Here is a 186,169-nt window from a genome sequence, read left to right on the forward strand (position 1 = left end):
ATATGGCAGTTGATAACCCTGTTGGAGGTGTAGGGATTAGCAACTTTTACTATAACTATTTTTTTTATAGTGCTCATTGGGATGGATTAAATCACGCGGTTCACTCTACTTGGTTTGGCGTTCTTGCAGAAACAGGATTTGTAGGATTAGGCTTATTTGTAGCACTCGTTTTCACAACGTTTAAGGTTAGTTGGAAGCTCCTAAAAAATAAGGGGGTAGAGTCATTGTCGCCCGGAATGAGAGTAGTAGTTTATGCTGCGCCCGCCGGTATTGTTGGTTTTATCGTTTCTGGAACATTCCTAACTCAAGGGTTTATTTGGCCTATCTATTTGCAAGTGGCTATGGTGGCTGCTTTAGCAAAACATTGCGAAAAGCAACTGGCGAAACAACAAAATAAGATGTCACCTTTTTATTTGCAGAATGCGAAACTCAAGCAGGGAGAACCTCTTAGCTATTGAAAATAAAAAGAAAAATACGTGGCTTGATAATTGCAATTTTATACTGAGAAGTTAATAAATGGAGGCATTTATGAAACAATTTTCCTTACAAAAGCGAATATTATTTGTTCATTTTGGTGAAGATTGGTTGCGTGGTTCAGAAATTGTTTTGCTCGATTTGATTAGCGCCGCTAAACAGAAAGGCCATACAGCAATACTATGGTGTAATAGTCGAGTACTCAGTGAAGAGGCTGAAAAACTGGATATAACCGTTATTACAGAGCCTTTTGCCTGTTTAGGGTATTGGTTTTTTCCTCGGTGGTCTTTTGCTTCGTTTATTAGCCAAGTGAAAAAGGCCATACACCTAATTCACGATTTTAATGTTGACGTTGTTCATTGTAATAATGGTGCTCCTTGTCAATGGTTGTCCTTTGCGTGCAAATGGACAAAAGTACCATTAATATTGCATTTACATGCACGCTATCAGTATTTTGACCGTTTAATGTTGTGTTTTAGCGGTGCAGACCATGTTGTTGGGGTAAGTCAAAGTGTGGTTGATGTGTTTAGTGAGCGTGAAGTCCGATTGGCATCGATGCAAGTTATTTATAACGGGATAGATAAAAGACGAGCAATAGATAACAAACCTATTGATTTGCGTAACCTCGTTAACGCCCATGAACAAGATGTTGTCTTGCTTTATATCGGATCATTAATTCCTAGAAAGTCAGTCGCATTGGTAATAGAAGCACTTGGCCAATGCTCTAATTTTAAGCTAGTTGTCGCTGGCGATGGTGAAGAAAAGGATAACTTAATAGCTTTAGTTAAAAGCAAAAAATTATCTCAACAAGTGCTTTTTTTAGGAGAACAAAAAAATGTGGCCGCATTATATTCCAGTAATGCTGATTGTTTTGTTTCAGTGCCAAATGAAGAAGTATTTGGCCTAACGTTAGCCGAAGCTAGCTTAGCAAAATTACCTATTATTACCACTAATATTGCGGGGGTAAATGAAATCTACCAAGATGGGGTTAACGCTCGTCTAATTGCTCCCAATGACTTGGACGCATTGATAGGTGCATTAGATGAATTAAAAAGCCGACCTAAACGCTATCATATTTTTGCCTTAACAGCACATACCCACATATCCACTAATTTTAATAAACAAAGCCAGTTTGAACAATTCGATGCTTGTTATAACCAAGTTATTGAACAGAGGTGTCATGACGGATTAAGTACATTTTTGCTATATCACATGCGTTGTTTAATGCAGGCAATAATTAAACGTGGGAGTAACAAGTTAGCTCAATTGATTACTCGAAGTTTTAAATGGATGTCGATACAATCCTAAAGGAGTATTTCATGAATAACGGTATCTTAATTTTCGACCCTGTCCCCTATTTTGGTGGTTCAAAACAGGTTGCAAAAAGTGTTGTTAAACAACTTCCTCCAACATGTAAAGTCACAGTAATTACTGCTGACTTAAGTACTTGGCAACATGTTACGTCCAATATTCACCAGCTGTGGATTCCCAAATTCTTACAAGGAAAAACTAACGGAATCAAATATTACTTAAAGCACTTATGTTTTGCATGTTCAATAGTTTATTTCATGCTTATTGATAGACGGTTTAAGCGGCTAATTGGTATTTCAGGGCCTACGGTTGACTTTGCACTTTACCTTCTTAATTTAGTTATTAATGTTGAAATTATTCAATTGGTGCAAGGCCCTATACCTAAGTCTAAATCTGCTGCTTATGGTTTAACAAAGGCGGATAAAATTTTCTGTCTATCCAGCATGGAGGATTCTGTCTATCAAACACATGGTCTAATTAATGATAGAAAAAATGACATTCAGTCGAAAATCGGTTGCTTTATTAACGCGATTGATCAAAATGAAATCGTGCCCCGTATAAACAGTCAAGAATTAGAGCTATTCTGGTGTGCTTCTTTGTTGCCCTGGAAACGACTGGATGTATTCTTAGAGGCAATTTCCATATTAAGAAATAAATATAAAATGACGCATGTTTGCGCCAATATTTGCTATATCAAACCGCCTTCAAGTGAGTATCGAGTTGAACTACCGGATAATACGAATAACCAAATACGATTTAAAGAAAAGCCTGATAATTTGCCTGATATTCGGGCACGCTCAGCTATTTTCATCTCCACCTCCGAGGAGGAGCCGTTTGGCCTTTCGATATTAGAATCTCTTTCTGCAAAACTTGCTGTGGTTATTCCTGAAGATGGAGCTTATTGGGATACGCAACTGACAGACAACTTAAATTGCTTGAAATTTAAGCCAAATAATCCGAATCACTTGGCTAAGCAATTATATGTCCTAATTAATAATCCCCCTATGCTTAGGCAAATAGCGGCTAATGGGTATATTCACTCATTGCGCTACAGTTCACAAGCTTGCTATTCGCAAATTACAAAAGCATTAACTCAATAGCGCATTAATACAATTGCAAATTGCAAGTTAACACAGTTGGGTGTTGGTAAGTTGCTGTTATATAAGTTTATATTTTATTGGCTTGGATTCTGCAGAAGTAAGAACACAAAACGTTTCGATATTAGAAGTGACCATGTGGGTCATTGAGGTGTTAATTATGAGCAGTTTTAATATTCACTATGCTAAACAATGGGCAAAGACCAGTGATAATGTTTTTGCGAAATTGATTAAGGCAGGGTGGGGTGGAGTCAAAACGATTGAAATGCCTAATATCCCTGTTTTATTTAAAATAATTTACTTATTCCATATTTGCACTAAGCAATTGGTGTCGGACTTACTACGGGTTCTTTATTTTACTCCTATCTTCAAGTCACGTTTAGCAAACAATCCTAGAAAGCTTTACTTATATGGTGGCTTGCCAGTCGTTATTGGTAGCTTGGAGATTACCATGGGAAATAAGGTTCGTTTAGCAGCAGTAACCACAATAAGTGGACGAGCGGTTGGGCGTGAGATTCCTCAACTCCACATAGGTGATAACGTGGGTATCGGTTGGCGAACTTCGATTGCAGTTGGGGAGAAGATTTTCATAGGAGATAATGTCCGTATTGCTGGCGACTGCTACTTAGCCGGCTATCCAGGCCATCCAGTGAATGCCCAAGATAGAGCTAAAGGGTTACCTGATACTAAAACGCAAGTAGGTGATATTTTCTTACATGATGATGTCTGGTTGGCAACAGGAGTAAAAGTCATGCCAGGGGTAACCATAGGTAAAGGAACCATAGTAGCAGCGGGGAGCGTGGTGACTAAAAATCTTCCTGATTATGTATTGGCGGCAGGTGTGCCAGCTAAAGTAGTGAAATCAATTAAGGAGCAGGCTTATGGATAATACAACCATGGGAAATAGCAACTCTGTCAAAAAAGGTCGTCCTATGATTGTCTTTGGTGAAGATTGGGGCAGGCACCCTAGCTCTACACAACACTTAGTCAATGTACTTAAGCTGCAACGAGATATAATTTGGGTAAATTCAATTGGACTAAGAAAACCGAGGATTACATGGCGAGATATCAAACGAGTTTTTAGTAAAGTAAATTCATTTTTTCAAAAGAGTAGCTCTAAACCTCTTAATCGAAGTAAAGGAGCACATCAATTTATTGTCATTGACCCGTTAGTGATGCCATGTACAAATAATGCGCTATTACTTTGGGTTAATCGCATGCTTTTGAAGCGACAAATATCTAAGGCGTTGATGCATATTAATAGAGCTAACCTTTTAGTATGGACCTCGTTGCCAACTGCAGTTGATTACATAGGTCTACTTGGAGACTCAGCACATGTCTATTATTGCGGAGATGATTTCAGTGCTCTAGAAGGAGTAGACCATAAATTTGTTACTACTAAAGAAAAAAAGTTAGTGGCCCTTACCAAGCATGTTTTAACGGCTAGTAAGCAGCTTGCTACAAAGTTTCCATTTGCTAAAACAGCTACTATTTCTCATGGGGTAGATACTGCGCTATTTTCGCAAAAATTTGCTGATTGGCCGTATGATTTGCCCAAAGGGAAACCTATTGCTGGTTTTTATGGCAGTATTTCTGCTTGGTTAGATCAAAATATAATTCTTGAAAGTGCACAAGCACTTCCTCAATGGAATTTTGTTCTGGTGGGAAATATCGAGTGTGATGTATCTAGGCTTAAAGCTCTGGATAATGTTTATTTTATTGAGGCAAAAGCACATCAGCTATTGCCGAATTATATTAAGAACTGGCAAGTAGCAATGTTACCTTTTTTTGATAACAAACAAATCGAGATGTGTAATCCTCTTAAATTAAAGGAATATTTAGCAAGTGGCGTGTCTATAGCGAGCACTAACTTCAATGCGCTTGATGGCTACAGACATTTGGTTAAGGTGGTAAAAAACAGTGAACCCTTTTATCAAACAATATTAAGAGCGAATATTTGTAATAGAAAAGCCGATATTGCAGCACGACAACAAAGTGTTGCAAATGCTTCGTGGGAACAGAGAGTTGAAGACATTGAGAATATAATAAACTTATATTAAATATTTGTACGCAGGTTAATGTTTTCTATATATTTATCTATACGTTATTTACGATACTATTAAACTAAGTGTAGGAATTTTCCTTTTCCAAATAAATATAAGCATACGGAGAGCTTGTAATGAAACCGACTATTTTACTTGTCGATGATGAGCAAGAAATTGTTAGAGCATTAAAGCGCTTACTAATGAAGAATTATCATGTTCACGCATTTAATGAACCGTTGAAAGCTTTAGCGTTTTTTAAGGAATCGCCTACACACATTATACTTTGTGATATGAAAATGCCAGAGATGACTGGTGTAGAACTTTTGAAGGAGGCATTTCAAATAAGCCCTAAATCTCGACGTATAGTATTAACTGGTTATGCCGATGCGGAAATGGCTCAAGCGGCAATCAACTTAGGTCATGTTCATGCTTATCTGGGGAAGCCTTGGAATAATGACTATCTAATTCAAACGATAGAACGCTTGTTAGCAGAGCTAAAAGCTGAAAATAAGCGCCTTTCAACAATCAAAAAATTAAAGGAAAAAAATCAATATTTACAAAACAAAACTGACGAGGAACAATTGCTAAATACAGAGATGTTGAGCAACAGCGAAGAAGTTCAACAACAAAATGAGCGTTTAATTGGCTCACATAACGATTTAGTGAATTTGTCGGCAAACCTAATATCAAGTCACACTCAAGATAATAATGGGCATGCAAGGCGCATTGCACAACAAGCACGTGTGCTTTTTAATCGTTTAACGACAAAACCTGAAGTCTCTACCGCATTATATTTAGCAGGGTTGTTTTATCGTATAGCACTGACTGAACAAGAAATAAATTTATCTAAAGTACCGTTTAATGATTTGAAGCCTCAACAACAACATTTCTGGCAAAAACTGCCTGATTTGAGTAGTGAGATTCTAAGTGAGCCCCCCATGTTTTCAGCTAGTGCGAGTATTGTGGCTAACACATATTTTGTGTGGGGAAGTAAGCATTGCCAAGTTGATGAATTGGATGGTTTGGAGGAAAAAACGGGAGCAATTGTTGATGCAGCGAAGGTGCTGTCATTAGTTGTCTTTTTTGATCTGTATATATCTGGTCAAATCGACGGCGAGAGTCACCCCCCCTTACAAGCGTTTAATAACTTGAGTCGCTTAGCTAAAAAGCTTTTCGGTCAGAGTATCGTTAATGAATTTGAAAAAATGATTTGTCATCCATCTGGCGATAACTTATATGAAGTGCCTAAAACAGTTTCTCAATTAAAAGTCGGGGAAATATTAGCTCAAGATGTATTTGATAAATTAGAGCAGTGCTTGTTGACACGACACACTGAATTAACGGAAATGTACATAGATTCCTTGAAATCATTACAAGAAGAAACCAAACAAAAGCTTATTATTTATACTCATAGCACCTAAAAAAACAATTCCAATGAGCAGTAAACTCGGGCTATTAAAACATTACGTTTACACCTAACAGAAGCTCACTTTGTATCCATATTTCGCTTTCTATGAAAATTGCACATTCGGTACTGTCGCAAAAAACCTCACTTTCAGAGTCGAAAAATGTACCGTATATTCGGCCGCCTATAAATATCTTCATATTTTCAGAGAGACTCAATTTGCTATTAAGTCCAAGACTGGCTGAGAAGTTAGTTTCACTGTTTAAATGTTTTGCGTTTGGTGATAAATGCGTGAAGCCTACTCCACCTGAAAGCCAGAAAGGTACAATGCCATTGCTTAGTTTAATATTGCCACCAAGATGTACATAACTAATCGCAACTTCAGAGCCATGTAACTCTGCTAAGTTTGTGTCGAAATTAGAAACGTAATGACTAATCAATAACTCTCCTTGCCTGTTATGATCATAGTGCCATGCGGCGATTAGCCCATACCCATTTTTATCTTCTAGCCTTATAGTATTGTCGCCAGCAATTTCGTCAAAATCTCCTCCTAGTCGGTAGCTAGTAAAAGGTGTAAATTCAAATGTAGATTTTGCCTTTTCTTGAGCGCAAACAATATAAGGTAGCACTAGTAATATGCAAGCAACTAATAGGGAAGTGTGCATCGAGATTTCCGATTTTATTTTTGTTTAGTATTTGCCGGGTGCATAAAAAAATCCAGCATGGAAGCTGGATTTTTAAATGTTTGAATAAATTTGCTAGAAGTTTACTCGCCGTCTAAGAAGCTCTTCAGTTGCTCAGAACGAGAAGGGTGGCGCAATTTACGTAACGCTTTCGCTTCGATTTGACGAATACGCTCACGTGTTACGTCAAACTGCTTACCTACTTCTTCTAGTGTATGGTCAGTATTCATATCAATACCGAAGCGCATACGAAGTACTTTAGCTTCACGTGCTGTTAAACCCGCTAGTACTTCATGAGTAGCATGCTTAAGGTTTTCAGACGTAGCAGAATCAACTGGTAATTCACCGCTACCATCTTCAATAAAGTCACCTAAGTGCGAATCTTCATCGTCACCAATTGGTGTTTCCATTGAAATCGGCTCTTTAGCTATTTTCAATACCTTACGAATTTTGTCTTCCGGCATGATCATGCGTTCAGCTAACTCTTCAGGAGTCGGTTCACGACCCATTTCTTGAAGCATTTGGCGAGAAATACGATTAAGTTTGTTAATCGTTTCAATCATGTGCACTGGAATACGAATAGTACGCGCTTGGTCAGCAATTGAACGAGTAATTGCCTGACGAATCCACCATGTTGCATAAGTAGAGAACTTATAACCACGACGGTATTCGAACTTATCAACCGCTTTCATCAAACCAATATTACCTTCTTGGATAAGATCTAAGAATTGTAAACCACGGTTGGTGTATTTTTTAGCAATTGAAATAACAAGACGTAAGTTCGCTTCTACCATTTCTTTCTTCGCACGGCGGGCTTTCGCCTCACCAATCGACATACGACGGTTGATGTCTTTGATGCCATGTACGTTTAAGAAAGTTTCTTCCTCAAGTTGTTTAAGCTTAAGTACGCTACGTTCAACTTCCAACTCAATGTCTGAAAGTCTTGATGAGTATGACTCACCTGCAGCTTTTTGCGCTTCAAACCATTCTAGGCAAGTTTCGTTACCAGGGAATACTTTGATAAAGGTTGCTTTTGGCATACCTGCACCGACAACACAGTGCTTCATGATTAGACGTTCTTGAACACGTAAACGGTCCATAACGTCGCGCATGTTTTTAACTAGCTTGTCGAATACTTTTGGTACTAAGCGGAACTCTTTGAAAACTTCAGCAATTGTATCTATAGCTGCTTGGGCATCTGCATGACCGCGACCTTTAGCATCAATAACTTTATTTGCTGCTTCATAAGCATCACGAAGCGCATCAAATTTTTCTTTTGCTTGCTCAGGACAAGGACCAGTGTCGACTTCTTCCTCGTCTTCATCATCGTCACTTTTCTCTAAGTCAGAATCTTCATCAGCTAATTCGTCTTCTGAAAGCTCAGAACCAACGTGTGTTGCGGCAGCAGCTACATCTTCATCTTCAGCGTCTGGGTCTAAGAAGCCTACGATAATGTCACTTAAACGAATTTCTTCCGCAACAAAATTATCCCATTGTTCTAACAGGAAGTTAATTGCTGGTGGATATTCTGCAACAGAGCGTTGAACTTCTTTAATGCCTTCTTCAATACGTTTAGCGATTACAATTTCGCCTTTACGTGTAAGAAGCTCAACCGTACCCATTTCACGCATATACATACGTACAGGATCAGTTGTGCGGCCAATTTCACTTTCTACCGTAGCTAGTGCTTGGGCAGCGGCTTCAGCAGCATCTTCATCTGTGTTGGCCTCGCTCATCATCAAGGTATCGGTATCAGGTGCATTTTCAAATACCTGAATACCCATGTCATTGATCATGCGAATGATATCTTCTACTTGATCCGAATCGATAATATCTTGAGGGAGGTGATCGTTAACTTCTGCAAAAGTTAAATAACCTTGTTCTTTACCCTTAGTTATTAACTCTTTAAGTCTAGATTGTGGGGCTTGATCCATCGACGAATGTCCACCTATATATGGCTATCAAATTTTAAACAGTAAGCGGTGAATTTTAGCAAGTTGGTGATAAAATTACCAGCGGTTTAATAATGTTTTATATTATTAATGTTGTCAGTTTTGCTCATTAAGCAAAGTCTGTAATTCTCTTTTTTCTTCAGGTGTTAACTGATTTAAACGTGCTTTTTGAAGCAGTACTTCAGTTCTTTGTTCAACTAAAGTATTAAGGAGCTTTTCAATACTATCAAGAAAAACGTCTTCGGCATTGCCACTGTCAATCTGATGTTCCCAGATAAGTAACTTAGCTAATTGCTTGCCTTCTTGTCTCTCTCGGAAAAGCTCAATAATTTGTCCACTGTTTATGTGGGGGTTACTTGCACAAATTGCAAGTAATTCGTTAAATAAAGCCATACCTGGCATGTCTAAATGCGCTAATACTGAGGCATTTGGTAAACATGAAACGAGCTGAGGTTTCTCTAAAAGCAATGCAATAGCTAACCTAACAGGGGTTGCTCTAGTGGTTTTTCTAACATTTTTAGTTTTATTGGCTTGAGCGCTCGATTGAGTCATTTGTTTAGCAAGGTGATCACCACCGGTACCAAAACTATTGGCAAGTTCATTGATCAAAGACTCTTTTAATACGCTATCAGGCATTTTATTGACATAAGGCTGGAATGAATCGGCTAAAGCCGCTCGGCCTTCTAAACTTGTCATGTCAATTTTCGCAATGAGGTTTTCAAGCAAAAATCGTGAGAGCGGTTGGGCATTATCTAAGATTTGTTCAAATGTTTGTTGCCCTTGTTGACGAATTAAACTATCAGGGTCTTCACCATCGGGTAAGAAAACAAATTTCAGTGAAATACCATCGCGTATTAGCGGAAGCGCGTTATCCATTGCCCGCCAAGCTGCTTCTCTTCCTGCTCTATCTCCGTCGTAACAGCAGATGACTTCAGTGACGGTTCGAAATAGCGTTTGTAATTGTTCAGGAGTAGTTGATGTGCCTAAAGAAGCAACGGCATAATCAACGCCATGTTGTGCCAGTGCAACAACGTCCATATAACCTTCAACAACGACTAATCGCGTTAAGTTTTTATTTGCTTGTTTTGCTTCAAACAAGCCATAAAGCTCTTGGCCTTTATGGTAAATACGTGTTTCCGGTGAGTTTAAATATTTTGGCGTACCATCGCCAAGTACTCGTCCACCAAAACCGATGACACGACCGCGTTTGTCACGAATAGGAAACATAATACGCCCACGGAATCTATCGTAAGGTCGCCCTTTGTCGCCATCAATGGCCATACCTAGATCAACGAGTTGTCTAGAGTTTTGGCCATTATTGGCAAAGGCATTCATCATGCCATCCCAATTATCCGAAATGTAACCGATACCGAAGCGCTTAGCAATTTCACCACTTAGACCACGGCCTTTTAGGTAATTAATAGCGACATCTTTGTCTTGTGCAACGCGAAGTTGTTGCTGATAAAAACGCGATATTTGCTCCATGATTTGATAATCATCTTGCTTTTGTTGTTGTGCTTGTGCGTATTTTCGTTGTTGCTCTGGCGTATGTTGTTTTTCGTCGCGTTCGACTTCCATTCCGTTTAGGGAAGCAAGTTCTTCTATCGCATCGACAAACTCTAATCGGTCATATTCCATTAAAAATGAAATGGCATTGCCGTGTTCGCCACAGCCGAAGCAATGATAAAACTGTTTATCAGGACTAACACTAAAAGAAGGTGACTTTTCAGTGTGGAATGGACAACAAGCTTGGTAGTTTTTTCCCGCTTTTTTTAACGTGACACGAGAATTGATTAGCTCAACGATATCAGTTCGAGCTAATAGGTCATCGATAAACTGTCTTGGAATTAATCCTGCCATGAAAACTTACTTAGGAACTCTTGTCATTATAATTATTGTTTAGCTAACAGCAGAAATCGAGCTGATAGGGAAAAGCATTCTACATAAAAAAACCGCGATGCAAAACATCGCGGTTTCTTTATATTTTTATAACTGTTTTAAAACGGTTATGCGTTTAAAGCTGCTCTAACCTTACCACTAACAGCGCCTAAATCGGCTTTACCTTGCATAGCAGGTTTTAATACTGCCATTACCTTGCCCATGTCAGCCATTGAGCTGGCACCGACTTCAGTGATGGTGGCAGAAATCATTTCTTGAATTTCTGCATTGGTAAGGGGGGCTGGTAGAAATGCTTCTAATGCTGCAACTTCTGCTGCTTCATTAGCGGCTAATTCATCTCGGCCACCTTCAGTGTACATGGCAATCGATTCTTTACGCTGCTTAACCATTTTGGTTAATACAGCAATTACAGCTGCATCATCTGGTGCAATGTTGTTATCGATTTCTGCTTGCTTAATAGCTGATATTGCCATGCGAATAGCACCAAGTTTAATTTTTTCCTTGGCACGCATAGCGTTTTTCATTTCATCTTTAAGTTGTTCAAGCAATTTCATGCGACAGTCTCAAGCAATTTGACTAATACAGAATAAATCTGTGATTAGTACATGCGAACGCGACGAGCGTTTTCGCGAGAAAGTTTCTTAGCTGCACGCTTAACTGCTGCTGCTTTTTTACGCTTACGTTCCCAAGTCGGCTTTTCGTATGACTCGCGACGACGTACTTCTGAAAGGATTCCTGCTTTCTCACAAGAACGTTTGAAACGACGTAAAGCTACGTCAAATGGTTCGTTTTCTCTTACTTTAATTACTGGCATGTGCCTTGTACCTTAAAAATTTCTATATAAATCTACAAACGCTTTGTAACGTTTATACGCTCATATTGGTTTAATTGGGGCGCGCATAATATGCCGAAATGAGAGGTTTGTAAAGTCAAAACACCGTTTGATTACTAAAAGTTATAAAAAACTTTTAGATAGACTTCTTGATTAGAGTTATTGGTTATTAGCTGGTAAAATTCCGTCAACTTTTTTAGGCACAATAAACAGCTTTAATTTATGCGTATTTTAGGTATTGAAACTTCATGTGATGAAACAGGTATTGCCATTTATGATGAAGAGCAAGGTATTATGTCACATCGCTTATATAGTCAGATTGCAGTGCATGCAGATTATGGTGGAGTTGTACCTGAACTTGCTTCACGTGACCATGTCCGCAAAACAATACCGTTAATTAAAGAAGTGCTAGCTGAAGCCAATTTAACGCCTGAAGATTTAGACGGCGTTGCATACACAGCAGGCCCAGGATTAGTTGGTGCGCTTTTAGTTGGCTGCTCTATTGGTCGAAGTTTGGCTTATGGTTGGAATTTACCCGCTGTGCCTGTTCATCATATGGAAGGACATTTATTGGCCCCCATGTTAGAAGATGATGTACCAGAATTTCCTTTTGTCGCTCTGCTTGTTTCTGGTGGCCACACAATGTTGGTGCGAGTAGACGGTATTGGCAAATATGAGTTACTTGGTGAATCTGTTGATGATGCAGCGGGTGAAGCGTTTGATAAAACCGCGAAGCTATTAGGTTTAGATTACCCAGGAGGCCCTGTGCTATCTAAAATGGCAGAAAACGGCACGCCTAAGCGTTTTAGATTTCCTCGACCGATGACCGATAGACCAGGATTAGATTTTAGTTTTAGTGGGCTAAAAACCTTTGCTGCAAACACAATTGCAAAAGAAGATAGTAGTGATCAAACTAAGGCTGATATTGCCTATGCGTTTCAAGAAGCTGTGGTAGATACATTGGCAATTAAGTGTCGACGTGCATTAGAGCAATGCGAGCTTAAACGATTAGTGATTGCTGGTGGCGTTAGTGCTAATCGTTCACTTCGAGAAAAGCTTGATAAGGTCACTCAAAAACTTGGCGGACAGGTTTATTATCCTCGACCTGAGTTTTGTACCGATAATGGTGCCATGATCGCATACGCAGGTATGCAACGATTAAAGTCTGGTGTAAGTGCTGACTTAACATTTAAAGCTACGCCACGCTGGCCTTTAGATACATTGGATGCCTGTTAGACGCGACTTATTTTAGGCTCGGTACCTTTAACTAATCGAATGATATTATCTTTGTGTCTAAAGATAATTAGCGCCGATAACATCAATACTGGATAGACATAATCAGGTTTTAATAGCCAAACATAAAGTGGTGCGGCGCTTACGGTAATGATAGCAGCTAGACTCGAATATCGGCTGCTTTTAGCCACAATCACCCAGGTAAGCAGTAATAGCAAACCTAAATCTAAGCCGATAGGTAACAACACTCCGAATGCTGTCGCAACGGCTTTTCCGCCTTGAAAGCTAAAAAATACCGGAAACATATGCCCTAAACAGGCGGCAACCGCAACGACACCTAGCCATATAGGTTCTACACCTAAAAAATAAGCACCCCAAACAGGAATCGTACCTTTTAATACATCGAAAACTAACACTGAAGCGGCGGTTGCTTTATTGCTAATTCGTAAAACATTGGTCGCGCCCGGGTTGTTAGAGCCTGTAGAGCGAGGGTCAGGAAGGTTTAACAAGCGACATATAAGAATGGCACTAGAGATAGAACCGACTAAATAAGCAAGTATTATCATCGAGATAGTGACAAACATATTATCCTTGTAATGTTAAAAACTGGTTTGCCAGTTATTCTAGCCGTTATATCACTGGTTTTTCTAGACCTTGGCAGGTAAACTCGCGATTTAATTTATAAAAATCGCTATTAAAAGGTTAATCACCGTGGATAAAGTCTATATTCAGGGACTAAAAATTCAGACAACTATTGGTTTTTTTGAGTGGGAAAAGCAGATCAAGCAAACTTTAGTGATTGATTTAGTCATGGGGTGGAGTATTCAACCTGCAGCGAGTAATGATGAGTTAGATAAGACACTCGACTACGCTGAAATATCAGTAGCTATTGAAAAGTTTGCGAATGAGAACCCTGTAGATTTGATTGAAACCTTAGCAGAACGATTAGCGCAATATTTAATGAGCCAATATCATATTCCATGGTTGAAATTAAAGGTTGGTAAGCCGGGTGCTGTCCATAATGCCAAAACTGTTGGGGTTGAAATAGAACGTGGTCAGCAGCAATAATGGCCGATATATATATTTCACTGGGTTCTAATATAGAACGTGAAAAGTATGTAAATAAAGGGCTCTGGGCGCTAGAAAATGCGTTTGGTGAAATAGCAGTATCGTCACTATACGCTTGTGAAGCGATTGGCTTTGAAGGTCCAGAATTTTATAACTTAGTGGTAAGCGCCAATACGTCGAAAACCTTGTCGGAAGTAGCTGAGTTACTTAGAGATATTGAATATGACAATGGTCGAAGTCCTGATGCTTATAAATATAGCCCTCGCACGTTAGATCTTGATTTATTACTTTTTGATGATGTCATTGCTAATGAGCCTGCTCAAATTCCTCGCGATGAAATATTAAAAAATGCTTTTGTTTTGTGGCCATTAGCAGAGTTAGCGCCAAAGTTAATTCATCCAGTTAAACAAAAAAATTACGCTAGTCTTTGGCAGCAATTTGATAAAACATCGCAGAAAATAGCGCAATTGCCGCTAACTTGGCAGTCAAATTTAGGAAGAAATAACTAACACTATGGATATTATTGAAATATTACTATTAGCATTAATTCAGGGGCTTACCGAGTTTTTACCGATTTCAAGTTCGGCTCATTTAATACTACCCTCTCAGTTATTTGGTTGGGTAGATCAGGGACAAGGATTTGATGTTGCCGTTCATGTCGGTTCGCTGCTAGCTGTATGTTTGTACTTTAGAAAAGAAATTGGCGATATGTTAGTTGCTTGGTACGCAACACTGACGCCCAATAAAGAAGACGACGCGGCGTTAACTGACGAACAAAGATTTAATGGTAGGTTAGCTTGGTGGATTATTCTAGCGTCGATTCCATTGGGCTTATTTGGTTATTTAAGCGCAGACTTTATTGAAGAAAATTTACGTTCAGCTTTAGTTATTGCGATAACGACCATAGTTTTTGGTTTATTGCTTGGCTTTGTTGATATAAAAGCTAAACAAAATGTAGCTCTAGAAGCGTTTAGTTTCAAAGGAGCGATGATTATCGGCCTAGCGCAAATGTTAGCCATCATTCCAGGAACTTCTCGTTCAGGCATTACCATGACGGCAGGATTGATGCTGGGTTTAAGTCGCGAAAATGCCGCGCGTCTTTCTTTTCTAATGTCTATTCCCGCTATATCTATGGCAGGCGGCTACCTAACATTAAAATTAATTACCGGTACCGAGGTCGTTGATTGGATGTCGATGGGTATTGGCAGTGTATTGGCTTTTATAAGTGCATATGCGTGTATTCACTATTTTCTTATTTTAGTGAATAAGATTGGCATGATGCCATTTGTTATTTATCGATTAATACTCGGTGTGGGTTTACTTGCATTCGTATGGTAGATAGCAGAAAAACTGTAATGAATCGAATACAAAAAAGCGCACCATATGGTGCGCTTTTTCATTGCTACGACCAGTAATTTTGGATAACTAAGGTAAACTAGCAGGCAAATTATAAAAGCTTACAATAGGTTTATATTTCGATGGATTTATCACTCACCGAAGAACAATTAATGATTCAAGATATGGCTCGTAAATTTGCTGATAGTGAATTGGCACCCGTTGCTGCAGAGTTGGATCAATCAAACGATCAAGATGTTTTTAAAGCAAACCTAGCTAAACTTGCTGAACTAGGTTTTATGGGATTAAACATAGACGCTGAATATGGCGGTGTTGAAGCGGGAAGCGTGGCTTTTAGTTTAGCTATAACTGAACTAGCTCGCGCTTGTGCTTCTACAGCGGTTACCACCTCAGTAACCAATATGGTTGCTGAAGTAATCCAAGCGGTAGGTAACGAAGAACAAAAACAGAACTACTTACCAAAAATTTGTAGCGGTGAATATTTAGCAGGTGGTTTTTGTCTAACAGAGCCATCTGCAGGTTCAGATCCTGCGGGCATGAAAACCACAGCGGTCAAAGATGGCGATACGTATATTTTAAATGGCAGTAAGATATATATCACTAGCGGCTCTTTTGCTGGGATATTTGTTGTTTGGGCGGTAACCAATCCTGAGGCTAGAAAAGGTAAAGGCATTTCATGTTTTCTCGTTGAAGCTGGCACCGAAGGTATGACTGTCGGAAAAGCAGAAGAAAAAATGGGGCAAAAAGCTTCACCGACTAATGAAGTCCATTTTGACAACTGTCGAATACCAGTAACTGCATTAATGGGAGAAGAAAACAAAGGTTTTGCAATTGCAGTAGGTGAGTTAGCAGGAGGTCGAATCGGTATTGGCTCATTAGCATTAGGGGTTGGCTTAGCCGCTATGGATTATGCTCGTCAATACATCACCGAACGCCAACAGTTTGGTCAGTCATTGTCACATTTCCAAGGATTGCAATGGAAATTAGCCGATCGCTATACAGAACTGGAAGCGGCACGATTACTATTAATGCAAGCGGCCGATTTAAAAGAAAAAGGCTTGCCATTTAGTCAGTCTGCATCAATGGCGAAATTATTTGCTTCAGAAAAGGCAAATAAAGCTTGTTATGATGCTCAACAATTATTAGGTGGCGCAGGTTATATTAAAGAATACCCTCTAGAGCGTATGGCACGTGATGTGCGTATCACTTCAATTTATGAAGGAACCAGTGAAATTCAAAAAGTGATTATCGCTCGCGAGCTTTTGAAATAATTTTGGTGAATTTATTTACCCAATGCTAAAGGCAATTGTTCAAACAATTGCCTTTTTTGTTTTAACTTAAGAGTTAACCATTTATAGTCTTTGTTGTGGTGACAATTTTAGGGACAAGGACGATTGAAATCTTTAATTTATCTTAGCCAGCCAAATCAAGAGTTTAGTCGCTCAGCTTTAACAAAGTTAGCGACTGAAGCGGCAGAAAACAATAAAGCTATCGGCGTGACAGGTTTTTTACGTTTTCAGCATAATATGTTTCTTCAATATCTTGAAGGTAAAAGCGCAGATGTAGGAAACTTACTTGCTGTTATTTCAAGGGATAAACGCCATACTATTGTTAACTGTTTATATAATGACGTTGAACATGCACGCCGTTTCAGTAATTGGAATATGAAGTTTGTAGATGAAGGCTACCTTCAACAGCATAGCGTCGAGTCTTTTCTAAGTAATCAATTACAGCTTATGAAAGAGCAAACACTTTGTGATAATCAATGGCAACAGTTAATTTGGCAGGGCGTTGATATATTGTCAGAATGCGCGGTAAATAATCATAAAATAACCTAACTAGCCTTGTAACTAGTCAGATAAACCCCACAATAGATAACAGAGTTAATTGATGGAATTATATTGTGAATCCAAATGCTGTAGTCCTTACGTTGGAAAACTTCCAACAAGTTGTTTTAGAAGAGTCTAAACAGAAGTTTTTACTTGTCACATTTTGGGCTGACCAAGTACCGGAAAGCCTAGAGTTAAGAGATAAACTTGCAGCGAAAGCAGCTGGGTCGCAAGAGCATTTACTATTCGCGACTGTTGATTGCCAAGCACAACAGCAAATAGCAATGCAATTTGGTATTCAAGGCCTACCTACAGCCGTTTTAGTGAAAGATGCACAGCCTGTAGATGCGCTATCTGGCCCACAGTCCGATGAAAATATTCAAGCCTTCCTAGATAAACATCTTCCTAAACCACAAGATGAGTTGCTGTTACAAGCCAAAGCAATGCTAGAGGCAGGTGATAATAACCAAGCTTATACTTTAGCAAAACAAGCCAATGAATTAGATGCTGAACGAGCAGATATTAAATTGACCTTGGCAGAAGCCAGTGTTGGTGTTGGAAAAATTGATGATGCACAAGCATTAATTGATACAGTTAAAATGGTTGATCAAGACAGCTATTACCAAGCCGTACTTGCCAAAATAGAATTGGCAAATGAAGCGTCAGATTCTCCAGAAATTCAATCGCTTGAAGCGGCATTAACTAACAACCCTGATGATGCTGACTTGATTCAGCAACTTGCGGCTCAGTACAGCCAAGTCAATCGTCACGAAGATGCATTGGCACTGCTATTTAGACGTGTTCAAACTGCAGGTGATGATGCAGAAAGTAAGAAGATGCTGCTTGATGTGATTAAGGCATTGCCAGATGGAGACCCATTGGCAAGTAAATATCGACGTAAACTTTATACCTTGATGTATTAAACTCATTAATAGAAATAAAAGGGCCGCTATAGCGGCCTTTTTTATTTTAATTTTTCAGCAAATGTTTGCTTAAATTTAGAAAGCTTGGGAGAAATTATTGCTTGGCAATAACGGTTTTCTGGATTTTGGTTAAAGTATCCTTGATGGTATTGCTCACCACTGAAAAATTCCAGTGCTTCTGTTACTTCGGTAACAACCGGGTTTGGCCAAATTTGGTCGGCATTAATTTCCGCGATAATCGAAATCGCTTGTTCTAGTTGGTCAGCATCGTGATAAAAGATTGCAGATCGATATTGTCGGCCCACATCATTACCTTGGCGATTCAATTGCGTTGGATCGTGTAGTGAGAAAAATATTTCTAATATCTCACGAATATTAATGTCGTTAGCGTCGAAAGTTAACTGCACAACCTCAGCATGATCAGTCAACCCTTGAGAGACCGGTCGATAAGCAGCTGTCTCTCTAGTTCCACCCATATAACCAGAAACGGCTGTCTCAATACCCTTCACTTGATTATATGCAGCTTCTATACACCAAAAGCAGCCGCCACCTAATGTAATTGTTTGTAGATTTTTTGACATAGTAGACATCTAAACATCCATAATTTTTTATAGAATACACTTTAGCTGTTTAGACGTCTAGATGTTTTTTTTTGAAATTAGTCTATTTGACTCAAGTTATAAGCAATATGCTGATGAAATCGGATGATAATTTCATCTTGCTCAGGTGATAGCTCTAGCTCTGTGGCAAATAATTTAACTGCTAATTCAATCTGATTTAAAAATTTAGCATGAGCAGAGTCAGACTGGTTTTCTTTTGTAGCCACGAAGACTAGCTGTAGGTTTTCGACGAGTGCTCTAGCGTCCCATTTACTAATAATGCCACAAGGCGATAATTCTGGGTTGTAACCCAACATTTGTAGTTCACCTATGCGTGAAACGGCTTCGTGTTCGCTATGGCGTACAATAGGTATTAGTCCATTAGCGATTAATGCACCATTGTTTAGGTTGTAGCGTTTAGCTGCAACTGAAAATGCATCAGTAACCAGTGTATAAAATGGGTTATATGGATCGTCGGAGCTTTGATCAATATCTGCAAGGCTTACTAAGTGGCTTTTGACTGGAATACTAACAATGGCGTAAGTCATTTGACGCTGTGATGAAGGCAGTTGAACATGCTGGCTAGCATAACGAACTTTTATATTGCGCATTTTATGGGCTTTAGATTCAACACCTGTTTTTTGCCTAGCAAATAAGTCATAAGTTAAATGCTGATGATCGCGGATACGAAAATTCAATGAGCCAATATTTAGCGTTGACTCAAGCTCTGCGAGCAATTGACTAATACGAGAGTGAAAGCTTGCCGCATTGACTCGAATGTCACTACCAGTCGCTAAGAATAAAAGGGTAATTTTTTCGGCACGATAGTTTGCGTCGAAGAAAGATTTTTGCAGTTCATGGTAAGCCGGGTTGTAGTAAAACAATATTTGCTGAGCGGTTTGCCATTGATGCATCTCTTGTGAGAAACGTACGCGCGTTAATTTGTCGTTGGCTATAAACAAACTATTGGTGACTTCGTACTTTTGGCTGAGAGAGAAAAGTAGCTTTGCAAGAGATTGGTATAGCATACCAAATGGTGTTTCAGCCTGTGGTACTTGAGTGTTTAGCGTATTAATTATTAAGTCAGTAAGTGGAAACTCTGCTAATAAATAATGATTGTCTCGAGCATTGTTAGGGATATAGGCTTTATGCCCAGCACTTCGTTTACGAATAATTGACATATTGTGTCCTTACGAGCGAATTTCTGTAGTTGGGCGGGAGTATATAAGGGACTTGTGACACTTTTATTGCACTGATTGACCAGCTAACATTGCTAAATGGTGTACCTAGCCAATTTATAGGACGAGGTGTTTTTGAGTATTAAAAATTTATGACAACTCTTTAATACTATTCAAGCGTAAAATGTGGTTGAAAAAGTGGTGGCAGGCTACAATAGATTAAATTTTCCGAGTGAAAAATTATGATATTGAATGACCAACAAGCGTTAGTTGATGCGATAAACCAAGTGATGCCGTTTGGCAAATATGCAGGCAGAAAGCTGCTGCAGCTGCCTGAGCCTTATTTGGTATGGTTTCACAGTAAAGGCTTTCCTGAAGGAAAACTCGGACAGCAGCTCGCGTTAATTTACGAAGTGAAGCTTAATGGCCTTGAAACAATGTTAAAGCCACTCTTAACAACAAAGTAGACGCTAATTTTCCTGTGACAAACTAGTCTGTTTCAATGTCTAATGATTCTGTTGCTGTATCATCGTCATTGGCTTCCACTTTAGTTCGTCCAAATAGCGTATGAAACTGCTTAGGCGATAACACTTTGTTTTGGTATTTTAGCCACGCTTTTTCAATCTTACTTTCCGGCGAAGCGACGCCTTTGCAAACATTGATAAATCGCTGCTCATCTTCATTTATTGGCGAGCGTTTATCGTTGGCAAGCTCTTGCAAGGCGATACCATAGGTTTCTAATATTTGTACTTCGCTTAAGGTAAAGTCTCCGCTACGACTTAATCCGCGAGGATAATTTCTGTCGTCATAAAATTTTCTGTTAGCTTTAAAGCTATCCTTTGAAATGTTGGTTGTATTCATAACAGGTCTCAAAAAATAAGAGTAAAGATTACGATGCTTTTTTATCGTAAGTTTTTTCTGTTGGCAATAATTTTTTATTGTTTTTTACCTGTTAAAAATGACTGGAAGATGACAACTCGTTAAATTTTATTGTTCTAAGAAAGCCCCTTTTCCGATGATATTGATATAACTAGTCTGGTTTAATTTATGTTTTTCAATACGTTAAATTTGCCAATAAAGCCTTTAGAGTGATTCTTGTTGTCAGGTTACAAAAAATGACACTTTTATGAAGCTTTTGTTATTGCAATCATCGTCAATTTGTTCTTAAATGAATTGTCGACTGAAATTGATAGTCGGCCGCTTAATCAAAAATTTCAACAAACTTATCAATAAGTTATGGAGACTGATCTATGAGAAGACAAAAAAGAGATCGTTTAGGTAGAGCGCATTCAAACGGTTATCAGGCAGGCCTTAATGGTAAATCTAGAGACAATTGCCCTTATCAAAGTATCGATGCAAAATCAGAGTGGCTCGGTGGGTGGCGAGCAGCAGTAAATGACCGTAATACCGGATTATTCAAATAATTAAAATTTTCAACTATGTCCATTAAGTCGACATAAACTATACAGGATTTCAAGAAGCCCGCTGTTAGCGGGCTTTTTCATTTGTGCAATTTAATTACTGCATACTGTGCACTTATCTTGCTTAGTTAACTTAATGTGATGCCATTGCTGACTTAGTCCGTCAAACATCATTAACTGGTTGCTTGTCACTTGATTGCCGGTCAAATATTTAATGGCTGTTAGCGATTGCATGCCTGCAACAATTGCTAGAACTGGCCCTAAAATACCAATTGTTTGGCAGTTTTCAGTTTGAGGCTCCCCGGTCTCTGGAAATATACATTGATAACAAGCATTCTTATCGCTTGGCTGAATGAGCATAGTTTGTCCGTCAAAACCTGTTGCAGCGCCAATAATTAACGGTAACTGGAACTCTACACTGAGTCGATTTAAAAGATAGCGTGCTGTTAAACTATCGGTACAGTCAATGATCACATCAATATCAGGAAGGTAACAGGTTGCCAACTCTTCATTGAACATTTCATCAAGTACTTCAACTTCAATGAGTGGATTTTGTTGTGTTAATTTTTCTGCAGCAACTTCTGCTTTATTGTGACCGATATCTCGAGGGGTAAATAGTATTTGTCTTTGTAAATTAGACGCTTCAATGTGATCGCCATCACACAATGTAAGCTTGCCTATACCTGCGCTGGCAAGATAGAGGCTAACTGGGCAACCTAGACCACCCATGCCAACAATCAATACGTGGGCGTTTTGCAATGCTAATTGTCCATGTTCGCCAACTTGCTTTAGCATAATTTGTCGGCCGTAGCGTATTTGTTCTTGTTGAGTAAGCACTAGAGTTTCCTAAAAATTAACTTGCCCAATTGCACTCGCTTTAAATTGAATGTAGATGTCGTCATCTAGCTGTAATGAAAGCTTGTTGAGTGAATAGGTCGATATTGAAGAATAAAAGGTTTGTCCGTCGCTGTTAACGGTAAGTAGAGCCTGATGTTGGTTTAGATTAATGTTACTAATGGTGCCACGTAGTTGATTAACGATTGAGCTATGATGCGGCGGCTCAGTACAAACACTTATATCACTTGCTAGTATGTAGCACTGTAATTGAGGCTCTGTTAAATGAAGCTTGTTATCCATGGCAAATATTGACGTGCCATTAGCTAATGTTAACTCAATTAGGCCATGTTGTTGTGATGAACTTGTTGAGACGGTAAAACAAGTCTGTGGGGCAATTAAACCGCCAGAATTTAATTGATGAACCATTTCCTTTACAACGCCGTGGGCAATAAAATTCCCTTGTTCTATGACATATAGGTGATCACACAAAAACTGGTGTTCTTGAATATTGTGACTAACAAAAATAATTGGCATCTTAGTTTGACGTTGTAAATCTCTTACTAACGTTAAAATGGTATGTTTGTTAACACCATCTAGAGCAGTAACGGGCTCATCTAAAATCAATAATTCCGGCTCTGCCAATATTGCTTGAACAATTGCAACTTTTTGGCGTTCACCACCAGACAATGAGCTAACGTTTTGCGTTAATAAAGGTGTCAGTCCAGCTGTGGTAATTATTTCATTCTCGTCAAATTTTGGTGACGTTATACGTTTTCTACCAAATCGTATGTTTTCCAAAACGTTTAGGTGTGGAAAAAACACATCGTGCTGAAAAACGCCGACAACGCGACGTTTACTCGCAGGTAAGTTTATATGCTGCTCTGAATCAAATAGCACTTTATCAATGAGAGCGATTGATCCCGTTACGTTGTTGTTGATGCCAGCGATTGCTTTTAGCAAGGTAGATTTCCCTGCGCCTGAATGACCAAAGATACCTGTAATACCTTTTAGCGAAATCTTCTCGTTTATGTTGAGTAACACATTGGTAAGTTTCGACTGGATGTTAATTGTTAAGCTAGGCATTAGTACTGACCTTTTGCTGGCGGTAACTTAACAAATAAACCGCAGATAACACTAATACAGAAGCAATGAGTAACCCAGCAGATAGTTTGTGGGCATTGGCGTAGTCAAATGCTTCTACATGATCAAATAGCGCAATAGACAGTACTCTGGTTTCATCAGGTATATTGCCGCCTATCATCAGCACGACCCCAAATTCACCAATAGTATGAGCAAAACCTAAAGTTGCTGCAGTGATAAAGCTAGCTTTCGTTATCGGTAATACTACAGATACGAAGGTATCCAATTTATTGGCACCGAGCATAGCAGCTTTGTCCAATAAACCGTGATCGAGCTGTTCAAATGCTTTTTGCAATGGCTGAACGACAAAGGGCAGTGAATAGAAAACAGAGCCGATAACAATAGCTGAAAAACTAAACGCAAGTTGCTGGCCAGTTAACCCTTGCCATAGTTGCCCAGGTAGTGCATCAGGTGAAAACGCAATGAGTAAATAAAAACCTAGTACGGTTGGCGGCAATACTAATGGTAAAGCAACGAACGCTTCGATAACAACTCGCCATTTAGTTTGAAGTCGGCTTAACCACCACGCAAGCGGAGTACCCAGTACCAAGAGAATGACTGTGGTAATAAATGCCAGCTTTAATGTTGTCCAAGTCGCTAATAAGTCATATTCAGTCATAGTAATTCTATACTACGGGTAAGTAGCCCAAATTCGCGAGCTTATTTTGCGTTGATGGCTGACGAAAGTAATTGATTAGTGCTAAGGCAAGCTTTGCTTGCTTAGAGCCTTTTAATACTCCAGCATATTGGGTTAGTTGTTGAACATCTTTTAACGTCACAGGTCTTTCTTTAATGCCTGTGGCAATAAGCTGACTTGAAGCGACAAAGCCGATATCTGCTCCTTTACTGCGTACTTGTAAAAATGTTTGCCCTACATTTATACCTACCACGGTTTTACCTTCAAGCTTGCTCCATAATCCATTAGTTACTAGCCATTGTTTTGCCGCCTTTCCGTAGGGGGCTGTGTCTGGATTAGCTATTGCCACCCTATCAAAATTGGGTAACTGATGAATTAACTCCTGATTGGACATGTTAGGGTATTTAGCAGAATAGAGGCTAAGTTGGCCAATGGCGTAAGGTAGTAAACTTTGATCAAGTAACTTTCCATTATCTGCAAGTGTTTGAGGTCTTAGCTTATCTGCAGCAAAGATCACGTCGTAAGGCGCGCCATGACGGATTTGCTGATACAGCGTTCCTGTTGCACCGGTGATCCAGTGAATCTTTACTTGATGTTCTTGTTCGAAATCTTGAGCTAACTGTTTGGCAATACTGGCAAAATTGCTTGCTACGGCTACGCGTAAACTTTGTTGTTTTGCTTGAATTGTAAAACTGAACAGTATGCAGATAAGAACTAGTAATTTGGTTAACATTAAACAAAGTTTGCTCATAATTTACCATTGCTGAGCTTTTTGTTGATCACTTGTTTTAGCTTCAACCCAGGCGTCTTGCCCTGAACGGGTTTCTTTTTTCCAAAACGGTGCTTGTACTTTTAAATAGTCCATAATGTATTCTGCAGCGGCAAAAGCATCGCCTCTATGTTTGCTGGTTACGCCAACAAAGACAATATTGTCGCCAACATAAAGTTGCCCAACACGATGAATAACCGATACACGATTAATACGCCATTTCTCTTTAGCTTGTTCGACTATGCCAAGTAGCGATTTTTCAGTCATTGCAGGGTAGTGCTCTAGAAATAATCCAGTCACATCATGGCCATCATTCTGCTGTCGTACACGACCGGTAAATGTCACAACTGCACCGTCTTGTGAATTGTCTGCTTCAAGAAGCGCTATTTCATCGGCGACGTTAAAGTCTGGCTCTGATACGCGGATCACGTTAGCCACCTGTTACTGGAGGGAAATAAGCCACTTCATCACCGTCGTTAATTACATGGTCATTGTCGACCATTTGTTGATTTACTGACGTTAAAATAGAAGTGTTTTCCAATAGTTTTTGCCAGTCAGGTTGCTGTTCAATTAACAGCTCTGTAAGTTGACCAAGCGTAAAATCGTCTCTAGGCAATTCAATTGTTACTGAAGATTGCCCCAGCTGTTCTCTAAGTCGTGCGAAAAATAAAACCGTTAACATTGCTGCTGTCTCTCCCAATGTCCTGTTTTTCCGCCTTCTTTGGTCAGTACTTGAATACCACCTATGGTCATATTGGGATCAACCGCTTTACACATGTCAAATAAGGTTAAGCAAGCGACAGATACGGCAGTAAGAGCTTCCATTTCCACACCAGTTTGGCCAGAAAGCTTGCATAAACTAGTTACTTTAACTCGATTGTTTTCTAGTTCTGGCTCAAAGTCTACCTGTACTTTGGTTAGCATTAATGGATGACAAAGTGGTATTAGGTCTCCACATTTTTTCGCCGCTTGTATACCAGCAATTCGAGCAACAGCAAACACATCACCTTTTTTATGTTTACCTTGGGTGATCATTTCTAAAGTTTGCGTAGACATAGCAATGTAACCTTCTGCGGTTGCACTGCGTTGGGTTACTGCTTTTTCAGTAACATCAACCATGTTTGCTTCACCTTGCTCATTAAGGTGAGTTAATGTTTTACTCATTAGCCTCGACTCTCGCACTGTAAGTCAGTGAGGTTTAGATGTGGTACAAAATTACATGGCTTATGACTCGCATCTAATTGCTCAACAATAAGTTTATCCCACGCAGTTTTGCATGCATTGGTTGAACCTGGAACACAGAAAACTACAGTGCCATTTGCCATACCGCCAAATGCTCTAGATTGCACAGTTGATGTGCCGATTTCACCGAGAGAAATGTGTCTGAATACTTCACCAAAGCCTTCAACACTTTTATCAAATAGTGGTATCAATGCTTCTGGAGTATTGTCTCTTTCAGTAAAGCCTGTACCACCAGTTGAAACGATAACTTGCACTTTTTCGTCAGCAATCCATTTAGAAACAATAGCACGAAGCTGGTAAACATCGTCTATTACAATCGCTTTATCAATGACGTTGTGACCGGCTGCAGCAGCGCGCTCTACGAGTGTTTTACCTGAAGTGTCGGTTTCTTCTGTTCGGGTGTCTGATACCGTTAAAACCGCAATGTTTAACGGGATAAATTCTGCCATAGTTGCTTTTGCCATCAATTACTCCTAGTTGGCATAAAAATTTGAGATTGAACTTGTTGCCACTGGTTGGGCGTATTTGTATTGGTTAATGCCGAAGCTTTACGACATTTGATTGTTTGGTGAGGTACCTGTTTTAACATAGCTTTAATTGATGGGCCTTTACCTGTGCTATTTAAGTGTACTTGGATTTTTTGCTCAAAAAACAACTCAGTAAATGCATTGTTTGGTAAATAAAGTGGCAGCGAATGATCGTCAAAGTGTACAGCTTTTGACAACACTTGCCCCGCTTGTTTCAAACTGGTTAAGGTTTCAGTATCCATCAAAGGTAAATCAATGGGAATAATAAGGGCCGCCTGACAAGGTACTTGATTAAATACGCTATAAATACCGCCAACAGGACCTTGTTGTGGAAAAATATCAGGTACATGGTAATTGTTACCACTAACAACAACGCGATCGACCCCCACTTCATTTAATAATTGGGTACTAAAGTCGAGCATGGATTTATTGTCGCGCATTAACTGGGCTTTATCTGATCCCATTCGGCTTGATAAACCTCCTGCTAGCACTATACCAATACAGCCATGATTTACTGCAGCCATATATTAGCCTCCTAACATAGACAAATGTTTGGTGGCTCCAGTCAATCTGTCTTGAAGGTAATGACTGACTTTTTTATTACCCAAAAGAGCGGTTACTTCAGCGGCTACTTCTTCAATACTTGCTTCTTGTAGTAAATGTCTTAATTCATGACCTTGTTCACCGAATAAACAAAGGTGCAACTTACCAAGCGAACTAATGCGAAGGCGATTACAAGTTTGGCAAAAATCTTTGCTATAAGGCATGATTAGACCAATTTTCCCCGCGTATTCTGGATGATAAAATTCTTGAGCAGGCCCAGCAGTTTTATCTTTAATACACGCTAACCAACCATTTGCTAATAAGTGCTCTTTAATCGTTTCGCCACTAACATGATGTTCTTCAAAGAAAGTAGCGTTGTCACCCGTTTGCATTAATTCAATAAAACGTAATGAAATAGGCGTGTCTTTAATCCACGCTAAAAACCGATCTAGTTCAGAGAAATTAAAGCCTCGCATCAGCACAGTATTCACTTTTACAGTTAGCTGTGGCGCTTTTAGTGCCATATCAATACCGTCAAGAACGGTTTGTAGTTTGTTATGGCCAGTTATGAGGTCAAACTGTTTAGGATCTAAACTATCAATACTGATGTTAATGGCATCTAAGCCAGCATCAAGCCAGGCAGGTAAATGTTGCGGTAATTTATATCCATTGGTAGTAATTGCAACTTGATTGATACCTGTTGTTTGTTTACATGCTTGGATAATTTCAGGTAAGTCTTTACGAAGCGACGGTTCACCACCTGTGATTCGAATTTTTTCTGTACCTAATGAAGCAAAAGTTTCAGCAACCTTTTTAATTTCAGGCAAGGATAAAAATTGGCGATCATGATCGCACTGGTAACCGTCAGGCAGGCAGTATTGGCAACGAAAGTTGCAAACGTCGGTAATAGATAGTCTTAGGTAATAAAACCTGCGACCAAAAGTGTCTTGTAACATCTCACCTTTCCAAATGCGGGAGGCCAATCAGTTTCCTAATTAACCCTGGCAACTCTTATGAGTTACGGCTTGATAGGCATATACTTTTCAATATTTAGCGCAGTCAAGCTCGGCGAATTTAATTGATAGATTAAGCATAACAAGTAATAAACAAACTACAAGTGTTCAATAATGGTCTAGCGATCTACTAGAGGGTAATTTGTTTTAGCGCAAACTTTTATCGCTAATGAATAAAATTGCGCCACTACTATAATTGAACGCATATTTATTTGATTCAGTACGTACGGATTTAGTAACGTTGTTGAACGACTTAGTAAGCCTTGTAAAAATTGTTCAGCTTTGGTGACCCAATTGAAATTAAATGTTTTCGTAGAGCGATGAATTCAATAGTTGGAAGATAAAAAATTCAAGAAAGGGTGCGCTCTTTAATTTAAGAGCACACACTTTTTCTTAACTTGAGGCATGATGTTTTCTTATAAATTTAGAAGTTAACATTAATCTTGTTTACTGCCGCGACATCGATGATGTCAACTTTACCAATACTGTTCTGTAAACGTGCTGCTGTTTTGTTAGCTCCGTTAGCTTCAGCAAAGGTAATAATGTCATCGCCATTGCACATAACTTTTAATGCAACATCGCGCGCTTTCAGGTTGTAATCTTCCATTGAGTGCTTTAAGCGAATTGGCTTATCACTTAATGCTGATTTACATACTTTTACTAATGCTTTTTCTACTTGTCTATCCATCGCCATGCTTGAAACGCTAACTGCAGAAAGCGATAAACCTGTGATTACTGATACTGCTGCTAATTTAACTTTGTTCATTTTTCCATCTCCGTTGTATTAAAAGTGCAAAATCGCTTGCACAACTTAATAGTGGCGCTTTTTTCAGAAAAAGTTGTTAATGCAAGGGAGTGGGATGTAAATAACTTTACCGCACAAATAATGCGACTCGTCGCTAAGTATTTGAAAAATAACAGACGTAAAATAGGTTGTTTTTTAACCGTTGAAATGAAGATTTACATTCATTGAGACTTTGACATACAAAGCAACACTTATTAGTGCAGTTCAATAAAGTGTTTTTGGCTAAGAAAGTTGCAAAAACCACTATTGGTTAATTAGATTAACTGTGTTACTGTTAATACATACAGTTTATTGTGCAATATTTGTCAACGTTGAACATGCACGTGTGACAATGGGTAAATGAGGGAAACGCATGGCAGTTGAAAGTCGGTTTGTTGTTATTAGAAATGGTGTGGAGGTACAGACATTTATGGATAAAAAGGCCGCTGATGAATACGACAAAATGTTAGATATGGCGGATAACTTGTCGGAAATGTTTGCTAATGCCCCTATGAAATTGTCTGAAGATATGGCGGAAGATATAAGTATTTATCTTGCACAGCATAGAGAAGAAGTGCTCATTGCTTTACAGGCGAAGAAACCTAAAACGGCAACGAAAGTAGCACCTGCTAAAAAGCTAAAAGCGGTAGAAGACGAAAAGCTTAGTGAAGCAAGTTAGTTCAAGCCAAGCTGAAAAGCCGCCTTATCAGTTAATTAGAAGTAATAAGCGAAAGACATTAGGTCTACAAGTTAAAAAAGGGGAAGTCATTGTACGAGCCCCTTTTTTCGTTGAGGAAAATTTTATTGAGCAGTTCATCGCTCAGAAAGCTGCATGGCTTAATAGTAAAATTGCTCAACAGCAAGTAGCAGTAGCTGACGCTGAAAAGTATAGAATTGCTGATAATGGCGTTGTCTATTTTATGGGCTTACCACGAAGAATTAAACTAGTTTCCGGTAGCAAGGCATTAGTTTTTATAAATGATTGCTACTTAGAATGTGTGCTTTCAAGTCGTTATCTTTCTGCACGGATTGAAGAAAATCAGCAAGCACGGTTGAATGAAAAACTTAGCAATCTCGTTGATAGCTTTTATAAAAGCCATGCATTGAAAATGTTGCCGAGCAAGCTGGATTATTGGCAAGACAAAACCGGTCTATCGGCCAATGAATTAGTAATTAAAAAATATAAAGCACGATGGGGCAGTTGTAATTCGAAAGGGGTTGTTAGTTTAAACAGTTGGCTCGTTGCTTGCCCACCTTCAGTAATTGACTACGTAATCGTTCATGAGCTTTGTCATCTTGTACACCTAAACCATTCAAGACAATTTTGGTCACTTGTAGAGTCTTTTTACCCTCAATTTCAACAAGCAAAAATGTGGCTAAAAGAAAACCAATATACAATAGCTAATTAACCATAGCTAAATTGCCTATTCGAACAATTGAATATATGTTTTGGGTAATTTTTATGTCTAAACGCCGGTAATATCTTATAGGTCAAACGAATATTTAAACCAAATGTTTGTAATATTTGGTTTAAATGTTGCATGTGTTTTGTACAGTGCGAATAAAGCAGTATTTGTCGCTTAACCATGAGGGCTTAACCATGAAGTTGTCGTTCAATACCATGAAAATGATACTGCTTTATATCTTGTCGGCAGTAATTTCAATTATTTTAATTAAATTGCTATTGCCTATTTAACTAATCTTAACTGCTTGTAATTAAAGAGTTAATTTGCAATCTTTTTAAATGTGAAGCGTTTCGATTTCGCTTTGCTCTTTTGTTATCTTACGTGCTTCGGTCTAGATGTCCAAAAATCTTACAAATAATGGGGATTTTCCGTTAACAATCTGTCAAATATAGGTTAGATTAACCCTATAAAAAAAATAATAACAAGGATAGCCAATAATATGAGCTCGTCAGTGTTGATTTGTGATGACTCAAATCTTGCCCGAAAACAAGTTCTCCGCAGTTTACCTGAACAGTGGGAAGTTGACGTACAGTTAGCTAAACATGGTTTAGAAGCCTTAGATGTATTAAGAAGCTCCGCTATTGAAGTGATGTTCTTAGATTTAACTATGCCTGAACTAGATGGTGTAGGTGTGTTGGAAGCAATTAAAGAAGAAGCGATTAGTGTCAAAGTTTTTGTCATATCTGCAGATATTCAACCAGAAATGCAAAACAAGGTATTGGAACTTGGCGCCCAGGCATTCCTAAGAAAACCTATTAACTCAGAAACTTTAGTTTCTACATTACAAGAACACGGAATTATGTAATGGCATACGAACTAAACGAAGACCAACAAGACTGTTTGCAAGAATTGATTAATGTTGCCATGGGGCAAGCAAGTGATCAGTTAGCGCGCTATCTTGATACCTTTGTTTTTTTAACTGTGCCTAGTATCGACCTGGTCAGTGGGAAGGGACTCAGCGATAGTTTAGAGACTACCGAAGAATCAATGGCAATGGTTAGCCAAGGCTTTTTTGGTTATGAAGGGATCCGTGGTGAAGCACTATTAGTTTATAAACACGAAGATTCTGATCGTATTGGTGATTTATTAGGTTATGAGCCTGATGAGTTGTCTGTAGAAGAACAACTTATCGACATTAGCTCTATTTTAACGACGACATTTTTGAATGTATTTGCAACGCAAATAGAAAACCAAATGTCTTATAGTGCTCCAAAGTTGATTTCTGAAATGCAAGGTAAATTGTCTGAGCATCTAAAACAGTTATCCTTTGATTGGGATATGGCGTTAAAGGTAAACATTAACTATCAGGTCACTGATTATTCATTTAATTGTGAAATGGTACTGTTAATACCTGAAGCGGCTATAGAGAATATTAAAACCGTGATAGATAGAATTCTGGAAGAATACTAATGAATGGCGAAATTGAACTCAGCCAAGTAACAGACCAGCTTAATTCAGGTATTTTATTACTCGATCTCCAACTTAACATAGTTAGCTGGAATCGATTTCTTGCAGTTCATGTTAATCAGAAGCTTGAAGACGTTAAAGGAAAACTAATATTTGATGTTTTCCCAGAATTACCTCAACGTTGGTTTGAACGTAAAGTAGCAAGTGTTATTCAATTAGGTACTCCTACTTACTGTTCTTGGGAACAACGTCATCACTTGTTCGAGTTACCTCATACTAGACCAATTACCACTGATAGTCATTTTATGGCGCAGAACTGTTCATTCTTGCCCTATGAACAAGAGGGCAAACTGGTTGGTATTTGTGTCTTAATTGAAGACGTAACTGATGTTTGCCATTACCAATCTCAGTTGAAAGAGACGATGAAGCAGTTAGAGCTGGCTAATCGAATTGACGGCTTAACGCGAATTTATAATCGTAAATATTGGGAAGAAGCATTGGGTAAAGAATTTGCAAGAGCCCAACGTTATACTAGTGAGTTAAGTTTAATTATGTTCGACTTAGATCACTTTAAAAAGCTCAATGACAATTATGGTCATCAATGTGGCGACCTTGTGTTAATAGAAACAGCTTCTAGAGTCAGTAGTTTACTGCGTGATGCTGATGTGTTTGGTCGTTATGGTGGTGAAGAATTTGGTATTGTATTGCCACAAACGGACCAAATAGGTGCACTTGAAGTTGCTGAACGGGTTAGAGCAGCAATTTCCAATAGCCCAATTATATTTGAAGGTAAGAAAATAAGCTTTTCAGCAAGTGTTGGTTTAGCCACACTTAATTCAGAACATAAACGATATGAAGACCTCATTTCTGAAACGGACTCCGCTCTTTATCGAGCAAAATCCTCTGGTCGTGATCAAATCTGTATTCTACAGAAATTTAATAAGTGCTCTTAAAATACTTTAGTTTCGATTAACTATTCATTATTTTCGAGTATGTATTCAAGTTTTAACTTCTTTTATTCATAAAATTAGAGTTGACATTCTAAAATGTTAATGGCATTTTAAAATCATGAAAACATTTAGCAGCCAAATTATTACCATTATTACCACTACCACCCTCGCGGGTAGGTGGTCATCGGCTGACGTGTAAAGAAAAAAAGAATTTACAAAGCCCGTGACCTGAAAAGGTCACGGGCTTTTTTGTTTTTAGAGGAAGAATAAATGCGTGTATTAAAATTTGGAGGGTCTTCATTAGCATCAGCTGAACGCTTTAAGGCGGTAGCAGATATAATCGAAGATAAAGCTAAATCGTCAAAAGTTGCAGTAGTAGTTTCTGCTCCACAAGGTGTGACCAATCACCTAGTAGCAATGGCAGAGAATATTGGTGATGAAGATAAAATGCAGCAAGATTTGCGTCATTTTAAGCAGGCCATTGAAACAATAGTTGCAGACCTAGCCGCGAGCATTTCTTCTTTTGATACGATACACGCTGAACAAACGTTGACGCAATGGGAACATCAACTTGAGCGCTTCATGCAGGGAGCTCATTTACTTGAGTATTGCCCTGATCACGTTCGCGCCAAAATCATTTCTACTGGCGAACGTTTAAGTGTAGCCATTTTATCTTCTGTATTGGCTGCACGTGGATTACAACCTTCAGAGTTAGCGCCTGAGAATTTTTTAGCAACTAATGACGCTTCATTAAATGCTGTCGCTGATCTAGTGCTATGTAAGGAAAACTACCAGCAAGCTTATGCAACAGTAAGTAATGTAGCAATTATGCCGGGCTTTATTGGTGTCAATAATCAAGGCGAAGTCACTACTTTGGGTCGTAATGGCTCAGACTATTCTGCTGCGGTACTAGCGGTATGTGCTGAAGCTGAGTGTTGCGAAATTTGGACCGATGTTAACGGTGTATACAATGCAGATCCTCGCGTAATTAAAGATGCTAAGCTACTAGACTATTTATCTTACCAAGAGGCGATGGAACTTTCTTATTTTGGCGCCAAGGTACTGCACCCAAAAACAATCGGCCCAATTGCTCAATATCACATTCCTTGTTTAATAAAAAACACGGGTAACCCGTCTGCACCAGGTACACGTATTGCTGTTGAAAATGATGATTCACAGCAAGTTAAGGCTATATCTAACTTAGATGACTTAACTATGGTTAATGTTTCTGGTCCTGGCATGAAAGGCATGGTTGGCATGGCTAGTCGAGTTTTTGCTGCCATGAGTCGAGAAAATATCTCGATGGTGATGATTAGTCAGTCTTCTAGTGAGTACTGTATTAGCTTCTGTATTCATTCTGCCGACGCTAGGTTAGCTGAACATAGTCTTAAAACGGAGTTCGAATTAGAGTTGTTAAATGGCTTGTTAGAGCCAATTGATTTGCAAAGTAATTTATCTATCGTGTCATTAGTGGGTGATGGAATGCATCATCAACGCGGTGTGGCGGCTAAGTTGTTTTCGTCACTAGCTCAAGCGAGAGTAAATGTTGTCGCTATTGCTCAAGACTCGTCCGAGCGAAGCATTTCGGTGGTAATTGAACAGCGTAAATGTACTGACGCATTAAAAGTTTGCCATCAGAATTTCTTCTCACACCGTCCAACTATTGACGCATTCGTCGTTGGCTGTGGCGTTGTTGGTAGTGAATTATTAGGTCAAATTGCTAAGCAGCAACAAAGCTTAAAAACACAAAATATTGATTTGAAAGTATATGGTTTAGCTAATTCAAAAGGTATGGTATTTAATGAAGCTGGTATCGAACTAGCTAATTGGCAATCAGCGTTTGATACTGAACCAGAAGAGCTGAGCGTTGAGAACTTAAAAGCATTTGCTCGTGATAACCATTTGATCAACCCTGTACTTGTAGATGTAACTTCAAATGAATCTTTAGCATTAGAATACGCAAATTATTTAGCTGAAGGTTTTCATGTCGTTACACCGAACAAGAAGGCTAACACTGATTCATGGCAGTATTATCAAAAAATGCGCCAAGCAGCGCAAAGCACAAATCGTCGTTTCTTATATGAAACAACAGTAGGTGCAGGGTTGCCAGTTATTGACACCTTACAAAATTTAATCAAAGCCGGTGATGAACTCGTGCGTTTTGAAGGGGTGTTATCAGGCTCGCTTTCTTATATCTTTGGAAAATTGGAAGAAGGTATGTCGCTGTCACAAGCTACCGCGATTGCGAAGGAAAACGGCTTTACTGAGCCTGATCCTCGCGATGATTTAAGTGGCATGGATGTCGCTCGTAAGCTACTGATCATGGCTCGTGAAGCAGGCATGCCGCTAGAGCTTGATGATATTGAAGTAGATTCAGTACTACCCGAAAGCTTTGACGCCTCAGGTGATGTCGCGCAGTTTATGGAAAACCTTACTTCACTTGATGGTCAAGTAGCTGAGCAGGTTACTGCTGCGCAAGCAGAAGGAAAAGTGTTACGTTATATCGGAACAATTGATGAAGGTAAGTGCAAGGTATCTATTCAAGCAGTTGGTGTTGAACATCCACTGTATGCTATTAAAGATGGTGAAAACGCATTAGCTATTCATTCGAGATATTATCAGCCTCTACCATTTGTACTTCGTGGTTATGGTGCAGGTGCTGCCGTTACTGCGGCAGGTGTCTTTGGTGATTTATTACGCACATTAGCATGGGAGCAGCAACACTAATGTCAGTATCTGTTTTTGCACCAGCCTCTATTGGTAATGTTAGTATTGGTTTTGACGTTTTAGGGTTAGCAGTTCAGCCTGTTGACGGTTCATTATTAGGTGATGTTGTTAGTGTTGAACTAGCACAGCAAGATGAACTGTCTGTTATAGGTGATTTTGCTGATAAACTGCCTTCAAGTCCTGCTGATAACATTGTCTGGCACTGTTTAAAGCTGTTTAATCAGGCATTAATAAATACAGGCCAAAAAGTTAAGCCTGTAAAGTTAATCTTGGATAAGAAAATGCCAGTCGGCAGCGGCCTAGGTTCAAGTGCTTGCTCAGTAGTTGCAGGACTACAAGCGTTAAATGCCTTTTACGATGACTTCTTTGCTAAAGATGTCATGCTAAAAATGATGGGGCAGATGGAAGCGCAAATTAGTGGTAGTTTGCATTATGATAATGTTGCACCATGTTATTTAGGTGGTCTGCAATTGATGATTGCCGATCCAGAGATTATCACGCGAACTTTACCAGTCTTTGAAGACTGCTTTTATGTGATGGCATACCCTGGTATAGAAGTCTCTACTAAAGCTGCTCGCGAGGTGTTACCTACAGAATACTCTCGCTGTGATGTGATTCAATATGGACAAACATTAGCGGGTTTCGTCGATGCTTGCTATAGACAAGATAAACAGCAAGCATTCGGGCAATTCACTGATGTTGTTGCTGAGCCTTATCGAGAAAATTTATTACCAGGTTTTAGTGATGCGAAGGCATATCTTTATCAACAAAACTGCTTAGCTGTGGGAATTTCGGGTTCTGGGCCGACGCTATTTGCGGTGACTGATGATCAAAGCGTTGCTAATGCTGCTGCTTCGTGGTTAAAAGAACATTATTTGAAAACAAATTTAGGCTTTGTTCATGTGTGCAAAGCGGATAATAAGGGCGCTCGCTGCCTATAAAGTATTGAAGGAAAAGTAAGTGAAGTTTTATAATTTAAAAGAAAATGACGAGCAAGTCAGCTTTGCTCAAGCGGTAAAGCAAGGGTTAGGAAAAAACCAGGGATTATTTTTTCCTGAAAGCATTGTAGCTTTAGATAATATCGATGAACTGCTCGCGATGCCGTTAGTAGAGCGAAGTGTGAATGTGTTAGCGCCATTTGTTGAAGGTGATTTATCTAAGTCTGAGTTGGCAGATATTGTCACTAATGCCTTTAACTTCCCCGCATTAATTCAGCCAATCAATGAGCAGCGTTCGGTTCTTGAATTATTTCATGGCCCAACGTTAGCGTTTAAGGATTTTGGCGCTCGATTTATGGCGCAATGCCTTCAACATTTTAGTAATGACAATAAAATCACGATATTAACGGCAACATCTGGCGATACTGGTGCCGCGGTAGCACACGCATTTTATGGTTTAGACAATATCCGAGTAGTGATTTTATATCCTAAAGGCAAAATCAGCCTATTGCAGGAAAAAATGTTTACCACATTGGGTGATAACATTGAAACTATCGCAATTGATGGCAGTTTTGATGATTGTCAGGCACTGGTTAAACAATCATTTGATGACAAAGCACTTGCTCAAGCTATTGGCCTCAACTCTGCTAATTCAATTAATATTAGCCGTTTATTAGCTCAGGTATGCTATTACTTTGAAGCAGTTGCCCAATTAAAACGTCAAAACCGTCAGCTTGAAGATATAGTCTTTGCTGTACCAAGTGGCAATTTTGGTAACTTAACGGCTGGTTTGTTTGCTAAAGCAATGGGTTTACCCATAAAACGCTTTGTCGCTGCGACCAACGTAAATGATACCGTACCGCGTTATTTAGCAACTGGTGAATGGGCGCCAAAAGAAACAATCGCAACTATTTCAAATGCGATGGATGTTAGTAATCCAAATAACTGGCCACGCGTAGAGCATATGATTAAATCTGGCATCGTAGATGACTGCGTAACTGGTGTTTCAATTGATGAAGAGCAAACGCAATCGACCATCATTCAGCTAAGCAAACTGGGCTATATCAGTGAACCGCATGCAGCGGTTGCTTATAAAGCATTAGGGCAGTGTGATGACGATGAGTTCGGAGTGTTTTTAGGTACAGCGCACCCAGCTAAGTTTAAAGATGTCGTAGAAAGTACATTAGGCCAACCTATTGCATTACCAAAAGAGTTAGCCGATTGTGCAGGAGAGCCAATATTATCAAGCGATATGTCGGCAGATTTTGAACAACTAAAAGCCTATTTACTTCAGTAAAACTAGCTAAAGTAAATAATCATTTCTGCCGCTTCACAGTGGCAGTCGTGACCGCATAAAATGCAATCGTAGCCGTTTAATGCGTCTTCTCGCCACTTATCTGGATGCGATTGCACTAGTTCTCCACCACATTTTGTGAAGTATTTTACAGCACTGTTGCCAGGACTTTGCTTCCATAGGTGGCTTACCCCCGCTTTAGCTCCTTGTTTTATAGCTGCGGTTATTGAACGTGTTAGTAACTCACTACCAATGCCATAACCTCGATAATTCTCATCAACGGTATTGCATTTGAAGTAGCAAACACTGCCTTGTGGCACTTGCCATTTATTGGGACTGCTCCATTTATCTATATCCCAATTACCAACAGCAAATGTGATACGAAAACCAACGAGTTTTTCCCCATCATAGGCGACAAAGCCTGAATTAATATTATTTTTTAAGCCTTTGTTGTACCAATTTAATATATTGGCATTGTCTAAATAACCATCGCCATGAACATGGTTGCCTAAGGCGATAATTTGTTCAAAGTCATCAGGGCTTAATTCTTTGTAGTTAATTTGTGACATAACGTATACGGGCAAAAAAAATAATGGCATAGTTTGCCACTGTTTTTTTCTAACCGCATCTTTTATACGAAAATATGTACGATCCTTTGCACGATAATATCCCAGGCATTAATGTATCTTATCCTCATAGTTATTGGGCAGACATCTCTGGTGACGCTCCAAAAAACGATGGTGAACTTCGTGGTCTACATGAAGCGGATGTTGTGATTATAGGAGCTGGTTTTACTGGCCTTTCTTGTGCTTATCACTTAGCAAAAGAGCACGGTATTAAAGCATTGGTTTTGGAAGCCAACCAAACTGCATGGGGATGTAGTGGCAGAAATGCTGGGTTTGTATTAAAAAGCTCGGGACGAAAGTCATTTACCGACATGGCAAAGCAATGGGGCGAAGAAGTCATGCGGGGTATATATGATGAGATGGCAGCTGGCGTTGATACGGTAAATGGGTTAATCGCGCAAGGTATCGATTGTGATGTTCAACCGGCTGGCTATTTAAAAGTTGCTCACAAGCCTAAAAAGTTAAACGATCTTATTGCATTAGCAGACATTCAAAAACAACAATTTGGTTATGAAGTTGAGGTACTTTCACAAGAAGAAGTACGTAGTCAGTACATGGATGATAAAAATGCTTACGGTGCGATTCGTTATCAAGATGGTTTTGGCTTAAACCCATTAAAACTAGCATGGGGTTATCAACTTTTAGCAAGAAAAGCGGGCGCAAAAATTTATACTGGTACGCCAGTCACTCATTGGACGCAAACTGAAAATAGTCAGGTTATAAAAACGCCAAGTGCTCAAATTATGGCAAAGAAAGTAGTGTTAGCAACTAATGGTTATACCCCTAAAGGATTTCATCCTTGGGTAAATAACCGATTTTTACCTGTACTTTCACAGATTATAGTGACTGAGCCGTTAACCGATGAACAAATTCAGGCGTGTAACTGGCAAACTAATAATGTTGTAATGGATACGCGGGCTTTAAAGTACTATTACCGAAAGTTACCGGATAATCGAATTTTATTTGGTGGGCGCGGCGCTATAACGGGTAAGGGGGCAGAAGATCCGTATTACGCAAAACGACTATTAAATGTGCTTAAAGAAAGCTTTCCTGCACTCCATACGATCAATTATCAGTATGCTTGGTCTGGTTGGATTTGTATGTCACTAGACGATATTCCGCATATTTTTCATAACAATGAACAAAACATATTTTATGCTATGGGATATTGCGGTGCCGGCCTTTCATTTTCAGCACAAGCCGGTAAACGGTTAGCTGAAAAAGTAGCAGAGAAAACAATGCCAGATTTACCGATTTTCAATCGCCACTTACCTAAGTTTCCCTTTGCACCATTAAGACGAGTAGGGCAATGGGGCTATTTTCAATACGGTAAGATGAAAGATAAATACTGCTAAGTTGATTGCTTTATAGGAATAAAAAAACCACGCATCAGCGTGGTTTTTTTATCTTTTAAATACCAACGCTTAATTTAAGGTTATGGTATTGGTAGACGGCGTGATATTGCCTGATGGTGCAGTAATTTCTATTGTAAGAAACCCTGATTCAGGATCGCCATCGATGGGATTTTTAATAAGAAATGACATGCTGTGTACTACATTTGGTGTACTTGGTGTTGTATCAAGTGCATTGATTGTATTGGCTACAGTAAAACTAGTAATTCCATCTAATTCCCCTACCGAAGAGGTAATACTAACTTGCGTATCTTGCGGCATTACTTGGAAAGCAGTATCCCAGAATTGAAGGGTCAACCCTAATACAGAGCCATCGTTTATACTCGGCAAGCTAGTTAATGAGTCGCCGGAAATATTACTATCGTATATTATGCCAGTGTTAGACGAATTTACTAATCGGTAAAGAGCGCTTGAACTCGCCATAACCATACGAAGTGCTTTACGAACATGTATAGCCTGACTACCTTGTGCAGCACATTTGTCGCCTTGACATTGTGGACCGTTAAATAATCCATCTTGGGCACTAAAGGCGTTGTCATTGTTATAATCTAAGAACGTTTCGCCACCATCAAATAGAGTGTTTTCATTATCATCACGCCATGCTTCGCTCATATCAACAAAGCCAGAAGGTTGCGCGACTTGGCGGCCAAAACCAGATGAAACGTCTTGATTAACAATCGCGCTGCCGTCGTTTTCATCAAACGTGTTATTACCATTTGTATCAAAGAAAGTCTCATGACCAAGTGCTGTCGCTAAAACGGTGATGCGGTGATCAGGTACTCTAGGTTCACTACTAGTCCAATTAACGGTACAAGCGCCATTTGTTGTCGTACAACTTGGCTCAATCATACCGCCCTCGGTAGTAAAGTTTACTGTTGTACCATCTGGTACTGGGTTATTAAAGTTATCAGCAAGCTGCGCGGTAATTGTTGCTTCCACACCGTTGATACTATTTGCTTCTGGATTGAAAATGCTGGTTGATATAGTTAAAGAGCTTTGTTCTGGTAAACCTGTATTAACCGATAATAAATCAGATTGAGTTTGTACATCGATTATTTCATCGCTAATCGTCATCGAAGCTTTTGCGGTTACTCGCACTGCTGTTGGTACTGTACCCGCCGTGACTTTGGTGGTCACCATGCCTTCGCTATTAGTTAAGCCCGAAGCTGGATTTAATGTTATGCCACCCACTTCAGTATCTAAAACAAAATCGACAGCTTGTTGTGCTAAGGCATTGCCTAATGCACTTTTTACTTGGAAAGTTAACGTCGATGTTTCTTGCTTACCTTGACCACCCGTACCTTTTAATACGATTGAGGTTGGCTCAGCAGAAATAAATTCTATGGATCCCAGCTCTTCACCTGAAATGCTAATAGTCTGTGAAGCTACGCTAGTAATCCCATTAATAGTGATAGCGGCGACAATTACGTCATCTGTACCTGAACTGCCAGCACAATCAATATCTTCAAAGGTGGCTTCAGCTGTACCACGGATGCTAAATACAGACTCATCGACTGTAGCATTGCCGCTTTGGACACAATTTGATGTAAAAGAGACTGGTGTCGGTGTGCTGATTAAATTACCTTGGCCATCGACTAAATCAACTGTTAAGCCTAATGTACCACCGGCACTAATCGTTGTGCTACCAACTAAAACCTCACCTTCGACGAAGCTACCGTCATTGCTAATGTGACCTATGCGTACACCGTCATCAATAATGACTGAATCTGCTGGGATGATTTCGTAATTAATTCGACTTGGTGCGACGTCACTTGCCTCGCCCAGAGATGCGATAATAACACCAGCACCTATTTGGTCGTTACTGCTCAGTGTTACTTTGGCTTGCCCGTTACTGTCAGTAAGAGCTGTTGATGTACTTAATGTACCTATGTCTGCGGTAAAGGTAACAATCTCACCTAAAACTGCTTGACCAATATTATTCTGTAATGTGGCAACTATTTGGGCTTGCTGATCTGATTTAAATTGACTTACGACTATTCCATCGAGCAACAACTGGCTTGCTAGCTTAGGAGGTTGTTCCCCCGATGTATGTGTATATTCGTAGTCTGCCGTAACTGTTAAGCTACCAAGCGTAGCTGTTGCTGTGCCAGCACCTGCAGCCAAGTCACTATTGCTAATGGTAACGATAGCCTGGCCATTATTATTGGTTAATTTAGACGAGACAGAAATATCGCCCATAGTAACTGTAAAGTTTACCGAGCGGCCAGCGATGGTTTGGTCATCACTATCAAATAGTGTTGCGACAAGGGTTATTTGTTGGTCGGCGGAAAAGCTTTGTTGAGCTTCGCCAGCGCTATTTTCAATTGTCAGAGTAATTGTTGAAGGTGTTTGGCTATCACCTGGCCCGCTAGTGTTTTCACCAGAGCTGCCATTACAGCCAACTAGTAGTCCAAGACATGCGACAAGTAGTGCTGTAAAGAGATTTTTCATTCGATTGACCTATTGAAAATTATTATTGTTGTGACTAAGGCAAGGATAAAATTCTCGTGGCTAAAAGTCCATGAATATCAATGCTGAATTGGTGAATAATCGATATTTTTTTAATTTACTTGGTTAATTGAAGTACCAAGAGAAAATTGCGTTATATTTTCGGCAATAATATTGAGTAATCGTTGCTGTGCTTGTTGGCTAGCCCAAGCGATATGCGCGGTTATTCTTAAATTACCTAGGCTCTTGGCAAGCAACGGATGGTCAGTTGTTGGTGGTTCTTGTTCGAGTACATCTAAAATGGCATAGCCAATTTGCTTCGATTTAAGAGCATTTAGTAAGTCATTACTATTTATTAATCCACCGCGAGCTGTGTTAATTAAAATTGAATTCTCTCTCATTGATGCGATGCTTTTTTGATTGATTATGTGTTTAGTTGTTGGTGTCAACGGGCAGTGTAGCGAGACAATATCTGATTGTTTAAGCATGTTTTCAAAACATACTCTTCCTTCTCTAATTAACTTAGCGTTAGGGTGTTCAGCAATAATGACATTCATTCCAAAAGCTTGAGCAATAGTGGCGACAGTCTGACCAATATGACCGTAACCTAAAATACCTATTGAGCGTCCATAAAGTTCATTTATTGCATTACCATGAACACAAAAACTTTTACTTACACTCCAAAGGCCCTGTTGAACGTTTTGGTTGTGGTGTTCAACATCTTGCAATAGGCTCAATAGCTGTGAAAATATGTACTGTGCAACTGCAGGCCCAGCGTAATTACTGACATTGGTGACGCTAATTCTGTTGGCTGTCGCGGCACTGATATCTATATTATTAATGCCTGTCGCTGCGACGCAAATAAGTTTCAATTGTGGTAATTGTTTTAGTATTGCTTCGTCCAATATAACTTTGTTAGTTATGATGATGTCAGCATTTATGCATCGTGTAATTATTTGTTCTGGCGACGTAAAGTCGTAGCAGATAAGTTCTGAAGTAGTCTTTTCGATAGCTGTAATATCTAAGCCTGAACTAAAAGTGGCGTAATCAAGGAATACGGCTCTCATTGAATTTAAATTGCTCACTAATAAAAGAATTTTGTTAAAGCTTATCGACAAAGGGAAAGGGACTCAAGTACGCTGGTTAACATATTTTTTACGATAGTTTGAATAGTTTTATTGCTTTTGAACTCGTATAGTATGTCAATCGGTTGGTAACAGCCCAGTTGCCAAACCTATAAAAACAAAATAAGAGAAATTCACAAATGAAATATAATCAATTATTCACAGCCATGCTGGTCTCTGGCATGTTATTGGGCTGTAACTCAGAAACTGAGTCAACAAGTGCAGTTCAAACCGCTGAACCAGTACAACAAACAGAAGCTGTTAGCGAAGTAACTACTGCTAAAGATCTATTGATGGCTGAGTGGACTGGTCCATATGAAGGTGTTCCTGCTTTCGATAAAGTTTCTTTAACTGGCTTAAAAGCAGCGTTAGAAGATGCTATGACAATGAATTTGGCCGAAATTGAAACTATTGCAAACAATGCCGACGCGCCAACATTTGAAAATACGATTGTTGAGATGGAAAAAGCGGGTAAAGAATTAAACCGTATTTTTACCTATTATGGTATTTGGAGTGCAAATCGCTCTTCGACTGAGTTTAGAGAGATCCAAGGTGAAATGGCACCTAAGCTTTCCGCCTTTTTCTCAAAAATTAATCAAAATGACAAATTATTCCAGCGTGTATCGTCGGTATACAACAGTGAAGAAGTTAAATCACTTCGTAAAGATCAGCAACGTTTAGTTTGGCTTGTTTACAACGGCTTTGCACGAAATGGTGCGACGCTTTCTGGTGAAAAGAAGGCGCGTTATGCGGAAATTAATCAGCGTTTAGCGCAGCTTCATACCAAGTTTGCTAATAATGTATTAGCAGATGAAGAAAACTACGTTTTGTATCTAGAGAAAAGCCAATTAGGTGGTTTGACTGATTCAATAGTAAATGCAGCAGCATCAGCGGCTAAAGAGCGTGGTAAAGAAGGTCAATACGCGTTTACCAACACACGTTCTTCAATGGATCCATTCTTAACTTACTCAACTGAGCGTGATTTACGTCAAAAGGTTTGGGAAACTTATTACAACCGTGGCGACAATGGTGACGAGTTTGATAACAATGAAATTATCAAAGAGATTTTAACGCTTCGTCACGAACGTATTGGTTTATTAGGTTATAAAAACTATGCATCATGGCGTTTAGAAGATCGTATGGCGAAAAAGCCTGAAAATGCGATTGCCCTAATGGAGAAAGTATGGCCTGCAGCGATTGCCCGTGTTGACCAAGAAGTAGCAGACATGATGGAAATTGCTAAACACGATGGCATCAAAGAATTCAAACCGTGGGATTATCGTCATTACGCAGAGAAAGTACGTATTGAAAAATACGCTTTAGACTCGAACGAAGTTAAACAGTATCTTCAGGTTGAAAAACTACAAGAAGCGATGTTTTATGTATCTGGTCGTTTATTTAACTACGACTTTACAGAGATCACAGATGGTTCAGTTCCTGTTTTCCATGAAGATGTACGCGTTTGGGATGTGAAAGATAAAACATCGGGCGAGCATATCGGTTTATTTTATTTAGATCCTTATGCACGTAAAGGTAAGCGCAGTGGTGCTTGGGCAACTACATATAGAAGTCATACAACGTTTGAAGGTAAGACAAACGTATTATCGTCAAATAACTCGAACTTTATCAAAGGTCAAGATGGCGAGCCAACATTGGTTTCTTGGGATGATGCGGAAACTTTTTTCCATGAGTTTGGTCATGCATTACATTTCTTATCGTCACAAGTTGAATACCCAACATTAAACGGCGGCGTACGCGATTACACCGAGTTCCAATCGCAATTATTAGAACGTTGGATAACTACTGATGAAGTGATCAACAAGTACTTAGTTCATTATAAAACTGGTGAACCTATGCCAAAAGAGCTTGTGGCTAAAATTAAACAAGCGGCAACGTTTAATGAAGGTTTCAAGACGACTGAGTACTTAGCATCAGCAATTATTGATATGAAGCTTCATACGATCGACCCTGAAGGTTTAGACCCGGATAAGTTCGAGCGCGAAGAATTAGGCAAACTAAATATGCCTTCTTCTATTGTTATGCGCCATCGCACACCTCACTTTGGTCATGTATTTAGCGGTGAAGGTTATTCTGCTGCATATTATGGTTACATGTGGGCTGAAGTATTAACCTCAGATGCATCAGAAGCGTTTGAAGAAGCACCAGGTGGTTATTACGATCCTGAAGTGGCAGCAAAACTTGTTGAGCATCTATTCAGTGTTCGAAATGCTGTAGATCCGGCAGAAGCTTACCGTGCATTCCGCGGCCGTGATGCAAATGTTGATGCGTTAATGCGCGATCGTGGCTTTCCGGTTACGAAATAGTCGACAGTAAATTATACGAAGCCCGCTTTGTGCGGGCTTTTTTAGCGCTAATATTTAGGAAAATCTAATGAAAGTTACTGATTCTGCTCGTTTGAGCTATCGTTTACTTGATGAACACGATGCTGATCTTTTTTATACGCTAGACAGAGATCCAGAAGTGATGCGGTTTATTAATGGCGGTAAGCCGCATACGCTTGAATATATTAAGAGCGAAGCAATTCCGCGCTTAATGGCTTATACCGATCAGGTAAAAGGGCATGGAATGTGGGGAGTTTTTATCAAAGAGAGCAATGAGTTTATCGGCTGGATTTTGGTACGCCCTATGAATTTTTTTAGCGATGTACCAGAGTTTGATAACTTAGAAATTGGTTGGCGTTTTATGCAAAACTCTTGGGGAAAAGGATTTGGTACAGAAGCAGCACAACAAGTCAAAGATGCCATTGTTGGACTTGGTGCAGTTAGTGCGATAAGTGCTATTGCAGTACCTGATAATAAAGGCTCGATTAATATAATGACTAAAATAGGCTTAACATTTATTAAGCAATACATTCATCATGATAAACAACTTGGCGAATTAGAAGCAGTTTATTATCAGCAGCAATTATAGTTGCTGCTGATATTGCTAATCGAACTCTGTCGGCAATATGACTTCATCTATTGCGTAGGTAATATTATCCATTTGCTTCATCAAAACAGCTTGCGCATCTGCCAAACCTTGGTTGTAAAAATGCGGACCTAGTTTTTCAACAATAAAATCGCAAAAAAATTCTGCATCAAACTCGCCAATTTCAATTGATAATTCGTCATTCAGGTAATCTGCTAATAAGCCTGTGAGGTAATTTTTTTGTTCTTTACTTAATGAGTTCATCGTTAGGTATGCGTTTCAATTTCGTTGTGGCGCTATAGTTAAGCGATCTACATCAAAAGTAAACCTTAGAATTTATATAACCATGATTTTTGTATGACTACTTTACTCAAACTTTTAGTTATAAGAAATGAAAAAACCTTGCTTAAAAGTTTTAATTATAAGTTAGAAATTTTAGTTATATACCTTTAGAATGACCGACTCTATTCACTGGATGACCAGAAATCACCGTTTTACCGTTGTAAGCTGGCATGCAATTAAAGAAGATATGTTAGAAGTCGATCTATGCTTTCACTTACCGATATACAACCGCAAAAAGATGAAATTTATCTAGACAATAATGCGACTACCCCTGTTTTGCCACAGGCAGCTCAAGCAGCAATGCACACTATGCAGTTATGTTACGGGAACCCAAGTAGCAGTCATATTACAGGTATTAAAGCGAAATATATTTTAGAGACTACTCGAGGCTTAGTCCGCAAAGTCATTGGCGCAAGTACAGGTGAAATCACCTTCACTAGCGGTGCTACGGAAGGTATTCAAACGGCGATAATTTCGGCATTACAAGCAGCTAAAGAACAAGGTATTAGCCAAGAGAAACCTTTGTTGTTGTATGGTGCAACTGAACATAAAGCAGTACCTGAGACATTAAAGCATTGGAATAGCATGTTAGATATTGGTGGTGATGTTGTTGCCATTCCAGTCGATGAAAATGGTATTTTAGATGTCGATTTTATTAAGCATAACTCGGCTGACGCAATCATTATTTGCACTATGGCAGCGAATAATGAAACAGGTGTTTTTCAGGATTTGCCGTTACTTGAAAAAACTATTCGAGAACAAAATGAGGCTGTACTTTGGATGGTCGACTGCGTTCAAGCATTAGGGAAAATTGACTTAAATATTGCAGAAACGACAATTGATTATGCGCCATTTAGTGGTCATAAACTTTATGCCCCGAAAGGTATTGGCGTGTTATATGTGCGTGAAGGTGCGCCATACACACCGTTCATTGCAGGTGGCGGACAAGAAAGTGGATTGCGTTCAGGAACCGAAAATTTACCCGGTATTGCTGCATTGCAAGCAGTGCTCGCGCTGCTAGATGATCCAAGTGACGATACTTTTAAGGACCATGACACATTACTTGCCTATCGAAAACAACTCGTCGATACGCTTACAGAGGTATTTCCAGATATTGTATTTAACCATGATTTGTCTTGTTCACTGCCAACAACACTAAATTTTTCAGTTCGAGGCCTATCTAGTAAAGACATTATGGACTTATTTGACGCGGCGCGTATCCGTGTAAGTTCTGGTTCCGCTTGCTCATCTAAAGTCACGGGTAGTTTTGTATTAGACGCCATGGGGAAAGAACGGTGGCAAAGTGAATCGGCGATACGTTTGTCGTTTGGCCCTGCGACTAAGCAATGTGAAATAGATCAAGCGTGCAAAGCAATTAAGCAGGCGGTAGAAGCGTTAAAACATAGCTGCTTAATTTTATCGGATACCGATGATAACAGTGAATTTGCTGTCGATGGTTTGCAGCAGTGGGTATACGATCAACAATGTACTTGGTGTTATGTAGATAAAGCGGCTAAAGAATGTGTGCTTATTGATGCTACGCCAGAGCTAGTAAACAAATTTGAGCGTTTAGTTCGATGCCAAGGCTATCAAGTAGTGGCAGTGCTTGAGTCCCATCATCATAGCCAGCAAGTGCTTAATACAGAAATGATCAGGGAGCTTATTACCGAACATATTCAAGCGGCTGAATTTGATGAGCTAGGTTGGCCTTTAAATGCAACACAAGTGAAGTTGGCAAACGGTGACTCGGTACCTGCGATTAAAGTAGGCAGTAAGGTTATTGCTCGACTGCCTCTAGCAGGTCATACAAAAAATAGTGTTGCATATTTATTGGGGACGGCTAGCAATGAGCGATTAGCGATAGAAAATATAGAATATGCTTTTACTGGCGATACTATTCAAATCGGTGGCTTAGGGCGCACAGATGGTGAAACCGCAGATTGCGATGATTTGTACCAGTCGATTAAGCGATTAGCGCAGGTGATTGCAGAAGACACGCTAATTTGCCCAAGCCATGATTACCAGACGTTGTTTAGCACAAGTATTGCTATGGAATGCAAAACTAATGCGCTTGTCGCTGGCGTCTTAGACGGAGAGCTTGACGTAGCTTCATTTAAATCACAAAAAGCTGATTTAGACAAACAATTGCCAGAGAGTGACTATCATAACTTTTGTGGCAGCGTAAATTTAAGTCAAAACAATATAGGCCACTTAGCGGCTAATCAATTGGCTGAATTCATGGAAAAACATCCAAATGCGACGCTCGTAGATGTTCGAGAACCCCACGAATTTGAAGCTTACCCTGATGCGTATGTTGCTGGAACAAAAATGGTTAATATTCCGCTTAGCCAAATTACGAACTTTGTTAACTTGCAGCGAGACAGCAAATCAGTTGAAGCATTTATTTGTATTTGCCGTAGTGGTAATCGTAGCGATGCAGCGGCAAAAACATTAAAACGGAACGGCTTTGTAAATGTTTATCATGTGCCAGGTGGTTTTGCTTTATTGGATTAGCAGATAAATTAGTTGGTATTTAGACTAACGAAGCTGAGAAACAACAGAAGCCGCATTATGCGGCTTTTTTCTTGCGCTAATTTCTTTATACTGACTAAAATTGGATAATTCAGTCACGTAAATGAAAGAAACCCTTAAGCGCTTATGGCATACCGATTGTAAGTTTTGTCGTAAATCTCGCTATGTTATTTTGTGGATTATACTGATGTTCTTGGCTGATTATTTATTCTTTAAGTTAGTTTTTTAGGAGGACGTATGGGATTAAAGTGGACCGATTCACTTGAAATTGCCTTAGATCTTATTGAGGAGCATCCGGATGTGGACCCTAAACAATTGCACTTTCCACAGTTAATGCAGTGGGTAATAGCACTTGAACGTTTTGACGATGACCCTAAACATTGTGGCGAGCGTATTTTAGAAGCAATTCAGTTGTGTTGGATGGATGAAGCCGATTAAAACAACCTGTTATAGCGTAACAAATTGTCAATCAATTCAATGGTCGGCTTTTTAAGCCTGCACTCTTCAACTATACTGACACGCAATTCTGCGATTTTGATTAAAAAATAATCGCTTAGCTCATATTTTTAATAGAAGCCACCAATGACAGAATCGAAAAAACGTCCATTATACATTCCTTATGCAGGCCCAAGTTTATTAGAGGCTCCGCTTTTAAATAAAGGAAGCGCGTTTAGTAAAGAAGAACGTGCTATGTTCAACTTAACTGGATTAATTCCACCGAGTTATGAAACGATTGAAGAGCAAGTGGATCGTTGTTACCACCAGTACAGCAGCTTCCGCACCAATTTAAATAAGCATATTTACTTAAGAAATATCCAAGATAAAAATGAAACCTTGTATTACCGCCTAGTACGAGAGCACTTGGAAGAAATGATGCCAATCATCTACACACCAACAGTAGGCGATGCATGTGAGCGTTTTTCTGATATTTACCGCAGTAATCGTGGTTTATTTATCGCTTATGATGAACGTGACCAGCTGGATGATATTTTACGTAATGCTACTAAAAACAAAGTCAAAGTGATTGTGGTAACTGATGGTGAACGTATTTTGGGCTTAGGTGACCAAGGTATTGGCGGTATGGGCATTCCAATTGGTAAGCTTGCCTTGTATACCGCTTGTGGAGGTATAAGTCCTGCTTATTGTTTACCTATTACTTTGGATGTCGGTACTAATAACGAGAAGCTGTTAAACGACCCTATGTATATGGGCTCACGCCATAAGCGAATTAGCCAAGAAGAATATAATGAATTTGTCGATATGTTCATTAAAGCAGTTAAACGTCGTTGGCCACATGTCATGCTGCAATTTGAAGACTTTGCTCAGCCAAATGCCATGCCATTGCTAAATAAGTACAAAGAAGAAATTTGTTGTTTTAATGACGATATTCAAGGTACTGCGTCAGTTACTGTTGGTACTTTATTGGCTGCTTGTCGCACTAAAGGGGAAAAACTTTCAGCGCAAAAAGTCGCTTTTGTTGGCGCAGGCTCTGCAGGTTGTGGTATTGCAGAGCAAATTATTACGCAAATGGTCAGCGAAGGTATATCGCCAGAACAAGCTCGTAGTCAAATATTTATGGTAGATCGCTTTGGTCTACTAACCGAAGGCATGGAAGGGTTAAGAGACTTCCAGGAAAAGCTACAACAGCATAATTCTGCTATTACTAGTTGGCCTGTCGAAGGTGATTACGCGAGCTTGCTTGAAGTAATGAACAATGCACAACCTGATATATTAATTGGTGTGTCTGGCCAAGCGGGGTTATTTACCGAAGAAGTGATCAAAGCAATGTACAGTCATTGCCAGCGTCCGATTATCTTTCCACTGAGTAATCCATCAAGGCAAGTTGAAGCAACGCCGGAGCAAGTGGTTACTTGGACTGAAGGCAATGCAATTGTGGCTACAGGTAGTCCATTCGAGCCTGTTGAATACCAAGGTGAGCTTTTCCATATTGCACAATGTAATAATAGTTATATCTTCCCAGGGCTTGGTCTAGGAGTCGTTTCAGCTAATATCAATCGTATTACTGATGAGATGCTAATGATTACCAGTGAAATGTTGGCAAAAGCGTCACCGATGGCTAATGGCGAGTCAAAAGAATTATTACCGCCAATTACTGAGATAGCTGAATTAAGTAAAAAAATCGCTTTTGCGGTAGCGAAAGTTGCATACGAGCAAGGCTTGGCATTGGAAATTCCAGATGATCAGTTAATGGCAAAAATTGAACGTAACTTTTGGACACCTGAATATCGTGAATATAAACGGATAAGTATCTAGTAACAGGATTTAATGAGAAAAACCAACGCCTGTTGGTTTTTCTCTACCTGGCAAAGAGACGACATCGAAATAATTATCGATTGAGCGAGCCAATCTTAGCGGCTAAACCGGCGTAACAACAATATCATTAGTCTTTTAGAGATTCTTAGTCTATAATCGCGCCAAAAATTTATACCCCAATTTATTTAATCGATATTTAAGAGGCTTAATCATGGCTATCGAACGTACTTTTTCAATCGTAAAACCAGACGCAGTTGCTAAAAATGTAATTGGTCAAATCTACAACCGTTTTGAGACTGCTGGTTTAACAATCATCGCTTCAAAAATGGTTCATTTATCTAAAGAACAAGCAGAAGGTTTCTACGCTGAGCACAGCGAGCGTCCTTTCTTCGGTGCTTTAGTTGAGTTCATGACTTCTGGTCCAGTTATGGTTCAAGTTTTAGAAGGCGAAGGCGCTGTTCTTAAAAACCGTGAAATCATGGGTGCTACTAACCCAGCAGAAGCTTTAGCTGGTACTTTACGTGCAGATTACGCTAACTCAATTGATGAGAATGCAGTACACGGTTCTGATGCTTTAGAATCAGCGGCTCGTGAAATTGCTTACTTCTTCACTGAAGACGAAATTTGTCCACGTACTCGCTAAGTCTAATTTAGCAAAAATTCGTGAAAAAGGTGTTGCCTCAGGCAACACCTTTTTTTTGTACTTAATTTGTTGCGATACAATCTACTTTTAGATGGCTGTGAATTTTGCTAGAATTCGCCGCCTTTTTATTTTCAGCTATCATTGATGGTTGTGGCTAAAAAGTGTACAATTCGCGCCCTTAAATTTTAGTTGTTTTGAGAAAGTATTTGCATGAGTGAAATGGTAGAAACAGTGAAACCAGACAATCAAAAGTCGATTCAAAAAGTTAATTTACTAAACTTAGATCATCAAGGTTTACGTGAATATCTTGGTTCTATTGGTGAAAAGCCATTTCGTGCAGATCAAATAATGAAGTGGATGTACCATTTTGGGTACGACGACTTCGAGCAAATGACTAACTTAAATAAGAAGTTACGTGAAAAGTTAGCCCGTAACTGCGAAATTGTTGCGCCTGAAATTTCAGAAAAACAAGTATCGAGTGACGGTACAATTAAATACGCATTAAAGTTAGAAAGTGGCCAAGAAGTAGAAACGGTATGGATCCCAGAAAATAACCGAGCTACCTTGTGTGTTTCATCGCAAGTAGGTTGTGCACTGGAATGTACCTTCTGCTCAACTGCTCAACAAGGCTTCAACCGAAACTTATCGATGGCTGAAATTATTGGCCAAGTTTGGCGTGTTGCTAATGATATCGGTGCAACTCGAATTGCGGGTACTCGTCCAATTACGAATATTGTAATGATGGGCATGGGTGAACCTTTACTAAATATGAAAAACCTTATCCCAGCGTTAGATACTATGCTTAACGATTTAGGTTATGGTTTATCCAAGCGCCGCGTTACGGTAAGTACTTCCGGTGTTGTTCCTGCACTTGATATGCTAAAAGAAAAAATTGATTGTGCGCTTGCTATTTCAGTTCATGCACCAAACAATCAACTACGCGATGAGCTAGTACCAATAAACAAAAAATATCCACTTGAAGACTTTTTGGCAGCCTCGCGTCGATATATCGACGGATCAAAGGCGCAAAAAGCCGTTACTGTTGAGTATGTGATGCTTGATCACGTTAACGACAGCACAGAGCAAGCCCATGAATTAGCGCATGCCCTTAAAGATACACCGAGTAAAATAAATTTAATTCCATTTAATCCTTACCCTGGATCTCCTTATAAGCGTTCAAGTAATTCTCGTATTGATCGCTTTGATAAAGTACTGCAATCCTACGGTTTCACTGTGATCAAGCGTCGAACACGTGGTGATGATATTGATGCCGCTTGTGGCCAATTAGCAGGCGACGTTTTAGACCGTACTAAGCGTACTGCTAGTATTGCAGCAAAAAAAGAGATGAAAACTGAAGAAATTTCAGTGAAAATGGTCTAATCGCGCAGCCACAATCTTTTATAATTACAAATAATTGGCTGGCTTTAATGATTGGCAGCCGGATGCTGCCTTAAATGTCACAATTACAACAATAAAGAAAAAAGCATACTTATGGTTAAAGCGTTTAAACTTCTTACAATTGCCGTTGTCCTGACTTCAGTGTCTGGGTGTGTGACGCAGAATTATGAAAATTCTAATACGCCAGTCGTACAAAATGACTCAAGTTCAACTGAAATCGCGATGACAAGAATTTCGCTCGGGTTAGGTTACTTAAAAATGGGTAACACGACACAGGCGAAATTAAACTTAGAAAAGGCCAAACGCTTTGCACCTAACCTTGTGCAAGTACACACAGCTTTTGCTCACTATTATGAAACGGTCGGAGAAGATAATTTAACGATTGCTTCCTATGAAAAAGCGTTATCATTAAAACCGGATGATGCCGATACGTTAAACAACTATGGTGTATTCTTGTGTCGCAAAGATCGCTTACCTGAAGCAGAAGTACAGTTTTTAAGAGCTATTGCCGTTCCCACATATTTACTCGTTTCGCAAAGTTACCAAAATTTAGCACAGTGTCAGTTAAAAGCCCCTAACTTTGAAAAAGCACAATTGTATTTAGAAAAAGCAGTTGATCATAACCCTTCTAGTGCTTCGAACTTATACCAGATGATGCGTTTGTTGTATGCACAAGGGCGTTACCAAGAAGCGTTGGCTTATAGTAAACGCTTCGAAAAGGCGACACGTCGCTTTAATCCTGACTCATTATCGTTGAGCTATAAAATTTACCAAAAGATGGGAAATCAACGCATTGCTAAAAATTATGGCGCAATGCTAGTGAAAATGTTCCCTGAATCTTGGCATGCAAAACAATACTTACTTAATGAGCTTGAAAAAATTGAAGCTGATGAGTTGGCCGAAAAGTATCAGTTACTCAAGCTTGGTGCCTATGACAAGCCTGAAAGCAAGCGTGTGGTTAAACTGACTCCTAGTGATAAGCCAGCTGTTTCGATTGCTCGTACTAAGAAGAAGCCAATAACTCCTCGCAGTGTTAATAAGAAAAAAGTGGTGCAGCTTTCTCCTCCTGATGAACAACTAGCTTCAAGACAAAAGAGTGCTGCAGGTAAGAAAACCGTTGTATTAAAGGCTCCTGATAACGCGAATAAAGAAGTATTAAATCATCAAGTAGCTTCAGTAGAAGCACAAGAGAACATAGAAACAGAGCAAGTAAAAGTAGAAGTTGCCAAACAAGCAGTAGCGCAAGAAAAAGCGCCAGAATTACTGAAGGTTGAACAGTCAGGCGCTCAAGAAGTCGTTCAAAAAACTGAAAGTGACCTTGTTCAAGTGCAAACTGAAGCTTTGAAGCCTCATAATCGCGAAGAAGATATTGTCGTTGACTCAGCAAGCGATAAGGCTGAAGAAATCGTTAGACAAGTAGCTAATCCCGATTCAACTACTGAGAGAGAGGCAGAGCAAGATTTAGTTCAAACTTCTGAGCCTGAAGATGCAGCCGATGCACTAGTTATTGAGTTAAGTGAGCAAGCTGCTGAGCAGAAGGCACACGAAGTTGCTTCAGTTGATATACCTGAAAATACTACTCAACAGCAACAACTGGTAACAGATTCTCTAGTAAGTTCAGTCAATGATTCTGAACTTAATGATCTTGAAAGTGTCACTACTACTGACGATATTATAGATACTGCCTCGGATGAAGTTGCTTCAATGGAAGAACAATCAGAGTTAATTGATCAGTCGACCAATAATGAGTTTGAAACAGATACAGCCGTAATTGATGCGGTAGAGAATATTGACGAATCAAACAATTTACCTGTAGAAGAAACTAACGAACAGGAAATTGTAAGTAATGGAGTTGTCACTGATGAAGTTATTACTGAGACCATGGTGTCTGAAACTCAATACCAGTCGCTTGAAGAGTTACCACAGCATGAAATTCAAAAAGGTGAAAACTTATTCACAGTTTCAAAAAAATATAATATCCATCTGCGAAGTCTGAAAAAGTGGAATAACCTAGACGAACGCGCATTGGTTAGGATTGGTGATATTATTTACTTAGCCGATCCAAGTATTGTAAATAGTGCACAAGAGCAATAGTTACTCATGAGTAAGAAGGTAAAAGAATTACCTGAAGATATTGAGGTGATAGGCCCAGGTCAAATGCTTGCCGAAGCAAGAGACGCGATGGGGCTTACGCAAAAAGAGGTTGCAGCAAAACTCAACTTTAGAGTGGCCTTAGTTGATGAAATTGAACATGAACTGTTTGATAAATCGCTACCTGATACCTTTAACCGCGGTTACCTTAAAAATTACGCAAAGCTTGTTGGTGTTAGTGAACAAGATGTGCTTGCTAGCTATGAAATGTTAGGTGTTGCTGCTAAGCAGCGAACCGAAATGCAAAGTTTTTCTAAAATTACAGAAAAGCAGGCGCAAAACAGCCGCTTAATGTGGATTACTTACCTTATTTTGGCAGCTTTAGTTGCTTCAAGTATTCTTTACTATTTACAAGATATTCCTAGTAAAGCTGCTACTAAAACAGTAGCGAATACTACTAATTCGAAAGCTAACACCGATGAAACAGCTCAGCCTACGGAAAAGGCGGAAGAATTACCTGAGCAATCTAATTATCAGCCTGAATCAACGTTAAATACTGTGAAGGGAAAAACTTCTGATAATGTTGATGATAAATTTATTAATCAGCCCGAAGAAGGTGATATCGCGCAGGCAATTGTGCCTGATAATAGTATTGAACCTGTACTTGAAATCATAACACCTGTTGAAAGCTCTGATATTACGGCAATCTTTTCTTTTGCAGGAGATTGCTGGGTCAATATTTACGACGGTAACGGGGAGCGTATTGCTTGGGGAATAAAAAAGGCTGGTTATGTTATGGAACTTAAAGGCGTTGCTCCGTTCAAAGTTACGGTAGGGAAGCCCGAGTTGGTCGCTATCGACTTTAATGGCGAGTCGATCGATATGTCAAAATTTAATGTGGGTAATATTGCAAAATTTACCTTACCTGAATCACCTTAGTATTTTTTATGTCTAATTTTACAGAATCTCCAATCAAGCGACGTAAATCACGTCAAATTATGGTGGGCAATGTCCCTGTCGGTGGTGATGCACCAATTAGTGTTCAGTCGATGACTAATACGTTAACTACAGATGTTGCTGCAACGGTCGCTCAAATTAAATCATTAGAAGCTGTCGGCGCTGATATTGTTCGCGTAAGCGTTCCAACTATGGATGCTGCTGAAGCTTTTAAAGAAATTAAGAAACAAGTTGATGTTCCGTTAGTTACCGACATTCACTTTGACTACCGAATCGCATTGAAAGTTGCAGAGTATGGCGCAGATTGTCTACGTATCAATCCTGGTAATATTGGTAAGGAAGATCGTATCCGTCAAGTAGTTGAAGCGGCTAGAGACAACAATATTCCGATTCGTATTGGCGTAAATGGCGGCTCGTTAGAGAAAGATATTCAAGAAAAATATACCGAACCAACACCTGAAGCGTTACTAGAATCAGCAATGCGTCACGTTGATATTTTAGATCGTATGAATTTTCATGACTTTAAAGTAAGCGTGAAAGCGTCTGATGTTTTCTTAGCGGTTGGTGCTTATCGTTTATTAGCTAAGCAAATCGATAACCCATTGCATTTAGGTATAACTGAAGCGGGTGGATTCCGCGCGGGCGCTGTTAAGTCTGCCATTGGTTTAGGTATGCTACTCAATGAAGGTATCGGCGATACTCTACGCGTATCTTTGGCTGCGAATCCTGTGGAAGAAATTAAAGTTGGCTTTGATATTTTAAAATCATTAAAAATTCGCAGTCGCGGCATCAACTTTATTGCTTGTCCTAGTTGCTCTCGTCAGGAGTTTGATGTGATTAGCACAGTAAATGCCCTTGAAGAAAGACTTGAAGATATTCTAACGCCAATGGATGTTTCGATCATCGGCTGTATTGTTAATGGTCCAGGTGAAGCTACTGTGTCTGATTTAGGGTTAACCGGAAGTAGCAAAAAAAGTGGCTTCTATCTTGATGGTATTCGCCAGAAAGAACGTTTAGATAACAACGACTTAATTGATACGTTAGAAACACGGATCCGAGCGAAGGCAAAATTAATGTCTGAAGAAAACAAAATTGCCGTAAAGCACGTCGAAGAATAATACCTGTCTACTGCTGCAGTTATTTACGTTTAACCTGATAGCGCATATAATGCGCCGTTAATTTTCTATTAAGAGAGCTGATTTAGTGAGTAAAGCGATCCAAGCAATCCGGGGTATGAATGATTGTCTGCCGTCAGAAACCAATGTTTGGCAAATGGTTGAGGCTACGTTGCGTCGAGTAGCGAGTAATTATGGCTTTGCTGAAATACGCATGCCAATTGTTGAATCAACTGCTTTATTCAAGCGCTCTATCGGTGAAGTTACGGATATCGTTGAAAAGGAAATGTACACCTTTGATGATCGTAACGGTGATAGCTTAACGCTTCGCCCTGAAGGTACAGCAAGTTGTGTACGTGCAGGTAACCAGCATGGTTTGTTATATAACCAAGAACAACGACTATGGTATATGGGGCCAATGTTCCGTCATGAGCGCCCACAAAAAGGTCGTTACCGCCAGTTTCATCAGTTTGGAATTGAAGCGTTTGGTATTGCGACGCCAGATATCGACGCCGAAATTATTATGTTGTCTGCTCGACTATGGAAAGAATTAGGTATCGCAGAGCATGTTACATTAGAGCTAAACTCTCTTGGTTCAAATGAGGAACGTGCCGCTTATCGTGATGCCTTAGTTGCTTATTTAGAACAGCATCAAGATAAGTTAGATGAAGATAGCAAGCGCCGCATGCACTCTAATCCTTTACGTGTGTTAGACAGTAAAAACCCAGATGTCCAAGCAGCATTGATTGATGCACCTGCATTGACTGATTATTTTGGTGAAGAAACAAAGGAACACTTTGCCAATTTGAAAGTCTACTTAGACAATGCTGGAATCAACTATGTGATCAATGAACGTTTAGTACGTGGGCTTGATTACTATAATCGTACAGTATTTGAGTGGGTAACAGACAGTTTAGGTGCTCAAGGTACCGTTTGTGCTGGCGGCAGATATGACGGCTTAGTTCAGCAATTAGGTGGTAAAGCAACGCCAGGATTTGGTTTTGCTTTAGGTATAGAACGACTGGTCTTAATGCTGACTAGCTTAGAAAAGGTCAATAATATTCGTCCTCAAGTTGATGCTTACATCATCGCTTTAGGAGAGGGTGCGGATTTAAAAGCGATTACATTAGCTGAACAGTGGCGAGATAAAGTCCCTGAAATTCGTATTCAAAGTCACTGTGGTGGTGGCAATATGAAAAAACAAATGAAGCGTGCTGATAAGTCAGGTGCTCAAATCGCGTTAATTCTAGGTGAAGATGAAATTGCCCGAGAGCAAGTAACCGTCAAGTATTTACGTGGTCAACATGAACAACAAAGCTTAGCGTTTAACGAAGTTGCTGAGCTGTTAATCGGATTAATTTAAGGAAGTATTGTGGAAACATTTGAAACTGAAGAACAACAGGTCGAAGCGATTAAAAAGTTTTGGAGTGAAAACGGCAATCACATCATTGGTGGTTTAGTTGTAGGTTTCGCAGGCTTTATTGGTTTTAATTATTATCAAGACACTAAGCTTGCAAGTGAACAAGCTATTGCTGGCGAATATCAAGCGGTACTTGATAGCAAAGAAACAAACCATCAAGGCTTTAAAGAACAAGCTGATAAATTTATTCAAGCAAATAGCGAATCTAGCTATGCATCGCTTACAGCGTTAAGTTTAGCTAAAGATGCCGCAGAGCATAGTGATTGGGAAAAAGCAGCTGGTCATTTAACTATAGCAATTGAAAAAGCACCTAGTGAAGGCATCAAGGCTATTGCTACTGTGCGTTTAGCTCGAGTACAAATTCAACAGGGTGAATATGATAAAGCGCTAGCTATGGCTGCGACTAAATTACCAGAAGGCTTTAAAGCCGCTGCTGAAGAAATTAAAGGCGATGCTTACCTTAAGCAAGGTAAAAATGAGTTAGCGCGAAATGCTTATCAAGCGGCAATCGATGCTGATGGTTTAGCGACTAATCCTACGCTGCAATTAAAAATTGATGATTTAGCTCAAGCAACCAACTTAACCAAATAGTAGGCGTTTAAGTGAATAAGCAAATATTTAGTATTATAAATTTGAGAGTGCTGTTTGTTTTGGCTCTTACGAGTTTGATGGCGGCATGTTCATCTACAGACGATGACGAAGATGAAGCTATTAAAGTTGCAGAGCTGACTGAAATTAGTCAGCAATTTGATGCCGAAGTGGCTTGGGAAAAAAGTATTGGTGATGGAGTTGATGATTACTTCTCTCGCATTAAGCCAGCCTATGGATACAATAAAATATTTAGCGCAAGTCGAGAAGGAGACGTATATGCGCTTGATGTGTCGACCGGTGAACAAGTTTGGCATGTTGATTTAAGTGATGCAGATAGTGAACGTGGCTTTTTTGAAAATCGCCAACCAGCTTTGATTGCCGGTGGCCCCGTCACTGGAATTAATAAGGTTTTTCTTGGTACTGAAAATGGTGAAGTGTTTGCTTTAGATGCTGAAACTGGTGAACTTGCTTGGAAAGGAAAGGTTAAGGGTGAAATCATTGCCAGTCCTGCGCTAGATTCTGGTGTATTAGTCGTTAATAGTGCTTCTGGAATTTTAAAAGCATTTAATGCCTCAAGTGGCGAAGATATGTGGGAAGTCGACTTAGACGTACCACCATTAACGCTTAGAGGTATCAGCGCGCCAACTATTGCTGCTGGCGGTGTTATTGTCGGTACTTCTGCAGGTGAACTTTCAGTATTTATGCTTGAGAAAGGTCAACAAGGTTGGAGTGTTGATGTAGGTGAGCCTTCCGGCTCTACAGAACTAGAGCGTGTTATTGATGTAGACAGTCAAGCAGTAGTATTCGGTGACAAAGTATATTCAGTATCATCAAGGGGCAATTTAGTCGCAATTGATATCCGAAACGGGCGAGTGTTATGGAAGCGTCAATACTCTTCATATCGCCAGATGGCGATAAGTGGCAATACAATTTACCTAACTAACACTAAAGGTCATATTTATGCGGTAGACCGTATCAATGGTTTAGAGCGTTGGAGTAACTTAGCGCTAACTAACCGTGGTGTAACTGGTCCTGCTGTTGTTGGCAAAAATATTGTGGTTGGCGATTTTGAAGGTTACTTGCACTTTGTCAACACAGAAAGTGGTGAATTTGTATCACGTCATGAAGTAGATAGTAGTGGTATTCACACCACTCCAACTGTGGTTGATGGTATAATTTTCTCTCAAGCTCGTGATGGTTCACTGCAAGCGATAAAAGTGCCATAGCAATAACTACAGCCTTATAGGCTATAGTTAAATAGATGTTAAACGGCTCCATGCTTATGCATTTGGGGCCGTTATTAGTTTTATAGATAGATTAGAATTTAAAATTTTTGAGGTATTCATGCTGCCAGTCGTTGCTTTAGTAGGTCGTCCTAATGTAGGAAAATCGACTTTATTTAATCGCTTAACACGCACGCGAGATGCGTTGGTGGCTGACTACCCAGGGTTAACACGTGACAGGCAATATGGTCAGGCATCTGTTGAAGAGCATCCATTTATCGTTATAGATACTGGTGGTATTCATGGTGATGAAGAAGGAATTGATGCGTTAATGGCTGAGCAGTCGTTGATGGCAGTTGATGAAGCTGACGCCGTGTTATTTTTAGTTGATGCCCGTGCTGGTTTAACATCTGCCGATGAAGCGATTGCCGATTACCTTCGTAAGCAAGATAAAAAAGTATTCTTGGTTGCCAATAAAATTGATGGTATTGATGCTGATAGTGCCGTTGCTGAGTTTTTCAGTTTAGGTTTGGGCGAAACAGTTCATCAAATCGCCGCGGCTCATGGGCGTGGTGTAACACAGTTACTTACGCTAGCGTTAACGCCACATATTGAAGCGCTTGGCCAAGAAGTGGATGCAGATGATAACAACGATGCTGATGAGCTGATTTTTGAAGAAGGGCAAGAAGTCGAAGTCGACGCGCCAGAAGAAGATGACAAGATAAAGTTAGCGATAATAGGTAAACCAAACGTAGGTAAATCAACGCTAACCAATCGAATCTTAGGTGAAGAGCGTGTGGTTGTTTACGATATGCCTGGTACAACACGTGACAGTGTTTACATTCCGATGGAACACAATGGGCGTGAGTATACGTTAATTGATACTGCTGGGATTCGTCGTCGAAAAAATGTCAATGATGTCGTTGAAAAGTACTCAGTTATTAAAACGCTACGTGCAATTGAAGACGCTAATGTGTGTTTATTAATAATAGATGCAAGAGAAGGTATCACGGATCAAGATTTAAGCTTACTTGGCTTTATTTTAGAAGCAGGCCGTTCTCTTGTGGTTGCTGTTAATAAGTGGGACGGTATCGATCAAGAAATTAAAGACAATATTCATAAGGAATTGGATCGCCGTTTGGGCTTTATCGACTTCGCACGTATTCATTTTATCTCGGCGTTACACGGTACTGGCGTAGGTCATTTGTACGAATCTGTAGAGGAAGCGTTTGTTTCTGCTACAAAGCGCATTTCAACATCAATGGTAACTAAGATTTTGGATATGGCTGTCTTTGATCATCAGCCACCGATGCATAATGGCCGTCGTATTAAGCTGAAGTATGCGCATGCTGGTGGCTATAACCCGCCAATTGTTGTCATTCATGGTAATCAGACTAAGTATTTACCGCCTTCTTATAAGCGTTATTTGATGAATTATTATCGTAAGTCGCTAAAAATTATGGGGACGCCAATTAAGATAGAGTTTCGAGAAACCAGTAATCCATTTGCCGGTAAGAAAAAACTGACATTTACAGAGCAGAAAAAATTAGCTAGAGCTACACAAGGCTATAAAAAAGATTAGCATTAGAAAGAAAGGTCGCATCAGCGACCTTTCTTTTTTGCTCAATTGCTTTTCACGGCTAATTTGGCTAGTGTAATCAGTACACTAACCAATAAGTTGTAATAGATTAGAGTCTTATGGCTGAGCCAGTAAAAGTTGATGTAGTTAATCGATTGAATAGAAATTTAGGCCTACTTAATGCGGGAGCTACAGTTACGATTGATGTGGTAACTCCAGCAGGTAAGAAAGGCAAATTTCGTACAACTTTTATTGGTTACCTACAAAAGCAATATGTACTTATTCAATACCCTGATAGCAACAAGCTAGGTGGCTTTTCTCAATATATAACACAGGGAGCAAATATTACGGTTCGAGGCTTAATTGAAGGCCATGAAGGTGCTGTAGTCGCATTTGTTAGTCCTGTTAGACAAACCTTGCAGATTCCTTCTCGTTTAATGGTATTAGAATTTCCTAAAACGGTAAGTCTGCAAAGCCTTCGTTCAACTATTCGTATTGATACAGATATCACAGCGAAAATTAGAGTGGGTGAAGATTATTGGCAGGCAGCTATTATGGATATGTCCGTTAAAGGGTGTCAGCTTTCAATTTCCAACGGCGACAATTTATTGCTTAATAAAGAGCAGGATATTTTGATTGTTATAGAAGACTTTCACGGCAAGCAAAATGTAAAGCTTGAAGCGCAAATTTGCAATGTGAAACCTCAAATAGATGGTATTGCGGTCGGCGTTAAGTTTGCTAGCAAAGAAAATGACAAAGTCATTGAGCTATTACAAGTGGCATTAACCGCCGAGCTTTAATTTTGTTCTTTGCTAACTATTGCAGAGAAACTTCCGTCATTTACCTGAATGTTAATTGACTTACCCGGTGAAACATCGTGGCATGACTTCACTATATTTCCGTTTTCATCTCTTGTAATGCTATAACCACGGGCAATCGTAGCTAACGGGCTCACTAGGTTGAGCTGTTCAACGAGATGAGCAAATTTTGTCTGCTTTTGTTTCAATAGTATATTGCTACTTTGTTCGAATCGAACTTTTAAATCTTCGAGTTTATCTTGGTATTGCATTAAAGCTTTTTCAGGGGATAAGTGACTCAGCATTTGCCCTATAAACTGAGGTTTTTGATGTTTTACGTTTAAGTAACGTTTCATTGCTTGTAGTAAACGTTGGTTTAATTCATCGGCTTGCTGGTTATATGCCTGCAATTGTCGTTGAGGATCGTTTTGTTGTAGGCGGAAACTGAGTTGATGAGCTTGCTGGGCAAACAGTTTGTAATGTTGATTAAGCGCAGCACGTAAGCGTTGATGATAGTTAACTATTGTATTTAGTTGATCTTGCATATCGCCAGAAACAAGCTCCGCTGCGGCGGATGGTGTTGCGGCACGCTGATCTGCGACAAAATCGGCAAGCGTGGTATCTATTTCATGACCTACGGCACTGATCACAGGCAACTGACTAGACGCAATTGCTCTTACAACGTTTTCTTCGTTAAAAGACCAGAGATCTTCTAGTGAGCCACCCCCTCGACCTACAATAAGTATATCGACTTCATTACGCTGGTTTGCAATGGCAATACTTGCACAGATGTCAGCAGAAGCTTGCTCGCCTTGCACTAGGGCAGGGTAGATAATTACTTGGCTATTAGGACTTCGCCTTTTTAGTACACTTATAATATCTTTGATTGCTGCACCAGTTGGCGAAGTAACTATACCAATTTTATTGTACGATTTTGCCAAAGGCTGTTTGCGAGAAACGTCGAATAAACCTTCCGCTGCAAGTGTTGCCTTTAGTGCTTCATATTTCTGCCTGAGTAAACCTTCGCCAGCATCTTCCATTTGCTCAATAATGAGTTGGAAATCTCCTCGTGGTTCATAAAGCGACACCTTAGCCTTTACTAATACTTGCTGCCCGTTTTTTGGTTTAATTCTCGTGTAACGATTATTACCTTTAAACATGGCACATTTGACTTGAGACTTATTGTCTTTCAACGATAAATACCAATGACCGGAGCTGGCGGCGATGAAATTCGATATTTCACCACAAAGCCAAACAACATTTATCTCCGATTCCAGCATGAAGCGGACTTTTCGTGTTAATTCGCTCACTTGTAAAATATGTTGTTTATTAGTCATTACTTTGTCATTTATGCGCACTTAAGTTGCTATTTACCTATTATATCTATGAATTTGACTGATTTGGGGGAATTATTTTGTTTTTAGTTAAAAATAAAGTTTACCTTAGCGTCCAAAACGGTTAAAATTCTGCCGCAATATTTCCTCCTCCAAACTAACTTTGTGAGATATTGCAATGCTACGAATAGCCCAAGAAGCGTTAACTTTTGACGATGTTCTGTTAGTACCGGCACACTCTACGGTACTGCCTCATACTGCCAAATTAACTACCCAACTTACCCGTAAAATCAGCTTAAATGTACCTATGGTATCTGCGTCAATGGACACGGTTACTGAAGCTCGTTTAGCAATTACCTTAGCGCAAGAAGGTGGTTTAGGTTTTATTCACAAAAACATGACCATTGAAGAACAAGCGCGTAATGTTTCACAAGTGAAAAAATACGAAAGTGGGATCGTTTCAGATCCTGTAGTTGTTTTGCCAAATATTACTATTGAAGAAGTCATTAGCCTTGCTAAAGAGCAAGGTTTTTCTGGCTTCCCTGTTGTTGATGCTGAACATAACTTAGTAGGTATTATTACTGGTCGTGATTTACGTTTTGAAACTGATTTGTCGAAAAAAGTTTCAGAACTAATGACTAAAAAAGAAGATTTAGTCACGGTTAAAGAAGGCACTGAGCGCGAAGAAATTTTGCACTTGATGCACGAACACCGAATCGAAAAAATCCTAATGGTGGATAGTGCTTTTAAATTGAAAGGTCTAATTACTGTTAAAGATTTTAAGAAAGCAGAACGTAAACCAAATGCATGTAAAGATGAATTTGGCCGTTTACGTGTCGGTGCTGCAGTAGGTGTAGGTGCAGGCACAGACGAAAGAATTGATGCCTTAGTGGCCGCTGGCGTAGATGTATTACTTATCGATACATCACATGGTCACTCGCAAGGTGTAATTGACCGAGTTGCTGAAACTCGCGCTAAGTACCCAGATTTACAAATTGTTGCTGGTAATGTGGCAACAGGTGAAGGGGCTAAAGCATTAGCTGATGCAGGTGTAGATGGTGTTAAAGTAGGTATAGGCCCTGGTTCTATTTGTACTACACGTATCGTTACAGGCGTAGGCGTTCCTCAGTTAACAGCTATTTCAAATGCAGTAGATGCACTTAAAGGTACTGGTATTCCGGTTATCGCTGATGGTGGTATTCGTTTTTCTGGCGATATTGCTAAGGCACTTGTAGCTGGTGCGCACTGTGTAATGGTAGGCTCTATGCTTGCTGGTACAGAAGAATCTCCAGGTGAAGTAGAACTTTACCAAGGTCGCTACTATAAGTCTTATCGTGGTATGGGCTCTTTAGGTGCGATGGCGCAAAAAGAAGGCTCTTCAGATCGTTACTTCCAAAAAACTGATGGAGAAGCCGATAAGTTGGTGCCAGAAGGTATTGAAGGTCGCGTAGCATACAAAGGACCTGTTTCAGCAATTGTTCATCAGCAAATGGGTGGCTTACGTTCATCAATGGGCTTAACAGGCTCTGCTGATATTGAAGAGATGCGTACTAAGCCACAGTTTATGAAGATAACAGCGGCTGGTATGGGTGAGTCTCATGTTCATGATGTAACTATTACAAAAGAAGCACCTAACTACCGTATGGGTTAATAGAGGTTGAGGCCTTTTAGCCCAACTTCTTTGTTGGCGAATGCTCAATTACATTTGTACGTTTTGCGTCGCCGTCGCGAATTTGAACTAAAATACTCTCAATGAGTAAGTTCTTAAAAATTTTACAGGCTGATTTACTTTAAAAGTTTATCAGCCTGTTTTACTTAAATAACATAAGGTTTCGATATGACCAAAGATATCCATTCATCACGAGTCTTAATCCTAGATTTTGGTTCGCAATATACACAACTTATTGCCCGTCGTGTACGTGAAATTGGCGTTTACTGTGAGCTTTGGGCTTGGGATGTAACTGAAGAGCAAATTAAAGCGTTTGCACCATCAGGTATAATCTTAGCAGGTGGTCCTGAATCAGTTACTGAAGACAACTCACCGCGCGCACCAGAATATGTATTTAATGCCGGGATTCCTGTGCTAGGTGTTTGTTATGGAATGCAAACTATGTCTGAGCAATTAGGTGGTAGCGTTCAGTCTTCAGAGCACAAAGAGTTTGGTTATGCTGCAGTAGAGGTAATTGAAAAATCTGAATTATTCAAAAACATTGAAGATGCAATTGGTGACAATGGCAATGCAATGTTAGATGTTTGGATGAGTCATGGTGATAAAGTTGCGACGATTCCTGAAGGTTTTACTACAATTGCACAAACACCAAGCTGTGCACATGCAGCGATGGCGAACGAAGAAAAGAAATTCTACGGCGTACAGTTCCACCCAGAAGTGACTCATACCAAGCAAGGTATGCGTATGCTTGAGCATTTCATTGTTGATATTTGTCAGTGTGAAAAACTATGGACTTCAGCATCTATTATTGAAGACGCTATCGCGAAAATGAAAGAGCAAGTAGGTGACGATGAAGTCGTACTTGGTTTATCTGGTGGCGTTGATTCTTCTGTTGTGGCCATGCTATTGCATCGCGCGATTGGTGACAAGCTAACTTGTGTATTCGTAGACAACGGCTTACTTCGTTTAGATGAAGGCAAGCAAGTAATGGAAATGTTTGGTGATCACTTTGGTTTAAACATTATTCATGTGAATGCAGAGCAGCGCTTTTTAGATCGCTTAAAAGGTGAAGACGATCCAGAGAAAAAACGTAAGATCATTGGTAACGTATTTGTTGAAATTTTCGATGAAGAAGCGGGCAAATTAACAAATGCTAAATGGTTAGCGCAAGGTACTATCTACCCTGATGTGATCGAATCGGCAGCATCAGCTACTGGTAAAGCACATGTGATTAAATCTCATCATAATGTTGGCGGTTTACCAGAAGATATGGAACTAGGTTTAGTTGAGCCATTACGTGAATTATTTAAAGATGAAGTTCGTAAGATAGGCTTAGAGCTTGGTTTACCTTACAACATGCTTTACCGCCACCCGTTCCCGGGGCCAGGTCTTGGCGTACGTATTTTAGGTGAAGTTAAGAAAGAATATGCTGACTTACTTCGCCGTGCTGATGCAATCTTTATTGAAGAGCTTCATAAGCACGATTTATACAATAAAGTATCGCAAGCATTTACCGTGTTTTTACCGGTGCGTTCAGTTGGAGTTATGGGAGACGGACGTAAATACGATTGGGTAGTGAGCTTACGTGCTGTTGAAACTATCGACTTTATGACGGCTCATTGGGCTCATTTACCTTATGACTTTTTAGGATTAGTGTCTAATCGCATCATTAATGAAATCGATGGTATTTCGCGCGTGGTTTATGATATCTCAGGCAAGCCACCTGCGACTATTGAATGGGAATAATAACACTTTCTAAAGGTGCTTTGGCTTAACTTGTTTATCAGGAGTGCACACGTAGTTTCCTACGTTTTGCGCTCCTTGTTTCAAACGATACCAAAAAGAAAAGCAGCTCAATGAGCTGCTTTTTTAATTCATGAAACTTGTTATGAAAGTTTAATTGCCACTTTCACATATTTCCTTGCTAATTAGATTACTCGTAAGAGCGCTCCATCCACATGATTTGCATTTTCAAGTCAGCGATTTCCTTTTGAGCGTCCGCTAACTGCTTGGCTAAAGTGCCATCTTCGTTGTTTAACTCTTCGTTGATGTTTGATAATGCTTTGTCGTCATCGTGTGCCATGTCATACCCCTAAAATGTAATAGCTAATGTAATATTACAAAATAAATGACATTTTGTCATTGGCTAACATGAATAGTTGAAATAATAACCAGTGATAAATGTAAAGAATGAACAACAATTAGCATGCTAAATTTATTTAGAGTTATAGAAATTTGCCAACTTGTTTATGTTTTTCTGAGTAATTGAAGGGAAATCTTCTCGCACATAATATTCCTGAAAAAACGATGAAAATATCGTGCTCTGACTGACTTCATCTAAAACACTTATCAACTCATCACCACGCATTTCATCAGTTAAACAGCAAGTTATGTAGCGATTAATGACTATTGGTAAATTTAACCCTTTTTGCTGTAACGCCAAATCTACTTCGATAAAAAATGCAGCACCGCTCCAGTAATTTCTCATAAATGACCGCTGTTTTCGCATATTCTGGCTAGCAATAAAGAGCATATCGTCATTCATTGACGTGTTTTTTCGTCCTCTTTTAAGTCCTGCACTAATTCGTTCTACAAATTCTGTAGAGCTTAATAAGCCAGCTTTTAGCATAATAATTTGTTGACTATAAGTAGCAAAACCCTCGCTAAGCCATCGGGCATCATCGCTTAGAAAAGGTAAGTATAGGTGAGATAATTCGTGATATAAGGTCCAATCGTTTTTTAAATCATTAATAGAGAATTTTAGCGAAGTATGGAGCAATATCGAATTGTCCATTCTATTTACTTGTCCCCATGGCACAGGCTCGTTATTTCTTTTACTGGGTTTTACGCGAAATTTAATTGGTTTAAATGGTAGTTTATGAAAGGTTTTTTCTGTAGCTTTTACGCCAAATTTCAACCATTGTTGAATTTTTTCGTGTTGGTGCTTAGCAATGTCTTGCTTATTTTGCCATAAATAATTGGCAGAATGAGCAGGAAGGAAAACCAGGAAAAACGTGATTAGCACTATAAACTTTTTCATACCGAGAGCTCATTATGATTGGTGACAATAAGTGTAGGTGATAAAGTTATAATTAAATTTTCAAAATGTTAGAAAGTATTTAAAGTTGGCAGCATTAAATAGAGTAATTATTTTTAGTCACTCGTAACATATCGAAATAACTAAACTGACATTAGATTGAATTAGAGTGAAGAAACTTTCATGAAGGGTATATTCGAAATATTTACCAAGTTTTTTGTACTAGGCTGTACAAGTTTTGGTGGTCCAGCAGCGCATATTGGCTATTTTCAGCAGGCCTTCGTGCAAAAGCATAAGTGGTTGAGTCAACAGGAGTTTGGTAACTTGGTTGCGCTAAGTCAGTTTTTACCTGGCCCAAGCTCTAGCCAGGTTGGATTTGCTATAGGTTGTCATAGGGGCGGAGTATTAGGAGGTTTCGCGGCTTTTCTAGCATTTACCCTACCATCGGTTGTATTAATGTTACTGCTGTTTTTTGTTGGTTCGGAGTTTGCCAATACCATCTCCTTTAAGGGGGTAGTTTATGGATTGAAATTACTTGCGGTTGTTGTTGTTGCTGATGCTATTGCAACAATGGCAAAAAGCTTTTGTCACAGGCTTTGGCAAAAGGGCATGGCACTTGTCGTGGCAATCATTTTGATCTTTAGTCCGTTTGCTGGTACACAATTTATTCTTTTAGCTGGAGCTGCAATCATAGGACATTTGTTTTTTACCAACCCTTCGGTAATTGGTAGTGAACAAGCTAGTTACGCTAAAACTAATAAACCTGTCCATCAGCTAAATTGGTTAGTATTTTCTCTCTTTATTGTACTGTTGTTAGGTGGTATTTTCATTACTGGTGGCAATGCGGTTGTTCAGTTAATTAAAGACTTTTATGTCGCTGGTAGCTTAGTGTTTGGTGGTGGGCACGTTGTATTGCCTTTATTACAGGAATCGGTTGCCGCTACTATGGGACAAAATGAGTTTTTAACTGGTTATGCTGCGGCGCAAGCGGTTCCAGGCCCTATGTTTACTTTAGCGACATACTTAGGAGCTAATATCCTATCGACTTCACCAGTGTTAGGAGCCGTCATTGCGACAGTAGCTATATTTTTACCTGGCTTTCTGCTGATAATTGCGTTTCAACCAGTGTGGCAACAATACGCGGCAAATCCCAAAATTTCAGGAGCGTTGACTGCTGTTAATGCTGCAGTTGTCGGTTTGTTGATTTCCGCTTTTTATCAGCCAGTTTTGAGCTCGGCAATAAATGGCTGGTTAGATGGATTGCTAGCCATTATAGGTATTATTTTGCTCAGAATAATTAAAGTACCAGTATTGACCTTAGTGCTGAGTTTTGGTGCTTTAGGTGTATTGATGGTACAAACTATCTATTAATCGCTAATTAAGGGAGTTTGCTATGCGTTTTGTGATGAAACAAAAGATTTTTTCGTTAAGGGATAGTTTTGAAATTTTTGACGAAAATGACACCTTGGCGTATGTCGCAAAAGGTGGCTTTGTCAGTATTCGTAAGGGGTTAACGCTTAAGAATAATTCTGACCAAAACGTAGCGAAGATACGCCAAAAACTTATCGCGTGGAAGCCAACGTTTTATATTAAGTTTAATAATGGTTATCGATGTAAGATAAAGAAGTGCTTCTTTCCACTTTTTAAAAGTCGATTTTTAATTACCACTCCACAGGCTGAAATAGTGATCGATGGAGATTTTTGGGCACACGAATATCAATTTAGCTGTAAAGGGGAAGAGATCGCCAATGTATCCAAACGGTGGTTTAGTTTCAGTGATACTTATGGTGTTGATATAAAATACCCAGAAGATGTAGAGCTTATATTATCAGCTGTTGCAGTAATTGATATGGTTATTCACGATGATAGTGGCAGTATCTCTAGTGACTAATAGTCATTTAGCTAATTAGTCACATAAAGCATGATAAGGAAGAAGCCTAAAATAATGGCATTGAATGCAAGAATATAAGCAAAACCCTTAATGCCATCTTTTGCTTTAAAGCCTTTTTGTTCTAAATAGAACCACCAAAAGCCACACATTAAAATTGGCAGTAAAAAAAATAGTCTAATCATGTAGTTAATTGTTCATTTGTTTGTTTTAGCATAGAGTAGTTTAACTTATTTAGCTAGAACTCTGGCGGTTGTTTTGTTCTATAAGTGCAGTCAGTGGTTTCCGGATACTATACAAAAATAGCAGGCTTGGAATGACCATCAACGAAGTTAGGATGAAAAATAGCGCCCAATTGCCATCTAGCCAATCAACAATAATACCGGAATAAGAACCGAGCATAACTCTGCCAAAAGTGCCTAGCGAAGCCATGAGTGCATACTGACTGGCGGTAAAGCTTTTATTACAAAGTACTGACAGCAATGCTACAAAGGCAACAGAACCCCACGCGGAAGTAAAACCGTCAACAAATACAGTCAATGCAAATAATGGCTTGCTTGGCCCAACAATCGCTATCACAGAAAACAGCAGGTTACTGGCAGACATCGCAATACCACCGATAAATAGTCCTTTTAAAATCCCGTATCGAATAGTAAAAACACTGCCAATTAATGAAAATACAATAGTTGTTGCCCAGTTAATGAGTTTAGAGTAATAAGCGATATCTTCATTAGAAAAGCCAACTTCACGATAGAATACGATAGACATTCTACCTAAGTAAGCTTCACCTAGTTTAAACAAGAAGATAAACATTAAAATTGAAATTGCCAATCGCGCACCATTGCGGGTAAAAAACTCTTGGATAGGGGCTACTAAGGTCGTTAAGATCCACGCAGTAACGCTAACCAGTAGACTAGAGTTGCTCGGTTGGCTAGATGTTTCATGATTTGATAATGCCCGGTTTAGTCGCGTTAACTGAAAGATAAATAAAATAAGAAGAATGAAAACTGTTAGCGTTAGACTGGAGAACTGAAAGTCTTTGCTGATAAGGTTATTTGGCCAACTAGGGTAACCAATATTAGCGTAAACAACACTCGCCATAATCAGTGGCAAAATAATTAAGATACCGACACATCGCATCGTAAAATGAGGGAGAACTTTTAAATAGTTTTGCTCAATTTTATTAAGAGTTTCTTCTCGTTGGCTGCTTGGTTCTTGAACGACTAATGCGGTAAGCATTAATATCGCCATTATTGCCGCCAAAACAAGGAAAACTTCAGACCATTGCCAATTAGGTGAAGTCACTAGAATAAAGGGGATGCTGCCAAGTCCCGCATAGCCTGTCCACCAACCAGCTGTTGCCATCGCCGAACCTGCTGCCATCAATTCACTATCACCATTGCTTAATGTATCGATGCGAAATGCATCAATGGCAATATCTTGTGTCGCTCCGTTAAGTGCTATAAATAGCCCAAACAATGCCATGAGGTTTAACTGGCTTGAAGCGTCTAACGTACTAAGCTTCAATGTGCATAAACAGATAATAAATTGGGTGACTAAAATCCAACTTCGCCTCATGCCCAGCTTTAATGTTAGTAGAGGTATTTTCACGCGATCGGCAAGAGGTGACCAAAGAAAGTTGATGCTATAGCAGGCAAAAACTAAACCGAATAACCCTATACTAGAACGAGAAAGCCCTTCATCTTTTAGCCACCCCGTCATTGCTGAACCGACTAACACCCAAGGAAAACCACTCGCAATACCGAAACAAAAAATGCTTAATAAACGACGATCTTTAAAGTAACGGAGAGATTCGGTAAAAGAGTGGGGAGATGACATGATTGCTTAGCATGATGAAAATTGGCTTAAGCCTATCAAAGAGTACCTAGATACAAAAGCGATAATTATTGGAGATTAAGGTAAAGGTCTCCAGCCAATACAATCTATAGGGTAGCTACCAGTGCCAGAAAAGAAATCTAAACAAGTAGTGATCTCACTTTTGAAGAATAAATTGCTGTTAAGCGCTTGAGCACCATGTAAACTTATCTCATGTATCAGGTGCCAAAACACGCGCTCTTTGGCACTGCCAGGTGTTTCATCTCTGACCGATAATAGTGACCATTCTTCCATTGTATCCATAATAAACTTATCGAGTTCAGTATAATGGAGTGACTGATCGATGACGGCATTTATATATGCGCGTATTTGGGTGATTTTGTCGTTGATAAACTGCTCAATTATCATGTGAAATTCTGCCTGCTAGCGTGTAAACAATTCCTTTGCTCGATTTAATTTTATTTGTACGAATACTTTAGTTATCGAACAATAATCGCTATAAGTCAAAGTGCTGTTACAAAAAAACAACAAGTGAATGAATTTATAGATAAAGTATTTTAAGGCCAAATTCTTGGCCTTGTGATTTAGAAAGGGCAGTTATTCAGCGGGTAATAAGGTTGCTTTTATTAATGTGATTGGTTCGACAGGTACATCATCCCAACCCATTACATCACTGTATTCGGTTTTTACCATGCCCATAGCTTCAATTACCTCAAAGCCTTCGACAATTTCTCCAAAAACAGTGTAACCCCATTGGCGACCTGGGTTTAAATTAGTGTTGTCTGCCAAGTTGAAGAAGAATTGACGGTTTGCCGTATGAGGGCGACTCTCTTTGGCCATGGCAATAGTGCCCTCATCATTTTTTAAGCCATTTCCCGACTCGTTGACAATGTCTGGATGGGTTTTTAAATGGGTGAAGTCTTTATCGTAGCCACCACCTTGAACGATATAATTTTCAAGCACTCGATGAAAAATGGTATTGTTGAACTCGCCTTCAACGACATAAGTTAAAAAGTTATTAACAGTAAGTGGAGCTTTAATTCGATTGAGTTCGACGATAATAATGCCCATTGATGTCTCAATTTTAACTTTAGGGAATAAGTTGTCTGGATCAATGATTGAGTTTTTGGCTTGAACGTTAAAGCCAGTTAATAGCATTAAAGCGAAAAATAAACTACGCATGTTTAATTCCTGATAAATTCAATGAACTCATGGTTATTAGCAATATCGCTGACGATTTTACCGAGCTGTTGATTTAAATCGCGTTCTAGTACGGCAATGTCCGCTTGTAACGGGCCTTTACTATTACTTGTGGATTTCAGTGTGTTAGTTAATGTTTTTTCTCCTTTTTTAATCAAAATAGTTAATTGGATATCACTATTTGATTGATACTTCATCAATTCTTGCTGAACGCTCACTATTGCTCTATCAATTGTAATATTGATTTCTGTTGCACCACCGTTGGTATCTAAGCCTTGCGAGTTTAAATAAGGCGTTAAATTATTACTGATAGCCTCAGTAAGCGGCGTAGATGGTGAATAGAGTTGCGCAGCTTTATCTGTTCTTAAAACTTGGACGATATGATTATTCGCTCGGAGGTCTTTAATCATCAGCGTCGCTTGTTGGTTTAAATATATGACAGATGGTTTACTAGTTACTTGCGGCGATAAAATTATATGACTAGGTGTTGTGCTACAGCCAGCAACTAAAATGACTACTATTAACAAAATATATTGATTTAAATTACTCAAGTTAATTGCTCCTATGACTTGATACTCGACAATACAACGAATTTTTTATTACTGGCAATTGTTGTACAGTTACCAAAAATTCTTTTTAACTTAATGTGATAGCCCAATTGACGGTTGCCAATAATCCTTAATTCACCACCAGATTTCAAGACACGTTTACTGTCGTTAAACATTTGCCAAGCAATATGATCTGTTGTTGCGTGTTGTTGATGAAAAGGGGGGTTACATAAAATTAGGTCTGCGCTGCTATTGGTTTCATTGGTTAAACAGTCGTCGGCTTCAAAACGGCATTGGGCAAGTAAATTGGGTAAGTTCTCGCTAATGTTATCGTGAGTTGAAGCTATCGCCATATAAGATTCATCTTTAAATATTAAATTAGCCCCTGCCTGGTTAGCCAGAACAGATAAACCAATTACACCATTGCCACAACCTAAATCAATTACGGTTTGTTCAGGTTTTACTTTGGGCAAATGTTGTAAAAAGAACCTTGCGCCAATATCTAAGCTTTCGCGTGAAAATACACCAGCATGATTACTAATGTTAAATTTGGTGCGCTCTAGTGGCCAGCTGATATTCGATGTTAACGTCTGCTGCGCAGGTTTTGATAGTAAGGAAAAAACAAGACGAGATTTTTTCACTGCCAGTGAAGTTTGTGTTTCTCCTAAAAAGTGCTCAAACACTTTTAAGGTAGAGCTATGAATATCTTTAGCCCTGGCTCCGGCAATAAACTTGGTTGTTTCGCCATATTGTCCAGCAATTTGTGCTAGTTGATGACTAAGAAGTGCCCTACTTTTGGGTATTCGATATAAAATTAAATTAATAGATTCTGGTAATTCGCTTAGTGAATCTAAATAGCTGATGGTGTCATCAGCCAAATTATTTTGTTCAATATTATATCGGCAGCCTTGATGACTTAGGTATGAGTCACTGACACAATATATTTTATGCTTTGTGAGGTTACAGGCTATTGCACCAAAGCTATCGTTTACTATTAGGATGTTTTTCTTGCCAACGAGATATTCTTGCTCCTGACAATATGATAATAAATATTCATCAGTAGCATCCCACGCTTGCAAACTGCGATTAACTTGCGCAATAGGAAAACGATCTAAGTGTATTGGTTTATCCTGAACAATAAATGGACTTAACATAATCTAATATAAAAGCGAAAAGTGATAATATTGTCGCAAATTCTATAGCGATCATCCAACGCTAGCTAACATTTTAAGGGGTTAACGATAAATATTAGTGCAAGTAATGCTCATCTTAATTTTGAGCCGAATTTTTTATCGTCATCACAGGCTAGGCAATTATTCGATACATTGCAGTCTTCACTTAATTGGCGACAAGATGAAATATATGTTTATGGTCGTGCGGTTGCTATCCCTCGTTTGCAGGCTTGGTATGGTGATAGTGGGCAAGAATACCAATATTCTGGTTTGAAGATGACGGCAATGCCATGGACTAAGGAGTTGGTAGACATTAAAGCGAAAATTGAAGCAGTCACAGGCTGTCAATTTAACAGCTGTTTAGCAAATCTTTATCGCGACGGCAGTGATACTGTCGGCTGGCATAGTGATGATGAACCTGAACTTGGTGCTCAGCCTGTTATTGCGTCACTATCTTTAGGAGAAACACGAAATTTCCAATTGAAACACAAAACGTTAAAAGAAAAATTAACCATACCTTTGAATTCTGGCAGCTTATTGGTCATGGCGGGAGAAACCCAGCATGCTTGGCAGCATTGCTTACCACGAACAAAGCGATTAAAATCGCCGCGCATTAACTTAACTTTTCGTAAGATTATTGGCTAAAACCGAGAGTGTTATCTTCCTTTTTTCATTGAAAACTAAATTATCTTTTGTGCTAGTAGGTTAGCTAGTTTTGTCGAAAAAAGAAGGTAAACAATTGGCACTCCACCTGTGACAAACTAGAATTAAAGTAAGTTTTGATAGGTTTTGCGCAGTAATGTTAAGGAGTGATTTTTTCGTAATGCCTGCTTTAAGGGAGCTTACATGAATATAGCGACAACAATAGAACAAAAACTTCTCTCAGCATTTTCACCTATTCATTTAGATGTCGTTAATGAGAGTAACCAGCATAATGTGCCAGTGGGTAGTGAATCACATTTTAAGGTAGTGATTGTATCTAAAAACTTTGAAGGTGAGCGGTTAATTAAGCGCCACAGAGCAATAAATCAAGTGTTAGCCAATGAATTGTCTGAGCATATTCATGCGCTAGCTCTTCATACCTATACTGAAAAAGAATGGCATGACTATTATGCTGACAGTGTTCCTCTTTCACCTAAATGTTTAGGTGGCAGCAAAACCTAACGTTAATACTCATAAATTTTCGTTTAATGTTTACAATTTTATAAATGCGAATTTTTATTCGCATTTATTTTGCCTTAATTTTCTGTTATTACTAGCGCAGACAAAATAATAATAATTTGGGCGTGTGCTTTTTAAGATTGAATTTACTCAATGTAAAGGCGTGTGTCCTAGTATAGTTTGGGGAATTGAATGCAAGGCTTGCAACAAGTCGTGCAGCTAATTGACAAGGTCACCACATTCTTAGGCAAGTGCGTTGCCTGGCTGACCTTATTTATGGTTGTACTTACTTTTTTGATCGTCGTATTGCGATATGGGTTTAATCTTGGCTGGATTGCCATGCAAGAGTCGGTGTTGTACTTACATGGCTTAGTTTTCATGCTAGGCGCAGCCTATACGCTCAAACATGATGGCCATGTTCGAGTAGATATTTTCTATCAACGATTTTCGGTAAAACAAAAAGCGTTTGTTAATTTATTTGGCACCTTATTCTTGTTGCTACCGGTTGTTATCTTTCTATTTTTCATTAGCCAAGAATATATCTTAACGTCGTGGCGTATTTTGGAACAGTCTTCGGAAGCTGGCGGCTTGCCATTTGTCTATTTGAGTAAATCCTATCTATGGTTACTCGCTATTTCGTTAGGTATGCAAGGATTTAGCGAAGTATTGCGTAATATCTTAATTTTAAAAGAACAGTCTAAAGTCGCTTTGCAAGGGAAGGTGTAATGGAATTTATCCCCTTATTAATGTTTATTACTGTCTGTTTAGTTTTATTAATTGGTTACCCTGTAGCTTTCACATTAGCCGGAGTGGCACTTATTTTTGCCGGCGTAGGCGTCGCTACAGGTACATTTGAACCTTTATTTTTGAGTGCTTTGCCGAGTCGGCTATATGGCGTTATAAATAATCAAACATTACTTGCTGTACCATTATTCGTGTTTATGGGGGCAATGTTAGAACGTTCAAAGATTGCTGAAAACCTACTAAATGCTATGTCTTTGTTAATGGGGCGCTTTCATGGTGGCTTAGGAATAGCAGTGACGCTTGTCGGAATGCTATTGGCGGCAAGTACCGGCATCGTTGGTGCAACTGTTGTGACCATGGGGTTATTATCGCTTCCTACCATGATCAAACGTGGCTATGATCCTAAATTTTCAACAGGCATAATCTGTGCGACGGGAACTTTAGGGCAAATTATCCCGCCTTCGATTGCCTTAGTGTTATTAGGTGATGTGCTATCAAGTGCTTATCAGCAAGCCCAATTAAAAATGGGTATATTTAGTCCTGAAACAGTTTCTGTGGGTGAGTTGTTTGCTGGCGCTGTTATACCAGGTTTGATGCTAGTCGCATTTTATATGCTTTACTGTATAGCCGTTGCTATTTTTAAACCCCAGTCAGTACCTAAAGTACTGAGAGATGATATAGAAGGTATTGATAGTGATGTTTCAATAGGCGCTCTGATTTTCGGTGCGTTAATACCGCCTATGCTATTAATTGTCGCGGTACTTGGTTCAATTTTGTTTGGATTTGCCACTCCTACAGAAGCTGCAGGTGTTGGTGCTATGGGAGCGCTAATATTAGCCTTGTCTCAAGGGCAACTCACAAGAACCAACTTATCCGCTGTCACACAAAGTACCGTTAAGATTACCTCGATGGTTTTCCTGATTTTAATTGGCGCGAGCTTATTCTCTTTAGTCTTTAGAGGGTTTGGTGGTGAAGAGTTAGTTCACGGCTTCTTTGAACAGATGCCTGGTGGGGTACTAGGGGCGACATTGATCGTCATGTTAGTGATTTTCTTACTTGGTTTTATCTTAGATTTTATTGAAATTACCTTTGTCGTTATTCCAATTGTTGCACCTGTGTTATTAATGATGGGACTTGACCCTATTTGGTTGGGTATTATGATAGCAATTAATCTGCAAACCTCGTTTTTAACGCCTCCTTTTGGCTTTGCATTGTTTTATTTGAGAGGGGTAGCAAATAAAGTCGTTAAAACGTCAGATATATACAAAGGTGTAATACCATTTATCGGAATGCAATTGTTACTATTAGTTGCATTGGCGCTATGGCCAAGGCTTGTTACTTGGTTGCCAGAAATTATGTATGGATAACAAAATGAACAGAATAATTAAAATAATTAGTGTCGTCGCTATTACTTGTTTAACTTTGACTGGATGTGGCCAACAAGAAACCGTTGCTAAGGCTGAGGCATCTGTGCAACAGAGTTTTCAGTGGAAAATGGTTACTTCATGGCCAAAAAACTTTCCTGGTTTAGGTGTTGCCCCTGAAAAATTCGCAACCTTAGTAAACGAAATGAGTGCTGGCCGATTAAAAGTACAGGTGTATGGTGCTGGTGAATTAGTACCCGGCTTTGAAGTGTTTGATGCAGTATCACAAGGCACAGTGCAAATGGGGCACTCAGGCTCATATTATTGGAAAGGGAAGATCCCAGCTTCACCAATTTTTGGTGCGATTCCGTTTGGTATGACAGTGACAGAATTAAATGCTTGGTTGCACTACGGTGGCGGTTTGGAACTATGGCAAGAGTTGTATAAACCATTTGGTATTATTCCAATGGCTGGTGGTAACACAGGTGCACAGTTTGCTGGCTGGTTTAAAAAAGAAATTAACAGCATGGAAGACTTGAAAGGTCTGAAGATGCGTATACCTGGCCTAGGTGGTGAAGTATTAAAGCGTGCTGGTGCGATTCCTGTTACTTTAACTGGCGGAGAGATATTCTCTTCATTGCAAAGTGGTGCAATTGATGCGACTGAATGGGTTGGGCCATACAATGACTTAGCGTTTGGATTTTATCAAGCAGCGGAATACTACTACTCTTCAATTTGGCACGAACCTGGAACAGGTTTAGAGTTCTTAATTAATGAAAAAGCCTACAAGGAGCTTCCAAGCGATTTACAAAAAATTGTCGAAGTAGCTGCAAGAGCCGTTAATGAAGACACATTGGATGAATACAATGCTCGTAATAACAACGCGCTTCAAACGCTGATTAATAAGCACAAAGTACAGATGCGCACGATGCCAGCACCTGTCATGGCTGGTTTAAAAGCGATTACTGACGAAGTTATTGCTGAACAAGTTGCCGCTGATCCTAACTTTGCTAAGGTCTGGCAGTCATATAGCGAGTTTATGGCATCCATTCGTACGTATCACGACTCAACGCTTAAGCCATATTTCGAAGCACGTTAACTCTATCAAGGTGCCTTTGCCTATGGCTTGGCACCCAACTCACTGCTGCTCGTACCTCTTTTAACGTAAAGAAAGGTACACTATGCACAATTTTTTATTCTAATTACTTAAGAAAAAGGTTTTCTTATGGTTATTCAACCGAAAGTTCGCGGTTTTATTTGTACGAATGCTCACCCAAAAGGTTGTGAAGCACATGTTAATGAACAAATTGCTTATGTAAAAAGCCAAACTCAAGCTGATAATAAACCTAAAAATGTACTAATTGTTGGTGCATCTACGGGGTATGGACTTGCTTCACGAATCACTTCGGCTTTTGGTAACAATGCAAAAACATTAGGTATTTTCTTTGAAAAACCGCCAACGGAAAGAAAAACTGCAAGTGCTGGTTGGTACAATACTGCGGCATTCCAAAAAGCAGCTGATGAGGCCGGTTTATGGTCTAAAAATATCAATGGTGACGCTTTTTCTCATGAAATTAAAGCAAAGGCGATTGATGTTATTAAAGAAGAATTGGGTCAAATTGACTTAGTTATTTACTCGTTAGCATCGCCACGTCGAACAGATCCCGATACTGGTGAAGTGTACTCATCAACGTTAAAACCAATCGGTGAATCTGTTACCACTAAAAACTTGAATACATCAAAGCGTGTTATTGATTCAGTGTCAGTTGAAGCAGCTAATGAAGAAGAAATTCAAGGCACTATTGATGTCATGGGCGGTGCTGATTGGGAATTGTGGATTAATGCATTAAACAATGCAGGAGTTTTAGCTGAAGGATTTAAAACAACAGCATACACCTATATTGGTAAGAAACTTACTTGGCCAATTTATGGTCATGCTACCATTGGTAAAGCAAAAGAAGATCTAGATAGAGCAGCAAAAGCGATCAATGACTCAACATCATCAATTAGTGGCCAAGCTTATGTAACATCACTAAATGCTGTTGTTACTCAAGCGAGTTCTGCTATTCCTATTATGCCGCTATACATTTCTGCAATGTTTAAAGTAATGAAGGCTGATGGTACTTATCAAGGCTGTATTGAGCAAATTCAGGACTTATTTAAAGAGAATTTGTTTGGTACTTCTCCACGACTTGATGAAGCTGGTCGACTTAGCCAAAACTACAAAGAATTAGCTGATAGTGTTCAAGATCGCGTTCAAGCTATTTGGGATAATGTTGAAACGGAAACTATTGACGAATTAACTGATTATGTCGGCTACCATGACGAATTTTTAAAATTGTTCGGTTTTGGTGTAGAAGGTGTCGATTACGATGAAGATCTGAGTCCGTTAGCTGAAATAAATAATTTAGCGTAATAAGTCTCATTTGATTGAAAAAGCCAGCAATTTTTATTGCTGGCTTTTTTATTTTCTGCACTTTTTTAGATCTTGACTAATATTTAAGCTGAAATCGTTTAAATTTGTAATGAAAAGTGTCGTGGTCGGATAGCATATTACTGTTTAATCGTGCTAAAATTCGCGGCTGAAATTTATAACTTAAGTCTGGTAACTTGTAATTTGAAAAAATTACATTGTTACTGAAATACACTGAAACTATTTACTTATGAAAGTGCTCTGCGTTTTTATTGGTATTTGGTTTTTATACTCCCGTCAAAGTAGTGCAAGTGTTTATGATTACAATAAAAAAAGGTCTGGATGTTCCTGTACAGGGTGCGCCCCAGCAAGTAATCCATGATGGTCCGTCCATCAAAACCGTTGCAACGCTAGGTGAAGAGTTTGTGGGTATGCGCCCTACTATGCATGTCAAAGTAGGTGACCGCGTTAAAAAAGGTCAGGTTCTTTTTGAAGATAAAAAGAATCCTGGCGTTAAATTCACAGCTCAAGCTGCCGGTGTTGTTATTGAAATTAATCGTGGTGAAAAACGTGTTTTGCAATCCGTTGTTATCGAATTAGATGGCGATGAGCAAGAAACGTTCAGCAGCTACACAGCAGGAGAGTTAGCCTCATTATCACGTGAAGACGTGGTTAAAAACTTAGTTAACTCAGGCCTATGGACAGCATTGCGCACACGTCCATATAGCAAAATTCCAGCTGTAGATGCTAAGCCAGAAGCAATCTTTGTTAGTGCAATGGATACAAACCCATTAGCGGCTAACCCTGAAGTAGTTATTAACGAGCAAAGCGAAGCTTTTAAAAATGGTTTGACTGTTTTATCTCGTTTAACTGAAGGTGAAGTATTTGTTTCTAAAGCACCAGGTGCCAATATTCCAACAAACTCAACTGAAAAAGTTAATGAGTTTGCAGGTAAGCATCCAGCTGGTCTTGTTGGTACTCATATTCACTTCTTAAAGCCTGTCGGCGCTGAAAAGTTTGTTTGGCACTTAAATTACCAAGATGTTATTGCATTCGGTAATTTATTCACATCAGGTCAAATCGACTCAGCTCGTGTAATTTCTTTTGCAGGCCCTGCAGTTAAAGAACCACGTTTAGTACGTACGGTATTAGGTGCAAACTTAACTGAAATTGCTGAAAGCAATATCGCCGATGGTGAAGTTCGTTTAGTTTCTGGTTCTTTATTACAAGGGCAGGCGGCTAAAGGGGTTCACGCATATTTAGGCCGATACCATGTTCAGGCAGCAGCGTTGCTTGAAGGTCGTGAAAAAGAATTTATTGGTTATATGATGCCAGGTGCTAACAAGTTCTCTGTAACTCGTGCGTACTTATCTCATTTAAGCCCAAGTAAATTGTTTGGCATGACAACGACAACTAATGGCTCATCACGAGCAATGGTACCAATTGGTAACTATGAGCGTATTATGCCGTTAGATATTTTACCTACCTTATTGTTACGTGATTTAGCTGCTGGTGATACCGATAGCGCGCAACAGTTAGGTGCACTAGAGCTTGATGAAGAAGATTTGGCCTTATGTACATTTGTATGCCCAGGCAAAACAGATTACGGTGTGCTTCTTCGTGATTGCCTAACCACTATTGAGAAGGAAGGTTAGACATGAGCTTGTTAAAGTTTATTGAAAATATTGAACCGCACTTTGAAAAAGGCGGTAAACATGAAAAGTGGTTTGCTCTTTATGAAGCAGTCGCCACTGGTTTATTTACACCTGGTTATGTAACCAAAGGCAAAACTCATATTCGCGACAGCATTGACTTAAAGCGTATTATGATCACTGTTTGGTTAGCGGTATTCCCAGCAATGTTCTGGGGTATGTACAACATAGGTTTCCAAGCAACAGAAGCATTAGCATTAGGTAGTACTTTACCTGACACATGGCAAGTTGCTCTATTTAGCTTGTTAGGTGGAGAGTTAAGTGCCGACTCCGGTTGGTTTACTATGATGCTCTACGGTGCCTGTTTCTTCCTACCAATCTACATGACAACATTCATTGTTGGTGGTTTCTGGGAAGTATTATTTGCTGCGGTTCGTAAGCATGAAGTAAACGAAGGTTTCTTTGTAACATCAATTCTTTTTGCGTTAATTCTTCCTGCAAGCATTCCATTATGGCAAGTCGCTATAGGTATTACTTTCGGTGTTGTAATTGCAAAAGAAATTTTTGGTGGTACAGGTAAAAACTTCTTAAACCCTGCATTAGCGGGTCGTGCGTTTTTATTCTTCGCTTACCCTGCAGAAATTTCAGGTGATGCTGTTTGGGTTGCTGTTGACGGCTTCTCAGGTGCTACTCACTTAGCTGCTGGTGCTGCTGCGCAAGTTGGTGCGATTGATTACTCAATGAATGCTGCATGGTGGGATGCTTTCTGGGGTTATGTTCCAGGCTCTGTAGGTGAAGTTTCTACTGCTGCTATTTTACTTGGCGGTGCATATATCCTTTATAAAGGTATTGCGTCTTGGCGTATCGTACTAAGTGTATTCTTAGGTATGGTAGCAACTGCTACATTGTTCAACATGATTGGTTCTGATACCAATGCTATGTTTGCAATGCCTTGGCACTGGCACCTTGTTGTTGGTGGTTTTGCCTTTGGTATGATGTTCATGGCGACAGACCCTGTAACTATGTCATTCACTAATACTGGTAAATACTGGTTTGGTGCGTTAGTTGGTGTGATGGTTGTTCTTGTTCGTGTTGTTAACCCAGCTTTCCCTGAGGGAATGATGTTAGCAATTCTATTCGCAAACTTATTTGCACCACTGTTTGATTACTTTGTTGTTCAATCAAACATCAAGCGGAGGGTTGCTCGTGTCAGCTAATAAAGAAACATTTGGCAAAACGGTTGGCTTCGTATTAGCTGTTTGTGTTGCATGTGCACTGTTAGTGTCATTTTCGGCAGTACAACTCAAGCCTTTACAACAAGCTAACAAGCTTTTAGATAAGCAAACAAAAATATTACAAGCAGCAGGTTTATTAGAAGCTGCTGACGGAAATATTGTTGCTACATACAATCAATTCGTTGAAGCGAAAATGATTGATCTAGATTCTGGTGAATTTATTGAAGGTAACCCTGATTTATTCGATGAACGTCGCAATTCACGCGATGTCGAAAAATCAGAAAAACCTAAAAATGATATCGCTGGTATTAATCGCCGTTCACATGATGCTGTAATTTACTTGGTACGTAATGGTGCAGGTGAAATCGATACAGTAGTTTTCCCTATGGTAGGTTCTGGTCTATGGGACTTAATGTATGCTTACGTGGGTGTTGAAGCCGATTTAAATACGATTAAAAACGTTATTTACACAGCAGAAATGAAGGAAACTCCAGGACTAGGTGCAGAAGTACTTAACCCTGCGTGGATAGCATTATGGCCTGGTAAGAAAATCTTTGATGACAAAGGTCAGGTACGTGTAGAGCTTGTTAAAGGTGGCGTAAAAGAAGGAAACCCTTCTGAAGCTTACCAAGTTGACGGTTTATCGGGTGCAACGCTAACGGCTAATGGTGTAACCAAAACGTTTAAATTCTGGTTTGGCGATGAAGGCTACTCTGCGTTCATTGATAAAAATCGTGGAGGGCTTAACTAATGTCAGCTGATACTAAAAAAGTATTAACGAGTCCAATCGTAGATAACAACCCAATTGCACTTCAAGTACTTGGTATTTGTTCTGCACTTGCGGTAACAAGTTCAATGGCTAATGCGTTAGTAATGACCTTAGCGGTTGTTTTTGTAACAGCGTTTTCGAACTTGTTTATCTCAATTATTCGTAACCACATTCCATCTAGCGTACGTATTATCGTGCAAATGGCGATTATCGCGTCATTAGTTATCGTGGTAGACCAAGTGCTAAAAGCATTCTCTTACGCGCTTTCGCAAGAACTTTCGGTTTTTGTTGGCTTAATCATTACTAACTGTATTGTAATGGGACGCGCAGAAGCATTTGCGATGAAAGAAAAGCCAGTTGTTAGTTTTATGGATGGTATTGGTAACGGTTTAGGTTACGGCTTCATCTTAATGACTGTTGCTTTCTTCCGTGAATTATTAGGTTTCGGAACTGTGTTTGGTATTGAAATCTTACCATTAATTCAAAACGGTGGTTGGTATCAAGCGAATGGTCTACTAGTACTACCATTTAGCTCATTCTTCATAATTGGTTTGATCATTTGGGCGATTCGCCAATGGAAACCAGAACAAGTTGAGAAGGACTAATCACGATGGAACATTATTTATCATTATTAGTTAAAACGATATTCATTGAAAATATCGCCTTATCTTTCTTTTTAGGTATGTGTACTTTCTTAGCAGTTTCTAAGAAAGTAAGCACAGCGATAGGTCTTGGTGTAGCGGTAGTTGTGGTACTAGGTATTGCAGTACCTGTTAACCAAGTCATCTATCAAGCGATTTTGGCACCTGGTGCGTTAGATGGCTTGATGGGCATCACTGACCCTACACAATCAATTGATTTAAGCTTCTTATCATTTATTACCTTTATCGGTGTAATTGCCGCGTTAGTACAAATTCTAGAGATGGTTCTAGATAAATACTTCCCGCCACTTTACAACGCATTAGGTATTTTCTTACCACTAATTACAGTTAACTGTGCGATTTTCGGTGCCGTGTCTTTCATGGTAGCTAAGAACTTAACGCTAGGTGAGTCTGTTGTTTATGGTATTGGTTCTGGTATTGGTTGGGCACTTGCTATTGTTTTATTAGCGGGTCTTCGTGAGAAGATGAAGTACTCAGACGTTCCAGATGGCCTTAAAGGTTTAGGTATTACGTTTATCACGACTGGATTGATGGCTTTTGGCTTTCTTTCATTCGGCGGTATTTCGTTATAATAAGATTAACGTAGAAGGCACTAACTATAGTGTCTTCTCCTAGAGAAGTGTAAGGAAAAGTCGATGGAAATAATTCTCGGCGTTAGCATGTTCACTGCAATCGTTATCGCTTTGGTTCTAGTGATCTTATTTGCTAAATCAAAGTTGGTTGCCGAAGGTGACGTGACTATTTCAATTAATGGCGATCCAGAAAAAGCAGTTACTACCGGTGCTGGTGGTAAGCTGTTAGGAGCGTTAGCTGACCAAGGTATCTTTATCCCGTCAGCATGTGGTGGCGGTGGTACATGTGGCCAGTGTCGTGTAGAAGTGCATTCAGGTGGTGGTGACATTCTTCCTACGGAATTAGGTCATATCACTAAACGTGAAGCGAAAGAAGGCTGTCGTTTAGCATGTCAGGTTAATGTAAAACAAGACATGGAAATCGAAGTTGAAGACGAGATTTTCGGTGTTCAGCAATGGGAGTGTGAAGTTATTTCAAATGATAACAAAGCAACTTTCATTAAAGAACTTAAGCTTAAGATCCCTGATGGTGAGTCTGTACCTTTCCGTGCCGGTGGTTATATTCAAATTGAAGCACCAGCGCATCACGTTAAATACAAAGACTTCGATATTGAAGAACAATATCGTGGTGATTGGGAGCATTTTGGCTTCTTCGATGTTGAGTCAAAAGTTGACGAGCCTACGCTTCGTGCATACTCAATGGCTAACTATCCTGAAGAAGAAGGCATTATCATGCTTAATGTGCGTATCGCTACGCCGCCTCCAGGTAAGTTACATTTGCCTGCAGGTAAGATGTCTTCATTCATCTTTAACTTAAAAGCTGGCGATAAAGTAACTATTTCAGGTCCATTTGGTGAGTTCTTCGCGAAAGAGACTGATGCTGAAATGGTATTTATCGGTGGTGGTGCTGGTATGGCACCGATGCGTTCACATATTTTCGATCAGCTTAAGCGTCTTAAGTCTAAGCGTAAAATGTCTTTCTGGTACGGTGCACGTTCTTTACGTGAAATGTTCTATGAAGATGATTACAACATGCTTGCAAATGAAAATGACAATTTCGAATGGCATGTGGCTCTTTCAGATCCGCAGCCTGAAGATAATTGGGATGGCCTAACTGGCTTTATTCACAATGTTCTTTATGAAAACTACTTGAAAGATCATGAAGCGCCAGAAGATTGTGAGTACTACATGTGTGGTCCACCAATGATGAATGCTGCCGTTATTCATATGCTTAAAGACTTAGGTGTTGAAGACGAAAACATTCTTCTAGATGACTTCGGTGGCTAATTTTAAGCTTTTGCTTACCTGATGACTTAATTGCGTTGTCGTGAATGCTCATATACATTTGTATGCTGCGCGTTCACTCCTAGCACTAACATCATCATATAGCGCAATAGCCTTAAAATTTAATCGAACAAGAATATTGTCATTCAGGCGTAGACCGGAATTTCAAGAATAAAAAAAGAGCGGCTTAGGTCGCTCTTTTTCATTTAGTGCCTGTCATTAATGAATATATATTACTTAGCTAAACCTGTCGGTCTTAGTTAGCAGTGATAAACAATAGTTCTGCATTTTTGCCGTCGGTTAAAACGGCGATATCTCCATTTTTTGTGACAAATACATCTCTTAATCTACCGTTTATTTCTGGAAATACATGCGTTCGAGTGAATTCTTGATTATTTAGGTTTACTGCATATATCTTTTTGTCTACTAATGTGGTGATTAATACATGCCTGCGTAGAGAAACAAAACTCGATTGAATAGAGCCATAATAGGCCATACCTGATGGAGCGATTGAAGGAGTCCAGTCTATAGTTGGCAGTCTCATTCCTTCGTATGCTGTAAAAGGAGAAATGCGAGCCCCTGAATAATCTTTTCCAAAGGTGATTACAGGCCACCCATAGTTATTACCAGAAGTTAAGTAATTTAACTCATCACCACCAGCTGGACCGTGTTCGTGACTGACGATTTGTTTACTGTCATAGTCATATACCAGCCCTTGCGGGTTACGGTGGCCTAGCGAAAAAACTGCATGTGCGGCTGGGTTTTCATGGTTAGCAAATGGATTGTCTTTTGGGATAGTACCATCTAAATTAATGCGTAATACCTTGCCAAGTTGACTGGTGATGACTTGCGATTGTTCTCGGTAGTCAAATCCATCGCCACTAGAAAGTAAAAATGTATTGTCGTGAAGTACTAAAGCTCGACCCGCATAGTGTTGTGGTGTTCCTTTACTTGTTGCTACTTGATAGATAATTTCTGGCTTGGAAAATACATTGCCATCAAAAGTGGTTTTGGCAACAACTAATCGGTTTGACTTAAGCTCTCCTTGGGCATAGGTTAGTAGGATTTCACTTGATTCATTAAAGTTAGGTGATAAAACAATATCCAATAACCCTCCTTGACCTGCAACATAAAGCCCTTCAAATTCCAATTTTACTCTTGTCTGCTTTGCTCCCTTTACGATGACAATATGGCCATCACGCTCTGTGATTAACCAAGTATCGTTAGGTAATTGCACCATACTCCAAGGTGAATGCAGCTTAGTGGCTAATGTTTTTAACTGATAGGTCTCATTAGGCAGGGCGGAAACAGCTTTTAGAGAAAACAAAGCAACTAATGAAGTGGCAACTAAAAGGATAAATTGTTTAAGCCAAGTCCCTTTGATAGGGTAGTAAAAAAGCATTACTTTAATTTGAGATAACCATGCAATTTTTGAAACGGTTCTTGCCTTCATTTTTAGTATCTTGGTTGCTTACATTCACGCTAGCTAGCTTGTTCCATAGCCAATATGTTGTCAATCAATTAGTCGATGTTGGCACAGTGGTAACTTTCGATAATCGATTAAGTTTGATGTTAGGTGACTGGCTAGGTTTACTACCGACTTATGGCATCATTATCGCTGTGGCATTTTTACTTGCTTTTTTTATCGCGGCGGCAATCTATCGAAAGCTTGGTAAACACTATATTCCTTTGTTTGTGCTTGCAGGCATTGCCTCATTTACAATGATGTTAACGGTAATTGAGTCGATTATGAATATTCATATTATTGCAGGGGCTAGAGGTTGGGGTTTTTATGCGCAACTTTTAGCTGGAGCAGTGGGCGGGTTTGCTTTTGCAAATTTTACCAAAGTTAAGATTATCTATAAATGATTTAAGAGGCCCAAATTCACGTCTAGTTGGTGATGTATGCCGCCAGTTAATTTGACACTTTGATCGATCAAGTTTGTTTTAAATAAGTACAATAAATTGCTAATTAGAAAGTGAGTATATTGTCCGCGACAAACTGTTATTTTGCCAGTATTTTTGAATCAATAGATTTGTTAGAATGGCGCCAAAATTTTTACTGACTAACCTTCACATGGCTAAAGTTTATTTTTCAATTGCGCTGACGTTTTTCCTTACAGCGTGCTTTCCTGCTAAAGAGCCAGGTAGTGCCCAAGAATTTCACCTTCAAGGCCACACTATGGGCACTACATATAATATCAAAGTAGTTGCTAAAGAAGCTGAATACGATTTAGTCAAGTTACAAGCTGATATCGATGCGGCGTTGGTTCAAGTGAATAATGAGATGTCGACTTACCAAAAAGACTCTGAAATCACTTTATTCAATCAAAGTAGAGGCGCTGAGCCAATGGCAATCTCAGCAGGCTTTAGAACCGTATTAACTGAAGCATTAAGGTTAGGTGATATTACCGGTGGCATGCTTGATATCACTGTTGGGCCTTTAGTCAATCTATGGGGTTTTGGCCCTGATTATCAACCAGAACGTATACCAAATAGTGAAGAGCAGAAGGTTGCACGTGCCCGTATTGGTTTAGATAAAATTATATTAAATGAGCATGGTCTAAGTAAGACTCAAGCTGATGCATATATTGACCTTTCTACTATCGCTAAAGGTTGGGGGGTCGATGTAATCGCTGATTTGTTACAATCTAAAGGTATTTATAACTACTTAGTTGAAATTGGCGGCGAAATGCGCCTGAAAGGTTTTAAAGCCAACGGTACACTTTGGACAATTGCCATAGAAAAACCTATTACAAATGACCGTATTGCTCATCAGTTCGTAGTTCCTAAGGATAATGCTGTAGCAACATCCGGCGATTATCGTAATTATATTGAAGTAGAAGGTAAGCGTTTCTCGCATATCATTAACCCAAACACTGGTCTGCCTATCGATCATAAGCTAGTTTCCGTAACTGTCCTTCATCCGTCTTCTATGACAGCAGATGGACTATCTACAGCAATTATGGTGATGGGACCTGAGGCTGGTTTGGCGTTTGCTGAACAAAATGATTTAGCTGTAATGATGATAGTTAAAACAGCTAATGGTTTTGAAGAGATTAATACGGTAAAATTCATGCCTTTCCTGAAGTAATCAGTGATTCAGTTGCTAATGGTTTAACTTCGCTGTCGAAAGTACTTATTTACATTTGTAAATTAGACGCTTTCTCGTAGAGCTAAAATCATTACCGTACGAATAATTAGATTAAATCAGTTAGGTTTACACTATATTTTATCTTTGCTTGGATTTTTTTGATGGCTGTTTTCTTAATTACACTTGGTTTATTTTTATTAATCGCACTAGGGATGGGTGTCGGTTATATCTTCCAACAAAAATCATTGGCCGGTAGTTGTGGTGGTTTAGGTACTCTGGGTATCGACAAAGCTTGTAACTGCGATAATCCATGTGAAAAACGCAAAGAGCGTGAACGCGTTGCTGCCGAGAAAGAAAACCAGATAGACGTTAAAAACATTTAAATTATTATTGCCTAGTGAGTTCTACTAAGGCGGAAATATCTCCAGATGTAGGTAGATTTAGGTAGTTATTATAATTCGCGAATATAGCGTCTTTTTGTACTTTGTTTATATAATAATCAAGGTCGTTTTTTAAGATCTTACCTACCGGAGAATTTGAAACGGCCATTGATGCAGCTGTAGTGGTTAATTGTTGATAGTAAACTTGTTTATAGCCGGTAGTTTTAAATGTCTCTACCACTGCAATTCGCTCAAAAATAATACCATCGATACGATTAAGGTTTAGCATTTGAGTTAATTGATTTAAATGGGTTACCTCTACAAAATTTTTCCTAGGAATATCGAGTAATTCACTGAAAAAGTCTGCATTTCCTGTAGGGACACCTATATATATTTCTTTGTAGTTAGCTGCTTTACTTAGGTCATTAACAAATATATCGACACTTACCGGAAGTTCCCAGGCTAATTCATCAGCAAATTGATAAAACTCGTCTGTTTCATTTCCTTTAGGAGTTAATCCTATTAACTGAGCTCTATCGCCTTGTAATTCTCTCTTAGCACGAGCATAAGTCGTGATCGATATGTCGAATGTATAATTTGAAATACTTTCAATCTCTTTAAGTAAATTAACAACCATTCCTTCACCATGCGAGGTAACAAGTGGAGGAAATGCTTCTAGTGCTGTCGTAACTCGAGATTTCTCAGCAAAAACGGAAGTGCTAATACATAAAATGACAATCGCTAAAAACTTCATCTAATTACTTTCATCGTTACAGTCGTTAATTATTTAACTTAGCACGCCAGTAACTATCTGAAAAGTTGTCTATTAACAATATCTTAACTGGTTGATATCTGTCTGGTTTATTTACATTGTAAATATCTTCATTATTTTGATAAATGTAGGTGGTTGTAAAGTAAAGAAAAATAATTGCTGGCTTACTTTATGCTGGAGCTGTAAGAAAAATAATAAGTTAATAAGATTCAGAAGGTTAAGTATATGAAAAAAATAATAAAAGTTTTTACCTTGTTATCTACTTGTGTCGCGATGTCTTGTGCACAGGCAGGCTTAGTTACTCAACACACTTCAGCCCAAACTTTTCAACGAACTTGTCCAGGGTTAGCTGATCCTGATTGGCAAAACAATTGGGGCCCTATTGTTAACTGGTTTTACGGTGGACAAGAAGGGAGTGACAATGCTGATTTGATGTGTCACTTCAACGGAGGAAATCAAGAAAGATTTTTCAATGCAGATGGCTCTCCTAAAGACCCTAATTGGCGCTATGATGAAAATTGGCCGAAAGATAGCGGTGGCAATCCTATTGAAGGAGGAGGTGCTTTCTCTATTGATGAAGTAGGTACACTAGAGATTATAGGTTCAGCAGGACCTGAAACAGAAAGAGTTATTGGCGCGGTAGATGGTAAGTATTATGCACAAATTATTTTAGATGAAGATAATTTAGGCTTACCAGAAATTAAAGCAATGTCAGATTCGGAATTATTTGAACGTAATTCAGTAAATGCATTTGCAGCGACAGAGTACTTGTGGACTGGTGCCAGTGAAACTCTTGAGTTTACGGCTGATTATGATTTCTTCACTTCTGGTGGAACATGGCAGTATGGTAACGCACCAGCTATCGACGATTATACTTTTATACTCGGTATGGGTGTTTCAAATGACATGGAATTTGATGTTGCACAAGTATTCCCAACAGACTGGGGAAATATTATAGAGGAAAATTATATTGATACTCGTGATGGTGCCGAACCAGCAGGCTCTTTAAATAACCCTAATGAAGGTTCGTTTACAATTTCTTTTGATGTAAATGATGGAGATAGGTTTTTCCTTTGGGGGTATTTACAAGCATTTGGCTTAAATGGTGGTTTTACCGATGCAAGTCATACGCTGACAAGTGCACTCGCGGTAGAAAACAAAACACCAGAGCAGAGCGCTGCTATTTTTCAGACATCACTCAGTGCTGCGCCACCTACGTCTGTACCAGAGCCAAGTTCATTGATACTCGCCTTCTTAGGTTTATTAGGTTTAGCTGCACGTAAGAAATATTAACGTTAACTACTTTATCAATATAAGGCTTCTTTGGAAGCCTTTTTTGTTTGTACCATCATGGAAATCTTTTTTACATCTATTGCGTAAGTTAGCTTGTTAATTTGTAGTTTAAATGTTGGTTATTAGAAAATGTTAGATGTTATTATCAGTTATTAATTCTAATGTGCTTTAAAGTTAACTACCGTTTTTACAATAAGTCGTAAGTTGTTTATTCAGCTCATTAAATGATAAGGAAAGCTAACATGCTAAAATCGCTCTTTTGTTCTCTAGCGTTATTCAGCGTAATTTACGCAAATAATGTTCACGCAGCTAAAGTTAAAGAATGCCAAACTGAGGTGTGTGTAAGCTATTTCAATCAATACAAAGCTGCCGCAAAAAGAGGCCATGGCGAAGCAATGCACTTTTTAGGTGAGCTGTACTATGCAGGATATGGCACACAGCAAAATATTGAGTTGGCTTTGTACTATTTTAAGAAAGCAGCGAAAGGAGGAGTTGTCGCAGGGCACTATAAAGCAGGGCTTGTTTATTTAAGTCACCCTAATTTTAAGAATGTCGATAAAGGAATTCGTTACTTAGAAACTGCTGCGCGGAAGAATTTTAAAAATGCTAATTTCTTATTAGCTATTATCTACATAAACAAACAGTTTGGTTTGTTAAACCTTCAAAAGGCCGATGCTTATTTAGCTAAAATATACTTAGATAGACACCCCGATGTTCCAACCTTAATTGAATATATTGAGGAGGAAAAGTCGATAAATGAGTCGTCTTTTCCCAGGCTATATCAAGTAATGTCACAACAACCGTTGCAAAAGAGTGCACAAGGAAAGTTAGCGTGGCCAATAGATCAAGTTGAAGTTATAACTATCACTTCACCTAAAGTAGAAGAAGTATTGTCGGAACGGTTAGTCTTATTTAGACGCCCAACGAAAGCGCTAGGTTCAAGACTACCGAATAACGCCTGCAATAATCGCTTTGGTTGTTATTCTGCTTTTGGTTTCGACAGTCTTAGAGACTTCCCATTTTTAACAATAAACTAAGCTTTTGCTAACAAGCCCCCTGAGTAAAAGGAGCGTTATTTAACTTTACTCAGTTTGATGATTTTATTAGCTATTTTTTTATTTTTGATCTGAAGGCAGTGACCGGCAAGAGAAAAGCTTACGCAATTTAATGTTGTTAACGTATTGACCCGTTCACCAGTTTCTATGTCTAGTGCGTCAGTTGATTGGTGAGAGAATATTATTAACTTCTGATAAACCGAAAATGTACTCGCGTTTGGAATATATTGCGTATTAGGAATCCTAACACTGCTCTCATTATTATAACGCCATAAACCATTTTCACTTGCTTTACTGAAGATGATTTCGGTATCAATAAGGCGGTAATAACTTCCTTCAGAAATAACAAGGTCAATAGTTCTACTATATAAGTTGTATTTAAATATACTGCTTGTAGAGTTTTGTTTTTTGACGAAATAGATATAACCATCATTTATGGCAGGTAAAGTTCCTTCATCAATAAAACCAACAAGCGAGGGTTGCTTAGCATCATTAAAAGTAAAAATGCTAATTCCTGTGCTTTCTTCTATCGCCAAAATATTGTCTTGCAAGCTAATATCAAAACTTTTAACCCGTTCTTTGAGTTGGAAGTGTGTGAGCTGTTTCATGGAATTTTCTTGTAACGAGTGAAGCCACACTTGCTCATTTCCTGAGTAGTCTGAAATAAAAGCAATCTGATTTTCTGTAACAAATAACGGCATATCAATTTTGGCGCGCGATAATTCAAATAATTGTCTATTTTCTGATGTCTTTAAATTATGTAACCAAATTGCACTTTCTTCTGTACTTCCCTCTAAAACTATTAATTCATTGGTAGCCGAGGTGGTTGGACTATAAATAGATGAAGTGAATTTGGTTTGATAGTCGATAAGCTGTTTAGTCGTAATATCATAGTAAGTTAGCTGTCCCCAGTAATTGATAAAGCTAAGTCTTGAGTTAGAAAGCGCTACATTGTTCAATGGTATTTCGAGCTCTATTGTCCATATAGGACTGCCTATTGCTTCAGTGTTAAATAGGGAGATTAATGTGCCTTTAGTCTCTGTCTTACTTAATGAAGCAAGGTATTGTCGATTAGGGCTTGTCACGAATTTATAGGTGTTGGCCTGAAACTGGTTATCTCTTGTCCCATGAGAGTTATTAGTTAATAGACTACTGAACTGGTATAACTCAGCCGCTGGAGCAATTTGTTGGGTATTTTCGCTTTGATGACAATTTGATAACGGAATCGGTGGTGAAAGCTGATCAGAGTTCAATATCGCTTTGAAAATTTTACATGTCTGATTCTCATGCGCTATAAAAAGTATTTCATCATCTGTATGCCAACTTGCCGCAAGAATCTCTAGCTCGCTGCTTTTTAGATCGATATGCTTATTATCTGTAAGTCGCTTTAATCGAATATATAACTTGCTACCACCTAAGTTTTCGGCCAAATATAGCAGCCAATTACCACTTGGATTGACCGAAATATCTGATTTTTTTGTTTCAAAATCAACGAATACTACCGGCGTTACTGTTTGTTCCTCTGCTAAGTTGTGAGCAGTGGTATTGGTTAGCCAAAAATAACTTGCTGCGAGGATCACTAGAGCACATAGCAGGAACAATAAGCGATAATTCAGCCAAGCCTCGTCTTTTACTGGCTGTTTATTCACTTTCTCTGTTGGTAGCTGCTCTACCGAGCCAATAAATTGATAGCCTCTTCGTGGTACTGTTTTGATAAATTTCGCTTGTTCTGGGTTGTCGCCTAACTTTTTTCTAAGCGACGAAATCACTCTCATTAACGAGTGTTCCATAACAATGGAGGTAGGCCATAAGTCCATTAAAGTTTGTTTATGAAGAACTTGCTGACTATGTTGAATAAAAAAGGAGAGAAGCATGGCTTCCAAGTTATCTAACTTGATGGGTGGTGTGTTTTCATTCTCTTTTGTAAGCGCTTGTGCTGCAGGCTCGTATACCACTCCATTAGACAACCTAAACTTCATCTAGCGATCCATGTTAATTGTTCTTCTCATTTTTAACTTAACATGTAGTTAATCAGCTGAATAGCTAGTGAACGGCCCTATTTTGTAAATATGTAATTAAACAGAGACAGATGTTAAGAAGGGAAGGGTAGATATTAAATAAAGTTACATTTGTACAGAAACCAAAAGAAGAGTTTCTGCCGGAGACTTTTTTATTGCAGCATTATTATTAATCTTTATACTGTTTAAATATACAGTTTGGTTTGGTGTTATGAAAAAAATTATCCATATCGACATGGATTGCTTTTATGCACAGGTTGAGATGCGTGACAATCCAGAATATCGCGAAATTCCTTTAGCTGTAGGTGGCGAGGGTAAACGAAGTGTGCTTTCAACTTGCAATTATTTAGCAAGGAAATTTGGCGTGCGCTCTGCTATGCCCGCAATAAAGGCTAAACAGCTTTGTCCTCATTTAAAAATTGTCCATGGTCGTATGCAGGTGTATCACGAAGTTTCGATGCATATACGAGAAATATTTAGTCGCTATACTCAATTGGTAGAGCCATTGTCATTGGATGAAGCATTCCTTGATGTCACCGACTGTTGTTTATTTAATGGCAGTGCGACCTTAATCGCGCAGGATATACGTAACGCCATTTGGCATGAACTTCAATTAACCGCATCTGCAGGAATTGCTCCTAATAAATTTTTGGCCAAAATAGCGTCGGATGAAAACAAACCCAATGGTCAATGCGTTGTTTCACCAGATAAAGTCAACGAGTTTATCGAGGTGTTGCCGTTGAGGAAAATACCAGGCATTGGCCCGAAAACCAGTGAGAAACTAGCTAGCTTTGGTGCAACGACCTGTGCTGATATCCGTGCGTTGTCGATCAAAGAGTTAACACCATTAGTAGGAAGCTTCGCAGAGCGTTTGTTTAATTATAGTTTTGGGGTGGATAACCGAGAAGTTAAGGTGAATCGTGTTCGTAAATCGGTTGGTGTAGAACATACCTTTGCTGATGATCTAGTGACAGTTGAAGAATGTATCGCACAAATACCAAAATTAATAGACAAAATGAAACAGCGACTGCAAAAACATCAAGATAGAGTCATTGCAAAGCAAGGAGTTAAAATAAAATTTGCTGATTTCACTTTAACGACAATGGAGCAGCAATCTTTAGCACTTGATGAAGATGGAATGAAGAACTTGATGGAGTCGGCCTTTCAACGTGGCAATGGCAAAACAGTGAGATTGTTAGGTGTTTTTGTGGCATTCGCCGAATTACCAAACGATCAGGAGGGTGATGAACGTCATCAGCAGTTAGGCTTTGTGTTTTAAATTGATAATAAATTTACTGCTTGTATATCCATCCTTTTTTGCCATAAAGTCTTAGCTCTCATTCAATTAATAAGAATTAAACAATGAAAAAGCTGAGCTCAATCTTATTACTGTCTCTATTCTCTTTTCAGGCTATTTGCGATAGGTATGCTGATGTTGAAATTAAAGTTACACAGGTGGCGGGCCAAGTTTATATGCTTAAAGGGGCTGGTGGGAATATTGGCGTCTTAGCTACCCAAAAAGGCTTAATGTTAGTTGATGATCAGTTTGAGCCATTAGCTGAAAAAATTGAACAGGCAATGAAAAGTATTGTTGATAAAGATTTAAAGTATGTAGTAAATACTCACTATCACGGCGACCATACGGGTAGTAATAGCTACTTTTCACATAAAGCACCAATATTTGCTCATAATAATGTCAGAAAGCGCTTGGCTAGTAACGATAAACTAACATCAGACGCTTTACCTGTAGTGACTTATGAACAAGGTGTAACAATTCATTTAGAGCAAGAAACTGTTCAGCTTACCCATTTACCTTCAGGACATACCGATAGCGACACTGTTGTTTATTTCAAAAATGCGAATGTACTTCATACCGGCGATTTATTCTTCGAATTAGGATTCCCTTATGTAGACACAAAAGGGGGAGGGACAGTTGATGGCTATTTAGCTAATGTTGAATATATGATTGCTAATTATCCTGACAATGTTGCTATTATTCCTGGCCATGGCAAATTAACCGATAAAGCGAGCTTAAAACAGTTTGCAGATATGATTCGAGAGTGCATTAAGCTGGTTACTGAGCAGCTCGCTGTCGGTAAATCAGAAGAAGAAATTTTGACGCAAGGTGTAGCAGAGAAATACAAGCATCTTTCATGGCACTTTATTACTGAAGAGCGTTGGTTAAAAACCTTAATCAAAGCCTATCAATAACAAATTTTCGCGATTCAGTTCATTACAAGTGATTGAATCGCGTTTTCCCTTTGAATTCTCCACAAAATCACTACACATTACAGGGCGTTTATAGGTAGAATACCGACTATTATTTGTCTAGCCTCAGATTCGTTGAATAAAGAAATATTACATTCAGCTATTGGTTTGCTATCTCGCCGAGAGCATTCGGAAAAAGAGTTAACCCAAAAGCTGAAAGTTAAACAGCATCCACTTGATGAAATTGCACCTGTAATTGATTATTTAGTTGAGAATAATTATCTATCTAATATCCGATTTGCAGAAAGTGTGATCCGAAATAAAGTGAATCGTGGTTACGGTTGGCAATATATAAAACAAGCGCTCAAATCCAAAGGTATAAAGCGCGAGATTTACCTGGCGGTCCTCGAAGAACAATCCATCGATTGGTACCAGCAGGCACAGGAAGCCTACCAAAAACGCTTTGGTTCTAGTGAAATTCTAGATCAAAAAGATAAAGCGAAAAGGTTAAGATTTTTACAATACCGCGGCTATTCCATTGATGAATGTATGGCGGCATTGAATACAGATTACATAGATTAAAGTTGGAATTATCCCATGACTAGAAGTAGTGCTGAAATTAGAACGGCATTTTTAAATTATTTTGCTTCAAAGCAACATCAAATCGTCCAAAGTGCTTCTTTAGTACCAGGAAACGATGCCACGTTACTATTTACCAATGCTGGTATGGTGCCATTTAAAGATGTGTTTTTAGGTGCTGAAAAGCGAAGCTACACCAGAGCAACTTCTTCTCAGCGTTGTGTTCGCGCAGGCGGTAAGCACAATGATTTAGAAAACGTTGGCTACACAGCACGCCATCATACTTTCTTTGAGATGCTTGGTAACTTTAGTTTTGGCGATTATTTCAAGCAAGACGCTATTAACTATGCTTGGGAATTTTTAACTGACGTTCTTCAATTACCAAAAGAAAAATTGTTAATCACAGTATATGAAACTGATGATGAAGCCTTCGATATTTGGAATAAGGAAATAGGTGTTCCAGCCGATAGAATTATTCGCATTGGCGATAAAAAAGGTGGCAAGAAATACGACTCTGATAACTTTTGGTCAATGGGTGATACTGGACCATGTGGCCCATGTTCAGAAATTTTCTATGATCATGGTGAACATATTTGGGGCGGCCCTCCTGGCTCTCCAGAAGAAGACGGTGATCGTTTTATTGAAATTTGGAACTTAGTTTTCATGCAGTTCAACCGTCACGCTGACGGAAATATGGAACAATTACCTAAGCCCTCAGTAGATACAGGCATGGGTTTAGAGCGAATTTCAGCTATTATGCAAGATGTGCATAGCAACTACGAAATTGATATTTTCCAAGGACTTATTGGTGCTGCTGCTTCACTACTTAACTGTAATGATATGGAAAACAAGTCGCTACGTGTGATTGCTGATCATATTCGTTCATGTAGCTTTATGATTGCTGATGGTGTTATGCCATCTAATGAAGGTCGAGGGTATGTATTGCGTCGCATCATTCGTCGCGCTATTCGCCACGGTCATAAACTTGGTGCCAAAGACTTCTTCTTCCACAAATTGGTCGCTGCATTAATTGAGCAAATGGGTGAAGCATATCCAGAACTTGTTAAACAACAGGCAGTTGTTGAGAAAATGTTACGCATAGAAGAAGAGCAATTTGGTCGCACATTAGATCGCGGCATGGCACTTCTAGAAGACATCATAAGTGACCTAGATGGTGATACGATCAATGGTGATGACGTATTCAAGTTATATGATACTTACGGTTTTCCAGCTGATTTAACCGCTGATATTGCACGTGAACGAGCACTTCGTATCGACCAAAATGGTTTTGATGTTGCAATGGGCCTACAACGTGAGCGCGCCCAGCAAGCAAGTCAATTCGGTACTGACTATAACGAACAATTAAAAACGGATAAGCAAACGCAGTTTAAGGGTTATACCAAACACGAATTTTCAAGCACAGTTGTAGAGCTTTTTAAAGACGGTGAAAGTGTTGCAGAATTGCAGGCGGATGAAAAAGGTGTAGTAGTTTTAGATAACACGCCATTTTATGCTGAATCAGGTGGTCAAGTTGGTGACACTGGCTTGCTTCATTTAGATGGTGGCATCTTTGAAGTTGCCGATACAGTGAAAGTCGGCAACGCTTTTGCGCATCACGGAGTTGCTCGTGTTGCAGTAGGTGTAAATCGCCGAGTTAAAGCTGAAATTGACGTTGAACGCCGTGAAAAAATTATCAAAAACCATACTGCAACGCACATTTTGCATGCGGCTTTACGTAAGGTACTTGGTGAGCACGTAACTCAAAAAGGCTCATTAGTCGATCCAGATAAATTGCGGTTTGACTTCTCGCACTTTGAAGCGGTTACAGCTGAAGAGCTAACACAGATCGAACGTATGGTTAATAGTGAAATACGACGTAACCTTGTTCGCGAAACAGAGCTAATGCAAATTGATGAAGCCAAAGAAAAAGGTGCCATGGCGTTATTCGGTGAAAAATACGATGACGAAGTGCGCGTGGTAACGTTAGGTGACTTTTCTACTGAGCTGTGTGGTGGTGTTCATGTGGAACGTACGGGTGATATCGGTTTATTTAAAGTCACTTCTGAGTCTGGTATTGCAGCTGGTGTACGTCGAATTGAAGCTGTTACTGCTGATGCAGCGCTTAACTATATCGATAGTCAAGCTGATACCTTATCGATGATAGCGTCTTTAGTAAAATCAGACGTTGCAAGTACGACAAGTAAAGTTGAGCAAATGATTGCTCGTTCGAAGCAACTAGAAAAAGAAATTGGTCAGTTAAAACAGCAATTAGCTTCTGCCGCAAGTGGTGATCTTGTCAGCCAAGCAGTTGACATTAATGGGGTAAAAGCACTTATCACTAATTTGGACGGTGTTGAATCTAAAGCGCTTCGCGGTATGGTTGACGAGCTTAAGGTGAAAATGGGTTCTGGTATTATTATGCTAGCGACGGCAAATGATGGAAAAGTTGGCTTAATTGCGGGTGTGACTAAAGATTTAACCGGCAAGGTTAAAGCTGGTGAGCTAGTCAACTTAGTTGCTCAGCAAGTTGGCGGTAAAGGGGGCGGGCGCCCTGATATGGCACAAGCCGGTGGCAGCCAACCAGAAAATATTCCTGCCGCGTTGGCGTTAGTACAACCTTGGTTGGCTGAAAAACTCAGCTAGCAGTTACAGGCAAAACTAAGTGGCAGTAATTGTTCAAAAATATGGGGGAACCTCGGTAGGTTCCCTTTCTCGTATAGAAGCAGTAGCTGAAAACATAATTGCTACTGTTCGCCAAGGACATCAAGTTGTTGTGGTACTTTCGGCTATGGCAGGTGAAACAAATCGATTGTTAGCTATGGCTCAGCAACTTGATAGTGAACCAGCAAGTCGTGAACTCGACATGCTACTGGCAACAGGTGAGCAAGTGAGCATTTCACTGTTAGCAATAGCTTTAGTAAAACAAGGAATATCTGCGATTTCTTTGTTGGCTCATCAAGTAGGTATAAAGACCGATAATCGTTTCAATGCCGCTAGGATAGAAAATATTGCTACTGAGCGTTTACATCAAGCTCTTGCTCAAGAACAGGTTGTTATTGTTGCTGGTTTTCAAGGACAAGACCGCGACAATAATATTACAACACTCGGCCGAGGAGGCTCTGACACTAGCGCTGTAGCGTTAGCTGTTGCACTGAAAGCGGCAGAAACTCAAATATTTACTGACGTTGATGGCGTTTACAGCGCGGATCCTCGAATTGTTGATAAAGCACAGCGCATCGGTCAACTAAGCTTTGAAGCTATGCTTGTTATGGCAAGTTTAGGGGCTAAAGTGCTACAAAACAGAGCCGTAGAATACGCTTTTAAGCATGGTATGCCGATAAGAGTCCTAAGTAGCTTTAAACCAGATCAAGGAACTATTATTTTGACCCAAGAACAACTATTAGCGGAAACATGTTTACCTACAATTATTTCTAGTATTGTTCATCATCAGCAAGAAGCGCTGGTGCTAATTGATGATATAGATAGTGTCTCGGTTTCTGAAATTTTTGTTGTATTAGGTAAAGAAAATATTGAAACGGACATGGTGACATTTAACCAAGTGTCACCTACTAAGAAGCAGGTAAGCTTTACCTTAGCGAGAGATATGCTAAGTAGTATGAAAAATGCGCTAAAGCAGATTACAACATGTAACAAATTTGGTACTATCCACACCTTCGATAATGTTGCTAAACTGTCAGCAATAGGTATCGGCATAAATTCTCATGCAAGTATTACGGGTACTATTTTATCGTTGCTTGCTGCTGAAGAAATTGACGTAAAGTTAATTTCAACCTCAGAAATAGCATGTTCTGTTGTAATTGATGAATCTGAACTGATTAAAGCTGTACGTTTGTTACATCATAAATTTGGATTAGATTTGTCTAGCTAAGTTATTATTTTTTTACAAATTTTGCAGATAAATTTAGGAAAATTTTTAAAAAGTGGTCTAACTTAGTAAAGGTCGTAGACCAAAACTAGCTTAAATATATATAGTGGATCTCATTTCATACATAAAGGAACCGTAGAATGTTAATATTAACTCGTCGCGTCGGTGAAACATTAATGATTGGTGACGACGTCACCGTGACTGTACTAGGTGTTAAAGGTAACCAAGTACGTATAGGTGTAAATGCACCTAAAGAAGTATCTGTGCATCGCGAAGAAATTTATATGCGTATACAAGCTGAAAAAGGCGACTCAGAGCCTTCAGGTAATCAGTTTTAAACATATCCATGAAAAGGCCGGTTTTACCGGCCTTTTTTCTGTCCAGTAAATTCTTCATCTGTTAAACCAATGCTTGCTATTCATCTTGCTGAGTTATATCGTTAGGTCAACGTCTTTATTTAACAAAAAATTAACAATTATAAAGGAGACTTGGATGTTCCTCACTCGAATGCGTAAGCATTTATTCGTTACCTCTATCGTATGTAGTGGTTTAAGCTTAATTTCGTTAGGTGCAATAGCCGCAGAAAAAGTAGCAACAATAGAAGGTATTTCCGAATACCGATTAGATAATGGTTTACAGGTATTATTATTTCCTGACCAAACTAAAGAGACTGTTACGGTAAACGTTACTTACCACGTAGGATCTAAGCATGAGAACTATGGTGAAACGGGTATGGCTCATTTACTTGAGCATCTTGTTTTTAAAGGTACCCCTCGCCATAAAGACATTCCTGCTGAACTAAGTTCACACGGTGCCCGTCCAAATGGTACAACCTGGACAGATCGCACAAACTATTTTGAAACCTTTACTGCATCAGAAGAAAACATTAATTGGGCGCTTGATATGGAAGCGGACCGTATGGTGAATTCTTTTATTGCGAAGAAAGATCTTGATAGTGAAATGACGGTGGTTCGTAACGAATTTGAGCGTGGAGAAAATAGCCCTTTTCGCGTTACGCTTCAGCGAATGATGGCGACTGCGTTTGAATGGCATAACTACGGTAAATCAACCATTGGTGCACGTGCAGACTTGGAAAATGTATCGATAGATCGTTTAAAAGCTTTCTATAAGAAATATTACCAACCTGATAACGCGACCTTAATTGTGGCGGGTAAATTTGAAAGCAAAGAGATGCTTGATAAAATTGAGCAGTATTTTGGCGTTATACCAAAGCCAGAACGAACAATTGAACCGCTTTATACGCAAGACCCTGCACAAGACGGTGAACGCCAAGTTAATGTTCGACGTGTAGGTGATGTGCAATTAGTGGGTAATATTTATCATGTACCAGCAGGTTCTCATGCTGATTTCCCAGCGTTAGATGTAGCGACAGAAATTTTTGGCGCAAATTCTACCGGTCGTTTATATAAAGGACTTGTTGAAGAGAAATTGGCAAGTCGAGCGTTTGGTTTTAACTTCCAATGGCAAGAGCCTGGTGTAGCTATTTATTTTGCTGAAGTTGATAAAGACTTTGATTTAGATAAAACACAAGCGGCTTTAGATGCAACAATCGAAAGCGTATTAAACAACCCATTTACTGAAGAAGAAGTTGAGCGTGCCAAACGCACTTTGGTTAAGAATATTGAGCTTGGTTTTAACTCATCAGAACGTATTGCTTTAGACTTAAGTGAATGGGTTGGTATGGGTGATTGGCGTTTACTTTTCTTAAATCGTGACCGAATCGAAAAAGTCACCAAAGAAGATGTTCAACGTGTTGCAACTACTTACTTAGTGAGAAATAACCGTACAACAGGTAAATTCTTACCAACAGATAAGCCTGAGCGTGTTGAAATCCCTCAAGTCGAAAATATTGCAGAAATGCTTAAAGGTTATAAAGGGCGTGAGAACGTTGCTCAAGGTGAAGCGTTTGATCCAAGTCATGACAACATTGATAGCCGCACGCGTACTGTTACACTAGATAACGGAGTGAAAGTAGCACTACTTACTAAGAAAACTCGTGGCGAATCAGTTGTATTTACCTTATCAAGCCAAATGGGTGATCTTAAGTCGCTTAAGGATATGTCTTCGATTGGTGACTTAACGGGGTCAATGTTAATGCGTGGTAGTGAAAACTATACTCGTGAACAATTAAAAGATGAGTTTGATAAGTTAAAAGCTAATGCAAGCATCGGTGGCTCGGCGCAAGGTAGCTTTGCTCGTATTGTTACTACTAAGGAGAACTTGGTTCCTGCAATTAACTTAGCTGCAGAAGTGCTGAAGAAGCCTGCATTTGATAAGAAAGAGTTTGAACAATTGGTATCAACAACTGAAGTTGATATTGAGCAACAACTTCAAGATCCTCAAGCAATAGCATTTAGAGAGTACTCAAGAAAACAAAATCCATTTGATAAGTCTCATCCTCGTTATATTCCAACGATGGAAGAAGAGTTAGCCTTGCTGAAAAGCGTTCAGTTGAAAGACTTAAACGCATTCCATAACAAATTTTATGGCGCAAACAACATGCAAGTAAGTGTAGTAGGTGACTTTAATGAAAAAGCGGTCATTGACTCTCTTAACGAGTTATTTGGTGATTGGAAGTCAAAAACCGACTACGAACGAATTGCTCACCCATACCACAAGCTAAAAGTCGAAAATAAAGACTTTAATACACCAGATAAAGAGAATGCTGTATTTGTTGCTGCTGTTAGTTTACCCGTTGGTATGAATAGCAAAGATGCACCAGCGCTTGAGTTAGCGAACTATATCTTTGGTGGTGGCTTCTTGAATAGTCGCTTGGCAACACGTTTACGTCAAAAAGATGGGTTAAGCTATGGCGCAGGTTCTTTTGTTCGCATGAGTAACAGTGAGGCGCGCGCCTCTATGGGGGCTTACGCGATTTGTGCACCACAAAACTTGAATAAAGTAGAAGTTGGTTTTAAAGAAGAGCTAGCTCGTTTAATTAAAGATGGTTTTACAGATGAAGAGATTGAATCTGCAAAATCAGGTTTATTACAAGGTAAACGTGTGAGCCGTTCTCAAGACCGAGAATTGGTTAGCAAGTTAAACGGAAATCTCTATTACGATAGAAATATGCAATTTAGCAAAAAGTATGAAGACAAACTAAGTAAGCTTTCTAAAGAAGATGTACATAAAGTTGTTAAGAAATACTTAAAAGTTGCCGATTTCTCTATTATTAAAGGTGGAGATTTCAGTAAAGTGGAGTAATTCTTTATAGAATGTGAGAAAGGCTACCATTTGGTAGCCTTTTTTATTGGCCTAGCTATCAATATGAAAGAGTAATTTTTACAGCCTATCTAACGGATTCAGTAGATTAATTAAGAGTAAATTGTGTTAAAACTAGTCGTGTTGCCTGAATTCTCACCAAACAGATAAAAAAGCAAAAAAACTGTTTGACTTATTTTTAAGATCCATTAATATTCGCACCCACTGGTGAGATGGCCGAGTGGCTGAAGGCGCTCCCCTGCTAAGGGAGTATACGGTTTGTAGCCGTATCGAGGGTTCAAATCCCTCTCTCACCGCCATTGATTCAATGGTTGGTAAATCCTGATTCGGGATGTAAAATAAAGAATATGCGACGGACGCGTAGCTCAGCTGGATAGAGTACCTGGCTACGAACCAGGCGGTCGCAGGTTCGACTCCTGCCGCGTCCGCCACTTTTTTAAAGTGGTAATTCGCAAACAAGCAGCTAATATTAAGGCTGGTTAAAGAAATTAATATACCGCGGACGCGTAGCTCAGCTGGATAGAGTACCTGGCTACGAACCAGGCGGTCGCAGGTTCGACTCCTGCCGCGTCCGCCACTTTTCTCTTTTGAGAGTAAAAAAACCAGTCTTATGACTGGTTTTTTTTCGCCTGTAATTTATTAAAATTACCAACACTTCCTTCCATATCTCGAATCTAAATACGCAATATTCAAAATAACTATTAGCATTATATTTTTAAGCTTTATAAATACGATATTTACAATTCTGCATAGTGGTATATACAAGTTAAATTGTATACAAAACTTTATCTTCCTAGAATATTTAAGAACTCAAAGAAAATATTATTGTATACAATATTACTTTTTAGTCGGTTTGTTGTGAATAAATATCAAAATAATATGAATATTTACCATGTTTTTCGTGTTTTTTGTCTTGACAATAAACTTTTTATCAATTTTGTTTATTTCTTGATTGATTTTTAGATATTGGAGTGATTATTCTAATGTTACTATTTTTTGAACGAGAGTAACTAATGGAATCACTTAGCCAACTATTTATTGAAGCTGGCACGTTAATGTTAGCCGGAATGGTTTTCGTTTTCGCTTTTTTAGGCATACTGGTAATAATCATTAATACTGTATTAAAGCCGTTAGCCAATAAATACCCTGATCCAGTTGCGCAAGCAGTTACTCGACCTACCATTAATAAAACGGCGGGAAGCGATGGTGTATCACCATCTGTTGTTGCAGCAATTTCTGCAGCAATTAGCCAATACCGTCAAAAACATAAAGAATAATAAATAGGAGCATCGTTATGACAAAGCCATTAGGTATCACAGAGGTTGTTTTAAGAGACGGCCATCAATCATTGCTCGCAACGCGTTTACGCTTAGAGGACATGCTTCCTATCGCACCGAAACTTGATGAGATTGGATTCTGGTCAATTGAATCATGGGGTGGCGCAACATTTGATTCTTGTATCCGTTACTTAGGTGAAGATCCTTGGCACCGTATTCGCGAGCTTAAAAAAGCGATGCCAAACACAAAACAACAAATGTTATTCCGAGGTCAAAATATTTTAGGCTATCGTCACTACGCTGATGACGTTGTAGAGAAGTTTGTTGAACGTGCACATGTTAACGGTGTTGATGTTTTCCGAATTTTTGATGCAATGAACGATGTACGTAACTTACAGACTGCAATTAAAGCTGCCGTTAAAGTAGGGGCACATGCTCAAGGTACTCTAAGCTTTACTGAAAGTCCTGTTCATACGCTGGAAGGCTGGTTAACTATGGCTAAGCAGTTGGAAGATATGGGTGCTCATTCTTTATGTATTAAAGACATGGCAGGTCTTCTTAAGCCATATGATGCACAAGAACTTATTTCTAAATTAAAAGAAACTGTTTCTTTACCAATTGCATTGCACTGTCACGCAACGACTGGCTTAAGTGTTGCAACTCATATGAAAGCGATTGATGCAGATATTGATGTCATCGATACCTCAATATCGTCTATGAGTATGACCTATGGGCACTCACCAACAGAAACGATTGTTTCAGCTGTCGAAGGCTCGCCACGTGATACTGGTTTAGATATGACTAAATTGGCTGAAGTGGCAGCATACTTCCGCGATGTTCGTGAAAAGTACGCCAAATTTGAAGGTAGCTTAAAAGGTGTTGATGCGCGTATTTTATTAGCGCAGGTGCCTGGTGGCATGTTAACCAATATGGAAAGTCAGTTGCGTGAGCAAGGTGCAGCAGATCGTTTAGATGAAGTACTTACGGAAATTCCAAAAGTAAGAAAAGACTTAGGTTATATTCCGCTAGTAACCCCTACATCACAGATTGTTGGTACGCAGTCAGTACTTAATGTTTTAACCGGTGAACGTTATAAAACAATTACTAAAGAAACTGCGGGTGTGCTTAAAGGCGAATATGGTGCAACAGCAGCTCCAGTTGATGCCGAACTACAAGCACGTGTTTTAGATGGCGCTGAAGCGATTACAGGGCGTCCTGCAGACTTATTAGATCCAGAAGTTGACAACCTAACAGCTGAGCTTGAAGGTTTAGCGAAAGAGAAGGGAATTTCACTTGCTGATGATGTGATTGATGATGTACTAACATACGCACTATTCCCTCAAATTGGCTTGAAGTTTTTAGAGAATCGTAATAACCCTGAAGCATTTGAACCTGTGCCAACTAAGCAAGATGCGGCGCCTTCTGCTGCTGCTGCTCCTGCAAGCACTGGCCCAACTGAAGGTTATTCAGTGAGTGTAGATGGTAAAGTATACGACGTCGTTGTTGGTCCAAGTGGCTCTGTGACTTCTGTCGCATCGACATCTGCCGCAGATGCAGCAATAAAGCAAACGGCTTCAGTATCAGCAGAAGAAACACTAAATGCACCTTTGGCTGGGAATATTTTCAAGGTATTAGTAAACGAAGGTCAAGACGTTGCCGAGGGCGAAGTCGTGATCATCATGGAAGCCATGAAAATGGAAACTGAAGTTCGAGCAGTTACTGCAGGTAAAGTTGTTGGTTTGCATGCTAAAGAAGGTGATGCGGTCGCGGTAGGCGATGCATTACTAAGTTTGGCATAGGGGTCAGTAATGGAGCAGTTACATACTCTTTGGATGTCGACAGGTTTAGCAAACTTTGAAGGTGGCCAGATCATCATGATGCTGGTTGGCTGTGGGTTACTATTTTTAGCAATAGCTAAAAACTTTGAACCATTGCTTTTATTACCGATGGGATTTGGTGCAATTCTCACTAATATACCTGTTGCTGGCTTTTCAGAAATTGGTGGCCTATTACATTACGTATACTACGTAGGTATCGATACAGGCATATTTCCGCTCCTGATCTTTATGGGAGTAGGGGCTATGACAGATTTTGGTGCTTTGATTGCAAACCCCAAAACGCTATTTTTAGGCGCTGCAGCTCAATTTGGTATATTCGCAACGTTATTTGGTGCAATCGCGTTAAACGCCGTTCCTGGCTTTGAGTTTTCACTACAAGATGCGTCAGCTATTGCTATTATTGGTGGTGCAGATGGCCCGACAGCTATTTTCCTAGCATCTAAACTTGCCCCTGATTTACTTGGCGCAATTGCTGTAGCTGCATATTCATATATGGCATTAGTGCCTATTATTCAGCCGCCAATTATGAAACTGTTTACTAACGAACAGGAGCGTAAAATTGAGATGGCGCAGTTACGTCATGTGACAAAAGTGGAAAAAATAATCTTTCCTCTTGCGGTATTGTTAATGGCGATTTTCTTCTTGCCAGCTGCAACACCACTCGTAGGTATGTTTTGCTTAGGTAACTTGATGCGTGAATGTGGCGTAGTAGATCGTTTAAGTTCTACGGCACAGAATGAGTTGATTAACATTGTTACTATCTTCCTTGGATTAGGTGTTGGCTCAAAGTTAAGTGCAGACGCTTTTCTAAATGTTGAAACTTTAGGTATCTTAGCGTTGGGTGCTGTAGCGTTCTCGATTGGAACAGCGTCAGGTGTTTTAATGGCTAAGCTGATGAACAAGTTATCTAAGGAACAGGTTAACCCATTAATAGGCGCTGCTGGAGTTTCAGCAGTACCTATGGCCGCACGTGTGGCTAATAAAGTAGGGCTAGAAGCAAATCCACATAACTTCTTATTGATGCATGCTATGGGACCAAACGTTGCCGGCGTATTAGGTTCAGCAGTTGCTGCGGGTATTTTATTGGCACTTGTTGGCCAATAATCTCTATAAAAAACTGTTAAATATTAATCCCTTGAACTACGCTTTTATAGGAATAGTTCGAGGGATTTTTTTTGAAAGCTTTTTTGATCTTAACGTTATGCTTTCTCTGCATGAAGGCGGTAGGGAGAGGCGCTAATAATGAATTGGTAATGGCCTTACCTGTTCAAGGAAACCCTCCATATTCATTCGCAGGAGAGCACCCAAACAAAGGCGTATATAAAGAACTATTTGGTCGTTTATTCAACGAAACACCATTCGAGTTGTCCTACGTTTACTTATCTAACCCTAGAATTAGAAGCAATTTTAGTGAAGAGAAAATTGATGTTGAATGTTGCCCGATTGAAGCTTGGCGGGTGAATGAGCAAGATATATCTTTATATACAGAGCCATTATTTTCGACGCGCGATATGTTAGTTTTTGCTGATGGACAGAAAAAAGTCGTGCATTCGTTATCTGGTATGCAAGTCGCCGTAATAGCAGGTTATGGATACAAAGATGATCACCTTTTTGAGCGATTAGATGTCACAAGCGAGCTACTTATTTTAAAGCTAGTCGCAAGTGGTAGGGTGCCTGTGGGGATTGTTGATGAACAAATAGCTAATTACCTTATAAAAAGCCATCAATTATCGGTAGAACTTGGTCAAGTACATGAAGCTGTTGAGCGGCCATTAAGGTTGCACTTAAAACATAAAGATAAACTAGCTGAAATTAATCGAGCAATCCGTAAAGTAAAGGCCCAAGGTGTTGTTGAAAAAGTCTTGGGCGACTACGTTAATCAATAGCTTTAAGGGTGAAGCTTACAAGTGCTCCAGCTTTCCTGATGTTTTTCAAAGCATAGTCTATCGTGCAATCGGCTAGCCCGTCCTTGCCAGAACTCTAAATACTGAGGCTTTACACGCCAACCACCCCAAAATTCAGGTAATGGTACTTCACCATCAGGGTATTGTTGCTCCATTTGAGCGACACGATCTTTAAGTTCATTATCATGTTTGAGTTTTTGGCTTTGCTTAGATGCCCAAGCGCCAATTTGGCTTCCTCTGTCACGACTGTGGAAATAAGCTTCAGATTGGGGTTTAGATATTTTTTCTACCGTACCCTCTATTCGTACTTGTCGCTGAAGGACATTCCAGTGAAAAAGCAGTGCAACCTTTTGATTTTCAATAAGCTCTTGGCTTTTCTTACTGCCGTAGTTGGTATAAAAGACAAAACCTTGATGATCAAACTCTTTTAATAACACCATGCGGGAGCTTGGTTGCCCTTCATTGTTTACCGTACTAACTGACATTGCTTCTGGTAATAAAATTCCCGATTTATTGGCATCATTAAACCATTGTTCAAACAGTGAATGTGGATCAGTGTTGTCATCAATTGCTGGCATAGGTAAGGCAACACCTTGACCAAATGTTAGCAGGCAACGAATTTTTTCTAAGAAGGTCATTATTGATATAGCTATTGTGGTTTATGGCTGTATTTTAACAGTGTAAGGCTATGACAAGCTAGCACCTTATTGATGCTAGCTTGTCATTAAATGTTACTTCTTTTGCATATAATCAATAGTTAAATTGGTTAGTAGCTTTACACCTAACTCCATGCCACTTTCGTCAATTTTAAACTCTGGTGTATGATGGCCTGGTGCTTGGTGAGCTGGTATGTCTTTGCTTTTCCCACCGACAAATAAATAAAGTCCTGGAACTTCTTCTTGAAAAAATGAGAAATCTTCGGCCCCAGTGACGGCTTTTGTTAATTTGGCATTTCCTGCGCCGGCAGTAGCATGCAGAGTGGGTAGCATTTGCTTCATTAATGAAGGATCGTTATAGGTGATTGGGTATTGATAATCGAGAGGTAAGGTAACTTCAGCAGTGGTGTTCATACTTTCAGCTATTTTGGTTGCTTTACGATGAACCGCTTCATGAATATGCTCTCGAATTTCTGGATTCAGTGAACGTATGGTACCGACAAGCTCGACTTCATCAGGAATAATGTTTGATCGATTACCACCATGGATCATTCCGACAGTTACGACAGCAGCACTGTCAATTAGCTTTACTTCGCGGCTAACAATGGTCTGTAATCCTAAAATAATTTGTGCGGCAGAAACAATTGGATCGGCACTTAACCACGGGTAGGCGCCATGAGATTGTTTGCCCTTAATTACAATTTTATAAGGATCGACTGCGGCCATTATCCCTTCTGCTTTGTATTCCACCGTATTTACATCTAAATCTGAGCTTATATGAAGACCAAAAATTACATCTACATCAGGATTTTTAAGTACACCTTCTTCAACCATCACCTCGGCTCCACCTCTTTCGCCTCTAGGAGCACCTTCTTCTGCAGGTTGAAATATGAATTTTACTTTACCCGTTAAACTACCTTTCATTTCCGTCAAAATTTTTGCTGCGCCCATTAGCATTGCGATATGGGTATCGTGACCACATGCATGCATAACACCAACGTCCATACCATTGTTGGTTGAGCGAACTTTTGAAGCAAAAGCTAGGTCAGTATTCTCTGTTACTGGAAGTCCATCTATATCTGCACGCAGTGCGACCACTGGACCAGGTTTTCCAGAGTCTAGCACAGCAACAACCCCTGTTTTAGCGACCCCAGTTTCCACCTCTAAACCTAATTCATTAAGATATTTGGCGATGGTTTTAGCCGTATTAAATTCGCGATTTGATAGTTCTGGGTATTGATGGAAATGTCTACGCCACTTAACAACGTCAGGTTGAATTTCTGCGGCCATTTTTGCGACTAAATCTTGGTTTTTATTGGCCAAAGCAACTTGGGGAAGGGATAAGGCAATGGCAGAAGCTATTAATAATTTTTTCATGGTAACGACTCATATTTATTATTTGTCATTACCATACTGTAAAGCTGAAAAATTAGCTAATCGTTGGCGTTATACGTCCCAATCGTCAGAATCATCTAATAATTCTTTGAGTCGTTTTTTTTCTAACAGCTCATCTATGCGTTTACGGACCTTTGAATTTTTAATCGCCTGTTCGCCGCTAGCTAGGTCTTTTTCATAGTCGGACGCGTCTGTAGGAGTTGTTGAGCTTTTTGATTCGCGATAAGACATCTTTACATTCCTTAACCTACTTTAATTTCAAAAAAGTACTGAACAAAAAAATGCCAGCAATGCCGTTAGATAAGCATGGCTGGCATTAATTTGAACATAGGCAACAAATGTCAAATTTTCAAACTTTAATTGTCTTCTATGTCTTGAGTTTACTCCCAACCTTCTACATTCGACATGTCAGGAAGTTCGTGAGCAATACCTTTATGGCAATCGATACAAGTTTTTTCGCCACTAGCTAGTGACGTTGAATGCATCTTAGATGCTCGGCTACTTTGAACTGAGAAGTCCATATAGTCGAAGTTATGACAGTTACGACACTCCAAAGAATCGTTGGCTTTCAAACGGCGCCACTCGTTTTCAGCTAGGCGACGGCGATGAGCCAAAAACTTCTCTCGAGTATTAATTGTTCCGAATATTGCACCCCAAACCTCTTTCGAAGCTTGCATTTTACGTGCAATTTTGTCGGTCCAATTATGTGGAACATGACAGTCTGGGCAGGTCGCTCTTACGCCAGAACGGTTACTAAAGTGGATAGTAGGTTTAAGTTCTTCGTAAACGTTAGCTTCCATCTCATGGCATGAAATACAGAATTCTTCGGTATTTGTTACTTCTAGGGCGGTATTAAAACCACCCCAAAAGATAATGCCAGCAATGAAGCCACCCAATACTAAGAAACCTAAGCTAAAATGAACGCTCGGCTTTCTAATGGTTTGCCAAGCGATTGTTAAGACACGTTTCATCTTACACCTCTACTTAGCTTTAGCATTTTGTTTAGTCTGCGTATGCATATCAACAAAGGTATTTTCTACTTCTGGCTTAGTATCAAATTGATTGACATGACATTGATTACAAAAATAGCGACGAGGTGAAATTTCAGCTAAGAAGTTACCTTCTCTATCCATGTAATGTGTAACACTAACCATTGGCGCTTGTGATTCCTCTGTACGCTGACGACTGTGACATGACATACATTTATTGCTGTTTAAAGTCACTTCGTAATTACGCGTCGTATGAGGGATAATTGGCGGCTGCATTGGGTAGCTACGTTTTTGTTTAATGTCACTATTAATCACTTTGGGTATAGCAGTAGTTTTCTTTTGCTCATTTAGCGCGGTGTTATCGCGTAATGTTGCAATATTAGAACTTTCTGCTTGTACATAAGTAACTGCCGCACTAACGACTAGAACAAGAGTTGTTATTAATTTTTTCATCATTGCTCTCCTATGCTTTTACCACTTTAACTGCACACTTTTTAAAGTCGGTTTCTTTAGATAGTGGATCCGTTGCATCTAAAGTCACCTTGTTTACCAATCGGCTAGCGTCAAACCATGGCATAAATACCAATCCTTTTGGCGGCTTATTTCGACCACGTGTTTCAACACGAGTTTCAACTTCACCACGGCGTGATTGTATTTTTACAACATCACCACGGCGAAGGCCGCGAGATTTAGCATCGTCTGGGTGCATGTAAACTAATGCGTCAGGCATTGACTGATAAAGTTCTGGTACGCGTTGCGTCATTGAACCAGAATGCCAATGTTCTAAGACACGACCTGTTGATAACCATAAGTCGTACTCTAGATCCGGAACTTCAGCAGCAGGCTCATAAGGCAGTGCGAAAATAATCGCTTTACCGTCAGGTTTACCATAGAACTCAAAGTCTTTACCTTCTTTAACATACGGGTCTTGACCTTCTTTAAAGCGCCATAACGTTTCTTTACCGTCAACAACAGGCCAACGTAGACCTCGCACATTGTGATAAACATCGTAAGGGGCTAAGTCATGAGCTTTTCCGCGGCCGAATGTCGCGTATTCTTCAAATAGACCTTTTTGAATATAGAAGCCAAAATCACGAGCTTCGTCGTTCAAACGTTCTGTAGGGACTTCATTGATTGAATAACGGTTTACTTGACCATTCGCATAAAGCACATCAAATAGCGTTTTACCTTTGTAGCTTGGGTTTGCATCTAGTAGCTTTTTATCCCAAACGTCTTCTATATTAAAGCGCTTTGAAAATTCAACCACTTGCCACATATCAGACTTTGCACCTTCTGGTGCTTCAACCATTTGGTACCATGCTTGAGTTCTACGCTCAGCATTACCATATACGCCTTCTTTTTCTACCCACATGGCTGTTGGTAAAATTAAGTCAGCTGCTTGCGCTGTTACAGTCGGATAAGGGTCTGAAACCACAATGAAGTTCTTCGGGTTGCGGTAACCAGGTAAACCTTCTTCATTCATATTGGCGGCAGCTTGCATATTGTTATTACACTGCACCCAATAGAAGTTCAGCTTACCGTCTTTTAACATTCGATTTTGTAAAACAGCGTGGTAACCAGGTTTTGCTGGAATAGTGCCTTCTGGCAGTTTCCAAATCTTCTCAGCTAGTTTCCTGTGCTTAGGATTTTTAACGACCATATCTGCAGGTAAGCGGTGTGCAAATGTACCCACCTCACGAGCAGTACCACAAGCTGACGGCTGACCTGTTAATGAGAACGGACTATTACCAGGCGTTGAGATTTTACCGGTTAGTAAGTGAATGTTGTAAATAAGGTTATTTGCCCAAACACCACGGGTATGTTGATTGAAGCCCATCGTCCAGAAAGAACAAACTTTACGGTGCGGGTCAGCATATAGTTCTGCTAAGTCATTTAACTGTTTAACAGGAACACCTGATAATTCAGAAACATACTCCGCTGTATAAGTACTAACAAATTTAGCATATTCTTTGAAATTAATAGGTTTTGAAGAACCTGCTGTTTTGTTATTGTTTTTCGCTTTTTTCTCAAGCGGATGGTCAGGGCGTAAGCCATAACCAATGTCGGTTTGACCTAACCTGAAGTTAGTGTGCTTGTTAACAAAATCTTTATTAACTTTGCCATTTTCAATAATGTAGTTAGCTATGAAGTTTAAGATGGCTAAGTCAGTTTGTGGTGTGAAAATCATGCCGCTATCGGCTAAGTCAAAACTGCGGTGCTCAAACGTTGATAGCACAGCTACTTTAACGTGTGGAGCACTTAAACGGCGGTCAGTTATGCGGGTCCACAAAATTGGGTGCATTTCCGCCATGTTTGAACCCCAAAGCACCATAGCATCAGTTTCTTCGATGTCGTCATAACAACCCATAGGCTCGTCGATACCAAAGGTACGCATAAAGCCACCTACTGCAGAAGCCATACAGTGACGAGCATTAGGGTCTATATTGTTTGAGCGAAAGCCTGCTTTATAAAGCTTAGCTGCTGCATAACCTTCTTGAACTGTCCATTGACCAGAGCCGAACATACCTACACCTGTAGGGCCAACTTCTTTTAACGTTTTCTTAGCTTTCTCTGCCATTACGTCAAATGCTTGATCCCAACTGATCGGTGTAAAGTCACCATTTTTATCGTACTTACCATTCTTCATACGAAGAAGTGGTGTAGTGAGGCGATCTTTACCGTACATGATTTTTGATAAGAAGTAGCCTTTGACACAGTTGAGCCCCTTATTTACTGGTGACTTGATGTCACCATGGGTTGCTACAACTTTACCATTCATTACACCTACGTTTACGCTACAACCTGTACCACAGAATCGACATGGTGCTTTATCCCATTTGATTTTAGTTGCGTCGCTTGTAGTTATTAAGTTTGAAGCCTGCGCGGGTACCGAAACCCCAGCAACAGCTGCTGCTGCGGCTACAGCATTTGCTTTTATAAATTCTCGGCGATTTATCGTCATTTTATTTCACCTCTACAGTTTCTGGTTCGGTTAAAAATTGGTGGTAAACCGGCGAGATGCTAAAAAACTCTTCGGTTAACCTAATTTGATCAACGATGTTGGCAATGCTTTTTTGGCTAGTGCCTTCAACGGTAAATACTATTTTTCCTTGCTCGTTCTCGCCGTGTACTTCGGCATCAACAAAGCTATCGATTAGTTCTTTCAAGCGCTCTATTTCGCTTGGTTCGCATTGGGCGACAAAACTAGCGATATGGTATTCGTCAGCTTGGCTCATGAATGAGCTCCTCTATTTTGATTGCGGGTTGTGGGCAGCTGCTAACACACGCTCCACATAACGTGCAATCAGATTCATTTATTTCTGGTGTAGGAATAGCGCCATTGGAATAGCTAAAAGAAATTGCTCTAGGCTCGCATACGTCACGGCAGCTTTGGCAATAAATGTGGTTTTTCGCCAAACATTTATTATTAATTGTAATGCTGGCTTGCCAAGCTTTCCGAGTTTTTCTTTGCTCGTTATCGATAAATAATGGCTGTTCGCAGCTTTTCTCGCATTCACTACAAAATGTGCATTCGGCTGTGTTAAAGTCAACAAACGGTAATCCTTGTTTATCTTTTTTCAATACTTTAGTTTCACAGACATCAATGCACTTATCGCACCGTGTGCACAATTGCGAAAAGGCTTCCTCGCTAATAACCCAAGGAAGCCTTAAATGTTTCTCTATCGGCTGAGATTTGAAGCGACCTCTTAATAGACGCCGTCTAGCTACATTCTCTACTTGTTCCATGCTTTACTGCGTTAAGAAGTTGGTGGGCCCACTAAAAACATTTGGCTTATCCAAATCATAAAGCCGTAGCCTCCAACAATTGCTACAGCAAGAATTGGTGCTAAAAATACGGTGAGAAAAACAAAGGTATTTCGCTCATACTTTTTTTGTTGTTCGGTGTTTTCTATCATAATTAAACTCTGCCCTCTGATGAGTTCTTAACTGATTAAAACATTTATTAACCTGACAGTATTTGATCTGAAATAACATTTTATTTTGTAAGGTTAAATTGGTGATTTTATTTAAGTTTAGAATTCATTAAAGTTTAGATTACAATTAGCTTTTTACACTAAAATTTAAAAATTATTTAAATGGACCAATTGTCTACTGCAAAATGGCTAGTAAAATTTAATCAATATCTCGCTAAATTTCGTTTTCGTGGCGCCATATTTTTGTATGGAGATCTTGATTGGGCGCTAGATTGGTTGAATAACGAAGCCTCGATTGAGCTCTCAGACTTTGGCCTTATTTATAGCGATATGTTTATCAATGAAGGTGTTATTACTTATAAAAACTATCGTCATCAGCTTGGTACTGAAAATACTAGCGTATTCTTTGCTGATAGTGACTTTAATGTAGATGCTTTTGCGGCTTTATCGGGAACAATCGTTGCTGGTGGTATATGTTATATCTGGCTACCACAAGCGCTATTGGCTAATCATAGTGGCTTTATTAAAAGACTTACATCTCATATTGATGACTTTTCAGAAGTGTTGCTTTGCAAGCAAGGGGACGAATTAACTTTGCCTGAATTTGAATGTAGTGATTGTTCAAATACTAATATAGTTTTTTCACTCCCCACGATTGGACAGAGAAGTTCAATAAGCGCAATAAAGAAAGTAGTTACTGGTAAAACAAGAGAACCATTAGTGATTACTGCTGACAGAGGCCGAGGAAAAAGCACAGCATTAGCAATAGCGGTTAGTGAATTAATGGCTGCGAATACTCGCAATCTGCATATCGTTATTACAGCTCCTCACCGGATGGCTACTAATATTTTTTTCAGCCACTTAGAGCGTTTATGCGTAAATAGCACGGTTAAGGGGAGCCGGTTTACTTGGCAGAAGCATCAAGTTGACTTTATACCGGTCGATGAATTAATACATGATAAACCATTAGCAGATTTAATTTTTGTCGATGAGGCTGCAGGTATACCAGTCTATTTATTAGAGCAAGTAATACGAGTTTATAATCGAGTGGTCTTCTCTAGTACTATTCATGGCTATGAAGGTGCTGGCAAAGGATTCTCCAACAAGTTTTTGCCGCTGCTTGCTAAACACAGTCGAAAAATTAAAGAGTGCTACTTAAACGAACCAATTCGTTGGGCGAATAATGACCCGTTAGAAGCATTTGTTTTTAATACCTGTATGTTGAATGCAGAATTAGTTGAATTAACTGATTACGCTGAAATTTCTAAGCAAAAAAAACCTTTTAAATATGGTGTTTATTCTGGCGATGAGCTTGTTAACAACGCTAGGTTGTTAAGCCAGACTTTTGCGATATTAATCACAGCGCATTATCAAACAAAGCCTAGTGATCTTAGATTAATGTTAGATGATCCTACCGTTAGTGTTCATATTTTATTGCACAATGATGAGCCTGTAGCGGTAGCTCTTGTTGTAACAGAACATCCATTAACAGAGCAGTTGCAAGCTGAAATTATCGCAGAAAAACGTCGAATTAAAGGACATTTACTTACACAGCTTATTGCCCAGCAACTGCTGAGAACAGAATCGTTTAATTATAGCTATCAACGAGTTATGCGAATAGCTGTACATCCAAGAGTTCAAGGGAAGGGCCTAGGAACGCATTTATTAAACGAGGTGGTTGATCAGGCTAGCCAAGCAAGAATAGATTTTATCGGAACGAGTTTTGCGGCTTCTAGCCAAGTCGTATCTTTTTGGCGAGATAACGACTTTAAACCAATTAAATTAGGATTTAATCGAGATGCTTCTAGTGGTGAACATTCATTGGTAATGTTAAAAGCGTTAAATAGTGGATCGTCGAATTTTTCTAATGTTTTAGTTCAAGAGTTTTATCGTGAATTTCCTCATTGGTTGCCCGATGAATTTAAGGCGCTCGACTATTCACTTATCGCCCTAGTGTTATCGATGTCTCCTATCCAAGAACAGGAGGTTATAACAGAGCGTGATAGATTATTAATATCGTCGTTTACGCAAAATGCCAACTTATACAGCAAAGCAAAACTCAGCTTATCGAAATGGCTTCAATATCAGCTTTCCGTTCAAACGTCTGAATTGGAATCATATTATCCGCTAATCGCAAAAACACTAATGCACCAGAACGATAGTAAGGTGGTCGAAAATTTTGGTTTTACCGGGAAAAAAGCACTATATCAGGCATTGCAGGAGCTTATCGAGTTAACTTTTTAGAATAAGGCTTTACAGACAATGTACTGGCAAATTCTTTATTTTGCCGCCAAAGCCAAAACTTTTGCATTTTATGATATTGGCAAAGTTTACTTGAGCTTGCTTGGCAGTCTTCATGGTTAACAATTCGAGCTAAGTAGTAATTAATATATTTAGACAATTGTTTTTCTGGGGCATATTGGTATGCAACAAGTAGTACCTGTAACCAATTTTCCATGGTACGTAAATAATTTTCTGTTGTATTACCCACTTAAACCTCCTTGTATAAGGTACTAACGTTTAGCAAAGACTGCCAAAGAACTTGCTTGGCATTATTATCTAAACACTTGCAATCATTGCCTTTTATTTGGCCTTGATAGATAAGTGTTCTCAAAAGATCACTCGAGAGTTCAATTTTGACTTTTGCTGGCATTGATGTGGTAGTTGATGGCATAGTTTGTTCACCTAAAGGATTACCGTTATTTACAAATTAGCTGAAGTTTTCTTATTTGTAAATGATAATTATTCTCATTTGTGTAAATTGTTGTAATCAGTAAAGAGAAATCAATGCAATCGATTATCGAAGTGCAGCACTTAGTTAAAAGCTATCAACAACTAAATGCAGTTAATGATGTAAGTTTCACAATCCCGAAAGGCGGATGTTTCGGCTTACTTGGTCCCAATGGCGCAGGGAAGACAACTACGATTGAAATAATGGAAGGCATTATTTCAGCTTCTTCTGGGAACGTGCTTTATAAAGGGCAAGCAGTTAACGAGCATATAGCCCATGAGATAGGTATACAATTTCAGCATACCGCTTTGCAAGATTTTTTAACGGTAAAAGAAACATTGGACTTATTTGCATCCTTTTATCAGAAAACGTTACCACAGCAGCAACTTATAGAACTATGCGATTTATCTGAGTTTCTCGATAGGGATAGTCGATTGTTATCAGGGGGGCAGCGTCAGCGCTTATTGTTAGCATTAGCGTTAATTAACGACCCTGAAGTGGTGTTTCTTGATGAGCCAACAACGGGGTTAGATCCGCAAGCTAGGCGAAACTTTTGGCAGCTTATTAAGAATATTAAATCGCAGAATAAAACGGTAATTTTGACGACACATTACATGGATGAAGCCGAGCAGCTATGTGATTACATCGTGGTTATGGATCATGGAAAAATTATAGAGCAGGGAGAGCCAGAATTACTGTTGAAAAAACACTTTGGCCATGTGTTTATTTATCTACCTGTTGAACAAGTGCCTGATGATTTAGTTACCCAAAATGGCTGGCGAATACAAGATGAACAAATTGAAATAGAAACAGATAATGTAGAGCAAACAATTAGCTTATTAATAAAAGAACAAGTTCCATTAGATGCACTACATGTAAAGTCAGCTAACTTAGATGATTTATTTTTGAAGCTGACAGGCCATTCGTTAAGAGAATAGTATATGTTTAATTTACAAAGGTTTTTTGCTGTATTTAAAGGCAGGAATATAGAGTTTTTTCGTGATAAGTCATCTTTGGGTTGGAACTTACTTTTCCCAGTTTTGTTGTTAATTGGTTTTTCATTCGTTTTTTCTGATGATAACAAGGCACTTTATAAAGTAGGGGTTATCGAGCATGCAAATGCTGAACAACCGTTTTTGAGTCATAAATTCTTGTCAACAAAGCATGTAGACTTTGTTCAGTACTCAGACCTTGCACAAGCCAAACAAAAACTCACCAGACATAGCATCGATTTTATTATTGATTTTGAGCAGAAACGCTATTGGTTAAATGAACTTTCACCGAATAGTTATATTGTTTCTCAAATGTTTTTGGCACATGAGTCTAAGTTTGATAAACAGTCTTTGTCGGGTAAAGCAATCCGTTATGTAGATTGGGTACTACCGGGCATACTTGGTATGAATATGATGTTTAGTTGCTTATTTGGCGTAGGCTATGTGATAGTTCGATATCGTAAAAATCACGTGCTTAAAAGACTAAAGGCAACGCCTCTCACCGCTCTAGAGTTTGTTACAGCGCAGTTAATGTCTAGACTATTTATCGTGATTTTTATGTCTGCCATTGTCTATATTGGCTGCAATTTCATGTTTGACTTCTACATGTTAGGCAGCTATCTCGACTTGCTTATAATCGGCTTTCTTGGGGCATTTAGTTTGATTACATTAGGCTTGTTGGTTGCGTCTCGTAGCAAAAGTGAAGAATTAATTGGCGGGCTACTCAATTTAACATCTTGGCCGATGATGATCCTTTCTGGCGTATGGTTTAGCCTAGAAGGTGCACCAAATTTTGTTAAAGTCATCGCAGACTTTTTGCCATTAACACACCTTGTTTCTGCAGCTCGAAAAGTCATGACAGAAGGAGCAACGTTGGTTGATGTCAGTTATCACATAGGTGTTTTATGTGGCATGAGCTTATTGTTTTTAATTTTAGGCGCTTACCTATTTAGCTGGAACACCGATCGTTAATTAGGTATTTAATTTAGCTTGTCTTGCTTTAATTAGCTTTGGTTAACTTAACTGATCAATCAGCCGAGCTAATTGGCTGATCTTTAAATTAGAGAGTTGTCGATAATCAAAATAAGGGCAAATAATTATTTTTCGTTTCTCATCGATAGCAAAAAACTCATTTAGCCATAAACATTGCTGAGCAACGGCTAATTTCGCCGCATAAGTTTTTCCCATCACGATATGAATCTTATTTGGAGTTTTAGCGACTATTTCACTTCCATTAAATAGCAGGCACTGTGGCGCATTTTCTTGTAGCAGCTGTTCATCTCTTAGGTGTTGCCATTGAGTGAATGATTGCGGCGAACGTTCAAATTCTAACTTGGCAAAAACATTAAATATCTTTCGCCAGTGATTGCCTGTTTGCTGCGCAATGTTGAATATTTCATCTTGCTGCATAAGATGCATACCATCAAGTTGCTGATAAAAGGGCAACGGAGGGGTATTTTCAATATAAATATAGATAGGAGCGTCAATGCTCCCTAAACCGACATAATGCATCATAATATTTAGGCAATAAAAAACCCGGATTTTACCGGGCTTTTGTAATATTAGAAGTGTTTTTAGCGCTTAAAACTCATCTAACATATGTTCCAAAGAATCTTCGTATATCCTCAGTTCTTTTTCGAGTTGGAACTTCTCTTTCAGTTGTTCAATTTCACGCCACTTTCTTTTTTTGTTAGTACTTGCTTTGGATTTTGGTTGTTTCTCGAATTTATCCAATACCGCTTGAAGTTTATCCATGGAATGCTCCTTTTTTCTACAACTGCATCTTTTTAATATCATAACTATTTGCATAATAAAACAGTTTTTGTGATATTTTTTTTACAAAAAGATGAATGTTTTTCACATAACAGCTTCAAAAAAGAACAATCTCTTTTAACTTCAAAAACTTGATAACGTGGCGTCAAAAATTAGATTTTTATTGTCTAAACGTTATTAAAATAACTCCGTTAATTGCTTTTCTAGTTTCTCTTGGTCTACTGCAAAGTTGCGAATACCTTCGGCAAGTTTTTCTGTTGCCATTGCATCTTGATTCATCGCCCAGCGGAATGCTTGCTCAGTTAATGCTGGCTCATTTGAAATTGTCGATTGCTCACTAGACAACTGCTTTACGACGGTTTCGTTACTTGCTGCTAACTCATCCATTAATTGCGGACTGATGGTTAAACGATCACAGCCTGCAAGCGCAAGCACTTCACCAGTGTTTCTAAAACTCGCTCCCATCACAACAGTGCTATATCCCTTAGCTTTGTAGTAGTTGTAAATTTCAGTTACCGATACAACGCCAGGATCTTCTAATGGTGCGTATTCAGTTTTATCGGTATTGGCTTTAAACCAATCTAATATACGACCTACAAATGGTGAAATTAAGTAAACCCCTGATTCTGCGCACGCTTGAGCTTGTGCAAAACTAAACAGTAAGGTTAAGTTACAGTTAATGCCTTTCTTTTCAAGAATTTCAGCCGCCTTTATACCTTCCCAAGTAGAAGCTAGTTTAATTAAAATGCGTTCATTGCTAATGCCTGCTTCGTTATAAAGTGCAATAAGCTTCTCTGCTTTTTCTACGCTAGCTGCTGTGTCGAATGATAAGCGAGCATCTACTTCTGTAGAAATGCGACCAGGCACAACGTTTAGTATCTCTAAGCCAATGAGTACTGAAAGTTTGTCAGCGGCATCAATTACCTGCTGTGCAGTGTCACTCGATTGGGCTTGGGCCCATTCAACCGCTTGTGCTAATAATGGCTGATACGCAGGTATTGCCGCCGCTTTTAATAACAATGATGGGTTAGTAGTAGCGTCTTGTGGCTGAAATTTCGCAATTGCTTCAATGTCGCCTGTGTCGGCCACAACAGTGGTCATTTGCTTTAGCTGTGCTAATTGATTCATGAATTATCCTTTCTATGAAAATGCTGAGTGATCGGTTAAATGAAGAAAAATTACAACAACCAGCGAGCTTGTTGTTTATTTGATAACCGATAACAAGTAATTTGTTGCAATATTTTTATCAAATTTTCTCAGCCGTGCCTACCGTATTTATAAGAATATTTGCTATTAATTATAAAAAGTTGAACAAAAGGTCAACTTTCTCGCTGTTATTAGCGTTTTTTGGAAAAATTCACTGTGTTATAGTGACCACATTTCCAATTTTAGATAGCTCAAAATATGTTAATTGTTGTCTCTCCCGCTAAAAATTTAGATTATGAATCGCCACTTGCAACTAACGAATTTACACAGCCAAATTTGTTGTCACATAGTCAGGAACTAATTGAAGTGTGTAAAACGCTTACTCCAGCAGATATTAGTTCGTTGATGGGCGTAAGTGATAAAATCGCTGGCCTTAATGCAGCAAGGTTTGGTCAATGGCAACAGCCTTTTAACGCAGATAATGCTCGCCAAGCTGTGCTGGCATTTAACGGAGATGTATACACGGGTCTGGATGCAGGTTCATTTACAGATGCAGATTTTTTGTTTGCTCAACAGCACCTTAGAATTTTGTCTGGTTTGTATGGTCTGCTTAAACCACTAGACCTTATGCAGGCGTACCGATTAGAAATGGGGACTAAGCTGGCGAACAAACGTGGCGATAATTTATATCAGTTTTGGGGTGAAGTTATCACTAACGAAGTTAATGCAGCATTAGTTGCTCAGGGTGATGATGTGCTTATTAATTTGGCCTCTACAGAATATTTTAAATCGGTGAAGAAGAAGCAGTTAAACGCTACAGTAATTACTCCTAGCTTTAAAGATTGGAAAAACGGTCAATATAAGATGATCAGCTTTTTCGCTAAAAAAGCCCGTGGACTAATGGCTCGATATGTCATTCAAAATCAAATAACAGATGTAGAACAATTAAAGTCATTTAATTTAGCTGGTTATGGGTTCAATGAGGAGTTGAGTAAAGGTAATGATATTGTCTTTACGCGAAAACAAACCGACTAACACCGTTTTAATTACAAGGAGTACTTGGCACAAATAAAGTCATTAAAAGGCGTAGTAGGTTAATTAAAGCTGAACTACACTTTTTATATGTGCCAAGTAGCTTAAGGAGCAGCTATGCTAAGTTTATTAGCACAATTACTAAAAGCCCTAAACTCAGAAAACTCATCCCGACAAGTATCAGCAGCAATTGCTTTGTCCCTATTATTTGCACTGTCACCTATTTTGTCACTACAGGCACTGCTAATACTATTGCTTGTGTTAATGGTAAAAGTTCATCTGGCTTCATTTATCATTGGTGCGACGTTATTTGAAGGCTTGGCATTTATATTGTCACCCGTAAGTATCTTGATTGGAGAAATGCTATTAACTAGCTCGTCAACAAGTGCGGCTTTCGAATCTTTGTATCAATTTGGATGGTTTAAACTTGGCCAATGGCACCACACTTATAACCTTGGTTCATTAGTGTTAGGAGCAGTGCTAGCTGTGCCTGTTTACTTTCTAACCAAGCTTTTAGTGCTTAAGTATCGCCAACACATTAAAAATTATTTTGAACGCTTAGCCATTGTCAAAGCGTTAAAAGCAACTCGTGTGTTTCAGCTATATCAACAATTCGGCATCTCAGGAGATAAATAGCCATGCATTATATTAGATGGCAAGGGGCGGTCGCCTTTTTAATTATTATCGGCTTAATTGCTGGTATCGCCTATTTACTTGCTGGCCCCATAGCTAAGCAGGCTATTGAGCGCTATGGCGCAGAATATACCGGTGCAGAAGTCAATGTTGACAGCGTATCGGTAGCATTAATGCCATTTGGTTTACAAATTAATCAGCTACAGGCGACAGATCCTAAGAAGCCAGAAAATAATATGGTTAGCCTTACAAAGGCTGATGCTGTTATCGAGTTATGGCCGTTAATCTTTGGCAAAACTATTATTGATTCGTTGGTAGTTGAAAACTTAACTTTTGGTGATAAACGACAAACAGTAGGGCAAGTGTATCGAGCACCTACACAAGATAAGAGTGAAGATTCAAGCGCTAAATCAAGTTGGTTAGACGATATGCAGCAAAATCTGCCAGATCCTCAATCATTGCTTGATAATGCTAATCTTAGAACTGTCAAACAAGCAAAGAAACTCGAACAAACGTATGCAACTGAAAAAGAAAATTTAGCCAAAATAAAACAAAATTTGCCCGATAAAGAAAAATTAAAATCTTTTGAACATCGAGTTAAAGCGCTATCAAAAGTTAAAGTAAAATCGCTAGCTGATTTAGAAAAAATAAAGAAAGATTTTGAACAACTAAAAGCTGAGTTTAAGCAGGAGCAAGCACAAATAAAAGCAATGAAAGAGCAAGTGCTTGCCTCAAAGGAAAATCTAGCAACTGATATTACTGCCTTAAAAGATGCACCTAAACAAGACTGGCAGGACATCTCAACAAAATATCAATTGCAGACAATTGAAGCTGAAGACTTTGCTCATTTAATTTTTGGTGACAAAGCACGAGACTATTACCAATGGGCTGAAATTGCGTTGACTCATATTAAGTCGAGTTCTGAACAAAAAGCTTCTTCTCAAGCGTCGCAAGTAAATGACAATGGCCGTTTTGTTCATTTTGATGAGCAGCAACCGTTACCTGAATTTTGGCTAAAGAAGGCCGAGCTATCTTTAGCGCTTGGCCAAGGAAACTATCGAGTTAATCTAGAAGATATTACCCACCAACATTGGCTGATTAATAAACAGTCGAAATTAAATGTTGTTGCTAATGAAGCGGGTAAGTTGGGTGAACTAAACGCAGACGCTCAGTTTGCTTTAAATGCAAAACAAGTTGTAACAGCGATAGGGAGCTGGTCAGTACAGAACCTGCCGTTAAATGACATTGAGCTACAAAACTCTACTGCATTTAACTTAGAGTTAGTAAAAGCGATGTTAGCTGTTGTTGGGCAGTTCGATATTAACAATGGTCAATTAGCATTACGCAGTGACTTTGCATTGGCTGAGAATGAATTTTCGGGGAACGCTGAGTCTAAACTCGCAAACATACTGATAGATACGCTTTCCTCTACCGATAACCTTTCATTAGCACTAAGTGCGGATGGAGACTGGTTATCGCCAACTTGGCAACTTGATTCTTCACTTAATAATTTGTTATCTGACGCCTTTAAAGGACAAGTTTCGGCCAAGCTGAATGAGTTTCAGTCAACACTTACTTCAGGCTTAAATGAAAAAGCGGCAAGTAGTTTAAATTTAGGCGAAGGAGAAATGTCTGAATTGTTGCAAATCGAATCTCTGCTAAACAGCACTGATGCCGCTATTGATGATTTGGCCAATAGCGACGTAGTTAAGCAGCAAAAAAAGAAGTTGGAAAATAAAGCGAAAGATAAATTAAAAGAGAAGCTTGGTAAATTATTTGGTTAACGATCGAATGCAAGTATAGGTAATCCTATAAAAACATCCACTTTACAAGTGCTGTAAAAACCTATTTACAGCCACTTGTTGCCTTTACACTTTCAACTACTTGCCTATTTATAGCCGTCAAAAGATACTCTGCTCATCACTAAGTTCTACTTGGAAACCAAGGTAATAATAATGGCAGATTTATTTGAAAACCCAATGGGTTTAGACGGCTTTGAATTCGTTGAATTTACAGCGCCAGAGAAAGGAATACTAGAACCTGTATTTGAAACAATGGGTTTTACAAAAGTTGCTCGTCATAAATCAAAAGACGTAGAATTATGGCGTCAAGGCGACATTAACTTCATTACAAACTACGAGAAAAAATCACATGCAGGCTACTATGCAGAAGAGCATGGTGCATCTGCTTGTGGTTTAGCGTTCCGTGTTAAGAATGCTCAGCATGCGTATAGCTCATGTTTAGAAAAAGGTGCTCAACCAGTTGAAATTAGCACAGGACCTATGGAACTTCGTTTGCCTGCAATTAAAGGTATCGGTGGTGCAACGTTATATTTAATTGATCGTTACGAAGAAGGAAAGTCAATTTATGACATCGACTTTAACTGGATAGAAGGTGTAGACCGCCATCCTGAAGGTTGCGGTTTCCATACTTTAGATCACTTAACTCACAATGTTTACCGTGGTCGAATGGATTATTGGGCGAGTTACTACGAAGATTTATTTAACTTCCGTGAAATTCGCTACTTCGATATTAAAGGTGAATACACTGGTTTATTATCTAAAGCGATGACAGCTCCGGATGGTAAAATTCGTATTCCACTAAATGAAGAAGCTGCTGGCGGTGGTGGTCAAATTGAAGAGTTCTTAATGCAATATAACGGTGAAGGTATTCAGCATATCGCTTTTGCTTGTGATGATATATATGCATGTTGGGATAGATTGAAAGCAAATGGCATGAAGTTTATGCCAGCTCCGCCAAATACCTATTACGACATGTTAAAAGAGCGCTTACCAGGCCACGGCGAGCCAGAAGATGAACTACAATCTCGTGGTTTATTACTTGATGGTACTACTGAAGGTGGCGAGCCACGCTTATTGCTACAAATATTCTCGGATACCTTGTTAGGTCCTGTATTTTTCGAGTTTATCCAACGTAAAGAAGACGACGGATTTGGTGAAGGTAACTTTAAAGCGTTATTTGAATCAATTGAACGTGATCAAGTTGAACGTGGTGTAGTAGGCGAAAAAGCTTAAACGTTTTAACGAGTCCAATATAAATTTAAAGCCCACAGTAAGTGGGCTTTTTTGTTTGTAAAATTACGTTTAAATCTACAAACTTAAAAATTAAGCACAAAAGTTAAATACGCTAGCGTCTCATCAATGAATACGTTCCGTTTTAGGTCTTTGACTTCTGACAAGTTAAGGGTTAGTTTAGCCTAGCCTTTAACGAGTATTTATCAGCATGTACACCAGTTTTTTCGGACTTAATGACGTTCCATTTTCAATAGCTCCTAACCCAGATTACTTATTTTTAGGTGATCGTCACAAGGAAGCCTTAGCTCATTTAACTTATGGCTTAGGTGATACAGGTGGCTTTGTTTTATTAACCGGCGAGGTTGGAACTGGAAAAACGACCTTGAGTAGACGGTTACTAGAGCAACTACCTGAAAATACACAAGTCGCTTTTATTCTTAATCCGACACTGTCTTGCTTAGAGTTATTAGCAACTATTTGTGATGAACTAAAAGTTCGATACAAGAAAACCGGCACAACACTTAAGTACTTAACCGACAAAATACAGCAGAAGCTTTTAAGTAATCAAAGTAATGATATCAATACGTTATTGATTATTGACGAAGCACAGCACTTACAGCCAGAAGTATTAGAGCAGCTACGCTTGCTAACTAACTTAGAAACGAATACAAAAAAACTGTTGCAGGTGGTGTTAATAGGGCAGCCAGAACTACAACAATTATTGCAGCGACGCGATTTAAGACAATTAGCGCAGCGAATTACAGCTCGTTATCACTTGCTGCCTTTAACACGTGCAGAAGTTGCAGAATATATCAAACATCGGTTAACGGTAGCTGATTGCCATCGACCTTTGTTCAATGATGGCGCTATTGCGCTGATCCATAAGATTTCCAAAGGGATCCCTCGTCTTATTAATTTACTCTGTGATAGGGCGCTGGCAACCGCTTATGGCCGTAATGACTCGATTGTAACTCGAAAAGTTGTGTTAATTGCTTCACAGCAAGCACTAGGGAGCGAATATCATTTGACGCCGTGGTGGCAAAATAAAAAAATTATCGCCGTTAGCGTAGCAGCGAATTTAATTATTTTATTAGGTGCAGCGTATTTACTTGGCAGTAACTATCAAGTAAATGAAAGTAAGATAGTTTCTGATAAATCTGAAGCATCAGAACAGTTAGTAGTTACAACAACTAATACGGAACTTATTGCAGCTTCACCAGAGCATATTTTGAAAAACAATGACTTACCATCAGGTAATGTCATTGAGCCTGAAGTTTCACATGACAAGTTAGCAGGCAATATTGAATCGCTAGAGAAAAGTTCACCTGCTGATGCTCGCGCCCAAACTCGTAACGTGTTGAGTGACCCAACTACTCATTCGGCAACTAAAGCAACATTAGAAATTGACACTACACCTGCAATTCAAGCGCAACAAGACCAAGACATTGCTTTCGAAGTGAGTCAAGTCGATGGTGTTTCTGATGATTTATTGGCTAAATTTCAACAAGCCATTGATGAAACCCAAGATTTGCCTGTCTCAAATGCGTTAGAAAATGAGCAGCAAGAAATTCCTTCATTATTAGATATGCCAAGCCATATTCAAAATAGGGTGCCAGCACTGCAATTTGAAGTCCATATTTTTGCAACCGATGGCAATGGCTGGGTTAGAGTAAATGGCCGTGAACGTTATGAAGGGGATGTATTAGCTGGCAGAGTGGTGTTAAATAAAATCACTCCAGATACAGTAATATTAGCGCTAGATGGCGAACAATTTTCACTGCCCGCGCTCTCTAGCTGGTAGTAAGTAGTTGGTTAGCGCTAACCATTAGTTTGCGAACAACTGCTAGCTCTTAATGCTCAAACGCGGTTTTAAAGAAACTCAATAAATTGATGTTAAATTCTTCTGGGCGAATGCATTTGTCAATCTGATCTTTATACTTTGATTGGCTTAAGTCTATATCTTCAATCGCAATAGCTTGATTTAACCTTGAATTATAAAACACTTTGACGATTGGATGAGTGGGTTTCGCTTTGTTTAATTCACTAATTAAACCAATTTTCCCGCTATTGAGTTGAACTAAAGTACCGACTGGATATACCCCTAAACATTGAATGAACTTTTCTACAAGCTCTTCATCATAGCCAGTAGCGGATTCTTGAATTAACGTTTTAAACGCATTTACTGGATGAACTGCATCTTGATAGCACCGGTCTGAAATCATCGCATCATAGCTATCAACAATCGCCATCATACGGCCAAATTTACTGATTTCATCACCTTTTAATGCTTTGGGATAACCACTGCCATCTAGTCGTTCATGATGCTCTCTTAATACGGTCATGACAATATGCGATATCTGTGGGGTATCTTCTAAGATTTTTGCGCCTAGTGCGACGTGGGTTTTTATAATCCCTTCTTCCTTAGCCGACAGTGCAGTAGGTTTATTAAGAATATCATTAGGTAAAAAAACTTTGCCGATATCGTGTAAAAATGCGCCTAATGTGAGTTGTTCTATTACGTCTCGTTCAAACTTTAAATGCTTGGCAAATATTGCCATCAAAATAGAGCAATTTAGCGAGTGCTCCATTAAATAATCGCTTTTAGAGCGCAGGCGAGATAAACAGGCTAATGCGTCTTGGTTTCTAAAAATGGAATCCACCATGGCATCAGTTGTTTCTCTAACTTCATCGGCATCAACTGACTTGTCTGCTTGTACATTGCCTAGGATTTTACTTTGTAAATTTTTAGCATTGCCATATAAAGCCTGTGCTTGCTTTAGTTCGTCTTCTAGCGATATTACTTTCTTTCGTCCGACTTTATTAAGCTTAGTTAATGGGCTAGAGCTTATGCTAGGCATAACTTTGTCTACTTCTTCCGCAGCCTTTTGCTTAAGAGGGTCGATTACAACCTTTTTGATCCCGGCCTCTTTTAACTGCATCACTTTAGCTACGCTTAGCACATAACCTTCAGACTTTAAAATAAAGCCTTTGTCTTGATAGGAAATTGATTTGACATACATACCCGGCCTTAATTGGGCAATGGGTATTTCTTTGAAATTTTGTGAAGAATTGTCACTTGGCATCATAATGCTCTATATTGCTGATGCCAAGTGGTTCGTAACATTACTGCCAATTTGCCAGTTTTGTCTCGAAAGTTTCGATGGCATCGAGTTTTTTTAAGGTCCAGCCAACACTATCTACTCCATTTTCTAGACAATATTGGTGAAATTTATCTAAGGAGAAAGTGTAGCATTTATTATCATGGGTGACTTTATTATTAAGTAAATCAACCGTCAACGAATTTGCATTGCCATTGCAAGCCTCAAATAACTCATTAATCTCTTCGTTAGCCAATTTAATCGGTAATATACCGATATTGATACAGTTGGCATAGAAAATATCTGCAAAGCTTGGTGCAATAATAACTTTAAATCCGAATTCTTGTAATGCCCAAGGTGCATGTTCGCGACTTGAACCACATCCAAAGTTTTCGCGTGCTAATAAGATACTGGCGCCTTGATATTGTGGTGCATTTAAAATGAAATCTGGGTTAGGTTGAGTACCTTCTCCATCTAAGTATCGCCAGTCATGAAAAGCATGCTGACCAAAGCCCACCCGTTCAGTTTTTTGTAAAAATTGTTTTGGAATAATGGCGTCGGTATCGACATTCGCAATATCTAAAGGAACAACCAAGCCAGAGTGGGTTGAAAATTTATCCATGGGTTTTCTCCTCTTATGCTTGGTTAAAATTGGTTAAGTCGACAAATCGACCAGCTATTGCCGCAGCAGCAGCCATTTCCGGGCTAACTAAATGAGTACGGCTACCACGACCTTGTCTACCTTCAAAATTGCGATTTGACGTAGAGGCACAACGATCTCCTTCTGCTAGTTTATCGTCGTTCATACCTAAACACATAGAGCAACCAGGTAGGCGCCATTCAAAGCCTGCGTTGGTAAATATTTGAGCTAAACCTTCTTGTTCTGCTTGCTCACGAACGCGATAAGAACCTGGAACGACAATCGCATCAACCTTGTCTGAAACATGCTTACCTTGCTTAGCAAATTCTGATACAACAGATGCTGCTGCACGTAAGTCTTCTATGCGAGAATTGGTACATGAGCCGATAAACACTTTGTTAATTTCGATATCGGTGATTTTAGTACCGGCTTCAAGGCCCATATAAGCTAAAGCCTTAATGCATGAATCTTTTTCTACTTGCTCAGTAAAGTCATCTGGAGATGGCACTTCAGCGTCAATAGTAGTAACTTGACCAGGTGTTGTCCCCCAAGTGACTTGCGCTTTAATGTCTTTGGCTTCTAACACTAATTCTGCATCGAATGTCGCTTCATCATCAGTTTTTAATGTTTTCCAATTTGCTACTGCTGCATCCCAGTCAGCTAATTTAGGCGCATATTCTTTATGTTGCAAATAATCAAAAGTCGTTTGATCAGGTGCAATTAAGCCTGCTTTGGCACCAAACTCTATACTCATATTACAGATAGTCATGCGCTCTTCCATGGAAAGTGCAGTGATAGCGTCGCCGCAATACTCAACTACATAACCTGTTGCTCCTGCACTTCCTGTCTTGCCGATAATTGCTAATATAATGTCTTTAGCGCTAATGCCAGGAGCGACTTGGCCACGTACTTCAATTTTCATGGTTTTAGCTTTGGTTTGACGCAATGTTTGTGTTGCCAAAACATGCTCAACTTCAGATGTACCAATACCAAATGCTAAAGCACCAACAGCGCCATGTGTTGCTGTATGGGAGTCGCCGCAAACTATAATTTGCCCAGGTTGTGTAATACCTAACTCAGGCCCCATGACATGAACAATACCTTGGTTTTTATGGCCCATTCCAAATAGCTTAATGCCAAAGTCTTCACAATTTTTTTCTAACGTTCTTAATTGGTTAGCAGCACCTTCACCTGCGGCATCAATCGCTACTGAACGAGTCGATATGTTGTGGTCCATAGTTGCGATAGTTTTATCTGGTCTACGAACTGGACGGTTATGAAATTTCAAGTTAGCAAAAGCTTGCGGAGAAGTTACTTCATGAATTAAATGACGGTCTACATACAAAAGCGGTGTTTCACCTGGTGTATCGTCAACGATATGGCGTTGCCACAATTTTTCATACAAGGTTGTTGCATTGGTTGTCGACATGATTATGCTTCCTTAATCTGCTGGCAAATATAATCGCCAACGATTTGTGTTGTTTTAGCTTGAGATTTTTGTTCTGCAGGTAATAAATCTGCGGTTAAAATACCGTTATCTAATGCGCTAGCAATTGCGTTTTCAATTGCATCTGCTGCTTCACTTTGGTTAAGGCTATAGCGCAACATTAGTGCAGCCGACAGAATTTGAGCAATTGGATTTGCAATACCTTGTCCAGCAATATCTGGAGCACTGCCACCAGCTGGCTCGTACATGCCAAAGCCATCGGAATTTAAACTTGCTGATGGCAACATGCCCATGGAACCTGTGATCATGGCACAAATATCAGATAAGATGTCGCCGAATAGATTAGGGCACAGCAAAACATCGAATTGATTTGGGTCACGCACAAGTTGCATAGCCGCGTTATCAACGTATAAATTTTCATAACTTACGTCTGGGTAATCTTTTGCTACCTCAGCGACGACTTCTCGCCATAAAATACTGGTTGCTAGGACATTGGCTTTGTCAACTGAAGTAACTTTGTGATCGCGTTTTTGAGCTGCTTGAAAGGCTAGGTGAGCAATACGAGCAATTTCTCGGCGAGAATAAAGCATGGTATCGAAACCGGTTTCTTCGTCGCCGTCACCTCTTCGTCCCTTTGGTTGTCCAAAATAAATATCGCCGGTTAATTCACGCATCACTAATACATCAAAGCCAGATTCAGCAATGTCACTACGCAATGTTGAAAGTGAAGCTAATGCTGGTTGTAAAGTTGCAGGTCGCATATTACAGAATAAATCAAAATGACCACGTAAGCCTAATAGTGCACATCGTTCAGGCTGTTCGGTTGGTGGTAGGTTTTCCCACTTAGGTCCGCCAACTGAGCCAAATAATATGGCATCAGCTTGTTCACAGCCGGCAAGAGTCGATAGTGGTAATGCTTCGCCGTGATTGTCGATTGCGCAGCCACCCACATCATAATCTTGCATACTGATTGTAAAATTAAATTTGTCAGCGACAGTGGCAAGTACCTTCTTGGCTTCTTGCATAACTTCTGGGCCGATACCGTCGCCGGCTAAAATTGCAATGTTTGACATGTGTTCTTCCTAACTATTTGAAACTTTTCGATTCGCTTTTTGTTCGCGAATATTCTGTATTTGTTTAGCTCTGTGAATGGCGTTTAAAGCAGAAATTAACGCTTGACCTGATGCTTCGATAACATCGGTAGCAATGCCGTAACCATGGAAGTTTCGTTGTTGCCAATGAACAACGATATTGGCTACGCCAAGGCCATCTTCACCTTCACCTTTATTGGAAATTTTGTAATCTGCCACTTCAATATCATCATTGATACATTTCTTAATGGCTTGATAAAGCGCATCAACAGGACCGTTACCCGTAGCCGACTCCATCATTTGTTCGTCACCAACGGCTAACTTCACGCCGGCAGTTGCAAATTTACTGGTACCAGATTGTACTTGTAAGTCTTCAATGCGGTAGTGCTCTTTAGTGTCATGTTGTTGAATGTTGAATAATAAAGCTTCTAAATCATCATCGAACACTTGCCCTTTTTTATCCGCTAACTTCAAGAAGTCCGTGTATAGGGTGTCTAAATCAAAATCACTTTCTTGATAGCCTAGGCTTTCCATGCGGTGCTTAATTACATGACGACCGCTACGAGAAGTTAAGTTCAACTTAGTTTTTGCAATTCCGACACTTTCTGGCGTCATGATCTCATAGGTGTTGCTGGCTTTTAACATACCGTCTTGGTGAATACCTGAAGAATGACTAAATGCATTGCTACCAACAATGGCCTTATTGGGTTGCACTGGCATGTTACATAAGTGGCTTACTAACTTAGAGGTACGAGCAATTTCTTGATGATTTATTCCGGTATGTACTCCTAAAATATCAGCACGTGTTTTCATTATCATCGCAACTTCTTCTAATGAAGCATTACCGGCGCGCTCTCCAATACCATTAATGGTACATTCGATTTGTCTTGCACCTGCATTTACTGCGGCAACAGAGTTGGCAACTGCTAGACCTAAATCGTTGTGGCAGTGGACAGAGATAATAGCTTGGTCAATATTGGGTACACGATTAAATAAGTTATCAATAATGCCGCCAAATTCATGAGGCAGTGTATAGCCGACCGTGTCGGGAATGTTAATGGTTGTAGCGCCCGCTTTAATTGCGTTTTCGACCATGCGACACAAATTGTCAATTGGGGTGCGACCAGCATCTTCGCAAGAAAATTCAACATCATCGGTAAACTGTCTAGCATACTTAACGGCGTGAACTGCCATGGCTTCTACATCAGAAAAATCTTTACGTAATTTTTGCTGAACGTGGACATCAGATGTTGAAATAAAAGTGTGAATTCGAAATTGTTCGGCAACACTTAACGCGTCAGCACAAGCTTTTATATCGCCTTCAACCGCTCGAGATAGGCCACACACAATAGAGTTTTTTACAGTTTTTGCGATTTGTTGAACCGAATTAAAGTCACCTGGTGAAGAAACTGGAAAGCCAGCTTCAATGATGTCCACCCCTAAGCGCTCTATGGCTTGAGCAATTTGAAGTTTTTCATGCACTGATAAGCTTGCGGTTAATGCTTGTTCGCCATCGCGTAATGTGGTGTCAAAAATGATTACCTTGTTGTCCATCATTCTTCCCTATATTTCCCAATTTGATCAAAGGTTTGCTAAGAATGCGGGCATAAAAAAACCCGCGGTTATTAGCGCGGGTTTCTTAGTTATTCTTTACTTTTAAGCAACAACAAACCATCCGCGCATCTTTTTTGCGAGGAGGAGGTTAATAATTGTCGTTACGAAAATATTTTGCATCTGAAAATAATTTTTAGAGTTTCTACTTAAAAGTTAATGAACATATTAGTAACTTAGTTGTTAGCCTAAAGTCAATAACTATTTTTTATTGATTGAATTTGTCGATATATAAGTTGGTTAACCGGCAACTAAACTACCAATTGAATCATTGGTAACTCTTTGTCTTTAATGATGTATTCAGATAATTTACATTTTTCATCGCGCAATTGTGCGCATCAGCCGTTTGGCTTTGATAGAATGATACGCGATGATTTTGCACGTTATTATTGCTGTAGTTATTTTGTAATGTGCCAACTATAAATCAAATTTAATAAAATACACCCAAACTTAATCCATTAATGAGCGGCTAGCATTATGTCAGCAAAGAAGTTTTTGCTTTATATTTCTCAAAACTATTCGTTTGCAATATTACGACCATTGCAGACGGCAATAAAAGCTAGAGGAGATGAAGTAAAATGGTTTGTAAAGGGGAATGACGTTAATTTGGATTTCTTTAAAGATGATGAGCATTGCTTACCTTCAGTCGATGACATCATGGCGTTTAAGCCTGATGCCATTTTTGTTCCGGGAAATATAATTCCTGATTTTTTACCGGGGTTGAAAGTAGCTGTATTTCATGGTTTTAATGTTGAAAAACGTTCCGATAGTCGAGGGCATTTTAATATACGAGGGTGCTTTGATTTGTACTGCACTCAAGGTCCTAATACCACCAAACCTTTTCAAGAATTAGCAAAACAGCATGAGTTTTTTAGTGTAGCGGAAACAGGCTGGCCGGCTGTTGATTCATTGCATGATTACCAACCACAACAGAATAAGAAACCTGTAGTGTTAATGTGCTCAACATTTTCTAAGCAGTTAAGTTGTGCGCCACATTTGTTCGAGCAAGTAAAAAAATTGAGTGCTAGCGGTCGGTGGCAATGGCTTGTGCAATTTCACCCTAAAATGGACTCTGCTGTTGTCGAAAAATATAAAAGTATTCAAAGTGAGCATTTAACATTTGTTGAAACAGATAATGTTTTACCACTATTACAACAGGCTGATGTCATGTTGTGTGATACTTCATCAGTGTTATTGATGTTTTTATTATTGAGTAAACCTGTAGTGACGTTTAAAAACTCCAACCCTAAAGACTATTTGGTGGATTTTGAACAGGCTGACCTGTTGGAAGAAAAAATTGCATTTGCGCTCACTAAACCGACTTACTTGATGGAAAAGATAACCGAATTTCAACGTCAAACCCATCCTTATAATGATGGTAAGTCGGCAGAGCGAGTATTAGGTGCTGTAGATGAGAGGTTGGCAGGGAGCCATCAACCGGTGAAAGCGAAACCCTTAAACTTAATCAGAACGTTTAAAGCACGCAAGCGTTTAAAGTATTGGAAATTTTGGTAAGTTCATTAAGGTGTGTTGAACTTTGGTAAATGTTTTCGCCGCCACATAAAGTGACTTATACAGAGCAAATTAACAGCCATGCAGCTAGCTTTTACCAAAGAACAATACGTCCTGAACTCTATTGTGAAATTTTTTAGCAGAAGCTATTTTAAATTATATTCGACATTAAAGAAGATGTTGATGTCAGTATCGTCTTTTATATCGTTTTCAAATGTCGATTCGCTAAAACTTGCTCCTAACATGTAACGCCAGTTTTTATAGCTATATTGCACCTTACCCGAAAGTTCCAGCAAGTCTTCTGCAATTGGGGTCAAGGTATTACCGATTAGTGGGTTTTCAGGTGCTTTATCGCTGTTATCTTTGTTGAGTTGCAACCAACGCAGTTTGAGTTGATAACCGATATTATCTTTTACTTGTGAAATGCCGCCAAAAACTACACTGGTAGCATCACTTTCATATAAGCTACCAATGGTTCTACCGTTGTAACGCATGCCTGTTTGATAGATATGGTGCTCGTAATAGCAGTCGCCTATTTCTGAGCTGCCATCGCCATTGTTGCCATCTCGACAAGTGGCATGGGTATCGGTCCACTCAGTAAATACTCGCCAGCTTCGCTCTAAGAGATTAACGCGGGTATCAAAGCCGAATTGATAGCGTTCTTCACCTAGTATGCTTAAACCACCTTTACTATCGCCGTCCTCAGCAAACGACGAAAAATAAAGGCCAATAGGGTGATTAAATAATGCTGTTGACCATCGAATATCATAGCCAGCCATTTGGTTACCAGGCTCTTGTCCAGCAGCACATTCCTCTTGACTTGGGCCGTTACCGCCACAATTATCCAGTCCTTTTAATACGTCCCAAAATGTACTTAAATCGCTTGGTCTTCCATTACCAGCCCATTGGGCTAAACGCGTTACTCCAACTTCCCAGTTTTGAGTCGGTCGAAAGTTGAATCTAAAGCCCCAAAGTAGAGTATCTTTAACGTCACGATCGTCGTCCATTTGTCCCATAAAGGTCGTTACTGTCCACGGAATTTTATGTGATGTGAATGGAATGGTGACCGGTGTGGCCGATTTACGTGATAGGGCGATCGCCGGCATTGGCCTAGCATTGTTTGTCATACTTAAGCTTGTATCCCAAGCTGGCCCCCACCATCTATCTTGCATGCCAAAAGATAGCACCCAATTGCCTAAATAGGCTGCGATATAGCTTTCATCATAGCTGAGCTTTTCGCCATCACTTGGTGAGTTGTTATATCGAGGCGAAAACTTGAACGCGAAATGGTCTGTTAAGAAGCTCGTGTGAACTTGGAAGTTGGCACTATCACGGTAACTATCACCAAAACTTGTGTAACGGCTGTCTTGATTTGCTCCATTTACCTCAATGCGCTTTTGACTTTTTTTAGCCAATCTCAATTGGTGTCGGACATAGTAATAAGCATTGAGTGTTTCATCATCAAGTAAATGACTAGCCACTTGTGATAAATCTTGTGCTATGTCATGCCACATTAAAGGGAATGTAGTTGTTGGTGTCGTGATAATGTTTTGATCAGCCAGATGTTCAATACTCTCTCTTAAGAATATATCACTGGTATCTACCCATGGCTCAGCTGTAGTGACGTAACTGATACTGAGTAACGTAATAAGGGTAAGTATCTTATTTTTAAAAGAGTAAAATTTGGACATTCGTAGCTTATTTAACTAAATCGCCTAGTGCTTTACGTAGAATCGTACTTGAAGTATGTGTGGTGTACGGGAAATACATGATCTCAACACCGAATTCATTGAATTCTTTCTCGATTTTGTTCCATTTATCAGTACCTTTCCAATCATCACCAACAAACATCATATCGAACTTTAAGTTATTCCACGCTTCCATCTTGTCATAACTGGTTTGTGGCACCACTTCATCAACAAACTTTACTGCTTCAACAATTTCCATGCGTTCGTTAAATGGAATAATTGGCTTTTTACTTTTGGCTGACATCGATAATTCATCACTGGTTACACCAACGATTAAGTAGTCACATTCCAACTTAGCGCGTTTTAGTACATTTAAATGACCGATATGAAACATATCAAAAACGCCAGTGGTATAACCTATTTTCTTCATTATTTGCCTATTTTTTTAGGTTGAAATGGTTAATTTTCGCAAGTTTAGCACAGCCATTAGTGACTGAGTAGATAGTCTGCTATGCGTTTGCTCGCTTGACCATCAAGTTTGCCAGCAAGCTTTTCACTAAATGATAATCTGACTTGTTCTAATTGCTTAGGATTTTGGTAGTGACTATCGACTAAATTACGTAATTGCCTATACTTTTGGGCATGTACAGCAATGTCCGCATATTCGCCATAATCTTGATCCATACGTTTTTTAAAGCGATAGCTAAATATGCCACGGTAACTCCAGCGCAACTTAAGAAAGTCACACCAAATGACTGGCTTATTAAGTGCGGCAAATTCAAATAATGCAGAAGAGGCATCACTGATAAGAATATCGGCAGTTGCTAAAAATGGTACTAGTGAATAATCTTCGACTTTGGCAAGGTAAACATTGTCAAAGGTTGACCAGTGATTGAGCAGTGCTTGCTGTTTTTTATACTTCTCTTTACTAACAGAAAAATAATGAGGCTTGATTAAGATATTATAATCGGTGAAGTCACTTGGCCAATTTTTGGGGAAACACTCTATGCTGCTTGGGTAAAATGTTGGTGCATAAACTAACGTAGGTTTTTGATCGTTTAAACCTAGTTCATCTAGATTAAAACCAACTTTCTCACCGCTAATGATAGGGTCGAGCTTAGAGAATCCAACGTCAATAAACGTATCATTAGGGTACATTTCATTAAATCGGGCAGTACGATACGCACCCTCTACAAAACGAACCGTAGTAGGTGTATCTGATTTCGTATAGTAGCTAGCTTTCGGGCCAATTCCGTGGCCAAGCTGAACTGACTTACTTACCGTGTGTATTTGGTCTAAATGAGGATAAGCATTGGCAAATACAATCCAGTCTGCGTTTTGCTTCAAGTAATACTTAGTCGCTTGTTCTTGGTCATTTACCCAAGTAGCAGTTAACTGCGCTTGATCAATAATCCCTTCAACAATACTGTCATGGTTGCTGTGATAGAAAACAAATGAGACCTGACAATTGCGAGCTTTTAGTTCCTGATATACAGGTAAGTACTGTGGCAAATAGTACAAATGTAAAACATCAAATATTACATGCATTAAAGCTAATCCAAATATAATAAACGCAAAGCGCTAATGATAACATGATGAATAAATTCACTAAAGAAAAGCCCCTATATAAGGGGCTTTAAGAATGGGGGTTCTGAACTAGGTTAACTCCAGCTATCCATGGATGATTTTCGTCGAGTACTAATTCTTGGTAAAATCAGGCCTAGAATTAACCCAATACCCAATACAATTGCGCCATTAAAGAACCATTCCTTTTTCACATCCATATCTTGGGTGTTCAATTTGGATTGAGCACTAGCAAGTTGGCTCTCTAAGTTAGTTATTTTATTGGTTAACTCCGCAGTTTGATTTTCTGCTGCGTTAAGCCTTTCAGTGCTTTCATTAATTTGGCTTTGTAAGCTGGATTCCTTTTCACCAGTAGTTGCTAGTTGACCATTTAGTTCAGCGACAACATATCTTAAGCCTGGTTTTGTGGAGACGAACTTATCTTCTACCCATGCCTCTCGACCTTTATCGTCAATGATTTGCGTATAACCATTGCGCGCTTCACCAGTTAGCTTAACTTGTGTACCTGCATTAATACTGCCAGTAATTCTATAGTTATTGCCTGCACCTGAATGCATGTAAATAAAGAGCTCATCAGAAATGTAACCATCTTCAAATTCAGGCTCTGCTTCCTGTGCAAAACTAGCAAATGACAATGTCGCCAATGCTACGACCGCTAGTTGCGTTAATTTCCCCATGAGATAACCAATTAAAACGTAATAAAAATAATGGCTTCGATATTAGGACTTTGTAGGCGCAAGCGCAAGTTCGAAGTGTACAAAAACACAAGTAATCGCCTTAGTTTGTTGTAGCATTCAAAATAACTTGCGTGTTAAATCATGGTTTTGTAATCTGTTTTTCTGGTTTTCATTCAGGTAACTGGGCAAATTTATATATTTGCTTAACACATGGCCACAGAAATAGAGCTTAAATACCTTGTTGATGATGATAATATTGTCGACAAATTTACTGCGATACTGACTAAACAACAATATTCGTATACGCACAATACTCGCCAATTAATCAATTCTTACTTTGATACTCAAGATAAGCAATTACGCGCTTTGGATTTTGGTCTAAGAGTTCGCAAGGCGGAAGACTATACTGAGCAAACAATTAAAACTGCCGGTGTGGTTGTTGGTGGATTGCACCAAAGGCCGGAATATAACGTTGAAATTACAGGTTGTCAGCCTGATTTATCATTATTTCCTCGAGAAATATGGCCAGACAATTATAACGTCGATCACTTACAACAAAAACTTACCCCTTTATTTTCGACAAACTTTAGACGAGAAAGTTGGCAAGTATCCATTGGCGACTCTGTAGTAGAGGTCGCTTTTGATAAAGGTGCGATTGAGTCTAAAGGTGTTGAAATTCCAATTAGTGAAATAGAACTAGAGCTCATTAGTGGCAAAACCGGTGCTATTTTTGAATTGGCGGAATTACTATTTGAATCATTCCATTTGTCGGCTGGGCAATTAAGCAAGGCTGCTAGAGGTTATCAGCTATGGCAGTTTGGCCAGCAAACAACTAGTGAAGCGATGCCTTTATCGCAACTTCAACTTAATGAAGCAATGTCAGTTGAGCGAGCGCTTATCAAAGGTATTGAGCATGGGTTAAATACACTTCAAGATGCTATAGCGCTAACAATAGCTGCTCCTGAATTAGAAAACGTTAAGCAGGTATATCTAGCACTGACTTTTATTCAACATGGACTATACCTACATCATGAGTTAATTGAAGATGAACTCTATCAGGGCTTGAAGCGTCAATTAAAAGAAGCTATTGATGAGTTAAGTTGGTTGGAAAGTGCAATAAATATTAAGCATCTAACGTTAAAAACTGGCTCTTACCGCAAGAAGTTAGAATACAGTCAGCAATTGATACAAACGTTAAAGATCGAGCGTGGAAGATTTCCACAAGAGTCTGAAATAAAATCATTGTTAACTGGCAAGCTTCTTAACACTCTACAGCTGAATTTATTAAAATTTGTATTATCGCCAGTTGTAAAACCGGCAGAGACTCCTCGCTTATTACCAGAATATTCTAGACAAAAATTAGAGCAAAGTTTGGCAGAAATTGTCAGCATTAGTCACAATAAAATGCAACTAAGCCCATTGGAATATTTGGTTATGCAACACCATTTAAATCGTAGTCTTCTGACTGGTAATTGGTTTAGTAGTCTTTATGAACAATCAGGCCGCAAAGATTATAGACGTACTTGGTTGGATGTTTTGCAAGGGATAGAAGAATTAGCGACATTAGATTTACTGCAAAAACAGCTCAAAGCGCTCGAGCAAGGAGCCAGTAAATTAGAAAATTGGTTAGAGGGGAAGATAGAAAACCTATTGGTTGCTATCGAACATTCTTACCAGTCAGCTATTCGGGTAGAGCCATATTGGCGATGAATATACTTGTTGTTACGTTGATAGCTTCGCTTAGTATAGCATCGCTGACATCTCATGCTGTGATCTACCCGTTGCCTGATAAAGGTAAAAGGCTCATTGGTGAGCCTGTTACTCACCAAGTTAAGCAAGGAGATTATTTTCAGGCATTAGCCGAACAATATAATGTTGGCTTCCTTTCTTTAATGGCTGCTAATCCCGACATAGATCCGTTTTTACCAGAGCCAGATACTCAGTTAAATATCCCTACCCAAATGTTGCTACCTTTTGTTGAACGTAAAGGGCTAGTCATTAACTTGCCTGAATTTAGGCTTTATTATTTTCAGCCAGAATCTAATGTCGTTCACGTTTTCCCTATCGGTATTGGCAGACAAGGATTAGAAACACCAATAACCACTACTTATATCGGTGAAAAAAAGAAGAACCCTATTTGGCGTCCAACGCCTGAAATGAAAGAGCGGTATTTAAAAGAAAAGGGGGTTGTTTTAGCGGATGAAGTACCCGCCGGCCCTAACAACCCATTTGGTAAGTATGCGTTGCGTTTAGCGACGAGTGTTTATTTGATTCATGGTACCAACCAGCGGTTTGGCATTGGAGCTAGAGCGAGCTCAGGTTGTATTCGTATGTTTGATGACGATATAAAGTGGTTATATGATAATGTGCCGCTAAATACACAGGTTAAAATAATCGACCAACCAATAAAAATGTCTTATGAAAAGCCTGGTGAGAAGTTAATAGAAATGCACCAGCCGCTTAGCTCGAAAAAAACTGAAGAGCAATTAACGGTATATCGCAATAAGCTGCGGCGCTTTATCGGAGCTAAAGCGCAACAACGCTACCTCGATAGCTTTGAACAAGCCACAGGTTTAGTACAAAAAGTAAAATAGCTACCTATTTCTTGTAGGTAGCTACCATATTGTCGATGCGCTCATTCGCTTTATCAACTGCCATATTGATACTTTCAACAGACTCTTTAACACCTTTTATCGCGCTAGTATTTTTCTGTTGTTGTGTTTTTAATTCGCCGACTTCTGCAGATAATTTTTGAACCTGTGAAGAAAGGTTGTCTATTTTACTCGACATTTGATCAAGCTGACCATTGTTTGCACAACCTGATATTAGTAAAAGTAAGCCAACTGCTGATATTGTTTTGATTGTCATAGCAATTCCTTGTTAAGCGGTTATTGTCTTAGCAAGTATGACACAGGGCTCAAAAGTCGCAACTCATCATTAATCAATAAGTTGCGAGAATATAAATTATGAAGGATCAGACTTTTGTGAAATGAGTGCATCAATTTTCGCTTCTAATTGATTCACTTTGTTGAGAATTTCTTGGTTCTGTTTTCTAAGCTCTCTGTTTTTTATATTGGTATCGGAAAATCCAAAGGCTTTTTGTGCGAATAAGCCGCCAAGCAAACCGAGAATCCCCACACCTAAAACAAACATAGTAAACACGGTAATTCTGCCTACTAAGGTGACAGGAAGTTCGCCACCAAAGCCAATGGTAGAAGACGCCATTAGCATGAGCCAAACCGCATCACCGTAATCTTCAATAGTTGAACCGGAAATGTTAGCTTCAGCGATATAGGTGACATAACCTAATGTGAAGGTCAGTACTATAAATAGCACTATTGCGAAAATACTCACTACACCAAGGTGATAGTTTTTTACACCAAAGCTATCAATGGAATAAAAACCTGACTTATCAATGATTTTTTTAATAATGATCATGTTTTAATTGCTCACTCCTGTGACTTATCCTTTACATGAATGATTAAATCATCCATTAACTTTCGCTTTATTTCTAGTTGTTGTTCTGGGCTTAAATCATACTTTTCTGCCAGGAGTTCATAATCCACCGGTGATAAGCTAACTGTTAATCTAGGACGTTTAGGACGTTTACTTGTTGGCAGGCCTAAAATAGTTCTAATTTGATCGGAAGGGCTGAGGCCAGCCTCAAGTGCCTCTCTACGAATCGCTAGTTGAAATTTTTCATCCATATCGAATGCTACTTGAACCGCTTTCATCGCTTTTACAGAGGATTGCCACTTCTCGGGTACTTTTCTACTCATGACTAACTTCCTGGATACATATCTACGATATCTGTTACAGGTCTAAATAAGGTTAAAAAGACATCTGTATCACCATCTTGCCAAACCTCAATATCGATCCCTTTATTTTCATCTTGGTTGTACAGCGTGTAAAGCTCAAATTGCTCTCCTGAGTCCTTGCCTTCATATGCACTCAACTGAGAATTTCGATTGTCTTTGCGATGAAAATAACCGACTTGAGCATAAGCTTGTTGTTGATAACTAATATCGCTCCAATCAAGCGTTAACTCGCTATTATCGAGTCTATCTAGAACAGCATTACCTGGTTCGTCGAAAACCGTAGAAAACTGTTCTAGATCGAAAAGGGTTTCTACGTCATTGTCGGCAATTTTTAGTGAAAATTTAAGGTAGGTTTTATCATCGACCTCTAAGGATAAATACAACTCAATATCGCTTTGGCCAGAAAGCACCCATTCAGTTTGAACTTTGTGTTCAAACTCATAGCAATTGATTGCAGTTACTTGAAATTGTTGATCTCTGATTAAGCTTGGTAACCCAAAGCTGTCACTCATTGAAATCATGTCATTAATTTGTAGATCTTTGACTTGAGTGACTGCGCGTTGTTTTGGCTCTGAGCCAAATATCTTTTTGATAAAACTCATATGATCCCTTGCGGTGCCGTAAACGAAAAAAGCCCAGTCACAGAAAGCTGCATAGTGCAGGTATTCCTAGACTGAGCTGGTTGGGTAAATTAGCCTTTATTTTGTTTTGCTTTAATGCGATCTAATACAGAACTTGCATTATTATCCGCAGCGCCAATTCCTGCGGCTTTTAATTGCGCTTCAAGTGAACTATCACCAGTTTCAGCTTCAAGTACTTCAGCAGCCTTCATTTTGTCATCAAACTGTTGCTGCTTGGCTTTAATTCGCTCTAAAGAATCTTTTGCGTTTAATAGCTTTGAGTTGCTTGATGAAAAGTTATCAGTAATTGCTGATGTCGCTTTTTGTACACTTTCAGTGGTTTTAACCATAGAAAGTTGGCGTTTGTACTCTTGAATTTGACGCTCACTTTTGCGAACCAATTCTTTTAAACGGTTTGCATTAGTTTCAAAGCTTGTTAAAGCTTGTTGCTGCGAAGATAGCTCCGTTTCCAAACCTGCTATTTTTTCTGCTACCGCTAAAGCAAGTGACTCATCGCCTTTTTCAAGTGCTTGAGCTGCGTATCCTTCGTGTTCGGTAACTTCACGCTGCAAGCGTTCAACTTCACGACTTGCCGCCATTTGTTGTGCCATAACGTTCGTTAAATCGCGTTTAGCTTTTGTTAAGTGGTGCTCTGAATCTCGAATCTCTTGCTCAAAGATTCGTGTACCATTTGAATCAACTATCGCTTCACCTACTTCCGTAGCACCACCACGGATCGCTGTCATAATTTTCTTAAAAATGCTCATAAAATGCTCCTAAATGATGGTTAAACTAAGTAATCGCTCATATCATCGATAATCTCGATGGCGTTATTACTTAACACGGCAAGTTCATGCTCTATGTCGTCAAAGGTTGAGCTAATCGACAACGCACCAAAAATAACGTATTTGTCACCAATTTTTGAAAATGAAGATAACGGCATAGGAATACTCATTTCCAACATGCTTGTATGCATATCTGCCACTTTGTCTTCCTTAACTTCGTTGCTACCCCAAAGATATGTGATACAAAGAATTTGGTCATCAGTTACCGAAACAAAAATAGGTAACTCTTCACGGCCTTCTACAGTGATCTGGAGTACGTCAACCTCACCAGAGATTGGCTGGCAATCGAAAACCATCCCGGTCTCTGAATTATCTGCTAGCGCGTTTAAATGGTCAGCTATCTTATGAATATTCATGTTTATCCTCATGGTTAAATAAGTAGCAAAGTGACGTGTTAGTCACTGGTTGCTCGTCGACATAATATGTCAACATGGTTTAATTTAGCATTACGACATAATATGTCAAGTCGCAATGTGCATTTTTTACATCTTGTAACTTTTACTTAGCCAAAATCTGAACTAAAGCATTTCTTAACCGATAGTTAAGGTACTAGTCCTTGCTGATCTCGCCATGCTTTTTGGTGTAATTGGTAGATCGTATGACTACCTAAATAATTTACACCGATTTCTGCTTTCTTTTCATAAAAATCTTTTGGAAAGCTAAAGGCGCCTTTAATCATCTTTAATGTAAGCCAGTTATGCGAAATAGGCATTCTTTCTAGTCGCCCTAATCGTGATAAAGGAGATAACCCAGTTTTGGTGGCAATCGTCCAACCCCACTCGCCAAAACTTGGAACATTGTCATGATATTGCTCAACATGGGGGAAGTTAGCAGCAGATAAGGTATTGCCTATAGCAATAAATGACTCTTTCGCGTGATACGGACTAGTAGATTGAATACCAATGGCACCATCAGCTGAGAGTAATTGGTTCAAGCGAGCATAAAAATTAACTGAATATAGTTTATTGAGATCGGGGTGACTAGGATCGGGTAGATCTACCAGAATTGCATCGAAAAATTGGCGGTTTGCGATCAATTTGTCAATTTCTATAAAAGCGTCACCGGCAATAACACTAACTTTACTATTCGTTAAGCTACCTTGGTTTAGTTCAGCTATTTTGTTAGCCAACGCTGAGGGGAGACCATCCTCTGGGTGCCTAAATAAATTCAGTAATTGGTCATCTAAATCAATTAAGGTTACATTTTTTGCCCCCCAATTGAGTACGTCCCTTAATGCTAGGCCGTCTCCTCCACCGATAATTAAAATATTTTCTGTGCGAGCGGCACTTGCCAATACAGGGTAGACCAAATAGCCATGATAAATTTCTTCATCAATCGATGAGAATTGTAAGCGGCCGTTCAAGTAGAAATTAACAACAGGTTCATTTTCAAGGCCCATATTTCTTTCGGTAAACGTTAGTTGTTGAAAACGAGTTTTATCGGTGTAAACCACTTTATCGAGATAAAGCAGGTTATTCATCTGGTTTAGCCAACTATTGCCAAACTGAAATACGGCTAACATGACTATTGCTAGAATGATATGAAGCGAAATTAGTACTTTTCGCCATACAAGGTGTGGCCAATAGCGAGTAATAAATACGGCGCCAGCAACTAAATTAAGTGCGGCAGTTAATGCCCCAGCTTTACTTATATCAATAGCTAACAAAAAAATAACCCAAATTGCAGCACCGATGCCTGCACCAATATAATCGGCACCGTAAATCGTGCCTAGATTGTTCTGTAAGTGTTTTTGATGAATTTGCTCACGAATTTTAGCGATAAGCGGAATTTCCATACCGATGAAAAAGCCCAGCAATACACCAAATAAATAGGGTAACTTTAATGCTAACCAACTTAATGACTTAAAAAATCCACCGCGAGGAATTGCGTCAGGTGGCAGGTTAAATGTATCTGCTACTATTTGTGGCATTAATTGGGTTATCGCCACAGCGCCACCAATAAACAGGATTGCACTGCACCCAAGCAGTGCGATAATAACTTCTAACCAAACAAAGCCATTAAAAGGACAACGAACACTTCTTGCAGCAAATGCACCTAAGCCCATTGAAACTATCATCAAGCCAATCATGGTGTAGATAGTACTTTCCATTACGCCAAGCACTCTGCCAGCGTAATGAGAGAGAAGATATTCGTAAATTAGACCACAGCCAGCTAGCACTGCCATGGTCACAATCAAAATAGTGTCGTCGATTAATAATCGACGAGGATTTGTATTCAAGGACTTCTGCCAAAGAGTTAGTGCGATTAAGCCATTAGACCTGTAAGTATCATAGCGATAGCAATACTTATTGCCATTTCGATACTTGCAACGCCGATATTATGTTGTTGGTCTACTTCTTCTACTAGGTTTATACCCCACAGAATTAGCTTTTTAGCAATAAAGGTAAGCATCGCTACTAATAACGTCATTAAAACACCGAAAATCAACCAACCAAGTAGGCTAATCACAAGTGTTTCAGGGCTGTAGCTAAAGAAATAGCTTGCAGCTGTCACAGCAAGAGCTGTACTAATGACTTGACCTGCATATCGAATTGCTAACGCAACTTGCCCTTTTTCAAAGGCTTCTTGTAATGAATCGCCCTGATTATTGCCAGCGTATTGTCGCTCTTTAATACGAGTAGCGATAATTAACATAGCTTGGGAAACAATAAAGCCACTAATAATTGCAATCAACGTATTAACGTCTACACCATAAACCCAAACTAATACTGCTTTAATTACTATAGCGGTAGCAATAGCGCCAGCTGCATCGACTATACCGATTGTGATGTTGCCGGCTTTGATATGTTCGGTCTTATCTAGTTTATTTAGGGCGAATTTGTCATGTACCATACGGCCAACTTTAATTAGCAGTAGACCTAATATTCCATAAGCCGACATACCGATTATTTCCATGGTAAGACTTTCTGCTGCTTCACCAGTAATTGCACCGGTTAACACAATACCTAACGCAGCAATTGAACCCGCGACACTAATACCAAAGGCAAAATTGTCTTGTTTAGCTAATTCATCTGTTGTATTGACGTTGGCTGATACACCAGACACGAACCGCATGGCACTTAACAATGCAATGGCTATGGTTAAGTCTACAGCTAGAAAAATTAGTAAATCGGAATTTAACGCAGTAATTTCTAATAAGGTATTTAACATTTTTATTCTCCTACTCTTTATTTACCACGACGAAATCCGCGTGAGGTACTACTGCTACTATTTCTAAAGCTAGAATTACTTTTGCTTTTTGATGCATATTTACTTGTTTTTGAAGATTTAGCATATTTACTTTTATTGGTGGATCTTGCTGAAAACTTACTGGCACTAGCCTGAGCTGTTTTGCTTTGACTTGAGACACCTGAAGCACCGCTTCGGTTTTTACTATAAGCGCTGTTGAATTTTTGCCCTCGGCTTTCAAACGACTTACGGGTGCGGGTGTCTAATTGTGTTTGTTTTCTTAATTGGGTTGGTGAACTATAACGTGTTCTGCCATAGTCGTTGTAATAACTGTAATTACGAGAACGCCCCCAATTACTGTAATAAACCTTGCCGCGACGCTTGCGACTATAACCAATATCCAATACGTCATCTAACATTCGATACATGCCGTACCATGCCCAAAATGACATCCCATTACTACCTGTTTGCCATTGGCCATAAGCTGGATTACCAATGAGTTGCTCACCAACACCAAAATCTTGCGCATTATTAGCCGCCATACTTTGTGCTTTTGATAGAGAGTTCACTCGAGGTAAATCACCTCCCGACATATCTGCCAATACATTAAGTGGATCACTTAATGCGTCAGAATATAAAATTGGATCTGCTGCTTGGTAGATGTTGAGTAATTCTTCAAATCGAGCTTGAGAACTCGCGAACATTTGTGGTTGGCTTTTGACTGTATTAATACGATCAAGTAACGCTAAATAAAGCGGCCCTTGAGTGGTCGCGTCTTTGCGAAATTCATTAACGAGCTGATCAAGCTGTGGAGATTTTTCCGCAACTTTATCGGCGTAATCATTAATAAATTTGGCATTTCTTACTTGTCCAGAATCGAGCATTTCACCCAATTGCTGAACTCTTTGTTCGGTTAATGGAATTTGGGCGTCTATTTGTTCTAAAACGGGGTCGCCACAACCCATCAAAATTGCTGTTAAGGCGAAAATTGCGATTCTAAATATCTGCATTTGTGCCATCTCATCCTTAAAAATGCTATGGTTATCATTCATTAATAACACTATTGACATAATATGTCCAATAACTTGAACTATTGTCAGTAGCAAACGATTAAATCATTCCTTTGGCAATTATTGAAGGGAAATATAATGTCTATTTGTAACTATCATCATTTACCTGAAAAATTGCAGGAATTAGCTCAAAACCGTTGGGAAGTATTGAATGAGAGATATCCTGAGTTATTTACAAGCTTTCCTCAAGATAAACTACAAACTTTTCTTCATTCATTAGCGCTTAGTGACTTCATTTTTCGCACGTGTCAGTTAGTACCCCATGAAACGGCTGCGCTATTTCAATCGCAATCATTTGACGATCACTTGTTACCTAATTATCGAGAATTATTAGCACAGCAGCTAGCAAACTGTGACAGTGAAGAACAATTACATAAACAGTTACGAATATTTAGGCATATGGCCATGGCTGAAATTGCTGTGGCAGATATGATTGCAAATACACCGTTAAAAGATTCGTTATCAAAGCTTTCGAATCTCGCCGATGCATTAATATTAGAGGCGTTAAATTGGTTATCCCATTATTGCCAATCACGGTGGGGAAAGCCGTTAAACCACGCAGGAGAAGAGCAACATCTACTCGTTTATGGGATGGGAAAACTTGGTGGGCAAGAGCTGAATTTTTCATCAGATATTGATTTGATTTTTGTTTATCCTGAATCAGGGGAAACGGTTGGTGCACGTAAATCCCTAGATAATCACTCCTATTTTACTCGCTTAGGTCAAAAACTAATTACTGCTCTAAACCAACAAACTGCTGAAGGTTTTGTTTATCGTGTTGATATGCGATTGCGCCCATTTGGCGATAGTGGTCCATTAGTGCTTAGTTTCGCAGCGATAGAAGATTATTACCAAGAGCAAGGACGTGATTGGGAAAGGTATGCGATGTTAAAGGCTCGCCCAATAGGAAGTGGCCAAAGCCAGGAGCAGCTTACCGAGTTATTAAGACCTTTTGTCTTTCGCCGCTATATAGACTTTAGCGTGATTGAAAGCTTGCGAAAAATGAAAATGATGATTGCACAGGAAGTCAGACGTAAGCAATTAATTCATAATATCAAGCTTGGTGCTGGTGGTATTCGAGAAGTTGAATTTATTGTTCAGGTTTTTCAATTGATTAGAGGTGGGCGTGTACAAGCTTTACAAGAACGAAATTTGCTTAAGGTGTTGCCTTTACTTGTTACTCACGACGCTATGTCTGATCAAAGTTCGCAAGTGTTAGCAGATGCATATTGCTTTTTAAGGCGTGTAGAAAACATTATTCAAGCGTTTGACGACAAACAAACACAAACATTGCCTGATGACGAATTAAATCAACAACGACTGATATCAATACTTAAGTTTGCCACTTGGTCTGATTTTATCTTAGAGTTGAATTCACATTTAGCCAACGTTCATCAAGAATTTAATTTGCTGATTGGTGAAGAAGCACCAAATCACGAAGATGTCGAACTTGACTGGCAAACGCTTTGGTTAAATCGCTGGCAGCCTGAGGAAGGATTCGAGTGGCAAATAGACATTGCAATAAATTGGCAAACTGAAGCTATATGGCAAGAGCTTTCTCAATTTAAACTAGACATAGAAAAACGAGCTATCGGTCAACGTGGTAGGCAAGTGTTAGATAAGTTGATGCCGCGCGTGCTTTGGCGTATTCATAGTACGACAAGTAGTGAGCTTGTTTTGCCTAGGATATTGCAGATTATTAATAAAATCGCCAGTAGAACAGCTTATTTAGAGTTGTTGTTCGAAAATGATGGTGCACTTATTCAGCTAATAAAGCTTTGCCAAAAAAGTGCATGGATTTGTGACTATATTGCTAAGTTTCCTATTTTATTAGATGAACTCATTGATCCTAAGCTTCTTAATAACCCTCCCGCATTGAGTGAGTATGCGAAAGAATTAAAACTGTCCATGCTTCGTATTCCAGAAGAAGACATAGAAAGCCAAATGGATGCGCTACGACAGTTTAAACAAGCACAGCAATTACGAATAGCAGCCGCTGATGTAAGTGGTGTGCTGCCGGTAATGAAAGTGAGCGATCACCTGACGGCTTTGGCTGAAGCAATTTTAGATGAAGTAATACAACAAGCATGGCAACAACTCACACGTCGTTTTGGTCAGCCCAAGTCTACTTTGGGTACCGAACATAAAGGCTTTGCCGTAATTGGTTATGGAAAAATGGGTGGAATAGAGCTTGGCTATGGCTCAGATCTAGATTTAGTCTTTATCCATAATAGTACACCTGATGATGTCACTGTGGGTGAACGAGAAATTTCAGCTACCCAGTTTTACGTCAAGCTAGCGCAAAAAATCATGCATATATTTAATACGCGCATGAGCAGCGGTATTTTGTATGAACTTGATATGCGATTAAGGCCATCGGGCAATTCGGGCGTTTTAGTTATTCGTCTATCTTCATTTGAAGAATATCAACGTGAAGAAGCCTGGACGTGGGAACATCAAGCTTTAGTAAGATCAAGAATGATTTATGGTTATCCTGAAATCGCTGAAGATTTTGAGAAAGTCAGACACCAAATATTGAGCCAGCCTCGAGAACAAAATAGCTTAAAGCAAGATGTTATCGAGATGCGTGAAAAGATGCGTAACCATATTGATAAATCAACCGCTGAGCATATAGATATAAAACATGGGAAAGGAGGATTGGTTGATATAGAGTTTTTAGCGCAATATTTAGTACTTTATTACAGTGCTCAACATTCCAAACTAACAGCTTACTCAGACAATGTAAGAATATTTGAGCAACTTACTGAAGTGGAAATTTTGACCCGGGCTCAGAGTGCTCAATTAATAGAAAGTTACTGCGCATTGCGTGATACTGGCCATAGTGCAGTATTGCAAAATAAAGCAAGTCTGATCGAAAAGGAACTTTTTAGTCTGTATGCCAAGCCTGTAGTAAAAATATGGCAGCAATTTTTGACTGCTTGATAGTTAGTGTTTTGCTTTGGAGAGCATTTTAAATTAGTAAGAGCGTGAGCTAGAGTATTGCGATTTAGATGTCAGAATATTGCATTCTTTGGCTAAGAATTTACTCGGACCATGGTTAAATACTATGGTTCTTTGTTTATAGCAAAAATAAACTATGACATCTTCTGGAAAGTGACCACGAATGCCATTACCTATTTGATAGGCGGTTTGTAAAATGTCTTTATTAATCCTAAAGGGGTTTTTAACGATTAAGTCACGATTTAATCGCCACATTACGTCGAGGCCATCTTGTGCCGCGTACTCAATCATTTTTTGCAGCAACGTTTGATCTTTTCTAAATGGGCGATTTTCAACAGAGCCCTTCCAGTTTTTCCTTAGTGGTCTAGTCACCATTGCTTTGGCTTCTAGCACTTTCTCTAAATCACCTTTAGGCTCAGGTAGAAAAACAACACCGTTGCGTATTTTAGGTCCGTCCTCGTCATCATCAGTGCCATGCAAATTAGCATAAAAGCGCGAGAGCCCTTCTGCAGCACTATTTTTTGACTTAGTAAGTGACTTTTTACTTTGTTGAGGTGGCTCTATTACTTCTTTGTCTATAGTTTCTTCTTTGGCTGGTTCTGCAGTTTGAGCTTCTTCAGGGCTATCGATTTCTAATGTGAAATCGTCACTGATAGTCATCAATAGCTCATGATTGACTAATAGGAAGCCAGCCAATATTGATAATATAAGGGCAAAAATGCCATTTCTTAACCAAAAATTCATGAGCGCTTTATCTGAAAAACTAATAACTTACCTAAACTACCATACTTAAATTTACTTATTTATACAATGATGGGTCTGATTTGTTCGGTCTTGTTTTAAAGCGTCTATGCAACCACATGTATTGTTCAGGCTTTCGCATAATTGCTTTTTCAAGTTCTTGGTTGATGCGAATTACGTCATTTTGGTCGTTGTCAGTAGGGTAATTCTCTAACGCTGGCATTATCTCAATAGTATAACCAGAGCCATCGTCATTTCTTGTTGGGATTACCATGTGGCTTTTGACGTTAGGTTGACGCGCAAATATTAATGTTCCGGTTGTCGAAGCAGCATCAGGTACATTAAAAAAAGGAACGAATAGACTACGATTTCGTCCATAATCCTGATCGGGTAAGTACACACAGGTTTCACCTTCATGTAATGCTTTAATCATGCCTTTAATATCGCGCTTGCCTAACATGTACTTATTTGAACGGCCTCGGCCTCTAAACTGAAAGTATTCCATTAATTCATTATTATGGGGGCGATAAAAAACGACCATAGGATTAGAGTAGCCAATGCCTCGGCAGCAAAATTCGATTGTTAGATAATGCATGGCCAAAAGTAATACGCCATGACCTTGTTGCTGTGCACTTTTAATATGTTCAAGGCCTACTACTTTCACTTTTCTTTTAGCTCGCCAATCTGGCCACCACCAACCCATGCCCGTTTCAAATAATGCGATACCGGTATTTTTAAAGTTTTCGATAAGAATACGGTCTCGTTCACCTGCTGACATATCCGGAAAGCAAAGCTTTAAATTAGTTTCAGCCGCCTTTTTTCTGCTGCCACCAATTTTATATAACAATCGCCCCACGAGTCGCCCTAATCCAAGTTGCAAACGGTAAGGAAGCCAAGAAATGCTATAAAGAATAAATACGCCAATCCAAGTTAGCCAATATTTAGGCAGTAGGAATGATATTTTAAAATTAGGTTGTAAAACTTTATTTTTGCTCACGCGAAATTTTCTACTCATGATAAACTATTGACATTATATAATTTTTGGAAGTTAGGATGAAAGTAGATATTCCCGCTTTTAATCGTGCTCGTGTATTAGTTGCTGGCGATATTATGTTAGATCGCTATTGGCAAGGGCCGACTCAACGCATTTCTCCAGAAGCACCAGTACCGGTTGTTAAAATAGATCATAACGAAGATAGACCCGGTGGTGCAGCAAATGTTGCATTAAATATAGCGTCTCTTGGCGGTAAAGTTACGCTGGCAGGCATTACAGGTGAAGATGAAGCGGCAAAAACCTTGACTACACATTTGAACGCCGTAGATGTGCATTGTGCATTTGCCACACAAGCACAAGCGCCAACTATCACTAAGTTGCGCGTTGTAAGTCGTAATCAACAGCTTATAAGGCTAGATTTTGAACAGTCGTTAACTTGTATTGAAAAACAAGGCTTTACCCAGCGAGTTACAGAACAACTCGCTAATCATGATGTATTACTCTTATCTGACTATGATAAAGGCACGCTTTCGGATGTTCAGACGTTAATTAGTGCCGCGCGAGCTCAAAATAAGCCGGTACTGGTCGACCCTAAAGGTACGAATTTTGAAAAGTATCGAGGGGCAACATTATTAACGCCAAATATGTCAGAATTTGAATCAATTGTTGGTCATTGCGCTACAGAGCGCGATATTGTCGATAAAGGGCAATTAATGCTCGAGCAATTAGACTTAGAAGCCTTGCTGATAACACGCAGTGAGCAAGGAATGACCCTGTTAAGAAAAGGGTGTGAAGAGTATCACCTGCCAACACAAGCTCGTGAAGTCTATGATGTAACCGGTGCTGGCGATACGGTAATTGCAACGTTAGCGCTTGCAGTCGCAGCAGAAGCACATATTACTCAAGCGTCAGCATTAGCTAACATGGCTGCGGGAATCGTTGTCGGTAAACTAGGAACCTCGACGGTAAGTGAGGCCGAATTAGTGGCTGAGTTAAAATCTGGTCAAGAAAGTGGTTACGGTGTTTTGACGGAAGAGCAACTAAAAATTGCCGTTGATGCTGCTAAAGCGCGTGGTGAAAATATTATTATGACCAATGGTTGTTTTGATATTTTACATGCTGGACATGTTTCTTATCTTGGTAATGCACGAGAACTTGGCAATCGGTTAATTGTCGCGGTAAATAGCGATGCTTCGGTTACGCGATTGAAAGGTGAAGGTAGACCTGTAAACCCTTGCGATCGTCGAATGGCAGTTTTAGCTGGCTTAGGGGCGGTTGATTGGGTTGTTGAGTTTTCAGAAGATACACCACAGCGAGTTATTGCTAATATTTTACCTGACGTGCTGGTAAAAGGCGGCGATTATAAAGTTGAAGAAATTGCTGGTGGTAAAGAAGTTATTGAAGCTGGCGGCGAAGTTAAAGTGCTAAACTTTGAACAAGGTATTTCAACAACGGATATTATCAACACTATTCGTCTAGAAGACTAATTTAACCATAAATTAAAAAAGGCAGCTTACCGCTGCCTTATTTATGTAAAAAATAGAGCTTTAGCTCGCTGGTGATAAACCTTGATTAATATCACTGATGTCTTTTTCAGTTAATGTACCGGCAGCGCGCTTCAGTGACAATACTGCATTTATATAGCCGTAACGTGTAGATGATAAATTACGTTTTGCATTATATAAATTACGCGTACTATTAAGCACATCAACAATAGTACGAGTACCAACTTCAAAACCTGCTTCTGTTGCTTCAAGTGCTTTTTCTGCACTTAATACTGACTGCTCCAAAGCTTTAATTGCTGAAACACCTGCGATTACAGTGTTATAAGCATTGCGAGTATTTCTTACAACGCTGCGGTGTGTCAGTGCTAGGTCTTGACTAGCAGCTACATAATTGTGCTGTGCTTGACGTACAGCACTTGAAGTTGCGCCACCAGAGTATATTGGCACTGTCAAAGTGATAGCAATTGAGTGACTATCTAAATCCGGTTGTTCAAATTCTGAAAAGTTTGCTACCTTGAAAGTATCTTCTGAATTTGTATAACGGCCACTTAAATCTAATGTAGGGTAGTGACCAGACTTAGCAATATTGATGTTTTCTTTGGCAATGTCTACCGACACTTTTTGAGTGATCAAGTCGATGCTTTTAGCTTCTGCAGTTTGTTGCCATTCATTTGCACTATCTGGCATAGGGCGTGAAGCAGAAAAACGATCAGTATTTAAAATGTTAACATTGCTTGGGTAGACGTTTGTTAAAACGCGAATTGCTTCTTCTGCTTGATAAATATTATTCTGAGCTCGTATTACTTGTGTTACCGAATCATCGTATTCTGCTTGTGCTTCATGTACATCGGTAATTGCGGTTAACCCCACAGAAAATCTTTGTTTGGTTTGCTCAAGTTGTCGCTCTATAGCTACTTTTTGCGCCTCAGCAAACTCTAAATCATCTTTAGAACTTAATAGGTTAAAGTATGCATCGGTTACTCGCACAATTAAATCTTGTTGTGCTATTTGATAAGCTAGGTCAGCTTGATGAGCTGATTTTTCAGCGTTATCTAAGCGTAACCAAGTATCGTGATGATAAAGCTGCATATTTAAACTGGCACCGTAGCTGAAGTTCTCAGCTTCTGTCGTATATATCGCACCAGCAGGTAAACCAAAGCTATTATCAGCAGAGGCGATTGATTCAGATTCGCCATCGGTATAACTACCTGTGGCATTAATTTGAGGTAAGAGTACAGCTCTTGCTTGCTTAATACCTTCTTTAGAAGCTTCGTATTGTGCTGATGCCTTTAATAATACAGGATCATTGGTCAAAGCTTGTTGGTATACTTGAAGCAAGTCATCAGCAAACGCTGAAGATGTGGTTGCTGCAAGCGTAATCCCTATAAATAGAGCGGAAAACGTTTTTTTCATGGGTCAGCATTTCCTTTAGTGTGCAATTTTATTCTTTTATTATTTATGGCAGCTAATGCTACAGTGCAAAAGCTGTAAACAAAATAAAATAAATGTTTATCAGTGTTATGCTTCTGTAACAAAATATTATCAAACTAGTTGAATGATAGGACATTTCTCTTGAAAGTTAAAAGCCAATTTCATCATATGTCGGAACTTGATGTTCGTATACTTGATAAAAAATGTCGCTTTCAGGGCTTTTTCACGATTGAAGAATATCAAGTCAGTCATAAATTGTTTAATGGCGGCATGAGTAAAGTACTCAACCGAGAAATTTTTGAACGTGGCGACGCAGTAGCAGTTATTCCCTATGATCCTGTTCGAAATTCATTGATTGTTGTAGAGCAATTTAGAGTTGGTGCCATTCGAACTCAAACTAACCCTTGGTTAATCGAATTTATTGCTGGAATGTTTTCAGACAATGAATCGCCAGTGGATGTCGCCGTTAGAGAGGCTAAAGAAGAAGCCAATATCGTTCTTGAACCGGATAAAATGAGACACATTATGACATATTTGTCTTCACCTGGCGGTACAAGTGAGCAGTTACATCTTTATGCTGCGCCAGTTGATGCTAGAAATGTCGGGGGTGTTTTCGGCTTGGAAGAAGAGGGAGAAGATATAAAGGTACACGAGATAGGACTAAATGATGCCTTGGCGCTAATAAACGATGGTACAATTAACAATGCAATGACCATTATTGGAATTCAATGGTTAGCACTAAATTACTCGCAACTTCAAAGCCATTGGGCGGACAATGATAAAACAAAAAGCTAGCTACAGGCCAAATTTGCCAGATTTAATGGAGTTATGTGCCATTAACTATATGTTAGCGTTAAAGTTATTAGCGAACAAAGAAGTAGTAGGTGAAAAAAGGGAGTTTAGTATTGCCGACAAATTGCAGTATGTAATTACAGTGAATGAAGTGACTAAATACACGTCTTTGATTACAATTGAGCAACTGCAGCAGTTAGAACTCGCAGAGTTAGCTGATATTTTAGCGCCCAAAATGGTGATCCGTTTATATCATGATGCACAAGCAGCAGAAGTTGTTAGTAGTCAAGCTATCCGCCATATTAAACCCAAATATCATTACCCGAATGAATTAATGCTTTTGCCTGATGAAAAATTACAAGTGAACGCTTTTTTAAAAGAGTGGTTACAAGTGTGTTTAATGCATGGTCAAACTCAAGTCCCTAGTCCGAGTCATTAGCTTTATATGTTAAATAGCGTAAATATAGCTCAATTTAGTGATAGTCATTTATTTTCTGATACTAAGGCAAAACATCATGGTGCCCCTGTTTTTGAAAATTTAAGCAAAGTTTGTAAGCATATTGCTGGTGACAAAACGATTGATATTGCTATTTTTACAGGTGATTTAACACAAGACCACACAGAAGATTCTTATCAAGTTTTTGCTGATGCTGTAAAAAAACACTTAAGCCATATACCTGTTTATTATTTAGCAGGTAATCATGATGAAATTGATCTTTTAAATAAATACCTAGTGAATCAGCCGTTTCGTCAGCAAAATTTAATTAACTTGCAAATGTGGCAATTTCATTTGATTAACAGCAAGTCTGACACACCAGCAGGTTTCGTCAGTAATACGCAACTTGCCGAGGTTGCTAAAAGCTCTGAACCTGAACGTTTTCAATTTTATTTTATGCATCATCACCCTCAAAATGTTGATTATTTTATTGATCGTCATGGTTTGGAAAATAAAAAACATTTTTGGCAATGGCTGGAAACTCAGGAAAATGTAAAAGGTATTGCATGTGGACATGTTCATAGAGCGATGAAATTCACTTATCAAACAAATGGATTTTTATTACCTGTGTATACCTGTCCAGCAACGTCGATTCAGTTTGCAAAGCACCCAAAAGAGCTAAAAGCAGAAGCCATTTCACCTGCATATCGGAAATTTTGCTTTCAAGGCAACGGTCAAATAACAACAGAGCTTTTTTACCTTTAAATTTATGTCAGTAAAAATTTTATATATTCATGGGTTCAACTCATCCCCTTTGTCTATGAAGGCTGAATTAACCAAAGAATATTTCGCATTACATTACCCTAACGTTGAAATTATTTGCCCGCAGATAAAATCATCGCCTTTTAAGGCTATTGACCAGTTAGAAAGCATTGTTCAAACTCTTCATGACAACACTTGGTGTCTTATTGGTTCATCTTTGGGAGGCTACTTCGCGAGTTATTTAGCTGAGAAATATCGTGTAAAGGCTGTTTTAGTAAACCCTGCAGTTAAGCCTTATTTGTTAATGAGTGATTATATAGGTTGGCAACTTAACCCTTATACAAATGAAACATATCAAGTACAGGCAGAGCATATAGATGAGTTAAAATCGCTAGAACAGCAAAAAATTTCTGAAAACTTGTATCAAGTCATGGTACAAACAGGTGATGAAGTGTTAGATTATCGACTAGCAGCTGAAAAGTTTCGAAACAGTCAGTTAATCGTACAGCAAGGTGGCGATCATGGTTTCATCAATTTTGCTGATATGCTTCCAAACATTGCTGACTATCTGGCAATAAATAAATCGAATACACAATAATAATTACGAAAATACCTCATGAGCGAACAATATAATTCTGAATCAATTGAAGTTTTAAGTGGCTTAGAGCCAGTGCGTCGTCGTCCTGGCATGTACACAGATACCGATAGACCTAACCATTTAGGTCAAGAGGTAATAGATAACTCTGTTGATGAAGCTTTAGCGGGCTTTGCCCAAAACATCACCGTCATATTAGATAAAGATCAATCCCTAGAGGTGATTGATGATGGTCGAGGCATGCCGACCGATATTCACCCAGAAGAAGGTGTGTCTGGCGTAGAATTAATATTCTGTAAATTACATGCTGGTGGTAAGTTCTCCAATAAAAACTACCAATTTTCAGGTGGTTTGCATGGTGTAGGTATATCTGTAGTTAATGCATTATCAAATCGTGTTGAAGTAACGGTTCGCCGCGATAGCAAAGTATTTGAAATGGCATTTGAAAATGGTGAAAAAGTAGAGGAATTGACTGAGACTGGTACCGTTGGCCGACGAAATACTGGTTCGCGTGTTAAATTTTGGCCTGATGCTAGCTATTTTGATTCGTCAAAGTTCTCTGTCACTAAGCTTAAGCGATTACTAAAAGCTAAAGCAGTGCTTTGCCCTGGTTTAACCATTAAGTTTCAAGATAAAAATGAAGGGGAAAAAGTACAGTGGTGCTATGAAGACGGCTTAAGTGATTATATTAAAGAAGCTGTAGGTGATAGCATCAGCCTTCCGGAGGAACCATTTATTGGTACCTTTTCATCACAACATGAAGCGGCTGACTGGGCGGTTACCTGGCTACCAGAAGGCGGTGAAACCATTTCCGAGAGTTACGTTAACTTAATTCCGACAATTCAAGGTGGTACGCATGTAAATGGTATGCGTCAAGGCCTGTTAGAGTCGATGCGAGAATTTTGTGAGTTTCGTAACTTAATTCCCCGCGGCGTAAAACTAACACCTGATGATATATGGGATAAATGTAGCTTTATACTTTCGGTAAAAATGCAAGATCCACAATTTGCCGGTCAAACGAAAGAGCGATTATCTTCGCGTCAGTGTGCTGCGTTTGTTACTGGGGTGGTAAAAGATGCGTTTAGTCTCTGGTTAAATGAACACACCGAAATAGCCGAAGCATTAGCTGAATTCTGTATTTCTAATGCGCAACGACGTTTAAAAGCAGCGAAAAAAGTCGTTCGTAAAAAGGTGACTCAAGGACCTGCTTTACCAGGTAAGTTAACCGATTGTGGCAGCCAAGATCCTGATAAAACTGAAATTTTCTTAGTAGAGGGTGACTCTGCTGGTGGTAGTGCCAAGCAAGCACGTGATCGTGAGTTTCAGGCGGTAATGCCACTTCGAGGAAAAATCCTTAATACTTGGGAAGTGGAATCAGGCCAAATTCTAGCATCACAAGAAGTTCATGATATTTCAGTAGCTTTAGGTATAGACCCTGATAGTGAAGATTTATCAGCGCTTCGTTATGGAAAAATTTGTATCCTAGCAGATGCTGATTCCGATGGATTGCATATTGCGACTTTATTGTGTGCGTTATTTACACAGCATTTTTTACCGCTTGTACAAGCTGGCCACGTATATGTGGCTATGCCGCCACTTTATCGAATTGATGTAGGTAAAGAAGTGTTCTATGCCTTAGACGAGGCAGAGAAAGAAGGTGTGCTAGATCGTATCGAAGCTGAAAAGAAAAAAGGTAAAGTTAACGTTCAGCGCTTCAAAGGCTTAGGCGAAATGAACCCTATGCAGCTTCGTGAAACAACAATGGATCCTAATACGCGTCGTTTAGTGCAACTCACGGTTGATCAACACGACGAAACAATTGAAACCATGGATATGTTGTTATCGAAAAAACGTAGTGGTGATCGAAAAGAGTGGTTACAAGAAAAGGGTGACATGATTGAACTATAAACTACGTTATTTAGGTACTTAACTTTAACCTTCTAGTTAAATTGTGAATATACAGCTCACTGCTGAATAAACAATTAGCTAGATAGAAGGTGCTTAATTAACTCAGCGGTATCTTTAGGTTGTTCCATCGGAAAGCAGTGATTGTTGCCAAAGTAGTGGCAATGTATGTAACGACTCAATTTACTTGCGCGCTTTACCGCAGGTTTGATAAACCCATAGGTATTATCGGCAATGACTACATCTACATGTACCTTAGTTTTAGCGATCGAGTGCCATAGTTTTCGAGGATAAGAGCCGAATATTTCTGCTTCCCATTGAGGATTACATGCCAGTTTTATTTCACCTGAATTTGTGATTTCGGTTGCACTATCAACAAAATCATCTAACACTTGCGGTTGCCAATTTTTATAAAGTTTCTTAGTTTGCAACTCTTGACGCATTAGGGACTTGTTAGGCCAATGTTGTGTTCTATTGTGGACGGCTTTTACCCAAGGTACCTTCTTCCAAAACCCCGAGCCTCTCAGCAATTTTTGTGTAAATAATAGCGAGCGCACAAACAATGGCGGGTCAAGCAAGATAATACGGCTGAAATATTCGGGGTGTTTGCTGGCTGCCAATAATGTGAGCACTCCGCCTAAAGAGTGACCTACGCCGATTACAGGCCCTTGGTTAGGTATATCGGCATTTTGATATACCGCTTTAGCCACTTTCGCTGCCATATCTTGCCAATCCGGCATAATATGTTTAGGTTGGGTAGATTGCCCGTGTCCTGGAACGTTGGTTAACCATAAATTCCAGTCTTCAGGTAATAGAAAGGCCATTTCTTTAAGAGTGAGGGCTGAAAAGCCTGTACCATGAAGTAGGTGCACACGTTTACTTTGCTTCACACCTTTACGGTAGAAGCCAGAAATGTATTCTGATTGACTGACTTGTTCTTGCCAAGGACAAAGTGAGTGGGCATTGCTTTGAGCGCGTTGCATTTATGTTTGAGTAATTAGCTTAAATGAATTTGAATATGTGCTACATCACTTGGAGTATGTCGCACAATATTTACCTTCTGGTCAGATGAGTTTAACTATCGATATCGGAAAATTCAACTTAGCTTTGTGTCTTATTTCTGCACCACTTTTTATAGTAGGGTAGGCAGAATAAATATAGTCCAGTTAGTAAGAGCAATAATAAGGTCAGCGCGACTGGCAACATTAACCACAAATTGGCGTTTTTCTGGAAAAATGTTCCGTCATGCAAACTTTCGATAAATTCTGAATTACGATAGGCTACCTGTAAAATTTCGCCTGTTTTACCGTCTAACTGTACTTCCCAAGAACTTTCAGTTCTTACCTTTATAATGCCTTTGTCTGGGCGAACATCTAATCGATCAATATCACTCCAGTCTGCAACATTTGCCTGTTCAACACTTTTAGTCACAGTTAAAATTTGTTCAAAGGAAATGCTAGGCGTCGCTGCTATGCCTTTTTGAGTAGGCGGTTGCAGTACGTCAAATTGCTTTTTCACCAGCAGCAATATACCAGTAATAATTACGAGTAATAATGGCAGGGCAATTATGATACTTGCCCACTTATGAGTGGTACGGTTAAAGGTGGAAAACTTCATATATATTTCAAAAGTATATTAAAGCAAAGGCACAGATGCATATTGCTTTAAGTTATTCTACGGAAAATAAAAGCACTATTTTAACTAATAAAGAAAGTGTATAGCCAGTGGCTTTATCATGTTTTACTCACCATTCGTCGATTGCTGATAGTTAATATCAGTTATTCTACAGTTTTTATGGCGTATGCCAGACAGAAAATTCAGCTTTTTAGAAAATAATATGCTTATTTTTAAGTAGATAACGCTACCTTCCGGGTTTGAAATAGGCTCGATTGTATTACTTGTTGAATTAGTTTTTTACATATGTAAAAATTCATATATATGTTATTTCGAATGTGTTTGTTGCTATGTTAAATACGCTGTCATTTATTAAGTTATTGGCGGATGAAACTCGTTTGTCTATTGTTTTATTACTTGAGCGTCAACCAGAGTTGTGTGTATGTGAATTTACACAAGTGTTAATGGTGTCACAGCCTAAAATTTCTCGACATTTAGCCATGTTACGAGAAGCGGGTGTTTTAGCTACAAGACGCAGTGGAAAGTGGATTCATTACTCACTTTCATCGGCACTAAGTTATGAATTTAAAGCTATTTTAAAGAGTGCAGCAATCAGTGAAGAAACAAAAATATCTTCTTTGATTGCTGAGCTAGAGAAAATCGGCGACCGTCCAGAACGGTTAGCTATTTGCTGTTGAGTATTTTTATTAAATTTTTGGAAAAAATATGGCGATTAAAGTAGGTATTAATGGATTCGGTCGAATGGGGCGTTTAGTCATGCGTGCCGCTTGGGACTGGCCTGAAGTTGAATTTGTTCAAATCAATGATCCAGCAGGTGATGCCGCAACGTTGGCTCATTTAATCAACTATGATTCTGTTCATGGCATATGGTCACATCAAGCTTCAGCGAAGTTAAACGAGATGTCAATCGGTGAAAAACGTATTGCAATTAGTAACAATACAACGATTGAAGACACTGATTGGTCTGGCTGCGACATTGTTGTCGAAGCGTCAGGAAAAATGAAAACAAAGGCTAAACTTCAGGCTTATTTAAATCAAGGTGTTAAAAAGGTAGTAGTTACTGCTCCAGTCAAAGAAGACGGGGTACTAAACATTGTTATGGGAGTTAATCAGCACTTATACAATGCAAATGAGCACTCAATTGTTACTGCTGCATCATGCACAACAAATTGCTTGGCTCCTGTAGTAAAGGTATTGCAAGAAAAGGTAGGTATTAAGCACGGTAGCATGACTACTATTCACGATATTACTAACACCCAAACCATATTAGATGCACCGCATAAAGATTTGCGCCGAGCACGAGCATGCGGGCAAAGTTTGATTCCAACCACTACTGGTTCAGCAACAGCAATAACTCATATTTTTCCTGAATTAAAAGGGAAACTAAATGGTCATGCAGTGCGAGTGCCTTTAGCTAATGCCTCTATTACTGATTGTGTATTTGAGATGGTGCGTCCAATAACCGTAACAGAAATTAATCAACTTATGTCGGAAGCGGCTGAAGGTGAATTAGCGGGTGTATTAGGTTATGAAGAAAAACCTTTAGTTTCGGTGGATTACAAGACAGACCCTCGCTCGAGTATTGTAGATGCGCTATCGACTATGGTGGTTAATGATACACAACTTAAAATGTACCTTTGGTATGACAACGAGTGGGGCTACGCGAACCGAACGGCTGAACTAATGAAAATGGTAGGACTAAGTGTTAGCTAAACTTGCCGCACTACCAACTGGGGTACAGCAGTATCTAATTATTACAGGAAATTACTGGGCATTCACTCTAACGGATGGAGCACTACGTATGTTAGTAGTGCTTTATTTTCACCAGTTAGGCTATTCCCCGCTCTCCATAGCCATGTTGTTCTTATTTTATGAATTTTTTGGCGTGGTTACTAACTTAGTAGGGGGCTGGCTCGGTGCAAGAATTGGTTTAAATAAAACCATGCAAATGGGCTTAGCTTTGCAAGTAATTGCGCTTTTAATGCTTACGTTACCTAGTGAATTCTTGACCGTGGCTTGGGTGATGCTAGCGCAAGCCTTTTCTGGTATTGCAAAAGATTTAAATAAAATGAGCGCCAAAAGTAGCATCAAAACCTTGGTGCCGAAAAATGCTGAAGGCGCTTTATATAAATGGGTGGCGTTACTCACAGGCTCGAAAAACACCCTAAAAGGTGTAGGGTTCTTTATTGGCGGCTTATTGCTCACGTGGCTAGGCTTTCAATTCGCTATTCTTACTATGGCATTAGCACTTTTTGTTGTTGTAATTGCCAGCCATTTTCTATTAACCCAAGAACTTGGAAAGGCTAAGAATAAACCTAAATTCACCGACGTTTTTTCAAAAAGTGCGGCGCTAAATTATCTTTCAGCTGCTCGCATGTGCTTATTTGCCGCGCGCGACGTATGGTTTGTGGTCGCAATTCCGGTATTCTTCGTTAGCCAACTCGACTGGGCACACCATGAAGTTGGCTCATTTATGGCTATTTGGGTTATTGGGTATGGAGCTGTGCAGGCTCTAACACCTAAATATGTAAAGTTAACTGATCATAAAGTTAATAAAACTGCTGCAGCATTAGGCGGTTTGCTTGCCTTTTGTATTGCAGCCTTAGTGCTTGGCTTATTAAGTAATCTGAATATTGAAAAAGTATTAGTGTTCGGCTTACTCGCTTTTGGGGCAATATTTGCAATAAATTCAGCTGTTCATAGCTATATAATTGTCGCTATAGCAAAAGAAGATGGCGTGTCAATGGATGTTGGCTTTTATTATATGGCAAATGCCGTTGGTCGATTAATTGGTACCGTATTTTCTGGTGTGATATATCAACAATATGGCATTGTAGCGTGTTTAGTCAGTTCTTTGGTGCTAGCTACAGCTGGTGCATTGCTAATGTTGAAGGTGGAAATAACTGCAAATGATACTTAAAAATAATCATGATAGAACAATATGCCATGCGTCTATTGGCACTAATGATTTGGGTAGGGCGAAAGCTTTCTATCAACCATTGTTGGCGACACTTGATGTGGAATTAGTTAGTGAATATGGTCACGCATTAGCTTTTGGCAAAGGGTATCCAGAATTTTGGGTTCAAATTCCATTTGATAAAAAGCCAATGTCTGTAGGTAACGGCACTCATTTTGGCTTTGTAGCAAAAACAAAACAACAAGTAGAAACGTTTTATCAAACAGCAATTGCTCTTGGTGCAAGGTGCAATGGTAAGCCAGGACCTCGCCCAGACTATGGCGACCCTTATTTTGGTTGCTTCGTCTTAGATTTAGATGGTAATAAAATAGAAGCAAGCTTTTGGGATTTCCAATGGAAAGGCTAAATGAATATATTATAACTTATTGATTTTTAAGTTTTTGAATCATTATAAAAAATATACAAACTCTATTTTGACTGCTCGCCAAATATAGATATACTGCTAGTCCATAAAAATAATAATCTGGGTGGGTTAGTTGCTTAAGTTTGCGAGCCGAAAAACAAGGAAAACCTTAAAGACTCTTTTAGGGTTAGTCTTTTTCGCGTACCTTGTAACCAGTAAAAGTTTTGCTTATTCAGAGACAAATAATCGTGTGCTCAACTTTGTCGAACAGCTTGAAGATATTAGAACCCTGTCTGATAGTGATCAAAAGTCAGCTATAGAAAAGTTGAAGTTAATCAAACCAAGCCTTAATGAATTCCCACTTAACCAACAATTAGAATATTACCATTTACTTGCTGAAACACATTCTTTACTTGGTCAGCATAGGTTGGCTCGCTCAACCGCTGAACAAGCTTTAGTGCTTGCTTCTGGTTTAATATCCCCTCGTATTGTTATTGCCAAATTAGCATATGATCTTGGCTATTCATTAGAGTCTCTAGGTCACCTTGATTTAGCATTAGAGCAATATCTATCTGGACTTGATGTTGCGGAGTCGTTAGAGGAGCAGAAAGAAATTGCTGTAGGTTTAATTAATGTTGGGGCAATTTATTATCAGACAGCTAAATTGTCGGAAGCAATAATTACCATTAATGAAGCGCTAACCATTGCTGAGAACTTAAGTGATAAAGAGCTTAAAGGGCTCGTTTATAGTGAATTAGGAATTTTATACGGTAGTCTTGGTGAACCTGAAAAGTCGATAGAATTTTATAAAAACTCTTATCGTTATTATACCGAGGCTGACAAGCCACTATTAGCGATTAATAACTTGCGGAATATTGCGAGTAGCTATAGAGGGCAAGGCAAAACAGACCAAGCTATTGCCAGTTATAATAGGCTTTTAGATGCGTTGGAAGGAATAAATCACGTAGAGATGGAATTTAGCGCACATGTTGGCTTAGCGACGATTTATGCAGATGAAGAAACCAAACAATATGATTTGGCAATTGAGCACTTAACTAAAACTGAGCAATTATTATCCCAAGTAGAACACCACTTTTTACCTTTTCGCTTTCTTATAGATAAAGCTGTCGTCTATAAAGAAATGAAGCGTTATGAAGAAACACTTGCGATTGTTGAAGAAGCCCTAAATTTATTCCACAGTAAGCAATTCAAAGTTACCCCGATGAATGAGGCCGTTTTATTAGTGCTACGCTCAGAGACATATCGGTTAATGGGGCGTTATAAAGAGGCTTATGATACATACCTTCGCGTTTACGATCTTAATATGGAAGACATGCAAAACAGTCAAACTCAATCTGTAGCAGAATTAAGATTACAATATGAGAGTAGACGCGCAGATATTGAAAATAGTTTATTGGCAAACAAAAGTAAGCTTGAATCAATTGCGTTGGATGAAGCGCGAGAAAATTCTGAAAATAAGCAAAATTACATATATTACATTTCAATAATCGTCGTTATTTTCGCGATATTATTAAATGTTTTACGAAAAAGTCAGCGACAACTACTTAAGGTTTCTCGTACAGATGCGCTAACGCAATTAATCAACAGAAGAAGATTTATTGAATTAGCAAATAGAGAACTTGTTAAAGCTAAGAAACAGAAAGAAAGTGTGGCGTTATTGGTGATTGATTGTGACTTGTTTAAGACAATTAATGATAATTATGGGCATGCTACTGGTGACAATGCTTTGAAACTGCTGACTAGACTTGGTCAGCAACACTTTGCTAAACCTGAAATATTTGGTCGTTATGGTGGGGAAGAGTTTATGGTTCTCTTGCCTGGTACTACCCGAGAACAAGCTATCGAAAAAGCTCAGCACTATAGAAAAGCTGTCTCAGCACTGTCTTGGAATGATGAAAATGAGCACTTACTTAGCGTTAGTATAGGTGTGGTAACTACGACTGACGCAAACAGTTATAATTTTGAGGAATTATTCGAATTGGCTGACAGCTTGTTGTATCAAGCAAAAGAAAAAGGGAGAAATCAAGTATGCGTTTGATAAGCTTGATTTTTGCCATGCTGAGCAGTGCTGTTATTTCTCATTCTGTTCAAGCTGAATCAGAACAAACAATGGCGGTTGCAAATGAGTTGCTTGCTGCTGTTGAAAAAGTAACATCTGAAGCTATTCATTCAGAAGAAGAGTTTAATAAGTCACTCACTGATATTCAGCCTAGTAATGCTGCTGAACAATTATTAGTTTATTATGCCAAAGGTGTCATCGCTTATAATCGTGTTCAGCTTCATCAAACGGTCACTTATTTACAACAAGCTAATGCACTAGTTGAAGAACTGCCTGAAGAAATGAAGGCACAATCTCCTTATTATCATTTTCACAAAGTATTATCCGATGCTTATGTTGCATTAGACAACTATCAGTATGGCTATCAACATAAACGCAAGTATTTAATTAAGTATGCAGAAGAGTTTGATAACAAAGATAAACTTTTATTGGCGTCGCTTGAAAGTAAGTATCAGGTAAAACAAAAAGAACAACTTAACCAGTTATTGATACAACAGAATAAACTGAAGCAAGTTGAAATTAAGCAATTAGAACAAAAGAAAAGTGTACAAGAACGCAATACCATCATTTTAATATGTATCGGTATTGTGTTTATGCTAATGATTGTTCGCCAATTGAAAGTTAGACAGAAACTTAAATGGTTATCTTCAACCGATACGTTAACTGGACTTAGAAATCGAAAGAGTTTATTTGAAGCGTCTAATGGTTTAGTTAGAGAGGCTTTGGATAATCACTTGCCGTTGGGCATTATGGTTATCGATATTGATCACTTTAAAGAGATTAACGATCAATATGGCCACCAAGTTGGAGATGTTGTTTTAAAGCTTGTTGCTAAATTAGGGCAAGAAGTTATGCGCTCAAGAGACGTCTTTGCTCGATTAGGCGGTGAAGAATTTGTCGCTGTATTACCAGAAGCTGATATAGATTCAGTAAATGCCATTGCAATGCGGTTGAAAGATAAAATAGCGCAAGAACCCCAGCAGGTAAAAGCTCATCGTATCTCGGTGACTGTTAGTATAGGTATTGCCCAATTAAGCGAAAAAGTGCCAAATTTTGATGCGTTAGTAAAATCTGCTGATGAGGCAATGTATCAAGCAAAGCAGGCGGGCCGTAATCAAGTGGTTATTTTTAACTCAGCTTCAAACTAATCCCTTCGAAATCGTACTTAAAATTGCTAATTCGGGTTTTTTCTATTTAGATAATCAGATAAGCTAACCATACTCGTTTAGCGAGATCATATAGTGAGATCTAATGATCTTAACCATAGATAACAATAATAAAGATTTTATCGGCTAGTATGTTTTATGTAGCGCAATTTCACCAATATGAATTTGTTCTCTAAATGTTATTTAGCCCGGCAGAATACTCTGTATTTAGGAAATTTAATTCATGTCTGATGTGCTCGAATATAGCCTAGAAGGTATTGAACAAGTCCCACTAAGAAAGTTCACTGAAGAAGCATACCTTAATTACTCCATGTACGTAATTATGGATAGAGCGCTTCCGCATATTGGTGATGGTTTAAAACCAGTTCAGCGACGTATTGTCTATGCAATGTCGGAATTGGGTTTATCTGCGCTTGCTAAATATAAAAAGTCGGCACGTACTGTAGGTGACGTTTTAGGTAAATTTCATCCTCATGGTGATTCAGCATGTTATGAAGCTATGGTGCTGATGGCGCAGCCATTCTCTTATCGTTATCCACTGGTTGATGGCCAAGGAAACTGGGGGGCACCAGATGATCCAAAATCATTTGCCGCGATGCGTTATACCGAAGCTCGATTATCTAAATTTAGTGAAGTTTTACTGCAAGAGCTAGGTCAAGGCACAGTAGATTGGGTGCCTAACTTTGATGGCACCATGAAAGAGCCAAAAACCTTACCAGCACGATTACCTCATATCATGTTAAATGGTATTACAGGTATAGCCGTTGGTATGGCAACAGATATTCCACCACATAATGTTCGTGAGATTGCCAATGCATGTGTGCACTTAATCGAGCAGCCTAAATCAGAGCTTGGTGAGTTGCTGGAATATGTTCAAGGTCCTGATTACCCAACAGATGCCGAGATAATTACCCCGAAAACAGAGATTGAAAAAATTTATCAAACCGGTCGCGGTAGTATTAAGATGCGTGCGGTTTATGAAATTGAACATGGTGAAATTGTTATCACCTCGTTACCTCATCAGGCATCAGGAGCGAAAGTTCTTGAGCAGATAGCTAATCAAATGCAAGCTAAAAAGTTGCCTATGGTAGTTGATCTGCGTGATGAGTCTGATCATGAAAACCCAATACGATTAGTTGTTGTTCCTCGCTCTAACAGGGTAGATACAGAGCAGTTAATGCAGCATTTGTTTGCGACAACTGATTTAGAAAAAAACTATCGCGTTAACCTAAATATGATTGGCTTAGATAACAAGCCCGCGGTGAAAAATCTACGTGATATTTTGGCTGAGTGGTTAGAGTTTCGTCGTGAAACGACCCGTCGTCGGTTGCAATATCGTTTAGACAAAGTAATGGCTCGTTTACATATTTTAGACGGCCTACTTGTTGCTTATTTAAACATTGATGAAGTTATTGAAATCATTAGAACATTTGATGATCCTAAAGCTGAATTAATGAGTCGTTTTGATCTTTCAGAAATTCAAGCCAATGCAATTTTAGAAATTAAACTTCGCCAATTAGCGAAGTTAGAAGAGATTAAAATTCGCGGTGAGCAGGATGAGCTGAATAAAGAAAGAGAAAAGCTAGAAAAAATCCTTGCCTCTAAAGCGCGTATGAATACGCTACTGAAAAAAGAAATTTTAGCTGCGGCGGAACAATATGGCGACGATCGTCGTTCACAAATTGTTGAACGCGGTGAAGCAAAAGCCTTATCAGAAAAAGATTTAGTGCCAAGTGAACCAGTTACGGTTGTCGTCTCAGAAAAAGGTTGGGCGCGTTGTGCCAAAGGGCATGATATAGAACCAGAGCAAATGAGTTATAAAGCAGGTGATGGTTACTTGTGTTCAGCGAAAGGGCGAAGTAATAGGCCAGTGGCGTTTATTGATTCTACGGGCCGAGCATATACCGCAGATGCGCATAGTTTGCCAACAGCTAGAAGCCAAGGTGAGCCACTAACCGGTCGCTTTAATATTGCTACGGGTGAAGCTATAACAAAAATAGTTATGGCGGATGATGAAAGTAAATACTTACTAAGTTCTGATGCAGGTTATGGATTTGTCGGTAGCTTTGCCGACATGGTAAGCCGCAATAAAAACGGTAAAGCGTTATTAAGTTTACCTGCTAATTCAAAAGTAATGGAGCCTAAAGCCATTAATGATATCGACAATAGCTTGTGTTTGGCGATTACTAGTGAAGGTCGGATGTTGGTATTCCCCATTAAAGATTTACCAATGTTAAGTAAAGGCAAAGGCAATAAGATTATTAATATTGCTTCGGCTCGTGCTAAAGCTAGAGAAGAGTATGTCACCTTATTAGAGGTTATCACTTCAAGTGATTCAATTACATTACATGCTGGTCGAAGAAAGTTAACGTTAAAAGCAGCTGATATTGAACACTATAGAGGTGAACGAGGACGTAGAGGTAATAAATTACCTAGAGGCTTACAACGAGTAGATCGCATTGAGATAGACGCAGTGTCTACAACTATAGAACAGGATACGTCGATTGAAGACACTACTGGTGGAGTTGAGCCAGAATAACGGGCAATGTTGAATACGTATGCAACTAATTGCATGAGATTACTGCACACGGTTAGTATGAAGTTGATGATATAGACATGCTGTTAATGCTTATATCGTAACCTTTTCCCTTGGTTACTTTATTTAATAGTGTTTTTGTAAAGTTCACACGTTTTTTAAGCACACAAGCGTATGCGAGTGTGCTTTTTTTATATACAGGAAGTATGGTATGCCGTGATGTCAGGACGACAAAGAACGGCGATATACAGGAAGTATAGTATGCCGTGATGTCAGGACGACAAAGAACGGCGATATACAGGAAATATGGTATGCCGTGATGTAGCCATCGAGGCTATCATTGTCAATAAACAACTATTGGATTCTCAAGTTATCCAATCAAACGTGAACTAATTACTACTGCTGAAAAATTCAGCAAGCTTATAGCCATATCATTGCGAAAAAATATAATGATTAACGCAATTGTCGGGGATAACTTATGAATACAACCAAGCCAACGTTAAGTTTTTGGCAAATCTGGAACGTAAGTTTTGGGTTTTTAGGTGTGCAAATTGGCTTTGCATTACAAAACGGAAACGTTAGTCGCATCTTATCCGATCTAGGTGCCGATTTATCTTCATTGTCTTTATTTTGGTTAGCTGCCCCCATTATGGGATTAATTGTACAACCAATTGTTGGTGCTGCTTCCGATAAAACATGGAATGGTTTAGGGCGAAGGTTGCCATTTATTTTAGGTGGTGCAATAGTTGCTGCGATGGCTATGGCTTTATTACCTAATGCTTCAATGGTTGTCGCATTTATTCCGCCGATGATTTTCGGCTTGTTTATCTTTGCGATCAAAGATGCTGCTTTTAATGTAACTTTTCAGCCATTTAGATCGTTAGTGTCGGATATGGTGCCAGATAAACAGCGAAACCTTGGTTATTCTGTTCAAACACTGCTAATTAATATTGGCGCCGTAATTGGTTCTATACTCCCGTTTTTCTTAACAAATGTCATAGGCTTAGATAATTTATCTGCACAAGGTGAAGTAGCACCGTCGGTCATTTGGTCATTTTATATTGGTGCTACTGTGTTGTTTGGGTCAGTACTTTGGACGGTATTTAAAACAAAGGAATATCCACCAGAGCAGTATTACGCTTTTAAAAATATGGACGCAGAAGCGGTCGCCAAAGAGCAGCAAGCTGAAAAATCCTTGAGAGAAAGGTTGGTTGGCTTTTGGGGCTTGTTTAAAGATATGCCCGTGATTATGAAGCAATTGGCATTAGTCCAGTTCTTCTCATGGTTTGCGCTATTCATAATGTGGACCTATACGCCAGCAGCCATTACGCAACATACATGGGGCGTAGCAATTGATTGGTTTGATCCTGCCTATATCAAAGCTGCAGGCGGCTTGCCAGCAGATATCGCCGCAGCGAAAGGTTCTGCGGGCGATTGGGTTGGTATTTTATATGCAGCACAGGCATTGTTCTCTGTGCTATTTGCCATGGTATTAACGAAGTTAGCAGATACTTTTGGCCGTAAGTTAACTTATTCACTAAGTTTAATTGCTGGTGGTTTGGGCTATTTAAGCTTTGCGCTATTTCAAGACCCGACAATTACTCAGGTTGATTTATTAATAACACAAGTCGAAGTTCCACAAGGAGCGATTGGCCTCGTATGGTCGATGGTAGGCATTGGTATCGCTTGGGCAGCTATTTTAGCAATGCCTTACGCAATATTAGCGGGAGCTTTACCGGCGGATAAAACAGGTGTTTATATGGGGATATTCAACTTTACCATCGCAGCACCTCAAATAGTTTCAGGTATAGCTTCAGGTTGGATATTAAGTAACGTATTTGATAATGAAGCAATTAACATTATTATGCTGGCCGGCGGCGCTATGTTCTTAGGTGCATTGTCTGTAGTATTTGTAAAAGATAAAGATGCTGGATAGTACTTGGTATCGCACATTAAAAAAGGGACATTAGTCCCTTTTTTAATTTTATAATCATATAGTTATCAATAAGTATTTGAGATACTAGCTTCCACAAGACTTTCGGACAATTAAGCTGGTCGGCATTAAGGTTGTTTTTACTTCTTCTTCATTGATTAACTTAATTAAACTTTCTACTAATAACTCTCCAGCAAGCTTTGTATTTTGCTTTGCCGTGGTAAGAGGAGGAAAGGTAAAGCTTGCCATAGGAATATCATCAAAGCCGACTATAGCGACATCTTCAGGCACTTTATAATTATTATCCAACAGTGCGCGCATAGCGCCAATTGCTATCAAGTCACTGGCGCCAAAAAGTGCGTCAAATTTCGCGCCAGATTTAATAAGCGATTCCGCGGCTTTATAACCTGATTCTTCTGTGGATATAGCGTCAAATTGTTTCGTTTCATCTACAGCAAGTTTGTGATCTTTCAACGCTTTACAGTGACCTAAATAACGATCGAAAAACTCCGGTGCGTGACTTGATGCTTCGCCGATAAAGGCAAACTCTTTACGACCATTCATGATGACATGTTCGGTGAGTTGGTAGCCCCCATGAAAATTATCGCAGCCAACAGACACTATAGGAAGGGATTCAACATCTGCCCCCCAACGAACAAAACGAGTATCTTGCTCTATTAGCTGAATAAGCTTTTCTTCATAATCGAGAAAATCACCATAGCCAAGCAAGATAATTCCATCAGCCTTATTGGAATCTTCAAATTCAGCATGCCAGTCATCATTCATTTGCTGAAATGACACGAGCAAATCGTAGCCTTTGTCAGAGCACGCTTTTGTTATGCTGCCCAGCATGCTCAAAAAGAAAGGGTTGATGAGTGAATCATCATTGGTCGGATCTTCAAACAGCAATAATGCTAAGGTACTACTTTGCTGTGAACGTAGATTGCTAGCATTTTTATCGACTTTGTAATTTAACTCTTTGGCAATTGCCTGAACCTTGAGGCGAGTTTCTTCATTAACGAGCGGGCTGTTTCGCAATGCCCGCGATACCGTTGATTGAGACACGCCCGCACGATAAGCAATGTCAAAAGAAGTTGCTTTTGATTTCACAAACTAAAACTCGTTAAACACTAATGTTAAAATACTACCGTTAACGACTAGTTAAGTACATATTTAGCATAATAATTTATGTATTAAATCATTATAAGAAGTAAGAATAGAAACTACTAAATAGCCCGTAACCCTCTAGCAAATTGTATGAACTCATCTCAGGCTCAATATAGCAATCAACATGTTATGACGAATAGCGACTTATGTCGTTTTCTTCAAATTGAAGAAAAAACAGATTTAAAGTTAACAGCTTGATAATAAATTTAGTGTATTTATCTCATAAAGTTTGAAAACTTGTTTTATAATCAAACACTCAGTGAATTAAATTAAGCACTTAATGTTAGGCTCTCACGTTTTAAAATCTCCAATAATGCGTTATAGCTTTATAACGCTTTTGTTTTTTGTTCTAGTCACTTTGGTGGTATCTGTTGTTGACTATGTTAAGCAGCAAGATACTCGTCCGGTAAAGTTATCTGAAAAACAAATTGAAATATCGACTAGCTATTTGGTGGATGAAAGTGAGGGTTTATCTACTGGCGATATAGTGAAGCAACTTGAGCGTTTTATTTCAGCTGAACCTGACAATATTCCATTTACGTTAGGTAAAGCAGCGTATTGGACAAAATTCACTTTAAAAAACAATACAGACAAAGAGCAGCAACTGGTTCTTCATGTTGATAATACCATGTTGGAAAGTGTTCAAAGCTTTGAACTTTCACAAAGGGGAGTCGACACACTTGATAATAGTGAACTTGTAGACACTGCTTTTCCAAAGTTAACGCTATCGTTAAAGGCTTACGAAGGAACTGAAGTTTTATTAAGGCTTAAATCTGCTGGCCCCCCGAATATACCGTTGATTTGGTATCAGTATAAACAATATCAAACTAAGGAGTCTTTAACTCGATTGCTCTTTGGTGCGGTTATCGGCGTGCTAATTATTATGGCTTTGTATAATTTAGTTATATTTGCAGCCATTAAGGATAAAGTTTATTTAGTCTATTTAGGTTACTTAATCTCGTCATTTCTCGTATTAGGTACTGTTAATGGTTATGGATATCTATTATTTGAAACTAATGTTCAATCTCTGCTTAACAAGTATTCCTTATTTTTTCATTATTATTTATTAGCGTTTCTCATACTGTTTACTATTTATTTTATTAGATATGATGAAAATAAGGGCTTTTTATACAAATTAGGCATTTATAGTGTTTTTGTATTGATAGTCTTGAGTTTTATAACGCAGTTTTTATCTCATGAACTACAAGCAAAAATATTTTTTAGTTTTCCTCCTGTTTTCTATGCATACTCATTGACACTGGTTGCTTTGCGAGTCAAAAAGCATTTCGACTGGATTCGATTTTATCTAATATCGTGGGTGCCATTACTTATTGGTGCAGCAATTCAACCGCTTGTTTTGCTAAATCAACTTGATTACTCTTTTTTACTTCGTAATGCATTTTTAATTGCTGTACTCGTTGAAATAGCCTTTATGTCTTTTGCACTTGCAGAACGTATGCGCCGCCATGAACAAGACAGGTTAAATGAAATTAGTTACCACCCTGCAACAGGTATTGCTCGAAAAATTTTATTAGAAAAGCAAATAGCACGCATGACGATACAAACTGATGCGAAGTTTAGTGTTTTGGTGATAAGGCCTGAACATATTGAACGAGTTGCTTTGTATGTAAATGATGCAATGAATACCGAATTATTCAAACGAATGCATAGAAAGCTTTCGCCACTATTTGCATATAATGATGCAATAGAGCAAATAGGAGACAAAGGCGAGAAAATAGCTTTTCTTTCAGGAAACTCCTTAAGCGTTGTCATGAACTTGCGAAAAAATCATCAGCCTATTGAGACTTTGATTCAGTCTATCAATACGTTAGTGGAGGAAGCTTATCAGGTTGAAGAACTTAATATTCCACTGAAAGCTGTTGTGGGTATTGCAAATTATCCAGAGCATGGTCGCGAGCCATTTGTTCTATTAAACAGAGCTCAATTAGCTTTGCCCGAAGCTGAATTAAGTCAGAATCGATGGGCTTATTTTGCGGAGCACCAATCGGACAAAACAGGCTACCGACTTCAGCTTGCGTCAGATATTCATAAAGCTTTAACACAAGGTCACTTTGAGCTCTATCATCAACCACAAATTGACCTGAAAACTATGCGAGTTTGTGGTAGTGAGTGTTTAATTCGCTGGAATCATCACGAACAAGGATTTATACCACCAACTGTTTTTATACCTGTTGCTGAAGACATGGGATTAATTAATCAAGTAACGCACTGGGTAATTAAGCAAGCTATTGCCCAGCATAGCGTTTTGTTATCTCAAGGCTATAAGCACCATTTGGTATCAATTAATATCAGTGGGAAAGATATTGCTGCAGATGATTTTTATTCCTATGTAGTTACTGAGATTGAGGAAGCAGAGGTTCCCGCAAATAAAATTGTATTTGAATTAACCGAATCAGCGACGATTACTGATAATGAGCAAGCATTAGCAACCATTGAAAAGCTTACCAAATTAGGAGTCACCATTAGTATAGACGACTTTGGAACTGGCTATTCATCAATGGCTTATATTAGTAAGTTGCCATTTCAGGAACTTAAAGTTGACCGCCAGTTTGTTGAAAATGTAAATGATAATGATAAACAAAAAACGATAGCTGAAACAACGGTGAAAATGGCAAAAGGGCTCAGATTGGAAGTTGTGGCTGAAGGTATAAATAGTCAAGCGGATGAAGATACTTTACGACAATTTGGCTGTGATATTGGCCAAGGGTATTATTACGCAAAGCCAATGGCTTTTGACGATTATTTAACTTGGCTAGCTGAGGAAGTTAATGGCCGACCTCCAATGCCATTAGAAGGTGACTATATCCCTAAGGGAAGTTAACTGAAGCAAATAGTAAAAGGTACAAAAAAAGCTCCGATAGGAGCCTTTTTTATTCGTTAAGTTTAATTAATAAAACTTAACCTCGAATTACATCTGCGTTGTGATAAACATGTTGTACGTCGTCACAATCTTCTAACATTGCGATAAACTTATCGAAGTTAGCAATATCTTCTTCACTGGTAATTTCAGTATAAGTTTGTGGTACCCACGTAATCTCTTCAACTTCCAGTTCATACTCTGGCATGCTGTTAGCAAATTCTGTTTTTATTTTGAAAAACTCAGTATGTGGTGCGTAAACCGTGATGATGCCATCTTCTAGTTCAACATCAGTTACATCTATATCAGCCATCATCAAGTTTTCTAATACAGTTTCATCATCTTCACCTTTAAAAGCGAAGACTGCTTGATGATCAAACATGTGGGAGACTGTGCCGGTAGAGCCTATTTTTGAATCTGTTTTTGTAAAGCAGACTCGAACGTCTTTGATTGTACGGTTACCATTGTCTGTTAAACAATCAATAATCACCATGCAATTACCTGGACCAAAGCCTTCATAGCGAGATTCTGTGTAATCTTCACCACCGGCGCCGCTAGCTTTATCGATCGCTTTTTCAATAACGTGGGTAGGAACCTGATCTTTTTTAGCTTTATCAATTAAACTACGTAAGGCTAAGTTACCGTCTGGGTCAACACCGCCACTTTTAGCAACTGTGTATATGGCTTTACCATATTTAGAATAAACTTTAGTTTTTTGGCCAGCGGTTTTGGCCATTGACTCTTTGCGGTTTTGGAACGCTCTACCCATCTTAAATTGCTTCTTTAATAAATTTCCAATGTCGTGATTCTACCAGTGCTTGTAGGCGCTTTTCCAGAGGTAAACGAGTGCTATTTGCGAAATATCGTCAAAAACTTTTAAAGAAATTGATAGGAGACAAGAAATGCGATTAATCTAGGAGGTATTAATCGCATCATAATCGATTTAACATTTATTTACCTTCTCTGTCGTTTATCTATGGTGCTATTACGTGTCTCTACATCCCACTGACTAATAGTGATATTCTTCAAATGCCAGTAAAAGGAAATTGAATGGCGCAACTTTGCTATTGAGTCAATTAACATTGTTTACTCCTACTTATTGAAAAATTACTCAGCATAACTAGTTTCAAAACTAGCATCATCAGTAGTTAGTTGAATGCGTTTTAACGCCAGAATGTTGTCTTTAACTATACTGTTATTGTCAACGACAAGTGCACTTGTAAAGTCTTCTAATGCTCCTGTATTGTCTTTAGCTAGGTAACGGACAATTGCTCGATTGCTATAAGCCATGGACTTAAGAAACTCTCCATGACGACCACGACCTTTAATCGCACTTATTTCATCGATAGCTTTAGTACATGCACTATCAGCTTTGTCTAGCTCATTGAGTTTAAGGCTTGCAACACAGACGCCCATAGCTTTATCGTAATTGGAAAGCTCTGGCTTTTTTGTTGCAACAATTTTGGACAAGCCGGCACTATAATCACCAGAAATAATTTCGTCGGTGCCAACAGCATTTTTAATAATCGCTATCTTTAAGCCATTAAGCTTAATAGGTTGCGTTAAAGTAGTCGCCTCTACAGCACTTGTGCCAACGCTTACTAGAGTTGCCAGCAAAGAGGCTTTAGCTAAGAATTTTTTCATGTTCATTCTCCAAAGGTTTAATGTTTAACTGTCATTTGTTAATGACAATGACACTTTAGAGAATTTCGTTATCAACTGACAAACGATAAAAAGACACCTGATAAGTGAATATAATTTGTCTATCGTTCCACCTAATACTAATCAGTAAAATTTTCCTTAACCCAATCAGCAAATGTAGTTAATTCTGGTGCTGATTCAATATGTTGATGTTGCAAGAGAAAGTATTTGTCGTTAGTTATTAGCTCTTGTTCAAATAATTTAACTAACAACTGTTCGCTAAACCAAGCTTTACTTATTGGCATTGGTACCAAAGCTATACCCATTCCTTGCTGTGCGGCTCTTGCAACACCAAACATGCTATCAAATTGAATAATTTGCTTAGGATCGAAATTTGGAATGTTATTTTTATCAGCCCATTGATGCCATGACCAGGGGCGTGATTGATGAAGAATTAAGGGAACTGAACGTAACGCATCTAAGCCATGTGCGGCCCATTTTTTATAAAGCTTCTTATTACAGGCGGGCACATATCGTATAGGAAAGAGTTCCTGCACGACACTGCCATTGGGCCTACCATTTGCTAGCACGATCGATAAGTCTGTTTGGCTAGGTGTTTGGCTTGCTGACTTCACAGTCTCTAATTGTAAATTAATATCTGGATTCACTTCTGCCCACTCACTTAACCTAGGCACAAATAATTCGCTAGCAAAAAACTCCGGCAAAGAGATGGTAATTGTTTTGTTTTGCTGGTTATTGGTAAAGTCAGCAATAGTTTGCTCTAAGTTGGTAATAATAGGGTAAACAGAATTGTAAAATTGTTTTCCGGCGCTTGTTAGCTCAATTGCTCTAGTTTGGCGTTTAAAAAGTTGCGTACCTAATTGTTCTTCTAATTGCTTAATTTGGTGGCTGACTGCAGAAGGCGTTAAAAATAGCTGAGAGGCTGCATGTTTGAAGCTTAAACATTTCGCAGCGATGCAAAAAGATCTAAGCCCTCTAATAGGTGTTTGAATTGTCATGAGTATTAATAAGTTTGTAAGTCTACCACCTTAGTTTTGCAATCTGTGGGCCACTAACTAAAACCCAATAAAAACATGGGTTTAATATATTTTCGGTCTTTGCTATGGAAGTTATTTGCGCCAATCTGGTTCGTCTGCACCAATTTGGTTCTAGCATAAAAAAAGGGCGCTAAATAAGCGCCCTGACAAGTAAAGTAAGTGTCTAATAGTTTAGAAATCGGGGGAGATTTCGAAAACAAATTTAGAATATAAGCTCTATCCGTTACTGACAAACGAGAAGAAATCACTTAACGGATTAAATAAATTCATTTATAAGGGGGCCGCTAGGTTTAGTCTCTAATTGTTATTTGGGGTGAAGTGTCTATATCGCCTTGTGCATCTACAGTAGCAATATTGTTCCCACACATAAGAATCGCTAAATTTCCCTCGTCGGTGTTTCTTGAAAATGCAAATTGATAACCGTATTGCGTTAAACTATTGACGGCATACTTCTGCGACATAGATAACCTATTCAATAATACATTGCGACTCGAGCTCGTTTGACGACGTTCTGCTGTTGAAATACTTGGATGAATAGCTTCCATTCTTCACCTCCTTCAGTTACTGCATTAATATCAGTGTAGCTCAGAATTGACAACTTGGCTAAGTTTTGAGCAGTTATATTCCTATCATAACTAGCATAGTTTGTAAGTAAACATATATTTTCTGACAGCATAGGAAAGTAAGTTTTATTGTATTTAACTTTTAAGGGGGGAGTTATTAATACGTCGATTAGAAGATGGAGTCTTAACAACAATTATTTGGTAGAACTTGGCCATAGTAAATTTCTATTAAATAATTTTGGAGGGATGAATATAGTTACCTAGGTACGTTAGTTTAAGAGTACAAAGCAGTCTCTTGATGGTTTAACGTTGTGGAAATTTAAAACTGGGATTGTTTGTATTAAATTTCAATAATTAGTACTACAAAATTTTAATTTAATAACAAATTCATTGAGCGATGTTTGTTAGTAATAAAACTATAGGTTTTTATCTCATTTCACTTGCTTTATTTTGGTATTTTACCCATTTAACTCTATTTCTATCGATTAACCATTGTAAATACATGGTTATTAATAATGTCTTTAAAAATTAACTGGTTGATGAACTTGTTTTGTGTCAGATAACTTTACAGTCTATAAGTGTTGTGTAGTTATGTTATTGTAATCGTTGGTCTTTTTATTTGGTGTGTTTTGTGCTTGCTAAATGTCATATCAAGTGATGTTGTTTCGCTTTTAGCTTTCACCTTTCGGAATTCAACCGGAAGGATTAAAAGGAATATCAAATGAAGTTGAGTTTTTTTAATACTGTTGTTGTAAGTGTTGTATTGTCAGTTGGTTGTTTTTTGAATAACGCTAATGCAGGGTTAATTCACAACGATTTGAATTGGTTAGAACTCTCTGTTACTAACGGTTTGAGCTACAATGAAGTTGAACAAGATGTTTTAACTAACTCACTTTATCAGGGGTACAGGTTTGCTACCGCCTCTGAAGTTTCGACTCTATATAGTGATTTTTTGTTGGAACAAGCAGGAAATAACTTACAAAATAATCATTTTTGGCATATTGCTGCTCAACCTAATACAAATTTAGCAACTTATTTTAGTGGGATGTTTACCCCTACTTCTTGGAATGGTGACCTAAGCACAATAGATGGGCGCATCCAATTGAATAATGCAGATTATAATTGGGGGTACTTTCTTTATGGCCCTAAGACAAATAATACAGTATTAAGAGGAACGCTTCATACTATGTATGATAAAGGGACTGATACCCTTAGAACATTCGTTGAGCGACCACAATCATATAGTTTATCATTGCACGCTACTACCCCCGCCACAATAAACGCTGACTGGAAATATTATGCCGCACAATCGTTCCTAGTAAAGGCTGTGGAAGTCCCAGAGCCATCAGCGTTCTTTATTTTTTCGTTAGGCATGATGGGACTAGTATTACGTCGTTCTAAGAAGTTACCTTAAAATATTCGAATAAATTCCTTTCATGAAAACACTAGCCTTAATTGCTGGTGTTTTTTTCTTAATGGTGCCGATTGCCGGCGTCGAACTGCCAATAGGCGTAACTACTGATTCAAGTTAGTAGGGCAGTGATAATTACTAATACGAAAATAGTAGATACAAAAAAGCCCAGCAAATGCTGGGCTTATCTGATAAATGGTGCCGACTGCCGGAGTCGAACTGGCGACCTACTGATTACAAGTCAGTTGCTCTACCAACTGAGCTAAGTCGGCACACAAAACTGTGT

General features: G+C 39.1%; 177 protein-coding genes, 4 tRNA genes and 1 riboswitch (1 of these 182 only partly in view). Of the genes, 102 read left to right on the forward strand and 79 right to left on the reverse strand.

The annotated features are described in order from the left end of the window. The 6 genes from HII17_RS11060 to HII17_RS11085 all read left to right on the forward strand — a co-directional run. Positions 1-458, forward strand: the 3' portion of a protein-coding gene (locus HII17_RS11060; RefSeq protein WP_169075426.1) for an O-antigen ligase family protein. Its footprint begins 961 nt before the window's first position; only the last 458 of its 1,419 coding nucleotides appear in the window; the start codon falls outside the window, past its left edge; its stop codon occupies positions 456-458. Positions 459-528: 70 nt separating this feature from the next. Next, positions 529-1,782 carry a glycosyltransferase family 4 protein gene (locus HII17_RS11065; protein ID WP_169075427.1) on the forward strand — a complete coding sequence of 418 codons (1,254 nt, stop codon included), beginning with the start codon at positions 529-531 and terminating at the stop codon, positions 1,780-1,782. An 11-nt stretch (positions 1,783-1,793) separates the two neighbouring features. Further along, positions 1,794-2,885 (forward strand): glycosyltransferase family 4 protein, encoded by a 1,092-nt coding sequence (locus HII17_RS11070; protein ID WP_169075428.1) that lies wholly within the window; start codon positions 1,794-1,796, stop codon positions 2,883-2,885. 133 nt (positions 2,886-3,018) lie between these two features. After that, positions 3,019-3,771, forward strand: coding sequence for an acyltransferase (locus tag HII17_RS19325; protein WP_328824526.1), 753 nt, complete (start codon positions 3,019-3,021; stop codon positions 3,769-3,771). Then, a complete protein-coding gene (locus HII17_RS11080) occupies positions 3,764-4,942 on the forward strand; it encodes a glycosyltransferase family protein (RefSeq protein WP_169075429.1) in 1,179 nt (392 codons plus the stop codon). Before HII17_RS19325 ends, HII17_RS11080 begins: the two co-directional genes overlap by 8 nt. Before the next feature lie 119 nt (positions 4,943-5,061). After that, complete coding sequence (locus HII17_RS11085; RefSeq protein WP_169075430.1) at positions 5,062-6,348, forward strand: response regulator; 1,287 nt, start codon at positions 5,062-5,064, stop codon at positions 6,346-6,348. Between the two features lie 34 nt (positions 6,349-6,382). Here the strand turns inward: HII17_RS11085 and HII17_RS11090 are convergent, their stop codons facing one another. The 5 genes from HII17_RS11090 to rpsU all read right to left on the reverse strand — a co-directional run bounded on the left by HII17_RS11090 (position 6,383) and on the right by rpsU (position 11,680). After that, a complete protein-coding gene (locus HII17_RS11090; protein ID WP_169075431.1) occupies positions 6,383-6,997 on the reverse strand; it encodes a hypothetical protein in 615 nt (204 codons plus the stop codon). A 101-nt stretch (positions 6,998-7,098) separates the two neighbouring features. Then, entirely contained in the window at positions 7,099-8,949 is a 1,851-nt protein-coding gene (gene rpoD, locus HII17_RS11095) for an RNA polymerase sigma factor RpoD (RefSeq protein WP_169075432.1), read from the reverse strand. 114 nt (positions 8,950-9,063) lie between these two features. After that, entirely contained in the window at positions 9,064-10,827 is a 1,764-nt protein-coding gene (gene dnaG / locus HII17_RS11100) for a DNA primase (RefSeq protein ID WP_169075433.1), read from the reverse strand. Between the two features lie 146 nt (positions 10,828-10,973). Further along, complete coding sequence (locus HII17_RS11105) at positions 10,974-11,420, reverse strand: GatB/YqeY domain-containing protein (protein WP_169075434.1); 447 nt, start codon at positions 11,418-11,420, stop codon at positions 10,974-10,976. A 44-nt stretch (positions 11,421-11,464) separates the two neighbouring features. Beyond that, a complete protein-coding gene (rpsU, locus tag HII17_RS11110; protein ID WP_074500846.1) occupies positions 11,465-11,680 on the reverse strand; it encodes a 30S ribosomal protein S21 in 216 nt (71 codons plus the stop codon). Positions 11,681-11,920: 240 nt separating this feature from the next. Here rpsU and tsaD point away from each other — a divergent pair, with 240 nt between their 5' ends. After that, the gene (gene tsaD / locus HII17_RS11115; RefSeq protein WP_169075435.1) at positions 11,921-12,934 is read left to right on the forward strand and encodes a tRNA (adenosine(37)-N6)-threonylcarbamoyltransferase complex transferase subunit TsaD; all 1,014 of its coding nucleotides are present in this window, start codon (positions 11,921-11,923) and stop codon (positions 12,932-12,934) included. Here the strand turns inward: tsaD and plsY are convergent. After that, positions 12,931-13,515 carry a glycerol-3-phosphate 1-O-acyltransferase PlsY gene (gene plsY / locus HII17_RS11120; protein WP_169075436.1) on the reverse strand — a complete coding sequence of 195 codons (585 nt, stop codon included), beginning with the start codon at positions 13,513-13,515 and terminating at the stop codon, positions 12,931-12,933. The genes tsaD and plsY overlap by 4 nt on opposite strands. Before the next feature lie 127 nt (positions 13,516-13,642). Here plsY and folB point away from each other — a divergent pair, with 127 nt between their 5' ends. The 6 genes from folB (at position 13,643) to HII17_RS11150 (ending at position 18,107) form a co-directional block, all read left to right on the forward strand. Then, positions 13,643-13,999: a dihydroneopterin aldolase gene (gene folB / locus HII17_RS11125; RefSeq protein WP_169075437.1), complete on the forward strand. Its 357-nt coding sequence runs from the start codon at positions 13,643-13,645 to the stop codon at positions 13,997-13,999. Next, complete coding sequence (gene folK, locus HII17_RS11130) at positions 13,999-14,508, forward strand: 2-amino-4-hydroxy-6-hydroxymethyldihydropteridine diphosphokinase (RefSeq protein ID WP_169075438.1); 510 nt, start codon at positions 13,999-14,001, stop codon at positions 14,506-14,508. The genes folB and folK overlap by 1 nt, the downstream gene beginning before the upstream one ends. Before the next feature lie 4 nt (positions 14,509-14,512). Continuing rightward, the gene (locus tag HII17_RS11135) at positions 14,513-15,337 is read left to right on the forward strand and encodes an undecaprenyl-diphosphate phosphatase (RefSeq protein WP_169075439.1); all 825 of its coding nucleotides are present in this window, start codon (positions 14,513-14,515) and stop codon (positions 15,335-15,337) included. Between the two features lie 140 nt (positions 15,338-15,477). Next, entirely contained in the window at positions 15,478-16,626 is a 1,149-nt protein-coding gene (locus HII17_RS11140) for an acyl-CoA dehydrogenase family protein (RefSeq protein WP_169075440.1), read from the forward strand. Positions 16,627-16,749: 123 nt separating this feature from the next. Then, complete coding sequence (locus tag HII17_RS11145) at positions 16,750-17,193, forward strand: BLUF domain-containing protein (protein WP_169075441.1); 444 nt, start codon at positions 16,750-16,752, stop codon at positions 17,191-17,193. A gap of 65 nt (positions 17,194-17,258) precedes the next feature. Next, complete coding sequence (locus HII17_RS11150; RefSeq protein ID WP_169075442.1) at positions 17,259-18,107, forward strand: co-chaperone YbbN; 849 nt, start codon at positions 17,259-17,261, stop codon at positions 18,105-18,107. A gap of 41 nt (positions 18,108-18,148) precedes the next feature. Here HII17_RS11150 and msrA read toward each other — a convergent pair whose 3' ends face one another. Then, positions 18,149-18,688, reverse strand: coding sequence for a peptide-methionine (S)-S-oxide reductase MsrA (gene msrA / locus HII17_RS11155; RefSeq protein ID WP_408033888.1), 540 nt, complete (start codon positions 18,686-18,688; stop codon positions 18,149-18,151). A 77-nt stretch (positions 18,689-18,765) separates the two neighbouring features. Next, positions 18,766-19,887: a DUF3083 family protein gene (locus HII17_RS11160; RefSeq protein WP_169075444.1), complete on the reverse strand. Its 1,122-nt coding sequence runs from the start codon at positions 19,885-19,887 to the stop codon at positions 18,766-18,768. 239 nt (positions 19,888-20,126) lie between these two features. Here HII17_RS11160 and HII17_RS11165 point away from each other — a divergent pair, with 239 nt between their 5' ends. Continuing rightward, complete coding sequence (locus HII17_RS11165; protein WP_169075445.1) at positions 20,127-20,351, forward strand: DUF3820 family protein; 225 nt, start codon at positions 20,127-20,129, stop codon at positions 20,349-20,351. Between the two features lie 22 nt (positions 20,352-20,373). On the opposite strand, the gene maoP is transcribed toward HII17_RS11165, so the two are convergent. After that, a complete protein-coding gene (gene maoP, locus HII17_RS11170) occupies positions 20,374-20,745 on the reverse strand; it encodes a DUF413 domain-containing protein (RefSeq protein ID WP_169075446.1) in 372 nt (123 codons plus the stop codon). 389 nt (positions 20,746-21,134) lie between these two features. Here maoP and rmf point away from each other — a divergent pair, with 389 nt between their 5' ends. Continuing rightward, complete coding sequence (gene rmf / locus HII17_RS11175) at positions 21,135-21,308, forward strand: ribosome modulation factor (protein ID WP_169075447.1); 174 nt, start codon at positions 21,135-21,137, stop codon at positions 21,306-21,308. A gap of 90 nt (positions 21,309-21,398) precedes the next feature. Here rmf and HII17_RS11180 read toward each other — a convergent pair whose 3' ends face one another. The 11 genes from HII17_RS11180 to HII17_RS11230 all read right to left on the reverse strand — a co-directional run bounded on the left by HII17_RS11180 (position 21,399) and on the right by HII17_RS11230 (position 28,779). Further along, entirely contained in the window at positions 21,399-22,142 is a 744-nt protein-coding gene (locus HII17_RS11180) for a HesA/MoeB/ThiF family protein (protein ID WP_169075448.1), read from the reverse strand. A 9-nt stretch (positions 22,143-22,151) separates the two neighbouring features. Next, positions 22,152-23,225 carry a molybdenum ABC transporter ATP-binding protein gene (modC, locus tag HII17_RS11185; RefSeq protein ID WP_169075449.1) on the reverse strand — a complete coding sequence of 358 codons (1,074 nt, stop codon included), beginning with the start codon at positions 23,223-23,225 and terminating at the stop codon, positions 22,152-22,154. Further along, entirely contained in the window at positions 23,218-23,901 is a 684-nt protein-coding gene (gene modB, locus HII17_RS11190) for a molybdate ABC transporter permease subunit (protein WP_169075450.1), read from the reverse strand. Before modB ends, modC begins: the two co-directional genes overlap by 8 nt. Positions 23,902-23,908: 7 nt before the next feature. Continuing rightward, the gene (gene modA, locus HII17_RS11195) at positions 23,909-24,670 is read right to left on the reverse strand and encodes a molybdate ABC transporter substrate-binding protein (RefSeq protein WP_169075451.1); all 762 of its coding nucleotides are present in this window, start codon (positions 24,668-24,670) and stop codon (positions 23,909-23,911) included. Between the two features lie 3 nt (positions 24,671-24,673). Further along, positions 24,674-25,117 (reverse strand): molybdopterin synthase catalytic subunit MoaE, encoded by a 444-nt coding sequence (moaE, locus tag HII17_RS11200; RefSeq protein WP_169075452.1) that lies wholly within the window; start codon positions 25,115-25,117, stop codon positions 24,674-24,676. Position 25,118: 1 nt separating this feature from the next. Continuing rightward, a complete protein-coding gene (moaD, locus tag HII17_RS11205; protein ID WP_169075453.1) occupies positions 25,119-25,370 on the reverse strand; it encodes a molybdopterin converting factor subunit 1 in 252 nt (83 codons plus the stop codon). Continuing rightward, the gene (gene moaC, locus HII17_RS11210) at positions 25,364-25,852 is read right to left on the reverse strand and encodes a cyclic pyranopterin monophosphate synthase MoaC (protein ID WP_169075454.1); all 489 of its coding nucleotides are present in this window, start codon (positions 25,850-25,852) and stop codon (positions 25,364-25,366) included. The genes moaD and moaC overlap by 7 nt, the downstream gene beginning before the upstream one ends. Beyond that, complete coding sequence (gene moaB / locus HII17_RS11215) at positions 25,852-26,394, reverse strand: molybdenum cofactor biosynthesis protein B (protein ID WP_169075455.1); 543 nt, start codon at positions 26,392-26,394, stop codon at positions 25,852-25,854. The genes moaC and moaB overlap by 1 nt, the downstream gene beginning before the upstream one ends. Further along, positions 26,394-26,981: a molybdenum cofactor guanylyltransferase gene (locus tag HII17_RS11220; protein WP_169075456.1), complete on the reverse strand. Its 588-nt coding sequence runs from the start codon at positions 26,979-26,981 to the stop codon at positions 26,394-26,396. Before HII17_RS11220 ends, moaB begins: the two co-directional genes overlap by 1 nt. A 3-nt stretch (positions 26,982-26,984) precedes the next feature. Next, entirely contained in the window at positions 26,985-27,956 is a 972-nt protein-coding gene (gene moaA, locus HII17_RS11225) for a GTP 3',8-cyclase MoaA (protein ID WP_169075611.1), read from the reverse strand. After that, positions 27,943-28,083, reverse strand: a riboswitch (molybdenum cofactor riboswitch). (Overlaps the previous gene by 14 nt.) A 354-nt stretch (positions 28,084-28,437) precedes the next feature. After that, the gene (locus tag HII17_RS11230) at positions 28,438-28,779 is read right to left on the reverse strand and encodes a DUF3718 domain-containing protein (RefSeq protein ID WP_169075457.1); all 342 of its coding nucleotides are present in this window, start codon (positions 28,777-28,779) and stop codon (positions 28,438-28,440) included. 391 nt (positions 28,780-29,170) lie between these two features. Here HII17_RS11230 and HII17_RS11235 point away from each other — a divergent pair, with 391 nt between their 5' ends. From HII17_RS11235 to thrC, 8 genes are all read left to right on the forward strand, one after another. Next, the gene (locus tag HII17_RS11235; protein ID WP_169075458.1) at positions 29,171-29,476 is read left to right on the forward strand and encodes a YebG family protein; all 306 of its coding nucleotides are present in this window, start codon (positions 29,171-29,173) and stop codon (positions 29,474-29,476) included. Next, positions 29,463-30,206: a M48 family metallopeptidase gene (locus HII17_RS11240; protein WP_169075459.1), complete on the forward strand. Its 744-nt coding sequence runs from the start codon at positions 29,463-29,465 to the stop codon at positions 30,204-30,206. The genes HII17_RS11235 and HII17_RS11240 overlap by 14 nt, the downstream gene beginning before the upstream one ends. Positions 30,207-30,702: 496 nt before the next feature. Continuing rightward, positions 30,703-31,068 carry a response regulator gene (locus HII17_RS11245; RefSeq protein ID WP_169075460.1) on the forward strand — a complete coding sequence of 122 codons (366 nt, stop codon included), beginning with the start codon at positions 30,703-30,705 and terminating at the stop codon, positions 31,066-31,068. After that, on the forward strand, positions 31,068-31,673 hold the full coding sequence (locus HII17_RS11250; protein ID WP_169075461.1) for a chemotaxis protein: 606 nt from the start codon (positions 31,068-31,070) through the stop codon (positions 31,671-31,673). The genes HII17_RS11245 and HII17_RS11250 overlap by 1 nt, the downstream gene beginning before the upstream one ends. Beyond that, positions 31,673-32,623 (forward strand): sensor domain-containing diguanylate cyclase, encoded by a 951-nt coding sequence (locus HII17_RS11255; RefSeq protein ID WP_169075462.1) that lies wholly within the window; start codon positions 31,673-31,675, stop codon positions 32,621-32,623. Before HII17_RS11250 ends, HII17_RS11255 begins: the two co-directional genes overlap by 1 nt. Positions 32,624-32,890: 267 nt before the next feature. Then, positions 32,891-35,347 carry a bifunctional aspartate kinase/homoserine dehydrogenase I gene (gene thrA / locus HII17_RS11260; RefSeq protein WP_169075463.1) on the forward strand — a complete coding sequence of 819 codons (2,457 nt, stop codon included), beginning with the start codon at positions 32,891-32,893 and terminating at the stop codon, positions 35,345-35,347. Beyond that, positions 35,347-36,288, forward strand: a complete 942-nt coding sequence (thrB, locus tag HII17_RS11265) for a homoserine kinase (protein WP_169075464.1) — start codon at positions 35,347-35,349, stop codon at positions 36,286-36,288. The genes thrA and thrB overlap by 1 nt, the downstream gene beginning before the upstream one ends. A gap of 19 nt (positions 36,289-36,307) precedes the next feature. Further along, positions 36,308-37,582, forward strand: coding sequence for a threonine synthase (thrC, locus tag HII17_RS11270; protein ID WP_169075465.1), 1,275 nt, complete (start codon positions 36,308-36,310; stop codon positions 37,580-37,582). A 2-nt stretch (positions 37,583-37,584) separates the two neighbouring features. On the opposite strand, the gene HII17_RS11275 is transcribed toward thrC, so the two are convergent. Then, a complete protein-coding gene (locus tag HII17_RS11275; protein WP_235938711.1) occupies positions 37,585-38,178 on the reverse strand; it encodes a GNAT family N-acetyltransferase in 594 nt (197 codons plus the stop codon). A gap of 44 nt (positions 38,179-38,222) precedes the next feature. Between HII17_RS11275 and HII17_RS11280 the strand changes: the two genes are divergently transcribed. After that, positions 38,223-39,560, forward strand: a complete 1,338-nt coding sequence (locus tag HII17_RS11280; RefSeq protein WP_169075466.1) for an NAD(P)/FAD-dependent oxidoreductase — start codon at positions 38,223-38,225, stop codon at positions 39,558-39,560. A gap of 69 nt (positions 39,561-39,629) precedes the next feature. Here HII17_RS11280 and HII17_RS11285 read toward each other — a convergent pair whose 3' ends face one another. Next, positions 39,630-42,068 (reverse strand): Ig-like domain-containing protein, encoded by a 2,439-nt coding sequence (locus HII17_RS11285; RefSeq protein WP_169075467.1) that lies wholly within the window; start codon positions 42,066-42,068, stop codon positions 39,630-39,632. Between the two features lie 110 nt (positions 42,069-42,178). Beyond that, positions 42,179-43,132: a D-2-hydroxyacid dehydrogenase gene (locus HII17_RS11290; RefSeq protein WP_169075468.1), complete on the reverse strand. Its 954-nt coding sequence runs from the start codon at positions 43,130-43,132 to the stop codon at positions 42,179-42,181. Positions 43,133-43,329: 197 nt separating this feature from the next. Here HII17_RS11290 and HII17_RS11295 point away from each other — a divergent pair, with 197 nt between their 5' ends. After that, positions 43,330-45,513 (forward strand): M3 family metallopeptidase, encoded by a 2,184-nt coding sequence (locus HII17_RS11295; protein ID WP_169075469.1) that lies wholly within the window; start codon positions 43,330-43,332, stop codon positions 45,511-45,513. A 67-nt stretch (positions 45,514-45,580) separates the two neighbouring features. Then, positions 45,581-46,120, forward strand: a complete 540-nt coding sequence (locus HII17_RS11300) for a GNAT family N-acetyltransferase (protein WP_169075470.1) — start codon at positions 45,581-45,583, stop codon at positions 46,118-46,120. A 15-nt stretch (positions 46,121-46,135) separates the two neighbouring features. Here the strand turns inward: HII17_RS11300 and HII17_RS11305 are convergent, their stop codons facing one another. Beyond that, entirely contained in the window at positions 46,136-46,381 is a 246-nt protein-coding gene (locus tag HII17_RS11305) for a DUF2164 domain-containing protein (protein ID WP_169075471.1), read from the reverse strand. A 282-nt stretch (positions 46,382-46,663) separates the two neighbouring features. Here HII17_RS11305 and HII17_RS11310 point away from each other — a divergent pair, with 282 nt between their 5' ends. The 13 genes from HII17_RS11310 (at position 46,664) to HII17_RS11370 (ending at position 63,082) form a co-directional block, all read left to right on the forward strand. After that, positions 46,664-48,973, forward strand: coding sequence for an aminotransferase class V-fold PLP-dependent enzyme (locus HII17_RS11310; protein WP_169075472.1), 2,310 nt, complete (start codon positions 46,664-46,666; stop codon positions 48,971-48,973). A gap of 255 nt (positions 48,974-49,228) precedes the next feature. Beyond that, positions 49,229-49,429: a Fe-S cluster assembly protein IscX gene (gene iscX, locus HII17_RS11315; RefSeq protein WP_169075473.1), complete on the forward strand. Its 201-nt coding sequence runs from the start codon at positions 49,229-49,231 to the stop codon at positions 49,427-49,429. Between the two features lie 144 nt (positions 49,430-49,573). Then, on the forward strand, positions 49,574-51,265 hold the full coding sequence (locus tag HII17_RS11320) for an NAD-dependent malic enzyme (RefSeq protein ID WP_169075474.1): 1,692 nt from the start codon (positions 49,574-49,576) through the stop codon (positions 51,263-51,265). A gap of 211 nt (positions 51,266-51,476) precedes the next feature. Next, positions 51,477-51,908: a nucleoside-diphosphate kinase gene (gene ndk / locus HII17_RS11325; protein WP_169075475.1), complete on the forward strand. Its 432-nt coding sequence runs from the start codon at positions 51,477-51,479 to the stop codon at positions 51,906-51,908. A gap of 210 nt (positions 51,909-52,118) precedes the next feature. After that, positions 52,119-53,288: a bifunctional tRNA (adenosine(37)-C2)-methyltransferase TrmG/ribosomal RNA large subunit methyltransferase RlmN gene (locus tag HII17_RS11330; RefSeq protein ID WP_169075476.1), complete on the forward strand. Its 1,170-nt coding sequence runs from the start codon at positions 52,119-52,121 to the stop codon at positions 53,286-53,288. A gap of 111 nt (positions 53,289-53,399) precedes the next feature. Beyond that, positions 53,400-55,400 (forward strand): type IV pilus biogenesis/stability protein PilW, encoded by a 2,001-nt coding sequence (gene pilW, locus HII17_RS11335; RefSeq protein ID WP_169075477.1) that lies wholly within the window; start codon positions 53,400-53,402, stop codon positions 55,398-55,400. 6 nt (positions 55,401-55,406) lie between these two features. After that, on the forward strand, positions 55,407-56,336 hold the full coding sequence (locus tag HII17_RS11340; RefSeq protein ID WP_169075478.1) for a RodZ domain-containing protein: 930 nt from the start codon (positions 55,407-55,409) through the stop codon (positions 56,334-56,336). Between the two features lie 8 nt (positions 56,337-56,344). Beyond that, positions 56,345-57,472, forward strand: coding sequence for a flavodoxin-dependent (E)-4-hydroxy-3-methylbut-2-enyl-diphosphate synthase (ispG, locus tag HII17_RS11345; protein WP_169075479.1), 1,128 nt, complete (start codon positions 56,345-56,347; stop codon positions 57,470-57,472). Between the two features lie 85 nt (positions 57,473-57,557). After that, positions 57,558-58,832: a histidine--tRNA ligase gene (gene hisS / locus HII17_RS11350; protein ID WP_169075480.1), complete on the forward strand. Its 1,275-nt coding sequence runs from the start codon at positions 57,558-57,560 to the stop codon at positions 58,830-58,832. Between the two features lie 9 nt (positions 58,833-58,841). After that, positions 58,842-59,480, forward strand: coding sequence for a YfgM family protein (locus tag HII17_RS11355; RefSeq protein ID WP_169075481.1), 639 nt, complete (start codon positions 58,842-58,844; stop codon positions 59,478-59,480). Positions 59,481-59,491: 11 nt separating this feature from the next. Then, the gene (gene bamB, locus HII17_RS11360; protein WP_328824528.1) at positions 59,492-60,706 is read left to right on the forward strand and encodes an outer membrane protein assembly factor BamB; all 1,215 of its coding nucleotides are present in this window, start codon (positions 59,492-59,494) and stop codon (positions 60,704-60,706) included. A 118-nt stretch (positions 60,707-60,824) separates the two neighbouring features. After that, positions 60,825-62,285 carry a ribosome biogenesis GTPase Der gene (der, locus tag HII17_RS11365; RefSeq protein ID WP_169075482.1) on the forward strand — a complete coding sequence of 487 codons (1,461 nt, stop codon included), beginning with the start codon at positions 60,825-60,827 and terminating at the stop codon, positions 62,283-62,285. 116 nt (positions 62,286-62,401) lie between these two features. Next, complete coding sequence (locus tag HII17_RS11370; RefSeq protein WP_169075483.1) at positions 62,402-63,082, forward strand: PilZ domain-containing protein; 681 nt, start codon at positions 62,402-62,404, stop codon at positions 63,080-63,082. On the opposite strand, the gene xseA is transcribed toward HII17_RS11370, so the two are convergent. Beyond that, complete coding sequence (gene xseA / locus HII17_RS11375; RefSeq protein WP_169075484.1) at positions 63,079-64,416, reverse strand: exodeoxyribonuclease VII large subunit; 1,338 nt, start codon at positions 64,414-64,416, stop codon at positions 63,079-63,081. The genes HII17_RS11370 and xseA overlap by 4 nt on opposite strands. A gap of 175 nt (positions 64,417-64,591) precedes the next feature. On the opposite strand from xseA, the gene guaB reads away from it, so the two are divergent. After that, complete coding sequence (gene guaB / locus HII17_RS11380; RefSeq protein WP_169075485.1) at positions 64,592-66,064, forward strand: IMP dehydrogenase; 1,473 nt, start codon at positions 64,592-64,594, stop codon at positions 66,062-66,064. Positions 66,065-66,250: 186 nt separating this feature from the next. Continuing rightward, positions 66,251-67,828, forward strand: coding sequence for a glutamine-hydrolyzing GMP synthase (guaA, locus tag HII17_RS11385; protein ID WP_169075486.1), 1,578 nt, complete (start codon positions 66,251-66,253; stop codon positions 67,826-67,828). A 187-nt stretch (positions 67,829-68,015) separates the two neighbouring features. Here guaA and HII17_RS11390 read toward each other — a convergent pair whose 3' ends face one another. Continuing rightward, positions 68,016-68,165, reverse strand: a complete 150-nt coding sequence (locus HII17_RS11390) for a hypothetical protein (protein WP_169075487.1) — start codon at positions 68,163-68,165, stop codon at positions 68,016-68,018. Positions 68,166-68,297: 132 nt separating this feature from the next. Next, on the reverse strand, positions 68,298-69,122 hold the full coding sequence (locus HII17_RS11395) for a M61 family metallopeptidase (protein WP_169075488.1): 825 nt from the start codon (positions 69,120-69,122) through the stop codon (positions 68,298-68,300). Between the two features lie 180 nt (positions 69,123-69,302). On the opposite strand from HII17_RS11395, the gene chrA reads away from it, so the two are divergent. Beyond that, on the forward strand, positions 69,303-70,490 hold the full coding sequence (chrA, locus tag HII17_RS11400; RefSeq protein WP_211185330.1) for a chromate efflux transporter: 1,188 nt from the start codon (positions 69,303-69,305) through the stop codon (positions 70,488-70,490). 22 nt (positions 70,491-70,512) lie between these two features. After that, positions 70,513-71,010: an LURP-one-related/scramblase family protein gene (locus tag HII17_RS11405; RefSeq protein WP_169075489.1), complete on the forward strand. Its 498-nt coding sequence runs from the start codon at positions 70,513-70,515 to the stop codon at positions 71,008-71,010. An 11-nt stretch (positions 71,011-71,021) separates the two neighbouring features. Here the strand turns inward: HII17_RS11405 and HII17_RS11410 are convergent, their stop codons facing one another. From HII17_RS11410 to HII17_RS11435, 6 genes are all read right to left on the reverse strand, one after another. Continuing rightward, complete coding sequence (locus tag HII17_RS11410) at positions 71,022-71,192, reverse strand: hypothetical protein (RefSeq protein ID WP_169075490.1); 171 nt, start codon at positions 71,190-71,192, stop codon at positions 71,022-71,024. A 49-nt stretch (positions 71,193-71,241) separates the two neighbouring features. Then, positions 71,242-72,846: an AmpG family muropeptide MFS transporter gene (locus tag HII17_RS11415; protein ID WP_169075491.1), complete on the reverse strand. Its 1,605-nt coding sequence runs from the start codon at positions 72,844-72,846 to the stop codon at positions 71,242-71,244. A gap of 75 nt (positions 72,847-72,921) precedes the next feature. Next, positions 72,922-73,251 carry a hypothetical protein gene (locus HII17_RS11420; protein ID WP_169075492.1) on the reverse strand — a complete coding sequence of 110 codons (330 nt, stop codon included), beginning with the start codon at positions 73,249-73,251 and terminating at the stop codon, positions 72,922-72,924. A 189-nt stretch (positions 73,252-73,440) separates the two neighbouring features. Then, on the reverse strand, positions 73,441-74,025 hold the full coding sequence (locus HII17_RS11425) for a peptidylprolyl isomerase (RefSeq protein WP_169075493.1): 585 nt from the start codon (positions 74,023-74,025) through the stop codon (positions 73,441-73,443). Between the two features lie 2 nt (positions 74,026-74,027). Further along, a complete protein-coding gene (locus tag HII17_RS11430; RefSeq protein ID WP_169075494.1) occupies positions 74,028-74,594 on the reverse strand; it encodes a YajG family lipoprotein in 567 nt (188 codons plus the stop codon). 11 nt (positions 74,595-74,605) lie between these two features. Then, on the reverse strand, positions 74,606-75,745 hold the full coding sequence (locus HII17_RS11435) for a methyltransferase (protein WP_169075495.1): 1,140 nt from the start codon (positions 75,743-75,745) through the stop codon (positions 74,606-74,608). Between the two features lie 93 nt (positions 75,746-75,838). Here HII17_RS11435 and HII17_RS11440 point away from each other — a divergent pair, with 93 nt between their 5' ends. The 12 genes from HII17_RS11440 (at position 75,839) to nqrF (ending at position 87,622) form a co-directional block, all read left to right on the forward strand. Continuing rightward, on the forward strand, positions 75,839-76,408 hold the full coding sequence (locus HII17_RS11440; RefSeq protein WP_328824532.1) for an alpha-ketoglutarate-dependent dioxygenase AlkB family protein: 570 nt from the start codon (positions 75,839-75,841) through the stop codon (positions 76,406-76,408). Positions 76,409-76,609: 201 nt separating this feature from the next. Then, on the forward strand, positions 76,610-76,927 hold the full coding sequence (bolA, locus tag HII17_RS11445) for a transcriptional regulator BolA (protein ID WP_169075496.1): 318 nt from the start codon (positions 76,610-76,612) through the stop codon (positions 76,925-76,927). Between the two features lie 189 nt (positions 76,928-77,116). Then, positions 77,117-77,650, forward strand: coding sequence for a TRAP transporter small permease subunit (locus HII17_RS11450; protein ID WP_169075497.1), 534 nt, complete (start codon positions 77,117-77,119; stop codon positions 77,648-77,650). After that, positions 77,650-79,035 (forward strand): TRAP transporter large permease, encoded by a 1,386-nt coding sequence (locus HII17_RS11455; RefSeq protein WP_169075498.1) that lies wholly within the window; start codon positions 77,650-77,652, stop codon positions 79,033-79,035. Before HII17_RS11450 ends, HII17_RS11455 begins: the two co-directional genes overlap by 1 nt. A gap of 4 nt (positions 79,036-79,039) precedes the next feature. Beyond that, the gene (locus tag HII17_RS11460) at positions 79,040-80,131 is read left to right on the forward strand and encodes a TRAP transporter substrate-binding protein (RefSeq protein WP_211185332.1); all 1,092 of its coding nucleotides are present in this window, start codon (positions 79,040-79,042) and stop codon (positions 80,129-80,131) included. Between the two features lie 126 nt (positions 80,132-80,257). Next, a complete protein-coding gene (gene fabV, locus HII17_RS11465; RefSeq protein ID WP_169075499.1) occupies positions 80,258-81,448 on the forward strand; it encodes an enoyl-ACP reductase FabV in 1,191 nt (396 codons plus the stop codon). Positions 81,449-81,762: 314 nt separating this feature from the next. Next, positions 81,763-83,100, forward strand: coding sequence for a Na(+)-translocating NADH-quinone reductase subunit A (locus tag HII17_RS11470; RefSeq protein WP_169075500.1), 1,338 nt, complete (start codon positions 81,763-81,765; stop codon positions 83,098-83,100). A gap of 2 nt (positions 83,101-83,102) precedes the next feature. Beyond that, a complete protein-coding gene (locus HII17_RS11475) occupies positions 83,103-84,314 on the forward strand; it encodes an NADH:ubiquinone reductase (Na(+)-transporting) subunit B (protein ID WP_169075501.1) in 1,212 nt (403 codons plus the stop codon). Then, positions 84,304-85,083 (forward strand): Na(+)-translocating NADH-quinone reductase subunit C, encoded by a 780-nt coding sequence (locus HII17_RS11480; protein WP_169075502.1) that lies wholly within the window; start codon positions 84,304-84,306, stop codon positions 85,081-85,083. The genes HII17_RS11475 and HII17_RS11480 overlap by 11 nt, the downstream gene beginning before the upstream one ends. Further along, entirely contained in the window at positions 85,083-85,706 is a 624-nt protein-coding gene (locus HII17_RS11485) for an NADH:ubiquinone reductase (Na(+)-transporting) subunit D (protein WP_169075503.1), read from the forward strand. The genes HII17_RS11480 and HII17_RS11485 overlap by 1 nt, the downstream gene beginning before the upstream one ends. Positions 85,707-85,711: 5 nt before the next feature. Continuing rightward, complete coding sequence (gene nqrE / locus HII17_RS11490; protein WP_169075504.1) at positions 85,712-86,335, forward strand: NADH:ubiquinone reductase (Na(+)-transporting) subunit E; 624 nt, start codon at positions 85,712-85,714, stop codon at positions 86,333-86,335. A gap of 63 nt (positions 86,336-86,398) precedes the next feature. After that, a complete protein-coding gene (nqrF, locus tag HII17_RS11495; protein ID WP_169075505.1) occupies positions 86,399-87,622 on the forward strand; it encodes an NADH:ubiquinone reductase (Na(+)-transporting) subunit F in 1,224 nt (407 codons plus the stop codon). A gap of 253 nt (positions 87,623-87,875) precedes the next feature. Here nqrF and HII17_RS11500 read toward each other — a convergent pair whose 3' ends face one another. Continuing rightward, on the reverse strand, positions 87,876-89,072 hold the full coding sequence (locus HII17_RS11500; RefSeq protein WP_169075506.1) for a PQQ-dependent sugar dehydrogenase: 1,197 nt from the start codon (positions 89,070-89,072) through the stop codon (positions 87,876-87,878). Between HII17_RS11500 and HII17_RS11505 the strand changes: the two genes are divergently transcribed. The 3 genes from HII17_RS11505 (at position 89,042) to nqrM (ending at position 91,096) form a co-directional block, all read left to right on the forward strand. Beyond that, a complete protein-coding gene (locus HII17_RS11505; RefSeq protein ID WP_169075507.1) occupies positions 89,042-89,488 on the forward strand; it encodes a hypothetical protein in 447 nt (148 codons plus the stop codon). The two genes, HII17_RS11500 and HII17_RS11505, sit on opposite strands and share 31 nt — an antisense overlap. Positions 89,489-89,663: 175 nt before the next feature. Beyond that, complete coding sequence (locus HII17_RS11510) at positions 89,664-90,713, forward strand: FAD:protein FMN transferase (protein ID WP_235938712.1); 1,050 nt, start codon at positions 89,664-89,666, stop codon at positions 90,711-90,713. A 161-nt stretch (positions 90,714-90,874) separates the two neighbouring features. Continuing rightward, on the forward strand, positions 90,875-91,096 hold the full coding sequence (nqrM, locus tag HII17_RS11515) for a (Na+)-NQR maturation NqrM (RefSeq protein WP_169075508.1): 222 nt from the start codon (positions 90,875-90,877) through the stop codon (positions 91,094-91,096). A gap of 4 nt (positions 91,097-91,100) precedes the next feature. Here nqrM and HII17_RS11520 read toward each other — a convergent pair whose 3' ends face one another. Beyond that, positions 91,101-91,847, reverse strand: a complete 747-nt coding sequence (locus tag HII17_RS11520; RefSeq protein ID WP_169075509.1) for a hypothetical protein — start codon at positions 91,845-91,847, stop codon at positions 91,101-91,103. 243 nt (positions 91,848-92,090) lie between these two features. On the opposite strand from HII17_RS11520, the gene HII17_RS11525 reads away from it, so the two are divergent. Both HII17_RS11525 and HII17_RS11530 read left to right on the forward strand, forming a co-directional pair. After that, positions 92,091-93,158 carry a PEP-CTERM sorting domain-containing protein gene (locus tag HII17_RS11525; protein ID WP_169075510.1) on the forward strand — a complete coding sequence of 356 codons (1,068 nt, stop codon included), beginning with the start codon at positions 92,091-92,093 and terminating at the stop codon, positions 93,156-93,158. Between the two features lie 242 nt (positions 93,159-93,400). After that, positions 93,401-94,195, forward strand: a complete 795-nt coding sequence (locus HII17_RS11530) for a tetratricopeptide repeat protein (RefSeq protein ID WP_169075511.1) — start codon at positions 93,401-93,403, stop codon at positions 94,193-94,195. 35 nt (positions 94,196-94,230) lie between these two features. Here HII17_RS11530 and HII17_RS11535 read toward each other — a convergent pair whose 3' ends face one another. Further along, positions 94,231-96,192 (reverse strand): winged helix-turn-helix domain-containing protein, encoded by a 1,962-nt coding sequence (locus HII17_RS11535; protein WP_169075512.1) that lies wholly within the window; start codon positions 96,190-96,192, stop codon positions 94,231-94,233. A gap of 250 nt (positions 96,193-96,442) precedes the next feature. On the opposite strand from HII17_RS11535, the gene dinB reads away from it, so the two are divergent. The 14 genes from dinB to HII17_RS11605 all read left to right on the forward strand — a co-directional run bounded on the left by dinB (position 96,443) and on the right by HII17_RS11605 (position 111,148). Further along, the gene (dinB, locus tag HII17_RS11540) at positions 96,443-97,510 is read left to right on the forward strand and encodes a DNA polymerase IV (protein WP_169075513.1); all 1,068 of its coding nucleotides are present in this window, start codon (positions 96,443-96,445) and stop codon (positions 97,508-97,510) included. A gap of 83 nt (positions 97,511-97,593) precedes the next feature. Beyond that, positions 97,594-98,442, forward strand: a complete 849-nt coding sequence (locus tag HII17_RS11545; RefSeq protein WP_211185334.1) for an MBL fold metallo-hydrolase — start codon at positions 97,594-97,596, stop codon at positions 98,440-98,442. A gap of 132 nt (positions 98,443-98,574) precedes the next feature. Further along, positions 98,575-99,021, forward strand: a complete 447-nt coding sequence (locus HII17_RS11550) for a regulatory protein RecX (RefSeq protein ID WP_169075514.1) — start codon at positions 98,575-98,577, stop codon at positions 99,019-99,021. Positions 99,022-99,036: 15 nt separating this feature from the next. Further along, entirely contained in the window at positions 99,037-101,661 is a 2,625-nt protein-coding gene (gene alaS, locus HII17_RS11555) for an alanine--tRNA ligase (protein ID WP_169075515.1), read from the forward strand. Between the two features lie 19 nt (positions 101,662-101,680). Then, positions 101,681-102,907: an aspartate kinase gene (locus HII17_RS11560; protein ID WP_169075516.1), complete on the forward strand. Its 1,227-nt coding sequence runs from the start codon at positions 101,681-101,683 to the stop codon at positions 102,905-102,907. 137 nt (positions 102,908-103,044) lie between these two features. Beyond that, the gene (gene csrA / locus HII17_RS11565; RefSeq protein WP_115999145.1) at positions 103,045-103,242 is read left to right on the forward strand and encodes a carbon storage regulator CsrA; all 198 of its coding nucleotides are present in this window, start codon (positions 103,045-103,047) and stop codon (positions 103,240-103,242) included. Between the two features lie 154 nt (positions 103,243-103,396). Continuing rightward, the gene (locus HII17_RS11570) at positions 103,397-106,129 is read left to right on the forward strand and encodes a M16 family metallopeptidase (protein WP_235938713.1); all 2,733 of its coding nucleotides are present in this window, start codon (positions 103,397-103,399) and stop codon (positions 106,127-106,129) included. Between the two features lie 224 nt (positions 106,130-106,353). Beyond that, positions 106,354-106,446: transfer RNA gene (locus HII17_RS11575), tRNA-Ser, on the forward strand. A gap of 55 nt (positions 106,447-106,501) precedes the next feature. Next, positions 106,502-106,578: transfer RNA gene (locus tag HII17_RS11580), tRNA-Arg, on the forward strand. A gap of 69 nt (positions 106,579-106,647) precedes the next feature. After that, a tRNA-Arg gene (locus HII17_RS11585) sits at positions 106,648-106,724 on the forward strand. A gap of 436 nt (positions 106,725-107,160) precedes the next feature. Then, positions 107,161-107,424 (forward strand): OadG family protein, encoded by a 264-nt coding sequence (locus tag HII17_RS11590; RefSeq protein ID WP_169075517.1) that lies wholly within the window; start codon positions 107,161-107,163, stop codon positions 107,422-107,424. 17 nt (positions 107,425-107,441) lie between these two features. Next, positions 107,442-109,223, forward strand: a complete 1,782-nt coding sequence (gene oadA, locus HII17_RS11595) for a sodium-extruding oxaloacetate decarboxylase subunit alpha (RefSeq protein WP_169075518.1) — start codon at positions 107,442-107,444, stop codon at positions 109,221-109,223. A gap of 9 nt (positions 109,224-109,232) precedes the next feature. Beyond that, a complete protein-coding gene (locus HII17_RS11600; RefSeq protein WP_169075519.1) occupies positions 109,233-110,366 on the forward strand; it encodes a sodium ion-translocating decarboxylase subunit beta in 1,134 nt (377 codons plus the stop codon). Positions 110,367-110,437: 71 nt separating this feature from the next. After that, positions 110,438-111,148 (forward strand): substrate-binding periplasmic protein, encoded by a 711-nt coding sequence (locus tag HII17_RS11605; RefSeq protein WP_169075520.1) that lies wholly within the window; start codon positions 110,438-110,440, stop codon positions 111,146-111,148. Positions 111,149-111,150: 2 nt separating this feature from the next. Here HII17_RS11605 and pdxH read toward each other — a convergent pair whose 3' ends face one another. From pdxH to napE, 9 genes are all read right to left on the reverse strand, one after another. Then, positions 111,151-111,804, reverse strand: a complete 654-nt coding sequence (gene pdxH, locus HII17_RS11610) for a pyridoxamine 5'-phosphate oxidase (RefSeq protein ID WP_169075521.1) — start codon at positions 111,802-111,804, stop codon at positions 111,151-111,153. A 93-nt stretch (positions 111,805-111,897) separates the two neighbouring features. Further along, on the reverse strand, positions 111,898-113,199 hold the full coding sequence (locus HII17_RS11615) for an amidohydrolase (protein ID WP_169075522.1): 1,302 nt from the start codon (positions 113,197-113,199) through the stop codon (positions 111,898-111,900). 69 nt (positions 113,200-113,268) lie between these two features. Next, the gene (locus HII17_RS11620; protein WP_169074974.1) at positions 113,269-113,448 is read right to left on the reverse strand and encodes a PA3496 family putative envelope integrity protein; all 180 of its coding nucleotides are present in this window, start codon (positions 113,446-113,448) and stop codon (positions 113,269-113,271) included. 149 nt (positions 113,449-113,597) lie between these two features. Further along, positions 113,598-114,188, reverse strand: coding sequence for a cytochrome c3 family protein (locus HII17_RS11625; RefSeq protein ID WP_169075523.1), 591 nt, complete (start codon positions 114,186-114,188; stop codon positions 113,598-113,600). Positions 114,189-114,197: 9 nt separating this feature from the next. Continuing rightward, a complete protein-coding gene (locus HII17_RS11630) occupies positions 114,198-114,659 on the reverse strand; it encodes a nitrate reductase cytochrome c-type subunit (RefSeq protein ID WP_169075620.1) in 462 nt (153 codons plus the stop codon). A 10-nt stretch (positions 114,660-114,669) separates the two neighbouring features. Next, positions 114,670-117,168, reverse strand: a complete 2,499-nt coding sequence (gene napA, locus HII17_RS11635; protein ID WP_169075524.1) for a nitrate reductase catalytic subunit NapA — start codon at positions 117,166-117,168, stop codon at positions 114,670-114,672. A gap of 1 nt (position 117,169) precedes the next feature. After that, complete coding sequence (locus HII17_RS11640; RefSeq protein ID WP_169075525.1) at positions 117,170-117,442, reverse strand: chaperone NapD; 273 nt, start codon at positions 117,440-117,442, stop codon at positions 117,170-117,172. Next, positions 117,429-117,953, reverse strand: coding sequence for a ferredoxin-type protein NapF (gene napF, locus HII17_RS11645; RefSeq protein WP_169075526.1), 525 nt, complete (start codon positions 117,951-117,953; stop codon positions 117,429-117,431). The genes HII17_RS11640 and napF overlap by 14 nt, the downstream gene beginning before the upstream one ends. Positions 117,954-117,964: 11 nt before the next feature. Next, positions 117,965-118,123: a periplasmic nitrate reductase, NapE protein gene (gene napE, locus HII17_RS11650; RefSeq protein ID WP_169075527.1), complete on the reverse strand. Its 159-nt coding sequence runs from the start codon at positions 118,121-118,123 to the stop codon at positions 117,965-117,967. Between the two features lie 180 nt (positions 118,124-118,303). On the opposite strand from napE, the gene HII17_RS11655 reads away from it, so the two are divergent. Next, a complete protein-coding gene (locus HII17_RS11655) occupies positions 118,304-120,385 on the forward strand; it encodes a GNAT family N-acetyltransferase (RefSeq protein WP_211185335.1) in 2,082 nt (693 codons plus the stop codon). Here HII17_RS11655 and HII17_RS11660 read toward each other — a convergent pair. Together HII17_RS11660 and HII17_RS11665 are read right to left on the reverse strand one after the other, a co-directional pair. Continuing rightward, positions 120,366-120,632, reverse strand: a complete 267-nt coding sequence (locus HII17_RS11660; RefSeq protein WP_169075529.1) for a hypothetical protein — start codon at positions 120,630-120,632, stop codon at positions 120,366-120,368. The genes HII17_RS11655 and HII17_RS11660 overlap by 20 nt on opposite strands. Next, positions 120,633-120,815 (reverse strand): hypothetical protein, encoded by a 183-nt coding sequence (locus HII17_RS11665; protein WP_169075530.1) that lies wholly within the window; start codon positions 120,813-120,815, stop codon positions 120,633-120,635. It abuts the gene before it with no gap. A gap of 113 nt (positions 120,816-120,928) precedes the next feature. Here HII17_RS11665 and HII17_RS11670 point away from each other — a divergent pair, with 113 nt between their 5' ends. After that, positions 120,929-121,810, forward strand: coding sequence for an ABC transporter ATP-binding protein (locus HII17_RS11670; protein WP_169075531.1), 882 nt, complete (start codon positions 120,929-120,931; stop codon positions 121,808-121,810). A gap of 3 nt (positions 121,811-121,813) precedes the next feature. Continuing rightward, positions 121,814-122,836, forward strand: a complete 1,023-nt coding sequence (locus tag HII17_RS11675; protein WP_169075532.1) for an ABC transporter permease — start codon at positions 121,814-121,816, stop codon at positions 122,834-122,836. 42 nt (positions 122,837-122,878) lie between these two features. On the opposite strand, the gene HII17_RS11680 is transcribed toward HII17_RS11675, so the two are convergent. The 3 genes from HII17_RS11680 to tal all read right to left on the reverse strand — a co-directional run bounded on the left by HII17_RS11680 (position 122,879) and on the right by tal (position 124,765). Further along, complete coding sequence (locus HII17_RS11680; protein WP_169075533.1) at positions 122,879-123,379, reverse strand: DUF6942 family protein; 501 nt, start codon at positions 123,377-123,379, stop codon at positions 122,879-122,881. Positions 123,380-123,445: 66 nt separating this feature from the next. Then, the gene (locus tag HII17_RS11685; protein ID WP_169075534.1) at positions 123,446-123,619 is read right to left on the reverse strand and encodes a DUF3545 family protein; all 174 of its coding nucleotides are present in this window, start codon (positions 123,617-123,619) and stop codon (positions 123,446-123,448) included. A gap of 195 nt (positions 123,620-123,814) precedes the next feature. Then, positions 123,815-124,765 (reverse strand): transaldolase, encoded by a 951-nt coding sequence (tal, locus tag HII17_RS11690; RefSeq protein ID WP_169075535.1) that lies wholly within the window; start codon positions 124,763-124,765, stop codon positions 123,815-123,817. Positions 124,766-125,041: 276 nt separating this feature from the next. On the opposite strand from tal, the gene yaaA reads away from it, so the two are divergent. The 5 genes from yaaA (at position 125,042) to HII17_RS19330 (ending at position 131,284) form a co-directional block, all read left to right on the forward strand. Next, on the forward strand, positions 125,042-125,818 hold the full coding sequence (yaaA, locus tag HII17_RS11695; protein WP_169075536.1) for a peroxide stress protein YaaA: 777 nt from the start codon (positions 125,042-125,044) through the stop codon (positions 125,816-125,818). A gap of 114 nt (positions 125,819-125,932) precedes the next feature. Next, entirely contained in the window at positions 125,933-126,451 is a 519-nt protein-coding gene (locus HII17_RS11700; RefSeq protein ID WP_169075537.1) for a TIGR03546 family protein, read from the forward strand. 2 nt (positions 126,452-126,453) lie between these two features. Next, positions 126,454-128,232: a TIGR03545 family protein gene (locus HII17_RS11705; RefSeq protein WP_169075538.1), complete on the forward strand. Its 1,779-nt coding sequence runs from the start codon at positions 126,454-126,456 to the stop codon at positions 128,230-128,232. Positions 128,233-128,403: 171 nt separating this feature from the next. After that, entirely contained in the window at positions 128,404-129,483 is a 1,080-nt protein-coding gene (gene hppD, locus HII17_RS11710; protein ID WP_169075539.1) for a 4-hydroxyphenylpyruvate dioxygenase, read from the forward strand. 208 nt (positions 129,484-129,691) lie between these two features. After that, positions 129,692-131,284 carry an AAA family ATPase gene (locus HII17_RS19330; protein ID WP_169075540.1) on the forward strand — a complete coding sequence of 531 codons (1,593 nt, stop codon included), beginning with the start codon at positions 129,692-129,694 and terminating at the stop codon, positions 131,282-131,284. 49 nt (positions 131,285-131,333) lie between these two features. On the opposite strand, the gene HII17_RS11720 is transcribed toward HII17_RS19330, so the two are convergent. The 5 genes from HII17_RS11720 to leuA are packed head-to-tail and all read right to left on the reverse strand — an operon-like array spanning position 131,334 to position 137,313. Then, a complete protein-coding gene (locus HII17_RS11720) occupies positions 131,334-132,569 on the reverse strand; it encodes an HD-GYP domain-containing protein (protein ID WP_235938714.1) in 1,236 nt (411 codons plus the stop codon). A gap of 37 nt (positions 132,570-132,606) precedes the next feature. Then, entirely contained in the window at positions 132,607-133,203 is a 597-nt protein-coding gene (gene leuD / locus HII17_RS11725; RefSeq protein ID WP_169075541.1) for a 3-isopropylmalate dehydratase small subunit, read from the reverse strand. A gap of 13 nt (positions 133,204-133,216) precedes the next feature. Further along, positions 133,217-134,650, reverse strand: a complete 1,434-nt coding sequence (leuC, locus tag HII17_RS11730; protein ID WP_169075542.1) for a 3-isopropylmalate dehydratase large subunit — start codon at positions 134,648-134,650, stop codon at positions 133,217-133,219. A gap of 2 nt (positions 134,651-134,652) precedes the next feature. Then, complete coding sequence (gene leuB / locus HII17_RS11735; protein ID WP_169075543.1) at positions 134,653-135,741, reverse strand: 3-isopropylmalate dehydrogenase; 1,089 nt, start codon at positions 135,739-135,741, stop codon at positions 134,653-134,655. A gap of 9 nt (positions 135,742-135,750) precedes the next feature. Further along, positions 135,751-137,313: a 2-isopropylmalate synthase gene (leuA, locus tag HII17_RS11740; RefSeq protein ID WP_169075622.1), complete on the reverse strand. Its 1,563-nt coding sequence runs from the start codon at positions 137,311-137,313 to the stop codon at positions 135,751-135,753. A gap of 534 nt (positions 137,314-137,847) precedes the next feature. Between leuA and HII17_RS11745 the strand changes: the two genes are divergently transcribed. Beyond that, positions 137,848-138,885, forward strand: a complete 1,038-nt coding sequence (locus HII17_RS11745; protein ID WP_169075544.1) for a CDP-glycerol glycerophosphotransferase family protein — start codon at positions 137,848-137,850, stop codon at positions 138,883-138,885. Positions 138,886-139,028: 143 nt separating this feature from the next. Here HII17_RS11745 and HII17_RS11750 read toward each other — a convergent pair whose 3' ends face one another. From HII17_RS11750 to HII17_RS11765, 4 genes are all read right to left on the reverse strand, one after another. Further along, on the reverse strand, positions 139,029-140,573 hold the full coding sequence (locus HII17_RS11750; RefSeq protein WP_169075545.1) for a capsule assembly Wzi family protein: 1,545 nt from the start codon (positions 140,571-140,573) through the stop codon (positions 139,029-139,031). Between the two features lie 7 nt (positions 140,574-140,580). Further along, positions 140,581-141,000, reverse strand: coding sequence for an adenylyltransferase/cytidyltransferase family protein (locus HII17_RS11755; protein WP_169075546.1), 420 nt, complete (start codon positions 140,998-141,000; stop codon positions 140,581-140,583). 56 nt (positions 141,001-141,056) lie between these two features. Further along, positions 141,057-142,118: a CDP-glycerol glycerophosphotransferase family protein gene (locus HII17_RS11760; RefSeq protein ID WP_169075547.1), complete on the reverse strand. Its 1,062-nt coding sequence runs from the start codon at positions 142,116-142,118 to the stop codon at positions 141,057-141,059. 113 nt (positions 142,119-142,231) lie between these two features. Then, the gene (locus tag HII17_RS11765) at positions 142,232-142,831 is read right to left on the reverse strand and encodes a TIGR04211 family SH3 domain-containing protein (RefSeq protein ID WP_169075548.1); all 600 of its coding nucleotides are present in this window, start codon (positions 142,829-142,831) and stop codon (positions 142,232-142,234) included. A gap of 210 nt (positions 142,832-143,041) precedes the next feature. Between HII17_RS11765 and HII17_RS11770 the strand changes: the two genes are divergently transcribed. Together HII17_RS11770 and HII17_RS11775 are read left to right on the forward strand one after the other, a co-directional pair. Further along, positions 143,042-144,541 (forward strand): CYTH domain-containing protein, encoded by a 1,500-nt coding sequence (locus HII17_RS11770; RefSeq protein WP_169075549.1) that lies wholly within the window; start codon positions 143,042-143,044, stop codon positions 144,539-144,541. Beyond that, entirely contained in the window at positions 144,538-145,425 is an 888-nt protein-coding gene (locus HII17_RS11775) for a L,D-transpeptidase family protein (protein ID WP_169075550.1), read from the forward strand. The genes HII17_RS11770 and HII17_RS11775 overlap by 4 nt, the downstream gene beginning before the upstream one ends. A 4-nt stretch (positions 145,426-145,429) precedes the next feature. Here the strand turns inward: HII17_RS11775 and HII17_RS11780 are convergent, their stop codons facing one another. The 9 genes from HII17_RS11780 to HII17_RS11820 all read right to left on the reverse strand — a co-directional run bounded on the left by HII17_RS11780 (position 145,430) and on the right by HII17_RS11820 (position 152,373). Next, entirely contained in the window at positions 145,430-145,699 is a 270-nt protein-coding gene (locus HII17_RS11780) for an Lpp/OprI family alanine-zipper lipoprotein (RefSeq protein ID WP_169075551.1), read from the reverse strand. Between the two features lie 96 nt (positions 145,700-145,795). Continuing rightward, positions 145,796-146,269 carry a two pore domain potassium channel family protein gene (locus tag HII17_RS11785; RefSeq protein ID WP_169075552.1) on the reverse strand — a complete coding sequence of 158 codons (474 nt, stop codon included), beginning with the start codon at positions 146,267-146,269 and terminating at the stop codon, positions 145,796-145,798. An 11-nt stretch (positions 146,270-146,280) separates the two neighbouring features. After that, entirely contained in the window at positions 146,281-146,610 is a 330-nt protein-coding gene (locus tag HII17_RS11790) for a hypothetical protein (protein WP_169075553.1), read from the reverse strand. Positions 146,611-146,612: 2 nt separating this feature from the next. Continuing rightward, positions 146,613-147,251, reverse strand: a complete 639-nt coding sequence (locus HII17_RS11795) for a hypothetical protein (RefSeq protein WP_169075554.1) — start codon at positions 147,249-147,251, stop codon at positions 146,613-146,615. A gap of 89 nt (positions 147,252-147,340) precedes the next feature. After that, complete coding sequence (locus HII17_RS11800) at positions 147,341-148,036, reverse strand: PspA/IM30 family protein (RefSeq protein WP_169075555.1); 696 nt, start codon at positions 148,034-148,036, stop codon at positions 147,341-147,343. Between the two features lie 20 nt (positions 148,037-148,056). Continuing rightward, positions 148,057-148,470 carry a YjfI family protein gene (locus HII17_RS11805; RefSeq protein ID WP_169075556.1) on the reverse strand — a complete coding sequence of 138 codons (414 nt, stop codon included), beginning with the start codon at positions 148,468-148,470 and terminating at the stop codon, positions 148,057-148,059. A 185-nt stretch (positions 148,471-148,655) separates the two neighbouring features. Next, positions 148,656-150,299, reverse strand: a complete 1,644-nt coding sequence (locus tag HII17_RS11810) for a polyamine aminopropyltransferase (protein WP_169075623.1) — start codon at positions 150,297-150,299, stop codon at positions 148,656-148,658. Positions 150,300-150,379: 80 nt separating this feature from the next. Next, a complete protein-coding gene (locus tag HII17_RS11815; RefSeq protein WP_169075557.1) occupies positions 150,380-151,285 on the reverse strand; it encodes a DUF350 domain-containing protein in 906 nt (301 codons plus the stop codon). 17 nt (positions 151,286-151,302) lie between these two features. Then, a complete protein-coding gene (locus HII17_RS11820) occupies positions 151,303-152,373 on the reverse strand; it encodes a hypothetical protein (protein WP_235938715.1) in 1,071 nt (356 codons plus the stop codon). A 78-nt stretch (positions 152,374-152,451) separates the two neighbouring features. Here HII17_RS11820 and glnE point away from each other — a divergent pair, with 78 nt between their 5' ends. After that, entirely contained in the window at positions 152,452-155,316 is a 2,865-nt protein-coding gene (glnE, locus tag HII17_RS11825; protein ID WP_169075558.1) for a bifunctional [glutamate--ammonia ligase]-adenylyl-L-tyrosine phosphorylase/[glutamate--ammonia-ligase] adenylyltransferase, read from the forward strand. 33 nt (positions 155,317-155,349) lie between these two features. Here the strand turns inward: glnE and HII17_RS11830 are convergent, their stop codons facing one another. Together HII17_RS11830 and lpxL are read right to left on the reverse strand one after the other, a co-directional pair. After that, positions 155,350-156,078: a TcpQ domain-containing protein gene (locus tag HII17_RS11830; RefSeq protein ID WP_169075559.1), complete on the reverse strand. Its 729-nt coding sequence runs from the start codon at positions 156,076-156,078 to the stop codon at positions 155,350-155,352. Between the two features lie 55 nt (positions 156,079-156,133). Then, positions 156,134-157,072: an LpxL/LpxP family Kdo(2)-lipid IV(A) lauroyl/palmitoleoyl acyltransferase gene (gene lpxL, locus HII17_RS11835; RefSeq protein WP_328824529.1), complete on the reverse strand. Its 939-nt coding sequence runs from the start codon at positions 157,070-157,072 to the stop codon at positions 156,134-156,136. A 56-nt stretch (positions 157,073-157,128) separates the two neighbouring features. On the opposite strand from lpxL, the gene hldE reads away from it, so the two are divergent. After that, positions 157,129-158,556, forward strand: coding sequence for a bifunctional D-glycero-beta-D-manno-heptose-7-phosphate kinase/D-glycero-beta-D-manno-heptose 1-phosphate adenylyltransferase HldE (gene hldE, locus HII17_RS11840; protein WP_169075561.1), 1,428 nt, complete (start codon positions 157,129-157,131; stop codon positions 158,554-158,556). Positions 158,557-158,616: 60 nt separating this feature from the next. Here the strand turns inward: hldE and tolC are convergent, their stop codons facing one another. Further along, positions 158,617-159,987, reverse strand: a complete 1,371-nt coding sequence (gene tolC, locus HII17_RS11845; RefSeq protein WP_169075562.1) for an outer membrane channel protein TolC — start codon at positions 159,985-159,987, stop codon at positions 158,617-158,619. A gap of 159 nt (positions 159,988-160,146) precedes the next feature. Between tolC and HII17_RS11850 the strand changes: the two genes are divergently transcribed. From HII17_RS11850 to parE, 5 genes are read left to right on the forward strand one after another with little or no spacing between them, the layout of a single operon-like run. Further along, positions 160,147-160,800 (forward strand): NUDIX domain-containing protein, encoded by a 654-nt coding sequence (locus HII17_RS11850; protein ID WP_235938716.1) that lies wholly within the window; start codon positions 160,147-160,149, stop codon positions 160,798-160,800. Continuing rightward, positions 160,781-161,236 carry a DUF1249 domain-containing protein gene (locus HII17_RS11855; protein WP_169075563.1) on the forward strand — a complete coding sequence of 152 codons (456 nt, stop codon included), beginning with the start codon at positions 160,781-160,783 and terminating at the stop codon, positions 161,234-161,236. Before HII17_RS11850 ends, HII17_RS11855 begins: the two co-directional genes overlap by 20 nt. Positions 161,237-161,242: 6 nt before the next feature. Beyond that, on the forward strand, positions 161,243-161,998 hold the full coding sequence (locus HII17_RS11860; RefSeq protein ID WP_169075564.1) for a metallophosphoesterase: 756 nt from the start codon (positions 161,243-161,245) through the stop codon (positions 161,996-161,998). Positions 161,999-162,002: 4 nt separating this feature from the next. After that, positions 162,003-162,593, forward strand: coding sequence for a YqiA/YcfP family alpha/beta fold hydrolase (locus tag HII17_RS11865; protein WP_169075565.1), 591 nt, complete (start codon positions 162,003-162,005; stop codon positions 162,591-162,593). A gap of 18 nt (positions 162,594-162,611) precedes the next feature. Beyond that, positions 162,612-164,498 carry a DNA topoisomerase IV subunit B gene (gene parE / locus HII17_RS11870; protein ID WP_169075566.1) on the forward strand — a complete coding sequence of 629 codons (1,887 nt, stop codon included), beginning with the start codon at positions 162,612-162,614 and terminating at the stop codon, positions 164,496-164,498. A 74-nt stretch (positions 164,499-164,572) separates the two neighbouring features. On the opposite strand, the gene HII17_RS11875 is transcribed toward parE, so the two are convergent. Next, positions 164,573-165,478, reverse strand: coding sequence for an alpha/beta hydrolase (locus HII17_RS11875; protein WP_169075567.1), 906 nt, complete (start codon positions 165,476-165,478; stop codon positions 164,573-164,575). Positions 165,479-165,596: 118 nt separating this feature from the next. Next, positions 165,597-166,112: a PepSY-associated TM helix domain-containing protein gene (locus tag HII17_RS11880; protein WP_169075568.1), complete on the reverse strand. Its 516-nt coding sequence runs from the start codon at positions 166,110-166,112 to the stop codon at positions 165,597-165,599. Between the two features lie 347 nt (positions 166,113-166,459). On the opposite strand from HII17_RS11880, the gene HII17_RS11885 reads away from it, so the two are divergent. The 8 genes from HII17_RS11885 (at position 166,460) to HII17_RS11920 (ending at position 177,168) form a co-directional block, all read left to right on the forward strand. Further along, positions 166,460-166,807 (forward strand): metalloregulator ArsR/SmtB family transcription factor, encoded by a 348-nt coding sequence (locus tag HII17_RS11885; RefSeq protein WP_169075569.1) that lies wholly within the window; start codon positions 166,460-166,462, stop codon positions 166,805-166,807. Between the two features lie 28 nt (positions 166,808-166,835). Beyond that, positions 166,836-167,843: an ArsJ-associated glyceraldehyde-3-phosphate dehydrogenase gene (locus HII17_RS11890; protein WP_169075570.1), complete on the forward strand. Its 1,008-nt coding sequence runs from the start codon at positions 166,836-166,838 to the stop codon at positions 167,841-167,843. Continuing rightward, positions 167,833-169,050 carry an organoarsenical effux MFS transporter ArsJ gene (gene arsJ / locus HII17_RS11895; RefSeq protein ID WP_169075571.1) on the forward strand — a complete coding sequence of 406 codons (1,218 nt, stop codon included), beginning with the start codon at positions 167,833-167,835 and terminating at the stop codon, positions 169,048-169,050. The genes HII17_RS11890 and arsJ overlap by 11 nt, the downstream gene beginning before the upstream one ends. Further along, the gene (locus HII17_RS11900) at positions 169,040-169,453 is read left to right on the forward strand and encodes a VOC family protein (protein WP_169075572.1); all 414 of its coding nucleotides are present in this window, start codon (positions 169,040-169,042) and stop codon (positions 169,451-169,453) included. The genes arsJ and HII17_RS11900 overlap by 11 nt, the downstream gene beginning before the upstream one ends. Positions 169,454-169,583: 130 nt before the next feature. After that, complete coding sequence (locus HII17_RS11905) at positions 169,584-171,509, forward strand: tetratricopeptide repeat-containing diguanylate cyclase (protein WP_169075573.1); 1,926 nt, start codon at positions 169,584-169,586, stop codon at positions 171,507-171,509. Beyond that, on the forward strand, positions 171,500-172,678 hold the full coding sequence (locus HII17_RS11910; protein ID WP_169075574.1) for a GGDEF domain-containing protein: 1,179 nt from the start codon (positions 171,500-171,502) through the stop codon (positions 172,676-172,678). The genes HII17_RS11905 and HII17_RS11910 overlap by 10 nt, the downstream gene beginning before the upstream one ends. Before the next feature lie 241 nt (positions 172,679-172,919). After that, complete coding sequence (gene parC, locus HII17_RS11915) at positions 172,920-175,235, forward strand: DNA topoisomerase IV subunit A (protein WP_169075575.1); 2,316 nt, start codon at positions 172,920-172,922, stop codon at positions 175,233-175,235. A 475-nt stretch (positions 175,236-175,710) separates the two neighbouring features. Beyond that, a complete protein-coding gene (locus HII17_RS11920; protein WP_169075576.1) occupies positions 175,711-177,168 on the forward strand; it encodes an MFS transporter in 1,458 nt (485 codons plus the stop codon). 84 nt (positions 177,169-177,252) lie between these two features. Here HII17_RS11920 and HII17_RS11925 read toward each other — a convergent pair whose 3' ends face one another. After that, on the reverse strand, positions 177,253-178,275 hold the full coding sequence (locus tag HII17_RS11925; RefSeq protein ID WP_169075577.1) for a LacI family DNA-binding transcriptional regulator: 1,023 nt from the start codon (positions 178,273-178,275) through the stop codon (positions 177,253-177,255). A 337-nt stretch (positions 178,276-178,612) separates the two neighbouring features. Between HII17_RS11925 and HII17_RS11930 the strand changes: the two genes are divergently transcribed. Beyond that, a complete protein-coding gene (locus HII17_RS11930) occupies positions 178,613-181,174 on the forward strand; it encodes an EAL domain-containing protein (RefSeq protein WP_169075578.1) in 2,562 nt (853 codons plus the stop codon). 76 nt (positions 181,175-181,250) lie between these two features. Here the strand turns inward: HII17_RS11930 and HII17_RS11935 are convergent, their stop codons facing one another. From HII17_RS11935 to HII17_RS11950, 4 genes are all read right to left on the reverse strand, one after another. Beyond that, entirely contained in the window at positions 181,251-181,979 is a 729-nt protein-coding gene (locus HII17_RS11935; protein WP_169075579.1) for a YebC/PmpR family DNA-binding transcriptional regulator, read from the reverse strand. Positions 181,980-182,317: 338 nt separating this feature from the next. Continuing rightward, positions 182,318-182,854 carry a hypothetical protein gene (locus HII17_RS11940; protein WP_169075580.1) on the reverse strand — a complete coding sequence of 179 codons (537 nt, stop codon included), beginning with the start codon at positions 182,852-182,854 and terminating at the stop codon, positions 182,318-182,320. 137 nt (positions 182,855-182,991) lie between these two features. Next, on the reverse strand, positions 182,992-183,864 hold the full coding sequence (locus HII17_RS11945; RefSeq protein WP_169075626.1) for a LysR family transcriptional regulator: 873 nt from the start codon (positions 183,862-183,864) through the stop codon (positions 182,992-182,994). A gap of 335 nt (positions 183,865-184,199) precedes the next feature. After that, positions 184,200-184,454: a hypothetical protein gene (locus HII17_RS11950; protein WP_235938717.1), complete on the reverse strand. Its 255-nt coding sequence runs from the start codon at positions 184,452-184,454 to the stop codon at positions 184,200-184,202. Between the two features lie 739 nt (positions 184,455-185,193). Between HII17_RS11950 and HII17_RS11955 the strand changes: the two genes are divergently transcribed. Continuing rightward, positions 185,194-185,886 (forward strand): PEP-CTERM sorting domain-containing protein, encoded by a 693-nt coding sequence (locus HII17_RS11955; RefSeq protein WP_169075581.1) that lies wholly within the window; start codon positions 185,194-185,196, stop codon positions 185,884-185,886. 193 nt (positions 185,887-186,079) lie between these two features. On the opposite strand, the gene HII17_RS11960 is transcribed toward HII17_RS11955, so the two are convergent. After that, positions 186,080-186,155 (reverse strand) — tRNA-Thr (locus tag HII17_RS11960). Between the last annotated feature and the right edge of the window lie 14 nt (positions 186,156-186,169).

Source organism: Thalassotalea algicola, assembly GCF_012932965.1.
Taxonomy (GTDB): domain Bacteria; phylum Pseudomonadota; class Gammaproteobacteria; order Enterobacterales; family Alteromonadaceae; genus Thalassotalea_F; species Thalassotalea_F algicola.

Excerpts from the sequence above, each read along its gene's own strand:
- HII17_RS11765 (WP_169075548.1), bottom strand. The coding sequence starts at position 142,831 with ATGGGGAAATTAACGCAACTAGCGGTCGTAGCATTGGCGACATTGTCA.
- HII17_RS11620 (WP_169074974.1), bottom strand. The coding sequence starts at position 113,448 with ATGTCTTATCGCGAATCAAAAAGCTCAACAACTCCTACAGACGCGTCC.
- napE (WP_169075527.1), bottom strand. The coding sequence starts at position 118,123 with ATGATAGAAAACACCGAACAACAAAAAAAGTATGAGCGAAATACCTTT.
- HII17_RS11800 (WP_169075555.1), bottom strand. The coding sequence starts at position 148,036 with ATGAGCATTTTTAAGAAAATTATGACAGCGATCCGTGGTGGTGCTACG.
- modB (WP_169075450.1), bottom strand. The coding sequence starts at position 23,901 with ATGACTGAATATGACTTATTAGCGACTTGGACAACATTAAAGCTGGCA.
- rmf (WP_169075447.1), top strand. The coding sequence starts at position 21,135 with ATGAGAAGACAAAAAAGAGATCGTTTAGGTAGAGCGCATTCAAACGGT.
- HII17_RS11415 (WP_169075491.1), bottom strand. The coding sequence starts at position 72,846 with ATGTCATCTCCCCACTCTTTTACCGAATCTCTCCGTTACTTTAAAGAT.
- HII17_RS11140 (WP_169075440.1), top strand. The coding sequence starts at position 15,478 with ATGGATTTATCACTCACCGAAGAACAATTAATGATTCAAGATATGGCT.
- maoP (WP_169075446.1), bottom strand. The coding sequence starts at position 20,745 with ATGAATACAACCAACATTTCAAAGGATAGCTTTAAAGCTAACAGAAAA.
- der (WP_169075482.1), top strand. The coding sequence starts at position 60,825 with ATGCTGCCAGTCGTTGCTTTAGTAGGTCGTCCTAATGTAGGAAAATCG.
- HII17_RS11900 (WP_169075572.1), top strand. The coding sequence starts at position 169,040 with ATGATACTTAAAAATAATCATGATAGAACAATATGCCATGCGTCTATT.
- leuD (WP_169075541.1), bottom strand. The coding sequence starts at position 133,203 with ATGGATAAATTTTCAACCCACTCTGGCTTGGTTGTTCCTTTAGATATT.
- moaC (WP_169075454.1), bottom strand. The coding sequence starts at position 25,852 with ATGAGTAAAACATTAACTCACCTTAATGAGCAAGGTGAAGCAAACATG.
- HII17_RS11520 (WP_169075509.1), bottom strand. The coding sequence starts at position 91,847 with ATGAAGTTTTTAGCGATTGTCATTTTATGTATTAGCACTTCCGTTTTT.
- nqrF (WP_169075505.1), top strand. The coding sequence starts at position 86,399 with ATGGAAATAATTCTCGGCGTTAGCATGTTCACTGCAATCGTTATCGCT.
- HII17_RS11285 (WP_169075467.1), bottom strand. The coding sequence starts at position 42,068 with ATGAAAAATCTCTTTACAGCACTACTTGTCGCATGTCTTGGACTACTA.
- HII17_RS11655 (WP_211185335.1), top strand. The coding sequence starts at position 118,304 with ATGGACCAATTGTCTACTGCAAAATGGCTAGTAAAATTTAATCAATAT.
- HII17_RS11070 (WP_169075428.1), top strand. The coding sequence starts at position 1,794 with ATGAATAACGGTATCTTAATTTTCGACCCTGTCCCCTATTTTGGTGGT.
- guaA (WP_169075486.1), top strand. The coding sequence starts at position 66,251 with ATGACCAAAGATATCCATTCATCACGAGTCTTAATCCTAGATTTTGGT.
- yaaA (WP_169075536.1), top strand. The coding sequence starts at position 125,042 with ATGTTAATTGTTGTCTCTCCCGCTAAAAATTTAGATTATGAATCGCCA.
- HII17_RS11330 (WP_169075476.1), top strand. The coding sequence starts at position 52,119 with ATGAGTGAAATGGTAGAAACAGTGAAACCAGACAATCAAAAGTCGATT.
- folK (WP_169075438.1), top strand. The coding sequence starts at position 13,999 with ATGGCCGATATATATATTTCACTGGGTTCTAATATAGAACGTGAAAAG.
- leuA (WP_169075622.1), bottom strand. The coding sequence starts at position 137,313 with ATGGACAACAAGGTAATCATTTTTGACACCACATTACGCGATGGCGAA.
- HII17_RS11220 (WP_169075456.1), bottom strand. The coding sequence starts at position 26,981 with ATGGCTGCAGTAAATCATGGCTGTATTGGTATAGTGCTAGCAGGAGGT.
- HII17_RS11450 (WP_169075497.1), top strand. The coding sequence starts at position 77,117 with ATGCAAGGCTTGCAACAAGTCGTGCAGCTAATTGACAAGGTCACCACA.
- HII17_RS11320 (WP_169075474.1), top strand. The coding sequence starts at position 49,574 with ATGACAGAATCGAAAAAACGTCCATTATACATTCCTTATGCAGGCCCA.
- HII17_RS11255 (WP_169075462.1), top strand. The coding sequence starts at position 31,673 with ATGAATGGCGAAATTGAACTCAGCCAAGTAACAGACCAGCTTAATTCA.
- HII17_RS11405 (WP_169075489.1), top strand. The coding sequence starts at position 70,513 with ATGCGTTTTGTGATGAAACAAAAGATTTTTTCGTTAAGGGATAGTTTT.
- HII17_RS11475 (WP_169075501.1), top strand. The coding sequence starts at position 83,103 with ATGAGCTTGTTAAAGTTTATTGAAAATATTGAACCGCACTTTGAAAAA.
- dnaG (WP_169075433.1), bottom strand. The coding sequence starts at position 10,827 with ATGGCAGGATTAATTCCAAGACAGTTTATCGATGACCTATTAGCTCGA.
- HII17_RS11230 (WP_169075457.1), bottom strand. The coding sequence starts at position 28,779 with ATGAACAAAGTTAAATTAGCAGCAGTATCAGTAATCACAGGTTTATCG.
- pdxH (WP_169075521.1), bottom strand. The coding sequence starts at position 111,804 with ATGACCTTCTTAGAAAAAATTCGTTGCCTGCTAACATTTGGTCAAGGT.
- HII17_RS11505 (WP_169075507.1), top strand. The coding sequence starts at position 89,042 with ATGCAATTTTTGAAACGGTTCTTGCCTTCATTTTTAGTATCTTGGTTG.
- HII17_RS11300 (WP_169075470.1), top strand. The coding sequence starts at position 45,581 with ATGAAAGTTACTGATTCTGCTCGTTTGAGCTATCGTTTACTTGATGAA.
- HII17_RS11340 (WP_169075478.1), top strand. The coding sequence starts at position 55,407 with ATGAGTAAGAAGGTAAAAGAATTACCTGAAGATATTGAGGTGATAGGC.
- HII17_RS11600 (WP_169075519.1), top strand. The coding sequence starts at position 109,233 with ATGGAGCAGTTACATACTCTTTGGATGTCGACAGGTTTAGCAAACTTT.
- HII17_RS11455 (WP_169075498.1), top strand. The coding sequence starts at position 77,650 with ATGGAATTTATCCCCTTATTAATGTTTATTACTGTCTGTTTAGTTTTA.
- HII17_RS11235 (WP_169075458.1), top strand. The coding sequence starts at position 29,171 with ATGGCAGTTGAAAGTCGGTTTGTTGTTATTAGAAATGGTGTGGAGGTA.
- HII17_RS11280 (WP_169075466.1), top strand. The coding sequence starts at position 38,223 with ATGTACGATCCTTTGCACGATAATATCCCAGGCATTAATGTATCTTAT.
- HII17_RS11790 (WP_169075553.1), bottom strand. The coding sequence starts at position 146,610 with ATGAGTAGAAAAGTACCCGAGAAGTGGCAATCCTCTGTAAAAGCGATG.
- HII17_RS11760 (WP_169075547.1), bottom strand. The coding sequence starts at position 142,118 with ATGCATGTAATATTTGATGTTTTACATTTGTACTATTTGCCACAGTAC.
- HII17_RS11545 (WP_211185334.1), top strand. The coding sequence starts at position 97,594 with ATGAAAAAGCTGAGCTCAATCTTATTACTGTCTCTATTCTCTTTTCAG.
- HII17_RS11160 (WP_169075444.1), bottom strand. The coding sequence starts at position 19,887 with ATGTCAATTATTCGTAAACGAAGTGCTGGGCATAAAGCCTATATCCCT.
- HII17_RS11910 (WP_169075574.1), top strand. The coding sequence starts at position 171,500 with ATGCGTTTGATAAGCTTGATTTTTGCCATGCTGAGCAGTGCTGTTATT.
- HII17_RS11670 (WP_169075531.1), top strand. The coding sequence starts at position 120,929 with ATGCAATCGATTATCGAAGTGCAGCACTTAGTTAAAAGCTATCAACAA.
- HII17_RS19330 (WP_169075540.1), top strand. The coding sequence starts at position 129,692 with ATGTACACCAGTTTTTTCGGACTTAATGACGTTCCATTTTCAATAGCT.
- ispG (WP_169075479.1), top strand. The coding sequence starts at position 56,345 with ATGTCTAATTTTACAGAATCTCCAATCAAGCGACGTAAATCACGTCAA.
- dinB (WP_169075513.1), top strand. The coding sequence starts at position 96,443 with ATGAAAAAAATTATCCATATCGACATGGATTGCTTTTATGCACAGGTT.
- HII17_RS11795 (WP_169075554.1), bottom strand. The coding sequence starts at position 147,251 with ATGAGTTTTATCAAAAAGATATTTGGCTCAGAGCCAAAACAACGCGCA.
- iscX (WP_169075473.1), top strand. The coding sequence starts at position 49,229 with ATGGGATTAAAGTGGACCGATTCACTTGAAATTGCCTTAGATCTTATT.
- napF (WP_169075526.1), bottom strand. The coding sequence starts at position 117,953 with ATGGAACAAGTAGAGAATGTAGCTAGACGGCGTCTATTAAGAGGTCGC.
- leuB (WP_169075543.1), bottom strand. The coding sequence starts at position 135,741 with ATGTCAAACATTGCAATTTTAGCCGGCGACGGTATCGGCCCAGAAGTT.
- HII17_RS11105 (WP_169075434.1), bottom strand. The coding sequence starts at position 11,420 with ATGAAATTGCTTGAACAACTTAAAGATGAAATGAAAAACGCTATGCGT.
- HII17_RS11700 (WP_169075537.1), top strand. The coding sequence starts at position 125,933 with ATGCTAAGTTTATTAGCACAATTACTAAAAGCCCTAAACTCAGAAAAC.
- HII17_RS11705 (WP_169075538.1), top strand. The coding sequence starts at position 126,454 with ATGCATTATATTAGATGGCAAGGGGCGGTCGCCTTTTTAATTATTATC.
- modA (WP_169075451.1), bottom strand. The coding sequence starts at position 24,670 with ATGAGCAAACTTTGTTTAATGTTAACCAAATTACTAGTTCTTATCTGC.
- bolA (WP_169075496.1), top strand. The coding sequence starts at position 76,610 with ATGAATATAGCGACAACAATAGAACAAAAACTTCTCTCAGCATTTTCA.
- HII17_RS11640 (WP_169075525.1), bottom strand. The coding sequence starts at position 117,442 with ATGAGCCAAGCTGACGAATACCATATCGCTAGTTTTGTCGCCCAATGC.
- HII17_RS11530 (WP_169075511.1), top strand. The coding sequence starts at position 93,401 with ATGCTAAAATCGCTCTTTTGTTCTCTAGCGTTATTCAGCGTAATTTAC.
- HII17_RS11510 (WP_235938712.1), top strand. The coding sequence starts at position 89,664 with ATGGCGCCAAAATTTTTACTGACTAACCTTCACATGGCTAAAGTTTAT.
- rpsU (WP_074500846.1), bottom strand. The coding sequence starts at position 11,680 with ATGCCAGTAATTAAAGTAAGAGAAAACGAACCATTTGACGTAGCTTTA.
- alaS (WP_169075515.1), top strand. The coding sequence starts at position 99,037 with ATGACTAGAAGTAGTGCTGAAATTAGAACGGCATTTTTAAATTATTTT.
- HII17_RS11410 (WP_169075490.1), bottom strand. The coding sequence starts at position 71,192 with ATGATTAGACTATTTTTTTTACTGCCAATTTTAATGTGTGGCTTTTGG.
- HII17_RS11090 (WP_169075431.1), bottom strand. The coding sequence starts at position 6,997 with ATGCACACTTCCCTATTAGTTGCTTGCATATTACTAGTGCTACCTTAT.
- HII17_RS11750 (WP_169075545.1), bottom strand. The coding sequence starts at position 140,573 with ATGTCCAAATTTTACTCTTTTAAAAATAAGATACTTACCCTTATTACG.
- leuC (WP_169075542.1), bottom strand. The coding sequence starts at position 134,650 with ATGTCGACAACCAATGCAACAACCTTGTATGAAAAATTGTGGCAACGC.
- HII17_RS11525 (WP_169075510.1), top strand. The coding sequence starts at position 92,091 with ATGAAAAAAATAATAAAAGTTTTTACCTTGTTATCTACTTGTGTCGCG.
- oadA (WP_169075518.1), top strand. The coding sequence starts at position 107,442 with ATGACAAAGCCATTAGGTATCACAGAGGTTGTTTTAAGAGACGGCCAT.
- HII17_RS11770 (WP_169075549.1), top strand. The coding sequence starts at position 143,042 with ATGGCCACAGAAATAGAGCTTAAATACCTTGTTGATGATGATAATATT.
- thrA (WP_169075463.1), top strand. The coding sequence starts at position 32,891 with ATGCGTGTATTAAAATTTGGAGGGTCTTCATTAGCATCAGCTGAACGC.
- HII17_RS11135 (WP_169075439.1), top strand. The coding sequence starts at position 14,513 with ATGGATATTATTGAAATATTACTATTAGCATTAATTCAGGGGCTTACC.
- parC (WP_169075575.1), top strand. The coding sequence starts at position 172,920 with ATGTCTGATGTGCTCGAATATAGCCTAGAAGGTATTGAACAAGTCCCA.
- HII17_RS11820 (WP_235938715.1), bottom strand. The coding sequence starts at position 152,373 with ATGTCAATAGTGTTATTAATGAATGATAACCATAGCATTTTTAAGGAT.
- guaB (WP_169075485.1), top strand. The coding sequence starts at position 64,592 with ATGCTACGAATAGCCCAAGAAGCGTTAACTTTTGACGATGTTCTGTTA.
- moaD (WP_169075453.1), bottom strand. The coding sequence starts at position 25,370 with ATGTTAACGGTTTTATTTTTCGCACGACTTAGAGAACAGCTGGGGCAA.
- glnE (WP_169075558.1), top strand. The coding sequence starts at position 152,452 with ATGTCTATTTGTAACTATCATCATTTACCTGAAAAATTGCAGGAATTA.
- tal (WP_169075535.1), bottom strand. The coding sequence starts at position 124,765 with ATGAATCAATTAGCACAGCTAAAGCAAATGACCACTGTTGTGGCCGAC.
- msrA (WP_408033888.1), bottom strand. The coding sequence starts at position 18,688 with ATGTCAAAAAATCTACAAACAATTACATTAGGTGGCGGCTGCTTTTGG.
- HII17_RS11590 (WP_169075517.1), top strand. The coding sequence starts at position 107,161 with ATGGAATCACTTAGCCAACTATTTATTGAAGCTGGCACGTTAATGTTA.
- nqrE (WP_169075504.1), top strand. The coding sequence starts at position 85,712 with ATGGAACATTATTTATCATTATTAGTTAAAACGATATTCATTGAAAAT.
- chrA (WP_211185330.1), top strand. The coding sequence starts at position 69,303 with ATGAAGGGTATATTCGAAATATTTACCAAGTTTTTTGTACTAGGCTGT.
- moaA (WP_169075611.1), bottom strand. The coding sequence starts at position 27,956 with ATGTTACAAGACACTTTTGGTCGCAGGTTTTATTACCTAAGACTATCT.
- HII17_RS11675 (WP_169075532.1), top strand. The coding sequence starts at position 121,814 with ATGTTTAATTTACAAAGGTTTTTTGCTGTATTTAAAGGCAGGAATATA.
- HII17_RS19325 (WP_328824526.1), top strand. The coding sequence starts at position 3,019 with ATGTGGGTCATTGAGGTGTTAATTATGAGCAGTTTTAATATTCACTAT.
- HII17_RS11290 (WP_169075468.1), bottom strand. The coding sequence starts at position 43,132 with ATGAGAGCCGTATTCCTTGATTACGCCACTTTTAGTTCAGGCTTAGAT.
- HII17_RS11745 (WP_169075544.1), top strand. The coding sequence starts at position 137,848 with ATGTCAGCAAAGAAGTTTTTGCTTTATATTTCTCAAAACTATTCGTTT.
- parE (WP_169075566.1), top strand. The coding sequence starts at position 162,612 with ATGAGCGAACAATATAATTCTGAATCAATTGAAGTTTTAAGTGGCTTA.
- HII17_RS11420 (WP_169075492.1), bottom strand. The coding sequence starts at position 73,251 with ATGATAATTGAGCAGTTTATCAACGACAAAATCACCCAAATACGCGCA.
- tolC (WP_169075562.1), bottom strand. The coding sequence starts at position 159,987 with ATGAAAAAAACGTTTTCCGCTCTATTTATAGGGATTACGCTTGCAGCA.
- HII17_RS11865 (WP_169075565.1), top strand. The coding sequence starts at position 162,003 with ATGTCAGTAAAAATTTTATATATTCATGGGTTCAACTCATCCCCTTTG.
- tsaD (WP_169075435.1), top strand. The coding sequence starts at position 11,921 with ATGCGTATTTTAGGTATTGAAACTTCATGTGATGAAACAGGTATTGCC.
- HII17_RS11460 (WP_211185332.1), top strand. The coding sequence starts at position 79,040 with ATGAACAGAATAATTAAAATAATTAGTGTCGTCGCTATTACTTGTTTA.
- HII17_RS11680 (WP_169075533.1), bottom strand. The coding sequence starts at position 123,379 with ATGATGCATTATGTCGGTTTAGGGAGCATTGACGCTCCTATCTATATT.
- HII17_RS11485 (WP_169075503.1), top strand. The coding sequence starts at position 85,083 with ATGTCAGCTGATACTAAAAAAGTATTAACGAGTCCAATCGTAGATAAC.
- hldE (WP_169075561.1), top strand. The coding sequence starts at position 157,129 with ATGAAAGTAGATATTCCCGCTTTTAATCGTGCTCGTGTATTAGTTGCT.
- HII17_RS11755 (WP_169075546.1), bottom strand. The coding sequence starts at position 141,000 with ATGAAGAAAATAGGTTATACCACTGGCGTTTTTGATATGTTTCATATC.
- HII17_RS11425 (WP_169075493.1), bottom strand. The coding sequence starts at position 74,025 with ATGCGTAGTTTATTTTTCGCTTTAATGCTATTAACTGGCTTTAACGTT.
- modC (WP_169075449.1), bottom strand. The coding sequence starts at position 23,225 with ATGCCTAGCTTAACAATTAACATCCAGTCGAAACTTACCAATGTGTTA.
- HII17_RS11535 (WP_169075512.1), bottom strand. The coding sequence starts at position 96,192 with ATGAAGTTTAGGTTGTCTAATGGAGTGGTATACGAGCCTGCAGCACAA.
- HII17_RS11390 (WP_169075487.1), bottom strand. The coding sequence starts at position 68,165 with ATGGCACACGATGACGACAAAGCATTATCAAACATCAACGAAGAGTTA.
- HII17_RS11805 (WP_169075556.1), bottom strand. The coding sequence starts at position 148,470 with ATGAATATTCATAAGATAGCTGACCATTTAAACGCGCTAGCAGATAAT.
- HII17_RS11085 (WP_169075430.1), top strand. The coding sequence starts at position 5,062 with ATGAAACCGACTATTTTACTTGTCGATGATGAGCAAGAAATTGTTAGA.
- HII17_RS11780 (WP_169075551.1), bottom strand. The coding sequence starts at position 145,699 with ATGACAATCAAAACAATATCAGCAGTTGGCTTACTTTTACTAATATCA.
- HII17_RS11165 (WP_169075445.1), top strand. The coding sequence starts at position 20,127 with ATGATATTGAATGACCAACAAGCGTTAGTTGATGCGATAAACCAAGTG.
- HII17_RS11875 (WP_169075567.1), bottom strand. The coding sequence starts at position 165,478 with ATGCAACGCGCTCAAAGCAATGCCCACTCACTTTGTCCTTGGCAAGAA.
- HII17_RS11940 (WP_169075580.1), bottom strand. The coding sequence starts at position 182,854 with ATGAAAAAATTCTTAGCTAAAGCCTCTTTGCTGGCAACTCTAGTAAGC.
- HII17_RS11500 (WP_169075506.1), bottom strand. The coding sequence starts at position 89,072 with ATGAAGGCAAGAACCGTTTCAAAAATTGCATGGTTATCTCAAATTAAA.
- HII17_RS11830 (WP_169075559.1), bottom strand. The coding sequence starts at position 156,078 with ATGAATTTTTGGTTAAGAAATGGCATTTTTGCCCTTATATTATCAATA.
- HII17_RS11435 (WP_169075495.1), bottom strand. The coding sequence starts at position 75,745 with ATGTTAAGTCCATTTATTGTTCAGGATAAACCAATACACTTAGATCGT.
- HII17_RS11955 (WP_169075581.1), top strand. The coding sequence starts at position 185,194 with ATGAAGTTGAGTTTTTTTAATACTGTTGTTGTAAGTGTTGTATTGTCA.
- HII17_RS11065 (WP_169075427.1), top strand. The coding sequence starts at position 529 with ATGAAACAATTTTCCTTACAAAAGCGAATATTATTTGTTCATTTTGGT.
- pilW (WP_169075477.1), top strand. The coding sequence starts at position 53,400 with ATGGTTAAAGCGTTTAAACTTCTTACAATTGCCGTTGTCCTGACTTCA.
- HII17_RS11295 (WP_169075469.1), top strand. The coding sequence starts at position 43,330 with ATGAAATATAATCAATTATTCACAGCCATGCTGGTCTCTGGCATGTTA.
- HII17_RS11080 (WP_169075429.1), top strand. The coding sequence starts at position 3,764 with ATGGATAATACAACCATGGGAAATAGCAACTCTGTCAAAAAAGGTCGT.
- HII17_RS11570 (WP_235938713.1), top strand. The coding sequence starts at position 103,397 with ATGTTCCTCACTCGAATGCGTAAGCATTTATTCGTTACCTCTATCGTA.
- csrA (WP_115999145.1), top strand. The coding sequence starts at position 103,045 with ATGTTAATATTAACTCGTCGCGTCGGTGAAACATTAATGATTGGTGAC.
- HII17_RS11890 (WP_169075570.1), top strand. The coding sequence starts at position 166,836 with ATGGCGATTAAAGTAGGTATTAATGGATTCGGTCGAATGGGGCGTTTA.
- HII17_RS11625 (WP_169075523.1), bottom strand. The coding sequence starts at position 114,188 with ATGAAACGTGTCTTAACAATCGCTTGGCAAACCATTAGAAAGCCGAGC.
- HII17_RS11470 (WP_169075500.1), top strand. The coding sequence starts at position 81,763 with ATGATTACAATAAAAAAAGGTCTGGATGTTCCTGTACAGGGTGCGCCC.
- hppD (WP_169075539.1), top strand. The coding sequence starts at position 128,404 with ATGGCAGATTTATTTGAAAACCCAATGGGTTTAGACGGCTTTGAATTC.
- HII17_RS11775 (WP_169075550.1), top strand. The coding sequence starts at position 144,538 with ATGAATATACTTGTTGTTACGTTGATAGCTTCGCTTAGTATAGCATCG.
- HII17_RS11950 (WP_235938717.1), bottom strand. The coding sequence starts at position 184,454 with ATGGAAGCTATTCATCCAAGTATTTCAACAGCAGAACGTCGTCAAACG.
- HII17_RS11665 (WP_169075530.1), bottom strand. The coding sequence starts at position 120,815 with ATGCCATCAACTACCACATCAATGCCAGCAAAAGTCAAAATTGAACTC.
- moaB (WP_169075455.1), bottom strand. The coding sequence starts at position 26,394 with ATGGCAAAAGCAACTATGGCAGAATTTATCCCGTTAAACATTGCGGTT.
- HII17_RS11720 (WP_235938714.1), bottom strand. The coding sequence starts at position 132,569 with ATGATGCCAAGTGACAATTCTTCACAAAATTTCAAAGAAATACCCATT.
- plsY (WP_169075436.1), bottom strand. The coding sequence starts at position 13,515 with ATGTTTGTCACTATCTCGATGATAATACTTGCTTATTTAGTCGGTTCT.
- HII17_RS11685 (WP_169075534.1), bottom strand. The coding sequence starts at position 123,619 with ATGGATAAACTTCAAGCGGTATTGGATAAATTCGAGAAACAACCAAAA.
- fabV (WP_169075499.1), top strand. The coding sequence starts at position 80,258 with ATGGTTATTCAACCGAAAGTTCGCGGTTTTATTTGTACGAATGCTCAC.
- nqrM (WP_169075508.1), top strand. The coding sequence starts at position 90,875 with ATGGCTGTTTTCTTAATTACACTTGGTTTATTTTTATTAATCGCACTA.
- ndk (WP_169075475.1), top strand. The coding sequence starts at position 51,477 with ATGGCTATCGAACGTACTTTTTCAATCGTAAAACCAGACGCAGTTGCT.
- HII17_RS11615 (WP_169075522.1), bottom strand. The coding sequence starts at position 113,199 with ATGAAAAAATTATTAATAGCTTCTGCCATTGCCTTATCCCTTCCCCAA.
- HII17_RS11855 (WP_169075563.1), top strand. The coding sequence starts at position 160,781 with ATGATAAAACAAAAAGCTAGCTACAGGCCAAATTTGCCAGATTTAATG.
- HII17_RS11310 (WP_169075472.1), top strand. The coding sequence starts at position 46,664 with ATGCTTTCACTTACCGATATACAACCGCAAAAAGATGAAATTTATCTA.
- HII17_RS11630 (WP_169075620.1), bottom strand. The coding sequence starts at position 114,659 with ATGAAAAAATTAATAACAACTCTTGTTCTAGTCGTTAGTGCGGCAGTT.
- rpoD (WP_169075432.1), bottom strand. The coding sequence starts at position 8,949 with ATGGATCAAGCCCCACAATCTAGACTTAAAGAGTTAATAACTAAGGGT.
- napA (WP_169075524.1), bottom strand. The coding sequence starts at position 117,168 with ATGACGATAAATCGCCGAGAATTTATAAAAGCAAATGCTGTAGCCGCA.
- xseA (WP_169075484.1), bottom strand. The coding sequence starts at position 64,416 with ATGACTAATAAACAACATATTTTACAAGTGAGCGAATTAACACGAAAA.
- thrB (WP_169075464.1), top strand. The coding sequence starts at position 35,347 with ATGTCAGTATCTGTTTTTGCACCAGCCTCTATTGGTAATGTTAGTATT.
- HII17_RS11785 (WP_169075552.1), bottom strand. The coding sequence starts at position 146,269 with ATGATCATTATTAAAAAAATCATTGATAAGTCAGGTTTTTATTCCATT.
- HII17_RS11810 (WP_169075623.1), bottom strand. The coding sequence starts at position 150,299 with ATGGCAGTGCTAGCTGGCTGTGGTCTAATTTACGAATATCTTCTCTCT.
- HII17_RS11880 (WP_169075568.1), bottom strand. The coding sequence starts at position 166,112 with ATGAAGTTTTCCACCTTTAACCGTACCACTCATAAGTGGGCAAGTATC.
- HII17_RS11305 (WP_169075471.1), bottom strand. The coding sequence starts at position 46,381 with ATGAACTCATTAAGTAAAGAACAAAAAAATTACCTCACAGGCTTATTA.
- HII17_RS11395 (WP_169075488.1), bottom strand. The coding sequence starts at position 69,122 with ATGAAAAAGTTTATAGTGCTAATCACGTTTTTCCTGGTTTTCCTTCCT.
- HII17_RS11885 (WP_169075569.1), top strand. The coding sequence starts at position 166,460 with ATGTTAAATACGCTGTCATTTATTAAGTTATTGGCGGATGAAACTCGT.
- HII17_RS11930 (WP_169075578.1), top strand. The coding sequence starts at position 178,613 with ATGTTAGGCTCTCACGTTTTAAAATCTCCAATAATGCGTTATAGCTTT.
- HII17_RS11920 (WP_169075576.1), top strand. The coding sequence starts at position 175,711 with ATGAATACAACCAAGCCAACGTTAAGTTTTTGGCAAATCTGGAACGTA.
- HII17_RS11250 (WP_169075461.1), top strand. The coding sequence starts at position 31,068 with ATGGCATACGAACTAAACGAAGACCAACAAGACTGTTTGCAAGAATTG.
- HII17_RS11370 (WP_169075483.1), top strand. The coding sequence starts at position 62,402 with ATGGCTGAGCCAGTAAAAGTTGATGTAGTTAATCGATTGAATAGAAAT.
- HII17_RS11935 (WP_169075579.1), bottom strand. The coding sequence starts at position 181,979 with ATGGGTAGAGCGTTCCAAAACCGCAAAGAGTCAATGGCCAAAACCGCT.
- HII17_RS11245 (WP_169075460.1), top strand. The coding sequence starts at position 30,703 with ATGAGCTCGTCAGTGTTGATTTGTGATGACTCAAATCTTGCCCGAAAA.
- HII17_RS11815 (WP_169075557.1), bottom strand. The coding sequence starts at position 151,285 with ATGTTAAATACCTTATTAGAAATTACTGCGTTAAATTCCGATTTACTA.
- HII17_RS11860 (WP_169075564.1), top strand. The coding sequence starts at position 161,243 with ATGTTAAATAGCGTAAATATAGCTCAATTTAGTGATAGTCATTTATTT.
- HII17_RS11275 (WP_235938711.1), bottom strand. The coding sequence starts at position 38,178 with ATGCCATTATTTTTTTTGCCCGTATACGTTATGTCACAAATTAACTAC.